The 228,822-nt window shown below is 68.6% G+C and carries 198 protein-coding genes, 1 tRNA gene, 1 pseudogene and 1 riboswitch (2 of these 201 running past the window's edge); of the genes and pseudogenes, 119 read left to right on the forward strand and 81 right to left on the reverse strand.

The genetic code is table 11. From position 1 onward, the window contains the following. Positions 1-1,002 carry the 5' portion of an acetate--CoA ligase gene (gene acs, locus ACYVGI_RS16130; protein WP_460633608.1) on the reverse strand. 948 nt of this gene lie to the left of the window's left edge, so the window shows 1,002 of its 1,950 coding nt (coding positions 1-1,002); its start codon is at positions 1,000-1,002; its stop codon lies off the left edge, out of view. Between the two features lie 424 nt (positions 1,003-1,426). On the opposite strand from acs, the gene ACYVGI_RS16135 reads away from it, so the two are divergent. From ACYVGI_RS16135 to ACYVGI_RS16155, 5 genes are all read left to right on the forward strand, one after another. Further along, complete coding sequence (locus ACYVGI_RS16135) at positions 1,427-2,431, forward strand: TadA family conjugal transfer-associated ATPase (RefSeq protein ID WP_460633609.1); 1,005 nt, start codon at positions 1,427-1,429, stop codon at positions 2,429-2,431. Beyond that, positions 2,418-3,467 (forward strand): type II secretion system F family protein, encoded by a 1,050-nt coding sequence (locus tag ACYVGI_RS16140; protein WP_460633610.1) that lies wholly within the window; start codon positions 2,418-2,420, stop codon positions 3,465-3,467. Before ACYVGI_RS16135 ends, ACYVGI_RS16140 begins: the two co-directional genes overlap by 14 nt. A gap of 115 nt (positions 3,468-3,582) precedes the next feature. Next, positions 3,583-3,762, forward strand: coding sequence for a DUF4244 domain-containing protein (locus ACYVGI_RS16145; RefSeq protein ID WP_460633611.1), 180 nt, complete (start codon positions 3,583-3,585; stop codon positions 3,760-3,762). A gap of 16 nt (positions 3,763-3,778) precedes the next feature. Then, a complete protein-coding gene (locus ACYVGI_RS16150) occupies positions 3,779-4,105 on the forward strand; it encodes a TadE family type IV pilus minor pilin (RefSeq protein WP_460633612.1) in 327 nt (108 codons plus the stop codon). Further along, the gene (locus ACYVGI_RS16155) at positions 4,072-4,452 is read left to right on the forward strand and encodes an Rv3654c family TadE-like protein (RefSeq protein WP_460633613.1); all 381 of its coding nucleotides are present in this window, start codon (positions 4,072-4,074) and stop codon (positions 4,450-4,452) included. Before ACYVGI_RS16150 ends, ACYVGI_RS16155 begins: the two co-directional genes overlap by 34 nt. Before the next feature lie 56 nt (positions 4,453-4,508). On the opposite strand, the gene ACYVGI_RS16160 is transcribed toward ACYVGI_RS16155, so the two are convergent. Next, positions 4,509-4,754: a hypothetical protein gene (locus ACYVGI_RS16160; protein ID WP_460633614.1), complete on the reverse strand. Its 246-nt coding sequence runs from the start codon at positions 4,752-4,754 to the stop codon at positions 4,509-4,511. 210 nt (positions 4,755-4,964) lie between these two features. Here ACYVGI_RS16160 and topA point away from each other — a divergent pair, with 210 nt between their 5' ends. The 21 genes from topA to ACYVGI_RS16265 all read left to right on the forward strand — a co-directional run bounded on the left by topA (position 4,965) and on the right by ACYVGI_RS16265 (position 33,251). Further along, positions 4,965-7,874: a type I DNA topoisomerase gene (topA, locus tag ACYVGI_RS16165; RefSeq protein ID WP_460633615.1), complete on the forward strand. Its 2,910-nt coding sequence runs from the start codon at positions 4,965-4,967 to the stop codon at positions 7,872-7,874. Then, positions 7,871-8,515 (forward strand): dTMP kinase, encoded by a 645-nt coding sequence (tmk, locus tag ACYVGI_RS16170; RefSeq protein ID WP_460633616.1) that lies wholly within the window; start codon positions 7,871-7,873, stop codon positions 8,513-8,515. The genes topA and tmk overlap by 4 nt, the downstream gene beginning before the upstream one ends. 74 nt (positions 8,516-8,589) lie before the next feature. Beyond that, complete coding sequence (locus ACYVGI_RS16175; protein WP_460633617.1) at positions 8,590-9,858, forward strand: DNA polymerase III subunit delta'; 1,269 nt, start codon at positions 8,590-8,592, stop codon at positions 9,856-9,858. Further along, positions 9,855-11,456, forward strand: a complete 1,602-nt coding sequence (locus ACYVGI_RS16180; protein WP_460633618.1) for an alpha/beta hydrolase — start codon at positions 9,855-9,857, stop codon at positions 11,454-11,456. The genes ACYVGI_RS16175 and ACYVGI_RS16180 overlap by 4 nt, the downstream gene beginning before the upstream one ends. 65 nt (positions 11,457-11,521) lie before the next feature. Continuing rightward, positions 11,522-12,202 carry a TetR family transcriptional regulator gene (locus ACYVGI_RS16185; protein WP_460633619.1) on the forward strand — a complete coding sequence of 227 codons (681 nt, stop codon included), beginning with the start codon at positions 11,522-11,524 and terminating at the stop codon, positions 12,200-12,202. A gap of 83 nt (positions 12,203-12,285) precedes the next feature. Further along, positions 12,286-12,361: transfer RNA gene (locus tag ACYVGI_RS16190), tRNA-Thr, on the forward strand. A 326-nt stretch (positions 12,362-12,687) separates the two neighbouring features. Further along, complete coding sequence (locus ACYVGI_RS16195; protein ID WP_460633620.1) at positions 12,688-15,243, forward strand: PKD domain-containing protein; 2,556 nt, start codon at positions 12,688-12,690, stop codon at positions 15,241-15,243. Between the two features lie 60 nt (positions 15,244-15,303). Next, a complete protein-coding gene (locus ACYVGI_RS16200) occupies positions 15,304-16,560 on the forward strand; it encodes an acyltransferase family protein (protein WP_460633621.1) in 1,257 nt (418 codons plus the stop codon). A 39-nt stretch (positions 16,561-16,599) separates the two neighbouring features. Then, a complete protein-coding gene (gene dacB, locus ACYVGI_RS16205) occupies positions 16,600-18,237 on the forward strand; it encodes a D-alanyl-D-alanine carboxypeptidase/D-alanyl-D-alanine endopeptidase (RefSeq protein WP_460633622.1) in 1,638 nt (545 codons plus the stop codon). Positions 18,238-18,267: 30 nt separating this feature from the next. Then, positions 18,268-18,849 carry an isochorismatase family protein gene (locus ACYVGI_RS16210; RefSeq protein WP_460633811.1) on the forward strand — a complete coding sequence of 194 codons (582 nt, stop codon included), beginning with the start codon at positions 18,268-18,270 and terminating at the stop codon, positions 18,847-18,849. A gap of 66 nt (positions 18,850-18,915) precedes the next feature. Next, positions 18,916-20,094 carry a hypothetical protein gene (locus tag ACYVGI_RS16215; protein WP_460633623.1) on the forward strand — a complete coding sequence of 393 codons (1,179 nt, stop codon included), beginning with the start codon at positions 18,916-18,918 and terminating at the stop codon, positions 20,092-20,094. 137 nt (positions 20,095-20,231) lie between these two features. Next, a complete protein-coding gene (locus ACYVGI_RS16220) occupies positions 20,232-22,469 on the forward strand; it encodes an MMPL family transporter (protein WP_460633624.1) in 2,238 nt (745 codons plus the stop codon). A gap of 189 nt (positions 22,470-22,658) precedes the next feature. Beyond that, positions 22,659-25,553 carry an Ig-like domain-containing protein gene (locus ACYVGI_RS16225; protein ID WP_460633625.1) on the forward strand — a complete coding sequence of 965 codons (2,895 nt, stop codon included), beginning with the start codon at positions 22,659-22,661 and terminating at the stop codon, positions 25,551-25,553. Between the two features lie 525 nt (positions 25,554-26,078). Next, a complete protein-coding gene (locus ACYVGI_RS16230; RefSeq protein ID WP_460633626.1) occupies positions 26,079-27,110 on the forward strand; it encodes a thiamine pyrophosphate-dependent enzyme in 1,032 nt (343 codons plus the stop codon). Further along, on the forward strand, positions 27,103-28,107 hold the full coding sequence (locus tag ACYVGI_RS16235) for an alpha-ketoacid dehydrogenase subunit beta (protein ID WP_460633627.1): 1,005 nt from the start codon (positions 27,103-27,105) through the stop codon (positions 28,105-28,107). Before ACYVGI_RS16230 ends, ACYVGI_RS16235 begins: the two co-directional genes overlap by 8 nt. Continuing rightward, positions 28,100-28,423: a biotin/lipoyl-containing protein gene (locus ACYVGI_RS16240; RefSeq protein ID WP_460633628.1), complete on the forward strand. Its 324-nt coding sequence runs from the start codon at positions 28,100-28,102 to the stop codon at positions 28,421-28,423. Before ACYVGI_RS16235 ends, ACYVGI_RS16240 begins: the two co-directional genes overlap by 8 nt. A gap of 5 nt (positions 28,424-28,428) precedes the next feature. Then, positions 28,429-29,190 carry an alpha/beta fold hydrolase gene (locus tag ACYVGI_RS16245; RefSeq protein WP_460633629.1) on the forward strand — a complete coding sequence of 254 codons (762 nt, stop codon included), beginning with the start codon at positions 28,429-28,431 and terminating at the stop codon, positions 29,188-29,190. A gap of 49 nt (positions 29,191-29,239) precedes the next feature. After that, positions 29,240-29,728 carry an Lrp/AsnC family transcriptional regulator gene (locus ACYVGI_RS16250; protein ID WP_460633630.1) on the forward strand — a complete coding sequence of 163 codons (489 nt, stop codon included), beginning with the start codon at positions 29,240-29,242 and terminating at the stop codon, positions 29,726-29,728. 79 nt (positions 29,729-29,807) lie between these two features. Next, entirely contained in the window at positions 29,808-31,274 is a 1,467-nt protein-coding gene (locus tag ACYVGI_RS16255; protein WP_460633631.1) for an NAD-dependent succinate-semialdehyde dehydrogenase, read from the forward strand. A 4-nt stretch (positions 31,275-31,278) separates the two neighbouring features. Further along, complete coding sequence (locus ACYVGI_RS16260) at positions 31,279-32,463, forward strand: thiolase family protein (RefSeq protein ID WP_460633812.1); 1,185 nt, start codon at positions 31,279-31,281, stop codon at positions 32,461-32,463. Positions 32,464-32,489: 26 nt separating this feature from the next. Beyond that, complete coding sequence (locus ACYVGI_RS16265; protein ID WP_460633632.1) at positions 32,490-33,251, forward strand: 3-hydroxyacyl-CoA dehydrogenase; 762 nt, start codon at positions 32,490-32,492, stop codon at positions 33,249-33,251. Positions 33,252-33,367: 116 nt separating this feature from the next. On the opposite strand, the gene ACYVGI_RS16270 is transcribed toward ACYVGI_RS16265, so the two are convergent. Beyond that, entirely contained in the window at positions 33,368-34,810 is a 1,443-nt protein-coding gene (locus ACYVGI_RS16270; protein ID WP_460633633.1) for a helix-turn-helix domain-containing protein, read from the reverse strand. A 114-nt stretch (positions 34,811-34,924) separates the two neighbouring features. Here ACYVGI_RS16270 and ACYVGI_RS16275 point away from each other — a divergent pair, with 114 nt between their 5' ends. Continuing rightward, a complete protein-coding gene (locus tag ACYVGI_RS16275; RefSeq protein WP_460633634.1) occupies positions 34,925-36,760 on the forward strand; it encodes a phosphoenolpyruvate carboxykinase (GTP) in 1,836 nt (611 codons plus the stop codon). 117 nt (positions 36,761-36,877) lie between these two features. Here the strand turns inward: ACYVGI_RS16275 and ACYVGI_RS16280 are convergent, their stop codons facing one another. Then, the gene (locus tag ACYVGI_RS16280) at positions 36,878-38,893 is read right to left on the reverse strand and encodes an ABC transporter ATP-binding protein (RefSeq protein WP_460633635.1); all 2,016 of its coding nucleotides are present in this window, start codon (positions 38,891-38,893) and stop codon (positions 36,878-36,880) included. A gap of 213 nt (positions 38,894-39,106) precedes the next feature. Between ACYVGI_RS16280 and ACYVGI_RS16285 the strand changes: the two genes are divergently transcribed. Genes ACYVGI_RS16285 through ACYVGI_RS16295 form a run of 3 tightly spaced genes read left to right on the forward strand, consistent with a single transcriptional unit; the run spans position 39,107 to position 41,714 of the window. Beyond that, the gene (locus ACYVGI_RS16285) at positions 39,107-40,033 is read left to right on the forward strand and encodes an ABC transporter ATP-binding protein (RefSeq protein ID WP_460633636.1); all 927 of its coding nucleotides are present in this window, start codon (positions 39,107-39,109) and stop codon (positions 40,031-40,033) included. After that, the gene (locus tag ACYVGI_RS16290) at positions 40,030-40,872 is read left to right on the forward strand and encodes an ABC transporter permease (protein WP_460633637.1); all 843 of its coding nucleotides are present in this window, start codon (positions 40,030-40,032) and stop codon (positions 40,870-40,872) included. The genes ACYVGI_RS16285 and ACYVGI_RS16290 overlap by 4 nt, the downstream gene beginning before the upstream one ends. Positions 40,873-40,892: 20 nt before the next feature. Then, positions 40,893-41,714, forward strand: coding sequence for an ABC transporter permease (locus ACYVGI_RS16295; RefSeq protein ID WP_460633813.1), 822 nt, complete (start codon positions 40,893-40,895; stop codon positions 41,712-41,714). Positions 41,715-41,784: 70 nt separating this feature from the next. On the opposite strand, the gene ACYVGI_RS16300 is transcribed toward ACYVGI_RS16295, so the two are convergent. After that, positions 41,785-43,167 (reverse strand): MFS transporter, encoded by a 1,383-nt coding sequence (locus ACYVGI_RS16300; protein WP_460633638.1) that lies wholly within the window; start codon positions 43,165-43,167, stop codon positions 41,785-41,787. Positions 43,168-43,356: 189 nt separating this feature from the next. Between ACYVGI_RS16300 and ACYVGI_RS16305 the strand changes: the two genes are divergently transcribed. After that, a complete protein-coding gene (locus ACYVGI_RS16305; protein WP_460633639.1) occupies positions 43,357-43,851 on the forward strand; it encodes a DUF2269 family protein in 495 nt (164 codons plus the stop codon). Between the two features lie 64 nt (positions 43,852-43,915). On the opposite strand, the gene ribH is transcribed toward ACYVGI_RS16305, so the two are convergent. The 6 genes from ribH to ACYVGI_RS16335 form a co-directional block, all read right to left on the reverse strand. Continuing rightward, entirely contained in the window at positions 43,916-44,392 is a 477-nt protein-coding gene (gene ribH / locus ACYVGI_RS16310; RefSeq protein WP_460633640.1) for a 6,7-dimethyl-8-ribityllumazine synthase, read from the reverse strand. Next, a complete protein-coding gene (ribA, locus tag ACYVGI_RS16315) occupies positions 44,389-45,657 on the reverse strand; it encodes a GTP cyclohydrolase II (RefSeq protein WP_460633641.1) in 1,269 nt (422 codons plus the stop codon). The genes ribH and ribA overlap by 4 nt, the downstream gene beginning before the upstream one ends. Further along, positions 45,654-46,349, reverse strand: coding sequence for a riboflavin synthase (locus tag ACYVGI_RS16320; protein ID WP_460633642.1), 696 nt, complete (start codon positions 46,347-46,349; stop codon positions 45,654-45,656). The genes ribA and ACYVGI_RS16320 overlap by 4 nt, the downstream gene beginning before the upstream one ends. Positions 46,350-46,351: 2 nt before the next feature. Next, positions 46,352-47,434 carry a bifunctional diaminohydroxyphosphoribosylaminopyrimidine deaminase/5-amino-6-(5-phosphoribosylamino)uracil reductase RibD gene (gene ribD, locus ACYVGI_RS16325; RefSeq protein ID WP_460633643.1) on the reverse strand — a complete coding sequence of 361 codons (1,083 nt, stop codon included), beginning with the start codon at positions 47,432-47,434 and terminating at the stop codon, positions 46,352-46,354. A gap of 72 nt (positions 47,435-47,506) precedes the next feature. Then, positions 47,507-47,667, reverse strand: a riboswitch (FMN riboswitch). A gap of 52 nt (positions 47,668-47,719) precedes the next feature. Beyond that, positions 47,720-48,607 carry an SDR family NAD(P)-dependent oxidoreductase gene (locus ACYVGI_RS16330; protein ID WP_460633644.1) on the reverse strand — a complete coding sequence of 296 codons (888 nt, stop codon included), beginning with the start codon at positions 48,605-48,607 and terminating at the stop codon, positions 47,720-47,722. A 4-nt stretch (positions 48,608-48,611) separates the two neighbouring features. Then, complete coding sequence (locus tag ACYVGI_RS16335; RefSeq protein ID WP_460633645.1) at positions 48,612-49,589, reverse strand: sugar-binding transcriptional regulator; 978 nt, start codon at positions 49,587-49,589, stop codon at positions 48,612-48,614. A 124-nt stretch (positions 49,590-49,713) separates the two neighbouring features. Between ACYVGI_RS16335 and ACYVGI_RS16340 the strand changes: the two genes are divergently transcribed. The 4 genes from ACYVGI_RS16340 to ACYVGI_RS16355 all read left to right on the forward strand — a co-directional run bounded on the left by ACYVGI_RS16340 (position 49,714) and on the right by ACYVGI_RS16355 (position 55,043). Then, positions 49,714-51,456: a glycerol-3-phosphate dehydrogenase/oxidase gene (locus ACYVGI_RS16340; RefSeq protein WP_460633646.1), complete on the forward strand. Its 1,743-nt coding sequence runs from the start codon at positions 49,714-49,716 to the stop codon at positions 51,454-51,456. Positions 51,457-51,635: 179 nt separating this feature from the next. Continuing rightward, positions 51,636-52,364: an MIP/aquaporin family protein gene (locus ACYVGI_RS16345; RefSeq protein ID WP_460633814.1), complete on the forward strand. Its 729-nt coding sequence runs from the start codon at positions 51,636-51,638 to the stop codon at positions 52,362-52,364. A 69-nt stretch (positions 52,365-52,433) separates the two neighbouring features. Further along, positions 52,434-53,954: a glycerol kinase GlpK gene (gene glpK / locus ACYVGI_RS16350; RefSeq protein ID WP_460633647.1), complete on the forward strand. Its 1,521-nt coding sequence runs from the start codon at positions 52,434-52,436 to the stop codon at positions 53,952-53,954. Positions 53,955-54,101: 147 nt separating this feature from the next. Further along, positions 54,102-55,043, forward strand: a complete 942-nt coding sequence (locus ACYVGI_RS16355) for a GTP pyrophosphokinase (protein WP_460633648.1) — start codon at positions 54,102-54,104, stop codon at positions 55,041-55,043. An 8-nt stretch (positions 55,044-55,051) separates the two neighbouring features. Here the strand turns inward: ACYVGI_RS16355 and ACYVGI_RS16360 are convergent, their stop codons facing one another. The 11 genes from ACYVGI_RS16360 to ACYVGI_RS16410 form a co-directional block, all read right to left on the reverse strand. Then, a complete protein-coding gene (locus tag ACYVGI_RS16360; protein WP_460633649.1) occupies positions 55,052-55,786 on the reverse strand; it encodes an HAD family hydrolase in 735 nt (244 codons plus the stop codon). Beyond that, positions 55,783-56,397 (reverse strand): GNAT family N-acetyltransferase, encoded by a 615-nt coding sequence (locus ACYVGI_RS16365; RefSeq protein ID WP_460633650.1) that lies wholly within the window; start codon positions 56,395-56,397, stop codon positions 55,783-55,785. Before ACYVGI_RS16365 ends, ACYVGI_RS16360 begins: the two co-directional genes overlap by 4 nt. Positions 56,398-56,406: 9 nt before the next feature. Beyond that, entirely contained in the window at positions 56,407-57,417 is a 1,011-nt protein-coding gene (gene trpS, locus ACYVGI_RS16370; protein WP_460633651.1) for a tryptophan--tRNA ligase, read from the reverse strand. A gap of 37 nt (positions 57,418-57,454) precedes the next feature. Next, positions 57,455-58,291: an exodeoxyribonuclease III gene (locus tag ACYVGI_RS16375; RefSeq protein ID WP_460633652.1), complete on the reverse strand. Its 837-nt coding sequence runs from the start codon at positions 58,289-58,291 to the stop codon at positions 57,455-57,457. Between the two features lie 9 nt (positions 58,292-58,300). Next, positions 58,301-59,539: a YihY/virulence factor BrkB family protein gene (locus ACYVGI_RS16380; RefSeq protein ID WP_460633653.1), complete on the reverse strand. Its 1,239-nt coding sequence runs from the start codon at positions 59,537-59,539 to the stop codon at positions 58,301-58,303. 111 nt (positions 59,540-59,650) lie between these two features. Beyond that, the gene (locus ACYVGI_RS16385; RefSeq protein ID WP_055890702.1) at positions 59,651-60,412 is read right to left on the reverse strand and encodes a succinate dehydrogenase iron-sulfur subunit; all 762 of its coding nucleotides are present in this window, start codon (positions 60,410-60,412) and stop codon (positions 59,651-59,653) included. Then, positions 60,412-62,214: a succinate dehydrogenase flavoprotein subunit gene (sdhA, locus tag ACYVGI_RS16390; protein WP_402854232.1), complete on the reverse strand. Its 1,803-nt coding sequence runs from the start codon at positions 62,212-62,214 to the stop codon at positions 60,412-60,414. Before sdhA ends, ACYVGI_RS16385 begins: the two co-directional genes overlap by 1 nt. Before the next feature lie 32 nt (positions 62,215-62,246). After that, entirely contained in the window at positions 62,247-62,690 is a 444-nt protein-coding gene (locus tag ACYVGI_RS16395; RefSeq protein WP_460633654.1) for a succinate dehydrogenase hydrophobic membrane anchor subunit, read from the reverse strand. A 2-nt stretch (positions 62,691-62,692) separates the two neighbouring features. Continuing rightward, positions 62,693-63,109: a succinate dehydrogenase, cytochrome b556 subunit gene (gene sdhC / locus ACYVGI_RS16400; RefSeq protein WP_460633655.1), complete on the reverse strand. Its 417-nt coding sequence runs from the start codon at positions 63,107-63,109 to the stop codon at positions 62,693-62,695. A gap of 122 nt (positions 63,110-63,231) precedes the next feature. Then, positions 63,232-64,524: an alpha/beta hydrolase gene (locus ACYVGI_RS16405; protein WP_460633656.1), complete on the reverse strand. Its 1,293-nt coding sequence runs from the start codon at positions 64,522-64,524 to the stop codon at positions 63,232-63,234. 89 nt (positions 64,525-64,613) lie between these two features. Beyond that, positions 64,614-65,738 carry a mannose-1-phosphate guanylyltransferase gene (locus ACYVGI_RS16410; RefSeq protein WP_460633657.1) on the reverse strand — a complete coding sequence of 375 codons (1,125 nt, stop codon included), beginning with the start codon at positions 65,736-65,738 and terminating at the stop codon, positions 64,614-64,616. A 74-nt stretch (positions 65,739-65,812) separates the two neighbouring features. Between ACYVGI_RS16410 and ACYVGI_RS16415 the strand changes: the two genes are divergently transcribed. The 11 genes from ACYVGI_RS16415 (at position 65,813) to ACYVGI_RS16465 (ending at position 77,467) form a co-directional block, all read left to right on the forward strand. Continuing rightward, positions 65,813-66,967, forward strand: a complete 1,155-nt coding sequence (locus ACYVGI_RS16415) for a glycosyltransferase family 4 protein (RefSeq protein WP_460633658.1) — start codon at positions 65,813-65,815, stop codon at positions 66,965-66,967. A gap of 53 nt (positions 66,968-67,020) precedes the next feature. Beyond that, positions 67,021-68,157, forward strand: coding sequence for a magnesium and cobalt transport protein CorA (locus tag ACYVGI_RS16420; protein WP_460633659.1), 1,137 nt, complete (start codon positions 67,021-67,023; stop codon positions 68,155-68,157). 175 nt (positions 68,158-68,332) lie between these two features. Next, positions 68,333-69,415 carry a BMP family lipoprotein gene (locus tag ACYVGI_RS16425; protein ID WP_055891590.1) on the forward strand — a complete coding sequence of 361 codons (1,083 nt, stop codon included), beginning with the start codon at positions 68,333-68,335 and terminating at the stop codon, positions 69,413-69,415. A 193-nt stretch (positions 69,416-69,608) separates the two neighbouring features. After that, positions 69,609-71,129, forward strand: a complete 1,521-nt coding sequence (locus ACYVGI_RS16430; protein ID WP_460633660.1) for an ABC transporter ATP-binding protein — start codon at positions 69,609-69,611, stop codon at positions 71,127-71,129. Then, on the forward strand, positions 71,126-72,409 hold the full coding sequence (locus tag ACYVGI_RS16435; RefSeq protein WP_460633661.1) for an ABC transporter permease: 1,284 nt from the start codon (positions 71,126-71,128) through the stop codon (positions 72,407-72,409). The genes ACYVGI_RS16430 and ACYVGI_RS16435 overlap by 4 nt, the downstream gene beginning before the upstream one ends. Continuing rightward, positions 72,406-73,728 (forward strand): ABC transporter permease, encoded by a 1,323-nt coding sequence (locus ACYVGI_RS16440; RefSeq protein ID WP_460633662.1) that lies wholly within the window; start codon positions 72,406-72,408, stop codon positions 73,726-73,728. Before ACYVGI_RS16435 ends, ACYVGI_RS16440 begins: the two co-directional genes overlap by 4 nt. Further along, complete coding sequence (locus tag ACYVGI_RS16445) at positions 73,725-74,156, forward strand: cytidine deaminase (protein ID WP_460633663.1); 432 nt, start codon at positions 73,725-73,727, stop codon at positions 74,154-74,156. The genes ACYVGI_RS16440 and ACYVGI_RS16445 overlap by 4 nt, the downstream gene beginning before the upstream one ends. A 25-nt stretch (positions 74,157-74,181) precedes the next feature. Next, on the forward strand, positions 74,182-75,492 hold the full coding sequence (locus ACYVGI_RS16450; RefSeq protein WP_460633664.1) for a thymidine phosphorylase: 1,311 nt from the start codon (positions 74,182-74,184) through the stop codon (positions 75,490-75,492). Positions 75,493-75,590: 98 nt separating this feature from the next. Beyond that, on the forward strand, positions 75,591-76,712 hold the full coding sequence (locus tag ACYVGI_RS16455; protein WP_460633665.1) for an adenosine deaminase: 1,122 nt from the start codon (positions 75,591-75,593) through the stop codon (positions 76,710-76,712). A gap of 24 nt (positions 76,713-76,736) precedes the next feature. Beyond that, positions 76,737-77,195, forward strand: coding sequence for a PTS sugar transporter subunit IIA (locus ACYVGI_RS16460; protein WP_460633666.1), 459 nt, complete (start codon positions 76,737-76,739; stop codon positions 77,193-77,195). Next, positions 77,195-77,467: a PTS sugar transporter subunit IIB gene (locus ACYVGI_RS16465; RefSeq protein ID WP_460633667.1), complete on the forward strand. Its 273-nt coding sequence runs from the start codon at positions 77,195-77,197 to the stop codon at positions 77,465-77,467. Before ACYVGI_RS16460 ends, ACYVGI_RS16465 begins: the two co-directional genes overlap by 1 nt. Here the strand turns inward: ACYVGI_RS16465 and ACYVGI_RS16470 are convergent. Then, positions 77,464-77,826, reverse strand: coding sequence for an ArsR/SmtB family transcription factor (locus ACYVGI_RS16470; protein WP_460633668.1), 363 nt, complete (start codon positions 77,824-77,826; stop codon positions 77,464-77,466). The genes ACYVGI_RS16465 and ACYVGI_RS16470 overlap by 4 nt on opposite strands. A 59-nt stretch (positions 77,827-77,885) precedes the next feature. Between ACYVGI_RS16470 and ACYVGI_RS16475 the strand changes: the two genes are divergently transcribed. After that, a complete protein-coding gene (locus ACYVGI_RS16475; RefSeq protein ID WP_460633669.1) occupies positions 77,886-79,115 on the forward strand; it encodes an MFS transporter in 1,230 nt (409 codons plus the stop codon). Positions 79,116-79,136: 21 nt separating this feature from the next. Here the strand turns inward: ACYVGI_RS16475 and ACYVGI_RS16480 are convergent, their stop codons facing one another. Further along, positions 79,137-80,846, reverse strand: a complete 1,710-nt coding sequence (locus ACYVGI_RS16480) for a phospho-sugar mutase (RefSeq protein ID WP_460633670.1) — start codon at positions 80,844-80,846, stop codon at positions 79,137-79,139. Further along, positions 80,843-81,676, reverse strand: a complete 834-nt coding sequence (locus ACYVGI_RS16485) for a purine-nucleoside phosphorylase (protein ID WP_460633671.1) — start codon at positions 81,674-81,676, stop codon at positions 80,843-80,845. Before ACYVGI_RS16485 ends, ACYVGI_RS16480 begins: the two co-directional genes overlap by 4 nt. Before the next feature lie 85 nt (positions 81,677-81,761). Here ACYVGI_RS16485 and ACYVGI_RS16490 point away from each other — a divergent pair, with 85 nt between their 5' ends. From ACYVGI_RS16490 to ACYVGI_RS16500, 3 genes and pseudogenes are all read left to right on the forward strand, one after another. After that, the gene (locus ACYVGI_RS16490) at positions 81,762-83,198 is read left to right on the forward strand and encodes an NAD(P)H-quinone dehydrogenase (protein WP_460633672.1); all 1,437 of its coding nucleotides are present in this window, start codon (positions 81,762-81,764) and stop codon (positions 83,196-83,198) included. Between the two features lie 25 nt (positions 83,199-83,223). Further along, a pseudogene (locus ACYVGI_RS16495) lies at positions 83,224-84,873 on the forward strand (cation:proton antiporter); the annotation flags it as partial. A 232-nt stretch (positions 84,874-85,105) separates the two neighbouring features. After that, the gene (locus ACYVGI_RS16500) at positions 85,106-86,053 is read left to right on the forward strand and encodes a type IV toxin-antitoxin system AbiEi family antitoxin domain-containing protein (protein ID WP_460633815.1); all 948 of its coding nucleotides are present in this window, start codon (positions 85,106-85,108) and stop codon (positions 86,051-86,053) included. A 17-nt stretch (positions 86,054-86,070) separates the two neighbouring features. On the opposite strand, the gene ACYVGI_RS16505 is transcribed toward ACYVGI_RS16500, so the two are convergent. Next, positions 86,071-87,834: an acetyl/propionyl/methylcrotonyl-CoA carboxylase subunit alpha gene (locus ACYVGI_RS16505; protein ID WP_460633673.1), complete on the reverse strand. Its 1,764-nt coding sequence runs from the start codon at positions 87,832-87,834 to the stop codon at positions 86,071-86,073. 79 nt (positions 87,835-87,913) lie between these two features. Then, positions 87,914-88,552 carry a Maf family protein gene (locus ACYVGI_RS16510; protein WP_460633674.1) on the reverse strand — a complete coding sequence of 213 codons (639 nt, stop codon included), beginning with the start codon at positions 88,550-88,552 and terminating at the stop codon, positions 87,914-87,916. A 24-nt stretch (positions 88,553-88,576) separates the two neighbouring features. Between ACYVGI_RS16510 and ACYVGI_RS16515 the strand changes: the two genes are divergently transcribed. Genes ACYVGI_RS16515 through ACYVGI_RS16530 form a run of 4 tightly spaced genes read left to right on the forward strand, consistent with a single transcriptional unit; the run spans position 88,577 to position 92,796 of the window. Next, positions 88,577-89,836 carry a class I SAM-dependent RNA methyltransferase gene (locus tag ACYVGI_RS16515; protein WP_460633675.1) on the forward strand — a complete coding sequence of 420 codons (1,260 nt, stop codon included), beginning with the start codon at positions 88,577-88,579 and terminating at the stop codon, positions 89,834-89,836. A gap of 38 nt (positions 89,837-89,874) precedes the next feature. Further along, entirely contained in the window at positions 89,875-90,534 is a 660-nt protein-coding gene (locus ACYVGI_RS16520; protein WP_460633676.1) for a response regulator transcription factor, read from the forward strand. Beyond that, positions 90,521-91,771 carry a sensor histidine kinase gene (locus ACYVGI_RS16525; RefSeq protein WP_460633677.1) on the forward strand — a complete coding sequence of 417 codons (1,251 nt, stop codon included), beginning with the start codon at positions 90,521-90,523 and terminating at the stop codon, positions 91,769-91,771. Before ACYVGI_RS16520 ends, ACYVGI_RS16525 begins: the two co-directional genes overlap by 14 nt. Then, entirely contained in the window at positions 91,768-92,796 is a 1,029-nt protein-coding gene (locus ACYVGI_RS16530) for a hypothetical protein (RefSeq protein ID WP_460633678.1), read from the forward strand. The genes ACYVGI_RS16525 and ACYVGI_RS16530 overlap by 4 nt, the downstream gene beginning before the upstream one ends. Positions 92,797-93,259: 463 nt before the next feature. Here ACYVGI_RS16530 and ACYVGI_RS16535 read toward each other — a convergent pair whose 3' ends face one another. Together ACYVGI_RS16535 and ACYVGI_RS16540 are read right to left on the reverse strand one after the other, a co-directional pair. Next, the gene (locus ACYVGI_RS16535; RefSeq protein ID WP_460633679.1) at positions 93,260-93,481 is read right to left on the reverse strand and encodes an acyl-CoA carboxylase epsilon subunit; all 222 of its coding nucleotides are present in this window, start codon (positions 93,479-93,481) and stop codon (positions 93,260-93,262) included. Next, the gene (locus ACYVGI_RS16540; protein ID WP_460633680.1) at positions 93,478-95,091 is read right to left on the reverse strand and encodes an acyl-CoA carboxylase subunit beta; all 1,614 of its coding nucleotides are present in this window, start codon (positions 95,089-95,091) and stop codon (positions 93,478-93,480) included. The genes ACYVGI_RS16535 and ACYVGI_RS16540 overlap by 4 nt, the downstream gene beginning before the upstream one ends. Positions 95,092-95,167: 76 nt before the next feature. Here ACYVGI_RS16540 and ACYVGI_RS16545 point away from each other — a divergent pair, with 76 nt between their 5' ends. Together ACYVGI_RS16545 and ACYVGI_RS16550 are read left to right on the forward strand one after the other, a co-directional pair. Beyond that, complete coding sequence (locus tag ACYVGI_RS16545) at positions 95,168-95,929, forward strand: biotin--[acetyl-CoA-carboxylase] ligase (RefSeq protein WP_460633681.1); 762 nt, start codon at positions 95,168-95,170, stop codon at positions 95,927-95,929. 6 nt (positions 95,930-95,935) lie between these two features. After that, complete coding sequence (locus ACYVGI_RS16550; RefSeq protein ID WP_460633682.1) at positions 95,936-96,490, forward strand: PH domain-containing protein; 555 nt, start codon at positions 95,936-95,938, stop codon at positions 96,488-96,490. On the opposite strand, the gene ACYVGI_RS16555 is transcribed toward ACYVGI_RS16550, so the two are convergent. Further along, the gene (locus ACYVGI_RS16555; RefSeq protein ID WP_460633683.1) at positions 96,452-97,009 is read right to left on the reverse strand and encodes a GtrA family protein; all 558 of its coding nucleotides are present in this window, start codon (positions 97,007-97,009) and stop codon (positions 96,452-96,454) included. The genes ACYVGI_RS16550 and ACYVGI_RS16555 overlap by 39 nt on opposite strands. Before the next feature lie 118 nt (positions 97,010-97,127). Here ACYVGI_RS16555 and ACYVGI_RS16560 point away from each other — a divergent pair, with 118 nt between their 5' ends. From ACYVGI_RS16560 to ACYVGI_RS16575, 4 genes are all read left to right on the forward strand, one after another. Beyond that, positions 97,128-98,267, forward strand: coding sequence for a 5-(carboxyamino)imidazole ribonucleotide synthase (locus ACYVGI_RS16560; RefSeq protein ID WP_460633684.1), 1,140 nt, complete (start codon positions 97,128-97,130; stop codon positions 98,265-98,267). Positions 98,268-98,315: 48 nt separating this feature from the next. Further along, a complete protein-coding gene (purE, locus tag ACYVGI_RS16565; protein ID WP_460633685.1) occupies positions 98,316-98,831 on the forward strand; it encodes a 5-(carboxyamino)imidazole ribonucleotide mutase in 516 nt (171 codons plus the stop codon). Next, positions 98,828-100,186 (forward strand): LCP family protein, encoded by a 1,359-nt coding sequence (locus ACYVGI_RS16570; RefSeq protein WP_460633686.1) that lies wholly within the window; start codon positions 98,828-98,830, stop codon positions 100,184-100,186. The genes purE and ACYVGI_RS16570 overlap by 4 nt, the downstream gene beginning before the upstream one ends. Before the next feature lie 91 nt (positions 100,187-100,277). Next, positions 100,278-101,540, forward strand: a complete 1,263-nt coding sequence (locus tag ACYVGI_RS16575; protein ID WP_460633687.1) for an acyltransferase family protein — start codon at positions 100,278-100,280, stop codon at positions 101,538-101,540. Here ACYVGI_RS16575 and ACYVGI_RS16580 read toward each other — a convergent pair. The 4 genes from ACYVGI_RS16580 to rfbB are packed head-to-tail and all read right to left on the reverse strand — an operon-like array spanning position 101,517 to position 105,767. Beyond that, entirely contained in the window at positions 101,517-102,725 is a 1,209-nt protein-coding gene (locus ACYVGI_RS16580; RefSeq protein WP_460633688.1) for an acyltransferase family protein, read from the reverse strand. The two genes, ACYVGI_RS16575 and ACYVGI_RS16580, sit on opposite strands and share 24 nt — an antisense overlap. Before the next feature lie 57 nt (positions 102,726-102,782). Then, the gene (locus ACYVGI_RS16585) at positions 102,783-103,928 is read right to left on the reverse strand and encodes a glycosyltransferase family 4 protein (protein WP_460633689.1); all 1,146 of its coding nucleotides are present in this window, start codon (positions 103,926-103,928) and stop codon (positions 102,783-102,785) included. Continuing rightward, positions 103,903-104,778 (reverse strand): dTDP-4-dehydrorhamnose reductase, encoded by an 876-nt coding sequence (gene rfbD / locus ACYVGI_RS16590; RefSeq protein ID WP_460633690.1) that lies wholly within the window; start codon positions 104,776-104,778, stop codon positions 103,903-103,905. Before rfbD ends, ACYVGI_RS16585 begins: the two co-directional genes overlap by 26 nt. Then, positions 104,778-105,767 carry a dTDP-glucose 4,6-dehydratase gene (rfbB, locus tag ACYVGI_RS16595; RefSeq protein WP_460633691.1) on the reverse strand — a complete coding sequence of 330 codons (990 nt, stop codon included), beginning with the start codon at positions 105,765-105,767 and terminating at the stop codon, positions 104,778-104,780. The genes rfbD and rfbB overlap by 1 nt, the downstream gene beginning before the upstream one ends. 161 nt (positions 105,768-105,928) lie before the next feature. Between rfbB and ACYVGI_RS16600 the strand changes: the two genes are divergently transcribed. The 5 genes from ACYVGI_RS16600 (at position 105,929) to ACYVGI_RS16620 (ending at position 114,118) form a co-directional block, all read left to right on the forward strand. Next, positions 105,929-107,782, forward strand: a complete 1,854-nt coding sequence (locus ACYVGI_RS16600; protein ID WP_460633692.1) for a cell wall-binding repeat-containing protein — start codon at positions 105,929-105,931, stop codon at positions 107,780-107,782. A 9-nt stretch (positions 107,783-107,791) separates the two neighbouring features. Beyond that, positions 107,792-108,403 (forward strand): dTDP-4-dehydrorhamnose 3,5-epimerase family protein, encoded by a 612-nt coding sequence (locus ACYVGI_RS16605; RefSeq protein WP_460633693.1) that lies wholly within the window; start codon positions 107,792-107,794, stop codon positions 108,401-108,403. A 3-nt stretch (positions 108,404-108,406) separates the two neighbouring features. Continuing rightward, positions 108,407-109,276, forward strand: coding sequence for a glucose-1-phosphate thymidylyltransferase RfbA (gene rfbA / locus ACYVGI_RS16610; RefSeq protein ID WP_460633694.1), 870 nt, complete (start codon positions 108,407-108,409; stop codon positions 109,274-109,276). Between the two features lie 172 nt (positions 109,277-109,448). Continuing rightward, complete coding sequence (locus ACYVGI_RS16615; protein ID WP_460633695.1) at positions 109,449-111,818, forward strand: cell wall-binding repeat-containing protein; 2,370 nt, start codon at positions 109,449-109,451, stop codon at positions 111,816-111,818. Between the two features lie 164 nt (positions 111,819-111,982). Then, on the forward strand, positions 111,983-114,118 hold the full coding sequence (locus tag ACYVGI_RS16620; protein ID WP_460633696.1) for a cell wall-binding repeat-containing protein: 2,136 nt from the start codon (positions 111,983-111,985) through the stop codon (positions 114,116-114,118). A 67-nt stretch (positions 114,119-114,185) separates the two neighbouring features. Here the strand turns inward: ACYVGI_RS16620 and ACYVGI_RS16625 are convergent, their stop codons facing one another. From ACYVGI_RS16625 to ACYVGI_RS16650, 6 genes are all read right to left on the reverse strand, one after another. Then, on the reverse strand, positions 114,186-114,995 hold the full coding sequence (locus ACYVGI_RS16625) for a hypothetical protein (protein WP_460633697.1): 810 nt from the start codon (positions 114,993-114,995) through the stop codon (positions 114,186-114,188). Next, on the reverse strand, positions 114,980-115,822 hold the full coding sequence (locus ACYVGI_RS16630; RefSeq protein ID WP_460633698.1) for a glycosyltransferase family 2 protein: 843 nt from the start codon (positions 115,820-115,822) through the stop codon (positions 114,980-114,982). Before ACYVGI_RS16630 ends, ACYVGI_RS16625 begins: the two co-directional genes overlap by 16 nt. A gap of 34 nt (positions 115,823-115,856) precedes the next feature. Then, the gene (locus ACYVGI_RS16635; RefSeq protein ID WP_460633699.1) at positions 115,857-117,116 is read right to left on the reverse strand and encodes an ABC transporter ATP-binding protein; all 1,260 of its coding nucleotides are present in this window, start codon (positions 117,114-117,116) and stop codon (positions 115,857-115,859) included. A 2-nt stretch (positions 117,117-117,118) separates the two neighbouring features. Beyond that, complete coding sequence (locus ACYVGI_RS16640) at positions 117,119-118,015, reverse strand: ABC transporter permease (protein ID WP_460633700.1); 897 nt, start codon at positions 118,013-118,015, stop codon at positions 117,119-117,121. A 47-nt stretch (positions 118,016-118,062) separates the two neighbouring features. Next, on the reverse strand, positions 118,063-119,469 hold the full coding sequence (locus ACYVGI_RS16645; RefSeq protein WP_460633701.1) for a glycosyltransferase: 1,407 nt from the start codon (positions 119,467-119,469) through the stop codon (positions 118,063-118,065). 162 nt (positions 119,470-119,631) lie between these two features. Beyond that, the gene (locus ACYVGI_RS16650) at positions 119,632-120,717 is read right to left on the reverse strand and encodes a glycosyltransferase family 2 protein (RefSeq protein WP_460633702.1); all 1,086 of its coding nucleotides are present in this window, start codon (positions 120,715-120,717) and stop codon (positions 119,632-119,634) included. A gap of 66 nt (positions 120,718-120,783) precedes the next feature. Here ACYVGI_RS16650 and ACYVGI_RS16655 point away from each other — a divergent pair, with 66 nt between their 5' ends. Then, positions 120,784-123,726 (forward strand): rhamnosyltransferase WsaF family glycosyltransferase, encoded by a 2,943-nt coding sequence (locus ACYVGI_RS16655; protein WP_460633703.1) that lies wholly within the window; start codon positions 120,784-120,786, stop codon positions 123,724-123,726. A gap of 66 nt (positions 123,727-123,792) precedes the next feature. Here the strand turns inward: ACYVGI_RS16655 and ACYVGI_RS16660 are convergent, their stop codons facing one another. Both ACYVGI_RS16660 and ACYVGI_RS16665 read right to left on the reverse strand, forming a co-directional pair. Next, positions 123,793-125,274, reverse strand: a complete 1,482-nt coding sequence (locus tag ACYVGI_RS16660; RefSeq protein WP_460633704.1) for a DUF2142 domain-containing protein — start codon at positions 125,272-125,274, stop codon at positions 123,793-123,795. A gap of 5 nt (positions 125,275-125,279) precedes the next feature. Then, positions 125,280-126,563, reverse strand: a complete 1,284-nt coding sequence (locus tag ACYVGI_RS16665; RefSeq protein WP_460633705.1) for a hypothetical protein — start codon at positions 126,561-126,563, stop codon at positions 125,280-125,282. Between the two features lie 242 nt (positions 126,564-126,805). Here ACYVGI_RS16665 and ACYVGI_RS16670 point away from each other — a divergent pair, with 242 nt between their 5' ends. Together ACYVGI_RS16670 and ACYVGI_RS16675 are read left to right on the forward strand one after the other, a co-directional pair. Next, positions 126,806-129,283, forward strand: a complete 2,478-nt coding sequence (locus tag ACYVGI_RS16670; RefSeq protein ID WP_460633706.1) for a glycosyltransferase — start codon at positions 126,806-126,808, stop codon at positions 129,281-129,283. Between the two features lie 2 nt (positions 129,284-129,285). Further along, a complete protein-coding gene (locus ACYVGI_RS16675; protein ID WP_460633707.1) occupies positions 129,286-130,275 on the forward strand; it encodes a glycosyltransferase family 2 protein in 990 nt (329 codons plus the stop codon). Here ACYVGI_RS16675 and ACYVGI_RS16680 read toward each other — a convergent pair. Genes ACYVGI_RS16680 through ACYVGI_RS16700 form a run of 5 tightly spaced genes read right to left on the reverse strand, consistent with a single transcriptional unit; the run spans position 130,250 to position 136,400 of the window. Next, a complete protein-coding gene (locus tag ACYVGI_RS16680) occupies positions 130,250-131,932 on the reverse strand; it encodes a DUF2142 domain-containing protein (protein ID WP_460633708.1) in 1,683 nt (560 codons plus the stop codon). The genes ACYVGI_RS16675 and ACYVGI_RS16680 overlap by 26 nt on opposite strands. 25 nt (positions 131,933-131,957) lie before the next feature. Beyond that, a complete protein-coding gene (locus ACYVGI_RS16685; RefSeq protein ID WP_460633709.1) occupies positions 131,958-133,562 on the reverse strand; it encodes a DUF2142 domain-containing protein in 1,605 nt (534 codons plus the stop codon). 6 nt (positions 133,563-133,568) lie between these two features. Beyond that, positions 133,569-133,946, reverse strand: a complete 378-nt coding sequence (locus ACYVGI_RS16690) for a DUF2304 family protein (protein WP_460633710.1) — start codon at positions 133,944-133,946, stop codon at positions 133,569-133,571. 2 nt (positions 133,947-133,948) lie between these two features. Beyond that, on the reverse strand, positions 133,949-134,683 hold the full coding sequence (locus tag ACYVGI_RS16695) for a glycosyltransferase family 2 protein (protein ID WP_460633711.1): 735 nt from the start codon (positions 134,681-134,683) through the stop codon (positions 133,949-133,951). Between the two features lie 13 nt (positions 134,684-134,696). Next, complete coding sequence (locus ACYVGI_RS16700; protein ID WP_460633712.1) at positions 134,697-136,400, reverse strand: DUF2142 domain-containing protein; 1,704 nt, start codon at positions 136,398-136,400, stop codon at positions 134,697-134,699. 24 nt (positions 136,401-136,424) lie between these two features. Between ACYVGI_RS16700 and ACYVGI_RS16705 the strand changes: the two genes are divergently transcribed. From ACYVGI_RS16705 to ACYVGI_RS16715, 3 genes are all read left to right on the forward strand, one after another. Continuing rightward, positions 136,425-138,296, forward strand: a complete 1,872-nt coding sequence (locus ACYVGI_RS16705; RefSeq protein ID WP_460633713.1) for a hypothetical protein — start codon at positions 136,425-136,427, stop codon at positions 138,294-138,296. Between the two features lie 83 nt (positions 138,297-138,379). Continuing rightward, positions 138,380-138,679, forward strand: a complete 300-nt coding sequence (locus ACYVGI_RS16710; protein WP_460633714.1) for a helix-turn-helix domain-containing protein — start codon at positions 138,380-138,382, stop codon at positions 138,677-138,679. Then, a complete protein-coding gene (locus ACYVGI_RS16715; RefSeq protein ID WP_460633715.1) occupies positions 138,676-140,085 on the forward strand; it encodes a type II toxin-antitoxin system HipA family toxin in 1,410 nt (469 codons plus the stop codon). The genes ACYVGI_RS16710 and ACYVGI_RS16715 overlap by 4 nt, the downstream gene beginning before the upstream one ends. 22 nt (positions 140,086-140,107) lie before the next feature. Here the strand turns inward: ACYVGI_RS16715 and ACYVGI_RS16720 are convergent, their stop codons facing one another. Further along, on the reverse strand, positions 140,108-140,995 hold the full coding sequence (locus tag ACYVGI_RS16720) for a glycosyltransferase family 2 protein (protein WP_460633716.1): 888 nt from the start codon (positions 140,993-140,995) through the stop codon (positions 140,108-140,110). 79 nt (positions 140,996-141,074) lie between these two features. Between ACYVGI_RS16720 and ACYVGI_RS16725 the strand changes: the two genes are divergently transcribed. Further along, the gene (locus tag ACYVGI_RS16725; RefSeq protein WP_460633717.1) at positions 141,075-142,445 is read left to right on the forward strand and encodes a lipopolysaccharide biosynthesis protein; all 1,371 of its coding nucleotides are present in this window, start codon (positions 141,075-141,077) and stop codon (positions 142,443-142,445) included. On the opposite strand, the gene ACYVGI_RS16730 is transcribed toward ACYVGI_RS16725, so the two are convergent. The 3 genes from ACYVGI_RS16730 to manA are packed head-to-tail and all read right to left on the reverse strand — an operon-like array spanning position 142,387 to position 146,270. Further along, positions 142,387-143,676 (reverse strand): exopolysaccharide production protein, encoded by a 1,290-nt coding sequence (locus ACYVGI_RS16730; RefSeq protein WP_460633718.1) that lies wholly within the window; start codon positions 143,674-143,676, stop codon positions 142,387-142,389. The genes ACYVGI_RS16725 and ACYVGI_RS16730 overlap by 59 nt on opposite strands. Before the next feature lie 10 nt (positions 143,677-143,686). Continuing rightward, positions 143,687-145,012 (reverse strand): O-antigen ligase family protein, encoded by a 1,326-nt coding sequence (locus ACYVGI_RS16735; protein WP_460633719.1) that lies wholly within the window; start codon positions 145,010-145,012, stop codon positions 143,687-143,689. Between the two features lie 25 nt (positions 145,013-145,037). After that, positions 145,038-146,270, reverse strand: a complete 1,233-nt coding sequence (gene manA / locus ACYVGI_RS16740; protein ID WP_460633720.1) for a mannose-6-phosphate isomerase, class I — start codon at positions 146,268-146,270, stop codon at positions 145,038-145,040. 139 nt (positions 146,271-146,409) lie between these two features. Between manA and ACYVGI_RS16745 the strand changes: the two genes are divergently transcribed. From ACYVGI_RS16745 to ACYVGI_RS16765, 5 genes are all read left to right on the forward strand, one after another. After that, positions 146,410-147,588, forward strand: a complete 1,179-nt coding sequence (locus tag ACYVGI_RS16745) for an acyl-CoA dehydrogenase family protein (RefSeq protein ID WP_460633721.1) — start codon at positions 146,410-146,412, stop codon at positions 147,586-147,588. 128 nt (positions 147,589-147,716) lie between these two features. Further along, positions 147,717-148,679, forward strand: a complete 963-nt coding sequence (gene galE, locus ACYVGI_RS16750; protein ID WP_460633722.1) for a UDP-glucose 4-epimerase GalE — start codon at positions 147,717-147,719, stop codon at positions 148,677-148,679. A gap of 194 nt (positions 148,680-148,873) precedes the next feature. Further along, positions 148,874-149,194: a WhiB family transcriptional regulator gene (locus ACYVGI_RS16755; protein ID WP_082581223.1), complete on the forward strand. Its 321-nt coding sequence runs from the start codon at positions 148,874-148,876 to the stop codon at positions 149,192-149,194. Positions 149,195-149,346: 152 nt separating this feature from the next. Beyond that, positions 149,347-152,622 carry a glycosyltransferase family 2 protein gene (locus tag ACYVGI_RS16760; RefSeq protein WP_460633723.1) on the forward strand — a complete coding sequence of 1,092 codons (3,276 nt, stop codon included), beginning with the start codon at positions 149,347-149,349 and terminating at the stop codon, positions 152,620-152,622. Further along, a complete protein-coding gene (locus tag ACYVGI_RS16765) occupies positions 152,615-154,045 on the forward strand; it encodes a DUF5719 family protein (RefSeq protein ID WP_460633724.1) in 1,431 nt (476 codons plus the stop codon). Before ACYVGI_RS16760 ends, ACYVGI_RS16765 begins: the two co-directional genes overlap by 8 nt. Before the next feature lie 33 nt (positions 154,046-154,078). On the opposite strand, the gene ACYVGI_RS16770 is transcribed toward ACYVGI_RS16765, so the two are convergent. Further along, positions 154,079-154,522 carry a metallopeptidase family protein gene (locus tag ACYVGI_RS16770; protein ID WP_460633725.1) on the reverse strand — a complete coding sequence of 148 codons (444 nt, stop codon included), beginning with the start codon at positions 154,520-154,522 and terminating at the stop codon, positions 154,079-154,081. Positions 154,523-154,564: 42 nt separating this feature from the next. Between ACYVGI_RS16770 and ACYVGI_RS16775 the strand changes: the two genes are divergently transcribed. The 4 genes from ACYVGI_RS16775 to ACYVGI_RS16790 all read left to right on the forward strand — a co-directional run bounded on the left by ACYVGI_RS16775 (position 154,565) and on the right by ACYVGI_RS16790 (position 158,332). After that, complete coding sequence (locus tag ACYVGI_RS16775) at positions 154,565-154,786, forward strand: DUF3499 family protein (protein WP_460633726.1); 222 nt, start codon at positions 154,565-154,567, stop codon at positions 154,784-154,786. Next, complete coding sequence (locus tag ACYVGI_RS16780; protein ID WP_460633727.1) at positions 154,783-156,219, forward strand: phosphomannomutase/phosphoglucomutase; 1,437 nt, start codon at positions 154,783-154,785, stop codon at positions 156,217-156,219. Before ACYVGI_RS16775 ends, ACYVGI_RS16780 begins: the two co-directional genes overlap by 4 nt. A gap of 71 nt (positions 156,220-156,290) precedes the next feature. Next, positions 156,291-157,781 carry an adenosylhomocysteinase gene (gene ahcY / locus ACYVGI_RS16785; protein WP_460633728.1) on the forward strand — a complete coding sequence of 497 codons (1,491 nt, stop codon included), beginning with the start codon at positions 156,291-156,293 and terminating at the stop codon, positions 157,779-157,781. Next, the gene (locus ACYVGI_RS16790) at positions 157,781-158,332 is read left to right on the forward strand and encodes a GNAT family N-acetyltransferase (RefSeq protein ID WP_460633729.1); all 552 of its coding nucleotides are present in this window, start codon (positions 157,781-157,783) and stop codon (positions 158,330-158,332) included. Before ahcY ends, ACYVGI_RS16790 begins: the two co-directional genes overlap by 1 nt. Positions 158,333-158,414: 82 nt before the next feature. Here the strand turns inward: ACYVGI_RS16790 and ACYVGI_RS16795 are convergent, their stop codons facing one another. Together ACYVGI_RS16795 and ACYVGI_RS16800 are read right to left on the reverse strand one after the other, a co-directional pair. After that, positions 158,415-159,326, reverse strand: coding sequence for a cyclase family protein (locus ACYVGI_RS16795; protein WP_460633730.1), 912 nt, complete (start codon positions 159,324-159,326; stop codon positions 158,415-158,417). Positions 159,327-159,333: 7 nt separating this feature from the next. Further along, positions 159,334-160,185 carry an RDD family protein gene (locus tag ACYVGI_RS16800; RefSeq protein WP_460633731.1) on the reverse strand — a complete coding sequence of 284 codons (852 nt, stop codon included), beginning with the start codon at positions 160,183-160,185 and terminating at the stop codon, positions 159,334-159,336. 17 nt (positions 160,186-160,202) lie between these two features. On the opposite strand from ACYVGI_RS16800, the gene ACYVGI_RS16805 reads away from it, so the two are divergent. After that, complete coding sequence (locus tag ACYVGI_RS16805) at positions 160,203-161,198, forward strand: stage II sporulation protein M (RefSeq protein WP_460633732.1); 996 nt, start codon at positions 160,203-160,205, stop codon at positions 161,196-161,198. A gap of 30 nt (positions 161,199-161,228) precedes the next feature. Here ACYVGI_RS16805 and ACYVGI_RS16810 read toward each other — a convergent pair whose 3' ends face one another. The 5 genes from ACYVGI_RS16810 to ACYVGI_RS16830 are packed head-to-tail and all read right to left on the reverse strand — an operon-like array spanning position 161,229 to position 166,988. Then, on the reverse strand, positions 161,229-162,560 hold the full coding sequence (locus tag ACYVGI_RS16810) for a DUF58 domain-containing protein (RefSeq protein ID WP_460633733.1): 1,332 nt from the start codon (positions 162,558-162,560) through the stop codon (positions 161,229-161,231). Positions 162,561-162,569: 9 nt separating this feature from the next. Beyond that, on the reverse strand, positions 162,570-163,622 hold the full coding sequence (locus ACYVGI_RS16815) for an AAA family ATPase (RefSeq protein WP_460633734.1): 1,053 nt from the start codon (positions 163,620-163,622) through the stop codon (positions 162,570-162,572). Beyond that, complete coding sequence (locus tag ACYVGI_RS16820) at positions 163,619-164,914, reverse strand: DUF4350 domain-containing protein (protein WP_460633735.1); 1,296 nt, start codon at positions 164,912-164,914, stop codon at positions 163,619-163,621. Before ACYVGI_RS16820 ends, ACYVGI_RS16815 begins: the two co-directional genes overlap by 4 nt. Next, positions 164,911-165,594, reverse strand: a complete 684-nt coding sequence (locus ACYVGI_RS16825; protein ID WP_460633736.1) for a DUF4129 domain-containing protein — start codon at positions 165,592-165,594, stop codon at positions 164,911-164,913. The genes ACYVGI_RS16820 and ACYVGI_RS16825 overlap by 4 nt, the downstream gene beginning before the upstream one ends. Then, complete coding sequence (locus tag ACYVGI_RS16830) at positions 165,591-166,988, reverse strand: hypothetical protein (protein WP_460633737.1); 1,398 nt, start codon at positions 166,986-166,988, stop codon at positions 165,591-165,593. The genes ACYVGI_RS16825 and ACYVGI_RS16830 overlap by 4 nt, the downstream gene beginning before the upstream one ends. 201 nt (positions 166,989-167,189) lie before the next feature. Between ACYVGI_RS16830 and mtrA the strand changes: the two genes are divergently transcribed. From mtrA to secA, 7 genes are all read left to right on the forward strand, one after another. Continuing rightward, positions 167,190-167,873, forward strand: coding sequence for an MtrAB system response regulator MtrA (mtrA, locus tag ACYVGI_RS16835; RefSeq protein WP_460633738.1), 684 nt, complete (start codon positions 167,190-167,192; stop codon positions 167,871-167,873). A gap of 37 nt (positions 167,874-167,910) precedes the next feature. Beyond that, on the forward strand, positions 167,911-169,572 hold the full coding sequence (gene mtrB / locus ACYVGI_RS16840; RefSeq protein WP_460633739.1) for an MtrAB system histidine kinase MtrB: 1,662 nt from the start codon (positions 167,911-167,913) through the stop codon (positions 169,570-169,572). Then, complete coding sequence (locus tag ACYVGI_RS16845; protein ID WP_460633740.1) at positions 169,569-171,269, forward strand: GerMN domain-containing protein; 1,701 nt, start codon at positions 169,569-169,571, stop codon at positions 171,267-171,269. Before mtrB ends, ACYVGI_RS16845 begins: the two co-directional genes overlap by 4 nt. Positions 171,270-171,382: 113 nt before the next feature. Beyond that, positions 171,383-172,096, forward strand: coding sequence for a ComF family protein (locus ACYVGI_RS16850; RefSeq protein ID WP_460633741.1), 714 nt, complete (start codon positions 171,383-171,385; stop codon positions 172,094-172,096). 149 nt (positions 172,097-172,245) lie between these two features. After that, entirely contained in the window at positions 172,246-172,950 is a 705-nt protein-coding gene (gene hpf, locus ACYVGI_RS16855) for a ribosome hibernation-promoting factor, HPF/YfiA family (RefSeq protein WP_460633742.1), read from the forward strand. A 144-nt stretch (positions 172,951-173,094) separates the two neighbouring features. Next, a complete protein-coding gene (locus tag ACYVGI_RS16860) occupies positions 173,095-174,453 on the forward strand; it encodes an ATP-binding protein (RefSeq protein WP_460633743.1) in 1,359 nt (452 codons plus the stop codon). Between the two features lie 163 nt (positions 174,454-174,616). Next, positions 174,617-177,424 (forward strand): preprotein translocase subunit SecA, encoded by a 2,808-nt coding sequence (gene secA, locus ACYVGI_RS16865; protein WP_460633744.1) that lies wholly within the window; start codon positions 174,617-174,619, stop codon positions 177,422-177,424. A gap of 114 nt (positions 177,425-177,538) precedes the next feature. Here secA and ACYVGI_RS16870 read toward each other — a convergent pair whose 3' ends face one another. Continuing rightward, entirely contained in the window at positions 177,539-178,039 is a 501-nt protein-coding gene (locus tag ACYVGI_RS16870) for an Rv3235 family protein (protein WP_460633745.1), read from the reverse strand. Between the two features lie 189 nt (positions 178,040-178,228). Between ACYVGI_RS16870 and ACYVGI_RS16875 the strand changes: the two genes are divergently transcribed. Both ACYVGI_RS16875 and ACYVGI_RS16880 read left to right on the forward strand, forming a co-directional pair. Further along, entirely contained in the window at positions 178,229-179,722 is a 1,494-nt protein-coding gene (locus tag ACYVGI_RS16875) for a sensor histidine kinase (RefSeq protein ID WP_460633746.1), read from the forward strand. Between the two features lie 186 nt (positions 179,723-179,908). Then, the gene (locus tag ACYVGI_RS16880; protein ID WP_460633747.1) at positions 179,909-180,274 is read left to right on the forward strand and encodes a hypothetical protein; all 366 of its coding nucleotides are present in this window, start codon (positions 179,909-179,911) and stop codon (positions 180,272-180,274) included. 26 nt (positions 180,275-180,300) lie between these two features. On the opposite strand, the gene ACYVGI_RS16885 is transcribed toward ACYVGI_RS16880, so the two are convergent. Beyond that, positions 180,301-180,867 (reverse strand): Lrp/AsnC family transcriptional regulator, encoded by a 567-nt coding sequence (locus ACYVGI_RS16885; RefSeq protein ID WP_460633748.1) that lies wholly within the window; start codon positions 180,865-180,867, stop codon positions 180,301-180,303. Positions 180,868-181,041: 174 nt separating this feature from the next. Here ACYVGI_RS16885 and ACYVGI_RS16890 point away from each other — a divergent pair, with 174 nt between their 5' ends. From ACYVGI_RS16890 to ACYVGI_RS16910, 5 genes are read left to right on the forward strand one after another with little or no spacing between them, the layout of a single operon-like run. Next, positions 181,042-182,613 carry an ABC transporter substrate-binding protein gene (locus ACYVGI_RS16890; protein ID WP_460633749.1) on the forward strand — a complete coding sequence of 524 codons (1,572 nt, stop codon included), beginning with the start codon at positions 181,042-181,044 and terminating at the stop codon, positions 182,611-182,613. Further along, the gene (locus ACYVGI_RS16895) at positions 182,597-183,676 is read left to right on the forward strand and encodes an ABC transporter permease (RefSeq protein ID WP_460633750.1); all 1,080 of its coding nucleotides are present in this window, start codon (positions 182,597-182,599) and stop codon (positions 183,674-183,676) included. The genes ACYVGI_RS16890 and ACYVGI_RS16895 overlap by 17 nt, the downstream gene beginning before the upstream one ends. Next, the gene (locus tag ACYVGI_RS16900) at positions 183,673-184,563 is read left to right on the forward strand and encodes an ABC transporter permease (protein WP_460633751.1); all 891 of its coding nucleotides are present in this window, start codon (positions 183,673-183,675) and stop codon (positions 184,561-184,563) included. The genes ACYVGI_RS16895 and ACYVGI_RS16900 overlap by 4 nt, the downstream gene beginning before the upstream one ends. Continuing rightward, a complete protein-coding gene (locus ACYVGI_RS16905) occupies positions 184,560-185,354 on the forward strand; it encodes an ABC transporter ATP-binding protein (protein ID WP_460633752.1) in 795 nt (264 codons plus the stop codon). The genes ACYVGI_RS16900 and ACYVGI_RS16905 overlap by 4 nt, the downstream gene beginning before the upstream one ends. Next, positions 185,351-186,127 (forward strand): ABC transporter ATP-binding protein, encoded by a 777-nt coding sequence (locus tag ACYVGI_RS16910; RefSeq protein WP_460633753.1) that lies wholly within the window; start codon positions 185,351-185,353, stop codon positions 186,125-186,127. The genes ACYVGI_RS16905 and ACYVGI_RS16910 overlap by 4 nt, the downstream gene beginning before the upstream one ends. A gap of 202 nt (positions 186,128-186,329) precedes the next feature. On the opposite strand, the gene ACYVGI_RS16915 is transcribed toward ACYVGI_RS16910, so the two are convergent. Further along, the gene (locus ACYVGI_RS16915; protein ID WP_055890939.1) at positions 186,330-186,578 is read right to left on the reverse strand and encodes a WhiB family transcriptional regulator; all 249 of its coding nucleotides are present in this window, start codon (positions 186,576-186,578) and stop codon (positions 186,330-186,332) included. A 211-nt stretch (positions 186,579-186,789) separates the two neighbouring features. Between ACYVGI_RS16915 and ACYVGI_RS16920 the strand changes: the two genes are divergently transcribed. The 7 genes from ACYVGI_RS16920 to ACYVGI_RS16950 all read left to right on the forward strand — a co-directional run bounded on the left by ACYVGI_RS16920 (position 186,790) and on the right by ACYVGI_RS16950 (position 193,155). Beyond that, the gene (locus ACYVGI_RS16920) at positions 186,790-187,284 is read left to right on the forward strand and encodes a hypothetical protein (protein WP_460633754.1); all 495 of its coding nucleotides are present in this window, start codon (positions 186,790-186,792) and stop codon (positions 187,282-187,284) included. A gap of 36 nt (positions 187,285-187,320) precedes the next feature. Next, positions 187,321-188,076 carry a DUF1684 domain-containing protein gene (locus ACYVGI_RS16925; protein ID WP_460633755.1) on the forward strand — a complete coding sequence of 252 codons (756 nt, stop codon included), beginning with the start codon at positions 187,321-187,323 and terminating at the stop codon, positions 188,074-188,076. Between the two features lie 58 nt (positions 188,077-188,134). Next, positions 188,135-189,631 (forward strand): ABC transporter substrate-binding protein, encoded by a 1,497-nt coding sequence (locus ACYVGI_RS16930; RefSeq protein ID WP_460633756.1) that lies wholly within the window; start codon positions 188,135-188,137, stop codon positions 189,629-189,631. Positions 189,632-189,705: 74 nt separating this feature from the next. Next, a complete protein-coding gene (locus tag ACYVGI_RS16935; RefSeq protein WP_460633757.1) occupies positions 189,706-190,668 on the forward strand; it encodes an ABC transporter permease in 963 nt (320 codons plus the stop codon). Continuing rightward, a complete protein-coding gene (locus ACYVGI_RS16940) occupies positions 190,665-191,555 on the forward strand; it encodes an ABC transporter permease (protein ID WP_460633758.1) in 891 nt (296 codons plus the stop codon). The genes ACYVGI_RS16935 and ACYVGI_RS16940 overlap by 4 nt, the downstream gene beginning before the upstream one ends. Next, positions 191,552-192,394: an ATP-binding cassette domain-containing protein gene (locus ACYVGI_RS16945; RefSeq protein WP_460633759.1), complete on the forward strand. Its 843-nt coding sequence runs from the start codon at positions 191,552-191,554 to the stop codon at positions 192,392-192,394. The genes ACYVGI_RS16940 and ACYVGI_RS16945 overlap by 4 nt, the downstream gene beginning before the upstream one ends. Then, complete coding sequence (locus tag ACYVGI_RS16950) at positions 192,391-193,155, forward strand: ABC transporter ATP-binding protein (protein WP_460633760.1); 765 nt, start codon at positions 192,391-192,393, stop codon at positions 193,153-193,155. The genes ACYVGI_RS16945 and ACYVGI_RS16950 overlap by 4 nt, the downstream gene beginning before the upstream one ends. A 94-nt stretch (positions 193,156-193,249) precedes the next feature. On the opposite strand, the gene ACYVGI_RS16955 is transcribed toward ACYVGI_RS16950, so the two are convergent. The 4 genes from ACYVGI_RS16955 to aroA form a co-directional block, all read right to left on the reverse strand. Further along, a complete protein-coding gene (locus tag ACYVGI_RS16955; RefSeq protein ID WP_460633761.1) occupies positions 193,250-193,873 on the reverse strand; it encodes an acetate uptake transporter in 624 nt (207 codons plus the stop codon). 89 nt (positions 193,874-193,962) lie between these two features. Then, entirely contained in the window at positions 193,963-194,436 is a 474-nt protein-coding gene (gene bcp / locus ACYVGI_RS16960; protein ID WP_460633762.1) for a thioredoxin-dependent thiol peroxidase, read from the reverse strand. Positions 194,437-194,469: 33 nt separating this feature from the next. After that, positions 194,470-195,528, reverse strand: a complete 1,059-nt coding sequence (gene rsgA, locus ACYVGI_RS16965) for a ribosome small subunit-dependent GTPase A (RefSeq protein ID WP_460633763.1) — start codon at positions 195,526-195,528, stop codon at positions 194,470-194,472. A 13-nt stretch (positions 195,529-195,541) separates the two neighbouring features. Beyond that, positions 195,542-196,909 (reverse strand): 3-phosphoshikimate 1-carboxyvinyltransferase, encoded by a 1,368-nt coding sequence (gene aroA / locus ACYVGI_RS16970; protein ID WP_460633764.1) that lies wholly within the window; start codon positions 196,907-196,909, stop codon positions 195,542-195,544. A gap of 114 nt (positions 196,910-197,023) precedes the next feature. On the opposite strand from aroA, the gene ACYVGI_RS16975 reads away from it, so the two are divergent. Both ACYVGI_RS16975 and ACYVGI_RS16980 read left to right on the forward strand, forming a co-directional pair. Next, positions 197,024-197,617, forward strand: a complete 594-nt coding sequence (locus ACYVGI_RS16975) for a sigma-70 family RNA polymerase sigma factor (RefSeq protein ID WP_157480102.1) — start codon at positions 197,024-197,026, stop codon at positions 197,615-197,617. Continuing rightward, positions 197,614-197,856 (forward strand): zf-HC2 domain-containing protein, encoded by a 243-nt coding sequence (locus ACYVGI_RS16980; protein ID WP_055890975.1) that lies wholly within the window; start codon positions 197,614-197,616, stop codon positions 197,854-197,856. The genes ACYVGI_RS16975 and ACYVGI_RS16980 overlap by 4 nt, the downstream gene beginning before the upstream one ends. Before the next feature lie 44 nt (positions 197,857-197,900). Here the strand turns inward: ACYVGI_RS16980 and ACYVGI_RS16985 are convergent, their stop codons facing one another. Further along, positions 197,901-198,674, reverse strand: coding sequence for a VOC family protein (locus ACYVGI_RS16985; protein WP_460633765.1), 774 nt, complete (start codon positions 198,672-198,674; stop codon positions 197,901-197,903). An 85-nt stretch (positions 198,675-198,759) separates the two neighbouring features. Continuing rightward, on the reverse strand, positions 198,760-202,611 hold the full coding sequence (locus ACYVGI_RS16990) for a multifunctional oxoglutarate decarboxylase/oxoglutarate dehydrogenase thiamine pyrophosphate-binding subunit/dihydrolipoyllysine-residue succinyltransferase subunit (RefSeq protein ID WP_460633766.1): 3,852 nt from the start codon (positions 202,609-202,611) through the stop codon (positions 198,760-198,762). Positions 202,612-202,747: 136 nt separating this feature from the next. On the opposite strand from ACYVGI_RS16990, the gene guaB1 reads away from it, so the two are divergent. Continuing rightward, positions 202,748-204,187: a GMP reductase gene (gene guaB1 / locus ACYVGI_RS16995; protein ID WP_460633767.1), complete on the forward strand. Its 1,440-nt coding sequence runs from the start codon at positions 202,748-202,750 to the stop codon at positions 204,185-204,187. 23 nt (positions 204,188-204,210) lie between these two features. Here guaB1 and ACYVGI_RS17000 read toward each other — a convergent pair whose 3' ends face one another. Continuing rightward, positions 204,211-204,612 (reverse strand): hypothetical protein, encoded by a 402-nt coding sequence (locus ACYVGI_RS17000; protein WP_460633768.1) that lies wholly within the window; start codon positions 204,610-204,612, stop codon positions 204,211-204,213. 269 nt (positions 204,613-204,881) lie between these two features. Between ACYVGI_RS17000 and ACYVGI_RS17005 the strand changes: the two genes are divergently transcribed. From ACYVGI_RS17005 to ACYVGI_RS17025, 5 genes are all read left to right on the forward strand, one after another. Then, positions 204,882-206,207: a hemolysin family protein gene (locus tag ACYVGI_RS17005; RefSeq protein ID WP_460633816.1), complete on the forward strand. Its 1,326-nt coding sequence runs from the start codon at positions 204,882-204,884 to the stop codon at positions 206,205-206,207. Beyond that, on the forward strand, positions 206,200-207,237 hold the full coding sequence (locus tag ACYVGI_RS17010; protein ID WP_460633769.1) for a hemolysin family protein: 1,038 nt from the start codon (positions 206,200-206,202) through the stop codon (positions 207,235-207,237). The genes ACYVGI_RS17005 and ACYVGI_RS17010 overlap by 8 nt, the downstream gene beginning before the upstream one ends. Before the next feature lie 80 nt (positions 207,238-207,317). Further along, the gene (locus ACYVGI_RS17015) at positions 207,318-207,695 is read left to right on the forward strand and encodes a VOC family protein (RefSeq protein ID WP_460633770.1); all 378 of its coding nucleotides are present in this window, start codon (positions 207,318-207,320) and stop codon (positions 207,693-207,695) included. Positions 207,696-207,719: 24 nt separating this feature from the next. Further along, positions 207,720-208,517 (forward strand): hypothetical protein, encoded by a 798-nt coding sequence (locus tag ACYVGI_RS17020; protein ID WP_460633771.1) that lies wholly within the window; start codon positions 207,720-207,722, stop codon positions 208,515-208,517. A 153-nt stretch (positions 208,518-208,670) separates the two neighbouring features. Beyond that, entirely contained in the window at positions 208,671-209,441 is a 771-nt protein-coding gene (locus ACYVGI_RS17025) for a dienelactone hydrolase family protein (protein WP_460633772.1), read from the forward strand. Between the two features lie 123 nt (positions 209,442-209,564). Here ACYVGI_RS17025 and ACYVGI_RS17030 read toward each other — a convergent pair whose 3' ends face one another. Further along, positions 209,565-210,650: an NADH:flavin oxidoreductase/NADH oxidase gene (locus tag ACYVGI_RS17030; RefSeq protein ID WP_460633773.1), complete on the reverse strand. Its 1,086-nt coding sequence runs from the start codon at positions 210,648-210,650 to the stop codon at positions 209,565-209,567. Positions 210,651-210,657: 7 nt separating this feature from the next. Then, a complete protein-coding gene (locus ACYVGI_RS17035; protein ID WP_460633774.1) occupies positions 210,658-211,275 on the reverse strand; it encodes an HAD family hydrolase in 618 nt (205 codons plus the stop codon). A 72-nt stretch (positions 211,276-211,347) separates the two neighbouring features. On the opposite strand from ACYVGI_RS17035, the gene ACYVGI_RS17040 reads away from it, so the two are divergent. Continuing rightward, entirely contained in the window at positions 211,348-212,220 is an 873-nt protein-coding gene (locus tag ACYVGI_RS17040; RefSeq protein ID WP_460633817.1) for an ADP-dependent NAD(P)H-hydrate dehydratase, read from the forward strand. 4 nt (positions 212,221-212,224) lie between these two features. Here ACYVGI_RS17040 and ACYVGI_RS17045 read toward each other — a convergent pair whose 3' ends face one another. Continuing rightward, positions 212,225-212,923 (reverse strand): YceI family protein, encoded by a 699-nt coding sequence (locus ACYVGI_RS17045; RefSeq protein ID WP_460633818.1) that lies wholly within the window; start codon positions 212,921-212,923, stop codon positions 212,225-212,227. A gap of 130 nt (positions 212,924-213,053) precedes the next feature. Here ACYVGI_RS17045 and ACYVGI_RS17050 point away from each other — a divergent pair, with 130 nt between their 5' ends. Genes ACYVGI_RS17050 through ACYVGI_RS17065 form a run of 4 tightly spaced genes read left to right on the forward strand, consistent with a single transcriptional unit; the run spans position 213,054 to position 216,345 of the window. Then, complete coding sequence (locus tag ACYVGI_RS17050; RefSeq protein WP_460633775.1) at positions 213,054-214,382, forward strand: hypothetical protein; 1,329 nt, start codon at positions 213,054-213,056, stop codon at positions 214,380-214,382. A gap of 40 nt (positions 214,383-214,422) precedes the next feature. After that, positions 214,423-214,731 carry a thiamine-binding protein gene (locus ACYVGI_RS17055; RefSeq protein ID WP_460633776.1) on the forward strand — a complete coding sequence of 103 codons (309 nt, stop codon included), beginning with the start codon at positions 214,423-214,425 and terminating at the stop codon, positions 214,729-214,731. Between the two features lie 4 nt (positions 214,732-214,735). Continuing rightward, positions 214,736-215,017, forward strand: a complete 282-nt coding sequence (locus tag ACYVGI_RS17060) for a hypothetical protein (RefSeq protein WP_460633777.1) — start codon at positions 214,736-214,738, stop codon at positions 215,015-215,017. 38 nt (positions 215,018-215,055) lie between these two features. Further along, entirely contained in the window at positions 215,056-216,345 is a 1,290-nt protein-coding gene (locus ACYVGI_RS17065; protein WP_460633778.1) for an MFS transporter, read from the forward strand. A gap of 302 nt (positions 216,346-216,647) precedes the next feature. On the opposite strand, the gene ACYVGI_RS17070 is transcribed toward ACYVGI_RS17065, so the two are convergent. Genes ACYVGI_RS17070 through metX form a run of 5 tightly spaced genes read right to left on the reverse strand, consistent with a single transcriptional unit; the run spans position 216,648 to position 221,619 of the window. Next, on the reverse strand, positions 216,648-217,325 hold the full coding sequence (locus tag ACYVGI_RS17070) for a DNA alkylation repair protein (protein ID WP_460633779.1): 678 nt from the start codon (positions 217,323-217,325) through the stop codon (positions 216,648-216,650). Between the two features lie 7 nt (positions 217,326-217,332). After that, entirely contained in the window at positions 217,333-217,986 is a 654-nt protein-coding gene (locus tag ACYVGI_RS17075; RefSeq protein ID WP_085369978.1) for a response regulator, read from the reverse strand. 43 nt (positions 217,987-218,029) lie between these two features. Then, positions 218,030-219,235 (reverse strand): hypothetical protein, encoded by a 1,206-nt coding sequence (locus ACYVGI_RS17080; RefSeq protein WP_460633780.1) that lies wholly within the window; start codon positions 219,233-219,235, stop codon positions 218,030-218,032. Beyond that, on the reverse strand, positions 219,232-220,398 hold the full coding sequence (locus ACYVGI_RS17085; RefSeq protein WP_460633781.1) for a sensor histidine kinase: 1,167 nt from the start codon (positions 220,396-220,398) through the stop codon (positions 219,232-219,234). Before ACYVGI_RS17085 ends, ACYVGI_RS17080 begins: the two co-directional genes overlap by 4 nt. 15 nt (positions 220,399-220,413) lie before the next feature. Then, entirely contained in the window at positions 220,414-221,619 is a 1,206-nt protein-coding gene (metX, locus tag ACYVGI_RS17090) for a homoserine O-acetyltransferase MetX (protein ID WP_460633782.1), read from the reverse strand. Between the two features lie 152 nt (positions 221,620-221,771). On the opposite strand from metX, the gene ACYVGI_RS17095 reads away from it, so the two are divergent. Both ACYVGI_RS17095 and ACYVGI_RS17100 read left to right on the forward strand, forming a co-directional pair. Further along, positions 221,772-222,230: an NfeD family protein gene (locus ACYVGI_RS17095; protein WP_460633783.1), complete on the forward strand. Its 459-nt coding sequence runs from the start codon at positions 221,772-221,774 to the stop codon at positions 222,228-222,230. A gap of 64 nt (positions 222,231-222,294) precedes the next feature. Beyond that, positions 222,295-223,779 carry a flotillin family protein gene (locus ACYVGI_RS17100; RefSeq protein ID WP_460633784.1) on the forward strand — a complete coding sequence of 495 codons (1,485 nt, stop codon included), beginning with the start codon at positions 222,295-222,297 and terminating at the stop codon, positions 223,777-223,779. A 28-nt stretch (positions 223,780-223,807) separates the two neighbouring features. Here the strand turns inward: ACYVGI_RS17100 and ACYVGI_RS17105 are convergent, their stop codons facing one another. Beyond that, the gene (locus ACYVGI_RS17105) at positions 223,808-224,530 is read right to left on the reverse strand and encodes a potassium channel family protein (protein WP_460633785.1); all 723 of its coding nucleotides are present in this window, start codon (positions 224,528-224,530) and stop codon (positions 223,808-223,810) included. Position 224,531: 1 nt separating this feature from the next. Continuing rightward, on the reverse strand, positions 224,532-225,311 hold the full coding sequence (locus tag ACYVGI_RS17110; protein ID WP_460633786.1) for an SDR family oxidoreductase: 780 nt from the start codon (positions 225,309-225,311) through the stop codon (positions 224,532-224,534). 131 nt (positions 225,312-225,442) lie between these two features. Between ACYVGI_RS17110 and ACYVGI_RS17115 the strand changes: the two genes are divergently transcribed. Beyond that, positions 225,443-226,765 carry a bifunctional o-acetylhomoserine/o-acetylserine sulfhydrylase gene (locus ACYVGI_RS17115; RefSeq protein WP_055891026.1) on the forward strand — a complete coding sequence of 441 codons (1,323 nt, stop codon included), beginning with the start codon at positions 225,443-225,445 and terminating at the stop codon, positions 226,763-226,765. Positions 226,766-226,854: 89 nt separating this feature from the next. Here the strand turns inward: ACYVGI_RS17115 and ACYVGI_RS17120 are convergent, their stop codons facing one another. Next, on the reverse strand, positions 226,855-227,646 hold the full coding sequence (locus ACYVGI_RS17120; RefSeq protein ID WP_460633787.1) for an aminoglycoside adenylyltransferase domain-containing protein: 792 nt from the start codon (positions 227,644-227,646) through the stop codon (positions 226,855-226,857). 1 nt (position 227,647) lies between these two features. Further along, positions 227,648-228,822 carry the 3' portion of an MFS transporter gene (locus tag ACYVGI_RS17125; protein ID WP_460633788.1) on the reverse strand. The gene runs 307 nt beyond the window's last position, so only the last 1,175 of its 1,482 coding nucleotides appear in the window; the start codon falls outside the window, past its right edge — the gene reads right to left on this strand; the stop codon is at positions 227,648-227,650.

Genomic DNA, 228,822 nt, shown 5'->3' on the forward strand with positions numbered 1-228,822 from the left:
GCCTTCGTAGAGCACCTGCGTTGCGCCGTTGGCCAGCGGGCCGTAGACGACGTAGCTGTGGCCGGTGATCCAGCCGATGTCGGCTGTGCACCAGTAGACGTCGGACTCCGGGTGGAGGTCGAAGACGTTCTTGTGGGTGAACGCGGCCTGCGTCAGGTATCCGCCAGAAGTGTGCAGGATGCCCTTCGGCTTGCCGGTGGTGCCAGAGGTGTAGAGGATGAACAGCGGCTGCTCAGCCTCGAACGACTTGGCGACGTGGTCGGCGTCGACCTGGGCGATTTCGTCGTGCCACCACAGGTCGCGGCCGTTGGTCCACTCGACGTCGTTCTCCCCGCGCTTGACCACGAGCACGTGCTCGACCGTGGTCTCGCCGGACGCGAGTGCCGCATCCACGGCGTTCTTGAGCGGGAAGACCTTGCCCTTGCGCCAGCCGCCGTCAGCGGTGATGACGAGCTTGGCCGCCGCGTCGTCGATGCGCGAGCGCAGGCTCTCCGCGCTGAACCCGCCGAACACGACGGAGTGGACGGCGCCGATGCGCGCGACCGCCAGCATGGCGATGACGGCCTCCGGGATCATCGGCAGGTAGATCGCGACGCGGTCGCCGGCGGCGATGCCGAGGCTGGTCAGCAGGTTGGCAGCCTTCTTGACCTCCGCGGTGAGCTCCGCGTATGTGATGGATCGGCTGTCGCCTGGCTCGCCCTCCCAGTGGATGGCGACGCGGTCGCCGTTGCCTGCGAGGACGTGCCTGTCGAGGCAGTTGTACGCCACGTTCAGCTCGCCGTCGTCGAACCACTTCGCGAAGGGCGGGTTGGTCCAGTCGAGTGTGCGCGTGAACGGCTTGTGCCAGTGGACGAGCTCACGGGACTGGTCGGCCCAGAACCCGAGACGGTCTTCCGCGGCACGTTCGTAGAGCTCGGCGGTCGCTACCGCGTTGGCCGCGAACTCCTCGCTGGGGGCAAAGCGGCGTGCTTCGTGCAGCAGATTGTCGATTGTGTTGCTCATGGGGAGTCTGTTCGCTCCTTTGCGATGCTGAATGGTCAAGTCGTGGCGCGACAATGCTCGACTCTACAACCTGCCGGTGACGTCACCGATGAAGACTTGCGTTTGCATTGATTCTGCGTAAACTGTCTCTCGGCCGAATATTAATTCTGGCGTGCGGCGCAAACGATTCCCCCCAATCATGCGCCGCAGTGGCCGCACCTGTTCCCCCCAATAGGTGCGGCCCCCCTTTTTTAACCGGCTGGTGTGCGTCCCCCCGGTCCGCTGGTTCTCCACACGTGCAAGGTTTCGGGAGTTCTCCACGGGTATCGCCTCGCGAGTGCGACGCCTGCGCCGCGCTTCGTAGCGTCGCTCTATGCGAATGAAACGTGAAGACCCCCTGGCCGGCGGCGATGCAGCGAATGCCGCGCCGTCCCCGCCACGATCCTTGTCCCCTTCCTCGTCCTCGTCCTCGTCCTCGTCCTCGGCCGAACGCTCGGGCCTGTGGCAGACGTTCGGCCCGCTCGCTCCGTACCTGCTGCGGGACGACGTCACCGACCTCTTCATCGCGGCGGACGGCGATCTCTGGGCGGACGGTGGCGAATGGGGACTCCGGCGCATCGACGGCTGGCGCTCCGACGAGCGCGCCACACGCGAGCTAGCCGTGCGACTGATCGCGCGTGGCGGCAGGCACATCGACGAAGCGACACCGTTCGTCGACGTGCGCCTCCTGGACGGGATCCGGGTGCACGCGGTTCTTCCCCCTGTGTCCACGGGAGGAACGCTGCTGTCCGTGCGGATACCGCGCGGTCGCGCGCTGAGGCTGCCGGACCTGCTCGCCGGCCACGCGATCACGGAGCCGCAGGCGCAGACCCTCCTTCGCGCGATCGAGGCGCGGACCAACCTGCTCATCACAGGAGCGGGAGGGGCGGGGAAGACAACGCTTCTCGGCTCGCTGCTCTCCCATGCGCCCCCGAACGAGCGGATTGTCACGATCGAGGATGTCGCCGAACTCCGGATCGCGCACCCGCACGTCGTCGGCCTGCAGACCAGGCAAGCGAATCTGGAGGGCGCGGGCGGCGTCGACCTCCGGCGCCTCGTGCGTGAGGCGCTCCGGATGCGCCCGGACCGGCTCGTCCTCGGTGAGTGCCGTGGCGAGGAGATCACCGACCTGCTCGCCGCGTTGAACACCGGGCACGACGGGGGAGCGGGCACCCTCCACGCCAACTCGATCGGAGATGTCCCCGCGCGCCTCGAAGCGCTCGGCGCTCTGGCGGGACTGAGCGAGCGCGCCCTCGCGCGCCAGGCAGTCAGCGGCATCGGGATGCTCGTGCACGTCGAGCGCGTCGATGGCGTGCGCAGGGTGGCGGGCTTCGGCCGGCTGGGAGTGGGAGGGGACGGACGACTCACGGTCGTGAGGGACGGGAGTTCGGCTGCGGATGCGACGGCGTGAGCTGCGTGGCCAGAGTGCGCGGCGGTCGAGGCGCGAGCGGCCGGGAGACGCGGCCGAACAGCTCGCCGAGCTGGTCGACGAACTGGTCACGCTCATGGAGGCGGGCGTGAGGCAAGGGGCGGCATGGGGATACGTGCGGGAGTTCTCCGCGCATCCATTGGCCGGCCGGGTCGCGGGCAGGATCGCGGCAGGCGAATCGATCGCGGATGCGTTGGCTCGGGCGGCGGGCGCGACTGGCGTGGCGGGCGCGGCGGGCGCGGCGGGCGCTGCGCAGGGTCGCACGGCGGTCTCCGGGCCTGGGCGCGCGGTGGCGGCCGGACCGCGCCCTCCCGTGGATTCGTCTTGGGCGGTGCTCGCTGCCGTGTGGCAGGTCGCCGAGGCGGCGGGCGCGCCGATGTCTCCGACCCTGCGCAGGCTCGCCGATTCTCTGCGCGACAGGGCGGAGACCGAGCGTGACGTGCAGGTGGCCCTGGCAGGGCCAAGCGCGACAGCCCGGCTCGTGTCGTGGCTGCCCGCCGTCGGAATGACGCTCGCCGTGGTGATGGGCGTCGACCCGGTTGGGACTCTCACCGGCTCCGTCATCGGCTGGGTGATCCTTGCGGCCGGTGTCCTGCTGCTGCTCCTCGGCCGCCGATGGATGCGTGCGCTCCGGCGACGTGCGCACCCAGGCGCCGACGTGCCGGGGTTGCGCCACGACCTGGTCGCGACGGCGCTGAGCGGAGGGCTGGGGGCACCGGGCGCGCAGTCTCTGTGCGACGAGGTCTGTGCCGGGTTGGACGTGGCCGAGGGCGAGCGCACAGAGGTCGCCCGCATCCTGAGCCTGGCGCAGCGAGCGGGCGCCCCCGCGGTGGAACTGCTGCGGAGTGGCGCAGCTCAGGCCGGACGCCGACGGCGAACTCAGGGCAGGAGCGACGCCGCTGCGCTCGCCGTGCGGTCCATGGTTCCCCTCGGCGTGTGCGTGCTGCCGAGCTTCATGCTGCTCGGCGTCGCCCCTGTGGTGCTGTCGATCGTCTCCTCCACAATCGCCGCCTTCTGATGGTTGTCCACCGATCCGGGATGCACGAGGCGGCCGAGCGACGGACACCGGAGGCTGGAGTCAGCGGCCACGCCACGCGGTCGCGACAGAGGAACACAACAGGAAGAGGAAGACGATGGCTGGATTCATCGCGCGGGTCATCCGCGAAGAGAGGGGTTCTGCGACGGCCGAGTACGCGGTCGCGACGATGGGGGCGGTCGGGTTCGCCGGGCTGCTGGTGGTGCTGCTCCGCGGCGACGAGGTCAAAGCGATCCTCACCGAGCTGGTCACTCGTGCGCTCACCACAGGCGCATGACGGCGAACGCGGGAGCGTGACCGCCGAGTTCGCGGTGGCGCTCCCCGCCGTGCTCGCCTGCCTCGCCCTGTGCCTGGGTGCCGTGCAGGTGGCGACGCAGCGGGCGCGACTCGTGGATGCGGCAGCCCAGTCAGCGCGGATGCTCGCCCGCGGCGACGATCCGGCTCGCGTCGCTCGCACGACCGAAGCGGAACTGACCGTCGAGAGAGAAGGAGGAATGGTGTGTGTGAACGCGACGGGCATGAACCCGCCTGGCTTCACCCCGACGGCGGGGCTCGGTGTGCTGGGGGTGACCGTGTCCGCCAGGGTGTGCGCGCTGGACGAAGCGTACGACGACGGCTGAGCGCGAGCACCCGGTGTGAACGCGGCGCAGCCGGGGTTCTCGCTGTGGCGATGATCGGGGTGCTGGTCTGCGTCACCGCTGCGGCCGTCGGGCTGGCGGGTGCGTACGGGGCACGGCGCGTGGCTGCCGCTGCCGCGGACGGGGCAGCGCTCGCGGCGGCGGATGCCGCCTCGGGATTGCGACCGGGCGTTCCCTGTCAGGAGGCGGAGCGGGTCGCGTCGGCGAATGAGGCCCGACTGGACTCGTGCGAGCTGGACGGTGTCGTCGCCGTCGTGCGCGCCACTGTCACCTACCTCGGGCTGCCTGCGCGCGCCTCAGCGCGCGCAGGTCCGCCGGGAACGCGGTGAACAGTCGAAGCCGGTCACTTGAAGCCGGTCGGTCGAAGCCGGTCAGTTGTAGCCGGTCAGTCGAAGATCGCCTCCAGATAGCGGTACTCCACCGCGCTGGGGCGGCGGTCGAGGGCGTCGTCGGACGCGAACTCGATCGCGGAGGAGCGGATATAGAGGTAGCGCTTGCCTCCGGTGGAGGAAGGGATCTCGAGACGCGGGCGTGGTTCGCCCGTCTCGAGGTATTCGGTTGCGATGGTCTTGCCCTCGAGAGGTCCGTCGGTCAGTTTGGCGGTATACGTCGTCGTTGAAGTGATAGCCATGCCCTCATTTTCCTCCCGCCCCCGGCGACCGCAAGGTCTGCGCCCTCGGCGAACGAAGATCCAACGATTAGGCAGACAAGCGGCTCAGGTGTGTATGGTTTGCCTGTCGGGGCCGTGAGGCCCACGCTCGCCGCAGGGGTGCGGCGCCGGGGGAGCGCGCTACGAACGTCTCGCTGTTGCAGAACAGTGCGTACATATAAGAGGAGTCAGGTGTCTGACACGAAGAAACTCGTCATCGTCGAGTCACCGAACAAGGTGAAGTCGATCGCCCAGTATCTGGGCGACGGCTACGAAGTGATGGCATCCGTCGGACACATCCGCGACCTCATCGAGCCCAAGAACCTGCCGCCCGAGCTCAAGAAGGGGTCGCTCGGCAAGTTCTCGGTCGACGTCGAGAAGGGCTTCGAGCCCTACTACGTGGTCTCCGACCAGAAGAAGAAGACGGTCGCCGACCTCAAGCGCGCACTCAAGAACGCCGACGAACTCCTCCTTGCAACGGATGAAGACCGCGAAGGAGAGGCCATCGCGTGGCACCTCATCGAGGTGCTGCAGCCGAAGGTCCCCGTCAAGCGCATGGTGTTCCACGAGATCACCAAGGAAGCCATCGAGAAGGCGCGCGACAACACCAGGGAGATCGACACCGCACTGGTCGACGCCCAGGAGACCAGGCGCATCCTGGACCGGCTGTACGGCTACGAAGTGTCGCCGGTGCTGTGGCGCAAGGTCGGCCCAGGCCTGTCGGCCGGTCGCGTGCAGTCGGCCGCGACGCGCCTCGTGGTCGACAGGGAGCGCGAGCGGCTTGCGTTCGTCCCCGCGTCGTACTGGGGGCTGACGGCGCGGTTCACCCCGGAGGACGCCAACGGCTTCGAGGCCAGGCTCGCCAGACTGTCCGGAGAGCGCGTTGCCACCGGGCGCGACTTCGACGACCACGGAAAGCTGACGTCGTCCGCTCGCACCCTCGACGAGGAGACGGCGACCACCCTCGCCGCCGCGATCTCCCGGCCGAGCACCGTGGTGACGGTCGGCAAGGTCGACTCCAAGCCGTACTCGCGGCGCCCGGCGGCCCCGTTCACCACGTCGACGATGCAGCAGGAGGCCGCGCGCAAGCTGCGGTTCTCCGCCAAGCAGACGATGAGCGTCGCGCAGTCCCTCTATGAGAGCGGCTACATCACCTATATGCGAACCGACTCCGCGTCGCTCTCGCAGCAGGCCACCAACGCCGCCCGCACACAGGCCGCGAAGCTGTACGGGCCGGAGACGGTGCCGGACAAGCCGCGCACCTACGCGTCGAAGAGCAAGAACGCCCAGGAGGCGCACGAGGCGATCCGCCCTTCCGGTGAGGTCTTCCGCACGCCGTCCGAACTCGAGAAGGTGCTGCGCGGCAACGAGTTCCGGCTGTACGACCTCATCTGGAAGCGCACGGTCGCATCGCAGATGGCCGACGCCAAGGGGCAGACGGCGTCCGTGACCGTCGAGACAAAGGTCACAGAAGGCGAGCACGCCGGCACGGTCGGCGAGTTCACCGCGAGCGGCACGGTCATCACGTTCCGCGGCTTCCTCAACGCATACGAGGAGAGCAAAGACGAGGAGCGCAACTCGTCGGACGCCGCTGACGCGAAACTGCCGCCGCTGCAGCCCGGTCAGGGGCTGAGCGTCGAAGACGTCGAAGCTGACGGTCACGAGACGACCCCTCCGCCGCGCTACACGGAGGCCAGCCTCGTCAAGGCGCTCGAAGAGCTCGGCATCGGACGGCCGTCGACGTTCGCGAGCATCATCTCCACGATCGTCGATCGCGGCTATGTCACGCCGCGCGGGCAGGCGCTGGTTCCGAGCTGGGTGGCGTTCTCCGTCGTCCGGCTGCTCGAGGACTACTTCGGCGACCTGGTGCAGTACGACTTCACGGCCGAGATGGAAGACGATCTCGACCGCATCGCCGACGGCGAGGCGGAGCGCGTCGACTGGCTCAACAGCTTCTACTTCGGCAGCGACAAGCACACGGGTCTGCGCCGTGTCATCGACAACCTCGGCGAGATCGACGCGCGCAGCATCAACTCGATCGCCATCGACGACGACGTGACGCTGCGCATCGGCAAGTACGGCCCGTATCTCGAAGTCGCCGAAGAGGGTGCGGCAGAAGGTGCTACACCGCGCAGGGTCAACATCCCGCCGGAGCTCGCGCCGGACGAGCTCACGCCCGCCAAGGCGCACGAGCTCATCGATGCGCCGGTGCTCACCGACCGGATCCTCGGCGTCAACCCGGAGAACGGCAAGAACATCGTGGCGAAGGACGGCCGATTCGGGCCGTACGTCACCGAGGTCGACCCGGAGGAGCCTGCGGCTGAGACCGTCGACCAGGCGACAGGAGAAGTGGTCGCCGCTCCCGCCAAGAAGACGACGAAGAAGGCCGCGGCCGTCAAGCCGCGCACCGCATCCCTGTTCAAGTCGATGGACCTCGCGTCGCTCGACCTCGGCACCGCGCTGCAACTGCTCGACCTACCGCGCACGGTCGGACTCGACCCGGAGAGCGGCGAGGAGATCCAGGCGCAGAACGGGCGATACGGCCCGTACCTGAAGAAGGGCACGGACACCCGCTCGCTCCCGAGCGAGGACGACATCTTCGCGATGGACCTGGCGGGAGCCCTCGAACTGTTCGCGCAGCCGAAGTACGGCAACCGCCGCGCGTCGAGCGCGCTCAAAGAGTTCGACGCCGACCCGGTCAGCGGCAAGCCGATCAAGGTCAAGGACGGCCGGTTCGGCCCGTACGTGACCGACGGGGAGACCAACGCGACCATCCCGCGCGGCGAGACGGTCGAGGAAGTCGACTTCGAGCGCGCCGTGCAACTGCTCGCGGACAAGCGCGCCAAGGGACCGGCGAAGAAAGCCCCGGCCAAGAAGGCGCCAGCGAAGAAGGCACCAGCGAAGAAGGCGCCGGCCAAGACGACGGCAGCCAAGACGACGGCAGCCAAGACGACGGCGGCTAAGGCGACGGCAGCCAAGACGACGGCAGCCAAGACGACGGCAGCCAAGACGACGGCGGCGAAGACCACTGCGGCGAAGACGACCGCGGCCAAAACCACCACCACGCGCAAGGCGGCGGCCTCGAAGACGGCGTCGGAGTGAGCGCGGACGACACGAATCCGGAACGCCGCGGGCTCTTCATCACGATCGAGGGCGGCGACGGGACGGGCAAGTCCACGCAGGCGAAACTGATCGAGGAGTGGTTGGCGGAGCGGGGTCGCACGGTCGTGCGCACCCGTGAGCCAGGCGGAACCGAGGTCGGCGTCGAGATCCGCGAAATCGTCCTGCACCACCGCGGCGACATCGCAGCCAGAGCGGAGGCGCTGCTGTACGCGGCCGATCGTGCGCATCACATCGAGACGTTCGTGCGTCCGGCTCTGGAGCGCGGCGAGGTCGTCCTTCAGGACCGCTACCTCGACTCGTCTGTCGCATACCAGGGAGCCGGGCGGGTGCTCGACCCCGTGGAGATCCGCGACCTGTCGCTCTGGGCTGCTCAGGGCCTCCTGCCCGACCTGACCATCCTCCTCGACCTCGACGAGAGCGCCGCGCGGGCACGGCTCGACACCTCGCGCACCCGCTACGACAGGCTGGAAGCCGAGAAGTCGGACTTCCACGCCCGCGTGCGCGCCGCATACCTCGGGCTGGCCGAGGCGGAGCCGGAACGATTCCTGGTGGTGGATGCGTCGCGCCCCATCGACGAGATCGCTGCGGACATCCGCGCGCGCCTCGAACCGTATGTCTGATCGGGAAGCGACGTCGGCAGCACGCCCCCGCAGCGCATTCGGCGGTGTCGGTGGTGACCGCTAGCCTGGGAGGCATGGCAGTGTGGGATGACCTGACGGGTCAGGACGACGCCATCGCCATCTTCAAGGCAGCAGCAGCCGGTGGATCGGCGCCAAGCGCATCCACTGGGGCTGCATCCACCGTGGCCACATCCACTGGCGCCGCATCCGCCGCATCCACCGCAGCCGTCACTCCGGCAGGGTCGGCCACAGGCCGCAGCATGACGCACTCGTGGCTCATCACCGGCCCGCCTGGCTCCGGTCGGTCCAACCTCGCGTTCGCCTTCGCCACCGCCCTGCTCAGCCCTGGCACGCCGGAGGGCGACCTCGCCACGCAACGGCAGGTGGAGGCGCGCACCCACCCCGACCTGGCCGTGCTCAGCACTGAGCGCGTCATCATCTCCATCGAGGAGGTGCGCACGCTCGTCGCCAGCTCGCAGTTCTCCCCGTCGGTCGGCCGGTACCGCGTGATGATCATCGAAGACGCCGACCGGATGAGCGAGCGCACCTCCAACGTGCTCCTCAAAGCGCTCGAGGAGCCACCGGAGCGCACCGTCTGGATCCTCTGCGCTCCGAGCGACGCCGACCTCATCCCGACCATCCGCTCTCGTGTCCGCACCGTGCGGCTGCGTGTCCCGTCCGTCTCCGACGTCGCCGCCCTGATCGAGCGCCGCGACGGCGTCGACCCTGCGACGGCCGAGCGCGCGGCCAGGCACGCGCAGAGCCACATCGGCATGGCCCACCGGCTCGCCACCAACGACGAGGCCAGGCGCAGGCGCGAAGAGACGCTGCAGTTGGTGCTGCGGATGCGGTCGGTGTCGGACGCCGTGCTCACCGCCGCCAGCCTGCTCGAGATCGCAGGGGCCGACGCGAAGGCCATCACAGAGGAACGGGACGCGGAAGAGCGCGAGCACGCCCTGCGCTCGCTCGGCGTTGAACCAGGCGGCTCCATCCCGCCCGCGCTCCGCTCCCAGTTGCGCCAGCTCGAGGAAGACCAGAAGCGGCGAGCGACCCGCAGCCTCCGCGACGGGATCGACCGCATCCTGGTCGATCTGCTGTCGCTCTATCGCGACGTGATGATGCTGCAGCTCGGCAGCGCGAGCGAGCTCGTGAACCTGGAGCTGCAGGACAGCCTCGATGCTCTCAGCACTCACACGACTCCCGCAGCTACGCTCGCGGCGATGGACGCGATCGCCACCGCCCGTCAGCGGATCGACGGGAACGTCGCTCCCGCGCTGGCGATCGAGGCCATGCTCACCACCATCCTGCGCGGCGGTGCCGCTCGAAAGGGGAACGACCAGTGACCACCCGCCACGGCCACTCCGACGCGCGCGGTCGTTCCGCAACGCGCACCACCGGCTCCCGACGAGGAGGGCGCCGAAGCGCGCGCACCGCACTCGTCGCGGTCGCGGCGATCGTGGCTCTGACGCTCACCGGATGCGTCACCTGGTTCATCCCGCCCAAGACCGCGCAGACCTCCACCCCCGTCGCCGAGCAGGTGGCCGCCGACCTGCAGCCGTTCTACAGCCAGGTGCTCAAGTGGCAGAGCTGCGCATCCGGCAAGCAGTGCGCCACCGCGAAGGCGCCCCTCGACTGGAAGAACCCGTCGTCCGGTGAGATCGAGCTTGCGCTCATCCGGCAGACGGCCAAGGGCACCAAGCAGGGCTCGCTCCTGGTCAACCCCGGCGGTCCTGGCGGGTCCGGATACGACTTCGTGCGGGACTCCGTCGACTACGCGACGGACAGCACCCTGCAGCAGCACTTCGACGTGGTCGGATTCGACCCTCGCGGGGTCGGCCACTCCACGGCGGTGAAATGCTACGACGCCAAGCAGATGGACGGCTACCTCTACGACATCACGCCCGGCACACGCGGCTCCGATGCGTGGATCGCCGAGAACACCATCGTCTCCAAGGACTTCGGCTCTGCGTGCGCCACGAACACCGGAGCGCTGCTCGAACACGTCGACACGGTCAGTGCGGCGCGCGACCTCGACCTGCTGCGTGCGGTCCTCGGTGACAAGAAGCTCAACTACCTCGGCTACTCGTACGGCACGTACCTCGGTGCGGTCTACGCCGACCTCTACCCCGGCAAGACCGGCCGCCTGGTCCTCGACGGCGCGCTCGACCCCGCCGCAAGCAACTTCGACGTGACGAAGGTGCAGGCGGAGGGCTTCGAGAGCGCGCTCCGCGCATACCTCAAGGACTGCCTCGCCCAGAAGGGCTGCCCGTTCAGCGGGTCGGTCGACGACGCGATGAAGACCATCAGCGACCTGCTCGCCTCTGTCGAGCAGAGCCCCATCCGCAACTCGGACGGCCGGGAACTCGGCGCGAACACGCTGGTCACCGCCATCATCTACCCCCTCTACGACGCAACGGCCTGGTCGTACCTGACCGACATGTTCACCTCGGTGATGAAGGGGAGCGCATCCACTGCCTTCACCCTCGCCGACGCGTACAACAACCGGCAGAGCGACGGCACGTACGGCGACAACTCGACGGAAGCGTTCATGGCGATCAACTGCCTGGACTACACGTACGACGCGGACCCGGCCACGATGCGCGCGCAGGCCGCAGAGCTGGCGAAGGACGCTCCCGTGATCGGCCCGTACATGTCGTACGGCGACATCGGATGCGCGAACTGGCCATACACGTCCTCGGTCGAACGCGGTCCGATCGCCGCGAAGGGCTCAGCCCCCATCCTGGTCGTCGGCACGACGAACGACCCGGCGACGCCCTATGTCTGGGCGAAGAACCTGGCCGGCGAGCTGGAGAACGGCCACCTGCTCACCTACAAGGGTGAGGGCCACACCGCGTACAACAAGTCCAACTCGTGCGTGAACGGCGCGGTCGACGACTTCCTCGTGAAGGGCACCATCCCGGAGGCGGGCAAAACCTGCTGAGATTGGCCTGCCCATTCCGGTTCGACGGAGTGGTGCAATTTTGCAGACAATGAAATAATCGTCGAATGAGCATGGTGCAGGAAGAACTCGGGCTGCGGGAGCGCAAGCGTCTCGCGACCAGGCGCGCGATCCAACTGGCGGCGCTCGAACTCGCCAGCGAGCGCGGCTTCGACCGGGTGACGATCGACGAGATCAGTCACGCGGCGAACGTGTCACCGCGCACGTTCTTCAACTACTTCCCGTCCAAAGAGTCCGCCATCATCGGCGAACTGCCGGAACTGCCGGACGAAGAGCGCATCGAACGCTTCATCGACGCCGGGCCGGAGGAACCCATCCTCGACGGCATCAGCGAACTGCTCATCGCCGCGATCGACACGGTCGAGCTGACCGGCGACGACCACGGGGGAGCAGTGGATGCGACGCGCAGCGTCCACGAACTCCACACCCTGCGTCGCGCCCTCCTCAAAGACAACCCGGAGCTGTTCGCTCAGCGGATGGCGAGTATGCACCAGTTCGAGGACGCCCTGAGCGCCATCGTGCAGCGCCGTCTCGCCCACGACGACCCCGCGCTCGCCTCCGACCAGGAGACCCTCCACCAGCGCGCCAGGCTTGTCACATACGTCTCCTTCGCCGGGATGCGCCACGCGTGGTCGTGCTGGGCGGACCACGGAGGCGTCGAGCCGCTCGCCGACCGCCTCCGCAGTTCGTTCGCTCAACTCCAGGCGCTCGGCACCCAGGTGCGGTGAGCCGCAATCTCAGATGGTCAGTAGCACCCTCGAACATCGGGTAAGCTATCTGACTGTGCGTAACGCCCTCGGGCGAGACCCACGCCGCCCTAGCTCAGTCGGCAGAGCATCTCACTCGTAATGAGAAGGTCAAGGGTTCGATTCCCTTGGGCGGCTCCATCTGCCCCGTCCCCGGACGGGGCTTTTTCGATCTCCGGAATGCAAGAAATCCGTGCCAGCACGGGGTCGACTGCGCTGTCTCAGGCGTACCCTGGTCAGAAGTTGAGAATCATTCAGGTTCGGCAGGACTGTTGTCAGCCGGACTCGTGGACGGACGCCGTGACCGCCGTGTGCGGGAGCGATGCCGCAGCGCGAACCCGAAACTCCACACGCGCCCTGGGCCTGTGACGCACAGCATCCGCAACCGGGAACCCGAACTCGGAACCGCAGAGCCGCAGGGGCGCATCCTGCACCCACCAGGTGCCAACTCGCCTGTCGAGGTTGTCATGAGCTTGTTCCGCACATCCACGTCCCGCGGAGTCGGCGTCGCCGCGTCCATCGCGACGGCCATCGGTCTCGTCTTCGGAGGGCTGGCCATCGCCGGCCCGGCCAGCGCCGACACCATGCCGCCGAATCCCGCCGACCCGGCCACGCCGCCGACGGTCAGTGCGCAGGCGCTGCCCACCACGCAGATCGATGGTGTCGCGTGGGCGCAGGTGGTCGTCGGGAACACGGTCTACGTGGCGGGCAAGTTCACCACGGCACGTCCAGCCGGGGCGCCGGCCGGGTCCAACACGACGCCGCGCAGCAATCTGCTCGCGTACAACGTCACCACCGGCGCCCTCATCTCCACCTTCAACGTTCCGCTGAATGCCCAGGCGCTGGCGATCGCCGCCACACCGGACGGCTCCCGCGTGTACGTCGGGGGCGATTTCACCACAGCGGGCGGGGGCAACTACTACCGCATCGTCGCCATCAGCACCGCCACCGGACAGATCGTCAGCTCGTTCCGGCCGATCATGGAGAGCCAGGTGCGGGCGCTCGCCGCGACGAACACGGCTGTCTACGCCGGCGGAACCTTCTCGAGCGTCAACGGAGCAGGGCGCGGCTATATCGCCGAGATCAACGCATCCAACGGGGCACTGATGACGACGTTCGCCGCGAGCGCGGACTACGTCGTGGATGCGCTCGCTGTCAGCCCGGACGGCACCAAGGTGTACGCGGGCGGCCGCTTCCAGAACATGAACGGCAGCTCCCACTACGGCCTCGCCATGCTGAATGGCGCGACAGGCGCGAACCTGCCGTTCCCCGCCAACTCCGTGGTGCGGGATGCGGGCACCCAGGCGGGCATCACCACCCTCGTCGCCACCTCCGACAGGATCTACGGCGCCGGCTACGTGTTCGGATCGGGTGGCAACCTGGAGGGCAGCTTCGCCGCTGACGCCAACACCGGAGCGCTGATCTGGCTGGAGGACTGCCACGGCGACACGTACAACGTCTACCCGCTCGGCGACGCTTTGTACGCGGTGGGCCACCCGCACGACTGCCGGAACGTCGGCGGCTACCCCGAGACCAACCCGCGCACCTTCCACCACTCCATCGCGTTCTCGAAAGCACGGACGGGCGCGCTCACGAACGACGGCAACCGCAGCTACTTCAACTTCGCTGGCCAGCCGTCCCCGTCGCAGCTCAACTGGTTCCCCGACTACGTGACAGGGTCGTTCACCGGCCAGGGGCAGGCCGCGTGGAGCCTGGCGGGCAACAGCCAGTATCTCGTCGTCGGCGGTGAGTTCCCGTTCGTGAACGGCGTCGCGCAGTACGGCCTCACCCGCTTCGCCTTCGACAGCGTCGTGCGCAGCAACGTCGGACCGAACAACAACACCGCGCTGGCGCCGAACGCGACCTCGCCGGCAGCCGGGCAGGCCAAGATCACCTGGACGTCGACCTACGACCAGGACAACACCAACCTGAACTACAGGCTGGTCCGCGACGGCAACACCGCCAGCCCGGTCTACCAGACCAACCAGCTCTCCACTTTCTGGAACCGTCCGGCCATGAGCTTCACGGACACCGGCCTCGCCGGGGGCAGCCAGCACACGTACACCCTGTATGTGACCGACCCGGACGGCAACCAGATCAACCGCGCGGGCAACACCGTCACCATCGTGGGCGGGGGAGCGAACCAGAACCCGGTCGCCTCGTTCGTGGCGACACCGGACGGGCTGTCCGTGTCCGTCGACGGGAGCGCATCCAGTGATCCGGACGGCTCGGTCGCCGCCTGGGCGTGGACGTTCGGCGACGGAGGAACGGCGACCGGCGCGACAGCAGGGCACACATATGCCGCAGCCGGCACGTACACGATCACGCTGAAGGTCACCGACAACCGCGGGGGCCAGGCCACCACCTCGAAGCCGGTCACGGTGACGGCCACCGCGAGCACCACACTGGCCAGGGATGCGTTCGAACGCTCGGTCGCGAACGGCTGGGGCGCCGCAGAGGTAGGCGGCACGTGGACGAGCGCTGGTGACGCGACCGCGTACTCGGTCGCCTCTGGCACGGGACAGATGGTCGATCCGGCCGGTATCACACGGACGGAGACCCTGAACGCTGTGTCGTCGAACCGCACGGACACCGCGGTGACGTTCACCACTGACGTCGCGTCGTCCGGCGGCGGGACCTTCGTCTCGGCCATCGGACGGCAGGTGGGGTCCGTCGGCTACGAGGGCCGCGCGTGGATCAGCGGGAGCGGGGCCGTGCAGGTGCAATTGCTGCAGGGCGGGAACACGCTCCAGGCGGTGTCCGTCAGCGGCCTCACGTACACGGCCGGGCAGCAGCTCACCCTGCGCGTGCAGGTGTTCGGAACATCGCCGACCACCGTGCGGGCCAAGCTGTGGCCGGCCATCCAGACCGAACCGGCCGCGTGGCAGGCGAGCGTGACCGATGCGACGGCCGCCCTCCAGGCCTCCGGGTCCGTCGGACTGCGCACGTACCTGTCCGGCGCGGCGACGCTCACGCCGGTGCGCGCGAAGTTCGACAACTACCTGGTGTCCGTCGTGCCGTAACGGTGACGGCACGGGCACGGGCACGGGCACGGACACAGGCGGGTGGGGAGGGCGCGCAGAATGCACGAGACGACGACGGGGGAGAGCCCTGATCGCAACGGGTCGGCCGGGGCGCACGGGCGCCGCTACCGATCGCTCGACGGGCTGCGGGGCGTGGCGGCGCTGTCCGTGGTGCTGTACCACGCACTGCTCGTTGTGCCCGCTGTCTCCGTGCTCTACATCGAGAAGGAGGATCCCGCGCCGCTGACGCCGGAGTGGTGGCTGTTCCGCACGCCGTTGCGCCTGGTCATGCCGGGGCACGAGGCCGTGCTGATCTTCTTCGTGCTGTCCGGGTTCGTCCTCACCCTCCCGCTGCTCACCCACCGGCAGAGCCCTCGCAGCATCCTGGCGTACTACGCGAGACGTATCCTCCGGCTCTACATCCCTGTTTGGGGAGCGGTGGCGTTCGCCCTCCTGCTCGCCGTCGCCGTCCCGCGCGACCCGTCGTCAGGCAGTAGCTGGCTGGCAACACACGTGGCTCCGACCTTCTCCGCCGTCTGGCACGACCTCGTGCTGGTGCTCGGCACGTCGAACCTGGACAGCCCGCTCTGGTCGCTGACCTGGGAGGTGTGGTTCTCTCTGCTCCTGCCTGTCATGTATCTGCTGCTCAGGGTCGCCCGCGTGCACGACTGGTGGCTCGGCGGCATCGCGCTCCTCATCGCCGTGTCGGCGATCTCGCGCTTCCCCGCCGTGATCGACGCACTGCCGCAGGCGTGGCTGACCGGTGGGATGCTGCAGTACCTGCCCGTGTTCGGCATCGGGATGATCATCGCGACACGACGGGACACGATCGCAGACCTCGCCACGCGCATCCGGAGCTGGTGGCCGTGGATCGCCGGCGCGTTGCTGCTGCTGATCGCACCGAGCCTGGTGCCGACGGGCCCCACATACACGCCCGTCGCGGCGGCGCTCGCCGCGGTGAGCCTCGTCGGAGTCGCAGGGGTGGTGGTCGTCGCTCTGGAATCGCCGGCACGGCGGGCATTGGAGACCAGGCCCGTGCAGTGGGCAGGCACGCGCTCGTTCAGCATCTACCTCATCCACGAGCCGATCCTGGTGGCCGCCGCGCTGCTCACCGGGGCGGATGCGTGGGTGCCCTGGCTGTTCGTCGCGCTCGCCGCGGTTCCGGTGATCCTGGTCGCGGCGGAAGGCTTCCACCGCGTGATCGAACGTCCGTCGATGCTGCTGTCGCAGAGGGTCGGCAGGGCGATCATGGCCAGGCCTCCTGCGCGGCCGGTGCAGGGAGCGCAGGATGCGCCGATCCGGGATGCGACGAGCTAGCCCGTTCGCGCTCCCAGAAAACGCAGGTAATATACCCGGATGCGCGAATCGGACACGCCCGATACTGGCATGTCGAACGGCTCTGAGCCGGACTCGACCACCACCCCCGCCACCATCGTCCCCCGGACGGACTCCCTCGACACGAGCGAGCCCGTCACCTCGTCGACCCGCGCAGCGCGCCGGTCGGAGGAACGCAACGGAGCGCGCGCAGGTGCCGCAGCCGGTGCCGGTGCGGCGCTCGGCGCAGGGCTCGGCGGAGTGTTGTCCGCCATCAGGAAGCACCCGAAGGCGTGGATCATCGCGGGCGCCTCCGCGGCGTTCGTCATCCTCGGCGCCGGCTCGGTCGCACTCGGTGCGACCGTCGGCACGCCGGCCGAAGCCGCAGCAGCTCCGACCCACAGCGCCAGCCCGACGCCGACGCCCACGCCCACCAAGACCGCAGACCCCGTGCGTCCCGTCCCTGCCAACCAGCCCGCCGCCGCCCGGGTGCGCACCTGCTCGGTCGCCGGACTGTCACAGGACGGCCGACTCGGCAACCTTGAAGCCCAGGTGGTGGATGCACGCACCGGCGAGGTCCTCTTCGACCGCAACGGCGGCAAGCCGGGCCCCACCGCGAGCGTGCTCAAGACCCTCACCTCTGCCGCCGCCCTGCAGGTGCTCGGCCCCGACTACCGGGTGTCGACCACTGTCGTGAAGGGCAGCGTGCCCGGCCAGATCGTGATCGTGGGCGGTGGGGATGTGACACTGTCGCGTCTCCCGGACGGCCAGGCCTCGTTCTACACCGGCGCTCCGAAGATTCAGGATCTCGCCAACCAGGTGACCCAGGCGATGGGCGGCCAGCCGATCACGTCGATCGTCACGGACACCTCGCTGTTCGGGGGCCCGGTCTGGCAGCCGAGCTGGGACGAGCAGGAGGAGCGCGTCGTCGAGGGCTCGACGTCGTACATCACCGCTCTGCAGGTCGACGGCGACCGCGACGACCCGACCGCCGTCGAGTCGCCGCGCAGCACAGACCCTGTCGGGCGCGCCGTGCAGTACTTCCAGCAATACCTCGGCACCAACGTCCCCGTGACCGCCGGCACGGCCCCCGCCGGTGCGCAGCAGATCGCGGCGGTGCAGTCGCAGCCGGTCACCACGCTGATCGACCAGGCGATGCGCGTCTCCGACAACACGATCATGGAGGAGCTCGCCAGGCTGGTCGCGATCAAGACCGGCGCAGGCAACACCTTCGATGCGGAGAACGCCGGTGTGCTCGCCGCGCTGAAGCCATACGGGATCGACACCGCGGGCATCCACATCGCAGACGGCTCTGGCCTGAGCGCGGACAACGCCGTGCCGCCGTCCTATCTCACGCAGCTCTTCATCAAGGTGCTCAACAAGCAGAACGGCCTCGGCGTCGTCTACGACGGACTGCCCGTCGCCGGTCAGTCCGGGACCCTCGGGCCGGGTTACAGCCGCTTCACCGGAGCGAACGCGGCAGCCCGCGGAGCGGTGCTCGCGAAGACGGGCTGGATCGATAACGGGTACACCCTGTCCGGCATCGTGAACGCTGCGGACGGCACCCCGCTGACGTTTGCCGTGTTCGCTCTCGGAAACGTGGGAGACAATGCCAAGCAGGCGATCGACACGCTCGTCACCGGCTTCTACAAGTGCGGCGGCAATCTCTCCAACCAGTGACGGACTCTCCAACCAGTGACGGAGGCGACCATGGGCAAGGCCCTGTTCATCATCGACGTGCAGAACGACTTCACCGAGGGCGGAGCGCTCGGAGTCGAGGGAGGGGCGGCGGTCGCCGCCGGCATCAGCCGCTACCTCGCCGCCCACGCCGGTGAGTACTCGGAGGTCTTCGCGAGTCGCGACTGGCACGACGCGGACAACGACAACGGCGGCCACTTCGCCACGGATGCGGCCCCCGACTTCGTGAGCACCTGGCCGCGCCACTGTGTCGCGGGCACGACCGGCGCCGACTACCATCCCGCCCTCGACACCTCCGCGGTGACCTTCCACATCCGCAAGGGCCAGGGCGTACCCGCGTACTCGATCTTCGAGGGCCACACCGAAGCCGGTTCGAGCGTGCACAACCTGCTCGACGAGCACGGCATCGACCAGATCGACGTGGTCGGCATCGCCACCGACTACTGCGTGCGCGCGTCGGCACTGGATGCGCTCGGTCACGGCCAGCGGGTCCGCGTGCTCACCGACCTGGTCGCGGGCGTCGCACCTGAGTCCTCGGAGGCGGCACTGGCAGAGCTGGCGCACGCAGGGGCGGAGCTTGTCGTAGCAGGCTGATTGTATTTCAAATCCTTGATGCTTTTGGAGTAGTGTGTACGCTGCTGTCCAAAAGATTGAGGGAACATGAACGACTCCGCCGAAACACCGACCGGGGCTGCTCCGGCCGGTGAGAACGAGGCGCACGCGGCGAATGCGGGCGACGTGCCGCCGCAGCCCGCTCCGGCGCCGTACCCGGCGCTGCCTGTCGGTGCCGCCCCGGTTGGTGCCGCCCCGGTTGGTGCCGCCCCGGTTGGTGCCGCCGCTGTCAGTGCCGCCCAGGTCGGTGTTTCGGCGAAGTCCAAGAAGGTCCTCGTCTGGATCATCGCCGCCGCCGCCGCCTTCCTGGTGCTCGCGATCGGAGCCATCGTCACCGTCGTCCTGCTCGTGAACGCGGCCGGTGGCACGGGCGGCGCCAAGGACGTTGCGCAGCAGTACCTCGCCGCCATCGCGAAAGGCGACGCCAAGGCCGCCAACGCGCTCGGGCGCGTCGACACCGCGGACGAGAACAACGTGCTTCTCTCGAATGCCGTGCTGTCGAAGGCCACGCGCATCAGTGCCCCGAACGTGAAGAGGTTCGTCGAGGGCGCTTCGTCAGAGCTCACCAGGGTCGAGGTGGCCTACAAGCTCGACGGCAAGGGCTTCACGGGCTGGCTGGAGGTCGAGCGCGACGAAGACGGGTGGTTCGTGGCGCAGGGGCTCGAGTACCAGGTCCCGACGCTTCCGTACGACGTCGATGCCTTCCGAATCGCGGGCGTCAACAGTGCGCTGGATGCGAGCGACAGAGGCCGCGTCGCCTACCCCGGCGTCTACACGTTGCTGCCGCCGAACGAGTTCTTCGAGCTGTCCGGCGACACGAAGATGTTGGTGTCGCGCGACTACCGTCCGATCAAGAAGCTCGAACTCGTGCCAAGCGAGAAGTACGTCGCCGCGGTCCAGAAGGAGCTCAACGCCCAGATCGACGCGTGCGCGGCGAAGACCGTGTTCTCCGAGATCGAGGACTGCGGGCTGAATCTCGGCTTTCCGATCACCGTTCGTTCGAGCGAGGCCGCCGTCGTGGTCACGGTCGCCGAGTACCCGGTCGTCTCCGCTGCCGACACGAGCGACTACTACGAGTTCTCGGTCGACGGCGGTGCGATGTCGGCCGTCGCCAGCGGTCCGGATTACCGCGGCAATCCGGCGACGGAGGACATCACCGCCGAGCTGACCTCCTACGGGATGAAGGTCGGACTGGAGGGCGGCAAGGTCGTCGTCACGCTTCGCTGAGCCGAGACCGGAACTCGAGGCCGTGCCACCATGGGTGGCACGGCCTCGGTCGTTGACGAGGCGGTCCGCGCTGGCGCGGTCCACGTTATGCACGCTAAGCTGATTACTAACTTGGCTAGCTAATCTCGGAGGCGCACATGAAGACCCGATCCGACTGGACTCCGGCCCGCTGGCTGCGGATCGTGCTTCCCGCCGTGGTCATCGTGATCTGGCTGATCGCTGCGGGCGTGGGCGGACCGACCTTCGGGAAGCTCTCTTCCGTCTCCGAGAACGGCCAGGCCGCCTTTTTGCCCGCCAGCGCCGAGTCCACCGAGGTGCAGGACTGGCAGAAGACGTTCACCGACTCGAACGCGATCCCCGCGATCGTCGTCGTGCAGTCGGACACGAGCATCCCGTCGTCGGCGCTCCCTGACTATGCCGCGCTCGGCGTGAAGCTCGGCGAGGTCGACGGTGTGCAGCAGCCGGAGGGGGATGCGCAGACCAGCGTCGCGGGACCGATCCCGTCGGAGGACGGCAAGGCCGTCGAGTTCATCGTCCCGATCACCGACTCCGACAACGTCAAGACGGTCGTCGCCGACCTTCGAACCGTCGTCGCGGACAACCTGCCGGACGGCACGCAGGGCTGGGTGACAGGTCCGGCCGGGCTCACCGCCGACCTGGTCAACGCGTTCGGCGGAATCGACGGCATCCTGCTGCTGGTGGCCGTCGGCGCCGTCTTCGTGATCCTCCTGCTCGTCTACCGGTCTCTCGTGCTGCCGTTCCTCGTGCTGTTCACCTCGATCTTCGCCCTGTGCGCGGCGATCCTCGTCGTCTACCTGTTCGCACTGTGGGGCTGGATCAAGCTGAGCGGACAGAGCCAGGGCATCCTGTCGATCCTGGTGATCGGCGCTGCCACCGACTACTCGCTGCTGCTCGTCGCCCGCTACCGGGAATCGCTCGAACACGTCGAGTCCAGGTGGGCGGCCATCGGGCGCGCCTGGCGCGCCGCCTGGGAGCCGATCGCCGCCTCCGGCGCGACGGTGATCCTGGCGCTGCTGTGCCTGCTGTTCTCCGACCTCAACTCGAACAAGAGCCTCGGGCCCATCGCGGCCATCGGCATCGTGTTCTCGCTCCTGTCCGCGCTCACTCTGCTGCCGATGCTGCTCGTGGTGTTCGGCCGTGCGGCGTTCTGGCCGTTCCGCCCGAAGTTCGTCGGCGAGCGGGCTGTCGAGCACAAGCACGCCGACGGTGTGCGCATCGCGGGGCTCGAAGGCATCGGCGGCCTCTGGCGCAGGGTCGGCACGCTCATCGCGCGGCGACCGCGGGTCACCTGGGTGGTGGCGCTCGTGCTGCTCGTGGCGTGCGCGGCCGGGGTGACGCAGCTCAAGGCGAACGGGGTGCAGCAGACCGACGTGGTGCTCACACAGTCGGACGCGGTCGACGGCCAGAAGATCGTGGCGAAGCACTTCGACGCCGGCTCCGGCAGCCCGGTCCTCGTCGTCGCGAAGGAGAGCGACGCGGATGCGGTGCTCGCCGCTGTCAAGGGAACGGACGGCATCGCGACGGCGACCATCTACACCGGGAACACTCGTCCATCATCCACCGGCCAATCGCCCACGACGCAGGCGCCGACGACGGAGGCGCCGGAACCGATCGTCAAGGACGGCCGCGTCCTCATCAACGCGACCCTCTCGTCGGAGGCCGACTCCGCCGCGGCGGAGCAGACGGTTCGCGACCTCCGCGAGACCCTCCCGAAGACCGACCCGTCGGTGCTGGTCGGCGGCGTGACCGCCATCGCCCTCGACACCAACGACACCGCGCAGAGCGACCTGATCAAGATCATCCCGATCGTGCTGGCGGTGATCCTGGTGATCCTGATGCTGCTGCTCCGCTCGATCCTCGCGCCGCTGCTGCTCATCGCGAGTGTGGTGCTGTCATACGCGGCGGCTCTCGGGGTCTCGGCGCTCGTCTTCAACCACCTCTTCCGTTTCCCGGGGGCGGACGCGTCGGTCCCGCTGTTCGGGTTCGTCTTCCTGGTGGCGCTGGGCGTCGACTACAACATCTTCCTAATGACGCGGGTGCGGGAGGAATCCATGCGCATCGGCACGAGGCCGGGCATCCTGCGGGGTCTCGGCGTGACGGGCAGCGTCATCACCTCAGCCGGTGTCGTGCTCGCCGCGACGTTCGCCGCGCTCGGCGTCATCCCGATCCTGTTCCTGGTGCAGATCGCGTTCATCGTCGCCTTCGGTGTGCTGCTCGACACGGTGATCGTGCGCTCGCTGCTGGTGCCGGCGGCGGCGTACGACATCGGCCGGGCGATCTGGTGGCCGTCGAAGCTGTGGCGGGATGCGTCGCACGAGGAGCGGCGCGGGGCGCGCGCGGCAAGAACCCTGTAAAAAATATTGGATCTAGAACCATAGCGGTTGAAATTTCGATAAGATCGACCAGTCCTTATCGACTGTGGGAGGTCCAGAGTGCGTCATCGCATACCGATTTTTGCGTTCACTTTTGGACTGATTTCGGCCGTGATAGTGGCGTCCGTACCCGCCTCAGCGTCGCCGTCTGCGCACCCCGATGCGGTCGCCATGGCGACGGTGAACCCCGATTCGCGTTCAGGCTTTTCGGTGGCCAAGCCCGCGCTCGACGAGACGATCGAGACGCCGATCCCTTCGTTCGGGGGCCGGGGCGAGCCGGGAGCGACCGTGGAAGTTGCGGGAAACAGCGGTCGAGTCTACGCCTGGGCCGTTGTGGACGAGCAAGGTGACTGGGTAGCGAGTTCCACGCTGTCTCTCGACGTTGGTAAATATGTCGCTACGGCAAGGCACGCGCTGGGAGGCATTCTGACTTCCGCGCCGATTCGGTACGAAGTTGTCTTACCGACGACGCTCCATATCTTGGAGCCCGCGCTCGACTCTGTGGTTTCCACGAGTTCCCCTGTCTTTGCCGGCGCGGGCGTTCCTGGTGCAAGCATCGAGATCCGCGGCAACAGTGGCCGCACGCTCGCCGCGACGGAGGTTCTCGGCGATGGTACGTGGGCCGTACGCTCGGCCGTAGCGCTTGGTGACGGGCCGTACATTGCCTCCGCAACACAGATCGAGACCGGTCGCAGATCGTCTGTCCCGATTCGGTACTCGATTGATTCAGCGCTCGCGTCCAACCTGAACGACGCTCGCTCGCTCGTTTCTGCCTCGGGTACCGCGAGCCTTGCGCGAGACCTTGCAGCGCGCACCTATCCGAACGGTGTGAGCAAAGCAGTTGTCGTGGCAAACGACGCTCAGCTGATCGCCGAGGCAGCGCCCATCGCGGAGACGTCGGGTGCCGCACTTGTCATTGCAGACTCGATGGTCGAAACGGCAGGAACGCGCGCGCAGCTGTCGCGACTCGGAGTGACCGACATTGTGCTGTATGGCGTGTTCTCGGACGTGTTCAAGGCTGGGCTGGGGGCGAGCGCGATCTCTCTCCATGTTTCGGGCACGACACCCTTCAAGCGGACAACGCAGGCGGCCGGCGCCTTGCCTCGCCGTAGCCTAGTGGTCGGTTCAACTGCTGTTGCCAACTCTGTCCAGCTCGGCTCATCGCTGGCGATTCTCGCCGGTTCCATTTACGTGGTCCTGTCAGGCGACGAGTCCGAAACGGAGATTCGCGACTTCTTTGCATCGCGGGGCGACTACCTCATCACGATTGTGGGTGATGAGGCCACACTTCCGATCCATCTGTTGCCTGCGCTCGACAAAGAGCTCTACGCGCTGACGAGCCCTGCGGATGCTACGAAGGCAAGCCTCAACGTCGCGCTCGACTATGTCCGAGAGGGTGCGCGCGGCAGTTCACTCTGGACGGCGCCGATCGATCAGCCTGGCGCTAGAGCAATCGCGGAACTCGCTGCCAAGCGCTTGGGAGCGGCGTTCGCCCCCGCGGGCGCGACCGGAGTCGCCTCGAACCAGGGCGCAGCGCAACAATATGCGTCCGCTTGGGCATCCGAGCTGAGTTCGGTCGTGTTGGCTGGTGTCGACGTTACTGACACGCAGTTGGACCGAGTCATCGCCGGAACGGCACTGACCCGTGATTCTGCACCCCAGTGGACAGTAAAGGATGTGCGCCTCGAGGCGACAACATACACGTACGAGCTCTTGCCGAGACCCGGTGCAGTGACCTACAAGGCGCTGACGATCAACGGTGAAACGGTTGCTACCTCGTCGTCCACGACGCTAACTGTTCCGGGCCTGCCGGGAACAGTTACAGCTATCGCCGCCTTCGACGCTGCGGGCAAAGAAGTTGACAGTATGCCGACCCGCATCAATCAGTATCAAGAAGAGGAAGACCGAGCTTCTGCGCTTGTCGCGACCGTCCGAGACGGAGGAAGGCACCACCTCAACTGGCTCGGCGGAAGCAAGGTGCCCCGGATGCTCACACGTTATGCCATCGACATCTTCGCTGACGATCCGATGAACCCGACCGGGAATCCTTCGACGGCTGAAATCATCGCGATAACGTGCGAAGCCGCTTTCACCACGGCTCCACAAGACATGACTAAACAGTGGGTGTATCAAGTCGAGACGCTCGCTACGACCAGTCATAGCTGTGGCGGGGATCGTTCGCAGGTCGCAAGCGGGTCCGGCTCTGGAATTAGCATTCCTCTTCTGAAATGGCCGGACTTCGCTGCTCGGATGTCTCCACAGGCGCTGGCGACTGTGCCGCTTCCTGGTTTGACCGTCGCTGACATGGCGTTGGGAGCTGCTGCAGAGAACGCGCGCGTCACAGAGCAGGCGGAAGTCGCCGACGTAGTGAACGATTCGGCGAAGGCGATAGTCGCCGAGGCAGATGATGCCTTCTTCGAAGGCGACAAGAACGCGGCGCGCGCGCATACCGAAGCAAAGAGCCAAACAAGAGGTCCGGGAGACGACATGGCGATCATGCGCGTCTTCTACACGCAGGACATCCCCGAACGTTACGTACCATTCCCGCTGCCTTCGGGCGACCTTGGGAGGCCAGCCACAGCGTTCGGGGGAGATCATCGAGATTGGTGGGACCTGTGGGGATCCAATCGCGCGTGGAACATGTCGGAGGTGCACTTCGGCTCAGGCGCGAAAATCCTCAACTACCGCGAGATGGGCACGACTCACAAATACAAGTGCAGCCCGCTGATAACGTCATGTATCGAAACGGAATCGGCGACGGAACATATCTCCGGAATTGGGTCGGTGGTGCAGGCGGGGGAGACGCGAGCAGTCGTAGGGCAGTTTGTGACTGCGAAAAATCCCTTGGTGTCCATTGCGCCGCCGATTGACGGTGTGGCGTACTGGGACCTCAAGCGCGGTGGCTCAAGTGTCAAAGCTCAACACGACATGATGCCCCGGCATCAGCTCTGGTACGGCAACGCATGGGCTCAGGCGTGGCTTGCCTGGCAGAGCCCATGGCACGCACTGCCGTGTCTGTACGGTGCTCCAGCTCGGTGTATCGCCAACGTCAACGTCGCGATCTAGGCAACCGCGACCAATGGTCGACCACGTCCAATTCGCGCAATACCCGCCGCGTTCGCCAAGCCTGCTCGGGGTTCTAGGACTCAGCTTTTCTCTGCAGTCCGCAGCGGGGCTGGTACTGCTGTGGGCTGTCGTGTGGCTTCCGGTTTATCTCTTCAGGAACATGTATGTGCTGTTCCTCTACCCTGTCGTCTTTGTCGTGTGGGCTGGTTGCATGGGTTTGGCGCTGATCGGACTCATTCTTTCCCTCTTTTCCTTCGGTCAACCCCACGCACGCGCCCGCGGAGCCGGATGGGCGGTAGGGGGTGTCGTGACATCACTGTTCCTTTTGTGCACCTCGTGGGCTGCGTTTGTCTTTGGGGGTGCACCACTCGGCTCGATCGGGGAGCTCTAGCCTATGCATCAATTCACACCGAGGATCGGACAATCTGCACACTGGTAGCCGCGGAACTATTGTCATATTAGACAGGTTGAGCAGCGCACGCTGTGCGTGTTGCTCACCGCATCCGCCCCTGCGAGAGTGGCGGTATGACCTTGACCACTCCCGAGAGCGCCGTCGGCGCGCGCGGCGACGATGTCGCGCTTCTTCGGCGGCTGTATCGCACGATGGTGACCGTGCGGCGGCTCGACCTCGATGGCGTCGCCATGCAGCGGCAGGGCATCGTGCCCGGCTACGCGCCGATGCGGGGGCAGGAGGCCGCCCAGGTGGGCAGTGCGGCCGCCCTCGATCTGGCGCGCGACTTCGCCTTCCCCACCTACCGTGAGCTGGGCGTGGCGGTCACGATGGGCGTCGATCCCGTCGCCTACCTGGCCTCGCACCAGGGGGCGTGGCACGGCGGCATGTGGGATGCGGCGGCCGCGCGGCTCGCGCCGATCAACGCCGTCGTCGGCGGTGCCGTCACGCACGCTGTCGGCTGGGCGCTCGGTGCCAAGCTGGACCGCAATGGCGGATGCGCGATCGCCTACTTCGGCGACGGCGCCAGTTCGCAGGGCGACATCCACGAGGCCATGAACACCGCGGGCGTCTCGCAACTGCCCGTCGTGTTCTTCTGCCAGAACAACGGCTGGGCGATCTCCGTGCCGACCAGCAAGCAGGTTGCAGGCGGCTCGGTCGCCGCGCGCGCGGCAGGCTATGGGATGCACGGGGTGCGCATCGACGGAAACGACGTCGTCGCCGTCTACGAGGCCACCCTCGACGCCCTTGACCGTGCCCGCGACGGCGGCGGCCCGACCGTGATCGAGGCCATGACGTACCGGCTCGGCCCGCACTCCACCTCCGACGCCCCCGGGCGATACCGCAGCCTGGACGAGGAGCAGAGCTGGCTCGCCCGCGATCCGCTCTCCCTCTGCGAGGAGCGGCTGCGCGCAACGGGGACGGTCGGCGACGACTTCTTCGCCGAGGTGTCCGACACCGCCAACGCGCTCACCGAGCGGGTTCGCGCGGATGTCGCAGCGCTCGGCGGACGGCCGGGCGAGGAGATGTTCGATTTCGTGTTCGCCGACGCGCCGGCGGCGCTGCTCGGGCAGAAGCGGGCGTGGGAGGAGTCACGACATGGCTGAGGTCATCGCTCAGGTCAGCACGATGCAGCGGGCGCTGAACCGCGCGCTGGACGACGCCCTGGCAGCCGACGACCGCACCCTCGTCTTCGGCGAGGACGTCGGAAAGCTGGGCGGCGTGTTCCGTGTCACGGACGGCCTGCATGCCAAGTACGGCGACGACCGCGTCTTCGACACCACGCTCGCTGAGTCCGGGATCATGGGGATGGCGGTCGGTCTCGCGATGGCGGGCTGGCGTCCGGTGCCGGAGATCCAGTTCGACGGGTTCTCATACCCGGCCATCGACCAGATCGTCAACCAGGTCGCAAGGATGCACTACCGCAGCCGCGGAGCGTTCGACATGCCGATCACGCTGCGGCTGCCCAGCTTCGGCGGCATCCGCGCGCCGGAGCACCACGGGGAGAGCCTGGAGGCGCTGTTCGCGCACGTCCCAGGGCTCAAGGTGGTCTCACCCTCCACGCCCGCCGAGGCGTACACCCTGCTCCGTCAGGCCATCGACGACCAGGACCCCGTGATCTTCCTCGAGCCGAAGTCGCGCTACTGGCACAAGGCAGCCATGGACGAAGCCGAGCTGTCCGAGCGGCTGCCGGTCGGCGCATCCAGAGTCGTCAGGCAGGGCAAGCACGTCACGCTCGTGGCCTGGGGCGCGATGGTCGCTCGCTGCCTGCAGGCGGCAGAGCTCGGCGCGGAGGACGGCGTGGAGATCGAGGTGGTCGACCTGCGCTGGCTGAAGCCGATCGACGCGGACGGGCTCGCCGCATCCGTCGCCAAGACCAAGCGTGCTGTGGTCGTGCACGAGGCACCGCTGACTGCCGGGCTCGGCGCAGAGGTCAGCACGCTCATCACCGAGCGCTGCTTCGGCGACCTGCGCGCACCTGTGCAGCGGGTCACCGGGTGGGACGTTCCGTACCCGTCCCCGGTGCTCGAAGACGAGTACCTGCCGAGCATCGACCGCATCCTGGAAGCCGTACAGAAGACGTTGGAGTATCGCCGTGGCTGAGATCACGTTCGCCCTTCCCGACTTGGGGGAGGGCCTGCAGGAAGCGACCGTGCTGGAGTGGCTGGTAGCCGAGGGCGACTTCGTCGAGCGGAACGCTCCGCTCGTCGAGGTCGAGACGACGAAGTCGGCCGTCGAGCTGCCGTCACCGCAGGCGGGGACCGTCGCACGGTTCCACGCGGCAGAAGGCGAATCGCTCGAAGTGGGAGCGTCGCTCATCACGTTCACGATCGACGACGACACCGCGGGTATCGTCGGCACCGTGCCCGTCGAGAAGGCGCCAGTGCGCCGCGTGCGCCTGCAACTGCCGGAGGACTGACCCGCATGAGCACCACCCGAACCGCCACCACCGCCGACGGGATGCGCATCGCATACGAGCGTCACCCGGGAGACGACCCCGTGCTCCTCGTCCACGGCTTCGCCACCACAGGGGCCCTCACCTGGGAGGCCACGGGGTGGGTGCGCGCGCTCGCCGAAGCCGGCCGCGGCGCCATCGTTCCCGATCTGCGCGGCCACGGCGGCAGCTCGGCTCCCCACGATCCGGCAGAGTACTCTCCGCAGCTCCTGGCCGGCGACCTGCTCTCCGTCCTGGATGCGGAAGGGGCCGACCGCGTCGACGTCGTCGGATACTCGATGGGGAGCTGGGTGACGCTCGCGCTCGTCGGGATCGCGCCAGACCGCATCCACCGGGCGGTCGTGGGCGGCATCGGCACGGTCGAGCAGTTCGCCCGCTGGGGGGTGGATGCGGTCCGCTCCGCCCTGCTGGACAGCGCGGAGTCCGTGCCGCCGGAGTCGCCGCTCGCCCCGCTGCTGTCGTCGCTGCGGCAGGCGCCAGGGGTCGACACGGCGGCGCTCGCGGCGTGCGTGGCCGGGATGGCCGCGCATCCCCTTCCACTGGCGTCGAGCGTGCCCACCATGCTCGTCGTCGGAGACGTCGACCCGGTGACGGACGGCCGGGAGGAGGCGGCGGCCGCGCTCGGCGCCGAACTGGTCGTGCTGCCCCGCAGAAACCATGTCACGACCCTGAGCGCTCGGGCCTTCAAGCAGGCTGCTCTGCCTTTCCTGGGAACCGTCGTCAGCGTGTAGGTGTTCGCGCATCCTGGTCGTACGATGTGCGAGGACCGAAGGAGGCCGGATGTCGATCGACAAGCTGGATGCCGAGCTGATCGCACTGCTCACGGCTGAGCCTCGTCTCGGCGTCTTCGAAGCGTCCAGGCGGCTCGGCGTCGCGCGCGGCACCGTGCAGGCGCGGCTCGACCGACTGCAGCGCTCCGGCGTGGTCAAGGACTTCGCGCCGACCATCGACAGCGAACGGCTCGGCTATCCGGTGACGGCGTTCGTGACGGCGGAGATCGCCCAGGGTGACAGGGATGTGACGGTCGTCTCCCATTTGAGCGAGATCCCGGAGGTGCTCGAAGTGCACACCATCACCGGCGCCGGCGACCTCATGATCCGCGCCGTCGCGAGATCCAACGCCGACCTGCAGCGGGTGATCGACCGCATCGTCAGCGATCCGGGGATCACGCGCACCTCGACGGTGATCGCGCTGGCAACGAAGATCGACCATCGGGCGGTGCCGCTCGTGCTGGCGTCGGTGGACGAGCGGCCGACGCCGGTGGAGTGACGGCCGAGACGGAGTGACGGCCGAGACGGAGCGACGGCCGAGACGGAGCGAAGACGGATACGACATGGGAGAGGCGAGCATGAACGAGCAGGAACTGCTGTCGAAGGTGCCGGGTACGCTGTACATCGGCGGCGAATGGGTGGACGGCTCGTCGGGGAGGACCATCGCGGTCACCGACCCGGCAACCGGGGACACCATCAAGACCATCGCCGATGCGTCCGAGGAGGACGGCGCCGCAGCGCTGGATGCGGCGGTCGCCGCCGCAGACGCGTGGGCGGCGACTGCGCCCCGGGCGAGAGGCGAGATCCTGCGGAAGGCGTTCGACCTGCTGCAGGAGCGCCGGGACGAGTTCGCACTGCTGATGACGCTGGAGATGGGCAAGCCGCTGGCGGAGGCGAACGGTGAGGTGACATACGGCGGCGAGTTCCTGCGCTGGTTCAGCGAGGAGGCCGTGCGCATCTCCGGCCGGTATGCCACCAGCCCGGAAGGCACGGGGCGGATGATCGTCTCGCAGCATCCGGTCGGGCCGTGCTTCCTGATCACGCCGTGGAACTTCCCGCTGGCGATGGCGACCCGCAAGATCGCTCCGGCGCTCGCCGCCGGATGCACCGTGGTGGTGAAACCCGCCGCCCTCACCCCGCTGACCACGCTGTACTTCGCCAAGCTCCTGGAGGACGCCGGGCTGCCCGGCGGCGTGGTGAACGTGATCACCACCTCCAGATCGGGGAAGGTGTCCGGGCCGATCATCGCCGACCCGCGTCTCCGGAAGCTGTCGTTCACGGGGTCGACGGAGGTCGGCCGCTCGCTGCTGAAGCAGTCGGCGCAGAATGTGCTGCGCACCTCGATGGAGCTCGGCGGCAACGCGCCGTTCGTCGTCTTCGAGGACGCCGACCTCGACAAGGCGGTCGACGGTGCGATGCTCGCGAAGTTCCGCAACATCGGCGAGGCGTGCACGGCGGCCAACCGGTTCATCGTGCACGAGTCCGTCGCCGACGAGTTCGCCTCGCGTGTCGCGGAGCGCGTACGCGGAATGCGGGTCGGCCGCGGCACGGAGGAGGGGGTCACGATCGGGCCGCTGATCGATCAGGATGCGGTCGACAAGGCCGCAACGCTGCTGGAGGATGCGGTCTCCCGCGGCGCGACGGTGCTCGCAGGCGGTGCGCGCATCCCGGGTGCCGGCACGTTCTTCGAACCGACAGTGGTCACGGATGTCGCCGCAGGCAGCGACATCCTGCGCGAGGAGATCTTCGGACCCGTGCTGTCGATCGTGCGCTTCCGCGACGAGGACGAGGCGGTGCGCATCGCCAACGACACCGAGTTCGGGCTGGTGTCATACGTGTTCACGAAAGACCTCGCCCGCGGGCAGCGGATGATCGAGCGGCTGCAGACCGGGATGATGGGGCTCAACGTCGGCGTCGTCTCCAACGCGGCTGCACCGTTCGGCGGGGTGAAGCAGTCCGGGCTCGGCCGCGAGGGCGGCCTGGAGGGCATCCACGAGTACCTCTCCACGAAATACACGCTCACCCCCGATCCGTTCGGAGCCTGACATGGTGACAGAGGCGGTCATCGTCGATGTGATCCGCACCCCGTCCGGCCGCGGGAAGCCGGGCGGCGCGCTGTCGGACATCCACCCGGCCGACCTGCTCGCCGGCGTGCTGGCCGAGCTCGTGCACCGCAACGGGCTCGACCCGGCGCTCGTCGACGACGTGATCGGCGGATGCGTCACCCAGGCGGGAGAGCAGGCGGGCAACATCACCAGGACCGCCGTGCTCAGCGCAGGCTTCCCGGAGAGCGTGCCCGCCGTGACGATCGACAGGCAGTGCGGGTCGAGCCAGCAGGCGGCGGCGTTCGCCGCGCAGGGCGTCATCGCGGGCGCATACGACATCGCGATCGCCTGCGGGGTGGAGTCGATGAGCCGCGCGCCGATGGGATCGAACGTCGCGGGCGCATCCGTCGGGGGAGCGCTGCTGAACCGCCGCTACCCTGACGGGCTCGTGAACCAGGGGGTGTCCGCCGAGCTCATCGCCGAGCAGTGGGGATTCGAGCGGACCGAGCTCGACGACTTCGCGGCGCGGTCGCACGCGCTCGCCGCGGAGGCCGCCGCTTCCGGAGCGTTCGACCGCGAGCTCGTGCCCGTGCCGACGCCGGACAGCGGAAGCGTCACGGCGGACGAGACGATCAGGGCGGCCACGACCGCGGAGGCGCTCGCCGGGTTGAAGCCGTCGTTCCGCACGGACGAGCTGGCCGTGCGCTTCCCGCAACTCGACTGGCGGATCACCCCGGGGAACTCGTCCCCGCTCACGGATGGCGCATCGGCGGCGCTGATCATGAGCGCCGAGGCAGCCGCGCGGCTCGGCCTGCGGGCGAGGGCCCGGTTCCACAGCTTCGCCGTGGCAGGGAGCGACCCGCTGCTGATGCTCACCGGGGTGCTTCCCGCCACGCGGAAGGTGCTCGACAGGAGCGGGCTGCGGCTGGACGAGATCGACGCGTACGAGGTCAACGAGGCGTTCGCGCCCATCCCGTTGCTGTGGCAGCGCGAGTTCGACACCGATCCGGCCAAGCTCAACCCGCACGGCGGCGCCATCGCGCTCGGGCACGCGCTCGGCTCGTCAGGCACCAGGCTGCTGGCCACGCTGCTGAGCGAGCTCGAAGCGTCGGGAGGCCGCTTCGGCCTGCAGACCATGTGCGAAGGCGGAGGGACCGCCAACGCGACCATCATCGAAGTCCTCCGCTGAACGCGGCCTTCAGGAAGGAAACCACCATGCAGCTCGACGGATGCTCTGCCATCGTCACCGGGGCAGCGAGCGGCCTCGGGAACGCCACCGCCCGCGCACTCACCGAGGCGGGCGCGCACGTCGTCGTCCTCGATCTGCCCAGCTCCGAGGGGGAGAAGGCGGCGACGGCGCTCGGACCGACAGCGCGGTTCGTCGCGGCAGACGTGGCGAACGAGGATCAGGTGCAGGCGGCGGTCGACGTCGCTGCGTCGCTCGGCCCGCTGCGCGTCGTGGTCAACTGTGCGGGGATCGCGACAGCGGCCAAAGTGCTCGGGCGTGACGGTGTGCTTCCGCTGGAACAGTTCGAGCGGGTGATCAGGGTGAACCTGATCGGCACGTTCAACGTCGTGCGGCTGGCCGGTGCGGCGATGGTGCAGACCGAAGCAGTGGGGGAGGAGCGGGGCGTGATCGTCAACACGGCCTCCGTCGCGGCGTTCGACGGGCAGATCGGCCAGTCGGCGTACTCGGCGTCGAAGGGCGGGGTCGCGGCCATGACGCTGCCGCTCGCGCGCGAGTTCGCCCGTGACCTCATCCGGGTGGTCACGATCGCGCCCGGCATCTTCGAGACGCCGATGATGGCCGGGCTTCCGCAGGCGGCTCAGGACTCGCTCGCGGCGCAGGTGCCGCATCCCTCCCGTCTCGGCAAGCCCGCGGAGTACGCCGCCCTGGCGCTCCACATCGTGCAGAACCCCATGCTCAACGGCGAGACCATCCGTCTCGACGGCGCCATCCGTATGCAGCCCCGCTGACCCGTCCCCGCTCGCCCCGTCCCGTCCGGCTCCCAAGCAATCGAGCCCAGGGTTTTTCACCTTATTTCGCGCGGTTAGGGTGAAAAACCCTGGGCTCGATTGCTTGGGGGAGGCGGTCAGGAGGCGGAGTGGGTCTCGAGGAAGGTGTAGACGTCGGAGTCGTCGACACCGGGGAACGAGCCGGAGGGCAGCGGCGACAGGATGTGCGCGTGCAGGCGCGCGCTCGGCCACGCCTGACCGGCCCAGCGGGTCGCGAGCCCCGCCGGCGGCCGCTTGCAGCACGACTCGTCCGGGCAGTGCGACTCCGCCCGCGCTGCCGTCTCTCGGCCGCGGAACCACTTCGCCTGGTCGAACGGCACCCCGACGCTGATCGAGAATCCGCCCGCCGAGGTCGTGCCGGTCTGCGTCGCGCACCAGTACGTTCCGGCCGGAGTGTCCGTGTACTGGTACATCTCCGTCGTGCGGTTGGTGTGCGTGAACGCGGAGCGCGCGCCCCACTTGCGGCAGACGATCTGCCCCTCGATCGACCCGGTCACATCGGTCGGGAGCGGGAGGCCGTCGTTCTCGTAGCCCTTGTACAGCGCGCCGTCGTCGCCGACGCGCAGGAAGTGCAGCGTCATGTCGAGGTGCGTCGTCGCCAGGTTGGTCAGGCGCAGCGCCGCCGCCTCGTGGGTGACGCCGAACGCGTCCCGGAAGTCTTCGACGGCGATGTCCCTGTCCTGCTTGGCCTGCGCGAGGAAGCCGACCGCCGCATCCCTGGGCATCAGGCAGCTCGCTGCGAAGTAGTTGATCTCCAGCCGCTGCCGCAGGAAGTCGGCGTAGCTCTGGGGGCGCTCGTGGCCGAGCAGCCGGTGCGCCATGGCCTGCAACGCCATCGAGCGCAGGCCGTGCCCGCCGGGGATGCTCGCAGGTGGCAGGTAGATGCGCCCGTTCGCGAGGTCGGTGATGGAGCGGGCAGAGTGCGGAAGGTCGTTGACGTAGATCAGGTCGAAGCCGAGCTGCTCCGCCATGATGCTGACCTCGCGGTGCGTGAGCGCGCCGTGCGTGTGGCCTGAGGCGCGCACGCGTTCCTCCGCCAGCGTCTCGATCTCCGGGATGTAGTTGTTCTGCGCGCGCATCCGCTCGCGCAGTTCCGTGTTGGCGCGGCGGGCCTCCTCCGGCGTCGCGATGGCTTCGGATGCGCGTCTGCTGAGCTCCCTGTGCATCCCGACCAGTGCTTCGAGGGTCTCGGTCGGCGTGCCCTTCGTCGGCTTGACGGCCGGCAGCCCGAGCGAGCCGTAGAGGCTGCCGCGCTGCGCCCTGGCGAGTTCGATCTCGAGGGCCGCACGAGCATCCGGGGGCTCTGCGGAGAGCAGATCCGCGAGCTGAACGCCGAGCGCGCCCGCGAGGGTGGTCAGCAGCGTGATGCGCGGCTCGCGCTTGCCGTTCTCGATCAGTGAGAGCTGGCTCGCGGCGACCCCGGCCGCTGCGCCGAGTTCGTCGAGTGTGAGCCCGCGCTGACTGCGGAAGTGCCGGATGCGGTGGCCGAGTGTCGTCACATCGGCGGTCGACTGCTCCATCTCTTCACGATAGCGAAAGAATCGCAGTTCTTTCCAGCACTTTTCTTGAGATTAACCCCGAAATCTCTCGGATGCTTGATTCACACCCAAACTTTCTACCGAGAGGACTCCGGAATGACACTCGCCGAGCTCCCGCTCTCCGATCTCGATGACCAGCCGGACGGCCTGGACGCCCTGCGCGCCTGGGTCGCCGACATCGCCGCCATCACTCAGCCGGACGACGTCGTCTGGTGCGACGGCTCCCTCGCCGAGTCCGACCGGCTCACCAAGCAGCTCGTCGCCGAGGGCAAGCTCATCCGGCTGAACCCGGAGTGGCGTCCCAACAGCTTCCTGGCCCGCACCGACCCTGGCGACGTTGCCAGGGTCGAGGACCGCACCTTCATCTGCTCTGTCGACGAGACGGATGCCGGCCCCACCAACAACTGGCGCGAGCCGGAGGGGATGCGCGCAGAGTTGCGCGAGGTCTTCACCGGCAGTATGCGTGGCCGCACCATGTACGTCGTGCCGTTCTCGATGGGTCCGGTCGGCGGCCCGATCTCGCAGGTCGGCGTGCAGCTCACCGACTCGGCGTACGTCGCCGTCAGCCTCGGGATGATGACCCGCGTCACCTCCACGGTCCTCACCCTCATCGAGGCAGGCCAGCCGTGGGTCGCCACCGTGCACAGCGTCGGTGCGCCCCTCGTGGATGCGCACGGGATCCGCCACGACGACGTCGCCTGGCCGTGCAACGAGACCAAGTACATCGTGCAGTTCCCCGAGACCAGGGAGATCTGGTCGTACGGTTCCGGCTACGGGGGCAACGCGATCCTCGCCAAGAAGTGCTTCGCGCTGCGCATCGCCTCGGTGATGGCGCGCGACGAGGGCTGGCTCGCTGAGCACATGCTCATCGTCAAGGTCACGTCTCCCGAGGGCCGCGCGTTCCACATCGCTGCGGCGTTCCCATCCGCGTGCGGCAAGACGAACCTCGCGATGCTGCGCCCGAGCATCCCGGGCTGGACGGTGGAGACGGTCGGCGACGACATCGCCTGGCTGCGTCAGGGGCCGGACGGCCGTCTGCGCGCGATCAACCCGGAGGCCGGGTTCTTCGGCGTCGCTCCCGGCACGGGGCCCGCCACGAACGCCACGGCGGTCGACACGCTGTGGGGCAACACGATCTTCACGAACGTCGCGCTGCGCGACGACGGCGACGTGTGGTGGGAGGGGCTCACCGAGGAGCCGCCTGCGCACCTCATCGACTGGCGCGGGGAGGACTGGACGCCGGAGAGCGGACGTCCCGCCGCGCATCCGAACTCACGGTTCACGGTGTCGGCGGCGCAATGCCCGGCCATCTCGGACGACTGGGACGCCTTCGACGGCGTGCCGATCGACGCGATCCTGTTCGGTGGGCGCCGGGCGACCAACGTGCCGCTGGTCGCGCAGTCCCGCGACTGGAACCACGGCGTCTTCCTCGGCGCGACCATCTCGTCCGAGCAGACCGCTGCGGCAGAGGGTACGGTCGGCGAGCTTCGCCGCGACCCGTTCGCGATGCTGCCGTTCTGCGGATACAACATGGCCGACTACTGGGGCCACTGGCTGAAGATGGGCGAGAAGCTCGGGGCGAACGCTCCGGCCATCTTCCAGGTCAACTGGTTCCGCAAGGGCGATGGCGGCCGGTTCCTCTGGCCGGGCTTCAGCGAGAACGCACGCGTGATCGAGTGGATCGTCCGCCGCGTCGAGGGCAACGCGGGGGCAGTGGATGCGCCGATCGGCCGTCTGCCGATCGCCGCCGAGCTCGACCTGGACGGCCTCGACCTCCCAGACGCCGACGTCGATGCGCTGTTCGACGTGGACCGGGAGTCCTGGCTGGCCGAGTGCGACCTCACCGAGGAGTTCTTCTCCCGCTTCGGCGACCGTGTGCCGGCGGCGCTGCGCGCCGAGCTCGCCTCGCTCCGCTACCACCTGCGCGACTGACCATCCCTCTGGCGTCGCTCCGAGACCCCCGCGCCTGACCGCGGGAACCGATCGAGTCCGGACTTCTTCACACCGCTCCCCGGCGTGTCTCGTGAAGAAGTCCGGGCTCGATTCTCTTTAGACGAGGAGCTGGTGCTTGGCGAGGTCGCGGTAGAGCGGAGTGGAGACCACCAGCTCGGAGTGCGTGCCCGTGTTGAGGACGCGGCCGTGGTCGAGCACCACGATCTGGTCGGAGTCGACCACGGTCGAGAGCCGGTGGGCGATGACGATGAGCGTCCTGTCCTCGGCGACGGCATCGATCGCCTCGCGCATCAACTGCTCGTTGCGGCCGTCGAGGCTGGACGTGGACTCGTCCAGCAACAGCACGGGCGGGGCGGCCAGCAGCGCACGCCCGATGGCGAGACGCTGCCGCTCGCCTCCGGACAGCATGATGCCGTCTTCGCCGACCGGCGCATCCAGGCCCTTGTCGTCGCGTTCGAGCACCTCGGTGAGGTTGACGGCGTGCAGCACCTCGATGCACTCGGCATCCGTCGCGTCCGGCGCAGCCAGTTTGAGGTTGTCGCGGAGCGAACCGGCGAGCACGGGGGCGTCCTGCTCCACGTAGCCGATCTGGCCGCGCAGCGCCGCGCGGTCGAGAGTTCGCACGTCGAGGCCGCCGAAGCGCACTTCGCCGCCTGTCGGGTCGTAGAACCGCTCGATCAGAGCAAGGATGGTCGACTTGCCGGCGCCGGACGGACCGACGAGCGCGGTGCGCTTGCCCCTGGGGGCTGCGAAGCTGACGCCGTGCAGCACACCGGCCTGCCGGTGCCTGCCGGAGCCGGAGCCGGTGCCGTCGCCGGTGCCGTCGCCGTCGCCGTCTGCGTCGCCCCGGCCGGCCGCGACCTCCGCCTCCGCGACGATGTCGGTTCCGCCCATCGCTTCGAACGCCAGCCGTTCCATGCTGGCGCTGCCCTCGGCGCCTTCGCCCTCGCCCGGCGACGGCTCCGCCGTGACCGACGAGTCTGGGTAGGAGAAGTGCACGTCCGCGAACTCGATCGCCGGCGCATCCGGTGCCAGGCCCTCGTTGGCAGCGCCGATGGTCATGGCGAGCGGCGCGATCTCGCGGTCGTGCTCGTCCTCCGACGGCAGGTCGATGATCTCCTGGATGCGCCCGAGTGCGCCGAGCGCGGAGTTGACGGCCGTGACCGCGCCGAACGCCTGTCCGAGCGGCAGGATCATCATGAACAGGAACAGGATGAACGCCACCAGGTTCGCCACGGTGATCGCACCGCTCGCCACCCGGAAGCCGCCCACACCCAGCACGACCAGGAACGACACCTGCATCGCGATGCCGGCGACGGGGACGACGAGCGCCGAGATCTTCGCGACCTTGATGCCCATCTTCCACGCCCCGGTGGCGTCGGCGTCGATCGCCGCGATCTCGCGCTCCGTCGCGTTGGCGGCGCGGATCGTGCGCACCGAGCTGATCGCCCGCTCGACCGACGCGGCGAGGTCGCCGACCTTGGTCTGCGCCTGCTGGCTGGCCACCCGGATGCGCCCGGATAGCAGGGTGACGACCACGATGGACACCGCGATCACCAGCACCGTCAGCCCGAGCAGCACCGGGTCGATGATGAGCATGGCGATGAGCGCGCCGACGAAGGTGAGCGCGCCGCCGATGGCCTCGACGAGGCCCTGCGTCAGCACCGCGCGCAGCAGGGTGGTGTCCGAGCCGACGCGGGACACCAGGTCGCCCGTGCGCCTGGTGTCGAACTCGCTGATCGGGAGGTTCAGCATCCTGGCCACCAGGCGGCGGCGCGAGGAGAGCACGACGCCCTCTCCCGTGCGCTGCAGCAGGTAGTGCTGGTAGCCGGAGATCAGAGCGGAGACGACCACCAGGACCACCAGCAGCCAGACCAGGCCGCCGAGAGGCTGCTGCTTGCCGACGACGTCGATCACCTGGCTGACCAGCAGCGGCTGGGCCAGGCTCGCGGCCGCGCCGAGCACGCTGAGCACGATGACGACGCTCAGCACCGCCTTGTGCTCGAACAGGTAGGGCAGGAGCTGGCTGAACTTCGCGCGGGGACCGTCGTCTCCGTCTGTGCCCGGTCGGCCGAAGCGTCGGCGCGGTCGGCTGGTCTGTTCGGTGGTCATGACTGTCTCGTTCGTCTGGGTTCGTGTGGGTTGGTCTGGGTTCGTCGTCTCGCGAGTTTTCGCATCCCGTGCCGCTGCTCAGGATGCGCGGTGCCGGAATGCTACTTCGACCGTACTTCCTGCGAACTGCGTGTTCACCCAGTTCTGGTATCTCGTCGAGTCGATCCACGGCACGCGCGCCGATGTCGGAGGATCGGTCTACCCTGATGAACTATGCCAGCGCCTGTCATCACCGCGAACAACCTCGTCAAGAAGTACAAGGAGTTCGCCGCCGTCAACGGGATCAGCTTCGAAGTGGCTCCGGGGGAGTCGTTCGGGCTGCTCGGCCCGAACGGCGCAGGAAAGTCCACCACGATGCGGATGGTCGGCGCCGTGTCGACGCGCACGGGCGGCGAGCTGAGCATCCTCGGCCTCGACCCGAACAGCCACGGGCCGGAGATCCGCTCGCAGCTCGGCGTCGTGCCGCAGGCCGACAACCTCGACACAGAGCTGCGCGTGCGCGACAACCTGATCGTCTACGGCCGCTACTTCGGACTGCCGGGCGCGCGCGTGCGCAAACGGGCGGACGAACTGCTCGCGTTCGCGCAGCTCGAAGACAAGGCCAAGGCCAAGGTCGACGACCTCTCCGGCGGCATGAAGCGCCGCCTCACCATCGCCAGGGCGCTCATCAACGACCCGCGCATCCTGCTGCTGGACGAACCGACCACGGGCCTCGACCCGCAGGCCAGGCACATCCTCTGGGACCGGCTGTTCCGGCTCAAGGAGCAGGGCACGACGCTGGTGCTCACCACCCACTACATGGATGAGGCCGAGCAGCTCTGCGACCGCCTCGTCGTGGTCGACAAGGGCACGATCATGGCCGAGGGGTCACCGGCCGCGCTCATCAGGGAGTACTCCTCGCGCGAGGTGCTGGAGGTGCGGTTCGGTTCCGAGCGCAACAGCGAGGTCGCCGAGGGGCTCGACGGCGTCGGCGAACGCATCGAGGTGCTGCCCGACCGCATCCTGGTCTACAGCGACGACGGAGAGGCCGAGCTGGTGCGCATCGCCGAGCGCGGCCTGCACCCCATCACGAGCCTGGTGCGCCGGTCGAGCCTGGAGGACGTCTTCCTGCGCCTCACCGGCAGGAGCCTGATCGAATGAGTGCGACAGACACCGCTCCGGATGCGCGGGCCGCCATCGCCGCGGCGGTCCGGCCGCGCAGGTTCGGGGCATGGTACGTCGCCGAGCACCGCTTCCGGGTGATGCGCTCCTACCTGCAGACGGTGCTGATGACCGCACTCGGGTACCCCCTGCTCTATCTGTTCGCGATGGGCGTCGGCCTCGGCAGCCTGGTCAGCAAGAACCTGGGGGAGCAGGGCGTCGAGGGCGTCAGCTACCTCGCGTTCGTCGCCCCGGCGCTGCTGTGCACGGCCGCGGTGACGATCGCGAGCGAGGAGTTCACCTATCCGGTGATGCTCGGTTTCAAGTGGAACCCGACCTTCTACGGCATGAACGCCGCGCCGATCTCGGCCGGGCAGATCATCGACGGCCTGGTGATCTCCGTGGTCGCCCGGCTGCTCACGGCCAGCGTCATCTACTACGTCGTGATGCTGCTGTTCGGCGCGGTGCCGCTGCCCACGGGGTTCCTCGCCATCCCGGTGGCGGTGCTCGCCGGGGTCGCCTTCGGGGTGCCGGTGATGACCTACGTGGCCACCCTGGAACAGGACACCGGGCAGCTCGCCCTGGTGATGCGCTTCGTGCTGCTGCCGATGACGCTGTTCTCCGGCACGTTCTTCCCGCTCACTGCGATGCCGCCCTTCCTGCAGTGGATCGGCTGGCTGTCTCCGCTGTGGCACGCGTCCGAGCTGGCCCGCGTGTTCACCTACGGCATGGCCGAGCCGCTCTGGCTGACGGTCACCCACGTTCTGTATCTGGCTGCGCTGTTCGTCGTGTTCTGGATGTGGACGCGCAGGATCGCGGCGAGGAGGCTGAACAAGTGAGCGGCGCAGGCCGGACCCAGATCGACGACCGCCTCGTCGCCACCGTCGCGCACGGCAGGCCGCTGCGCGCGCTCTACGCCGGGAACGCATCCAGTGTCATGCAGCGCGGCTGGCTCGCCACCCGCAGCACCAACTGGCTCGTCGTGGTCTCCGGCTTCTTCGAGCCGATCTTCTACTTGCTGTCCCTCGGCGTCGGCCTGGGCGAGATGGTCGGCGTCGTCACCACCTCGTCCGGCCAGGAGGTGTCGTACGCGGCGTTCATCGCGCCGGCCCTGCTGGCGACGGCGGCGATGAACGGCGCGGTCTACGACTCCACCTGGAACGTGTTCTTCAAGATGCACTTCGCGAAGCTCTACGAGGGGATGCTGTCGACCTCGCTCGGGCCGCTCGACGTGGCCCTCGGCGAGATCCTGCTCGCGCTGGCCCGCGGGGCACTCTACGCCATCGGCTTCATGCTGGTGATGCAGGTGCTCGGGCTCAACCTGTCGTGGTGGGCGATCCTCGCGCTGCCCGCCGTGCTGCTCATCGCGTTCGGGTTTGCCAGCTTCGGGATGGGCCTCACCAGCTACATGAAGACCTTCCAGCAAATGGACTGGATCAACTTCGTCATGCTGCCGATGTTCCTGCTTTCCGCAACGTTCTACCCGCTGAGCGTCTACCCGCCGGCGATCCAGGTGGTCATCCAGGCGCTCCCGCTCTGGCACGGCGTCGAACTCGTCCGAGACCTGACCACGGGGGCAGTGGATGCGGGACTCCTCTGGCACGTGCTGTACTTCGCCGTGATGATCGTGCTGGGCCTCATCCTCACCACGCGGCGGCTGCGCGCGCTGTTCCTGGACTAGCGCGCCACCGCTCGTGCGAAAGGCGCGGTCCGGGCATCCCGGACCGCGCCTTTCACACGAGTCGTGTGCCCTAGAAGTCGATGTCCTTCGTCTCCTTGCTGAGGAACAGCGCGATGAGGGTGAGGACGCCGGCGCCGGACAGGTAGATGCCCACCCAGAGGGTTGAACCGTGCGCGATGGTCCACAGCCAGACCGCGATGGTCGGGGCCACGGCCGCGCCGAGCACGCTGGACAGGTTGTAGCTGATCGCGGAGCCCGTGTAGCGCACGTTGGTCGGGAACAACTCCGGCAGCTCGGCGCCCATCGGCCCGAAGGTCAGCCCCATCAGCGTGAAGCCGACGATGAGCAGCGCCATCGTGCCGACGAAGCCGCCGCCGAAGAGCGGGACGAACAGCAGGCCGAAGACGATGATGCCGAGCGTCACCCAGATCAGCGTCTTGCGGCGCCCGAAGCGCTCGGCGAGCGGTCCGGCGACCAGGGTGAAGACACCGAAGAACACGACACCGATGATGAGCATGATCAGGAACTCGTTGCGGGTGTATCCGAGACCGGGCACGAACGTGCTCGGGTCGAACGTCTTGCCCGCCTTCTCGGCGGCGGCGCGGGCCGTGGCCTCCGTGGCGGCCGTGGTGCCATAGGTGAGGGTGAACGCGGTCATCAGGTAGAACAGCACGTAGGTGGCCAGCATGATGAACGTGCCGAGGATGATCTGGTACCAGCTCGTCTTGAACACGCGGGCCAGCGGCAGCTTGGCCACGTCACCGGTGTCGACGACCTTCTGGAACGCCGGGGTCTCCACCAGCTTGAGCCGCACGTACAGGCCGACGATCACCAGGATGGCGCTGAGCAGGAACGGCACGCGCCAGCCCCACGCGCTGAACGCCTCCTGACTCATCGACAGGTTGAGCGCCAGGAACAGCAGATTGGCGATGATGAAGCCGATCGGTGCGCCGAGCTGCGGGAACGTGCCGTAGATCGCGCGCTTGCCTGCCGGGGCGTTCTCCGTCGCCAGCAATGCCGCGCCGCTCCACTCTCCGCCGAGCCCGAGACCCTGGCAGAACCGCATCACGACGAGGAGGAACGGCGCCCAGAACTCCCAGCCGGGCACCTGCGCGGTGGGCAGGCAGCCGATGAGGACGGTCGCGATGCCCATCGTGAGCAGCGAGCCCACGAGCGTGCCCTTGCGGCCGATCCGGTCGCCGAAGTGGCCGAACAGGATCGACCCGACCGGGCGGGCGATGAACGCGACGCCGAAGACGGCGAACGATGCGAGGAGCGCCGTGGTCGGGTCTTCGTTCGTGAAGAACAGTGCGGGGAACACAAGAACCGCGGCGGTCGCGTAGACGTAGAAGTCGTAGAACTCGATCGAGGTGCCGATGAGGCTGGCGAGGATGACACGACCGCGCGTGTTCGCTGGTGCGGCTGGTGGGGTGACGGAGGCCGTCGAAGACATGGAGGTACTACTTCCGGGGTGCGTGACGAACAGAGGACGATGCTGGTGGATGCGGGCGTCGGTCGGGCGTCTCGCGAACTCGTGAGCAGAAATGGTGTGGATGCGGCGCTTGTGGCGCCCCTCCACCATACGTCGGCGGCGCGACCGGCTCGAATCCGCGTGGATGCGGCCGGTCGCTACGCTGGGGGCATGGATACTCTGTTCGCAGTTCTGCACGTCGTGTCGGCCGTCTTCATCGTCGGTCCGATGGCCATCCTCCCGATGACCGCGATGCGCGCCGTCCGCGCAGGCAACTCCGCGCAGGTGGCAACGCTGGCGAAGTCGACCAACCTCTTCTCGCTGCTTTCGCTGCTCGTGATCGTGTTCGGCTTCGGTGTGATGGGGATGTCCGACCCGAAGTACAAGACCACCGTGACGACGCCCTGGATCCTGTGGTCGATCATCGCCTACGTCATCGCGCTCGGCCTGACCCTGTTCGTCGTGGTGCCCGCGATGAAGCGAGCCGCCGAGGCGCTGGAGACCCGCAGCGCATCCGGCGCCGCCGCCGCGGTCGCGGCAGGCCAGACCCCGGCAGGAGAAGCCGCCGACCTGTCGTCGCGCGGCTACCCGGCCATCGCCGCAGGCTCCGGCGTCGCATCGCTCCTGCTGGTGCTCGTGGTGGTGCTGATGGTCTGGAAGCCGTAGCGGCGATCCACAGGACAGACCGATGGCCCCGTTCCGCGGAACGGGGCCATCGGTCTGTGGTGTCTCAGCCCCGCAGCGCGCGCAGCGTGACCGCCGTGCTCAGCGCAGCGTGCGCCGCCTCTTCGCCCTTGTCCTCGCGCGAGCCTGGCAGGCCGGCCCTGTCGATGCCCTGGGCTTCGTCGTCGAGGGTCAGCACCCCGAAACCGACCGGCTTGCCGGTGTCGAGGGCGACCCTGGTGAGGCCGTCGGTCGCCGCAGACGAGACGTACTCGAAGTGAGGCGTTCCTCCACGGATGATCACGCCGAGGGCGACCACTGCATCCGCACCGGATTCGAGGGCGGCCTTGCTCACCACCGGGAGCTCGAAGCTGCCGGGAACGCGCACCAGGGAGAACGTCGCCCCGGAGGCCTCCAGCGTGCGCGTTGCGCCCGCGATCAGGCCGTCGGTGATCTCGTCGTGCCAGGTTCCGGCCACGATCACGACGTTCAGGCCGGTTCCGTCGACGTTCTCCTGGGCGTTCGGGGCTCCCGCTCCGCTCATCGTGCTGTCCTTTCCGCTGTCTGCTCAGCAGGGGTGAAGAGGTGACCCATGCGGTCACGCTTGGTTTCGAGGTAGCCCTCGTTGAAGGTGCCGACGCCGACGACAAGCGGCACGCGCTCCTCCACGCCGATCCCGTGCTCTTCGAGCTGGCGCACCTTCTCCGGGTTGTTGGTCAGCAGGCGCACCGACTCGATGCCGAGCTCCTGCAGGATCGCCGTGGCCGCGCCGTAGTCGCGGGCGTCGATCGGCAGGCCGAGGGCGAGGTTCGCGTCCAGCGTGTCCAGGCCCTCCTCCTGCAGCTTGTATGCGCGGAGCTTGTTGATCAGCCCGATGCCGCGACCCTCGTGCCCGCGCAGGTAGACGACGACGCCGCCCTCGCGCTGGATTGTGTCGAGCGCCGCATCCAGTTGCGGGCCGCACTCGCACTTGAGCGAGCCGAACGCCTCACCGGTCAGGCACTCCGAGTGCACCCGGACGAGCGTTCCCGATGCGCTGGGCTTCCCCGACACGATGGCCACGTGGTCCGCTCCGGTCATCCTGTCGCGGTACGCGCGCAGCTTGAACGAGCCGTGCGTGGTCGGCACGGTGGTCTCGACCTCGAAGATCACCCGCGAGGTCTCCGGGATGGGCGTGACCGTCTCCAGCTGCTGGTCGCAGTGGAATTCCTGCAGGTAGGCGATCAGCGCCTCGATCGTGATGACGAGCACGCCCTCGCGCTCGCCGAGCTCGATCAGGCCGGGGAGGCGCATCATCTCGCCGTCATCCGCGACGATCTCGGCGATGGCGCCCACCGGGGTGAGCCCGGCCAGCTTCAGCAGGTCGACGGCGGCCTCCGTGTGCCCGTCGCGCTCCCGCACGCCACCGTCGACGGCGCGCAGCGGCAGGATGTGCCCCGGCCGGTGCAGGCTGGACGGCACGGAGTCGAGGTCGGCGAGCACCCGCAGGGTGTGAGCGCGGTCTGCGGCACTGATGCCGGTGCTGAGCCGGTCGGCCGCATCCACGCTCACTGTGTAGTTGGTGCCGCGTGCGTCCTCGTTGGTGGCGACCATGACGGGGAGGTCGAGCCGGTCGGCGATCTCGTTGGTCATCGGGGCGCAGATGAAGCCGGAGGAGTTCTTCACCGTCCAGGCGATCCACTCCTGACTGGCCAGCTCTGCGGCGAGGATGACGTCGCCCTCGTTCTCGCGGCTCTCGTTGTCCGCGACGATCACCGGCCGTCCGGCGCGGAGCTCGCTGAGGGCCTGGGGGATGGTGGCGAGGCTCATGATGCGCTCCGTTCCGGTTCTGCGGTCGATGGATCTGCGATGGAGGACGGGAGCACGCTCTCGCGTCCGCCGAGGCCGGAGCCGAGGCCGACTCCGAGGCCGAGCATCCGCTCGACGTGCCTGGCCAGGATGTCCGTCTCGATGTTGACGAGGTCGCCGACGGCGCGCTCGCCGAGGGTGGTGGCCGCGAGGGTCTCCGGGATGAGGGAGACCTCGAACCAGCCGTCGTCGATGGTTCCACCGACCTCGCTCACCGTGAGCGAGACGCCGTCGACGGCGATCGAGCCCTTGCGGGCTACGAGCGGCGCATGCTCAGGGTCGAGGCTCAGCCGCACGACGCGCCACGCGCTGCCGTCCGTGATGGAGAGCACGCGGGCCGTGCCGTCGATGTGTCCCTGCACGATATGGCCGCCGAGGCGGTCGCCCACCTGTGCGGCGCGTTCGAGGTTCACCGTGCGGCCGGGCTGGACGCCGTCGAGCGTGCTCATCGCGAGGGTCTCGGCCATCACATCGGCGGTGAACGTCTGCGCATCCTGGCCGATGACGGTGAGGCAGACGCCGCTGACCGAGATCGAGTCGCCGTGTTTCGCGTCGCTGACCGCGAGCGGACCGCGCACCGTGATGCGGGCGGCGTCCTCCGTGAGGTCGACGGCGACGATCTCGCCGAGCTCTTCGATGATTCCGGTGAACATGCTCAGTTGCCTTCTTTCTCTGACTGCTCTGACTGCCCTGACTGCCCCGACGGCTCTGTGGTCTGCTGCTGCGCCCGCTGCCGTTCCGGCACGGCGCGGATCAGCAGGTCGGCGCCCAACTGCTCGATCGACCGGATGCGCAGCAACCGCTGCTCCGAGATGGTCCTGACGCCGATGTCCCCGAGCGCGACGCTGCCGCCGCCGAGCAGGGTGGGGGCGAGGTAGATCGCGAACTCATCGACGAGCCCCGCCTCGACGAATGCGCTGGCGAGCGTCGGCCCTCCCTCGACGTAGACGCGGCGGAAGCCGCGCTGGTACAGGTCGGCCACCACCTCGTGCACATCGTGCGTCCCCTCGAAGATGACGGGGTTCGGGTGGCGGAAGACCGCCGCGTCCTTGGGCACCGCGCGCATCCCGACCACCACAGGGGTCGGCTGCGTGCGCATCAGTTCCCCGGCGTCGCCGCGGGCGGTGAGGCTGGGGTCGTCGGCGAGCACAGTACCCGTGCCGACCACGATGGCGTCGGAGGCTTCGCGCTGCTCGTGCACGCGCTGTCTGGCTGCTGCACCGGTGATCCAGGTGCTCGTGCCGTCATCCGCCGCCGCGCGGCCGTCGAGGCTGCTCGCCCACTTCACGGTGATGTGCGGGCGCCCGAGGCGTGCGGCGGTGAGCCAGTCGTCGAGGAACGACTCGACCTCGTCGGCCAGGACGCCGCCGATCACCTCGACTCCCGCTTCGCGCAGCCGTGCTGCGCCTCCGCCGGAGGAGTGACCGGGGTCGGACACCGCATAGACGACGCGCGAGACGCCCGCCTCGATCAGGGCCTCCGAGCACGGGCCGGTGTGGCCCCAGTGGTTGCACGGCTCGAGCGTGACGACGGCGGTTGCGCCGCGCGCGGCTCCCTCGCCGAGCGTGGACAGCGCATCCACTTCCGCATGCGCCGTTCCGACGCCGCGGTGCCAGCCTTCCGCGATGGTCGCGCCGTCCGCGTCGAGGATCACGCAGCCCACCCGCGGGTTCACGCCGGTGGCCGGCCCGTTGTGAGCGAGTTCGATGGCGGTTCTCATCGCCGCGTCCCACGTCATCCCAGATCGGTCCTGTCTCTTGAATCGAGACGTGTGCCGGGGTCGCGTGGCGAGCGGTCGCACGCGACCGCCACCCGTGCTGCCTCCCATCCGGACTGAGGTGCCAGGCGTTGCCTGACCCCATTACCGTCGGTGCCGGAATTTCACCGGCTCAACAGTGCTGCGCTCTCACGCAGCCCCGCTCGCGGACTATCACCGCCGGTTCGGACTTTCACCGACCCCGGAGCACGTTTATCTTCTGAGTCTAGTCAACGCGTGGGTTCGCCGAGTATTCCCGTCGCACTGTTACGCGGACGGCTGCCGGATCCAGCCCGCTGTGACGCCCTGGACGGTCGAGCCGTCGAGGTCGGCGAGCTTCACCCCGGCGAACCGCCGCGCCGCCTCCGACGTCTGCACGCGAGCGGCCGGATGCTCGTCCGCCAGCACGGAGACGATCACGTCGGCGACACCGTCGGGCGTCTGCGCGTTGGCCGGGTCGAACGCGGCGGCGGTGCGCGCGAGGTAGGCGTCGAACAGCGGCCGGTACGGCGATTCGTCCGCGGGAGCCGAGCTGTCTGCTCCGACGTTCGCGACGAACTCGGTCGAGACGGCGCCAGGCTCGATGACCGTCACCCGCACGCCGAGGGCGGCGGCCACCGGCGTCAGAGACTCCAGGAAGCCTTCGACGGCGAACTTCGCCGCGCAATAGGCCTCGTTGAACGGCTGGCCGACGACACCGCCGACGCTGGAGACGGTCAGCAGCCTGCCGCCCGTCTCGCGCAGCAGGGGAAGCGCTGCCTTGGTCACGGCGACGACGCCGAAGAAGTTGACCTCCATCACGTCCCGCACGGCCTGCACCGATTCGTCCTCGATCGTGCCGACGTGGCCTGCGCCTGCGTTGTTGAGCAGCGCATCCAGTCGTCCGTGCGCCGACCGGATGTGCGCGAAGCAGGCCTCGATGGATGCGGGGCTCGTCACATCCAGGCTCTGCACGTCGAGCGTGACTCCCGCATCCCGCGCTGCGGCGTCGAGGGGTGCGCGCTTGGCGAGGTCGCGCATCGTGGCGACGACGGTGTGCCCCGCGCGGGCGGCGGCGATGGCGGCGGCGCGGCCGATGCCGGTCGACGTTCCCGTGATGAGGAGGACGGGGGCGGGGGTGGACGCAGAGGCGGATGCTGTCGCGGAGTCGGTCATGCGCTCAGTCTCGCAGCGACACCAGTGCGCGCGCTGTGCCCTCGTCGACGATCAGGTCGGTGATGAGCTCGGCGGAGAGCGCGCCGCGGAGGCTGTGCACCTTGGACGGCCCCGAGACGACGCAGACCCGGCGCGGCACCCGCTTGATGAGGTCGATGTCCGGGCCGCTCGCCCTCTCGTTGAGCGGGATGCCGTGGTGGCTGCCGTCCTCACGGAAGAACACCGTGGCGACGTCGCCCACCACGCCGGACACATCCAGGGATGCGTAGTCCGCCTGGTCGAGGTAGCCGCCGGCGTACACGTGCGAGCGCACCTCGGAGAAGGGGGAGCCGAGACCGAAGATCGCCACGTCCATCCGCTCCTGGATGTCGAGGATGCGCCTGGTGCTGCGCTCGCGCCACATCGCCGTCTTGGTCTGCGGGTCGTCGAACAGGGCGGGCACGGGGAACTCCTGGATGGTGCCGGAGAAGGTGTCGCCGAACCTGCGCAGGATCTCCGACGCGTACAGCACGCCGGTCGTGTACGTGTTGCCTGCGCCGTTGAGCTGCACGAACTCGAGGTTGTGCAGATCCTTCGGGATGAGGTGCCTGCTGAGGGCGCTCATCGTGGACCCCCAGGCGATGCCGACGGTCTGGTTGGAGTCGATGAACCTGTCGAGAATTCGTGCAGCGGAGATGGCGACGCGCTCCAGTCTGTCCACGTCGCTGATGGCGCTCGGCATGGGGACGATGTGCGCCGCGATGCCGTAGCGGTCGTGGATGTCCTGCTGGATGCGGGTGGCGCCCTCGTGCGGCGTCGCGATCTGGATGGTGACCAGTCCGGATGCGCGCGCGTAGCTGAGCAGGCGGGAAACGCTGGACCGCGAGGTGTGCATCTCGTGGGCGATGGCTTCCATCGTCAGGTCCTGCATGTAGTAGAGATGGCCTGCTTTGAGCGCGTCGCGCGTCTTCTCCGGCAGGTTCTCGGTCTCTGGGCTGGGCATCGGGTGTCGTCTTCTCTCGTCGAGCTACGGCTGCACGTATGTGCAGCCAGCTTGAACAAAGTGTCCGGGCATCGAAAACTATAGCTGCCAGACACCCGCACCGACAGAACCACAGGAGAAAGCCGTGACGACGAAGTCGAACGCAGCCCGCAGCGAGGTCGAACGCCTCCGTGACCGCCCGAACGCCCGCGTGCTCGTCATCGGCGGCGGCATCAACGGCATCGGCACCTTCCGCGACCTCGCCCTGCAGGGCGTCGACGTCGTGCTCGTCGAGCGCAACGACTTCGTGTCCGGAGCATCTGCTGCCTCGAGCCACATGATCCACGGCGGTGTCCGCTACCTGGAGAACGGCGAGTTCCGTCTCGTCAAGGAGTCGGTCACCGAGCGCAACGGCCTGCTGAAGATCGCGCCGCACTACGTCAAGCCGCTGCAGACCACCATCCCGATCTTCTCCACTTTCTCCGGGATCCTGGCCGCGCCGCTTCGCTTCCTCACCCACAAGCAGGGCAAGCCGAAGGAGCGCGGCGCGTTCCTGATCAAGACCGGCCTGACGATCTACGATTCGTTCTCCCGCGACGGCGGCAGCGTTCCCCGCCACCAGTTCTCCGGCAAGAAGAAGTCCCTCGAGACCCAGCCGGAGCTGAACCCCGGCATCAAGTACACGGCCACCTACTTCGACGCCAGCGTCCACGACCCCGAGCGCCTGGCTCTTGACGTGCTCGCCGACGGCCTTGCGGCAGGCCCGCACGCCCGTGCGGCCAACTACGTCGAGGCGATCGGCGTCCGCGACGGCGGCGTGCTCGTCCGCGATCGCGAGACAGGCGAGGAGTTCTCGATCGTCGCCGATGTCGTCGTCAACGCCTCCGGGCCGTGGACCGACCTCACCAACGCGGCACTCGGCCGCAGCACCGAGTTCATGGGCGGCACGAAGGGCTCGCACATCGTCCTCGACAACCAGGAGCTGCTCGAGGCCTGCAAGGGCCGGGAGATGTTCTTCGAGAACAACGACGGCCGCATCGTGCTCATCTATCCGCTCAAGGGCCGGGTCATGGTCGGCACCACAGACCTCGAAGCGGACATGTCGGAGCGCGCCGTGTGCACCGAGGACGAGATCGACTACTTCATCGAACTGGTCTCGCACGTTTTCCCAACGATCCCGGTCACCCGCTCGCAGATCGTTTACAGCTTCTCCGGGGTCCGCCCGCTTCCGCACCACGACGACACCGCGCCCGGGTTCGTGTCCCGCGACTACCGCATCGTCCCCGGCAGCATCGACGGCCTCGGCGACACGAAGATCCTCAGCCTGGTCGGCGGCAAGTGGACGACGTTCCGCGCGCTGAGCGAGCACCTGGCCAACGAGACACTGGATGCGCTGGGCGCCACCCGCACGGTCTCCACGGCCGGTCTCGCCATCGGAGGCGGCGTCGGCTTCCCCGCCACCCCCGCGGCGGAGCGCGATTGGATCGCCAGGTATGGCGCCGACGTCGGAAGCGAGCGCGCATCCCAGTTGCTGCACCGCTACGGCACCAAGGCGACGTTCGTGATCGACGCCATCGCGGGCAGCGACGACGACGACACCCGCCTCGCCAACGCGAGTGACTACTCCCGCGCCGAGATCGACTACCTCGTGCGCACCGAGCACGTCGCACACCTGTCCGACGTGTTCCTTCGCCGCACGAGCATCGCGTTCGTCGGCGGAATCAGCGGCGCGCTGGTGCGCGAGGTCGGCGAAATCGTGGCGAACGCGCTCGGATGGTCGCCAAACCGGCGGTCCGAGGAGGAAGATGCATTCATAGCGGAACTCGCCGACGCCCACCGGGTGCACCTCGAGTCGGAGGACGGCAGCGAAGCCGCAGCGCTCCGATGATGCACGAACGTGCATAGCACGGTTCTTGTCACGGTGGGCTGGCGCGAATAGCGTTCAATTGCCCACCCTGACGAGAACCACACCACATCGCACAACAGGGTGCGGGTCAACTGAACAACTGGAAGGTCAACGTGGACAATATCGGTGTAGATTTCCTGTCGGAGATGGTGGGCACGGCGATGCTCGTCCTCCTCGGTACTGGCGTTGTGGCGAACGTCGCACTCATCAAGAACAAAGGCTTCAACGGCGGGTTCCTGATGGTGAACATCGGCTGGGGCCTCGCGGTCTTCTCCGGTGTGGTCGTCGCATACAACTCCGGTGCGCACCTGAACCCCGCTGTGACGCTCGGTCTCGTCGCCAATGGCGCCAAGGCCTTCGGCTCCGCCGCTGCGCACACCCTGGTTCCGGTCAACTTCGGATCGGTGACTCTGTACATCCTCGCCCAGTTGGTGGGTGCCATCATCGGCGCCGTCTTCACCTGGCTGGCGTACAAGAAGCACTTCGACGAGGAGCCTGAGCCCGCGAACAAGCTCGGCGTCTTCTCGACCGGCCCTGCCATCCGCAGCTACGCCTGGAACCTCGTCACCGAGATCATCGGCACCTTCGTGCTGGTGTTCGTGGTGATCGCGTTCGGTCACCAGCCGGGAACCGCCGCCGGTCTCGCCGCTCTTGGTGCTCTGCCCGTCGCCCTGTTGGTGATCGGCATCGGCGCCAGCCTCGGTGGTCCTACGGGATACGCCATCAACCCAGCCCGTGACCTCGGCCCGCGCATCGCGCACGCGATCCTGCCGATCAAGGGCAAGGGCTCGAGCGACTGGTCGTACGCCTGGGTCCCGGTCGTGGGTCCGATCATCGGCGGACTTCTCGCCGGCTGGCTGGCTCTCGTCCTGCTCCCCATCCTCAAGTAACACCCGCGGGCCGGTCCGGAATCGGACCGGCCCGCATCAGTCCCACCCCCCAAAACAAAGGAGTTACCTATGGCCGACTATGTTGTCGCCATCGATCAGGGCACGACCAGTACCCGCGCGATCATCTTCGACAAGTCCGGGTCCATCGTGTCGACCGGTCAGTTGGAGCACGAGCAGATCTTCCCGAAGGCCGGTTGGGTGGAGCACAACCCGGTGGAGATCTGGAACAACACCCGCGAGGTGATCGGTCAGGCGCTCTCGAAGGCTGACCTGACCCGGCACGACATCGCGGCGGTGGGCATCACCAACCAGCGCGAGACCGCGGTGGTCTGGGACAAGAACACCGGCGAGCCCGTCTACAACGCCATCGTCTGGCAGGACACCCGCACCCAGCCGATCGTCGACCGCCTCGCGGCCGATGGAGGCGTCGAGCGTTTCAAGCAGATCGTCGGCCTTCCGCTGGCGACCTACTTCTCCGGCACCAAGATCGTCTGGATCCTGGAGAACGTCGAGGGTGCTCGTGAGCGCGCGGAGGCCGGGGACCTGCTCTTCGGCACCACGGACTCGTGGGTGCTCTGGAACCTGACCGGCGGCCCGGACGGCGGTGTGCACGCCACCGACGTGACCAACGCATCCCGCACCCTGTTCATGGACCTGGAGACGCTGACCTGGCGCGACGACATCCTCGAGGTGTTCGGCGTTCCGAAGTCGATGCTCCCGGAGATCAAGAGCTCGTCCGAGGTCTACGGCGAGGTCGAGCCGTCCAGCCTGCTCCGCGAGGTGCCTGTCGCAGGCATCCTCGGCGACCAGCAGGCGGCGACGTTCGGTCAGGCCGCCTTCGACACCGGCGAGTCCAAGAACACCTACGGCACGGGCAACTTCCTCATCTTCAACACGGGTGAGGAGATCGTCCACTCGAAGAACGGTCTGCTGACGACGCTGGGCTACAAGCTCGGCGACGAGAAGCCGCACTACGCCCTCGAGGGTTCCATCGCCGTCACCGGTTCGCTGGTGCAGTGGCTCCGCGACAACCTGGGCATCATCTCGAGCGCCCCGGAGATCGAAGAGCTTGCCAAGACGGTCGAGGACAACGGCGGCGCGTACTTCGTACCCGCGTTCTCCGGCCTGTTCGCGCCGTACTGGCGGTCGGATGCGCGCGGTGCGCTCGTCGGCCTCACCCGGTACGTCAACAAGGGACACATCGCCCGCGCGGCGCTGGAGGCCACGGCCTTCCAGACCCGCGAGGTGCTGGATGCGGTCAACGCCGACTCCGGCGTCGACCTCACCGAGCTCAAGGTGGACGGCGGCATGATCGCCAACAACACGCTGATGCAGTTCCAGGCCGACATCCTCGGCGTCCCCGTCATCCGCCCGGTCGTCGCAGAGACGACCGCTCTGGGTGCCGCGTACGCCGCCGGCCTCGCGGTGGGCTTCTGGGAGAACCTGGACGACCTCCGCAAGAACTGGCAGGAGGACAGCCGTTGGGAGCCGAAGATGGAGGACGCCGAGCGCGACCGCCAGCTCCGCCTCTGGAAGAAGGCCGTCACGAAGACCTTCGACTGGGTCGACGAAGACGTGCAGAACGCCTGACGCCTGACGCACTGACGCACGACATGAGCGCCGCCCGGTTCGCCGGGCGGCGTTCGTGCGTCTTCGCGCTCTCAAACTGCAATTCGCACCGGTTCACGGGATTCCGCTACTTTGGATCTGAAAAACATACCGCTCGAAAGGATTCCCATGATCGACGCGCCACTGGTCGAATCGCAACTTGCCGATCTTTATGCGCGGCGCAGACGTCAATGGAATTCAGCACTGACAGTTGTGCAGAATTTTCTCGAAGAAGTATGTGTCGCTCTCCTCGCAGGTGAAGATGTGTCCAGGTTGATTGTTCGGCCGGGCAGAGTCAAACAGATGGAACGAGCGCTCGAAAAGGTCGGCAGAAAGTACGACGGGGGCACCGGACTCTCGGCTGACGAGATTCCAGCGCTCATCACTGATCTTGTTGGAATCAAGGTGCTGTGCAAGACCCTCCGCGATTCAACGCTTCTCGTCAACGAACTCACCAAGCGATGTGGGCGACCAGATTCGGGAATACGAATCTACGAAAATGTCACAGACTATGTGGCGAGCCCCAAGGACAGCGGCTATCGAGCACGACACCTACTCCTTGCTCTCGATGTTCCTGGCGAACAATCCTGTGAAGTCATCGTCGAACTGCAAGTGAAGACACTTCTCCAGGACTCCTGGGGCGAGCTCACGCACGAGGATCTATACAAGCCGAGTGGGCCGTTGCCGCATTCGCGGCATCATCAGGAACTCGCCTCGACGATGGCCGGGTTGCTGTACGAGGTCGACAAGCTGGCCGACATACTCGCGCGAAATCTCGATGAACAGGTTGACCCACCCCTAGAGGTCACCCAGAAATCCTCGTCACCGACCCGATCGCTCGAAGCGACCGTGACGCACGTCGGGCCACGCTTCGCGCTTGCCCTCGATACAGACGGTCGACGTGGTCTGATACCGGCTGTGATCATTCGCGATTTGGTTGCGCCCGGGGGCCGTATTGATGTCGATGACTACCTGAATGAAGGTGACAAGATCACCGTTCAGGCGGTCGAGGCCGACGGCGGGTATTACCTCCATCCGACCGATGTGAAGCAGCTTCGGGAGCCTGCCTGAGTCGTGCGTCAGCGCGCGAGCAGCGCTGGCAGCTCGGCGAGCGACGCGATGCGCAGCACGCCGGCCGAGGCCGCGTCTGCGGCGTCTTCCGGTGTCGGCGTCTCGCCGGTGCGGTCGAGCCAGACGCCGATGAGGCCCGCCTGCGCAGCGCCGATCGCGTCCGTGCGCAACCGGTCGCCGATGTATGCCGCATCGCCTGGGGCGACGCCGAACACCTCGCAGGCGTGCAGGAAGATCGCCGGGTCCGGCTTCACGACGCCCAGCTCGCCCGAGGCGATCACGTGCTCGACGCGCTGGTCGAGGGCCACCGTCGTCACCTTCCGGGTCTGGAACGCCAGGTCGCCGTTCGTGATGAGGCCGAACCGCACCCCGGGGATGTGCTCGGCCAGCGCATCCAGGCACGGCAGCGCGTCGTCGTGCAGCGCCCAGCTCTCCACATAGCGCTCGAAATAGGTCGCGAACCACACGCTCGCCGCCGCGTCGTCGAGGGCCACGCCGTGCCGGGCGGCAAAGTCGCGGGCGCGCGCCCGGCGCTGCCCCTCGAAGTCGAGACGTCCGGCGAGGTAGGAGTGGTAGTGCGTCTCTTCCAGGTCGTGCCAGAACGACACCGTCGTGGCGGCGTCGAGCGCGCCGTACGGAGTGCCCAGCGTCGACACGTGCTTCTGAATGCCGGCGGCCACAGCGGCCCGGTGTGCGAACAGGGTGTCGTCCAGGTCGAACAGCACGACGGACGGTGCACTCATGCGTCGGCCTGCACGGAGGTCGCGTCCGGCCAGTCGCCCGCCTGCTCGCGCGGATCCGAGGGCAGCAGCGCAGCCTGCCAGTCGTCCAGGCGGGCGCCGCGCTGAACTCCTCCCGCGCGGCGCGTGCCCTCGAACCGGAACCCTGCACGGCGGGCGACGGATGCGCTGGCCGCGTTCCCGACGAATGCCCGCCAGACCAGGCGCTCGAGCCCCAGGCCCACCGGCTCCGGCGCGAACGCGTGATCGATCGCGAGTTCAACGGCCGCGGTCATCAGGCCTCTGCCCCGCGCATCCGGTGCCAGCCAGAAGCCGATCTCCGCTTCGCCGTCGCGGATGCCGTCGAGCCCGATCATGCCGATCAGCTCGCCCTCCTCCGACTCCCGGATGGCCCAGGTGCGCGACGCCCCGCTCGTCCACCCGGCTGGAACGATGTCGAGCACGAAGGTCTCGGCGTTCTCCCTTACGTACGGGGACGGCACGGTGGTCCACCGCGCGATCGACGGTTCGGTGCACAGCTCGGTCACCCGGTCGATGTCGGCAGCGCCCGGCACGGACAGCACGACGCGCCGGCCGGTCAGGACGATCGGCTCACGCGTGGATTCCACCGTCATCGTTCGACCTCAGCGCGCCCTGCGCAGGAAGCCGATACGGTCGTAGGCCGTCGCAAGCGTCTGCTCCGCGACCTCCTCCGCGCGGGCCGCGTTCCTGGCGAGGATGCGGTCGAGCTCTGCCGGATCGTCGAGCAGTTCGAGCGCGCGCTGGCGCACGGGCGCGAAGGTCTCGACCACGACCTCGGCGAGGCCCTTCTTGAAGTCGCCGTAGCCCTTGCCGTCGTACTCCAGCTCGATCGACTCGACGCTGCGGCCGGAGAGCGACGCGTAGATGGTCAACAGGTTGGAGATGCCCGGCTTGCCTTCGCGGTCGAACGACACGACGCCGTCGGTGTCGGTCACGGCGCGCATGATCTTCTTCTGGGTCACCGACGGCTCGTCGAGCAGCCACACAACGCCCGCGTGCGACTCCGCCGACTTCGACATCTTGGCCGTGGGATTCTGGAGGTCGTAGATGCGGGCGCTCTCCTTGAGGATCATCGCCTGCGGCACCACGAACGTCTCGCCGAACCTGCTGTTGAAGCGCTCCGCCAGATCGCGGGTCAGCTCGACGTGCTGGCGCTGGTCGTCACCGACGGGCACGACCTCCGCGCCGTAGAGCAGGATGTCCGCAGCCATCAGCACGGGATACGCGAACAGGCCGACCGATGTCGCCTCCGCCCCCTGCTTGGCCGACTTGTCTTTGAACTGCGTCATGCGCGACGCCTCGCCGAACCCGGTGATGGTGTTCAGCACCCAGGCGAGCTCGGCGTGCGCGGGGACGTGCGACTGCACGTACAGCGTGGACGCTGACGGGTCGATCCCGGCCGCGATGTACTGCGCCGCCGTCCTGCGCGTCTTCTCGCGCAGTTCGGCCGGTTCCTGGGCGACCGTGATCGCGTGCATGTCGACGACGGAGAAGAACGCGTCGTGGGTGGTCTGCAGTTCTTTCCACTGCAGCAGCGCACCGATGTAGTTGCCGAGCTGCAGCGAGTCGGCCGAGGGTTGCATGCCCGAATAGAGGCGGGGGAGAGAGCTCATGGGGTGTCCTTGAAGGTCTGAAGAGTGGAGAAGCGGGTCAGATGGCGTAGTCGACGACCACGGGAGTGTGGTCCGACCATCGCTCGTCGTAGGCTTCCGCCCGATCGACCGCGTAGTGCTTCACCGTCGCCGCGAGGGCGGGGGTCGCGAGCTGGTAGTCGATGCGCCATCCGGTGTCGTTGTCGAACGCCTGTCCGCGCCACGACCACCAGGTGTACGGGCCGTCGACCTCGCCGGCCCACTTGCGTCCGACGTCGACCCAGCCGAGGCCGCCGCCCGCGTTGTAGTCGTCGTCGCCCTCGGCGCCGACGAAGCGGTCGAAGTACGCCCGCTCGTCCGGCAGGAAGCCGGCGCGCTTGACGTTGCCCTTCCAGTTGCGGATGTCGAGCGTGCGGTGCCCGACGTTCAGGTCGCCCAGAACGACGGCATACTCGCTGTGCTTCTGGAGCTCGGGCAGCCGGGCCTCCATCGCATCCAGGAATTTGTACTTCTCGACCTGCTTGGGGGAGTCGGCCTCTCCGGAGTGCACGTAGGTGCTCACCACGGTGATGATCTTGCCTGCCACCTCGTAGTCGGCCTCCAGCCAGCGCCCCGCGCTGTCGAACTCCTCGGCGCCCAGCTCCACCCGGTGGATGGATGCGCGGTGCCTGCTCGCGATGGCGACCCCAGCCCGGCCCTTGGCCGTCGCAGGGTCGTGCAGGATGTCCCACTCCTCACCGAGCAGCGCCTGGATGTCCTCCGTGGATGCCCGGACCTCCTGAATGGCGAGGATGTCCACATCCCGGTTGTCGAGCCACGCGCCCATGCCCTTGCGGAAGGCGGCGCGGATGCCGTTGGTGTTGATCGTGGCGATACGCACGGGCTTCGAAGGCATGGATCAAGCCTACCGGGGACGACCGACGGTCCCCTCGTCGAGCACGTCGTTGAGGTTGTTCTGGGCACGCTCGACGGCACGCTGCGCGCGCAGGCGGCCGAGCCAGCGGGCGGAGGCGAGCGCATCCTTGGCCTGTTCGAGCTCGGCCTTGGCCACGACGACGCGAGCCTGGTGCTCTGCCGCAGCCTTCTCCGCCGCCGCCTGCTCCGGCGTGACCAGGCGAGGAGAGAGTCCGCGGTCGAACATCCCGACAGCGATCCAGGATGCGGCGAGCAGGATCACCCGCGAGACGAAGTTGAACCAGATCAGCAGACCGATGAACACCGCGAACGTCGCCAGAAGCGGGTTCTTGGTCGCCCCGCCGAGGAAGACGCCGGCCAGGGTGCTCAGCCCGGCGAGCGTGAGGCTGCCGAGCAGCGTGCCGAAGAAGAGGTTGCGCCACGGCACCGCCACGCGCGCGAGCACCCGGAACATGGCACCGAGCGTGACGATGTTGAGGAGCACGGAGACGAACAGGCCGGAGACCCGCGCGACCAGGTTGGTCCAGAACGAGTCGCCGAGTCCGATCAGGTCGAGCACGAAGGTGAGGGCCTCGGTGCTGATGATGGTGAGCACCGCAGACACCAGCAGCACGATGCCGAACAGGAGGGCGAGGCCGAGGTCGCGGACCTTCTGCAGCACGTAGTTCGTGGTGTCCCTGGTGAGGCCGAACACCGCCCGGACGGCTTGTCTGGTGTAGTAAAGCCAGCCGATCGCCGTCCAGATCAGGCCGATCGCGGCGATCACGCCCGTCCAGCCGAACGACGTGGCGCTTTCGAGCTGGGACATCTGGATGGCACCCGGCTGGCCGTTCACCGCGATGAGACCGGGGACCGCGCGGTTGATCAGGGTCGTCAGCGCTTCCAGCACGTCCGGGTTGCTCGTCAGCCAGATCCCCGCCACCGAGAACGCGACCCAGATCGCGGCGAAGATCGCGAACAGCGACTGGTAGCCCATTCCGGCCGCGCGCAGGTTGCCGTCGCTGTACGAGAAGTTCATGTAGACGCGGTACGGCCGGAGGGCTTTTACCCACTTCGCCCAGATGGTGACCCGCGCGACCGGCTTCTCCAACCGCTCGCGCAACGGCTCCGTTGCCTCGGTGATCCTGGTTCTCAGCGACTCGGATTCCGGCTCGATCGTGCCCTCGGCGCGCTGCAACGCCGGATCGGGACGCACGGGTGCGACGCCCTGTCTCGACTTCCTGGCCACGGCCCCAGCCTATCGAGGCAGGTCGCCGTTAAAACGAGTGGTCCCGAATTGCCGCGCGTGCTGGTGCGCACACGGCGATTCGGGACCAGTCGATGAAATCGACGAGGACGACTAGCGCTTGCCGCGCATGATGGCCTGCTTGACCTCGGCGATGGCCTGCGTCACCTGGATGCCGCGGGGGCACGCGTCGGTGCAGTTGAAGGTGGTGCGGCAGCGCCACACGCCTTCCTTGTCGTTGAGGATGTCGAGGCGCACCTGCGAGTTGTCGTCGCGGGAGTCGAAGATGAAGCGGTGCGCGTTGACGATCGCCGCGGGGCCGAAGTACTGGCCGTCCGTCCAGAACACCGGGCACGACGAGGTGCACGCCGCGCACAGGATGCACTTGGTGGTGTCGTCGAACCGGGCGCGGTCGGCGACCGACTGGATGCGCTCCTTGTCCTTCGGGGGAGCGCTGTTCGCGACGAGGAAGGGCTGCACCTCGCGGTAGGAGGCGAAGAACGGCTCCATGTCCACGATGAGGTCCTTCTCCAGCGGCAGGCCCTTGATCGCCTCGACGTAGATCGGCTTCGAGATGTCGAGGTCCTTGATCAGCGTCTTGCAGGCGAGGCGGTTGCGGCCGTTGATGCGCATGGCGTCCGAACCGCAGATGCCATGGGCGCAGGAGCGGCGGAAGGTCAGCGAACCGTCCTGCTCCCACTTGATCTTGTGCAGCGCGTCCAGGATGCGGTCGGTCGGGAACATCTCGACGTCGAAGTCCTGCCAGCGCGGTTCCGTGTCCACATCCGGGTCGAAACGACGGATGATCAGGGTCACGGTGAACGACTGGATCGGCGCCTCGGGTGCGGGCGGAGTCTCGAGCACGGCGTTCGACATCAGTACTTCCTCTCCATCGGCTGGTAGTTGGTCACGACGACCGGTTTCCAGTCGAGTCGAATGTGGTCGGCGGCGTCGGACGAGTGCGGGTCGCCGGACAGGTACGCCATGGTGTGCTTCATGAAGTTCTCGTCGTCGCGCTTGGGGTAGTCGTCGCGCATGTGGCCGCCGCGGCTCTCCTGGCGGTTGCGCGCGGAGTACACCACGACCTCGGCGAGGTCGAGCAGGAAGCCGAGCTCCACAGCCTCGAGGAGGTCTGTGTTGAAGCGCTTGCCCTTGTCCTGCACCACGATGTTGCGGTAACGGTCGCGCAGCTCGTGGATGGTCGTGGTGACCTTCGCGAGGGACTCGTCGGTGCGGAACACCTGGGCGTTCTTGTCCATCTCGTCCTGCAGCTCCTTGCGGATGGCTGCGATGCGCTCCGTGCCCGTTCCGTTGCGGAGTCCGTCGATCATCTCGCGGACGGCCTTCGCGGGGTCTTCCGGCAGAGGGACGGCGGTCGCCGTCTTGACGTACTCGACAGCGTTGTTGCCCGCTCGCTTGCCGAACACGTTGATGTCGAGCAGCGAGTTGGTGCCGAGGCGGTTGGAGCCGTGCACCGAGACGCACGCGCACTCGCCGGCGGCATAGAGGCCGGGAACGACCGTGGTGTTGTCGCGCAGTACCTCGGCGGCCGTGTTGGTCGGGATGCCGCCCATCGCGTAGTGCGCGGTCGGCATCACCGGCACAGGCTCGACAACGGGGTCGACGCCGAGGTAGGTGCGGGCGAACTCGGTGATGTCCGGCAGCTTGGTCTCGAGGACCTCCGCGCCCAGGTGCGTGCAGTCGAGTAGCACGTAGTCCTTGTGGGGACCGGCTCCTCGGCCCTCAGCGACCTCCTGGACCATGCAGCGGGCGACGATGTCGCGCGGAGCGAGGTCTTTGATGGTGGGGGCGTAGCGCTCCATGAAGCGCTCACCGCTCGCGTTGCGGAGGATCGCGCCCTCACCGCGGGCGCCCTCGGTGAGCAGGATGCCGAGGCCCGCGAGGCCGGTCGGGTGGAACTGGAAGAACTCCATGTCTTCGAGCGGGAGCTTCTTGCGCCAGATGATGCCGACGCCGTCACCGGTGAGGGTGTGGGCGTTGGAGGTGGTCTTGTAGATCTTGCCGAAGCCGCCCGTGGCGAAGATGATCGCCTTCGAGTGGAAGACGTGCAGCTCGCCGGTGGCCAGCTCGTACGCGACGACGCCGGCCGGCTGGTCGACGCCGTCCACCTCGTTCATGATCACGTCGAGGACGTAGTACTCGTTGAAGAAGTTGATGCCGAGCTTGACGCAGTTCTGGAACAGCGTCTGCAGGATCATGTGGCCGGTGCGGTCCGCGGCATAGCAGGCGCGGCGAACGGGCGCCTTGCCGTGGTCGCGGGTGTGGCCGCCGAAGCGGCGCTGGTCGATCTTGCCCTCCGGCGTGCGGTTGAACGGCAGGCCCATGTTCTCGAGGTCGATGACCGCGTCGATGGCTTCCTTGGCGAGGATCTCGGCGGCGTCCTGGTCGACGAGGTAGTCGCCGCCCTTGACGGTGTCGAAGGTGTGCCACTCCCAGTTGTCCTCTTCCACGTTCGCCAGCGCTGCGGCCATGCCGCCCTGCGCGGCTCCCGTGTGGGAGCGGGTGGGGTAGAGCTTCGAGATCACCGCGGTCTTGGCGTGCGGACCGGCTTCGATCGCGGCGCGCATCCCTGCGCCGCCTGCGCCGACGATGACGATGTCGAACTCGTGGTAGTGGACGCCGTCGATGACGGTCGATTCAGAGGTTTCAGTTGTCACAGCGTTTTCCGTAGTCGTTGGCTACTAGGTGATTACTTGACCGGGCAGAACGACGGCAGAAGATCGGCCGGAGCGCCTGCTGGGCAGGGTTCGAAGGTGAAGATCACGAGCGTGCCGAGGACCACGAGCACGACGACGGCGGCGAGGATCGCGCCCTTCAGGATGCGGTTGACCACCTTGTTGTACGAGTAGTCGTTGACCAGGGTGCGCATCCCGTTGCCACCGTGGATCATGGCGAGCCAGAGCATCAGGAGGTCCCAGACCTGCCAGAACGGCGTGGCGTACTTGCCGCCGATGAAGGCGAAGTCGATCTGCTTGACGCCCTCTCCCATGACGAGGTTGACGAACAGGTGACCGAAGATGAGGACGATCAGCAGCACGCCGGACGCGCGCATGTAGATCCAGCCCCATTTCTCCCAGTTGACGCCCTTGCGGGCGGGACGGGACGGGGTGCGAGGCGCTTCGATGGTGGTCATGGTCAGTGCCCCTCTCCGAAGATGTGGATGAGCTGCACCGGAACGAAGCCGGCCATGAGCACGACCCAGATCACGATCACGACGTAGAACATGACCTTCTGGTACTTGACGCCCTTGCTCCAGAAGTCGATGAGGATGATCCGGATGCCGTTGAAGGCGTGGAACATGATGGCGCCGACGAGGGCGATCTCACCGAGTCCCATGATGGGGTTCTTGTACGTCCCGATCACCGCGTTGTATGCCTCGGGGCTGACCCGGACGAGCGAGGTGTCGAGGATGTGCACGAGAAGGAAGAAGAAGATGGCGACGCCGGTGATGCGGTGCAGCACCCACGACCACATTCCCTCTCGGCCCCGGTACAGTGTCCCGCCCGGCCTGTTCTTGGTCGGCTGCAGGGTTCCTGCCGCTTGATCTGGCACGAACAACCCTCCCTGGTTGTGGTCGCTTGCTGACGCGCTTGAGCGCCGTACCAGTCTATGCCGCACGGCTGTTTCACGCTGCTTAGGCAGGCCTAAGTATCTCGACGTCGAGACAAATCGGGTCAGGACGGCGCCGAGAGCCCGAGCACGGGATAGAGGACCCGGAAGCCCTCTTCGAGTCCGCCGGTGAGAGCCTTCTGCACGTGCCCGCCGTTCTGCACCTCGTGGTAGTCCACGTTCATCCCCACCTGGCGGGCGGCCGCTGCGACCCGGAGGGCGACGGGGCGGTACATCGCGTCGTCGGAGCCGACGGTGAAGACGGCCGTCGTGTGCCGGAAGTCCTTTCCGTGCATGATGCGGAGCGGCTTCTGGTCCTCGTATGCGTCCTTGTCGCCGCCGAACACGTCGTGGAGGACGGCGGCCTCGTGGTCGGAGCCGGGGAACTCCTCTCCGGAGATGTCGATCAGGTTCGAGAACAGGTCAGGCCGCTTGACCGCGATCGACAGTGCGCACTGGCCGCCGTTGGAGTATCCGGCGATGGTCCAGAACCGGCGGTCGTGGGTGATGTTGAGGTGCTTCTGCGCCCAGTCGACCACGTCGCCTGTGAGGAACGTCTGCGCCTTCCCGAACCGCTTCGTGTCGAGGCAGAGCGGGTCGCGGAGCGGGTCGCCGAGCTGGTCGGCGACGATGACGATTGGTGCGAGGCCTCCGTGCTTTGCGGCGATCGGATCGAGCACCGCCGCGGCCTGGTACGGATCGGGGTTGCCAGGCTGACCCATCAGCATCACGACGAGGGGGAGCGGCGGCGGGTTCGCGACGAGGGCGGCGGGCGGCAGGTAGATTCCCGCGGGCCTGGAGGAGAATCCCGACCCGGTGTTCGGGATGACCTGGCTGCCCGTCCTGCCGTGCTCCGGGAGGTCGGCCGGAGCTTTCCAGTGCTTCCAGAGCTGCGTGTCGTATCCGGATGCTGCTGTCGGCGGGGTGAGCCGGATCGGTTTGTCCGTCGAGATGGAGAGCAGGTTGCCGAGCGTGCGGTTGATCCCGTACGTCGCGTTCACCGCGAGCGTGCCGGCCGCGATGAACACCGGGATGCACGCGACGGCGACGATCTTCCGCCACCGGGGAGACCGCCACAGGTTCACGACCGCGAGCGCGACCGCACAGCAGGTCGCGGTGATCCACGCGTAGTTCACCAGGCCGAGCGACGTTCCGAACAGGTCGAGCCAGCGCACCGCGACGAGCCAGATTCCCACGGAGACCACGAGGCCGGCCGCGATGGCGGACAGAGCGGTGACCAGCCAGCGCACGCTCGGCCGGCGTGCCAGCAGGAGCGCGGCAGCGGCGGCCGCGACGGCCAGCACCGTCACGATGACAGGGCCATCGACGACATCGGTCGTCAGCAGCGCGTCGAACATGCGAACTCCACCCCCAGGACGGCTGCCGGGACTTCGGGTGCGCGGCAGGCGCAGGACGGAACGCTAGCGCATCAGGATGGCGGAGTTCCTTACAACACGTCGCTGGAGCCGGTGAGCTTCAGCGCGTCCACGACGGCCTTCACCCTCTGGGCGTTCTCGCTCGTCGTGACGAGCAGCGCATCCGGAGTGTCGACGACCACGATGTCCTTGACGCCGATGAGGCTGATCACCCGGCCGGACTGGCTCACCACGATTCCGCTGGAGGCGTCGGAGAGCACGCGAGCGTTCTCCCCGAGGATCGCGAGGTCGGACTTGCGGCCGCCGGAGTTGAGCTTGGCGAGGGAGGCGAAGTCTCCGACGTCGTCCCAGTCGAAGTATCCGGGGATCACGGAGAGCGCGCCCCTGCTCGCCGCCGGCTCCGCCACGGCGTAGTCGATCGCGATCTTCTCGAGCCCCGGCCAGATGCGGTCGACGGCCGGGCCGCGCGTGGCAGGCTCGTCCCACGCCTCCGCCAGCTCGAGCAGCCCGGCGTGGAGCTCCGGCTTGGAGCGGCCGATCTCCTCCAGCAGGCGGTCGGCGCGGGAGATGAACATACTCGCGTTCCAGAGGTACGCGCCGCTCGCCAGGTAGCTCTCCGCGGTCTCCAGGTCGGGCTTCTCGACGAACTCGGTCACCGACAGCGCGCTCGGCGCCCCGTCGATGGCCAGCCCGTCTCCGGTGCGGATGTAGCCGAAGCCGACAGCGGGCTCCGTCGGCCGGATGCCGATGGTGGTGATGTACCCGGCGTCTGCGGAGGCGACGGCCTCCCGCACGGCAGCGCCGAACAGGGGGAGGTTCTTGATGACGTGGTCGGCGGCGAACGATCCGATGATCACGCCGGGCTCCCTGCGCTCCAGGATCGCCGCGGCGAGGCCGATCGCTGCGGTGGAGTCGCGCGGCTCGGACTCCAGGACCACGTTGTGGTCTGCGAGGGTCGGCAACTGCGCTTCGACGGCGGCGCGGTGGGCGCGGCCGGTGACGACCATGATCCGCTGCTCGCCGGAGAGCGGCGCCAGCCTGTCCCAGGTGTCGCGCAGCAGTGTCTGCCCTGAGCCGGTGAGGTCGTGCAGGAACTTGGGCGCGTCGGCGCGCGAGAGCGGCCAGAGCCGCGAGCCGATCCCGCCGGCCGGGATCACGGCGTAGAAGCGGTCGAGCGCGCTGGAGGTGTGTGCCATGTCGAAAGGATACCGAGCGCTCCCGGACACCGGCCGTTCACACCGGGGTCACCGCGGCTGCCTAGCCTGGCGACATGCGCGTAGCGGTGGTCAGCGAGAGCTTCCTCCCCACAGTCAACGGGGTCACCACCAGTGTCTGCCGGGTGCTCGAGCACCTGGCAGCCGCGGGGCACGACGCGATCGTGGTGTGCCCGGACGCCGGCGCACCCGCCGAGTACGCGGGATTCCGCGTGCATCAGGTGCCGTCAGTCGCGTACCGGCAATTCCCGGTCGGGCTTCCGAGCCCGCAGGTGCAGCGGATCCTGAGCCGGTTCGAGCCGGACGTGCTGCACGCCGCATCCCCTTTCCTGCTGGGTGCGCAGGGGATCGCCGCCGCGAACAGGCTCGGCGTGCCGTCCGTCGCGATCTATCAGACGGATGTCGCCGGGTACGCCAGGCGCAACGGGCTCGGGATGACGTCGGCCATCGCCTGGAAATACGTGCGCTGGGTGCACGAGGGTGCCGACCTCACACTCGTGCCGTCCGCCGCATCGGAGTACGACCTGCGCACGGCGGGCGTCCGCTCGCTCGCGCGCTGGGGACGCGGGGTCGACCTGGAGCGCTACCACCCCAACAATCGCAGGACACCGGCCGCCATCGCGCTGCGCGATCAGTTGTCGCCGGACGGCGAACTCGTGGTGGGGTACGTCGGCCGCATCGCTCCGGAGAAGCAGGTGGAACGTCTCCGCGCGCTTCGCGGCATCCCCGGCATCCAGCTCGCCATCGTCGGGGACGGGCCGTCGCGCGCCACCGTCGCCGCCGAGCTGCGCGGGATGCCCGTGACCTGGCTCGGGCGGCTGGGCGGTGCCGACCTCGCCGCCGCATATGCGAGTTTCGACATGTTCGTCCACACCGGAACGGAGGAGACCTTCGGCCAGACCGTCCAGGAGGCCCACGCCTCCGGAATCCCGGTGGTCGCACCGCGCGCGGGAGGGCCGATCGACCTGGTCGAGCACGGCGTCGACGGGCTGCTGGTCCAGCCGTCGGACGACAGAGCGCTGCGGGCAGCAGTGAGGATGCTCGCCGCCGACGCCCCGCTGCGACTCCGGATGGGCGAGGCGGGCAGGCGCGCTGTGCTCGGCCGGAGCTGGGAGGCGATCTGCGCCGAGCTCGTCGCGCACTACGGGAGCGTGATCGGCGGCGCACGAAAGCGGGTCCAGCGCACGGGCAGACAGCGCGCGTACAGTTAGGTGGCCGTGCGCGCATGGCCGTTCCACCCGTACGCAGCACCCGGAGGTGACTCATGGCCCTGAACACCAATCGACGCGGAATCCCGATGCCCTTCGTCTCCCGCACGCGCCGAGTCGATCCTCCGTCAGAGACTTCCTCGTCCGAGCAGAGCGCGCCCCGCGAGCCGCGCCCGAGCATGGTCGATTCCGCCATCTACTCCAACGGCCACCGCGTCGCATCCCCGCGCAGCCTCGCCGAGACGTATCGCGCGCTCGACGCGACGGACGACGGCGTCGCCTGGATCGGCCTCTACCGTCCGAGCGCCGATGAGCTGATGTCGCTCGCCGACGAGTTCGGTCTGCACCAGTTGGCCATCGAGGACGCGATCGTCGCGCACCAGCGGCCCAAGCTGGAGCGGTACGACACCGTGCTCTTCGTCGTGCTCAAAGCGGCCAACTACCTGGATGTGCCAGAGGAGGTCGACTTCGGCGAGCTGCACCTCTTCGTCGGACCGAACTTCGTCATCACCGTCAGGCACAGCGAGTCGCCAGACCTCTCTCATGTGCGCCAGCGGATGGAGCGGGAGCCGGAGCTGCTCGCCCTCGGAACGCAGGCCATCCTCTACGCCATCATCGACGCGGTAGTGGATGCGTACAGCCCGGTCGTCGCCGGTCTCGCCAACGACATCGACGAGATCGAGACGCAGGTGTTCGGCGGAGACGCGCTGGTGTCCAGGCGCATCTACGAGCTGTCGCGCGAGGTCATCGACTTCCAGAGGGCGACGCATCCACTGACCGCTGTGATGGATGCGCTCGAGCACGGCTCGTCCAAGTACGGCGTCACCCAGGAGCTGCAGCGCGGGCTGCGCGACGTCGCGGACCACCTCACGGTGGTGAACGAGCGCGTCGACGGGTTCCGCCAGCTCCTGCGCGACATCCTCACGGTGAACTCCACCCTCGTCTCCGAGCGGAGGAACGAGGAGATGGAGCGGCTCGCCCACTCCACCCACCGTCAGGGCGAAGAGGTCAAGCGCATCTCCTCGTGGGCGGCGATTCTGTTCGCCCCGTCGCTGGTCGCCGGCGTCTACGGGATGAACTTCACCCATATGCCGGAACTGGACTGGACGTTCGGATACCCGCTCGCGATTCTGGCCATGCTGGGCCTGAGCGGCGCCCTCTACTTCGTGTTCAAGAAGCGCGGGTGGTTGTAGGGGGTAGACGCGGGGGACAGGATGCTCAAATGAGCAGGTGCCAAACAGGCGTGCATTTGTAACGCTTGCATGAAGAAGCCGGATTTTCGAACGGAGCGGTTCGTCACATTCGGTAACGTGAACAGCAAATGGCCTCCCTTCACCCGCGGAGGCCTGCATCTTGGAGGACACCACCTTGACAATCACAGCCCGTAAGGCCGGAGTGCTCGGCCTGGTAGCGGTCGGCGTCATGTCGATGCTGGCCGCGTGTTCGGCTGCCCCGTCGGACAACTCGACCACCGGAGCGGCGAAGAGCGACTTCCTGCCCTGCATGGTCTCCGACGCAGGCGGATTCGACGACAAGTCGTTCAACGAGACCAGCTACAACGGCATGGTCAGCGCGACGAAGAGCCTCGGCATCAGCTACAAGAAGGCCGAGTCGAAGAACGCGAACGACTACAGCCCGAACATCCAGAGCATGGTCGACCAGAACTGCAACCTGATCATCTCGGTCGGGTTCAACCTGAAGGACGCCACCGAGAAGGCCGCGAAGGCCAACCCGGACATCGACTTCGCCACGGTCGACGACAACGAGATCACGGCGGACAACGTTCGCCCGATCATCTTCGACACCGCCCAGGCCGCCTTCCTCGGCGGTTACGCCGCGGCGAGCTACTCGAAGTCCGGCGTCGTCGGCACCTTCGGTGGTATGCAGTTCCCGACGGTCACCATCTTCATGGACGGCTTCGCGGACGGCGTCGCGTACTACAACCAGCAGAAGGGCAAGGACGTCAAGGTCGTCGGCTGGGACGTCAAGGCTCAGAACGGTGCGTTCACCGGCGGCTTCGACGCCAACGATACGGCCAAGACCACGGCTCAGGGCATCATCGACCAGGGTGCTGACGTGATCATGCCCGTCGGCGGCCCGATCTACCAGTCGGCAGCGCAGGCGATCAAGGACTCCGGCAAGGACATCGCGATGGTCGGCGTCGACACCGACGTCTTCATCTCGGACCCGAGCGTCAAGGACATCCTGCTCACCTCGGTGATGAAGGGTCTCGACACCGCGACCGCATCCGTCGTCAAGGACGCAGCGAACGGCAAGTTCACCAACACGCCGTACGTCGGAACCCTGAAGAACGACGGCGTCGGCCTGGCCCCGTTCCACAACTTCGAGTCGAAGGTGGACAAGGGCCTGCAGGGCGAGCTGGACAAGATCAAGGCCGGCATCATCGACGGCTCGATCACGGTCGAGTCGCCGTCGTCGCCCAAGGCGTAACAGCACCATCGCACTACACGGGGAGGTCAGCGGATGCTGGCCTCCCCGGTCTTTTGGCCCTTGTCACGACTGCTCAACTGAGCACACACTGACATATGTGCAAAAAGGTAGGGTGAAGACGCGCATCGAGGCCATCCTCCTTTCCCGCGCGTCATCGCTCCACCCGGGCGAGTAGAGAAGGAACCCCACCCGAATGAAGCTCGAACTTCGCGGCATCACCAAACGGTTCGGTGCCCTGGTCGCCAACGACCACATCGACCTCACGGTCGAACCAGGCGAGATCCACTGTCTGCTCGGCGAGAACGGCGCAGGCAAGTCCACCCTCATGAACGTCCTGTACGGCCTCTACCAGGCCGACGAGGGCGAGATCCTGCTCGACGACGTCGTCCAGCAGTTCTCCGGCCCCGGCGACGCGATGAAGGCCGGAATCGGCATGGTGCACCAGCACTTCATGCTCATCCCCGTCTTCACGGTCGCAGAGAACGTCATGCTCGGCCACGAGGAGACCGGGTTCGCCGGACGCCTCGACCTGAATGCCGCCCGCGCTCGGGTGCGCGAGATCTCGGATCGCTTCGGCTTCGACGTCGACCCGGATGCGCTGATCGAGGACCTGCCGGTCGGCGTCCAGCAGCGCGTGGAGATCATCAAGGCGCTGTCCCAGAACGCCAAGGTGCTCGTGTTCGACGAGCCGACCGCTGTGCTCACCCCGCAGGAGACCGATGAGCTGATGACGATCATGCGCCAGCTCAAGGAGCAGGGCACCGCCATCGTCTTCATCACCCACAAGCTTCGCGAGGTGCGCGAGGTGGCGGATCGCATCACGGTCATCCGCCTCGGCAAGGTCGTCGGCGAGACGGAGCCGACCGCCACGAACACCGAGATGGCGTCGATGATGGTCGGCCGCGCCGTCGAGCTGACCGTGCACAAGGAGCCGGCGAACCCCGGCGCCCCGGCCCTCATCGTGCGCGACCTGTCCGTGATCGACCCGATCGGGCAGCTCGTCGTCAACAACGTGAGCTTCGATGTGAAGGCGGGCGAGATCCTCGCCATCGCCGGAGTGCAGGGCAACGGACAGACCGAGCTGACCGAGGCGATCCTCGGGCTCCAGCCGCGCGTCGAGGGCACGATCGAGCTGGACGGCAAGCACATCCAGGGACACAGCGTGCGCCGCGTGCTCGACGCCGGTGTCGGCTTCGTCCCAGAGGACCGCAACGAGGACGGCCTCGTCGGCGAGTTCACCATCGCGGAGAACCTGATGCTCGACCGGTCGAGCGGGGAGCCGTTCGTCAAGGCGGGCAACCTGCAGCTCTCCTACCGCGCGGAGTTCGCGGAGGAGAAGATCAAGGAGTTCGACGTGCGCGCCCAGGGCGTCGACACCAAGGTCGGCAAGCTGTCAGGCGGTAACGCGCAGAAGGTCGTGCTCGCCCGCGAGCTGAGCCGCGACCTCAGCCTGTTCGTCGCCGCGCAGCCGACGCGCGGGCTCGACGTCGGATCGATCGAGTTCGTGCACAAGCGCATCGTCGCGACCAGGGATGCCGGCATCCCGGTCATCGTCGTCTCGACAGAGCTCGACGAGGTCGCCGCCCTCGCAGACAGGATCGCGGTCATGTACCGCGGCGGAATCGTAGGAATCGTACCGGGCAACACCTCGCGTGCTGTGCTCGGTCTGATGATGGCCGGCGAGCTGCCGGCGGATGTGGAAGTCGCAGCATGAGCCAGACCGCCCAGGCCCCCGAGCCCACGAAGGGGCCGGAGCCGACGAAGGCCCCTGGTGTCGAGCCGCCATCGCGCTGGCAGGTCGCCATGCGCGACATCGCCGGCGGCAGCGTGGTCATCTCGATCCTCGCCGTCGTCATTGCCCTCGTGATCGGCGCGATCCTGATCGCCATCACCGACCCGACCGTGCAGAAGGCCTCCGGCTACTTCTTCGCCAGGCCGGGTGACACGTTCCAGGCCATTTGGCACTCCGTGTCGAGCGCATACGTCTCGCTGTTCCAGGGCTCGATCTACAACTTCCGTCGTCCGTCGTTCTCCGCGGGCATCCGGCCGCTGACCGAGACGCTGACGTTCGCCACGCCGCTGATCGCCGGTGGCCTCGGCGTCGCCCTCGCGTTCCGCGTCGGCATGTTCAACATCGGTGGCCGCGGCCAGATGCTGATCGCCGCGGGCGCGGCCGGCTGGGTCGGCTGGTCGTTCAACCTGCCTCCTGTGCTGCACCTGCTGCTCGCGATCGTCGCCGGTATCGCCGGTGGCGCCATCTGGGGCGGCATCGCCGGGCTGCTGAAAGCCCGGACGGGCGCGCACGAGGTGATCGTCACGATCATGCTCAACTACATCGCCTTCTACCTGCTGGCGTACTTCCTGCGCACGCCCGGCCTTTTCCAGATGGCGGGGTCGAGCAACCCGAAGTCGCCGCCGGTGAAGCCGAACGCGATCCTGCCTCCGCTGTTCGGAGACCAGTACAACCTCACCTGGGCGTTCGTCATCGTCATCGCGCTGACGGTCTACGTGTGGTGGCTGCTCAACCGCTCCGCGATGGGCTTCCGTTTCAAGGCGGTCGGTGAGAACCCGAACGCCGCACGCGTCGCCGGCATCGACGTCAAGAACGTCTACTTCGTCGCCATGCTGATCGCCGGTGGCCTCGTCGGATTCGCCGGTGTGAACCAGGCGCTCGGCACCTTCCCCCAGGGCATCACGTCCGACCTGGATGCTGGCATCGGCTTCGACGCGATCACGGTCGCGCTGCTCGGTCGCTCGCGGCCGTGGGGCACGTTCATCGCCGGTCTGCTGTTCGGTGCGCTGAAGGCGGGAAGCTTCGCCATGCAGGCGGCCAACGACATCCCGATCGACATCGTGCTCGTCGTGCAGTCCCTCATCGTGCTGTTCATCGCAGCGCCGCCGCTCGTGCGGGCGATCTTCCGCCTGCCGACGCCGGGCGTCGCATCCAAGAAGTCCACCCTTCCCATCGTCAGCAAGGAGGTGGCAGCCAAGTGAGCACCGTCACCGAGACCCAGCCGGGCATCCCGTCGAGCGACCAGATCGTCCTGGAGCGCACCCAGATCAAGAGCTGGAAGGCGCCGATCGCGCTGGGCGTGTTCGCCCTGCTCGCCATCGTGCTGTTCGTGTTCCTGCCCAGGCAGGGCGACAGCAGCTTCCGCTTCGCCGACCCTGGCGACTTCTTCGCCATCCCGCTGCTGACCGTCCCGACCCAGGCGACGAGCATCATCTGCGCCATCCTGTGCGCGATCCTGGCCGTCGGCGCGTACTTCTACATCGCCTCCGGCCGCAAGGTGCCGATCTGGTACGCGATCGTGTTCGCGCTGGTGTTCATGTTCGGGTTCCTCACCTGGGCGGCCGCCGGACACACCGTGCCGTTCACCGGCCTGCTGCTCGGCAGCGTGAGCCTGTCCGTTCCGCTCGTCTTCGGCGCCCTCGGCGGTGTCATCTCCGAGCGTGCCGGCGTGGTGAACGTCGCCATCGAGGGTCAGTTGCTCGCCGGAGCGTTCGTCTCGGCGTTCATCGCGTCGGTCGCGCAGCACGTCTGGCACCTGCCGGTCGTCGCGGCGCTCATCATCGGGATGCTGTCGGCGATGATCGCCGGAGTCCTGGTGTCGTTCGTGCTGGCCGCGTTCGCGATCAAATACCTGGTGGAGCAGGTGATCGTCGGTGTCGTGCTCAACGTGCTCGTCACCGGTCTGACGAGCTTCCTGTTCTCCACGGTGCTGTCCAACGACATCCCGGTGCTGAACAACCCGCCGCGCTTCGAGCGGCTGCCGATCCCGCTGCTCAGCGAGATCCCGGTGATCGGTCCCGTGCTGTTCAAGCAGACGATCATCGTCTACCTGATGTACATCGCGGTGTTCCTGGTCTGGTTCGGCCTGTTCAAGACCCGCTGGGGTCTGCGCGTCCGCGCTGTCGGCGAGCACCCGAAGGCCGCGGACACCGTGGGCATCAACGTCAACGGCACCCGGTTCTGGAACGTCTCGCTCGCCGGAGCGGTCGCCGGTCTCGGCGGGGCGTACTTCACGCTCGCCTCGGTTGGAGCGTTCGGCAAGGAGATGACCAACGGCGCGGGCTTCATCGCCCTGGCCGCCGTCATCTTCGGACGCTGGGACCCGATCAGGGCCACCCTGGCCGCTCTGCTGTTCGGCTTCGCGTCGTACCTGCAGACCACGCTCGGGATCATCGGCGCACCTGTGCCGAGCGAGTTCATGCTGATGCTGCCGTATGTCGTGACGATCTTCGCCGTCGCCGGACTCGTCGGCATCTCGCGGGCTCCCGCCGCAGACGGCAAGCCGTACATCAAATCATGAGCGGGGCAGAGGCGACGGACGCCGTGGACTGGGAGGCGCTGCGCGCCGCGGCCCGCGAAGCCATGACGCACGCGTACATCCCGTACTCGAAGTTCGCCGTGGGAGCAGCGGCTCTCGTCGACGACGGCCGGATCGTCTCCGGCTGCAACGTCGAGAACGCCAGCTACGGCGTCACGCTGTGCGCGGAGTGCGGACTCGTCTCCGCTCTGCACATGTCGGGCGGCGGCCACCTGGTGGCCTTCACCTGCGTGGACGGCGACGGAAACGTGCTGATGCCGTGCGGCCGGTGCCGCCAGCTCCTGTACGAGCACTCCGCGGAGGGCATGGTGCTGGAGACGGTGTCCGGCTTCCGCACCATCGACGAGGTGCTGCCGGATGCGTTCGGCCCGCGCCAGTTGACCGAGTACGCCGCAGCGCACGATTCCTGAGCGCACGACGACACAGAAAGCAGATATGAGCGACACCGCAGGGACGGTCGAGGCCTTCGACGCCGTCGACCTCATCCACACCAAGCGCGACAGCGGCGAGCTGTCCACGCCGCAGATCGACTGGCTGATCGACGCGTACACGCGCGGCTATGTCGGCGACGAGCAGATGGCCGCGATGACGATGGCGATCTTCCTCAACGGGATGACGCGCCGCGAGATCAAGGACCTCACCATGGCGATGATCGCCTCCGGTGAGCGGATGAGTTTCGAGGGGCTCGGCAAGCCGACGACGGACAAGCACTCCACCGGCGGCGTAGGCGACAAGATCACGCTGCCGCTGATGCCGCTCGTGGCGACCTTCGGCGCCGCCGTGCCGCAGCTCTCCGGTCGTGGGCTCGGGCACACGGGAGGGACGCTCGACAAGCTGGAGAGCATCCCGGGCTGGCGGGCGAATCTGAGCAACCAGGAGATGTTCGACCAGCTCCGGGATGTCGGCGGCGTGATCTGCGCGGCCGGCTCCGGTCTCGCGCCCGCTGACGGCAAGCTCTACGCCCTGCGCGACATCACGGGAACGGTCGAGGCCATCCCGCTGATCGCCTCCTCGATCATGAGCAAGAAGATCGCAGAGGGCACGGGCGCGCTGGTGCTCGACGTGAAGTTCGGGTCTGGGGCGTTCCTCAAGGACATCGAGAAGTCGCGCGAGCTCGCCCGCACGATGGTCGACCTCGGCCGCGACGCCGGCGTCGCCACCTCCGCGCTGCTCACCAACATGAACGTGCCGCTCGGCCTCGCCATCGGCAACGCAAACGAGGTGCGCGAGTCCGTCGAGGTGCTGGCGGGCGGGGGACCGGCCGATGTGGTCGAGCTGACCATCGAGCTGGCGCGCGAGATGCTCGCCCTCGCAGGCAAGACGGACGTGGATGTGGAGGCCGCGCTGAAGGACGGCCGCGCCATGGACAAGTGGCGCGAGACCATCCGCGCCCAGGGCGGCGATCCGGACGCGCCGCTGCCGGTCGCGAAGGAGACGCACACCGTCGTCGCCGACCGCGACGGCGTGCTGGTCGAGCAGCAGGCGCTGCCGTTCGGCATCGCCGCGTGGCGTCTCGGCGCCGGCCGCGCCCGCAAGCAGGACCCCGTGCAGCACGCGGCGGGCGTCGACCTGCACGCCAAGCCGGGCGACACCGTGCGCGCAGGCGACCCGCTCTTCACCCTCTCCGCCGACGAGCCCGCCCGTTTCGAGCGCGCGCTCGAAGCCCTCGAAGGCGCATACCGCATCGGCGACCACGGCGACCCCGTCCTCACCGGCGGCCCCCTCATCGCCGACCGCATCTCCTAACCCCCCCACCCGCGCCATCGAGCCCAGGCTTTTTCACCGCAAATCGGCCGAATACGGTGAGAAACCCTGGGCTCGATCGCTGAGATAGATTGAAGGACATGAGTAAAGAAGCAGACGGCGGGTACAGGCTCAGCGACGGAACGAGCATCCGGGAGTTGCCGAAGGTGTCGTTGCACGACCACCTCGACGGCGGCCTGCGACCGGCGACGGTGATCGAGCTCGGCGCGGAGATCGGCCTCGACCTCCCCACCTCGGACGCCGTCGAGCTGGCTCGCTGGTTCGGCGAGAAGTCCAACTCCGGCTCGCTGGTCGAATACCTCAAGACCTTCGACCTCACCACCGCCGTGATGCAGACGAAGGAAGGGCTCAGCCGCGTCGCGCGCGAGTTCGTTCAGGACCTGGGCGAGGACGGTGTCGTCTACGGCGAGATCCGGTGGGCGCCGGAGCAGCACCTCACCCGCGGCCTCAGCCTCGACGAGACGGTGGATGCGGTCCAAGACGGCATCGAGCAGGGCATCGACGACGTGCGCGCCACCGGCAAGCGCATCCGGGTCGGTCAGCTCGTCACCGCCATGCGTCACGCCGACCGCGGGCTGGAGATCGCGGAGCTGGCCGTGCGCCACCGCGACAACGGCGTCGTCGGCTTCGACATCGCGGGCGCAGAAGCCGGGTTCCTCCCGTCGCGCCACCGCGAGGCGTTCGACTACCTCGCCGCGCAGTTCTTCCCGACCACCGTCCACGCCGGCGAGGCCGACGGCCTGGAGAGCATCAGGAGCGCTCTCATCGACGGTCGCGCACTGCGTCTCGGCCACGGCGTTCGCATCGCCGAGGACATCACGATCGAGCGCCAGGACGACGAGAACACCTACGTGACGATCGGCACGCTCGCCCAGTGGGTGAAGGACCGCGAGATCGCACTCGAGACGAGCCCGACCTCCAACCTGCAGACCGGCGCCATCGCCGCGTGGGGCGACGACATCCTGGACCACCCGTTCGACCTCCTCTACCAGCTCGGCTTCCGGGTGACGGTGAACACCGACAACCGTCTGATGAGCGGAACGTCGCTGACGCGCGAGCTGAGCATCCTGGCCGACGCCTTCGCGTACGACCGCACGGACCTGGAGGTTTTCCAGCTCAACGCGGCCGGTTCCGCGTTCCTGCCGCTGGAAGAACGCGAAGAGCTGGCGGACATCATCACAGCAGGTTTCGAGGGTTCGTAACCCACCGGGAGATACGCTTGAGCCATGCCTCTGCCACCGTTGCCCGATTCCGCCATCACCATCGGAGCCCACGCCTCCGACTGGCGTGACGCGGTCGAGCTGGCAGGGGCGGCTCTCGCGGCCTCCGGGGCCACGGAGCCCAGCTACGCCGAGCGGATGATCCAGGTCATCGACGAGTTCGGGGCATACATCGTCATCGCGCCCGGGCTGGCCCTCGCGCACGCCCGCCCCGGCCCCGACGTGCTGGCGGACGGCCTCTCCGTGGTCACGCTGGACGACCCGGTGGTCTTCGGGCACCCGCACAACGATCCGGTCTCCGTGGTCATCGGCCTCGCCGTCTCGTCGCCGGAGGCGCACGTGACCTCGGTCGCCGAGCTGGCGAACGTGTTCAACGACCCGGAGTCGATTCCGGCCCTGGCCGCAGCTCAGGATGCGGCAACCGTGCAGCGCATCATGGCCGCCAGCGAACAGGGCGCCGCCTGATGAAGATCGTCGCGATCTGCGGCGCCGGCATCGGCACCTCGGGGATCCTGAAAGTCAACGCGGAACGGGTGCTTCGGCGCCTCGACATCGACGCGGACGTGACAGCTTCGGACCTCGCCAGCCTGGCGACGGCCGCATCCGACGCGCAGGTCATCCTGACCTCGCCGGAGCTGGTCGACAAGATCGGGCAGACCAACGCCGACATCGTCGTTGTCGACAACTACTTCGACCTGGACGAGCTGGAGCAGAAGCTCGACGAGGCGCTCGGCTAGAGCTGCGCTGCGCCGCTGCTATCGGCTGTGCTCCCATCGTCTGCGCTTCCATCTTCTGCGCTGACGAGCGCATCGACCAGCCCGGGGAACCGCTGGTCGAGTTCCGCTCTGCGGAGCTGGATGGCGTGGGTGCGCCCGTCCACGATCGTGAGCGTCACTCCTGCCTCGCGAAGCGCCTTGAAGTGGTGCGAGAGCGTCGACTTCTGCACGTCGAAGCCCCACTCCGTGGCGGACTTGGCGTGTGGTTCGCCATCGGAGAGCACCCGCACGATCTGCAACCGGATGGGGTCTGCCACGGCTCGCAGGACGTCGACGAGCTGGACCGTCTCGATGGCGGGGGCCGGGTAGTCAGCCGACACGTGCATCCCCTCGACAAAATAGTTTGACAATCATCGAACAATGGTCGTATCTTGACCGTATGACGTTCGTCGAACAATCATACCGCAGGTCGACTCCGGCGCTGCTGATCCTCGCTCTCGCCCTGTTCGTGGTCGCGACCAACGCGTTCGTGATCGCCGGGCTCCTTCCCCAGATCGCGGACACGCTCGGGGCAACGCCCACCCAGGTGAGCTACTCGATCACCTCGTACTCGCTGGTCGTCGCCGTCGCGGCGCCCGCCGTCTCCATCCTGCTCCCGCGCGTGCCGCGCACTGTGCTCATGGCGGGCGGGCTCGCCTTCTTCGCGGTCGGAGCGGCCATCGCAGCGGCGGCACCCGACCTCGCCGTCTTCATCACGGGACGCACGCTCTCCGGTCTCGGCGGAGCCGCCCTGGTGCCGACGGCGACCGCCGCCGCCGCCTCCCTCGCCCGGCCGGAGCAGCGCGGACGCGCACTGGCCATCGTCGGGGCCGGCTTCACCCTGGCGACCGCTGTCGGCTCGCCGCTCGGCACCGCCCTCGGCGGCATCGCCGGATGGAGGCTCCCGCTCTGGTGCCTCGTCGCCCTCGGCGTCGTGCTGTCCATCGCCATCCCGTTCGTGGTGCGCGGCGTGCCGCTGCCGCCGCCCGTCTCGCTGCGGCGCAGGCTCGCACCGCTCGGCGACCGTCGCATCCTGGCCCCGCTCGGCACGACGCTGCTGATGGTGGCCGGCTTCAACATCGTCTACATCTTCTCGGCGGCCGTCACCCACGCATCCACAGGGGGCTCCGGCGCGCTGCTGGCGGTGCTGCTGCTGGCATACGGCGCAGCCGGAGTGCTCGGCAATGTGATCGCCGGTCCGCTCACCGACCGCTTCGGCAGCAAGACGGTCGCGGTCGTGGCGCTCGGCGGGCAGGCGCTCGCGCTGATCGTACTGACGTTCGTCGAAGCCTCGTTCGCCGCATCCATCGTGGTGTTCGCGCTCTGGGGCGTCGCCGCGTTCGCCATCGCCATCCCTGTGCAGCACCGGCTGGTGCACATCGATCCGGCGGCCTCTGCCCTCGCGCTGTCCTGGTACTCGACGGCGATGTACGTCGGAATCGCGGTCGCTCCGCTGATCGGCACGGCGGCACTGAGCATCGGCGGAGCAGTGGCCGTGCCCGTCGCAGGCGCCGTCGTCTCCGTGCTCGCGCTGGCTCTCTTCGTGCTCGGCTACGCCAGGAAAGCGGGCGCCGCAACGACGGCCTCTGTCGCCGGAGACGCGGAAAGGGCGCTCGGGCCGTCGGCCTGAGCGCCCTTCCGGTCGAGGCGTTTACGCGGCCGTGAGCTCGCGCATCGCCGCCGCGAGGGCGGAGACGCGGGCGGTCGCGGTCGCACGGCGCTCCTCGACACCGCCCTGATCGCTCGATGCGTCGATGTAGATCTTCAGCTTCGGCTCCGTGCCGGACGGACGCACCATGACGCGCGAGCCGTCGCCGAGCAGGATGCGCAGCACATCGCTCGGCGGGAGGTCGCCGAAGCCGTCCTTGAGGTCGTCGATCTGCTGCACCCGCACGTCGCCGAGCGCGGCGGGCGGTGTGGCGCGAAGGCTCGCCATGATGCGATCGATCTGCGACAGGTCGGTGACCCGGATCGAGATCTGGTCGGAGGCGAAGAAGCCGAACGTCTCCGCGAACGCGTCCAGGTGGTCAGCGATGGTCTTCCCATCGGCTGCGAGGCTGTTGGCGAGATCGAGGAACGCGGTCGCGGCCGAGATGCCGTCCTTGTCGCGCACGGTCTCCGGGTTCACCAGGTAGCCGAGCGCCTCCTCGTAGCCGTAGACGAGGCCGGGCGCGCGGGAGACCCACTTGAAACCGGTCAACGTGTTCGCGAAGTCGAGATGATACTTCTCAGCGACGGCAGCGAGCGCCGGAGACGACACGATCGAGCAGGCCAGGGAGCCGAACGCTGCCTGGTCGGGAGCGGCAGCGGCCTCCGCGAGCCTGGCGGCGCGCCAGCCGAGGATGGCGCCGACCTCGTTGCCGCTGAGCCGGCGGTAGCCTGCCTCGCTCGACGCATCCGGGATCGCGACGGCGAGACGGTCGGCGTCCGGATCGTTGGCGATCACCAGGTCCGCGCCGGATGCGCGTGCCGCCTCGAACGACAGGTCCATCGCGCCCGGCTCCTCCGGGTTGGGGAAGGCGACCGTCGGGAAGGCGGGATCGGGATCGATCTGCGCCGTGACGACGGTCGGCTCCGCGAACCCTGCCGCGGCGAAGACGTCGCGGGCGGTGCGCCAGCCGACGCCGTGCATGGCGGTGTAGACGTAGGAGACCGCATCCCTGGTCGCCGTCGTGGAGGCGACGGCGGCCGTCGCGTCGATGTACGCGCGCTCGATGTCCTCAGCGCCGACCTCGTACGTCTCGGCTCGCGGGAGGTCGAGGACGCTTCCTGCCGCGACCTCCAGGATGCGCGACTCGATCTCCGCATCCACGGGGGAGACGATCTGCGAGCCGTGGTTGTCGCCGCCCAGGTACACCTTGTAGCCGTTGTCGTTCGGCGGGTTATGGCTGGCGGTGACCATCACACCGGCGCTCGCGTCGAGGTGGCGGACAGCGAACGCGAGCACAGGGGTGGGGAGCAGGCGGGGAAGCAGGACGGCGCGCACACCGGCTCCGGCCATCAGCTCCGCGGTGTCGCGGGCGAACACGTCGGAGTTCTTGCGGCCGTCGTAGCCGATCACGACGGACGGCGTCGCGCCGTCCGCGTGGTCGAGCAGGTAGCGCGCGAACCCGGCTGCCGCCTGGGCGACGAGCACCCTGTTCATCCGGTTGGGGCCGGCGGCGATCTCGCCGCGCAGCCCGGCCGTGCCGAACGCGAGACGCGCGTCGAACCGCGAGTGCAGGTCGGCGACGGCCTCGGCGGAGCCGGCCTGCGCCGCGACGATCAGGTCGTTCAGCTCGTCGCGGGTCTCCTGGTCGGGATCCTGGGCGACCCAGGCCTGGGCCTGCTCGATCAGGTCGTCCGTCTGCTCCTCGCTCACAGGGCCTCCACGATCTGGGCGAGGAGCGCGCTGATCACGGGCTCGGCCTCGCGTCCGGCTTCGATGACCTCCTGGTGGCTGAGCGGCGTCTTCTGGATTCCGGCGGCCAGGTTCGTGATGAGGGACATGCCCAGGATCTCCATCCCGGACTGGCGGGCCGCGATGGCCTCCAGAGCGGTGGACATGCCGACGATGTGACCGCCGATGGTCTTCGCCATCTGCACTTCGGCCGGGGTCTCGTAGTGCGGGCCGCGGAACTGCGTGTACACGCCCTCGTCGAGGCTCGGCTCGATGGTCTTGGCCAGCTCGCGCAGCCGCTTCGAGTAGAGGTCGGTGAGGTCGATGAAGGTCGCGCCCTCCAGCGGGGAGTCCGCCGTGAGGTTGATGTGGTCGCTGATCAGAACGGGCGTTCCCGGCTTCCAGTGCTCCTTGATGCCGCCGGCGCCGTTCGTGAGGATCATCGTCTTCACTCCGGCCGCCGCCGCGGTGCGCACGCTGTGCACGACCCTGCGGACGCCGTGGCCCTCGTAGTAGTGCGTGCGAGCGCCGATGACGAGAGCGCGCTTGCCGTTCGGCAGCAGCACGGAACGCAGCGTTCCGACGTGACCCTCGAGCGCCGGCTTGCCGAAGCCGACGATCTCGGTGGCCGGGATGGTGGCGGTCGTCTCGCCGATCAGATCGGCCGCTTTGCCCCAGCCGCTGCCCAGGGTCAGCGCGATGTCGTGCTGTGCGACGCCGGTCTTCTCTGCAAGCTGCTCTGCTGCCAGACGGGCGACCTCGAACGGGTCGGTGGCCGGGTCGTCGAGCGGGTTCGTGATGGATTCAGGCATGAGCCAACTCTACTGAGCGGGCCGTGAGCGCACAGGGGTGCAGTGGATGCGCATCCGTGCGCCAGGATACGAGAGAATAGAGGTCATGGCCTATGAATTCGAGCGCAAGCAGAGGATCGCTGTACTCGGGGGTGGGCCTGGCGGGTACGAAGCAGCCCTCGCCGGTGCCCAGCTCGGCGCAGACGTGACCCTGGTGGAGCGCACAGGGGTCGGCGGCTCCGCCGTGATCACCGATGTCGTACCGTCCAAGAGCCTGATCGCGACCGCCGAGGCCGCGAACGCCATCGGCGAGGCGGCCGACCTCGGCGTGCAGTTCTTCACCAGGGGCGAGACGGGCAAGCCGGTGCGGCCGGAGGTCGCCGTGAACCTCGCCGCCGTCAACAAGCGACTCGTCGGGCTCGCCCGCCAGCAGTCCGAGGACATGCGCGCAGAGCTGGTGCGCGCCGGCGTCCGCATCGTCACGGGCGAGGGGCGCCTCGACGGGTCGAGCGCGATCATCGTGTCGACCGCCGCGGGAGAGACGGGCACCGACTTCGACAGGATCGAGGCCGACACGTTCGTCGTCTCGGTGGGCGCGAGCCCGCGCATCCTGCCGTCCGCCGTGCCAGACGGTGAGCGCATCCTGACCTGGACGCAGCTCTACAGCCTCGACCGCATCCCGGAGCACCTGATCGTGGTCGGCTCCGGTGTGACGGGCGCCGAGTTCGCCTCCGCATACACCGCGCTCGGCTCCAAGGTCACGCTGATCTCCAGCCGCGACCAGGTGCTTCCCGGCGAGGACGCCGACGCGGCCAAGGTCATCGAGAACGTCTTCAAGCGCAACGGGATGCAGGTGCTCTCCAAGTCCCGTGCCGAATCGATCGTGCGCACGGAGAACGGTGTCGTCGCCACGCTCTCCGACGGCAGGACCGTCGAGGGGAGCCACTGCCTGATGGCCGTCGGTTCCGTGCCGAACACCCGAGGGATCGGTCTGGAGGAGGCGGGTGTGCAGCTCACCGACTCCGGGCACATCCGTGTGAACCGCGTCGCGCGCACCTCCATCCCGAACATCTACGCGGCGGGCGACTGCTCCGACCTGCTTCCGCTCGCCTCCGTCGCATCCATGCAGGGGCGCACAGCGGTGTTCCACGCGATGGGGGATGCGGTCAACCCGTTCGAGCTGCGCAACGTGACATCGAACATCTTCACCCAGCCGGAGATCGCGACGGTCGGCTGGAACCAGAAACAGATCGAGGAGGGCATCGCGCAGGGCGACATCTACAAGCTGCCGCTCAAGTCGAACCCGCGCGCCAAGATGCTCGGGATCAAGGACGGCTTCGTGAAGCTGTTCGCCCGCACCGGCTCCGGCACGGTCATCGGCGGCGTGATCGTCGCACCGCGCGCCTCCGAGCTGATCTTCCCGCTCGCGCTCGCCGTCGAGCACCGCCTCACGGTCGACCAGGTGGCCCGCGCATTCACGGTGTACCCGTCGCTGTCCGGCTCGATCTCCGACGCCGCAAGGGCCATGCACATCGTGCTGTAGCGGTCGTTCGCGGTAGGGTCGCGGGGTGGAAATCCTCCTCGTGATCGTCCTGGTGCTGCTGGCCATCGCCGGCGCGACCACGCTCGGGCCGAAGCTCGGCGTCGCCGCGCCGCTGGTGCTCGTGGTGCTGGGCATCGGGGTCAGTTTTCTGCCGTTCGTGCCTCCGCTGACCATCGAGCCGGAGTGGATCATCGCCGGGGTCCTGCCCCCGCTGCTGTACTCGGCGTCCGTGTCGATGCCCGCGATGGAGTTCCGGCGCGAGTTCGGTGCGATCGGCGGCCTCTCCGTCCTGCTCGTGATCGTGAGCGCCGTCATCCTCGGACTGTTCTTCGCCTGGGTCATCCCCGGCCTCGGCATCGCGTGGGGCATCGCCCTCGGCGCGATCGTGAGCCCGACGGATGCGGTCGCGACGTCGATCGTCAAACGCTCGGGGGTCTCGCCCCGTGTCGTGGCGATCCTCGAGGGGGAGAGCCTGCTCAACGACGCGAGCGCCCTCGTGCTGCTGCGCACGGCCATCGCGGCGGCGGCAGCGTCGTTCTCGCTCGGCGGGTTCATCGGGTCGTTCGCGTACTCGGTCGCTGTGGCGCTGGTGCTCGGCTGGGCGGTCGGGCGGCTGAACCTGATCGTGCGCGCCAGGGTGACGGACGCCACGGTCAACACCGTGCTGTCGTTCACCGTGCCGTTCCTGGCGTCCATCCCGGCCGAGGCGCTCGGCGCATCCGGTCTGGTTGCCGCGGTCGTGGCCGGCCTGATCACTGGGAGACGGGCGCCGCGCGTGCTCTCCCCGCAGCACAGGCTGTCGGATGCGCAGAACTGGCGGACGGTCGAGCTGGTGCTCGAAGGGCTGGTGTTCCTCGTGATGGGGCTGGAGCTGTTCGGCATCGTCACCGACGTGCAGAACGATCACGCCGGCTTCCTGCCTGCGCTGCTCGTCGGGGCGGGAGCGCTGCTGCTGACGATCCTGGTGCGGGCGGCGTACGTCGGCCCGCTGCTGGCCGTCCTGTCGCGGAGGGCGCGACGCGGCGAGCAGATGCGACCCCGAATCGAGAGCATCCAGGGCCGCCTCGACGATCCCGAGTCGGCCGGCACGGCGCTGGTGCGCTCGGGCGGGCCAGGCAACCGCCGTCAGATGACGGCCGCCGACATCGGGCGGTTCGCCACCAGGCTGCGGCGCACGATCGCCGACATCGACTACTTCAAGGCGGCCCCGCTCGGCTGGCGTGAGGGCTCGATCGTGGTCTGGGCGGGGATGCGCGGGGCCGTGACCGTGGCGGCTGCGCAGACGCTGCCGCACGATGGCACGCCCAGCCGTTCCCTGCTGGTGCTCATCGCGTTCATCGTTGCGGCGGCCTCACTGCTCATCCAGGGCGGAACGCTCGGCTGGGTGGTGCGACTCGTGAAGCCGGCTCCCGTCGACGCGGAGCTGGAGCGCGACGAGGAGGTCCGTCTGATGACGCTGCTCAGGGACGCGGCGGAGACGGTGCCGCTGCCCGCTCCGATGGACCGGACGCCGGAAGCCTTCATGGAGCAGAAGCGCGCACGGCTCGCCCGCATCGAAGCGCAGCGCAACGCGCTGCTCGACGCGCGCGACGACGGCACCTTCAGCGCCGACCTCCTGCTCAACGCCCTCACCAACCTCGACGCCGACCAGATCGCCATCGAGCTGAAGGGCGACCCGCTCTCACCCGCCCCGCCCACCTCACCCACCCCACCCACCCCACCCACCCATCCNAACTCCGTCCGGACGGAGAATGCGGCCGCATCGCCCGGATTCTCCTTCGTTACGGAGAATCGGGCGGCGTGTCGGCCGGAGACTCCTGTAGTCCACACCCGCCCGCATCCCGAGCTTCTCCACAATTCTCGGGATGCGGTCCCGGCCGCCCTGGATGGTCGGCCACACTCGCTCCATGCAGACCTGGAATCTCGGCGACCTCGAAGCCGTCGGCGGAATCGCCTCCCGTTCGCAGCTCGCGGCGGCGGGCGCAACGCCGCCCGAGCTGGCGGCCGCGGTGCGCGACGGAACGCTCGTGCGCCTCCGGCGCGGCCTGTACGCGCTCCCGTCCACGCGCGGGCCCGCGCTCGAGGCCGCGCGCCTGGGAGGGCGCCTCAGTTGCGTGTCCGCTGCGAGGAGCTACGGGTGGTGGGGAGGGATGGATGCGCGCACCCACCTCCGTGTGCCTCCGACCGCTCGCGGTGTCGGGCTGCGCGAGTCGCCCGCGGTCGTTCACTGGACGGCATCGGAGCCGTGCGCCGATGTGTGGCGCGTGTCGCGCGCGGACTGTCTCAGGAGCGTCGTCCGGTGCGCGGACGAGGAGACCGCTGTCGCGGTGCTCGACACGGCGCTGTCCAGTGGGGCGGTCCGGCTGCACGAACTGCCCGGTATCTTCTCCAGCGAGTCACGTCGTTCGCGTGCGGTGGCGCTCCTCGCCCGGCCCGGGTCGGATTCGGGGGTCGAGTCGATCGTCCGGCAGCGGCTGACCTCCGCCGGCTACGCCGTCGAGCAGCAGGTGGCCGTGCCGGGCGTTGGACGGGTGGACCTGCGGGTGGACGGCTGGTTGTACGTCGAGATCGACGGCTTTCGATATCACGGCGATCGGGATGCGTTCGAGCGCGATCGTGCACGCGACCTCGGCCTCGCGATGCGCGGCGGCGGGAGGCTGCGGTTCTCAGCCCGGCAGGTGCTGGAGGAGTGGGACGCCGTGCTGGGCAGCATCCACCTCGTGGTTGAGCAGGAGGTTTCGCGGGACACGCGGTCCGGTTCTCCGTTCGGAAGGAGAGCTGGGCGCGTTGGCGCAGAGTCTCCGTCCGGACGGAGGGCCGTGGGGAGGGTGCTGGTGGGAGGCGGCCGGTGGTGACGGCTGGTCGACTCGCGTCAGACGATGTTGAGCAGCAGGTGGCCGGAGGACACGGTCTCGCCGACGGCGGCGTTGATGCCGGCGACGGTGCCGTCCTTGTGGGCGGTGAGCGGCTGCTCCATCTTCATGGCCTCGAGGACGAGCACGAGGTCGCCCTTGACGACCTCGTCTCCGTCCGCCACAGCGAGCTTCACGACGGTGGCCTGCATCGGGGCCGTCACGGAATCGCCGGTGGCCGTGTCGACGGCGTGCGCACCGCCACGACGACGAGGGGCGGGGGTGGATGCGGTGGTGTCCGCTCCGCCGCTGAGGAGCCTCGCGGGCAGGGAGACCTCGATGCGCTTGCCCTCGACCTCGACCACCACGCTGTTGCGGCGTTCGGCGGGGGCGGCGTCGCCGAGCTCGCCGGACCAGGGGGCGATGTCACCCTGCCAGTCCGTCTCGATCCAGCGGGTGTAGATGGAGAACGGCTCGCCGTCCTGCGGCGCGAAGGCAGGGTCGCGGACGATCGCGCGGTGGAACGGCAGCACGGTGGGCAGACCGGCGACCTCGAACTCGTCGAGCGCGCGGCGGGAGCGCTCGAGCGCTTCCTCGCGGTTCGCACCCGTGACGATCAGCTTGGCCAGCATCGAGTCGAACGATCCGCTGATCACGTCGCCGGCCTGTATGCCGCTGTCCACGCGCACGCCGGGGCCGCCGGGCGCCTTGAAGACGTGCACAGGGCCGGGGGAGGGGATGAAGCCGCGCCCAGCGTCCTCGCCGTTGATGCGGAACTCGAACGAGTGCCCAGACGCGACGGGGTCTGCGTAGTCGAGCTCGCCGCCCTCTGCGAGGCGGAACTGCTCGCGCACCAGGTCGATGCCGGTGACCTCTTCCGACACGGGATGCTCCACCTGAAGGCGCGTGTTGACCTCGAGGAACGAGACGGTGCCGTCTTTGCCGATCAGGAACTCGCAGGTGCCTGCGCCCTGGTAGCCGACCTCCTTGAGGATGGCCTTGGATGCGGAGTAGAGCTGGTCGGTCTGCTCCTGCGTGAGGAACGGCGCCGGCGCCTCCTCGACGAGCTTCTGGTGCCTGCGCTGCAGCGAGCAGTCGCGGGTGGAGACGACGACAACATTGCCGTAGGCGTCGGCCAGGCACTGGGTCTCGACGTGTCGCGGCTGGTCGAGGTACTTCTCGACGAAGCACTCGCCGCGACCGAACGCCGCGATGGCCTCGCGCGTCGCCGACTCGAACAGCTCGGGGACCTCGTCGCGCGTGCGAGCGACCTTGAGGCCGCGGCCGCCGCCGCCGAACGCCGCCTTGATGGCGACCGGCAGTCCGTGGACGTCCACGAAGTCGAGCACCTCGGACGCGTCGGCGACCGGGTTCAGCGTTCCAGGGGCGAGCGGTGCGCCCACCTTCTCCGCCACGTGGCGCGCCGAGACCTTGTCTCCCAGGCGCTCGATCGCGTCGGCGGACGGGCCGATCCAGGTCAGGCCAGCCGCGATGACCGCGCGGGCGAAGTCGGCGTTCTCCGCGAGGAAGCCGTAGCCAGGGTGCACAGCGTCTGCGCCGGACCTGCGGGCGATGGAGAGCAGCTTGTCGATGACCAGGTATGTCTCCGCGCTGGTCGTGCCGTCGAGGGCGTACGCCTCGTCGGCGAGGCGGACGTGCATGGCGTCTCTGTCCTGGTCGGCGTAGACCGCGACCGACGCGATACCGCTGTCTTTCGCTGCGCGGACGACCCGGACGGCGATCTCGCCCCGGTTGGCGATGAGGACCTTGGTGATACGTGGCACAGTTTCCTAGCCTATTGCTCGGGCGGGGGAGTCTTTTGGGTGATCCCCACAAAAATGGTCGGGTCGGGCGTGAGGGTGACTACAGTCGCCGGTTCCACAGGTCGGGCCAGTTCACGCCCAGTTCGACGAACAGCTCTCTCAGAGTGGAGAGGGAGAGACCCACCACCGTACTCGGGTCTCCGTCCACGCGCGTGATGAACGGGCCGCCGAGACTGTCGATCGTGAACGCCCCAGCGACCTCGAGAGGCTCTCCGGTGGCGACGTACGCGTCGATCTCGTCCTCCGACACGTCGGCGAACGTGACAGAGGCCACCGCCGTCCGGCCGACCGCCTGGTTCTCGGTGCCGTTCCTGTGGTCGATCAGCCAGTGGCCGGAGTGCAGTCGCCCTGTGCGGCCGCGCTGCGCGAGCCAGCGCGAGCGCGCCGTCTCCGGCTGGTGCGGCTTGCCGTGGATCTCGCCATCGAGCTCGAACGCGGAATCCCCGCCGAGGATGAAGCCGTCGATGGGCTCGCCGTTCAGGTCTCCGCGCACGGCCTCCGCCTTCAGCCTGGCGAGCAACTGGACCATCGCGTCGGCGGAGAGTGGACCGTGCTCGGCCTCTGCCGCAAGAACGGCGGCCGGCTCGTCCACGTGGGAGGGGACGACGATCGGCTCGATCCCCGCGGCGCGGAGCAGTGCGAGCCTGGCGGGTGACGTTGATGCCAAGTAGAGGCGCATGGGTTCCTGTGGGATGCTCGACGGATGCCCCAGTTCGATGAGGTCGACCTCGACATTACCAACGTCGCCCACGGCGGCGTCTTCGTCGCACGCCACGAAGGCCGTGTCGTCTTCGTGCCAGACACCCTGCCCGGGGAGCGCATCCGGGCCAGGATCACCGACCGGAAGCACGACAGCTTCTGGCGCGCGGAGACCCTGGAGGTGCTCGACGCTGCTCCTGAACGGCAGGAGCACGTCTGGGAGGCCGCATCCATCCACCGGGATCCGGGCAACAGGGCGGGCGGCGCCGAGTTCGGACACATCCGCCTCGCCCACCAGCGCGAGCTCAAGCGCCAGGTGATCGCGGACGCGATGCAGCGCATGGCGAAGCTGGACACCGACGTGCAGGTCGAGCCGGTCGCGGGCGAGACCGCGGACGGCACGGGATGGCGCACGCGCGTCCGGCTGCAGGTGGACAGGTCGGGAGCGGTCGGCCCGTACGCCGCGCGCTCGCACACCGTCGTCCCCGTGACGAACCTGCCGCTCGCGACGGAACTCGTCGATGAGACGGCGCCGTTCGGCCAGACCTTCCCGGGCGCAGAGTCCGTCGACGTCGTCGCCACGGCAACGGGAGCCGCGCACCTCCTGGTCAACGAAGCCCCCGTCAAGCGCGGCAGGAAGCTCGTCCGCCCTCGACAGCGTCCCGTGCCGATCCGCGAGATCGTCGGCGACCGCGAGTTCCAGTTGGATGCACGCGGCTTCTGGCAGGTGCACCGTGCAGCAGCGGCCACGCTCACCGAGGCCGTCCAGTCAGCGGTGGATGAGGCCTTGTTCGACCCGCGCGCGGCGAACCTCGACCTCTACGGCGGCGTGGGGCTCCTCGCGGCGGCTCTCGGAGACCGCTTCGGGTCGACGCTGCGCATCACGTCGGTGGAGAGCGACGAAGCGGCCACCGACAACGCGGCGGAGAACCTCGCGGACTGGCTCGGAGCATCCGTCGTCACCGACAGAGTGGAGCGGTTCGTCCAGCGACTCGCCGGGGAGGCGTCCGCCGTCGAGCGGGCACGGCTGCGAGCCGCGACCATCGTCCTCGACCCTCCGCGCTCCGGCGCAGGGCGCGCCGTCGTCGACGCGATCGCATCGCTCGCACCCGCCCAGATCGTCTACGTGGCCTGCGATCCCGTGGCCCTCGCCCGCGACGTCGCACTGTTCGCGGAGCGGGGGTACCCGCTGCGCACCCTGCGCGCCTTCGACCTGTTCCCGAACACCCACCACGTCGAGGCCGTCGCCACGCTGGCGCCGTGAGCGCGTCAGCGTCGCATCGCCCCACTACGATGGTCAGCATGGTGCGGGTGGCAATCGTCGATGATCACGAGTCCGTGCGTCTTGGGCTGAAAGCGGCCTGTCAGGACGCGGGCTACGAGGTGCTGGTCACCGCGGCAACCGTCGACGAGTTCGTCTCGCTCCTCGGCGCGCAGGAATGCGACGTCGTCGTCCTCGACCTCTCCCTCGGAGACGGCTCGAAGGTCACGGACAATGTCAAGCGCGCCCAGGCGACCGGCGCCGCCGTGCTCGTGCACAGCATCGCCGACCGGGTCGCCAGCGTCCGGGAGGCGCTCGCCGCCGGAGCGGCCGGTGTCATCCCCAAGTCGTCGCCGACCACCACGGTCATGAACGCCATCAAGACGGTGGCGAGCGGCGACGTGCTCAACAACCTCGAGTGGGCCACCGCGATCGACGCGGACAGCGACTTCGCCAAGGCCCAGCTCGGCCGCCGCGAACGGGATGTGCTGCACCTGTACGCGTCCGGCCTGCCGCTCAAGGCGGTCGCCGCTCAGCTCGGCATCGCCAACTCGACCGCCCGCGAGTACCTCGACCGCATCCGGGTGAAATACGTCGAGGTCGGACGCCCGGCCCCGACCAAGGTCGACCTGCTCCGCCGTGCCGTCGAAGACGGAATCCTGCCCGGGCTCGACCCCGACACGGGCAATGAGCGCAACTAGCGCGCCACCGCGGACCGCCCCTCCGGAGGCGTCCCAACCGCGCAACCCGATCAGCCGCGAGCGGTTCGAGCGCATCGCGGGTCGGAGCGTGTCGGCCTTCGGCCTGGTGTTCGGCCTGCAGACCATCCCGACCGCGCTCGGCCAGCTTCCCGGGCTCCGCTCGCCGTGGGGTCTGATCGAGATCGTCGTGGTGTTCGGCGGTCTGGCCGCCATCGTCCTGCTCGCGATCGTCCAGCGGTTCGTGAAGGCCGCGATGGGTACCCTGTCCGTCGTCTACTTCGCCGCCATCGTCACCTGGCCGCTGATCGCTCTCGACTCGCACTCGTTCGCCGCGGACAAACCGTGGGTGTGGTTCCTCTGCTCCGTCTTCACCGCGTTCGCGGCCGTCGCGTTCCCGCTGTGGCTGGCGACCGCGTACACGTTCATCACCCCGATCGCCTATGGGGTCGTCCGCGCGCTCCCTGCTGGCGGCGGTGTCGGCGCAGAGCTGGCAGGACTCGACGCGCTGTACGCGATCATCCTGGGCGGCGTGATCCTGGTGATCATCGCGATGCTGCGGCAGGCCGCATCCACTGTGGACACCGCGCAGAGCCAGGCGCTCGCCAAGTACGCCAACGCCGTGCGTCAGCACGCCACGGAGGTGGAGCGCGTCCAGGTGGATGCGATCGTGCACGACAGCGTGCTGACCACCCTGCTCTCCGCGGCCAGCGCCCGCACGCCGGAGGCGAAGGAGCTCGCGGCCCGCATGGCGTCCGACGCCATCGGCCACCTGCACGCGGCAGAGGCCTCGAGCCCGGAGGACCAGTCGCTCGTGGGACTCGACCGGCTGAGCGAGCGGATCTTCACCGCTGCGAACGCATTCTCGTCGCCGTTCGAGCTGGACGTGCGCGACGTCGAGGTGCACGTGCTCCCGGTGAACGTCGCGGAGGCCGTGTACTCGGCCACCGTCCAGGCGATGGTGAACAGTATGCAGCACGCGGGCAGCAAGGAGGTGCGGCGCACGCTCTCGATCCGCGGCGGCAGCCCGCAGGCGACCGTGCACATCGTCGTGGCCGACACCGGCCGCGGGTTCTCGGCCGCTGACGTGCCCGCCGAACGTCTCGGCCTGCGGGTGAGCATCCGGGAGCGTCTGTCGAAGGTGGGCGGCCACGCCAGGATCGAGTCTGCGCCGGGCGAGGGCACGACGGTGACCATCCTGTGGCCGTCGTCGGAGAGCGATGCGGAGGTGCGGGCGTGATCACCCTGCCCCGGTTCCTCTTCCTCGGCCTCGGAGCGCTGTTCTCCGCGTATCATCTCTTCCTGGCGCTGTCGTCGCTGTCGACGCCGGTCAACCCCGGTCCGCCGATCGCCGCGATGATCCTGTATGCGGTCGCGACGGTGATCAGCCTGTGGCCCACCAGCCCGACCAAGATGCCGCTCTGGCTCGCCGCGTTCGACCTCGCGGTCTGCGTCGCCATCCCGATCCTGGTCACCAGCCAGCTCGATCCGGCGAACGACAACGGGTACGCCACCTGGTACGTCGCTGCGGTCGGAACGCTGATGACGATCGCCGCGGTTCGTCGGCAGCAGTTCGCCGCGTGGGTGGGCGTCGGCTACTTGGCCGTGCAGACCATCGTCTGGGCCGGCGTCCCCGCGCTCGCCGGCCTCGGCGTCATCGGCTCTGTGGTCTGGGTGGGCGTCGCTGTCGTCATTTCCGGCTCGCTCGCCAAGGCGGGCAGGGACGCGCTGCAGTTCGCCCGCGCGGAGCGGGAGGCCACCGAGTGGCAGGCCGCCCAGGAGGCGCACGTCATGGAGCGCCAGTTGCGCCTGCGCCAGACCTACCGGGTGGCAGCGCCGATGCTCGCGGAGATCGTGCGCCGCGGCGGAGACCTGACCGAGGCGGAGCGACGGGAGTGCCGTTACCTCGAGGGAGCCATCCGCGACGAGATCCGTGGTCGCCGTCTGCTGAACGACGATGTGCGCCGCCAGGTGATGGATGCGCGTCGCCGGGGCGTCGTCGTCAGCCTCCTCGACGAGGGCGGCATCGACGACCTCGACCAGCGCGCCCTCGACGGCGTCCTGCGTCGCCTGGCGGATGCGATCCGCGGCACGACCACGGACAAGCTCATCGTGCGCACGGTGCCGCGCTCCTCGAAGACGGCGGTCACGGTGGTGGGGCTGCGCATGTCCGACGACGGCAACGCCAACGCGCTCGGCGCGGACACCGAGGACGACGAGGTCGACCTCTGGCTGGAGATCCCGCGCCCGATTCACGAGGCGTAGTTCGGCAGGAGATCCGGCGGGACACGCCGCTGGATTCTCCGTAACGACGGAGCTCTGGCTGGATGGGCGGCGTTTCTCCTGCCGAGCGCGCGGCGCGGAGCGGAGCGACGAGGCGCGGGAGACTGCGCAGCGGGGGTTGCGTCGCGTATCGCGGCAGAAAAGGAGAAAGGGGCCGACACCCGAATTGTCGGCCCCTTTTCAAACCCCGAGTCAGGGCGACAACCCGAATATCGCCCTGACTCGCCCCCAAAACACTCGCCCGCTTACCCTAGTCGGCGAGTGATTGGCGGTGTGACTCACGAGGAGAGACACCTAGCACTATCTATAGTGCCGATCACGCCACAAGATAAAAAGTCGTCATTTTGGAGGACATGGGGGACAATCCGTCCCTGGCCGCTCTCCGACCCGGCGAAAAGCGGCTTGTCCCGCACTCGGGGGCCGCTGATCGTGGGGTACACGCCGGTCAGCCGTTGAACGACCGCCACGCTCCGACACCGGGCGCGAGCGGCGTGCGCAGCGCGCGCTGGCTTCTGGCCCAGGCGTCAGGGCCGGTCGCGGGGCGCGCATCCCGTGCTGCCGCCTCCGCCTCGGCCAGGGCGGCCGTGAGCACCGCGGTCACGGCGGCCACCTCCTCCGGCGTCACGCCGCGCGTGACGATCCGGATGTTCTCGGCGTCGGAGGTCACAGCGGGATGTTCCCGTGCTTCTTCGGCGGCATCGACGCACGCTTGGTGCGCAGCGCCCGCAGAGCCTTGATGACCGAGACGCGCGTCGCAGCGGGCTCGATCACGCCGTCCAGCTCTCCGCGCTCTGCGGCGAGGAACGGGCTGGCGACGTTGTACGTGTACTCGTTGGCGAGCTTCGTGCGGACGGCGGCGACGTCCTCGCCTGCCTCCTCCGCGCGCTTGATCTCGCCGCGGTACAGGATGTTCACGGCGCCCTGACCGCCCATGACGGCGATCTCGGCGGTCGGCCACGCCAGGTTGATGTCGGCGCCGAGCTGCTTCGAGCCCATGACGATGTATGCGCCGCCGTACGCCTTGCGGGTGATGATCGTCACCAGGGGAACGGTGGCCTCCGCGTACGCGTAGAGCAGCTTCGCCCCTCGGCGGATCACGCCGGTCCACTCCTGGTCGGTGCCGGGAAGGTATCCGGGAACATCCACCAGCGTGAGGATCGGGATGCTGAACGCGTCGCAGAAGCGCACGAACCTCGATGCCTTCTCGCCCGCGTCGATGTTGAGGGTTCCGGCCATCGCGCTCGGCTGGTTGGCCACGATGCCGACCGAGTGGCCCTCCACCCGTGCGAAGCCGATCACGATGTTCGGCGCGAACAGCGGCTGGATCTCCAGGAACTCTCCGTCGTCGACGACCCCCTCGATGATCGACTTCACGTCGTACGGCTGGTTGGGGGAGTCCGGGATGATCGTGTTGAGCTTGCGGTCCGCATCCGTCAGCTCCAGCTCCGGCTCAGCGCCGAACACCGGCAGCTCCGCCAGGTTGTTCTGCGGCAGGTAGCTGAGCAGGGTGCGGGCGTAGTCGAGCGCGTCCTCTTCGTCGCTCGCGAGGTAGTGCGAGACGCCGGAGATCTTGTTGTGGGTGAGCGCTCCGCCGAGCTCCTCGAAGCCGACGTCCTCACCGGTGACCGTCTTGATCACGTCGGGGCCGGTCACGAACATGTGGCTCGACTTGTCGACCATGATGACGAAGTCGGTGAGCGCCGGCGAGTACACGGCGCCGCCCGCTGCGGGGCCCATGACGATCGAGATCTGCGGGATGACACCGGATGCCGCGGTGTTCCGGCGGAAGATCTCGCCGTACTTGCCGAGTGCGACCACGCCCTCCTGGATGCGCGCTCCGCCGGAGTCGAGGATGCCGATCATCGGCACACCGGTCTTGAGGGCGTGATCCATCACCTTGATGATCTTCTCGCCTGCGACCTCGCCGAGCGAGCCGCCGAAGATGGTGAAGTCCTGGCTGAACACGGCCACGTTGCGTCCGTGGATGGTGCCGACGCCGGTGACGACAGCGTCGCCGTACGGCCGCTTGTTCTCCATGCCGAAGGCGTGGGTGCGGTGGCGGACGAACTCGTCGAACTCCACGAACGAGCCCTGGTCGAGGAGCAGGTCGATGCGCTCGCGCGCCGTGAGCTTGCCTTTGGCGTGCTGCTTCTCGATGGCCGACTGGCCGCTCGCCGTCACAGCCTCGTGGAAGCGCTCCCTGAGGTCGGCGAGCTTGCCCGCTGTGGTGTGGAGATCGGCAGTCTGTCCAGGTTCTGTGTCGGTCACGCCGTTCACTCTACCTGCCACCAGAAGGGCGGTGCCGTTGAGGATTCCCTACAAATTCCTCACCCGGCGCTGGCAGACTGGAGCAATGGAGCTCCGCCGCAGTCGCGCAATCGTCCCCGTGATCGATGTCCTGCCGGAGGCAGGGTCGACCAACGACGTCGTCGTCGCTCGGGCGGCCGAGCTGCCTGACCTCGCGGTCGTCCTCACCGACAACCAGACGGGAGGCCGTGGGCGCCTGGGCCGGGTGTGGGTCTCGCCTCCCGGCAAGGCCATCGCGGTGTCCGTGCTCATCAAGCCCGCCGACCTCCCCGTCGAATCGTTCGGCTGGTTCCCGCTGATCGCCGGGCTGGCGATGAGCAGGGCGCTGAATCCGCTGGTGCCCGGCGAGGTCGAGGTCAAGTGGCCGAACGACGTGCTGATCGACGGGAACAAGGTCTGCGGCATTCTCACCGAACTGCTGCCCGACCTCTCCGGCCTCGTCATCGGCTCCGGCGTCAATCTGACCCTCACGCGCGAGGAACTGCCGACCGACATCTCTACCTCGCTGCTGGTGGCCGGAGCGGACGACATCGACGTGGATACGGTGCTCTCCTCCTACCTCACCCAGCTCACCACCCTCTACCGCGAGTTCCAGACGGCGGGAGGCGACCCCGTAACGAGTGCCATCCGCGACGAGGTGGCGGAGGCGTGCCACACCATCGGCCGCAGTGTCAGGGTGCTGCTGCCCGCTGGCGACGACCTGCTCGGAACGGCCGTCGGGATCGACGAGGACGGCCGCCTGCTGGTCGAGTCGGATGCCGGGATCACGGCTGTCGCGGCCGGTGACGTCACGCACCTGCGGTATTAATTGACCATGAGCAACACGCCCAACGATTCCGGAGCGCAGTCCGCGCCTCCCGAACGCATCGTGGCGCGTCTGCGCTCCAACGCGAGAGCCATGTTCTGGCCGAGCATCGTCCTGATCGCCGCCTGCGGCGCCCTCGGCTACTTCGCAGGGCGATTCGACGAGGTGTGGGAGATCGTGCTGCTGTGGTCGGCCGCCGCCGCCGTCATCCTGCTGCTGTTCCTGCTCCCGCTCGCCTCGTGGCTGAGCAGGAGGTACACGATCACGACCAGGCGGATCATCCTGCGCCACGGGTTCTTCGTGCGGGTGCGCCAGGAACTGCTGCACAGCCGCGGCTACGACGTCACCGTCAAGCGCAACTGGCTGCAGAGTGCGTTCCGGTCGGGGGATGTGCGCATCAACTCCGGCTTGGAGCGCCCTGTCGTGCTCAAGGACGTTCCGAAGGCCGACACCGTGCAGCGCGCGCTGAACGACCTGATGGAGCACGCGCAGACCGTCGTCGCCGTGCGCAGGCAGCAGTCCGAGTCAGTCCCGGACGAGACCACCGTCTGGGGATCCAGGTAGCGTCGTCGCCGGCAGGGCCGCGGACGCGAGCACGGACTCCTTCGTCGCCTGAACCCCGGTCGCTCGATCGCCGCGGTGCGGGGAGAACACCCACCAGCGGTAGAACGCGAACCGGAACACCGTGCCGAGCGCGAGGCCGACGACGTTGTTGGCGATGTTGTCCGACAGACGGCTGTCGAAGCCGAGCACGAAACGCGACACGTACACGCAGAGCACCGGGATGACGAGCCCGCAGATGCTCACGATCAGGAACTCGACGCCCTCGCGTGCGACATTCGCTCTGCGCTCCTTCGCGAACGCCCAATAGCGGTTGCCGACGTAGTTGGTGGCGATGGCCACGGCGTTGGCGATCACGGTCGCGATCAGGGCGCCCCAGTGCGAGGCGGACATCGGTGTGAGCAGCAGAGCATTGAACACGGCGAGGTTCACGAGAACGCCGACGGCGCCGACCGCGCCGAACTTCGCCAGTTGCGGAAGGAGCCGCGACTGCCGGGTTTCCGGCTGTTTCTCGATCGTCATACGTCCTACCCGATGTGCGCGAAGATAGATGAGGGCGCTCGCGAGCATACGCGCGATCGATATCCCCAGTCTGGGAGTTGCCCCCGTCCACCCTGAAGAGTATCGAGGAGAACATCCGATGGCCAAGAACACGGTCGGCGTGATCGGCGGAGGGCAGCTCGCCCGCATGATGGTCCCGCCCGCGGTCGAGCTCGGAATCGACATCCGCGTCCTCGAGGAGGCGGAGGGCATGAGCGCAGAGATCGCCGCGACCGGCGTCGGAGACTACCGCGACCTCGACACCGTCCTCGCCTTCGCTGAGACCGTGGATGTGGTCACCTTCGACCACGAGCACGTCCCGCCGGCGATCCTCCGCGAGCTGGTGGCGCGCGGCATCGAGGTGCATCCGGGGCCGGACGCACTGCTCTACGCGCAGGACAAGCTGCAGATGCGCGCCAAGCTCAGCGAGCTGGGACTGCCCGTGCCGGACTGGGCGGCTGTCGAGTCCGCCGACGAGCTGGGGGCGTTCCTCGCCGACCACGGCGGCCGTGCGGTGGTCAAGACGGCGCGCGGCGGCTACGACGGCAAGGGCGTCCGCGTCGTCACAGAGGCGGCCGGGGCGGACGACTGGTTCCTCGCTCTCGCCGAGGACGGCAGGGGAGGGGCGCTCCTCGTCGAGGAGCTGGTCTCGTTCAGCAGGGAGCTGGCGCAGCTCGTCGCACGCAGGCCGTCCGGAGAGATGGCCGTCTGGCCGGTGGTGGAGACTGTGCAGCGCGACGGCGTCTGCGCGGAGGTGATCGCACCTGCTCCCGGTTCCACCGGTCGCGCGGCAGAGCTCGCAGCGGACATCGCCAGGACGATCGCGGACGGGCTCGGCGTGACGGGCGTGCTCGCCGTCGAGCTGTTCGAGACGACGGACGGCCGCATCCTGGTCAACGAGCTGGCGATGCGGCCGCACAACAGCGGGCACTGGTCCATCGAGGGTGCGGTCACCAGCCAGTTCGAGCAGCACCTGCGCGCGGTGCTCGACCTGCCGCTCGGGTCGACGGCCACGCGCGACGACTGGTCGGTGATGATCAACATCCTGGGCGGTCCGGCGGAGGGCTCCCTGCAGGACAGGTACCCCGCCGCGTTCGCCGCGCATCCGGCAGCCAAGTTCCACGGTTACGGCAAAGACCCGCGCCCCGGCCGCAAGGTCGGCCACGTCACCGTCGGCGGCGACGACCTCGACGACGTCGTGTACCAGGCGAGAGCCGCAGCCGCCTTCTTCACGGACTGACGTCGCGCGGGGCGTGCCGCGCCTGCGGCCGGGCGGAGCGCATCTAGCATGGTGGTCATGCCCGCAGCCTCCACCAGCCCGCTCGTCTCCGTGGTGATGGGGTCGGACTCCGATTGGTCGGTGATGCAGGATGCGTCACGACTGCTCGCCGAGTTCGGCGTCGACCACGAGGTCGAGGTCGTCTCCGCCCACCGCACGCCGGAGAAGATGATCGACTTCGGCAAGCGCGCCGCTTCTCGCGGGGTGAAGGTGATCATCGCCGGCGCCGGTGGCGCCGCCCACCTGCCGGGGATGCTCGCGGCCGTCACGACGCTGCCCGTCGTCGGCGTGCCCGTGCCGCTCGCCAGGCTCGACGGTCTGGACTCGCTGCTCTCGATCGTGCAGATGCCGGCCGGCGTGCCCGTGGCGACCGTGTCGATCGGGGGAGCACGGAACGCCGGGCTCCTGGCCGTGAAGATCCTCGCGACCTCGGACGCCGCGCTGCAGACGGCGCTCGAGACGTTCGCCGCCGACCTCGAGGCCAGCGTCGAAGAGAAGAACCGGGCCCTCCAAGCGAGACTATGAGCATCGCGACCCCGCTGCGACACCCGGATGTGTCGTCCGCTCCGATCATGACGAAGCGGGCGTGGTGGCTCGTCGGCCTGAACGTGCTCCTTCCCGGCTCCGCCCAGATCGTCGCGGGAAGCAAGAAGCTCGGCCGCGTCGGCATCATCGCCACCCTGCTGCTCTGGCTGCTGGCGATCGTCACGCTCGTCGTCTACCTGATCTCGCCGTCGTCGATCTACACGCTGTTCACCCAGACGGGCGGACTGCTCGTGCTGCAGATCCTGCTGGTCGCGTATGCGGTGCTGTGGATCGTCCTCACCCTCGACACCCTGCGCCTGGTTCGGCTCGTCAAGGCGAAGCCGAACGCGCGGGGCTGGATCGCGGCGTTCTCCGTGGTCGTGCTGGTCGGGCTCACCTGCACGGCGGGGTACGCCTCTGTCGTCGCCGGTTCGGCGCGCGGCGCCCTCGGCAACATCTTCTCGGCGGGCCCGTCGCAGCCGCCCGTCAACGGCCGGTACAACATCATGCTGCTCGGCGGCGACGCAGGCCCCGACCGCGACGGGCTGCGCCCTGACAGCATGTCCGTGGTCAGCATCGATGCGAACACCGGGCAGGCGGTCACGATCGGCCTCCCGCGCGACCTCGACCCTGTTCCCTTCTCCGCGAAGTCGCCGCTGCGCACCATCTACCCGGACGGCTACGGCTATGAGGACCGCTGCGACGTGGACGTCTGCCAGCTCAACTCGATCTACACGGAGGTCGAGCTCTACAAGCCGGAGCTCTACCCGAACGCCAAGAAGAACAACAGCGAGCCGGGCATCGAGGCGATGCGGGATGCGCTGGAGGGGGCGACCGGCCTGACCATCCAGTACTACGTCCTGATCGACATGCAGGGCTTCTCCGACCTGGTCGACGCACTGGGCGGCGTCGACATCAACGTGACCGAACGCGTCCCGATCGGCGGCGACGAGAACCTCAACGGCGTCGCGGAGTGGATCGAGCCGGGGATGCACCACATGAACGGCTACTACGCGCAGTGGTACGCCAGGGCGCGGCACGGATCGAGCGACTACGACCGCATGGCCAGGCAGCGTCAGCTCCAGGATGCGATCCTCAAGCAGGTGAACCCCGTCAACGTCGTCAGCAAGTTCCAGGACATCGCTGCCGCGGGCGCTCAGGTGATGAAGACCGACATCCCGCAGTCGATGCTCGGCTACTTCGTCGACCTGGGGATGAAGACCAAGTCCCTCCCGGTGAAGCAGCTCGAGCTGGTGCCCCCGACGATCGACCCGCAGAACCCCGACTACGCGCAGATCCACGGTCTCGTGACGCAGGCTCTCGCCCCTACCACTCCGACGCCGTCCGGCAAATAGGCGCCCGCGCGCTCTCAGGTGACCCCTAAAGAGGTCACAGAAACCCCTGAGGCGCAACGGGTAGCGTGTCACGCCTATGTCGAGTACTGGTGTGAATGTGACGAAAAAGACGAGCGAACGACTGGCTTCCCTCGACGGTCTTCGAGGGGCGGCGGCACTGATCGTGCTGCTGCATCACGCCATGTACACCAACCCGAACTTCCCCGGCACGCCAGGCTCCGGGGTCGCCCCGACCGGCTCGCCGATGTGGTGGATCAGCTACACGCCGCTGAAACTCTTCACAGCGGGCTGGGAGTCCGTGATCGTGTTCTTCGTGCTCTCCGGCCTCGTCGTCACTCTCCCGGTCGTCCGCAGGCGCGGCTTCGACTGGATCGCATACTTCCCGCGCCGCGCCGTGCGGCTCATGGTGCCGGTGATGGCCTCCGTGCTGCTCGCAGCGGGGTTCGTCGCAGCCATCCCGCAGGTCACCACGCAGCCCAAGGGCACCTGGCTCAGCGACTCGTCGACGCCGAACTTCGGTTGGGAGTACATCGTCAAGGCCTGGGATCTGCTCGGTGGAGACGGCCAGATCAACAACCCGCTCTGGTCGCTGCGCTGGGAGCTCATCTTCTCGCTCGCCCTCCCTGTCTTCGCCATCGCCGCCATCGCGGTGCGCCGCTGGTGGCTGGGCGGCCTCGCCGCCGCCGTGCTGCTCACCTGGCTCGGCGTCCGCACGGACGCCGGCGCGCTGTCCTACCTTCCCGCCTTCTTCGTCGGTGCTGTGATCGCCGTCCGGCTGGACTCGGTGCGCATCTTCGCCGAGCGGATGAACGCACGTCGCATCCGGCACATCGCGTGGGCGGGGATGACGGTCGGCAGCGGTGCGCTGATGATCGCGCCGTGGCTGTTCGGCCCCGGCGTCGCCGACCTGCCGGAGCTCGTCGCCGTGCTCAAGGGCCTGATGCCGCTCGCAGCAGCGGGCCTCGTGGTCGCTGCCATCGGCTGGAGGCCGCTGCGCGCACTGTTCGAGTCGCGCCCGCTGCAGTTCGCGGGGACCATCTCGTTCAGCCTGTACCTGGTGCACGTGCCGATCCTGATCTTCAGCACCTACCTGTTCGCCGGACAGGCCTGGTATGTGCCCCTGCTGTTCGCGATCCCCGTCGCCACGCTGGTGGCGGTCGGCTTCACCTGGCTGATCGAGAAGCGCAGCCACGGCTGGTCGCGTGCGGTCGGCTCCTGGGCGTCCGGTCGCTACAGCGCCTGGTTCGGGCCGGAGGAGGCGACGACGCAGGAGAAGGCGACCGAGACGGGCTCCGCGGGCACAGCGTCCGCGGACAACACCGCTGCGGAGTCAGGCGCGCGCGTCGGGCGCTAGTTCGCGCTTCTCCGCCTGGGCAGGGATAGCCTTCGCGTCGTCTCCGCCACGAGTGGCGAAGGCGTGCGCGACCACGGCTCCGGTGAGCTTCGACAGCGTGTGCGAGCGCTTCTCGACCAGCCAGTAGAACCCGGCAGCCACGGCGATGGCCGTCACCACCGCGAGCACGGCGACCGCCGGAAGCGACAGCGTCGGGAACAGGTAGTAGAACGTGATGATGATCGGCACGTGCACCAGGTACAGGCTGAACGAGACCGTGCCGGCCCAGCGCAGCGGCCCGGCGGACAGCAGCCAGGCCAGCGGCGCCCACTCCAGGCAGCAGATCAGGATGAGGAGCGCCGCGATGGGCTGGAAGCCCGCGAGGAACATGGCCGGGATCGGGGTCAGCGCCGGGAACAGCCAGGTGCCGATGAGCAGCATCGCCGCCGCCACGAGGACGACCGCCCAGACCACGTGCCCGAGTCGCCACGACGAGATGGTCTCGCCCAGCTTCCGGATGCGCGGGAACAGCGCGGCCGCGAGCGCGCCGACGAAGAATGCGGGCAGGTAGCGGAAACTCTGCGCCTGCGAATCGATCCCGAAGAACGTCGATACGACGACGAGCGCCAGCACGAGCGGCCAGAACCGCTTGAGCGCCACCGCGAGCCCGACGAACAGCGCCAGCGCCATCGAGAACGCCATCTCCCAGAAGATGGACCACAGCGGGTTGTTGAGCGAGACATCCGTCATCAGCGGGTCGATGTTGACGAGGAACCGCTCGATGCTCAGGGGATGCACGCTCGTCGAGGCGACCCACGCACTCGTTCCGAACCGCGGGATCTGCGGCACGAGCAGTGCGAGCCCAGCCGCGAACACGAGCGAGCAGAGCACGGGGAGCCCGATGCGCACCACGCGCCGCGGGAAGTACGCCATCCAGTCGAACTCCCGCGGACGGAGCACGGGCAGGCTCAGCACGAAACCGCTGAGCACGAAGAAGATGATGACCGCCTCCGGCCCCGCGGTCAGCAGTTTCAGCGGCGAGTGGCTGAACCACCACGCGACCGAGCCCTCGGCCGGGAGGTCGCCTCCCATGTACGTGGCCGCGAACGGCTGGTACAGCAGGCTCACGTGGTGCGCGACCACGATCAGCGCGGCGACGCCACGGAGACCGTCGAGGGACGTGAGGCGACGCGGGGAGGAAGACATGACCGGGACAGGATAGCAATCGGCGGCTGAGCGGGCTCTCTGAGCGCGCCGCTGCGCCTACAGGTCGGCGTGGAGCTGCCAGACCCGCTCGGCGGAGTCGCGCCAACTGAACGCGCGGGCGCGGTCGGCGGCCAGGATGCCGAGTCTCGTGCGCAGTTCGGCGTCGTCGAGCACCCGGCCGATGGCGGCGGCGAGCCGCTCGGAGTACGCGGGGTCGTGCGGGGTCTCCGGCCGCTCGACCACGAGGCCGGCTCCGGCGGCGACCTCCACGAGGGCTGGGTCGTCGGAGTGGATGACCGGCAGGCCGAACTTGAACGCCTCGACGATCGGCAGGCCGAAGCCCTCCGCGAGGCTCGGGAAGACGAAGACCGTCGCGCGGTCGAGGGCGACGGCGAGGTCGGCGTCGTCGAGGTGGCCGAGCGCGCGCACCCGATCCTCCGGGAGCCCGGCGGCGGCAGCCACACCCGTCGCCGAGCCGTCGCCGAACCTGTCCGGCCCGGCGATGATGAGCGGGATGTCCTGGGCGTCCGGCAGGGCGACCGCCCGGATGAGCGGCGCGATGCCCTTGCGCGGCATGATCGAGCCGAGGGTGAGCGCATACCGCTCCGGGAGGCCGAGCCGCTCTGCGCGGGCGTCCGCATCCGCCGGTAGCCGGAGCGTGGTGGCCGGCGCGCCGCCGATCACGCGCACCCGGTCGCCGAAGTCGATGAACTCGCCGAGCTGATCGGCGATCGCGTGCGTCGGAACGACGATGGCGTCCGCGTGCTTCCGCGCGCGCTTGGCCATCGCTTTGTGCCAGAGGGCGTTCGCGGAGCCGAGCGACTCCGGATGCAGCCACGGCAGCACATCGTGGATGGTCACGGCGATCTGGTCGCCGTCGTTCACCCTGTCGTGCTTCCGCAGCGGTGCCAGAAGGCTGGGTGCGTGCACCATTCCGGACACCCCGCCGAGCTTGAGGCCGGACTGCCACGCCATGACGAGCTCACGCCTGCCCATCGGCAGCTTGGTGATCGCGGCGATGCCTGGCAGGCGCATCCGGAGGTCGTCGAGGACCTCGTCGGGGACGTTCGGGACGATGCCCTCCACCTGGCAGCCGGCCGGCGCCGTGGCGATGAGCTGCCTGGTCAGCTCCTCCGTGTATCTGCGCGCGCCTCCCGGAGCGTCGCCGATGAGCTCATCAACGACCACTCTCAGGGTTGTCATGCTGCTCCAGAACTCCGTGTCGCGCTGCGTCCGCCAGTGCTTCATCCCATGCACGCATAGGTTCGAGGCCGGCAGCGCGCCATGCCTCGTGACCGAGCACCGAGTACGAGGGCCGAGGTGCGGGGCGGACGAACGCGGAGCTGTCGGTCGGTGTGACCCTATCAGGGTTCAAACCGGCCTCGCTGAACACCGCCTTCGCGAAGCCGAACCAGCTCGTCTCGCCCGCGTTCGTGCCGTGGTAGACGCCAGCCGGGGCGTCGGCGTCGAGCAGTGCGACGATCTGCGCTGCGAGGTCGACGGTCCAGGTCGGCTGGCCGAGCTGGTCCTCCACGACGCTCACGGTCTCGTGGCTGCCGGCCAGCTTCACCATGGTCTTGGCGAAGTTCGCACCACCGGCCCCGTAAAGCCACGCGGTGCGCACGACGTACGTCCCATCAGGATGCGCGGCCAGTGCCAGCTCCTCGCCGGCGGCCTTCGTGCGGCCGTACGCGTTGATCGGGTCGCGCGGGGCGTCCTCGGCGTACGGCGCGGTGCCGTTGCCGTCGAACACGTAGTCGGTCGAGACGGTGACGAGCGTGGCGCCGTGCTGCTTCGCCGCGATGGCGAGGTTCTCCGGGCCCGTCGCGTTGATCGCGTACGCCTCGTCCTCGTGCGTCTCCGCGTTGTCGACGTTGGTGTACGCGGCCGCGTTGATGACCACGTCGTGTCCCGCGACAGCGGCGAGCACCGCATCCCGGTCGGCGACGTCGAGGTCGGCGCGACGCAGCGCGGTGACCTCGCGCCCGGCGAGGGCGGCCTGCAGGTCGAGGCCGAGCTGGCCGGCCGCTCCCGTGATGAGGTAGCGCGTCATCAGTTGTCCAGCGCGGCGCGGGCCTTGAGGGGCTCCCACCAACTGCGGTTGTCGCGGTACCACTGCACCACGTCGGCGAGACCCTGCTGGAACGGCACCTGCGGCTCGTAGCCGAGCTCGGCGCGGATCTTGGAGATGTCGACCGAGTACCGCAGGTCGTGGCCGAGACGGTCGGCCACGCGGTCGACGTACGACCAGTCTTTGCCCGTCGCGTCGAGCAGCAACTGGGTGAGCTCCTTGTTGGTGAGCTCTGTGCCGCCGCCGATGTTGTAGATCTCGCCGGCGCGGCCGTTCACGAGCACCATCGCGATGCCGCGCGTGTGGTCGTCCACGTGCAGCCAGTCGCGGATGTTGTTGCCCTCGCCGTACAGCGGGACGTGCTTGTCGTCGATCAGGTTGGTGACGAACAGCGGGATGACCTTCTCGGGGAAGTGGTACGGCCCGTAGTTGTTCGAGCAGCGCGTGATCGACACGTTGAGTCCGTGCGTGCGGTAGTAGCTGCGGGCGAGCAGATCGCTGCCCGCCTTGGACGCGGAGTACGGCGAGTTCGGCTCGAGCGGGCGCTCCTCGTCCCACGAGCCTTCGGCGATGGAGCCGTAGACCTCGTCGGTGGAGACGTGGACGAAGCGCTTGACGTCATTGCGGAGCGCAGCGTCGAGGAGCTGCTGCGTGCCGAGCACGTTGGTCTCGACGAAGATGGATGCGTCGCGCACCGAGCGGTCGACGTGCGACTCCGCCGCGAAGTGCACCACGGCGTCGATGTCGGGGAACAGCTCGTCGAGCAGGCCGCCGTTGCGGATGTCGCCCTTGATGAAGGTGTAGCGCGGAGAGTCGGCGACGGGCGCGAGGTTCTCGAGGTTGCCGGAGTACGTCAGTGCGTCGAGCACCACGACCTCAGCGCCTTCGAGGCCGGGGTACGCATCCTGCAGCGTGCGCCGGACGAAGTTGGAGCCGATGAAACCGGCGCCGCCGGTGACGAGAATTTTCATGGAAGTTACGACCTGCCTCACGGATTCTGGACTGCCGCAGAGATTCTACCTGCTCGCTTCCTGAGAGCCTTCATCGATAGGTATTGCGGATATTGCACGACTGCACGGTTCCGCTTAGGCTCGCGCTCGTGACTTACTCGGGGGAGCGCGCTGGTGCGCGAATGAAGTTATTCGGGATGATCGCGGCGGGGGCAACGGCGATCGCACTGCTGTCGGCGCCGCTGGCAGCGAACGCCGACACGGCCGACGACCAGAAGGCCGCGCAGTACTACGCACAGGTCCAGGCGGCTGCGGCGGGGACGGAGACGTCGCAGGAGGCCGAGCAGCAGAACATCGTCGACGGGATCGGCGAATTCCAGACGGCGGGCACCGCCGACGCTGTGCCGTCGAAGTTCGTCGCGGGCAACCTGGCCAGCGACGCGGTGTTCTACCAAGGCAACGCGTGGAGCGCTCCGACCATCCAGTCGTTCCTGAACACCAAGGGCTCCGGCTGCACCACCACGGCGGCTCCGGGGTGCCTCAAGAACTACAAGCAGACCACCCCCACCAAGGCGGCCGACCCCATGTGCGCGGCATACACCGGCGCTGCGGGGGAGACGGCGGCAGCCATCATCGCGAAGGTCGGCGTCGCGTGCGGCATCAACCCGGTCGTGCTCCTCACCATGATCCAGAAGGAGCAGGGTCTCGTCTCCACGAGCGCCCCGACCCAGTGGATGTACGACCACGCGACGGGGTGGAACTGTCCGGACACCGCCATCGGCTGCAGCACCAGCGCAACCTCGACCGGCTTCTTCAACCAGGTCTACGGCGCGGCCTGGCAGTTCAAGCGCTACGCCAACCCGGCCGGCACGAGCAACTACTTCACCTGGATCCCGGTCGGCAAGGTCAAGGCCGTCCAGTACAACCTCGATGCGTCCTGCGGCACCAAGCAGGTCGCGATCTTCAACAAGGCGACCGCCGCTCTGTATTACTACACGCCGTACACGCCGAACGACGCATCGCTCGCCAGCTACCCGGGTGAGGGCGACGCCTGCTCCGCCTACGGCATCCGCAACTTCTGGATGCTGTTCAACGCCTGGTACGGATCGTCCACGGCCGGCTCCGTCCCCGCAATGGCACGGCTCTCCGGTGGCGACAGGTTCGAGACGTCCGCGGCGATCTCGCGCGCTGCGTATCCGGCGCCGGGCACGGGCGTGGCGTCGGCGTACATCGCCAGCGGCATGAACTTCCCCGACGCGCTCGCCGCCGCCCCGGCCGCGGCGAAGCTCGGCGGCCCGCTGCTGCTCGTGCAGACCACGGCCGTTCCCGCCCCGATCATGACGGAGCTGCGCAGGCTCAAGCCCGCGACGATCTACGTTGCAGGCGGCGTCGCCTCGGTGGCCGACGGTGTGCTCGCGCAGCTCAGGACCGTCACGCCGGCGGTCAAGCGCGTCGCGGACTACGACCGCTTCGCCACCGCGAGAGCCATCGCGAACCAGGCGTTCGGGTCAGGCGTCGACACCGCATACGTCACCTCCGGCATGAACTTCCCCGATGCGCTCTCCGCTGGCGGTGCGGCCGGTGCGCAGGGCAAGCCGGTGCTGCTGGTGAACGGTGCGCTCGGCGCCCCCGACAGCCTGACGGTCGCGGAGCTGCGCTCGCTCAAGGTCACGAAGGTCAACGTGGTCGGCGGCCCCGCCAGCGTCTCGGTCGGCTTCGCCAACGGGCTGCAACAGGCGGGCTTCACGGTGACCAGGCTCGCGGGAAGCGACCGGTTCGCGACGAGCGTCGCCGTCAATGCCGCTGCGTTCCCCGGTGCGACGTCGACGGCCCTGCTCGCCTCGGGAGCCGCGTTCCCCGACGCGCTCTCCGGCGCGGCGTACGCCGCGACGGCGAAGAGCCCGCTCCAGGTCACCCCGCAGGGGTGTGTGTACCCGCAGGCGGCGGAGCAGACCCTCAGAGCCCCGACGTACAAGCTCCTCGGCGGCACGACGGCGCTCAGCGATCTCGTGGGGAAGCTCAGCGTCTGCCAGTAGACTCCTCGGGTGCAGATTCGCGAATTGAGTATTCCTGACGCTTACGAGATCACTCCGAAGCAGCACGCGGACGACCGCGGACTGTTCCTCGAGTGGTACCGGTTCGACCGTCTGGAGGAGGCCGTCGGCCACTCGCTGAACCTCCGCCAGGGCAACACCTCTGTCTCGAAGCGCGGTTCGGTGCGTGGCATCCACTTCGCCGACATCCCGGTCGGGCAGGCCAAGTACGTCACGGCCACCCACGGCGCCGTGCTCGACTTCGCCATCGACATCCGGGTGGGCTCCCCGACATACGGTCAGTGGGACACGGTGCTGCTCGACGACAAGGACCGCAAGGCGATCTACGTCTCCGAGGCCCTCGGGCACTGCTTCGTCGCCCTGACCGACGACGCGACCGTCAGCTACCTGGTGACGGACGTCTACAACCCCACCAGGGAGCACGGGATCAACCCGCTCGACGCCGAGATCGGGCTCCGCTTCCCCGAGGAGGCCGGCGAGCTGCTGCTCTCCCCGAAAGACACCGAGGCCCCCGGCCTCGCCGAGGCCGCAGCGGCCGGGCTGCTCCCCACCTGGGAGGCCGCCCGCGCGTTCTACGCCTCGCTCGACAACGGAGGTAACTGACCGATGCGCGGAATCATCCTGGCCGGCGGCTCCGGCACGCGCCTGTGGCCGATCACCAAGGGCATCTCGAAGCAGTTGATGCCGATCTACGACAAGCCGATGATCTACTACCCGCTGTCCACGCTGATGATGGCGGGGATCAACGAGATCCTGATCATCACGACGCCGGAGTACAACCAGCAGTTCAAGGCGCTGCTCGGCGACGGCTCCGAGCTCGGCATCCGCCTCGAGTACGCGGTGCAGCCGTCCCCGGACGGCCTCGCTCAGGCGTTCATCATCGGCGAGGAGTTCATCGGCGATCAGTCGGTCGCGCTGGTGCTCGGCGACAACATCTTCCACGGCGCCGGCCTCGGTTCCTCGCTGCGCAACCACAGCGAGATCGACGGCGCGCTGATCTTCGCGTACCACGTGAGCAACCCGACCGCGTACGGCGTCGTCGAGTTCGACGAGACGTTCACCGCCGTCTCCATCGAGGAGAAGCCGGTCAAGCCGAAGAGCAACTACGCCGTTCCCGGCCTCTACTTCTACGACAACTCCGTCGTGGAGATCGCCAAGACGATCGAGCCGAGCGCGCGAGGCGAGCTCGAGATCTCGACGGTCAACGAGCGCTACCTGGATGCGGGAACCCTGCAGGTGCAGGTGCTCGACCGCGGAACGGCGTGGCTCGACACCGGGACATTCGAGTCGATGATGCAGGCGTCGGAGTACGTGCGCGTCATCGAGGACCGGCAGGGCTTCAAAGTGGGCTGCATCGAGGAGATCGCCTGGCGCGCCGGGTGGATCGACGACGACCAGCTCGCAACGCTCGCCGCCCCGCTGGTGAAGAGCGGGTACGGGCGCTACCTCAACGGGCTGCTGGCCGTCGAGGCCTGAGCGCCCCGCGCATCCACTGCTGACGAAGCTCCCGCCGTGCGACGGCGGGAGCTTCGTCGTTTCGTCGGCGTGGCGAGCAGGCGCTGAACAGTTCCGCGTCGAATAGGGTGGCTGTGGCGCCCGACCGCGCTGTCTACCGGCTCGCCCGGCACACCGGCTACGAGGAGCAGCAATGTCCAACCTCCGTATGGGTACGGCGATCGTCGCCGCCGTCAGTGCGATCGTCGCCCTGGGGATCGCGGGTCCCGCCATCGCCGCTCCCGCTCCCGGAGCGGCCGCGAACAGCGTCAGGCGGGCTGCCGATCCTGCGCCATCAACCCCGCCGGCCGCGACGCCGCCAGCCGCGACGCCGAAGAGGATGGGCGACTACGCCCCCGAACAGTTCACCGCCGCCGCGCAGCAGCTTCCCGCCGACCTGACCGACGCCGTCGCACGCGACCTCGGGCTGACGCCCGAGCAGTATCTGAGCGACGCAGCGGCCGCCACGGACGCAGCCGGCGTCGTCACGTCGCTCAAAAAGGACGGCGTCGACGTCGTCGCCTCACGTATCGACGGCACGGAGCTGCACGTCACCGTCGCGTCCCAGGCGGACGTCGCGCCGGCGGAAGCGACAGGGGCGACGGTGACGGTCGGCACGGCGGCGCCCGCTCCGAGCGGCCTGACCCTGAACGCCGCAGCCTCTCCGCTGCTCGGCGGGACGGCCTGGGGATACCTCACCAACGCCAATACGGGCGAAGGGGAGCGCTGCTCGATCGGCTTCAACGGCACGAACGCCGCCAATCAGCCGCAGTTCGTGACCGCCGGTCACTGCATCCAGAGCACTCCGCAGTCGTCGATCATGCAGATCGTGCAGAGCAGGCCGAGCGACCCCGCGGCCCAGTTCGGAGCGTCGATCGGCGCACCGCTGGCGGGAAGCTTCCGCTTCGGCGGCGGGTTCGACTCGGGGATCGTCTCGGTGACCAGCACGGGATTCGCGCCGCAGCCGGCCATCTCCACCTGGGGCGGAGCGCAGGGAGCGCCGACGGCCAGCTCGCTCGCTATCAAGGGCGACACAACGGCCGTCGTCGGCGCAGCGATGTGCAAGTCCGGGTCGAGCAGCGGCTGGACCTGCGGCAAGATCCTCTACGTCGACGACCTCGTCAACGTCGACGACCAGCAGGTCAACGAGATCATCAGCGACGCGTGCGTGCTGAAGGGCGACAGCGGTGGTTCCGCGGTCGTCGGCGCATACGCCCTCGGCGTCACGAGCGCCAGCTCGCAGTCGACCACCTGCGGCTCCGGCCAGCTCGGCGCGTTCTTCCCGCTGCGCTCGGCCACGCCCAACAGTGTCGCGGCGCAGCAGCCTGGCTGGAAGCTCTCGGTGACCGTCGCCGCGCCCGTCCCCACGGTGCACAACGGGTCGACCGTCTTCGCGCCCGGCTCCTTCACCGGGACCGTCGCCGGCGGCAACGCACAGACGACCGTGTCCGTCTACTACGACGGGCGCACGGACGCCTCCGGCGCGAACGCCACGGCGACGGTGTCCTCGGCCGGAGCGTGGAGCGTCCCGCTGCCGACGACGCCGGGGAAGCACACGTACCGCCTCGTCTCCCGCTGGGGAACCAGCTCCGCCGCGACGACCACGGGTTCGATCACGACCGTCGCGAAGCCCGCGGTCGCCCGGCTCTCCGGCAGCGACCGGTTCGACACGGCCGTGCAGATCTCGAGGGCCGCGTTCCCCGGCACGGCGGCGACCGTCGTCGTCGCCTCCGGGGTCGACTTCCCTGACGCGCTGTCCGCCGCCCCCGCCGCCGTCAAGCTCGGCGGCCCGCTGCTGCTCACGATGCCCGGCGGTCTTCCCGCATCCATCGCCGCGGAGATCGCCAGGCTCAAGCCGAAGGACATCATCGTGGTCGGCGGCGTCAACGCCGTTTCTCCCGCCGTGGCCACCGCTCTCGGCCGGTATGGGAAGGTGACGCGTCTGGCGGGAGGCGACCGCTACGAGACGTCCAGGCTGGTCACGTCGTACGCGTTCGGGTCCGCGAAGCGCGTCTACATCGCCACGGGCACCTCGTTCCCCGACGCGCTCTCCGCCGGTGCCGCGGCCGGTTCGTTCGCCAACCCGGTGGTCCTGATGCCCGGATACGCGACCGGCGTGGATGCGGCGACCTCGGCGCTCATCACCACGCTCGGCGCCACCTCGATCGCCGTGGTCGGCGGCCCGGTCAGCGTCTCCAACGCACTCGCCGCCTCCCTCGGCCGCCTCGCCCCTGTCACGCGACTGGGCGGCAGCGACCGCTTCGAGACGGCCCAGGTGGTCAACACGAACGCGTTCGCCAGCGATCCAGCGCTGTTCGTCGCCTCCGGCGTCACCTTCCCCGATGCCCTTGCCGGCTCGGCGCTCGCCGGGGCGAAGGGCGCGCCGCTCTACGTCGTGCCCAATGGGTGCGTCGCCCAGAGCACGGTCGCGGAGGTCGGTCGCCTCGGCGCGACGGCCTTGACCGTGCTCGGTGGGACCTCGGCGCTCTCGGCGGGCATCTCGTCGCTGAGCGTGTGCCCCTGAGACCGACGCGGTAGTGGCGGCGTTCGGCGTGTCCGATCACCCCCGAACAGGGTTCGTCAAAACTGAGGCAAATTCAATAAACGAGCGTTACACGCACAATACGTGCAATTCTTTTGCGTCGGAGGGCACGAACGCTGCGTATCCTGGCTAGGCTCGACGATGTGTTGACCCGCCAGACTCGCGCACGCCTTCTCGCAGCGCTCATGACGACCATCGCCGTGACGCTCGGAGGCGCCATTCTCGGCGCGCCGGCACAGGCCCAGGAGGCGGCGTCCGCATCCACTGCCGCGTTCCCTCCCGCGTCCCGCGCCGCCGTCGAGAGCGTCCTCGGTCCGGTGAAGACCGCCGTCGGCTCAGACTTCCAGCCCGGCTACATCATCAGCGACTACAACTTCTACAACGGCTCTGCGCTCGACGCCGGCACCATCCAGAGCTTCCTCAACTCCCAGGTCACCTCCTGCCGCGCCGGATACACCTGCCTGAAGGACTATCGCCAGAACACATACAGCAGGGCGGGGGATGCGCTCTGCGCGGCGTACACGGGCGGCGCCAACGAGACGGCGGCGACGATCATCGCCAAGGTCGGGGCGGCCTGCGGCATCAGCCAGAAGGTGATCCTCGTGCTCCTGCAGAAGGAGCAGAGCCTCGTCACCGACGACTGGCCGACAACAGGCCAGTACAACAAGGCCACCGGCTACGCCTGCCCGGACACCTCCGCGTGCGACACCCAGTACTACGGCTTCTACAACCAGGTCTACATGGCGGCGTGGCAGTTCAAGCGCTACGGCAACCCGCCGGGCACGAGCAACTCGTTCACATGGTTCCCTGTCGGCCAGGTCAGTGCCATCCGCTGGAGCCCCATCGCCTCGTGCGGTGCAGGCAACGTGTTCATCCAGAACGCGGCGACCGCTGCGCTCTACTACTACACGCCGTACCAGCCGAACGCCGCAGCGCTCGCCAACATGTACGGCACGGGAGACGGCTGCTCGGCCTACGGCAACCGCAACTTCTGGCGGCTGTACACAGACTGGTTCGGCCCGACCACGGCGGGCGCCGCTCCGATCGGCAATTACGAATCGGCGACGGTCGGCGGATCGACGTTCGCCATCGCCGGCTGGGCGATCGACCAGACGCTGATGCAGGCGGTCGTGAACGTGCAGATCACCTGGAACACCCCTTCCGGCGTCACGACGCAGACGGTCGCCGCCAACGGCAACCGGCCCGACGTCGGGAACGCCTATCCGTTCGCCGGTGCAAAGCACGGCTTCACCGCGAGCATCCCGCGCTCGGGCGACGGACAGTACTCCGCCTGCGTGACGGCCATCGCCACAGCGGGCAACAGCGCGGGCAACTCGGCCTTCGGCTGCCGCACGGTGCTGTTCTCCTCCGGCATCAACGGCAGCCCGTCGTCGAGCAGGGTGCAGGGCGCCGACCGCTTCGACACCTCGGTCGCCGTCTCCAAGGCGGCATACCCGACAGCGGGCGTGCCGGTGGTCTACATCGCCTCTGGCGCGAACTTCGCCGACGCCATCAGCGCAGGACCGGCCGCTGCAGCCCAGAAGGGCCCGCTGCTGCTCGCGAACGTCGGCTTCGTCCCCGCGTCCGTGCTGGCCGAGCTCAAGCGACTGTCTCCCGCGAAGATCGTGGTGGTCGGAGGGGCCGCGGCGATCGGCGACTCTGTCGTCGCGACGCTGAAGACCGTGCAGCAGAACACCGTCAGGATCGCGGGCTACGACCGCTTCGAGACCTCCAGGCAGCTCGCCGCGTACGCCTTCCCCGCCGCGACGGGCGCGTACTTCGCGTCCGGCGTGAACTTCCCGGATGCGCTCTCGGCGGCCGCGGCCGCCGGTGTCGCCGCCCAGCCCATGCTGCTCGTCACAGGCTCCGCGACGGTGGATGCGCCGACGGCGGCCTATCTCGCAGGGTCGAAGGTGAAGACGGCCACCATCATCGGCGGCCCGAGCGCCGTGGGCACAGGCTTCGAGACCTCCCTCCAGAGCAGGGGAGTCACGGCGACGAGAATCGGCGGAAGCGACAGGTTCGACACGAGCCACCTGATCAACGCGGCGAAGTTCCCCACCGCATCCACGGTCTACATCGCGGCGGGAACGACCTTCCCCGACGCGCTCTCCGGCTCGACCCTGGCAGGCGCGACCCGCGGCCCGCTGTTCGTGACGCCCGGCTGGTGCGTGCCCCGCTCGATCGGCAACGACATCGCCACGATGAAGGCGACCAAGGTCGTGTTCATCGGCGGCCCGTCCGTGCTGTCCGGGGATGCGACGGCGTTCAGGCCGTGCTGATGAGTGGTCCCGACTTGCCGTCCGCACACGTGTGCCCACGGCAATTCGGGACCACTCGTTGCGTGGGCTAGGCGGCGTCGTCGAGGTTGAGGTAGCGGTAGAACTCGGCTTTGAGCTCGGCTAGCGAATGGTGCTGGTTGGTCTCGTCGAGGACGAACTCGATCGGGGTGTCGACCTTGCGGAGACGCCAGCCGCGCTTGCGGGCGTAGCCGCACATCCACACGTCCTCGAGGAACGCGAAGTAGCGGGGAAGGTCGGTGAAGAACGACGGGTCTGCGACGATGTCGATGTCGCAGGCGCAGCCGCCCGTTCCGACATAGCTGACCCTGTCGCCCGGCTCGGCGGGGCGGCGTGCCCAGTAGTCGCCGTCCATGGTCCACGCCCAGAAGCCGGCGATGGTGTGCGGACCGGAGGCGGCGAGGAGGTCGGTGACGAGGTGGTCGCTGACGTCCTGGTCGTCGTCGAGCATCAGGAAGGCGCCGCGGTAGCCCTCCTGGTGCAGCGCGCGGGCGACGAAGAAGCGGCCGAGACCGCCGACGTTCACGCGGCTCGTGAACAGGCTCACCTCGGCCAGGGCGCCGTGCGGACGGTACGCGGCGATGTGCTCGCGGTAGTACGCGGCGTCGGCCGGGCGGTTGTTCCAGAACAGGAGGCGGATGCGGGTGTTCTGCTGCGCATCCAGTTGGGTGAGGATCGCGTCGATGCGCTCTCTGCGGTTCCAGAGGCAGACGATGATCGCGACCTCGCCGCCCGTGGCGGCGCCGACGAGACGCTTCGGCTGGAATCGCCCGGCGCGGTAGCAAGCCATCGCCCAGCGCCAGCGCGCGGCGGACACGGCCCGGCGCGCGAACGACGACGCACTCACCGCGAGACCCACCAGAGTCTGCCCCAGAGGCCGAAGCGGACGGCCAGGCGCAGCGGAGCGAAGTACCATCCGGCGTACTTGCGCGACAGGTAGCGGTACGCGCTGTCGTGGTGCGCCTTCTCCATCGTGTGCGCGTCGCGCGAGGTGGAGTGGGCCCCGGTGTGGGTGACCACGGCCTCCGGGATGTACATGTTGCGCCAGCCGGCCCTGCCGAGACGGGCGCCGAGGTCGACGTCCTCGAAGTACATGAAGTATCCGGGGTCGAAGCCGCCGAGCTCGCGGTACGCCTCCGCGCGCACCAGCACGCACGCGCCGGACAGCCAGCCGGCGGCGCGGCGGCTCTCCGTCTCCCGCTCGGCGCGGTAGCGCACCGTCCACGGGTTGGCGGGCCAGATGCGGCCGAAGAGCGCGTGGGCGACGCCGGTGCGCAGCGAGGGGAGGCGGCGGGCGGAGGGGTAGACGGTGCCGTCCGCATCCAGGATCTTGGGACCGAGGGAGCCTGCACCCGGAAGCTCGGCGGCCGCGGCAGCGAGCACGTCGATGGCACCCGGCTGGAAGATCACGTCCGGGTTGGCGACCAGGATGAGGTCGGGGTTCGACGTCGCGGCGTCGACGCCGGCCCGCACGCCGCCGCCGTAGCCCTCGTTCTCCGGCAGCTCCAGGAAGGTGTACCCGGCAGCGCGCACCAGCTCGCCGGTCTCCGCAGCGCCGTCCGACGCGTTGTCGACCACGATGACCTCTGCGACGCTCGACCCTGCCGACGGCAGCGACGACAGGAACGGGCGCATGGCCTCTGTCGAGTTGTACGTCACCGTGACGACGAGAACGGAAGGAGTCATGCGTGCTTTCTTGTGCGGCCTGCTGGCGGGATGGTCAGGAGGAGAGGTCGAGGACCTCCGGGACCGCGTGGATGACACCCACCGCGAGCGGGTAGTACGGCACGTCGAACGAGCACGCCTGCGGCATGTCGGAGAGGTGACGGCCGGCGCTGTCCATCAGCGACGCGTTCACGAAGTACTTGCCTGCGCCGAACTGCGCATCCTTCAGCACGATGGCGACCGTGCGACGCGCCCTGAGTCTCGACAGGTCGGCGCCGATGCGGGCGGTGGTGGTGCCGTAGACAGGCAGGCCCATCGTGTTGTCGATCTGGATGGCGCACATCCAGTCGTCGATGCCGGTGTCGTGCTCCAGAGTGACCTCGATGCGCACGTCGTCGCCAGGCTGCACGGGCTCGCCCGGCTCGCGGCCGACCGCGAACACGCGGGCGTCGACCACCCTGCCGTGCTCGGCGACGGAGCCGGGGTGCTTGTTCGCCTGCACGGCGGCCTCGGCCTCTGCCTCGACCACGCGGCGGTCTTCGAGGATGTTGCGGAACTCGGTGACCGCCTCTCCTGGGTCGCCGTCGAAGACGACGGCGCCGCGGTTGAGGAGCACCGCGCGGTCGGCGAGCTCGGTGACCTGGTTGAGGTTGTGCGTCACGAGGATGATCGTGCGCCCCTCCTCCTGGAACGAGCGGATCTTGTCGAGGCACTTGCGCTGGAACGCCTCGTCGCCGACCGCCAGCACCTCGTCGACCAGGAGCAGATCGGGGTCGGTGTGCACGGCGACGGCGAACGCCAGACGCACGTACATGCCGGACGAGTAGAACTTGACCTGCGTGTCGATGAAGTCGCCGATGCCGGAGAAGCTCAGGATCTCGTCGAACCTCTCCTCCGTCTGCTCCCGGCTGAGACCGAGGATGGAGGCGTTGAGGTAGACGTTCTCCCTGCCGGTGAGGTCGGGGTGGAACCCGGCGCCCAGCTCCAGCAGCGCGGCGATGCGGCCGCGGCGGGAGACGCTGCCGGAGGTCGGGTCGATGATGCCGCCGATGACCTTGAGCAGGGTGGACTTGCCGGAGCCGTTGTGGCCGATGAGGGCGACGGTCGTGCCGGCGCGCATCGTGATGCTGACGTCTTTGAGCGCCCAGAACTCCTCGCGGTGCTCGCGACCGCGGCCGAAGGCCACCAGGCGCTCCTTCAGCGAGTTGTCCTTGCGGATGACGAAGCGCTTGGAGACGTCCGTGACGCGCACGACCTCCGGGGCCTCGCCCCCTGCGCCCGTCGCGGTCCCGTTCTCGGTGAGATTGGTCGTCATCGTCACACCACCTGCGCGAAGTTGCCCTGCAGACGGGAGAACACCCGCTGGAAAACGAAGAGGAGGACGACGCCGATCACGAACGCGATGCCCATGCGCATCAGCAGCAGGTCCGGGTACTCGGCGACGCCCTGTCCGCCGACCCACATCGCCTTCTGGAACCCGAGCACCGCGAGAGTGATCGGGTTGTCCGTGTAGATGTCGAGCGCGAGCGAGTGTCCGAGCGCATCCCGGACCATGGTCCAGGAGTAGACGATCGGCGATGCCCAGAGCAGGAGCAGCAGCACGACCTCCACGAGGTACTGCACGTCGCGCAGATACACGTTGACCGCGGACAGCAGCAGGCCGAACGCCGTGCCGAACACCAGCAGCAGCAGCACAGACGGGATGAGGTACCACGTCTCCGCGTGCAGCGGCGGCTTGCCGATCACCAGGGTCGCGACCAGCAGGATCACGAACTGGATCAGGAAGTTGAAGATCGCGGAGCCGACGCTCGCCAGCGGGAAGATCTCGCGCGGCAGGTAGATCTTCTTGATCAGCCCGGAGTTGCCGACGATGGATGCGGTGGTCCCGCTGATGATCTCGGAGAACAGCGAGTAGACCGTCAGGCCAGTGAAGACGTAGATCGCGAAGTCCGGGATGTTCCTCGCGGCGCCGAGCACCTGGCCGATCACGATCGCGTAGATCAGGAGCTGCGTCAGCGGGCGCACCAGCGTCCAGACGAAGCCGAGCACGCTGTCTTTGTAGCGCGACTTGAGGTCGCGGCGGACGAGGAGGGAGAGGAGCTCGCGGTGACGGAAGATCTCGCGCAGCGAGTGCCACGATCCGGATTTGCTATCGCCTCCGACCGTCACCATCCGCTCTTGGGAGAGCGCAAGGTATCGATCCTGTGCAGTCATTCAGTCGTCAATCTGTGTCGGGGTGTTGTCGGCGAGCGCTCGATGGATTATAGCTCGGGGCGTCGCCCGGTCAGGCGTTCCGCCACCGCGCGCAGCGGCTTGGTGAGCCGCCACGACGAGCTGTTCTCGAGTCCGGCGATGCGCTTGTGCAGGTCGTTGTTGATCCGGGTGCGCTCCGAGACGATGCCCTGGATGCGGTCGGGTGCAGGGGTCGGGTTCTTGCAGAACTCGATCAGCGGCGTGAGCGAGGTCGCCCAGGTCATCCCGGCGGCGAAGCGCTCGACGTTGCCGGAGATGCGGGCGCGCTCGTCGGTGTCGAAGAGGAGCTCCTCGATGGCGGCGGCCAGCGCATCCACGTCCTCCGGGGGGACGACGCGGCCGAGCTCGTTGTCGCGGATCAGTTCGGCGAACGTGTCGCCGTCCGTGCTGATGATCGGCAGCGACGCCCACAGGTAGTCCAGGATGCGCGTGCGGAAGCTGAACGCGGTCTCCAGGTGGTCGTAGTGGGTGCTCACGCCGAGGTCGGCGTCGAGCAGGAAGTCGGCGCGCTCGGTGTACGGCACCCAGGCGTCGTTGAAGAACACGACGCTGCCGGTGAGGCCGAGCTCTTCCGCGCGCTTGCGGGCCTCGACGGCCATCCGCATGGTCGGGATGTTCGGGTTCGGGTGGCTCGCGCCGAGGAAGTAGAGGCGCAGGTCGGGGTGGGCCTTCGCCGCGATGGCGACGGCCTCGATGAGGGTCAGCGGGTCGAACCAGTTGTAGATGCCGCCGCCCCAGATGATCACCTTGTCGTCTGCGGCGATGCCGGGGACGGTTCCCTTGATGCCGTGGGAGCGCTGGACGGGCGCGTCGTTCTCGACGCCGAACGGGGCGACGTCCAGGAGGGAGCGCAGGCTCGGGTCCCTGTCGTACGTCGCCGGGTTGATCCTGGCGAGCCCGGCGAGCTGGCCGAGCCAGAAGTCGCGCTGCTTCTCCGATGCGCAGACCATGAAGTCTGCGCGTTCGAGCTGGTCGTTGAGCACCTCGACGGTGTCGATGGCGACGGCGAGACGGTCGGCGGCGCCCAGGTCTTTGCCCTGCTCCAACTGCTCCAGGTGCATCGGGTCGTAGATGTCGGCCACGATGATCGTGTCGGTGTCTTTGATCCACTGGTGGGTGCGCAGGATGTGCCCCTGGAAGACGAGCACGTCGGCCCACTCGACGTGCGAGTGCAGGCTGGTGTCGTCGGCGAAGTGCACGGGGAAGGCGTCGGAGCTGATCTCGGCCTTGTTCGTGGAGACGAGGCGCACGTCGGCGAACGCGGAGAGCGCCTTCGCGATCTCCCACGCGCGGATCGCGGGGCCCGCCATCAGCTCGCCGAGGGTGTCAGGGGTGACGACCAGGATGCGGCGCCTGCTGGCGGCTTTCCCTGGTGCGGTTCCGGTCTGCGACGGTTGCGACGGTGTGGACGTCATGGAATAAGAGTCTCCTGCTTGCACGTGATGGTGCGCCAGGGCATTCTGGCGTCGGATGACGTGCTTCTCGCCCGCGTCGGGCACGCCCAGCACGAAAAGCCGTCGGCAGGCTACCACTGCAATCGGGGAAGTCGATGTGACCCCGGTCGCCCGGCAGAGCGCTCAGCGGCGTCCGCGGCCGAGCATCCGGGCGGCGCCGTCCGCCATCCGCACGATGCGGCGGGAGGTGAGGCGGTCTATGAACTCTCGCAGGGCGCGGTTCTCCTCGCGCAACGTGTCCACCTCGCGCTCCAGCCCTGCCGCCTGCGCGTCGGCGGCGGAGACCCGCCTGTCGAGGTCGGCGATGGCGAGGCCGATGGCGCGGGCTTCTGCGACGGCCGCGTCGTCGACCGGCACGTCGGCCACCGGGGAGCCGACCGTGTCGGCGATGCGCGTGTCCAGCACGTACGCGCCGGAGGCGATCCCGGCCGTGAGCTCGGCGTCGTCCGGGTGGCGGCAGAGATAGAGGGGGAACAGCACGCCGTCGAGCAGGCGGCGGTAGTCGCGCATCCCGTGGTGATTGGGGCTGGGGGTGAGGTCGGGCGAGTTCTCGTATGCGCTGCCGGCGTTCCGCACCTTGCGGCTGTACTGCTCCCAGGAGCGCCAGGGGAAGTGGAGCACCTCGACCTCGGAGCCCTCCGGCACCTGTCCGCGGCTCTCCAGGCTGACGAAGTGGTTGCCCTGCACGACCTCGACCTCTGCGTCGCCGATGTGCGCAGCGTCGTGGGTGGCGTGGGCCTTGAGGCCGACGCGCTGCAGCGCATCCACGGTCCGGAGGTCGCGGTACGCGAGACGCTGGAGGCCGGACCCCGCGATGGCGGCAGGGCCGATCATGTCGTGCACGGGGACGTCGAACGCCTGGATGCTCACCGGGATGTTCTCGAACGCCTCCTTGAGCGTGATGCCGCCCCGGACGGGCAGCCAGAACTCGTCGGCGTCGGCGTTGATCACCCAGTCGGCGCCGTGCACGGTCTTGGCCTCCCTGGCCATGCGGGTGACGGTGACACCCTGCTGCTTCTGGTGCACAGGATCGCTGCGCAGGTCGACGACGCCGCGCTCCGCATACCCCTGCAACAGCTCGTACGTGCCGTCGACGGAGCCGTTGTCGGTCACGATGATCACGTCGACGCCCTGTCGGAGGTGGTGATCGAGCATCGCACCGACGATGTCGACTTCGTCGCGCACCATCAGGGTCATCGCCAACTTCACTCGCTGCCTCCTCGCCGCACAGTCTAGATGACCGGCCGCCGCGGCTCCGCCGCTAGACTTGCCCGGATGAACACCTGGAAGGACAGTGCCGGACGCGCGTTCCGATCGATGCTTCCGCCCGAATCCGCACCTCGTCGTGTTCTCCGCGCAACCCGTGGCGCAGCCCGCAGTTTCCGCGACACGCTCAGCGCGCCGCAGGCGGAGGTCGGCCACGAGGGGCCGGGGCTCACCGACTACGCGCAGTGGCGCGCCGAGCAGCCGGCCCTCGAACCGCTGCCGAGCGACCAGCAGGAGACGACCTTCGTCGTCGTGGTCGAGACGACCGCGCATCCGGATGAGCGGGAGACCCGCGCTGTCGACGCGACGGTCGAGAGCGTCGCCGCCCAGCGCACCGTCCGGGCCCGCACCGTGGTCGCCGTGTCCGGCACACCGCTCGCCGAACTGCTCGACGGTGCGGAGGAGCACTTCGCCCTCTTCCTCACCTCCGGCTCCGTTCTGGACCCTGCCGCTCTCGAACAGGTCGCGAAGGAGCACAGGGTCGACCCGGTGCGCCGCGTCATCGCGTTCGACACCGACCAGGTCACGAGCACGGGCGAGCGCGTCTCGCCGCGGTTCCGTCCCTCCTGGTCGCCGGAGATCATGCTCGGCGTCAACTACCTCGGGCGCGCCTTCGCCATCCGCACGTCCGCGGCGCTCGCCGACCAGGCGGCGACCCTCGACTCGCACGGCATCTGGAAGCTGCTGCTCGGCACCGAGCTATCGGATGCGGTGGTCGGCCTCATCCCGCACATCCTGCTGTCGACGCCCGCCGGGCCGATCCGCAGTGCGACGGAGGCGGACGCGGCGATGGTGCAGCGTTCCCTGCGCGAGCGGGGAGAGGCTGCGACCGCTCAGGTGAGCAACGGGATCGTCCGCGTCGCGTTCGAGCTGGAATCCTGGCCGAGCGTGTCCATCGTCATTCCCACCAAGCACTCCACCGCCAACCTGGAGCGCCTGCTGCCCAGCCTGGCGAGCACCGACTACCCCTCCTTCGACGTCACCGTCGTGGACAACGGGGGAGAGACGGAGGAGAACGAGTCCTGGTACTCGGCGCTCGACGTCGGAGTGCCGGTGCGCCACGTCTGGTGGCACGAGGAGCCCTTCAACTACTCCCGCGTGAACACCGTGACCGCCGCATCCACCTCCGGCGAGGTGCTGGTGTTCCTCAACGACGACACGGAGATCGTGGACCCCGACTGGCTGCGCGAGCTGGTCGGGATGCTGCACCGCGAGGGCGTCGGAACGGTCGGCTACCAGCACAGGACAGACGACGGCCTGGTGCAGCACGGCGGTGTGATGCTCGGCCCAGGCGGGTTCGCAGCCAACCTGTTCGCCGGGATGCGCCCGGACGACGACAGCCTGCTCGGCCCTGTCCGCTGGTACCGCAACACGCTCGCCGTCACCGCCGCCTGCGTCGCGATCCGCCGCGAGCTGTTCGACGAGGTCGGCGGGTTCGACGAGCGGTTCCAGCTCACCGGCAGCGACGTGGTGCTCGGCCTCGACCAGATCATCCGGGGCAGGCGCAACGTCGTCATCCCGTTCGACGCCGTCCGCCACTTCGAGTCGCTGACCCGCGGCGGCCACGCCCCGCGCGCCGACTCGTTCGCGAGCTACTGGCGCTACCACCCGTGGCTCGCCGCCGGCGACCCGTACTCGTCGCCCAACCTGTGCAGGCTCACCGAGGTGCCGCGCTTCGCCGCGGCGGACGACCCGTCTCCTCTGCAGCTCGCGATGGCCGGTCTCGGCCGCGAGTTCGCCTCGGACGCGCAGAAGTCGACCATCTCGGAAGACGCGACCGCGCTGATGTCTCTCGCGACCATCTCCGCCGAGGAGGTCGCCGCCGTCGTCTCGTCGCACGCATCCACCACGGGACGCCGCGAAGTGCGCACGATCAACTGGCTGCTGCCCGGCTTCGACATGCCGTTCTTCGGCGGCGTCAACACCACGCTGCGCATCGCGGACAAACTCGCCCGCGAGCACGGCGTCGTCAATCGCTTCCTGGTCAACGGACACCCGAACAACGAGTTCTACGAGTCGGCGATCGTCGCCGCCTTCCCCGGCCTCGCCGGCTCCGAAGTGGGCAACTACTACGGGGACGACGAGGGCATCGCGGGTGTCCCTCCCGCCGACGTCGCCATCGCGACGTTCTGGCTGACGGCGGTGGATGTGGCCAAGACGCCGGGCACACCGCGCAAGTTCTACCTCATCCAGGATTACGAGCCGTCGTTCTACCCGGCGAGCACGCTGTTCGCGATGACAGAGCAGACATACAAGCTCGGCCTGTACGGCATCTGCAACACGGCGAGCATGCACGACATCTACGCGGGAGGGTACGGCGGCACGGCCACGTACTTCACGCCGGCGGTGGACAGAGGCATCTACCACCCGGTCGGCCGCCGCGAGCGCGGCGACGACGAGCCTGTGACGATCTTCGCGTACGCCCGCGACCACTTCCGCAACTGCTGGGAGCTGGTGTTCGCCGCGCTCAGCGAGATCAAGCGCATGCACGGAGACCGGGTGCGGATCATCGCGGCCGGCGCCAAATACCTGCCGCCGAGCGCCGACTTCATCGACCTCGGCCTGCTCGACTACCGCGCGACGGGCCGTCTCTACCGCGAGACCGATATCGGCGTCACGATGCAGATCTCCCGGCACCCGTCCTATCTGCCGCTGGAGCTGATGGCGAGCGGTGTGGCGATGGTCGCTCCGGACTCCGACTGGTTCCGCTGGCTGTTCCACCCGGACGAGAACGCGCGCACGACGATGATGACCTACGACGACGTCGTGGCCGGGATCGACGAGCTGGTGCAGGATGCGCAGAAGCGTCGCGCCATCCAGGCCGCTGGCATCCAGACCATCGACGCCGCCCACTCCGACTGGGATGCGGCGCTCGACCACCTCTACGACTACCTCTGCGACCCGGAGGCCACCGCCATCCCCTCCTCGGCCCCGCGCACCGTCGCCCCCTGACTCGCGCCCCCGGCCTTTGCCCCTGACTCGCGCCCCACGCCATCGAGCCGGGACTTGTGCACGGCGTCAGCGGCGTGTCGCGTGCATAACTCCCGGCTCGATTGCCAGGAGGCGGGGGAGGGCGCGGTAGGTGGCGACGGCGAAGAAGGCGAGCGCGAGGACGACGGCGATGGTCAGCGGGATGACGCCGCCTGGCGGCTGCCAGGTGGGCGTGAACAAAGCGGCGGTCCAGGAGGTCGAGCCGGCGGCGTAGCGGCGGAGCGTGAACGCGAACGCGGCGAGCTGGCCGATCGCGAGCACGATCGCCCCGGCGCGCAGCGACGCGACCGTGTTGCGCGAGCCGACACCGACCTCCGCGTTGTCGAGGGCCATGCCGCCCCACACCGACAGCACGAGCACGATCGCCAGCATGTAGCGTCCCTGCCAGACGTCGCCCACCTGGCGCCACAGCGCCACCTGCACGATGACGGGGATGACCACCAGGGCCACGGCGAAGCCGAGCGCGATCCAGCGCTCTCTGCCGCGCCCGAGCACGATCGGCAGCAGCACCAGCAGGCCGAGCGTGCAGAACCAGATCGCGATGACCCCGTCCGGCGCAGGCACGTCGACCGTGCCGAACAGTCCGATCATCTCCTTCCAGTAGGAGAAGGTGTTCTCCAGCACTGTCTGCGCCACGGTGAACAGGCTGCCGGGCGTCGGCTCGAGCTGCGCCTTCACCTGGTTCTCCGGGCGGGTGAACCAGAACAACTGCCCTGCTCCGACGACCGCGAGCAGCGCGAGCACGACCCAGGTGGATGCGCGTCGCACCAGATACCGCCAGTCCGCCCCGCGCATGGCGAGCACGACGGAGACGGCGACGAGGAGGAGCCACAGCATCCCGAGGCTGCGGCCCCCGGTGACGAGCGCGGCTGAGACGACGGCGGTGACGGACGACAGCCAGAGCAGCCAGCCGGTCGGGCGATGCTTCGCGATGGTGAGCAGCGACACCAGCAGCGCGCCCGCGGAGGCCAGCTCGACGGCGTTCGGGTTGATCGCTCCGCCGAGGAAGAACACCATCGGGGTCAGCGCGCCGACGGGCAGCAGCAGCGACCAGCGCGCTCCGGGCCAGCAGCGCACCATCGCTGCGAGCACGGCGAGGAGCGCGGCGACGATGGCGCCGGAGAAGATGCGCATGGCGTGGATCGCCGTCTCGCCGGAGAACACCAGCGACGGGAGGCCGACCACCATGTAGTAGACCGGGCTGTTCGTGTACGCCGTGGTGATCAGGCGCTTCACCTCGCCGGGAGCGGCGGTGGAGCTGCCGACGCAGGCGGGCGTGACGGCGGGCTGACCGGCGAAGCAGCTTCCGGCGCCGGGGATGTACAGGTAGGCGGGCGCCTCGAAATACTTGCCGTCGCCCACGATCTCGCCGCGCGCCGCGGTGGTCGCCCGCACCGTGTGCGACGCCTCGTCCGGCACCGAGTAGATCGGCGTCGCGAGAGACCAGGCGGTGAGCAGCACGAAGAGGGTGCAGAAGACGGCAGCGAACAGTCTCAGAGGGAACCGCATCCCGGTCACCCCTGCGGGATGAACAGGGATGCGAGGAACACGAACGCGCCGACCCCCGCCATGATCCAGCGCGGCACGGGCCGCTTCGCCAGCAGCAGGGCTGCGCAGGCGAGGAAGAACGGGATGAGCGAGATGCCGTAGCGCGCGGGCGGCGGGTCAGGATACGTGCCGAGCGCGGCATACGTCACGATCGACAGCAGCGGTGCGGAGATGAGGGCTGCCGCGAAGGTGGCCCACGCGACGGCGGCGCGGCGGCCGCCCCAGCGCGCGACCATGAGCAGGCCGATCACACCGGCGATGGTGACCCACGCGACCGCGTAGTTCGAGATGAGCCCCGGGCCTTTGAGGAACGTGGTCGTGTCCCCGACGCCGCGGGCGGACCCGTCGATGAAGAGGCCGGACTGCAGGATGAGGGAGGTGATCCCGAGCGGCCTGACCTTGCCCATGTCGGGCGCGGGGCCGACGGCGGTGACCGAGGTGTACACAGTCCAGGTGAGCTGCAGCACCATCGAGACGACCACGGAGACGATACCGGTGATGGTCCGCCCGTCGGCGAACGTCCGGCCGATCCAGCCCGCCTTCGAACTGCGGTCGCGGTAGGCGTCGATGGCGGCGCGGATGATCAGGAAGAACACGGCGGCGGCGACGGCCGCGAGGTTCTGCACCTTCAGCAGGGTCACGAACGCCGCGCCCGCCGCGAACCACACGTATCCGCTGCGGCGGTCGGCGACGGTGGCGAGGTAGAGCATCAGGCCGCCGGCGAACAGGGCGGTCGCATCCGTGCTGATGTATGTGTTCGACCAGTACGCGGGCAGCGAGCCGATCATCAGCAGGCCGACGCCCGTGGCGGCGACCGGATGCACCTTCAGCCGTCGCAGCGCGAGGTACAGGAACAGGGCGGCGGCGGCCAGCCAGATCGCGCCGACGAACCTCCCCGCATCCACCAGGTCGACGCCGAGCCAGACCAGCGGCTCGGCGATCACGCGGGTGATGCCGAAGTAGAGCGGTGTGTAGATGTACGCCGAGGTCGCCCCGTGGAACGGGAACAGCTCGGCGTTCTTCGCGTTCGAGAGGTCGCAGCGGGCGTCGGGGGACGGAGCGAGCAGCCGCAGTCCGCGGCAGCCGAGCTGCTGGCGGGCGTACGTGCCGGTCGGCTCGCCGCGGTGAACGGTGAACTCGTGCCCCATCTTGGCGAAGTAGTCGATGTAGACGTACTCGTCGACGGGCGAGACACCACGGTGGCCGGGGACCTGAACGATGCCGACGAGCAGCGAGGCGATGATGAGCACGGTCGGCGCGATGGCGCTCCGCGAGAACAGGCGCGCGAAGAACCCGCGCCGCCCCGCAGGGGCTTCGGACTCGATGTCGATGCTGATGATGCGGCCTTACGCTCGTGGGTCTCGCCGGTGGGTCTCACCGGGCGGCGAACTGCGCCAGCTTAGCAATCCGTCGCTGAGAGGCCCGGCCGACGCGGCCGCCACAGCCCGCCTTGGTAAGCTGGCGGGCGCACACGCCCATGCGAAAGGACCGTATGCCTGCAACGCGACCAGGGGTCGTCTCGGTCGTCCTCGTCAATTTCCGGGGAACCGACGACACGCTCACCGCCATCGAACATCTCGGCCGCCTCGACTGGCCGGCCGACCGGCTCGAGATCGTGGTGGTCGAGAACGCCTCAGGCGACGACAGTGCCGCGCGCATCAGGGCCGCCGCCCCGCACGTGCTGCTGATCGAGTCGAAGGCGAACCTCGGGTTCGCCGGGGGATGCAATCTGGGCGTCAAGGAGGCGAGCGGCGAGTACGTCGCCTTCCTCAACAACGACGCCAAGCCGGACGCCGCGTGGGTGCGCGCCGCTGTCGAGCGGTTCGAGTCCAGCCCGTCCGTCGGCGCCGTCGCCAGTCGCGTGCTCGACTGGGAGGGCCAGAACGTCGACTTCATCGGTTCGGCCATGACCTGGTTCGGCCAGGGCTACAAGCCGCTCACCGCGCAGCCGGTGCCGAGCACCCCGGATGTGCCGCACGACGTGCTGTTCGGCACGGGTTCCGCGATGTTCGTCCGCCGCTCGGTGTACGAGCAGCTCGGCGGGTTCGACGAGCGCTACTTCATGTTCTTCGAGGATGTGGACCTGGGCTGGCGGCTCAACCTGATGGGCCATCGGTACGTCTACGAGCCCGCGTCGCTCGCGTATCACAAACACCACGCATCCATGTCGTCGTTCGGCTCCTTCAAGGAGACGTATCTGCTGGAGCGGAACGCACTGTTCACGCAGTACAAGAACCTCGGCGACGAAGCGCTCGCCAACGCGCTGCCGGCGACGCTCGCGCTCACGGTGCGGCGTGGCGTGGCGAAGGGCGACCTCGACTCGACATCGTTCGACCTGCGCAAGGGCGCCTCCAACGACCCGACGATGGAGATCTCGAAGGAGACCGTCGCCGCCGTCTACGCCATCGACCAGTTCGTGGAGCACCTGCCGTCGCTGGTCGAGTCCCGCGAGCAGATCCAGCGCACCAGGGTCGTCTCCGACAGCCGCATCTGGTCGCTGTTCGGCGAGACCGACGCGCCGTCGTACACCGCGGAGCACTACCTGGAGGGCTACGACAAGCTCGTCACGGCGTTCCCCGTCACCGAGAGTCCGGATGTGACCCGCGTGCTGATCATCACGGGCGACCCCATCGGCGTCAAGATGGCCGGTCCGGCGATCCGCGCCTGGAGCATGGCGGAAGCGCTCGCGAAGGACAACCTGGTGACCCTGGTGTCGCTGTCCGGCGTCGAGCCGGTGTCCGCGCCGTTCGACATCGTGCACATCCGGCCGGGAGACGACCGCTCGATGCGCAAGCTCGAACGCGAGAGCGACGTGATCGTCTTCCAGGGGCTCGCGATGGCGCTGTTCGACAGCCTGCGCAAGACCGACAAGATCATCGTCGCCGACGTCTACGACCCGATGCACCTCGAACAGCTCGAGCAGGGCAAGGAGCTCGGCCGCGAGCAGTGGGACAAGCAGGTCGGCGACGCGACAGACGTGCTCAACGAACAGCTCGAACGCGGAGACTTCTTCCTCTGCGCCTCCGAGCGTCAGCGGCATTTCTACCTCGGCCAGCTCGCCGCGCTCGGCCGCATCAACCCGGCCAACTACGCCGACGACCCCGACCTCGACCACCTCATCGACGTGGTGCCGTTCGGCCTCTCCGAGACGCCCCCCGCGCACGAACGGGATGTGCTGAAGGGCGTCCTTCCCGGCATCGGCGCACACGACAAGCTCCTGCTCTGGAGCGGCGGCCTCTACAACTGGTTCGACCCGAAGTCGCTCATCAGCGCCGTCGCGAAACTGTCGGAGACGCACGACGACGTCCGCCTGTTCTTCCAGGGCACCAAACACCCGCATCCCGGCGTGCCGGAGATGGCGATCGTGGCGGAGTCGCGCGGGCTCGCCCGTGACCTCGGCGTGCTCGACACGTCCGTCTTCTTCAACAGCTCGTGGGTCGACTACGCCGACAGGCAGAACTACCTCACCGAGGCCGACGCCGGCGTCAGCACCCACTTCTCGCACGTCGAGACGACGTTCTCGTTCCGCACGCGCATCCTGGACTACCTCTGGGCTGGACTGCCGATGGTCGTCACGGCGGGCGACCACTTCGCGCAGCTGGTCGAGGAGGAGAAGCTCGGCGTCGTCGTGCCGTCCGGGGACGTGGATGCGCTCGCCGCGGCACTCGAGACCGTGCTGTACGACGAGAAGTTCATCGCCTCGGCCAAGCGCAACATCCAGCGGGTGCGGAAGCGCTACTTCTGGAACGTGGTGCTCGCCCCGCTGGTGGACTTCGTCGCCGACCCGCGGCACGCGGCCGACCTGGTCGCGAAGGGCGTCGTCGGCGCTGGGGGCGCCCCGCGCAAGACGACGACCAGGCGCAAGAAGCACGGCATCCGCCACGACGTCGGCCTGTTCTTCCACTACATGAAGAACGGCGGACCCGCGGTGGTGGCCAAGAAGGTGCGGAGCAGGCTGGGGAGACGCTGACCGTGGCGCGCACGGTCTCGGTCGCGCTCTGCACGTTCAACGGCGCCAGGTACATCCGCAGACAGCTCGCCAGCGTGCTCGCGCAGACGGTTCCTCCGACGCAGCTCGTCGTCTCCGACGACGGCTCGACGGACGCGACGATCGCGATGCTGGAGGAGGAGCTGCGGGCGCACGAGACGGCCACGGGATGGAACCCGGAGGTCGTGCTGCTGCGCAACGCGACCCCGCTGGGGGTGACGGCGAACTTCGAGCGGGCGCTGCGCGCATCCACCGGTGAGCTGATCGCGCTGTGCGACCAGGACGACGAGTGGGAGCCACGCAAGCTGGAGAAGCTGGTCGGGATGTTCGACGCGCGGCCAGGGCTCGGCTTCCTGCACACGGACGCCACCCTGATCGACGACGACGGCGCTCCGACCGGAGGCACGATCTTCGGGGCGCTGGAGGTGTCGGACGAGGACCGGCAGGCGGTCCACTCCGGGCGGGCGTTCTCGGTCTTCGTCCGACGCAACATCGCGACGGGCGCGACGGCGATGGTGCACCGCGACCTCGTGGCGGCGTGCGGGCCTTTCCCCGCGGCGTGGGTGCATGACGAGTGGCTGGCGATCCAGGCCGCCGCGCGCGACATGCTCGACCTGAGCGAGGAGCCGCTGACGCGCTACCGGCGGCACGCGGCCAACCAGATCGGAGCAGGCGACCCGACCATCGGCCACAAGATCCGCAGGGTGCTCGGAGCTCGAGGCGACCGCAACAGGATGCTCGCCGAGCGCTCGCGCATCCTGGCCGACAGCCTGCGGGGAGCGGACGGCGTCGACTCGTCGAAGGCCGCGCTCGCCGAGCGCAAGGCGGCGTTCGAGGCGACGCGCGCTGCGCTTCCCGCCAACCGGCTGCGACGGTTCGTGCCTGTGCTCAGGCTCGCCGCGGGCGGCGACTATCCGAGGCTGGCGAGCCAGGGATGGATGGACGTGGTCAGAGACCTGTTCCAGCCGGCGTGAGGCTCGGCTGCGGTTCCTGCTCCTGCGGCCGGGCTCCTTCCTGAGCAGCCGGTTGCTCCGCCGGCTGCGCGGGCGACGCCGGGACAGCATCCACGGTCTCCTCCGACTGGCGCGACCACGCGGACACGTGCAGCAGAAGCACCGCGGCCGCCACCAGCAGCACGGCGAAGACGGCCAGCCAGAGCCAGACGCCGCCGGGCGGAGCCCACGCCGGTTGCCCGAACAGGTACGAGCGCATCGAACCGTTGGATCCCACCGCGTAACGGCGGAGCGTCGCCTCGAACGCCCAGAACTGCGCTCCGGCGGCGCCGATCACCACGATCACGGCGATCCGCCGCCACGCGTACGAGGCTCGCACGAACGCGACGTCGCCGAGCAGCGCCGCCAACCCCACGACGAGGCAGAGGAACAGCGGCAGGTTGTACCGCCCCTGCCAGATCATCCCTCCTCCGTGGATGTACGCGGCCTGCACCAGCGCGGGGCAGAGCAGGAAGGCGGCGACGAGCAGCCACGCGACGAGCAGGCGGCGGCGTCGGAGGACGACCACCGCACCGACCGCGATGGCGCCGATGGCGAGCCCCCACAGGTAGAGCACGGCGTCGGGGGCCGGGGTGTCGAGCCAGCCGAACAGGCCGACGAGGCCCTGGCTGTATCCGATGGTGCCGACGAAGACCTTCTGGAAGCCGACGAGCGGCGACGAGCCGATGCCGGGGAAGGACAGCGCCTGGTCTGGATGCTCGATGGCGTTCGCGAGCGAGTTGGTGCCGACGGTCCACAGGCCGGCCGCGATGGTTCCCGCCGCGACCACCGCGATCAGCACGATGACGGCACGTCGCTTGAGCAGGGCGATCAGCGCATCCCGGCCGGTGAGCAGCAGCAGGGGGATCACGAGGGCGAGCGCCACCCACAGCGGCGACAGTCCGCGGGAGTTGACGGCCACGACAGCTCCGGCCATCACCACCACAGCCCGGCCGGTGAGGCGGGCGGGGTCGGGGGAGAGCGTGATCGCGAGCATTCCGCAGAACACGGCGAGGGTGGCCGTCGCCTCGACGGCGCTCGGGTTCACCGATCCGCCGAGGAAGAGCAGCATCGGAGTGACGGCCACGGCGAACGCGAGCAACGGCATCCGGCGTTTGCGCATCGTGAACACGATGGCGAACGCGAGAGCGGCGAACAGCGTCGTCAGCAGGGCGCTCAGGATGCGCATGGCATAGATTCCGCCCGCGTCGTGGAAGACCAGGGAGGGAAGACCGACGACGGCGTAGTAGAGCGGGTTGTACAGCCCGGCCGTGGTCGGCGCCTGGACGCTCTGCCACGGGTCTGCGCCTGGCGTGAACGCGCAGTTCGCCGTCACGGCGGGGTTGAACGCGAAGCAGGTGACCGCGTGCGACTCGGCGATGTAGCGCGGAACGGTCACGATGTGGCCGCTCTGCGATGGCGTGCCCACCAGCTCTCCGCGGACCACGCTCGCCGCGCGCACGATGTGGGCGGGCTCGTCCGGGGAGGCGGACGGCGGGGTCGCGAACACCCACGCGGTCGTCAGCGCGAACAGCACAGCCCAGGCTCCGAAGAACGCGGTCAGCGGGATGGAGCGGCGCTGGCGGTCCGGGCGGGCGGTCGGCGCAACCGTGTCGCCGCCCGCCTGTGGGTTTCCCATGAGGTAAAGATATCGGACCGGATGGTCAGATCGCGGCAGGCGCATCCACCGGGGTGACCGGCTTGTCGGCGTCCGCGACCCCGCGCACAGCCCGGAGCACCAGCCAGGCCGCAACGACGACGAGTGCGGCGAACACCACGAGCAGCAGCAGGTTCCCGCCAGGGGGAGCCCACGGCGGGGTGCCGAACAGGAACTGTTTCAGCGATCCGATCGGCGTCACCGAGTACCGGCGCAGTGTGTTCTCGAACGCGTACACCTGCCCGAACGCGAGCACGATCACGACGAGCCAGGCGAGGCGCCGCCAGGTCGCCGTCGACCAGTCCGCGGGGATGCGCGTGGCCAGCACGACGGAGAGGCCGACGATCAGGCAGAGGAACAGCGGCATGTTGTACCTGCCCTGCCAGATCACGCCGCCGCCGGTGATGTACGCGGCCTGCACGATGGGCGGGAGAAGGATGAACGCGCCGAAGAGCACCCAGGCGAAGGCGAGCATCCTGGATCGCAGCAGCACGAGGGCGGCCACAAGCACGATGCCGATCAGGGCGGCCCAGATGAAGTACACCTCCGGCGGCGCGGGGGTGTCGAGCCAGCCGAAGATGCCGATCAGGCCGTGACCGTATTCGGCGGTGCGCACGAGCGTGATAAAGAAGCCGCTCAGCGGGTTGGTGCCGACGCCGATGAAGCTCTGCGGAGTCTGGTCGGGATTCTCTACGGCGTTGTACAGGGAGTTGGTGCCGAGCGTCCACGCCAGCGCCGCGAGCGTGGCGAGCACGACGCCGACTGCCGCGGCGATCACCGCCGGCTTCCTCAGCAAAGCGAGCACATCCCGCCACGGAACGAGCACGAACGGGATGAGGATGGCCAGCAGCACCCAGAGCGGCGACAGTCCGCGGGTGTTGACCGCGACCGCCCCGCTCGCCAGCACGATCATCGAGCGCGACAGCAGCCGGGAGCGGTCGGGGTCGAGCACGACGGCGAGGATTCCGGCGAACACGGCGAGGGTGGCCGTCGCTTCGACGCCGTTCGGGTTGACGGAGCCGCCGAGGAACAGCAGCATCGGCGTCACCGCGACCGCAAAGCCCAGCACCGGGATGGCGCGCCTTCGCAGCCCCCAGAGCACGGCGAACGCGAGCGCGGCGAAGAGCGCTGTGACGACGCCGCTGACGATCCGCATCGCGTAGATGCCGGACGTGTCGTGCAGCAGCAGCGTCGGCCAGCCGACGAGCAGGTAGTAGACCGGGTTGTACAGGCCGGCGGTCGTGTACGACGTGGTGAGTGCGCCGGGGTCGGCCAGCGGGGCGAGCCCGCACGCGGCCGGTCGCTCCTGGTGGAAGGCGAAGCAGGTGTCGTCCTGAGTACGCGCGACGTAGGCCGGGACGGTGACCCGGTGGCCGTCGGCGGACGGCGTTCCGATGAACTGGCCGCGTGCGACGCTCGCCGCCTTGACGATGTGCGCCGGCTCGTCCGGAGACGCCCCGATCGGCGTCGCGACGGCCCAGCTCGCGCACAGGGCGGAGAGCAGCACCCAGACCACCAGGAACGCGCGCCAGATCCTCGGCCGTTCGCCTGAGCTCTGTTCCTGGGCGGTCGAGAGCGAGCCGGCGGACGGCGTGGTGTCGGTGGTGCTCACCGGGTGCTACTCCTTTTCGTCGCTGAGTGCGGCGATGCGCTGCTCCAGCTCGGCGATCCTCAGCTCGTGCAGCGCGCTGCGCTCGGCGAGGGTGCGGGTCTTGCTCTCCAGGGTGGTCAGTTCCGAGCTGTGCTGGATGCAGACCAGGAACAGCACGGCGATGCTCACGAAGAACACGAGGTTGACGGGTGCTCCGACGCCGATCAGACCGGCCAGCCAGTCCAGGATGCTCGGGAAGACGCCGATGATGAGCGCCAGGACGCCGGCGACCAGCCACCAGATCGCGTGACGTTCGCGCATCCGACCGCGTCGCAGCATCTCGATGACCACCCCGAGGGTGAGCAGGGCGGCGAGGATTCCGAAGATGTAGCTGGTGATCGACATGGTCAGGCCGTTGCCGTTTCCTTGATGGCGGTGCGGGGGCGCATGAGTGCGACGACGAGGGCGATGAAGGCGCGGGCCAGGTAGACGGCCGCCTTGATCGGGTTGTGCGACGGCTGACCTCCCGCCCTCGGACGCATCGACGTGGGCACCTGGGCGACCCGCAGGCCGCCGCGGGCGGCGATCACCAGCGCCTCGACGGTGTCTCCGAGGTATTCGGCGGGGAACGAGTGCGCGAACAGGTCGATCGCGCGCGGGCCGTTGGCCTTGAACCCACTGGTGGTGTCGTTGAGACGCGTGTTCACGACGCGGCTCAGCACCGTCGAGAGCACGTTCATGGCCCAGCGGCGCGGGCCGCGGACCTCGTAGTCGCCCTGGCCGGAGAACCGTGCGCCGATCACCAGGTCGGCATCGCCGAGGGCGGCGAGCAGCGAGGGAACGTTGCCTGGGTCGTGCTGGCCGTCTGCGTCGATCTGCACGGCGACGGAGAAATCGTTGTCGCGAGCGAACTGGAAGCCGAGGCGCATGGCGCCGCCGACCCCCATGTTGAACGGCATGGATGCGACGAGTGCCCCTGCCTCTTTGGCGATGCGTGCCGTCTCGTCCGTCGAGCCGTCGTCGACGACGAGGCAGGTCACGCCTGGCAGCTTGGCGTAGACCTCGGTGACGACGTCTGCGACGGATGCCTCCTCGTTGAAGGCGGGCATCACGATCAGCGTCTGAGAGAGATCGAAGGGCATGGAAGTCAACGTACTAGATCGGTGTGGGCGTCAGAGGGGGTGCGCTCGGCCGGTCGGGAAGGACGGCCTCTGTCGGTTCCCCATTGTCGCATGTCCTGCTGAGGGTCCTGATCAGCAGCCAGACCGCCAGTCCCGTCGCGATCGCGAAGACGACCGTGACGGGGACCCAGCCGCCTGGCGGTTGCCACTGCGGCGCCCTGAGCATGTCGATCCAGGTGAGGTTCTGCTGCAATCCGGTGACGTAGCGGCGGAGCATCCAGAGGAACGCGGCGAGCTGGGCGATGCCGAGCAGCACGACGGAGACGCGCATCACGGCGGTGAGTCGCTTGTCCGCGACCGGGAGCGCGTGGTCGAGCCCGATCCCGGCGAGCACGGCGAGGAGCACGGCGGGCGCGATCGTGTACCTGCCCTGCCAGATGTATCCGGCGTCGTGGATGACCGCGGCCTGCGAGAACGGTGGGACGAACACGATCGCCAGTCCGAGGAGCAGAGCGCCGATCTTCACGTTGCGCGGCCCGAGCGTCGAGCCGAGCAGGATGACCATGCCGCCGATCGTCGCCCACACGGCCACCGTGAGCGCCGGGGCGGGGATCTCCAGCCAGCCGAACTGGGCGATCCAGCCGACCATGAAGCTGAACGTGTTGTCGAGCGTGTTCGAGAAGCCCTGCCACCAACTGCTTCCCGCCCCCACCGGTGCGTACCCGGGGGTCAGCGAGCGCGGGCGCAGATAGAACAGTGCTGCGGCGATCGCGACGGCGCCGATCACGACGATGCCCACCCAGGTCAGCCAGGAGCGGAACACGGTGCGCAGCACCTCCCGCCTGCCGAGCAGCAGCGCGATCACGAACGCGAGCGCCAGCCACAGCATCGCGATGCTCCTGGTGTTCACCAGCAGCAGGCTCACCACAACGATGCCCAGGATGCGCAGCACCAGCCGGCGGCCGACGGCGGGGGTCCCGAACGTCAGCAGTAGGAGCGCGAACGCCGCGGCGGACGCGGCGACCTCGATCCCGTTCGGGTTGAGCGTCCCGGAGAGGAAGAGCACCATCGGCGTGACGCCGACCGCGAGACCCGCCAGCGCCCAGCGAGCGCGGGGGATCGCGCGAAGCGCCGTGAACGCGAGTGCAAGCAGGGCGGAGCAGAGCAGGGCATTGACCAGCCGCATCCCGTACAGCCCCTTCGCGCCGTCGAGGAACGCGGTCGGCCAGCCGACGAGCAGATAGAAGACGGGGGTGTTGACCGTGGTGGAGGTGTGGCCGGTGGTCGGCGCATCCTGGTTCTCGACGGGGGCGACGCAGGAGGGGGTGACCGCGACGTTCCTCTTGAAGCACGGCATGTGCGACTCGAGCTTGGCGAAGTAGGTGGACACGGTCTGGTCGATGGTGCCGGGGATGCTCGCCGAGTCCGGGCCGAAGAGCTCGCCGTGCGCGGCGGCGTATGCGCGGATGGCGTGTGCCGGCTCGTCCGGGCTCGCGCCCTGCGGGGTCGCGACGGAGAAACTCGCCATGAGGAGGAACAGCAGCCCGAAGGCGATGCCGAACACGGTGAGCGGGCGGCGGGCGGGGCGGACGTGCCCGTCGTGCTTGGTCATGCACCGTCCTGTCGTCGTGCCGGTCTGTCGTCGCGCCGGTCTGTCGTGCTCCGGTCGTGCTCCGGTTCCGTCGCCCTGCGGATGGCCGACGGCCCAGCGCGTGAGGTAGGTTCGGTTCTCGGACAACCGGGTTCCATCGGAGAGGAACAAGTGGACGATATCACCCGTCGCCCCGCTTCCCGCTGGTGGGTGGTGGGCGCGCTGCTCATCGCCGTTGCCGCGGGCTTGGTGGCTGTCGGCGCAGGCTGGACGGTGTGGATCCTGGCCGCGGCGTCCGCGCTGTGCCTGGCCGCAGGTGTCGCTGCGTTCGGCGGCTGGAGCCTCGGCGTCGTCTCCGCCGTCGCCGTGCCGCTGGCTGTCGAAGCGTTCGCGATCCGGGTCTTCCACCGGATCGGGCTCGGCGTCTTCACGGGCAATCTGCTCGTCTTCGTCCTCATCGCCCTCGTCGGGCTGGTGCTCGTGGCCGCTAGCGGCGACCGGCTGAAGCTGCCAGGCCGGACGGTCTGGTGGGGCGTCCTTCCCGCTGCGGTGGTCCCCGCCATGGTCGGCGGCGTCTTCGCGATCCTGCCCGCTCTGCGCGACGGCAACGCGCTCTCCTGGGCGATGCGCAGCGACGCGGTGTGGAACCTGGTGTCCGCGCGCTTCCTGCTCGACGACCGCGGCCTCATCCCCTCGCTGCACCCGAACTCGTCGCCGATGACCGCGATCCTGCTCGCCGCCGGCATGGCACCGGGTCGGGCGGGGATCGCGACGACCGACCTGTTCCAGCACGACATCGCGGCGATGGCCGGGGTGTTCGCGCTGGCGACGGTGATCACCAGTCTGCTCGCCGGTCTCGTGATCGCGCAGATGATCCGGCCGGAGCATCCCGTGTTCCGCGCGATCGGGGCTGTCCTCGGGTCGGCGCTGATCGCATCCTGGTTCGTCGCCGGGTTCTCGTTCGAGTTCGGGTTCTACAACGTGATGCCGACGGTCGCCTGCCTGCTGGCAAGCTGGCTCGCCTGGCGGGCTGCGCCCAGGGCGCCCGTGATCGCGGTCGCGCTCCTGCTCGCGATGACGACGGCTCTGCTCGCGCTGTGGGCGTTCCTCGCCATCGTCCCGCTCGCGCTCGCCGCCGTGCTGGCCGTGCGCCACATCGTGCGCCGCCCCCGTTCGTACGGCTGGCTGTCCTGGACGATCCTCGGGGTCGCTGCCGTGCAAGTGCTCGCATACGGTGTGCTCGTCTCGCTGCGGGATCTGCGCCGCGACCAGGGAGCGCTCGCGCAGGGCGGCTCGATGGCGCCGGTGACCCCCGCGCTGCTCTTCATCCTGATCGGCCTGTGCGTCGCCGTCGCCGCTGTCACCGCCCGCACGGCGGGCACGAGGGCGGACCTGGTCGGCGTGGTCACGGTGTCGGTCGCCTTCGCCGGGCTGTACGCCTACCTCGGCACGCAGGTGCAGGCCGCCGCGTACTGGTGGGGCTACTACCCGGCCAAGCTGGTCTGGTTCGGCGGCATCCTCCTGCTCGTGGTCGCGATCGGCCTCGCGCTCGAACGCCTGTCCCGCGTCGAGCTCGCGGTCTGGCCGCGGGTGGCCGCGACGGCCGGGGTGCTCGTCGCGATCGTGTCAGTGGCGGCGAGCGTCCTCCCGAAGCCGCCGACGTTCGGCTCGCTCCTCCCGTACGCCGACATCCTCGCGGGTGAGGGGGTCGCATCCGGAGACGACGTCCTCCCGACGATGTTCGCGCTCGACGACCCCGCGGATGCGAAGAACATGCTCGTCGGCTACTTCGACTGGAAAGCGGACGGCTTCGCCAACCTCTGGCTCCTCGGAGCGTCGGCGACCGGCGGCACGGACCCGATCCGCCCATACTCGTACTACCTCGACACCACGTCGGTGAAAGACGTGTGCTCTGCCGTGAAAGCGTGGGGCGACGGCGTGACCATCCGCACCAGGAGCGAGGCACTTCCTGCGAAGCTCGCAGTGACCTGCCCGGATGCGGACGTGACGGTGGTGGTTGGGCGGGTGCCGGTCAGGGGGTGAGGCCGCTAGTCGCACTGGTTGCTAGCTATACCTAGCAAAAAGTGCAACAATTGCTACCTATAGCTAGCAGGGAAGGTCGTCCCATGGTCAAGCGTCGCTCAGTCCGACAAGAACGGCTTCTCAAGGAGTTCGGCGCCAACCTCGCCCGTTGGAGGAAGGTGAACGGTCTTTCGGCATCTGCACTGGCAGAGCGCGCCTTCGTCACCCGCGAGACCCTCAGTAACATCGAGAACGGATCGGGATCCGCGCGCATCGATTCCGTCTTCGCGGTTCTTACGAGTCTGGGAATCGTCGACGCGATCGTGAAGGCGTCCGATCCGTACGCGAGCGAGGCGGCGCGTCCTCGGATCGACGAGATACTGCGATCAGGCGACGCCCTGTGAGCGATGAAGGTTCTGTCGACGTCCATCTCGACGAAGGCGGGAACGGTACCGTGCGCGTGGGTACGTTGCGAGCGTCGTTCCAAGGGGGAAGGGCACTTGCCGGTGCTTCATTCGAATACGACGCGCAGTACCTCGCACGAGGGGATCGCTATGAGATCTCCCCGGAGTTGCCATTGATCAGTGGTCGAACATACACGGCAGAGAATCAGGTGATCTTCGGGGCCTTCGCCGACGCATCTCCGGACGAGTGGGGCCAGAGGCTCATCCAAGCCAACCACGCCGTCAGGCTGCGCGCCGACCCGTCTCTTCCCCGTCGGATCGGTGATTTTGACTATCTCCTCGGTGTCTCCGACTTCGCACGGATGGGTGCTCTCCGATTCAGGAGGGCGCATGAGCCAACGTGGCTGTCGTCCGATCACGGGGTCGCGAACCTCCACGACCTCGGCAGGATCGTCGGCGCTGCGCAACGCTACGAAGAACAGCGCGCAAGCGACGAGGATGTCGAATACCTGAACGGTCTGGCGACGTCGCCCGGCGGCGCTCGTCCGAAGGCCAACGTTCTCACCGACGGCGGACGACTCGCGATCGCGAAGCTCCCGCATTCGAAGGATGGCGCGCTCGACGTGGAAGCGTGGGAAGCAGTGGCGTTGACGATCGCGAAGAGCTCGCGCATTCCGGTTTCACCTTTCCGCGCCGTTCGCGCCGGCGACGATCGGACAGTTCTGCTGGTCGAACGCTTCGACCGTGGCGCCCCCGAGGTCCGCTACGGTTACATCTCGGCGGCGACGGCACTCGGGATCGGAAAACACGACACGGGCGTCCGGGTCACCTACGAGCAATTCGCGGACACCATCGCCGAGACCAGCGGCGAGCCCGTTGCAGACCTCCACGATATGTTCCGGCGGATTGCGCTCACAATCCTCATCAACAACGTCGACGACCATTGGGGAAACCACGGGTTTCTTCGCACTCCCGACGGCTGGCGACTCTCGCCCGTCTTCGATGTGAACCCGCGACCCCGCTTCGGCGATATCAACTCGAGGCCGATCAGCGACGAGGACGATCCGCGAAATCGTGACATCAGGAATCTCTTCGAGGTCGCCGACAGCTTCAACTTGACGGCGACCCAGGCGGCCGAGTCGCTTCGGTCGGTGTCGGACGGGGTGGACCTCTGGCCGACAATCGCCGAGCGCCTGAACATCCCGCGTGTCCAGCAGTCACTCATGGCACCGGCGTTCGACCAGGGCCAGCGTGAAAGGGTCCACCGCATCTCAGAGGATGTCAGGCACACCGCCGTCATTCCGCTGGCCGCAGGTTCGCCAGCGCGGGCCGACCGAAGCTGGGTGCCGGCGCACATGCAGCGGGGGCGACTCATCGCCGGTTACTGGCGCACGAACCGCCGCTAGGTGCGGCACACGCACCCCGCGGTCACCACCCCAGGAACACGTGCCGCAGCAGCGACCGCATCCCCGCGCCGTCGCGCTTGGCCAGCGCAGACGGCAGCTTCGTCGCCGCGTTGAGCCGCGACGACCAGTGTGCGGACGACACCCGCGCCGCGCGGCGCCAGCCTCGCTTCTTCAGCACGGTCGCCGTGGTGAGGAAGAACGCGCGTTCTTCGTCGAAGCGGCTGCCGTCCTGTGCCGTCCAGGAGGAGACGCTGCCCGCGTGCCTGCGGTAGCGGAACTCGTGGTCCGGCAGCAGCACCAGGCTGCCGCCGTCGAGCACGATGTCGAGCTGCAGCTTGAGGTCGAGGACCACGTCGAACTCGGGGTCGAAGCCGTGGCGGCGGACCGCATCCGTGCGCCAGCAGATCGACGGGAAGTACGTCCAGTTGCCGCGCAGCAGGCTCACCGCCAGCTTCTCGCCGCTCAGCTCGATCGGCGCGCTGTGCGACGGCCGGTACCAGGATTTCACCCGGTCGGCGAGGGGCAGCGTCTGCGCGCCGTCATCGCCGATCACCGTCACCGCCGGCTGGAAGTACGCGCCGGTGGGATGTGCGGCGATCGCGGCGCGCAGCCTGGCCACGTAGCCGGGTTCGAGGAGGTCGTCGCAGCCCATCAGCACGAAGTGCTCGCTGGCGACCAGCTCCACCGATTTGTTGAAGTTGCCGCTCACGCCCAGGTTGGTCTCGTTGCGCAGATAGTGGATGCGCGCATCGCCCAGCCCGCTCACCCACTCGCCGGGTTCCGTGTCCGGGTACACGTCGTCGATCACGACGAGTCGCCAGTCCTGGTCGGTCTGGGCGATCACGCTGCGCACGGCGTCGCGGAACAGTTCGGGGTCGCCGTAGAACGGCATCATGATGTCGATGGTCACGGTGGAGGGTTTCGTCCGCTCGGAGCTTTTCGTCGTAGGGTTGGCCTGCCGCGCCTAGCGGCAGAGCATCCATCCTGTCATGCCACCCCTGGAGTCTCCCATCACCAGCTACGAGCCGCTCAACGAGCCGATCCCTGACGAGTGGGAGTCTCAGCCGGCCGGGTCGGGCGGACGCTCCTCCGTCGCTCTGATCCTCGGCGCGACGGTCGTCTCCGGGCTCGCGGGCTATGTGGTCACCTGGCGGGTCTTCACCTCCGTCGGCGCTGCGGGATACGGCGTGTTCTCGGTGTTCTGGTCCGCCCTGTTCCTGGTGGTCGGCATCCTGTTCGGGTTGCAGCAGGAGTCGACGCGGGCCGTCGCCCAGACCGCCATGCAGGCGCAGGCGGCCGTGGATGCGCGCGCCGCCTCAGCCACCCGCCGCACCTCGATGTGGTCGTTCGCGGCGATGGTCGCCGTCGTGGTCGTGCTCGCCGTGCTGGCGACCAGCCTGCTCTGGGCGACGCCGAGCCTCGGTGCGCAGAACGCGGGTCTCGCCTGGTTCGTCGCGATCGGCGCGGGCCTCAACTGTCTGGTGGCCGCCGCATCCGGGGTCATGGCCGGAGCCGGCATGTGGCGGCAGCTCGCGGCCATCGTCGCGCTCGACGGCGTGCTGCGCGTCATCGGCGTCGTCGCCGTGCTGGCGTTCACCGACGACCTGGTCGCGCTCGCCGTCGCCGTCATCCTGCCGTTCCCGATCTCGCTGGCGATCGTCTTCGCGTCCGCCCCGAAGGCTCTCGTCGCCAACGCACGCGTGACCATCGGCGTCTCCGCCCTCGTCGCGAACACCGGCCGCACGATGCTGGCGGCGTCGGCCACCGCCATCCTGATCAACGGCTTCCCCCTGGTGCTGTCGTTCTTCTCCGGACCGCAGAACCACGCCGACCTCGGATCGCTCGTGCTCGCCGTCACGCTGACGCGCGCGCCCATCCTGGTGCCGCTGATGGCGCTGTCGAGCTTCCTGGTCAGCCAGTTCTCGCACCATCCGGAGCGCGCGACGCGCACCATGCTCACGATCATCGCCGGGATCGCCGCCGTGATCGTGGTGCTGTGCCTCGCCGCCTGGCTGTGGGGTGTGCCCGTGATGCACTTCGTGTTCGGCGCGCAGTTCGATCTGGGCGCCGGTGTGCTCGTCGCCCTGATCGCGTCGTCCGGCCTGATCGGCGCGCTCTGCGTCAGCGGCTCCGCCGTGCTCGCCAAGGGGCTGCATGGCGGATACGCGACGGGCTGGGTGGTGGCGTCGCTCGTCTCGCTCGCCGTGCTGTTCATCCCGATCGACCTGCCGATCCGGGCGGCGCTCGCCCTCGCATCCGGGCCGGCCGTCGGCCTCGCGGTGCACCTGGTCTGGCTGCGGGTCAGCTCTGGTCGTGCCGTGCCAGCCGAAGCCGCCAGCTCATCCCCTGCGAGGCCTTGACAGCACAGATCACGAGGAGCAGCCAGCCGGCCTCCACGAGGATCGAGCTCTCGAACACGCTCGTGACGAGCAGAGCGACCAGCACCAGCGGAGCCCAGGCGTAGACGACGCTGCGCTTGTTGGAGGCGAGCAGCCAGGAGCGGCCGAACGCCAGGGCGACCAGCGCGACGAACAGCAGCAGCCCGATGATGCCGACCTGCAGGTAGACGTCGAGGTAGGCGTTGAGACCGTCTGCGTGGTAGACGCCCGTCGCCGCCTGGATGGCCGTGAACGGGTAGAGCTCGGTCGGCCAGCTTCCCACCCAGCCCCAGCCGACGGTCTGCTCGACGGGGATCAGCTCCCAGATCTGGATCCACAGCTTGTAGCGCACCTGGAAGTCGGCCCTGGCGTTCAGCAGGTCGATCACCCTGGTGCGGTAGATCCACGCCGAGACGAGCACGGCGATCGTCACGACCGCGAGGCCCCACTGGTAGTAGGGCCGCTGGTGGGCCGGCACCTTGCGCAGCGCGAACAGAGCGAGGGTCGCGAGGCCGACGACGACCGCCACCGCCGCGATCACGGGGGAGTGCGCGAACAGCAGACAGAGCACGGCGAGCGAGATGGAGACTGCGGCCAGGGGTGCGCGCACCGAGCGGGTGCGGAGCTCCACCAGGAACGTCACGAACGCGATCAGCGCCACGATGCTGAGCGCATTGCGCGAGCCGAACAGTCCCTGGATCGGCCCGCCGAGCGCGATGTTGCCCTGGATGCCGAGGAACCGGATCGGCAGGTCGAGGAGGATCCCGCTCAGCACCTCCAACGCCAGGGATGCGGTCAGCAGCACCCGCAGCACGTCGCCGACGACGCGCACGATCTGGATCGCATCCCGCACCAGAGCGATATAGACGGCGAGGAACGCGAAGCTGAGCTGGTAGATCACCCCGGCGAGCGTCGCCCACTGGTACGTGCTCCAGAAGATCGAGACGGCACACCAGCCGACGAACAGCAGGATCGAGATGGGAAGCAGGCCGTGCCACTCGATCAGCTTCCGCTGCGCGATGAACGACAGCGCAGCGAGCACCACGACGACCGCGAGAGCGCCGATGAGGCCTGGCCAGCCGATGACGGCCCGGACCGCGTGCGTCGAGAACCCGACGCCGACCGCCACGAGCGACAGGGCGGAGTTGAACCGCGCAGAACCCAGGAACTCGGTCACCGCGACGGGGACCAGGGTTCGACGGGTCGCGGCCATGAACGCAATCCTACGGTGTGGTCTGCTTCGTCTTCACGGAGAGCACGACGAGCATCGCCCAGCCCGCTTCGATCAGGATGCGGCTCTCCGCGGCGCTCTGCGCGATGAGGGCGGCGATCAGCAGCAGCGGCAGCAGGCCGAGCGCCGTGTACGGCTGCGTGTCGGCGACGGTGGTGCGCGGCCGGTCGACGGCGAAGAACCAGGAGCGGCCGAGCGTGGTCGCGACCAGGAGGATGAAGACGATCAGGCCCACGATGCCGAGCTGCAGCCACACATCCAGCCAGGCGTTGTGCGCCTGCAGATACTGCACGTGGTTGCGGACGGCGAGACCCTTGAACGGCTCGACCCACGGCGCCCAGTAGCTCACCCAGCCCCAGCCGAACGCAGGGCGCTCCTGCGCGAGCCCGATCACGGCGTGCCAGATGTCCAGCCTGCCTGTCAGGTCCTCGCTCTTGCCGAACAGGGCGGGGATGCGCGGGGCGAACGCGATCAGCAGACCGCCCGCGACCACGACGAGCCCGGCGGCGGTGAGGTAGACAGGGCTGCGCCGGTCGGGCGCGACCCTGCGCATCCACAGGGCGAAGGCGAGCACGACCGCAGTGGCGAGACCGGCGACGATGACCGTGGAGGAGCGGGTGAGGGCGAGGGTCAGCACGGCGATCACCAGCCAGGTGATCCCTGCCCCGCGGCGCACGGTGCGGTCGGCGAGCTGGATCGCGAACACGATCACGGCCAGCAGCGCCACCATCGCCAGCAGGTTGCTGTTGCCCTGGATGCCCTGGATCTGCCCGCCGTGGAACAGCAGCCCCCTGCTCCAGTAGAACGCGGCAGGCAGCTTGCCGGACGGGTACTCGGCCCAGAACGGCAGCACGGGATGCCGCACGAACGCGGCCACGATGAACTCGAACAGCAGCGACAGGCCGAGGATCCAGCGGAACGCGTTGGACAGGGCGCGCAGGAGCTGAGACCAGTCGAGGCAGAGCGCCAGGAACACCGCACCCGCCGTCGTCGCGTACTGGGCGAAGACGCCGAGCGCGCTCGCGCCGGGGTATGCCGACCACGCGATCGAGACCGTCGCCAGCAGCAGGAAAAGCACGAGCATCCTCGGCAGCCTGCGCCAGTGGAAGGCCGGGCGCGTTCGCACCAGGATCACGATGCTGCCCGCGGCGAGGAGGCCCGCCAGTACGAAGTATGCGGGCCAACTGATCAGGTTCCGCCAGAAGTCGCCCGCGAACAGCGTGAACAGCAGCAGGGTCGCGAACGCCGCGACGCCCGTGCCGGACGCGGCGGCGGCGACGCGTGCTCTGACGGACGAAGCGGAGGGAGCGGAGGTCACGTTGGGAAGACTAGCGGACGGCGATTCAGGCGTTCGGTGTGGCGACGAACACCGTTCCGTCGCCGGAGACGGTGACCGCTGCCTCGTCCGGCGTGATGAAGACGGACTCGCCGCGCGCGAGTGTCAGGCCGCCGTGCGCACCGGCGAGCTCCACGGAGCCTGCGGTGCAGATCGCGATGGCGGCGCCGGGCAGGTGGATGCGCGTGGACGGCGTGGCCGAGCCGACCGTCACATGGTCGAGGGCGAAGTCCGGCACGTCAGGGCGGAACACGTCGACGCCGGGCGCCGGGTGCTCTGCGGCCATCGGCGTCGCGACGATCGGGCGGAAGTCGAGGATGCTCACCAGCTCGGGAACGTCGATCCGCTTCGGCGTCAGGCCGCCGCGCAGCACGTTGTCGGAGGCGGCCATGAGCTCGATGCCGAGCCCGCGCAGGTACGCGTGGATGTTCCCTGCCGGGAGGTAGAGCACCTCGCCGGGGCGCAGGGTCGCCCGGTTGAGCAGCAGGGCGAGCACGATGCCGGGGTCTCCAGGGAACGCCTCGGCGAGCATCCGGACAGTGTCGGCGGCGACGGCGAGGTCGTCGCCGTCGGGGTCCGGCTCGATCGCGGTGGCCGTGGCGACGACCGCTCCGACGAGCTCTCCGACCGCCGGGTCGCCTCCGAGCAGCCATTCGGTGGCGGTGCGGAGCACGACGGTCGGCGCCGCGGCCGGTCCGCCGGCCAGTGTCGCGGCGAACGCGGCGATGACGGCCTGCTCGCCGTCCTCCGCCGTCTCGGCCAGCGCGGAGAAGAGCGCGGCGCTTCTGGCGACGTCGCGGAACCCGCAGAGCGCGTCGAAGGTATCGCTGAGCGCGTAGATCAGCTCCGGCTTGTGGAACGGGTCCTTGTAGTTGCGTTCGGGGGAGTCGAGCGGGATGCCGTCGGCATTCTCCCGTGCGAACCCTGCCGCTGCCTGCTCGGACGATGGATGCGCCTGCAGGGAGAGGGGACCGGCTGCGGCCAGCACCTTCAGCAGGTACGGGAGGTGCGCATCCGGTTGCCCGAGGGAGGTCTGGGGGTCGGCGGCCGTCCAGGCCGCGAGGTCGGCGGCGCCCCCGGTCTGCGACGGGTCGACGATCACCGACGGCGATCCTGGATGCGCGCCCAGCCACAGCTCGGCCTCCGGCTTGCCGCTCGGCGTCGTGCCGAGGAGCCCGGCGATGGCGGTGGTGGAACCCCAGGCGTAGTCGCGGGGGGTATTGCCGATGCGCACAAACATCCGTCGTGGTCCCTTTCGATTCGTTAGACCAAACTACCAATCGCTTTTGCGCACCGATTCCGTCTCCCTAGGCTGACGCTGGTCGCCTGCCTTGTGCCGGCCGACCCGTCATCCCGCCGAACGACGCAATGGAGCCGCAATGTCCTTCGAGACCCTCGCCAGCGATTTCTACGGATACGAGGACCTTCTCAGCACCACGGAGAAGGACTTCCTCGCGAACCTCAGGGTCTACCTCGAAACCGAGGTGAAGCCGATCGTGAACGAGCACTGGGAGCGCGCGGAGTTCCCGCACCAGATCGTCGAGGGTCTGCACAAGACGGGCACGATCGGACTCGGCTTCCCCGAGACGGCTCAGTTCGAGAACTCGGCCGTGTTCCGCGGCTGGGTCGCGCTCGAGCTCGCCAGGGTGGATGCCTCCGTCAGCACCTACGTGGGTGTGCAGAACGGTCTCGCGCTCGGCGCCATCGGCGTCTGCGGCTCCGACGAGCAGAAGGCGGAGTGGCTGCCGAAGCTCGCCAGCGGCGAGGTGCTGGGCGCGTTCGGCCTCACCGAGCCGCTGTCCGGTTCGGACTCCGCGCAGGGTCTCCGCACGGTCGCGACGCGCGACGGGGACAACTGGGTTCTGAACGGTTCGAAGCGCTGGATCGGCAACGCCACATTCAGTGACATCACGATCATCTGGGCGAAGAGCGCTGAAGACGGCCAGGTGAAGGGTTTCATCGTCCCGACTTCGACGCCCGGATACACGGCGACCAAGATCGAGGGCAAGCAGTCGCTCCGCATGGTCCAGAACGCCGACATCACCCTCGAGAACGTGGTCGTGCCTGAGTCGCTGCGGCTGCAGAACGCCAACTCCTTCAAAGACACCGCCGCCGTGCTCCGCCTCACCCGTGCCGAGGTCGCCTGGGCGGCTGTCGGCGTCGCAATCGGCGCATACGAGGCAGCGGTCAAGTACGCCAAGGAGCGCGTACAGTTCGGCAAGCCTCTGGGGGCGCACCAGCTCATCCAGGATCTGCTGGTCAAGTCGCTCGGCAACATCACCGCATCCATCGCCCTCTGCACCCGCGTCTCTGAGATGCTCGACGCCGGGCAGCAGCGCGACGAGCACTCCGCCCTGGCCAAGGCGTTCGCCACCGCGCGGATGCGCGAGACCGTCGCCTGGTGCCGCGAGATCCTCGGCGGGAACGGCATCGTGATCGACTACGACGTCGCCCGCTTCTTCGCCGACGCAGAGGCGCTGTACTCCTACGAGGGCACCCGCGAGATGAACACCCTCATCGTCGGCCGCTCGATCACCGGCCAGGCCGCGTTCGTCTAGCCCCTCGCCATCGAGCCCAGGGTTTTTCACCGTATTCCGTCGTTTTGCGGTGAAGAAGCCTGGGCTCGATTGCTTTTGCCGGGCCGCTAGGCTGGGCCTTCCGCAGTCGAGCGAAAGAGGAGGACCGCGTGGCGTGGTTGGTGACCGGAGGAGCTGGGTACATCGGCTCGCACATCGTGCGGGCGTTCCGTTCGGAGGGCATCGACGTCGTCGTGGTCGACGACCTGTCGAGCGGGCATGAGGAGTTCGTGCCTGCCGAGGTCCCGTTCTACCGGGGGACCATCCTCGACGGCGCGCTCCTCGAGCGGGTGTTCTCCGAGAACAGCGTCTCCGGCGTCGTGCACGTCGCCGGCTTCAAATACGCGGGCGTCTCCGTGCAGCGCCCGCTGCACACCTACGAGCAGAACGTGACGGCCACGGCCGTGCTGCTGGCCGCGATGCAGGAGGCCGGGGTGGATGCGATGGTGTTCTCCTCCTCCGCCGCCGTCTACGGCACTCCGGACACGGACCTCGTCACCGAGGAGACCCCGAAGAGCCCGGAGTCGCCGTACGGCGAGTCGAAGCTGATCGGCGAGTGGCTGCTGCGCGACCAGGGCGTGGCCGCCGGCCTCCGCCACACCAGCCTGCGCTACTTCAACGTCGTCGGCTCCGGCGACCCTTCGCTGCGCGACACCAGCCCGCACAACCTGTTCCCGCTGGTGTTCGATGCGCTGGTCGACGGCCGCACTCCGCGCATCAACGGCACCGACTACCCGACGCCGGACGGCACCTGCGTGCGCGACTACATCCACGTCGCCGATCTGGCGGTCTCGCACGTCGCCGCGGCGAAGCGACTGGATGCGGGAGCGAGTATCGAGCCCGTCTACAACCTGGGCAGCGGCGACGGCGTCTCCGTCGGCGAGATCATGGCGACCGTCGCGAGCGTGACCGGCATCGGCTTCACCCCAGAAGTGGGGCCGCGGCGCGCCGGAGATCCTGCGAGGATCGTCGCATCCGGTGAACTCGCCGCCCGGGATCTGGACTGGACGATGCGCCACACCCTGGACGAGATGGTTCGGAGCGCCTGGGAGGCGCGTCAGGCAGCCTCCTGACGGGTCCCGCAGCCGCAAAACGGGGGTAGAACGGCCCGGCGTGTCGGGATTGTTGCCGACCGTCGGCGCGTCGCGAAGTCTCGACCTGGACTTAAGGCTTTACGATTTGCGACTTGACTCAGGCGAATGACAACGGTGTAATTATTCCAACACGTTGTCTTGCGTGCTTAGCAGTTAATGGGTGGGAGTCCGATATGACAGTTCCTGAATATCGCTCTGGAGTACCCGACGACTGGTTCATCGATCCGGTCAAACTGGGGGTTCCGGGTGTCCGGCCGAATGTCGACGACGACAATCCGCTCGCCTGGCAGTCCGACTCGCTGTGCGCACAGACCGACCCGGAAGCCTTCTTCCCGGAAAAGGGCGGGTCGACCCGCGACGCCAAGCGGATCTGCACCTCGTGCGAGGTGCGCACGCAGTGCCTCGAATACGCGCTCGCCAACGACGAGCGTTTCGGCATCTGGGGCGGCCTCTCCGAGCGCGAGCGTCGCAAGCTCCGCAAGCGCGCGAGCTGACGTCGTTCCACCCCTGCTCTGACACCGTTCTGACCCTTTCTTCTGCCCGCGATCAGTTCGAACTCACCCGACTCCCAGGGCCGATCGTGAATTCGCGCCGCGCCCGATCTGGCTCCACGGATCGACGCGGCGCCAACCTAGGCTGACTCCCGATGTATCCGAGAGTCACTGCCATCGTCGTCGCCCAGAGTGGCGGTCCCCACCTTCAGCGCACTCTCGACGCCATCGCGGCCCAGACGAGACAGCCGGACGCCGTGATCGCCGTCGACTGTGCGTCGACCGACGACGCCGCGAAGCTGCTCGCCGACTTCCGCCCGACCCAGTTGCTCTCCGTGCAGGAGAAGCTCCCGTTCGGCGCCGCCGTCGCCACCGGCGTGCGCGTCACGGCTCCTCCGTCGTCCGACCACGAGTGGCTGTGGCTGCTCGCCCAGGACACCGCACCGGAGCCAGGCGCGCTCGAGGCGCTTCTCGGCGCCGTCGAAGTCTCTCCGTCCGTCGCCGTCGCCGGTCCCAAACTGGTCGACTGGGACGACGCTTCGTTCATCCGCGAGTTCGGTGTGGCGATGACGCCACTCGGCGCAGCGGTGCCCCTCGTCGAGAACGAGATGGACCAGGCTCAGCACGACGGCCTCAGCGACGTGCTCGGCGTCTCGTCGGCCGGGATGATCGTGCGCCAGACGGTGTGGGATGCGCTCGGCGGGTTCGATCCCGGCCTCCCGACCGCCGACGACGGCCTCGACTTCTGCACCAGAGTGCGCCTCGCCGGATACCGGGTCTCGCTCGTGGCGCAGGCCAGGGTGGCGATCGCCGGCGACGGAGTCGCAGGCCCCAACCTCTCGCGCAAGTGGACGGTGCGCCGCCGCCTCACCAAGGAGCGTCGCGCGGCGCAGCTCCATCGCCGGATGGTCTACGCGCCGGCGGCCGCCGTCCCGTTCCACTGGCTCAGCCTCGTGCCGCTCGCGATCCTCCGCTCCATCGGACGCATCCTGCGCAAGGAGCCCGGCTCGGTCGGCGGCGAACTCGCGGCCGCGTTCCGCGTCGCGTTCTCCGGAATGAAGGTGGGCAGCGCGCGTCGCACGCTCGCCACGAACAAGACGGTCGGCTGGGCCGCCGTCGCGCCCCTGCGCATCCCGTTCGACGAGGTGCGTCGTGCGCGCGCGCTCAAGCGCGAGGCGGCTCTGGTCGGCCAGCAGGGCGAGCGCCAAGAGCTCGACTTCTTCGGAACGGGCGGCGGCTGGACGGTCCTCGCCGCGCTCGTCGTCGGCGTCGCGCTCTTCTTCCCGCTGTTCGGCAGCAGCGCACTGACCGGGGGAGGGCTGCTTCCGCTGACCTCGTCTGTCGGGCAGCTCTGGGCGAACCTCGGCTACGGCTGGCGGGATGTCGGCCTCGGCTTCACCGGCGCAGCCGACCCGTTCTCCGCCGTGCTGGCGGTGCTCGGCACGCTGACGTTCTGGCAGCCGTCGGTCGCGATGGTCGGGCTGTACTTCCTCGCGATCCCGCTCGCCGCCCTCGGCGCCTGGCTCGCCGCCGCACGTCTCACCGCGAAGACGACGCTGCGGGTCTTCGCCGGTCTCGCATACGCGCTCGCTCCCACGCTGCTCGTCGCGCTCCAGGGCGGCCGACCGGCCGCAGTGCTCGCGCACGTCCTGCTTCCGTGGCTGTTCTTCGCCGGTCTCGCCGCGCGCCGCTCCTGGGCGGCCAGCGCGGTCACCGCTCTGCTCGCTGCAGCGACGGCGGCGTGCGCGCCCGTGCTGATCCCGGCGCTGCTGGTGGCCTGGATCGCGGCCATCGCGTTCAGCGGCCGTCGCGCGGCGCGCATCGCGTTCATCCCACTGCCCGCGGTCGTGCTGTTCGCGCCGCTGGTGTGGCAGCAGGCCAGCCGCGGCGCCTGGCTGTCGATCTTCGCCGACCCCGGTGTGACACTGGATGCGCGTCAGACGCCGGCCTGGCAGCTCGCCCTCGGCTTCCCAGACGGCACGCTCGGCGGCTGGCACGCCCTCGGGTCCGTGCTCGGCTTCCCGATCGCGGAAGCCGCGCCGAACATCATCGTCCCCATCCTGCTCGCCCCGCTCGGCGTGCTCGCCATCCTCGCCCTGTTCCTGAAGGGGTCGAGCAGGGCGATCGTCGCGCTGGTCGTCGCGCTGGTCGGCTTCCTCACCGCCGTCACGGCCCTGCACGTGCAGGTCTCCGTCGCCGGCTCGACCGTCGTTCCGATCTGGCCGGGAACCGCGGTCAGCCTCTACTGGCTCGGCCTGATCGGCGCGGCTGTGCTCGCGCTGTCCGCGATCGGTCGCGCCGCCGTGTATCCCGCCTGGGTTGCGATCCTCACTCTCGCGATCGCGGCGGTGCCATCGGCCATCGCCCTGCACGACGGGCAGTCACAGGTCGTCGCGAGCGACGGGCGCACGATGCCAGCGGTCGTCACGGCCAAGGCTGCGACCCAGCCGCGCACGGGAACCCTGAGAATCACGCCGCAGCCGGACGGCGGCATCGCGGCCGAGCTCGTCCGCGGAGCAGGCCAGACCCTGGATGTGCAGACCACGCTGAGCTCGACGGAGCGCACGCTCAGCTCCGGCCAGAAGGAACTGGCGACGCTCGCGGGCAACCTGTCGTCGCAGAGCGGCTATGACGGGTCGGCCACGATGAAGCGCCTCGGCATCGACTTCGTGCTGCTCGCGCCGGCAGCGAAGGGACTCGACGCGACGTCGGGCGAGCCTGCGTCGGTCAGCGAGCCGGCGAAGGTGAGCGGGACGCGCGCATCCACCGCTCTGGATGCGAACCCGTTGCTCGCGCCGGTCGGAGCGACGGTGAGCGGCCAGCTCTGGGCGTTCGACCGCGGCACGTCCGCTGAGCCGAAGGCCGCGCTCGTCCCCGCGGACGCCGGGGGCGTCTGGCGGCTGATCGTGCTGCTGGTGCAGGGAATCGTGATCGGCATCACCCTGCTGATGGCCATCCCGACCACGCGCTCGGCCGACCGCGTCGCCGAGCTGAACGCGCGCCGCCCGAAGCGCCGCCACGGCGACGAGGACGACGGCGTCGTGACGCCGGACGACGAGCCGGAGGCGCCGAAGGACGGCGAGGAGGCCGTCGCGGACGAGACGCTGTCCGAGTACGAGGCTGAGCCGGACGACGAGGCCGCCGTTGAGTCGGCGGAGGAGGCGGAGCCGGAGCACGATGCGCAGCCAGAGCCCGGCCCCCAGCCCGAACCTGAGGCGGAGTCGGAACCAGAGGCGAAGCCGGAACCAGAGGCGGAGCCGGAACCGGTACCCGAGCCGGAGCCAGTGCCCGAGCCCGAGCCAGACCCGACGCCCGCAGCCACCGACGACGAGCTCGTCACGACGCCCACCACCCCCACCACGCTCGAGGAAGGCCTCGAGGAGACGATCATCCGCCCGCGTCGCGGAACGGAAGGAGGCGACCGTGGCTGACAAGCGAGGAATCGCCAGGGTGAGCATCCGGGTCGTCAGCGGAGTCATCGGCCTGGGCGTCGCCGGCATCGCCATCGCGGGCGCATCCCTGCTGCCGCTTCCGTCGTTCCAGATCTCCGCGCCCGTCTCAACGGTGAAGCCCGTACCCGCGGACCAGCAGCGCGTCTGCCCCGGCCCGCTGCTGGCTCTCGCGGCCGATGCGGGAGCGGCGACCACCGCATCCCCGTTCGGCGCGGCCAGCTCCACTTACGGCGCGGACAGCGGGAGCATCGAGACCAGGTCGCTGAAGGCCGACTCCGACGGCGGAAGCCGCTCCGAGGCTCCGCAGACCCTCACCGTCACCACGCCGCAGGGCGCGAGCACGCCGCCGCTCCTCGCGGGAGCCCAGTCCCAGAACGCCGCAGCAGACGACCTCGCCGGTCTCGCGGCGTCCGCGTGCGGCGAGGCGAGCGCCGACAGTTGGCTCGTCGCCGGTTCGACGTCGCTCGGGCAGACCAGCCTGGTCATGCTCTCCAACCCGACATCTGTGCAGGCGACCGTGAACCTCACGATCTTCGCTGAGACCGGCCCCGTGGATGCACCGGGAGCCGCGGGCATCGTCGTCCCCGCCGGGGCGCAGAAGGTGATCCCGCTCGCCGGTCTCGCACCCTCGGTCGCCGCGCCCGTCGTGCACGTGCAGAGCACGGGCGGACAGGTGCTCGCCTCGCTGCAGCAGAGCTTCGAGCAGGGCATCGACCCGCGCGGCGTCGAACTGTCCGGCGCGACGGGGTCGCCCTCACGCGTCCAGGTGATCTCCGGAATGACCATCGCGAACCTCACGACCATCGAGGGCACGCAGTCCGGCGAGGGCTACGGCACCGACCTCCCCGCCGTGCGCGTCTTCGTGCCGGGCGATCAGGATGCGGACATCACGGTGGGCGCCGTCGGCGAGAACGGCACCGCTGTCGGCAACTCGTACGCGCAGACGGTGAAGGCGGGCGTGGTCGCCGAGATCCCGCTCGACCACCTGAAAGACGGCAACTACACCGTGACCGTGCGCTCCTCCGTGCCCGTGGTCGCCGCGGCGCGCACGTCGGTGGCGGGGGCAAAGTCGCAGGACTTCACCTGCTTCGCATCGTCGCAGCCGATGGGAGACACCTTCCTCGCCGCCGTGCCGGCCGCTCCGACCCCGATGATGCACTTCGCCAATCCGGGCGCTACAGACCAGAAGATCACCATCGAGGGTCGAACGGGCACACCGGCCACGCTGACCATTCCCGCCGAGGGCGCTGCGAACGTCAAGGTGGGAGCGGGGATGTACACCGTCACGGGCGGTGACGGCCTCTACGTGAGCGTCAGCTTCGCCGCGGACGGTCTCGCCAGCTCGTTCGCGCTCAACCCGCCTGGCCCGCTGGCTGCGCCGATCGAGGTCTACCCGCGCTAGCACGGCTCGCGGGAGTGCTCTCGCACGCGGCCGTCAGAAGTGCCGGTAGCGATCCGGCGCCAGATCCCAGGGGTCCTTCCCCAGCAGCTCGGCGACCGCCCGGAACACGCATCCCTCCACGTACATCCTGCGGTGCAGGTCGTCGTTGCGGTGCAGCTTCGTGAGGCGCTGGATGGGGACGCGGTAGAGGACGATGCGGCGCTGGGCGTGGTCGACGTGCCACCGGTCGACGCCGTCGCTTCCCGTGTTGCCGATCGGGGTCGCCGCCACCTCGAAGTGCACATCGGCCAGTTCGTTCGGCCAGACGCCTTTGAGGTAGTCCGCGGTGGATGCGACGGTCATGTCGAAGAAGTCGATGCGGTTGTTGAGCATCGGCAGGTGCGGGCCTGTCACCGGTCCCCGCGCTCCTCGCCCGTGCCTGCTGCGCCACCGTGAGGTGGCAGGCGGCTGGCTGCTTGAGCGGCGGTTGCGGGGCATGTCGCCATCCTACGACGCCCCGGCTCGGGTATTCTGAGCCCGATGTTGAGCCGACCATGTTCCCGCGTGGCGTGTCCACGCGATGCCGTGGCCACCCTCACATACGTGTACGCCGACTCGATGGCCGTGCTCGGGCCGCTGAGCCTGAGCCACGAGCCGCACTCCTACGATCTGTGCGCCATCCACGCCGAGCGACTGTCCGCGCCGCAGGGCTGGCAGGTTGTGCGGCACGAGGTGTTCGGTGAAGTAGGTTATGGGGCGTGACCAGCAACAGTGACGTCCCCAGGAAGTCCGCCCTCGACGCCGTCGTCAAGGCCTACGACATCCGTGGTCTTGTCGGCAAGGATCTGACGGAAGAGGTCGTCACCGCCATCGCGGCCGGTTTCGTCGACGAGGTCGGCGCGGCAGGCAAAGACGTCATCGTCGGTCACGACATGCGCGACTCCTCTCCGGCGTTCGCCGCGGCGTTCGCCCGCGGCGCGCAGGCCAGGGGCGCGAACGTGGTGTCGATCGGCCTGTGCTCCACGGACGAGTCGTACTACGCATCCGGTGCCCTGGCTGCCGATGCGGCCATGTTCACCGCCAGTCACAACCCCGCCACATACAACGGCATCAAGCTCTCCCGCGCCGGAGCGCAGGGTCTCAGCATGAACACCGGGCTCGCAGGCGTGCGGGACCGCGCCGCCGTGTACCTGCACGACGGCGTCGACCCGGTCGAGGAGCCGGGCGGCTTCCGCGAGCAGGACGTCATCGCCGACTACGCCGCGTACCTGCGTTCCCTGGTCGACCTGTCCGGCATCCGGCCGATCACCGTGGTGGTGGACGCCGGCAACGGCATGGGCGGGCTGACCGTCCCAGCGGTGCTCGGCGAGGCAGCGGGTCTTCCCGCGCTTCCGCTCACGATCATCCCGATGTACTTCGAGCTGGACGGCTCCTTCCCCAACCACGAGGCCAACCCGCTCGACCCGAAGAACCTGGTCGACCTGCAGCGCGCGGTGGTCGAGCACGGCGCCGACCTCGGGCTCGCCTTCGACGGCGACGCCGACCGCTGCTTCGTCGTGGACGAGAACGGCGACGCTGTCACCCCGTCCGCCGTCGCGGCGATCGTCGCGCTGCGCGAGATCGCACGGGCGCGCCGAGAGGACCCGGATGCCGACATCACGGTCATCCACAACCTGATCACGTCCAACATCGTCCCCGAGACCATCGAGGCGGCTGGCGCGACCCCGCTCCGCACGCGCGTCGGCCACACCCTGATCAAGGACGCGATGCGCGAGTCCGGCGCGATCTTCGGCGGCGAGCACTCTGCGCACTACTACTTCCGCGACTTCTGGAGCGCGGACAACGGGATGCTCGCCGCCATGCACCTGCTCGCCGAGTTCGGCGCCCAGGACGAGCCGCTTTCCGCGCTGTCCGCCCGGTTCACTCCGTATCCGATGTCCGGTGAGATCAACTCGACCGTCGACGACATCCCCGCCGCGTTCACGCGCATCGTGGAGGAGTTCACCGGTCGCGCGGAGTTCGACGAGTTCGACGGCCTGACCGTCACCGGCTTCGTCGGGGGAGACGAGCCGTTCTGGTGGTTCTCCGTCCGCCCGTCGAACACCGAACCTCTGCTGCGGCTCAACGTCGAGGCGGCGGACCTCCCGACGATGGAGCGCATCCGCGACGAGGTGCTGGCGCTCATCCGCGCCTGACGGCACGCCGCCAGGGGCACGCGCACGTCACACGGCTGTGCGAGTCGGGCACTGGATGCGACAATGGGGCAATGGCCACAACCACCGTCGCTGAATCCACCTCCACTCTTCCGTTCAAGGTCGCCGACCTCTCCCTCGCGGAGGCAGGGCGCCACCAGATCCGTCTGGCAGAGAACGAAATGCCCGGTCTCATGTCGCTCCGCGAGGAGTTCGGGGCATCGAAGCCCCTTGCCGGCGCCCGCATCGCCGGTTCGCTGCACATGACCGTGCAGACCGCCGTACTGATCGAGACGCTCGTCGCGCTCGGCGCACAGGTGCGCTGGGCGAGCTGCAACATCTTCTCCACCCAGGACGATGCGGCCGCCGCCATCGCGGTCGGCCCGAACGGCACGGTGGATGCACCGGCCGGGGTCCCCGTGTTCGCCTGGAAGGGCGAGACGCTGGAGGAGTACTGGTGGTGCACCCAGCAGATCTTCGACTGGACGGCGGAGGCAGAGAAGCAGGGTGTGGACTGGATCGGCCCCAACCTCATCCTCGACGACGGCGGAGACGCGACGCTCCTGGTGCACAAGGGCCGCGAGTTCGAGCTCGCCGGCGCGGTTCCCGACGACGCGGCAGGCGACAGCCACGAGTACCGGGTGATCCTGGCAGCTCTCCGCGCATCCATCGCAGAGTCGGCCGACCGCTGGACGCGGGTGGCCGCGGACATCCTCGGCGTGACGGAGGAGACCACCACCGGTGTCCACCGCCTCTACGAGCTCGCCCGCGACGGCCAGCTCCTCTTCCCGGCCATCAACGTCAACGACTCGGTGACCAAGAGCAAGTTCGACAACAAGTACGGCATCCGCCACTCCCTGCCAGACGGCCTCAACCGCGCCACCGACGTGCTCATCGGCGGCAAGGTCGCGTTCGTGGCCGGCTACGGCGATGTCGGCAAGGGCGCGGCGGAAGCGCTCCGTGGCCAGGGCGCCCGCGTGATCGTCAGCGAGGTCGACCCGATCAACGCGCTGCAGGCGGCGATGGACGGCTACCAGGTGGCCCGCATCGAGTCTGTCGTCGACCAGGTCGACATCTTCATCTCCGGCACGGGCAACCTGAACGTGATCACCCTCGACCACATCCTGGCCATGAAGCACCAGGCCATCGTCGCCAACGTCGGCCACTTCGACAACGAGATCGACATGGCCGGCCTCGAAGCGCTGGAAGGCGCAGAGAAGGTCGAGATCAAGCCGCAGGTGCACGAGTGGCGCCTGCCGAGCGGGCGCAGCGTGCTGGTGCTCTCCGAGGGCCGCCTGATGAACCTCGGGAACGCCACCGGCCACCCGAGCTTCGTGATGAGCAACTCGTTCACCAACCAGGTGCTCGCGCAGCTCGAGCTGTACGTCTCGACCGAGAACTACCCGATCGGCGTGTACGTGCTGCCGAAGCACCTCGACGAGAAGGTCGCCCGACTCCACCTGGATGCGCTCGGCGTCGAGCTGACCACGCTCACCCCGGAGCAGGCCGCGTACATCGGCGTGAGCGTCGACGGCCCGTACAAGGTCGACCACTACCGCTACTGATGCCACTCACCTTCACCGACCGCGAGCTGCCGGGCGGCCTCATCCTGCGCGTGCGCAGGCCTGAGGACGCCCCGGCGCTCGCGGCAGCATACGTCGCCAACCGCGGACACCTTGCGCCGTGGGAACCCACCCGCACGGAAGAGTTCTTCACGCCGGAGGGCCAGCTCAAGCGCACCACGGAGCTTCTCGCGCTGTACGAGGCCAACACGGCCGTGCCGCTGCTCATCCTGGACGGGGACGCCGTCGCCGGCGGATTCGACCTGAGCAGTGTCGTGCGCGGAGCGTTCGAGAGCGCGATGATCGGCTACTGGCTCGATCGCGCGCACACCAAGCAGGGGCTCGCGTCCGCGGCGCTCGCCGTCATCGTCGAGGCGGCGCGCGACGACTTCGGCCTGCACCGCATCCAGGCGGCGACGCTGCTGCACAACCAGGCCTCCCAGTCGGTGCTGACCCGCTCGGGGTTCGAGCGCATCGGCGTCGCGCCCAACTACCTCAAGATCGCCGGTCGCTGGCAGGACCACGTGCTGTTCCAGCGCATCCTGCACGACTGACGCCTATCGACTGACGCCCATCGAGTGGTCCCGAATTGCCGTGTGCGCCAGGCGCGCGCGGCAATTCGGGACCACTCGTTGCTTAGACCTCGGCGTATGCGCGCACGGGGAAGGTGCCGAACGCCTCGATGGCGGGCGGTGCGGCGGTGAAACGTGCGCCGCGGGCGGGGACGGACCCGAGGTTCGTCAGGTGCTCCACCACGTGGATGCCGGCGGCCAGCAGCAGCGTGTGCGCCGGTCGCTCCCCGCCGGACTCGGTGTCGTCGATGTTGAGCGAGTCGATGCCGACCAGGGCCACTCCCGCATCCACCAGGTGCCGTGCGCCTGCCTCGGTAAGGAACGGCGCTCCCGTCGCGTACTCGGGCAGGCCGAAGTGCGCATCCCAGCCGGTGTGCAGCAGCACGGCCGCCCCCGCCAGCTCGCGGTCGTGGAACACGGCGGCGGGGATGCCCCGAGCGCCGAGGTCGGTGAGGTGGAAGACCTCCGCGGGGAGCCCGACCAGGGTCGAGAGGTCGAGGGAGGCGAGGTCGCCGCCGTCCGCGTAGCGGTGGAACGGGCTGTCGAGATACGTGCCGGTGTTGCCGATCATCGTGATGATGTCCATGGCGAACTGCGTCCCGGGCGCATACTTCGCCACCGAGTCCTCGCGGGTCAGGTGCGGCGTGATGGTCGGCGCGGGCAGCCCAGGGTATGTGACGAGCCCGGCCCGGATGCGGTGGCTCAGGTCGACGATGCGCGGTCTGTCCGGCACGGGCACGCGAGCCTGCTCCGGGCTGATCCCTCTGCTGCCCCTGTGCTGCTCCTCCACGATGCGGAGACCGTCGAGCTTCACCTCGCCGACCAGCGCGAGACCGAGGTGCCGCACGAACAGCTCGGCGATCTGCTCTTCCGACAGGGCGGCGTCCGGCAGGTCGAGCCTGAACCCGTTCGTCTGCAGGCTTCCTCCGTTGACGAACGTCACGGTGGCGTCGAAGTGCGCGCGGTACTCGGTCACTGGTCTCCTAGCGGTCGGGGAAGGCGTGGGGGAGTCCGTCGAGCACCGGCTCGAGGCGCTGCAGACGTTCCTCTTCGATGGCGAGCCCAGCGGCGTCGCGCTGACGGCGGAGCAGCGCGACGGCCACGAGGAAGGTCTCGGCGTCCGCGGGAGGCAGCGGGGAGACATACGCCGACGCCTCCGCCGCGAGCTCGGCGCTGAGACCGGCGCGCGCGGCCTGCGTGAGCTGCGGCGCCTGGCGCACGAACTGGGCGATGCGACGCGACAGCCTGTCCGGGAGCTTCGCGACGTCGGCGGTCTGCGCCCAGCCGGTCAGGTGAGGTGCGAGGTAGAGGGGGAGCGGTGTCGCCTTCGGTGCGCGCTCGTACTGGCTGTACGTGCCGGCCAGGAGGTCGCCGAGGCGCTTCGAGCGGGCGTTGAGGAGCCCTGTGAGGGCTGCGACGCCGCCGATGGTCATGAATATCTCCAGCACGCCGACGAGCGCCCGGATGAACGCGTGCCGGAAACCGATCGCGCCGCCGTCGTCGCGGACGATCCGTGCGCCGACGGCGAGCTTGCCGAGCGACTTGCCCCTGGTGGCCAGTTCGACCGTGGTGGGGAGCACGACCATCCCGAACACCAGGATGAGGATGAGGAGCGCCCTCCCCGCCGCCGCATCCAGCCCGCTTCCGGTGGCGATGAGCAGCAGGATGCAGCCGAGCATCACCAGCATGTACACCAGCCAGTCGATGGCGGTGCCTGCGGCGCGCAGGATGTAGCTGGCCGGTTTGACGTCGAGAGCGACGGCCTCGCCCGTGACGAGTTCGCGCTCGCCCCGGGATGGGGGTGGCGCTGAAACTGTCTGGCCGGGTGCCGTCATGGCTATCATTCAAGCAGATGGATCTCGACGCATACACGGCAGCGCGCAGCGCGGACTGGGACAGACTCGCCCAGCTCGCCAAACGACGCCGCCTCGACGGCAGAGAAGCCGACGAGCTCATCGACCTCTACCAGTCCGGCGCATCCGATCTGTCGGCGATCAAGACCATCGCGGGGTCGACGGCCACCGGCGACAGGCTCTCCCTCGCGCTCGCCACCGCGCGCCTCCGGTTCACCGGAGCCGGAGCGAACGTGTTCTCGATGCTGCCCCGGTTCTTCGTGTACCAGCTCCCTGCAGCGCTGTACCGCATCCGGTGGGTGGTGCTCGCTGTCGCGGTCGCCACGGTCGTGGTGGCGACGCTCTACGCGATCTGGATCACCGGCAACCCCGAGGTGCTCCGCAACTTCGGCACCGATGCGCAGTTGCGCCAGTACGTCGACCACTCGTTCATCGACTACTACTCGAACAACCCTGCCGCGTCGTTCTCCGGCCAGGTCTGGACGAACAACGCCTGGATCGCGGCGCAGTGCATCGCGTTCGGCATCACCGGCGTCTACGTGCCGTTCGTGCTGCTGCAGAACGCCATCGGCGTCGGCACGGCGGCCGGAGTGATGTTCGCATACGGGCGCGGTGACGTGATGTTCTCCTACATCCTCCCGCACGGGATGCTCGAACTCACCAGCGTCTTCGTCGCGGCTGCGGCGGGCCTCCGGATCTTCTGGGCCTGGATCGCACCGGGCGCCCGCACCCGCGCCCAGGCGCTCGCCGAGGACGGCCGCGCACTGTTCACCGTGGCGGTGGGATGCGCGATCTCCCTGTTCGTCTCCGGCCTGATCGAAGGTTTCGTGACCCCGTCCGCGCTCCCGGTCTGGGCGAAGATCGCGATCGGCGCTCTCGCGCTCGCCGCGTTCCTCGCATACATGCTGGTGCTCGGCCGTCGCGCGGTGCGGCTCGGCGAGACCGGCGACCTGACGGAGTACGAGTCCGGCTCGCGCCGGGTCGTGGCGGGCTGACGCGCCGGCCGTCCGGCCACAGCCGTCCCGCTACAGCCGTCCGGCCGCCTTCAGCGCCAGGTAAACGTCGCTCAGCGCGGGTGGCAGGTCTTCGGGCGATCCGGTCACCACATCCGCCCCCAGCCGCTGGATACCGGCCGTCACCCGGCTCACATCCAGCAACGAGCGTTCCGCCGCAGCAGCGCGGTACACCTCGTCGCGGTTCCGTCGCTGACCTGCTGCCTCGAGGGTCTCAGGGTCGGTCACAGACGCCACCACCACGATGTGCTTCTTGGTGAGCTGCGGCAGCACGGACAGCAGCCCGCGGGATGCGCCGGGCGACTCCACGGAGGTCAGCAGCACGACGAGCGAGCGCTGGCTCGTGATCGCGGACACCTGTGCGGGTACCGCCGACCAGTCCATCTCGATCAGCGCAGGCTCGATGCCTGCCATCGCGTCCACCATCTTGGACAGCAGCTCCGGACCCGTCGCGCCCTGCACCCGTCCGCGCACGGTGCGGTCGTAGGCGAGCATGTCGACCCTGTCGCCCGCTCTCGTCGCCAGCGCGGCGAGCAGCAGGGAGGCCTCGAACGCCGTGTCGATGCGCGGTTCGTCGCCGATCCGCGCGGCAGAGGTGCGCGCCGTGTCGATGACGATGACCACGCGCCTGTCCCGCTCCGGCCGCCAGGTGCGCACCATCACGCGGGCGCCGCGGCCGCTGTTCGGGTCGTGGCGGCGTGCGGTGGCGCGCCAGTCGATGGAGCGCACGTCGTCGCCGCGCACGTACTCCCGCAGCGAGTCGAACTCTGTGCCCTGCCCGCGCAGCATCACGCTGGTGGTCCCGTCGAGCTCGCGCAGCCGCGCCAGCCGGGACGGCAGGTGCTTACGAGACGTGAACGGCGGCAGCACCCGGATTCGCCCAGGCGCTTCGAGCGTCGCCTGCCTGGCCACCAGGTGCAGCGGCCCCCACGACCGGATGCTCACCTGGGCCACTCGGCGCTCTCCCCGTCGCCACGGTGTCAGTGTCGCCGTGATGCGCCTGCGCTCGCCCGCAGGGATGGAGACGCGCGTGCGCGACCGGTCGATGCCCGCGGACGGCTCCCACGCATCCCGCACCATGCCTCGGATCGCCCTGCGGCCCGTGTTCGTCACGAGAAGTTCGCTGGTCGCCTCCGTGCCGAGGCGAACCCTTGCGGGCAGCGTGCGCTCCAGCGCGACACGGCGAGGCGACCCGGCGAACGCGAGGTCGAGCACGCCGAGGAGCACGCAGAGCAGCACCCAGGCGCCGAGCGCGAGGTACGACGCCGCCTCTGCCCCGCCGAACAGCACGATAGGGATCGCCCCGAGCGCGAGCAGGGCGACGAAACGTCCGGATACGGTCACGCCGGCGCCCTAGATCGGAACCTGGACCTGCTGCACGATCGAGCGCAGGATGGCATCCACGCCGACGCCCTCCAGCTCGGCCTCCGGCCGCAACTGCACCCTGTGCCGCCAGACGGGCAGCAGCATCGCCTGCACGTGGTCGGGGGTGATCGAGTCGTAGCCGGAGAGCCACGCCCACGCTTTGGCGGCGGCGAGCAGCGCTGTCGTGCCGCGCGGGCTCACGCCGAGCTTGACGGACGGGCTCATGCGGGTGGCGCGGGCCAGGTCGACGATGTAGGCGAGAACGTCGCCGGTCGCACCGACGGACGCCGCTGCCGCCCGCGCCGCGTGCAGCTCGGCTGCGCTGAGCGCAGGGCTCACGCCGGCCGCTGCGAGATCGCGCGGGTTGAACCCGGCCGCGTGGCGGCGCAGCACCTCCACCTCGGTGTCGCGCGGGGGCACATCCAGGGTCAGTTTGAGCAGGAAGCGGTCGAGTTGCGCCTCCGGCAGGGAGTATGTGCCCTCGTACTCGATCGGGTTCTGCGTCGCCGCCACGATGAACGGGTCGGGAAGCTGGCGGCTGACGCCGTCGACGCTGACCTGGCGCTCCTCCATCGCCTCCAGCAGAGCGGACTGCGTCTTCGGGGGCGTTCTGTTGATCTCGTCGGCGAGCAGGATGTTCGTGAAGACCGGTCCCTCGCGGAACTCGAAGCCGCCGGTGCGGCCGTCGTAGACCAGCGAGCCCGTCACGTCGCCTGGCATCAGGTCGGGCGTGAACTGGATGCGCTTGGTGTCCAGGCTGAGAGCCTCGCTCAGCGAACGCACCAGGAGGGTCTTCGCCACACCGGGCACGCCTTCGAGCAGCACGTGCCCGCGGGCGAGCAGCGCGATGATCAGGCCCGTGACGGCGCCGTCCTGGCCGACGACCGCCTTGCCGACCTCGGTGCGCACGCGCGCGAGGGCGTGACGCAGGGCGGCGGAGTCTGCCGCCGTCGCGTGCTGCGGTGCTGGCGGCGGCGTTGCCTCCGCGGGGTTCTGGCTGTGGATGGGGGCTCCGCTCGATCCGGTCGTGACGTCGGTCATGCATCCATTCTTCCGGTCGGCCCCGACGCTGCGGGGGTGACTGCTGCGGCGGTGGCTCGTTCGAGCTCCGCCAGGTCGTCTGACAGTGCGAGCAGGTCGGCGTCCGTGCGCGGCACTGCGTCGATCAGGGTTCTGTGCACGACTGCTCTGTCGCGTCCGACGGCCGCCGCGACGGCGTCCGCGATTTCGATGGTGGTCGCTGAATGCGGGAGGCCTGTGAAGGCGGCCAGGCGTCCGACAGCGCCGATGCGGAGGGCGTCTGCGGCGCGCAGGCGGGCGGACGAACGCTGGTACAGCCGCGCACGGCCCTCACGCGTCTCGCCGGCGCGGACGACGACGGGCAGGTTCTCGACCACCAGCGGGCCGAAGCGCCGCCCCCGCCAGAACGCCGCTGCGATGAAGACGAGCACGAGCAGGATCACGACCGGCGTCACCCAGCCGGGTGTGAGCGCACCGATGTCGGCGGGCCCGGTGACCGGCCGGTCGTCGACGCTCGGCAGATACCAGACGAGCGTGCGGTGCTGGCCGAGCACGCTGAGCGCGAGCGCCGCGTTGCCCGCCCGGTCGATCCCGTCGTTCATCAGGATGCTCGCCGAGCCGATCAGGTCGATCGTTCGGCCGTCCGAGATCGTGGTCACGAACGAGTACCTGTCGGTTCCCGTTCGGAAGCAGCCGAGCGCCTCGCCCCCGTCGATGCGGAACGAACCGGCGACGCTGACGCCCTTCGTGGTGTCGGTGGGCGTGGGGTCGATGGTCTCCGCCCGGACGGCTGCGGGCACGGCGCAGTCTGCGGCGATCGGGTTCGCTGCCGAGACGGACCCAGCCGCCGTCACGCGGGGCGCGAGCCTGCGCAGCGCATCGAAGTCCGGCTCGACGACCACGATCGTGCTCGCGACCGAGGTGAGCCGGTCGTAGCCGCTCGAATCGAGGTTGCCAGCAGGGTCGAAGACGAGAACGGTCGTGTCGTCTGTGGCGGCGTCCTGCACCTGGCTCAGGGTGTTCGCGGTGTGCACGGCGACTCCCTGCCCGCTGAGCACCTGGGCCACCGCTTTCGCGCCGACGGGGCCAGCGTTCGCGGCATCCATCGGCACGCCGACGCGCGCCTCGCCTCCCGTGAGCAGAACCCCCAGAAGGGCGACGAAAACCGCGATCGCCGCCAGAACGATCCACGGGATGCTCCTCCTCCCGACTTGACGGAGGTCGGGAGAGACGGCGGCGGCCTCGGACGGGCCGTTCGCCGCCACGGTGCCGTGCTCGCGCTCGAGCGTCTGCGCGGTGCCCTGCGCGGTCATCGGACGGCCTCGGGCTGCGTCAGGGACGGCAGCCGCACATCCTGCAGGCTCTGGTCGAGCGCGACGAGCTGCTGGTACTGCGCCTGGGTCCCCTGGCGCTCCAAGTAGCGGACATCGTCGAACGCGCGGGCGGCTGCAAGCAGCCGCTCTCTCTCGGACGGCACGACGCTCGCCGCGCGACGGGCGAACTCATTCGCGGTCGTTCCAGGGCTCACCGTCACGATGGTGCGCTCGTCGAGACCCTGCGCCACAGCGCGGAACTGCTCCTCGATCGCCTGCACCCAGTCGCCGGCTGTGGCGGCGGACGCAGCGGAGCGCCGGAGCTGCGCGGCCGTGCGCGTGTCGTCGTCGCCGAACAGGGAGCGGCGGCCGTCCGTCGTCCTCCGGTTGATGCGCGGCCGGCCGAAGATGAAGAACGCCGCGACGATCAGCCCGGCGATCACCAGCACGACAGCGAGCAGCAGCACGGGGCCCGCGTCACCGCCAGGGCCCTGGAACAGCGACGCGATCCAGTCCTGGACGGCCTTGGACGCGAGGTCGAACCACGTCGGCTTCGCCGTCTGGTACTCGGGCTTGGCGAGCTCGTCGCCGATCCACTGGCGCGCGTCTGGCGAGCTCGGGTCGACAGGGATGTCCGCGCGCACCCCGCCGATGAACGCGCTGAGAAGGCCGCCCGTCATGCGCCAGGCGGGGGAGGGGGCCAGGAACTGGGAGGGGGGTACGACCCAGGGGCGGGCGGATAGTTCGCGGCGGGAGGAACGAAGACCGGGCCTGCGAGGTAGGGGTCCTGCGCATCCTGACCGGTCTGACGCGCCTCCACGAAACGCACGAGCTGCAGGTCGAGGCCCTCCTTGCGCATCCGGAGGTCGATGTAGATGAGTGCGATGACGGACGTCTGAACCACGCCCATGATCGCGCCGACGATCGCGCCGACGACGCTCGCCAGCAGATTGACGCCAAGCTGGCCGGTCAGCACCTGGCTGAAGCTTTCCGAGTCGGGAGACGACAGGGACGTCGGGGCGAAGATGCCGCCCACGATGCCGCCGAGGATGCCGAACGGGATGGAGATGATCTGCGCCACCGCGTAGACGATGACGGCGATCAGCGCGATCGTGCCGAAGGTCTTCCAGAAGTAGCCGGTGGTGAGTCCCCACGAGCGGGCCATCGCGCGGCGGATCGGAAGCCGTTCGAGCACGATGGCGCTCGGCACGAGCACGAGTTTGGTGTTCAGCCAGATGGCGAGGACGACCAGGCTGAGGAACCCGAAGATGATCACGAGCACGCCGCCCACCACACCGGCCGGTCCGAGGGCGAACAGCACGGCGGCCACGACGGCGACCAGTGCGGCGGCGACGATCCACGCCAGGGCGATCAGGAACGTCCAGCCGATCAGGGCGCCGACGCGTCCGCGCACGAGCTGCCAGATGCCGCGGAAGGTCAGCTTCTCCCCGACCGTTCCGCGGGCGACCTCGCCGACGATGACGCCCTGCAGGAGCGCGTTGGAGATGCCGTCGATCACGGCGGAGAGCAGGCCGAGCACGATCGTGCCGCCGGCCGCCCCCGCCATGAGGGCGCTGCGATCGTCGGAGGTCGCGTTGATCGCCCTGTCCATCAGCAGGTAGATGCCGAAGAAGATGAGCACGCTCGCGATGATCGACGGGATGCCCCGCAACAGAAGCGCCGCGCCGACCGTGATCTTGGGGTTGCGCCGAAGTGTCTGGAACGGCGCTCCGATAAGCGTGCCGAAGCCGAGCGGTCGCAGCGGGATGAGGCCGGGCTTCGGCGGGGGAGTCCAGCCGGGCTGCTGCTGGTATCCCTGGCCGGGCTGGCCGTACGCGAAACCGGGAGACGGGTAGCCCTGGCCCGGCTGCTGCTGGCCGTAACCCGGCTGCTGCTGGCCGTAGCCCGGCTGCTGGCCGTAGCCCGGCTGCTGCTGGCCGTTGCCCGGCTGCTGCTGGCCGTTGCCCGGCGCATACTCGCCGTAGCGCGGCGCCGGCGGCACAGGCGCCTGTTCGTGACCGGCTCCAGCGTCTGCCTGAGACCCCGGTGCCTGCCAGTTCTGCTCGTCGGTCACGCGGTGCCCTCTTTCCCGTGCGTCTTCCGCACCCCATGCTGGCACATCCGCGCCACGAGCACTGCCCCACCCACAGGGCACGTTCGGCTGTCTTTCACGGGTGGCGCAGGAGTCTCCACTACGCTTGCACAGAGACTTCAGCGGTCATCGGGGCCTCAGTGGTAACCGGCCGCCCGAGAATGGTTGTGGGAAACTTCGGACATGAACAGTCGCATCCTGGTGGTCGACGACGACACCGCCCTCGCCGAGATGATCGGCATCGTGCTGCGCACCGAGGGATTCGACCCCGTCTTCTGCGAGGACGGCGCGCTCGCCGTCGACATCTTCCGCTCCTCGAAGCCCGACCTCGTTCTCCTCGACCTCATGCTGCCAGGACTGGACGGCATCGAGGTGTGCAGCCGCATCAGGGCGGAGTCGGGAACGCCGGTCATCATGCTCACCGCCAAGTCGGACACCGCGGATGTGGTCAAGGGACTCGAATCGGGCGCCGACGACTACATGGTCAAGCCGTTCAACCCGAAAGAGCTCGTCGCGCGGATCAAGACCAGGCTGCGCCCCGCATCCACTGTCCCCGCCGCCGAACAGCTCCGCATCGGCGACCTCGTCGTCGATGTCGCAGGCCACGAGGTCAAGCGCGGCGACACCCGCATCAACCTCACCCCGCTCGAGTTCGACCTGCTGCTCGCGCTCGCCTCGAAGCCGCAGCAGGTGTTCACCAGGGAGATGCTGCTGGAACAGGTCTGGGGTTACCACTACAAGGCAGACACACGTCTCGTGAACGTGCACGTGCAGCGCCTGCGCGCGAAGGTCGAGCAGGACCCGGACAACCCCAAGATCGTGATGACCGTGCGCGGGGTCGGCTACCGCGCCGGCGCCGTCACGTAGCACGCCGAAAGCGCCGGCCCGGATGCGGTACAGGTGGATGGACGGGCGATGGTGGCGGCAGCTTCCCTCGCAGCTCGTCGGCGTCTGGCGGCGCTCGCTGCAGGTCCGCACGGTCACGATCACCCTGCTGCTGACCGGCATCGCGATCCTGGTGACGGGCATCTATATGGCGCTCAGCATCAGCAACGACCTCTATCAGTCGCGTCTCGACCAGGCGCTCCGCGACTCCAGCAGGGCGACCACGTCCGCGCAGTCGACGCTGAACGCGTCGGACGTCTCCGCCTCCGACTCCGGCAAGAACCTCCTGAACTCCACTCTGCAGACGGTGCAGGGAGCCACCTCGAGCAGGCTCATCGCCGCGTATCGGGTGCCGGGCCAGGACGTCTCCATCCCCGCGCCGCCCGACCGGGCGAGCCCGGGGCTGAACGGCGTGATCTCCGACGAGCTGCGTCAGCAGGTGCAGAACGGCGGGACCAAGCAGTTCTACCAGTCGGTCGCGCTACCGGCAGGGAACGGGACCACCGACCCCGGAATCGTCGTCGGCACCCAGCTCACGCTCCCGAGCTTCGGGCACTACGAGCTCTACATCGGCTACAACCTGCGCGACTCGGAGAACACCCTGCTGTTCGTTCAGGGCACGCTCCTGCTCGCCGGGTTCGCGCTCATCCTTCTGATCGGCGCGATCACCTGGGTGATCGTGCGCTTCGCCGTGCAGCCGATCAGGGTGGCGGCGGAGACCAGCGAGCGTCTCGCCGCTGGCGACCTGGCCGTGCGCATCCCGGAGCACGGTGAGGACGTGTTCGCGTCCCTCGCCCGCTCGTTCAACGGGATGGCGGACAGCCTGCAGAGCCAGATCAACCAGTTGGCGACGCTGTCGCAGCTCCAGCAGCGGTTCGTCTCCGACGTCTCGCACGAATTGCGCACACCGCTCACGACCATCCGGCTGGCGGGCGATGTGATCTACGACCAGCGTGAGACGTTTCCTCCAGCCACCGAGCGCACCGCCGAGCTGCTGCACACCCAGATCGAGCGCTTCGACCGGCTTCTCTCCGACCTGCTCGAGATCAGCAGGTACGACGCGGGGTCCGTCGCCCTCGACCCGGAGCCGACCAACCTGGTGCGGCTCTCCGACGACGTGGTCGACGAGCTGCGCACCCTCGCCGAGCAGAACGGCTCAGAGCTGCGACTGGATGCGCCTGGCGGCTACTTCGACGTCGGCATGGACCCGAGGCGCATCCGTCGCGTCGTGCGCAACCTCATCGGCAACGCCATCGAGCACGGCGACGGCAAGCCGGTCGTCGTGACAGTCGACAGCAACGAGAGCGCCGTCGCGCTCACCGTCCGCGACTACGGGATCGGGATGAGTCAGCAGGAGGTCAACCACGTCTTCGACCGGTTCTGGCGGGCCGACCCGTCGCGCAAGCGCACCATCGGCGGCACGGGTCTCGGGCTCGCGATCTCGCTGGAGGACGCGACGCTGCACTCCGGCTGGCTGCAGGTCTGGTCGGCGCCGGGCGCGGGCTCGTGCTTCCGGCTGACGCTGCCGCGCGTCTCCGGCAAGGAGATCGCGTCGTCGCCGCTCCCGCTGCCGCCGACGGACGCGGGAGCGACAGACGCGGCGACGGCGGTCGGCGCGGCAGGCGGGGCGGGCGCGGCAGGCGCGGCCGAGCAGCTCACCGACCGAGGAGCCACAGCATGAGCGTCCGCAGCCCGTTGCGCCGCGCCGTCGCCGGCGTGGTCGCCGTCGTCGTGCTCTGCGTGCTCGCCGCGTGCGCGAGCATCCCGAGCTCCGGTCCTGTCCGCCAGGGCGGTCCTGTCGCACAGGTGAACGACCCGCTGGACCTCGACTTCAACCCGTCGCCCCCGGAGAAGGGCGCGACCCAGCAGCGCATCGTCCAGGGGTTCATCGACGCGGCGTCCAGCCCGAAGAACAACTTCGACATCGCCAGGAAGTACCTCACCAGGTCGATGTCGGCCAAGTGGAACCCGGACGAGTCCGTCACCGTCGACGACGGCCGCAACCGCTCGTTCGATCACGACGACAACCAGTGGAGCGTGTCGGTCAACCCGGTCGCCAATGTCGACAGCGCCGGCGCGTACCACGCCGTCACGAGCACGGCGCCTGTCGGCCTCCGCTACGAGCTCCAGAAGCAGGACGGCGAGTGGCGCATCGCCGTCGCGCCGAACGGCGTCGTCATCGACGACCCGACGTTTCGCTCTGTCTACTCGCAGCAGCCCATCTACTTCTTCAGCCCCGACTACGCGTACCTGGTTCCGGATGCGCGCTGGTTCCCCGCCCGCGTCGCCACGGCCGCCACCAGGGTGGCGAGCGCCATCCTGGCCGGGCCATCCAAGTGGCTGACCGGGGCGGTGACGAGCGCTTTCCCGCAGGGCACCCAGCTCGCGCTGCCGTCGGTGACGACGTCGGGAGGCGTGGCCAGGGTCGACCTCAGCTCCGAGGCGGGCCAGGCGGACACGATGGCGTTGCAGCGGATGCAGCTCGAACTCGAACAGAGCCTCGGCAGTCTCGCGCAGTCCGTGGAGATCTCCATCGAGGGCAACCAGCAGCAGATCCCTCCGCTCAGCGACGCGAACGCACCGGCCCAGGATCCCCCTGTCGACTCGCACGCCATCGTCTACCGCCAGAACACGTTCGGCCTGCTCAGCGGGTCGAGTGTCACGGAGCTCAGCGGGATGAGCGACAAGATCATCGCCCTGCAGCCCAGCGCAGTCGCGCTGAACGCCGCGAGGGACGAGGCGGCCGTGCTGTCCCACGGGGCCGCGTACTTCGTGCGGAAGAGCGCGGAGCCCGCCAAGGTGGATGCGCGACCCGGCCTGATCGCGCCGGTCATCGACCCGAGCGGCTGGGTCTGGTCGGTTCCGCAGGCGAGCCCGGGGGCACTGCAGGCGTACAGCCCGGACGGGCAGGCGCACGCCATCAAGACCGAGTGGCCGTCGGCGACCTCCATCGTCTCGATCGCGGTCTCCAGGGACGGAACGCGCGTCGTCGCACTGCTGAGGAACGGGACCCAGTCGCTGCTCGTCGCCGCGGGGATCGTGCGCGGCGAGGCCGGTGTGCCCACCGGGCTCACCGAGCCGATCGAGCTCGTGGTCGGGGCGGGGACGCCGCGCTCCGTCGCCTGGACGGGAGAGCTCACCGTCGCCGTGCTCAGCAACACCTCGGGGGATGCGACCTCCATCACCGAGCAGACCATCGGCGGAACGTCGACGACGACAGCGGGGCCGGGAGGCGGGACGACCATCGTCGGTGCTGGCGGGCTCTCCCGCTACCTGGTGCTGACCGCGGACGGCTCGCTGCAGGCGCCGACGGGCACGGGGTGGCAGGCGCAGACGGACAAGGTGGGCGCGGTCGCCGTGCAGCTCGGCCAGCCGTGACCCGTGCGCTGACCTGCTGAGCGGCGTCCCTCCACAACCGACGCTTCGCACACGTTCTCCACCGATCCGTCCGCACCCTGCCACGCCGCCCACCCACCGGCCAGGCTCGAACCATGACGATCACGAACCAGTTCAGGGAATCCATCCTCGACGCGGCAGCGGTGCTGCATCCCGTGCAGTGCAGTGGATGCGGTGCGCACGACAGGGCGGTGTGCCCCGCGTGCGCGCTCGCGCTGCGGCCGGGCGCGCTCGCCGCGGAGGGCGCAGATCCGCCGCTGCTCGCGGCCCTCAGCTACGAGAGCGTCGCGCGCCGCGTGCTGCTGGCGTTCAAGGACGGCGGGCGCACCGACGCCGCTCCCGCGCTCGCCGGGGCGCTGCGTGCCGCGATCGTGGAGGCGCAGTCCCACGCGCAGGCCGCGGGGAGGCCGCGGCCGCATCCACAGGTGGATGCACGCCACGCGCTGCTCCCCGTGGTCATCCCGTCCACGCGCGCAGCGTTCCGCCGCAGGGGATATCACCCGACGGCGCTGCTGCTGCGGAGAGCGCGCATCCTGGTCCCTCCGCTGTGGCGCGCTCTGCGCCTCACCAGGCAGACCGAGGACCAGGCCGGGCTGACGGCGCAGCAGAGGACGAGCAACAGAGCGGGCAGCATCGTCGCGTCCCCGCGGCTGCGCGGGAGGGACTGCCTGATCGTCGACGACATCGTGACCACGGGGTCCACGGTGCGCGAGGCCGCGCGCGCGATCACCGCTGTCGGGGGCAGGGTCGTGTTCGCAGTAGCAGTCGCACGCACGCCGTTGCGAGGCGGCTCGCCGGGCATCGCGTGACGCTCGGGGAGTGCACGGGAAAGGTTCGGCAGATAGAGCAGTTCTACCTGTTCACTTCCGAGCCGGACGGCACTACGGTGGTCGAAAAGGTGTGGACGACCCGCCCTTCGTGATCCGGGCGGACGGCACGCCGGAACAGGGAGGTCTCCATGGACATCAACATCATCGGACGCAACCTGGGTATCACCGATCGTTTCCGTGAATACGCGACTGAGAAGGCGGAAAAGGTCTCGCACCTCGCCGAACGCGCGATCTCTTTCGAGATCAAGGTCAGCCGCCACAACGAGAAGGTCGGCTCCCAGAACGGCGATGATCGCGTCGAACTGACTCTCGTCGGGCCGAAGGCCGTCGTGAGGTCGGAAGCGACCGGGACCGACAAGTACGCGGCGTTCGACATCGCCCTCGGGAAGCTCCTCGAACGGGTGCGCAGGGCGAAGGACCGTCGCAAGGTGCATCGTGGCCAGCACAGGCCGACATCGCTCCGAGAGGCGAGCACGGACGGCTTCAGCACTGTCGGGCTCGCTGCGGCTCCTGTCGCGGTACTCGATCAGGTGAGGACGGGAAGCGTTCCCGTCGTCTCCGATGATGCGGAAACCGCAGCGGAGGCAGAAGACGACTACTGCCCCGTCGTCATCCGCAAGAAGGTGTTCGCCTCCGTCCCGATGACCGTCGACGACGCTCTGTACTACATGGAGCTCGTCGGACACGATTTCTACCTCTTCATCGACCAGGAGAACCAGCGTCCGAGCGTGGTCTACCGCCGCAAGGGCTGGGACTACGGCGTGATCGCCCTGGACGACGAGGCGGAGGAACTGCAGGAGGTCGCAACGGCGAGCCGCAAACTCGGCGGCTGAGCCGGCGGGCTCCAGCAGCACCGATCCAGCGCCGATGGTGGCGGCCCAGGCGGCCGCCGCCATCGGCGCCTCGCTTTCCCAGCCCTGCGAACCCCGGTAGATCCAATGCGCTCGCTGCTGAATGCGCCATAACAATCCTGCTAAATGCACCATAAAAACTCTGCTAAACGCACTATAGAGCGGCTGCTAAACGTACAATTAGTTCATCGTCCCCGACCTCCCTGCCCTGAAGGCCGCATGACATACTCCTCCCGAGTCATCGACCATTCCCTCGATGTGCTCTTCCCCGAGCTTCCCGCGATCGCCATCGAAGGACCAAAAGGCGTCGGCAAGACGGCAACGGCGCAGCAGCGTGCGTCACAGGTGTTCCGGCTGGACGAGCCCGCCGACGAGGAACTGCTGCGAGCATCCCCCGGTGCGATCATGGCCGCCGAACGCCCGGTGCTGATCGACGAGTGGCAGCGCTATCCGTCGTCATGGGATCTCGTCCGACACGCTGTCGACGCAGACTACAGCGGGGGACAGTTTCTCCTCACTGGCAGCAGCATTCCTTCTGATGCTCCTGCGCATTCTGGCGCAGGGCGTATCGTTTCGCTTCGGATGCGCGGACTCTCCATCGTCGAGCGAGTCATCGAGCGGCAGACGGTGGCCTTCGGTGGTCTCTTCGACGGCCGCGCGGAGATCGTCGGACGTACCACCGTGGACCTCGCCGACTACATCGAGGAGATCGTCGCTTCTGGCTTTCCGGCCGTGCGTTCGCTGAGTTCCCGAGCCCGCCGCGCCACGCTCGACGGATACATCACCAGGATGCTTGAGCACGAACTGACCGAACGCGGCGTGGGAGTCAGACAGCCTCAGCAGTTGCGCCGCTGGCTGAAAGCGTATTCACGTGCGACGGCATCGACGGCGACGCACGCCACCATCGCATCCGGCGCGCAGGAGAATGACGGAGACGCAACGCCTCGTCAGACCGTGAACAGATATCGGGACGCGCTGACGCAGTTCTGGATGCTCGACGAACTGCCGGCCACCAACCTCGGTTTGAACGGCGTGCGTCTCGGAGACACGCCGAAGCACTTCCTGGCCGACCCCGCCATCGCTGCACGACTCCTCGACCTGGATGAGGATCGGCTCATCGCGGGTGCGGCTGTCGAAATGCTCGGCCCGCAGGACCGGACCGCGCTGGGTGCGCTCTTCGAGGCGCTGGTGGTCATGTCGCTTCAGACATACGCCCAGGCGGCAGACGCCCGATTGTCGCATCTCCGCACCCGCAACGGCGACCATGAGGTCGACGTCATCGCACGACGTCACGATGGGAGGACCATTGCTCTCGAGGTGAAACTCGCAGCCGCGCCCTCCGAGCGGGATGTTCGCCACCTGCTCTGGCTGAAGCGGCTCCTCGGTGATGAACTCGCGGACATGATCGTCGTCACGGCAGGTCCATACGCGTATCGACGTGACGACGGCGTCGCAGTGGTGCCGCTCAGCCTCCTCGGTGCGTGAGGGCGGCGCCTCGCTTTCCGGAGCGCCCTCACAGGAACTACCCGCCGAACCCAATGGCGGAACAAGTACGATATGTCTAGCGTCGGCCCCGGTCGGCGGTTCGACGTGCGCCCGACTGGGCGACAGGCGATACCAGCCTGAACAAACAAAGTGGAGTGCATAAGTGGCCTCAGTACTGGAAAAGGTCCTCCGTGTCGGTGAGGGTCGCACCCTCCGCCGCCTGGAGGCGTACGCCAAAGCGGTGAACGCGCTCGAAGACGACTTCAGCGAGCTCACCGATGAAGAGCTGATGCACGAGACCGTCGAACTGCGGGAGCGGTACAGCAACGGCGAGTCGCTCGACGACCTCCTGCCCGAGGCGTTCGCCGCCGTCCGCGAGGCGGCCAAGCGCACGCTCGGGATGCGTCACTTCGACGTGCAGATCATGGGTGGCGCCGCCCTTCACCTCGGCAACATCGCCGAGATGAAGACCGGTGAGGGCAAGACCCTCGTGGCGACCACGGCCGCGTACCTCAACGCGATCTCCAGCCGCGGCGTCCACGTCATCACCGTCAACGACTATCTGGCCAGCTACCAGTCGGAGCTGATGGGCCGCGTCTTCCGTGCGCTCGGCATGACCACCGGCGTGATTCTCGCCGGTCAGACGCCGGAGGAGCGCCGCGAACAGTACGCGGCCGACATCACGTACGGCACCAACAACGAGTTCGGCTTCGACTACCTGCGCGACAACATGGCGTGGCAGGCGAGCGACATGGTGCAGCGCGGCCACTTCTTCGCGATCGTCGACGAGGTCGACTCGATCCTCATCGACGAGGCGCGTACTCCGCTGATCATCTCCGGGCCGTCATCCGGCGAGGCGAACCGCTGGTTCAACGAGTTCGCCAACCTCGCCAAGCGCCTGGAGCCGGAGGTCGACTACGAGATCGACGAGAAGAAGCGCACCGTCGGTGTGCTCGAGCCCGGTATCGAGAAGGTCGAGGACTACCTCGGCATCGACAACCTGTACGAGTCGGCCAACACGCCTCTCATCTCCTTCCTGAACAACGCGATCAAGGCCAACGCCCTGTTCAAGCGCGACAAGGACTACGTCGTGATGAACGGCGAGGTGCTCATCGTCGACGAGCACACCGGGCGCATCCTGATGGGCCGCCGCTACAACGAGGGCATCCACCAGGCCATCGAGGCCAAGGAGGGCGTCGAGGTCAAGGCCGAGAACCAGACCCTCGCCACGGTGACCCTGCAGAACTACTTCCGTCTCTACAAGAAGCTGTCCGGCATGACCGGTACCGCCGAGACCGAGGCCGCCGAGTTCATGAGCACGTACAAGCTCGGCGTCGTCCCCATCCCGACCAACAAGCCGATGCAGCGCATCGACCAGTCCGACCTCGTCTACAAGAACGAGCAGGCGAAGTTCGCGCAGGTCGTCGAAGACATCGCGAAGCGCCACGAGAAGGGCCAGCCCGTCCTCGTCGGAACCACCAGCGTCGAGAAGAGCGAGTACCTGTCGCGTCTGCTCGCCAAGAAGGGCGTGCGTCACGAGGTCCTGAACGCCAAGAACCACGCCCGTGAGGCCGCGATCGTCGCACAGGCCGGACGCCTCGGCGCCGTCACCGTCGCGACCAACATGGCCGGACGTGGAACGGACATCATGCTCGGCGGCAACGCCGAGTTCATCGCCGTCGCCGAGATGAACTCCCGCGGACTGTCGCCGGTCGACACCCCCGAGGAGTACGAGGCGGCGTGGGATGAGGTCTTCAACTCCGTCAAGGAGAAGGTGCAGACCGAGGCCGACAAGGTCGTGGAGGCCGGTGGTCTCTACGTGCTCGGCACAGAGCGCCACGAGTCGCGCCGCATCGACAACCAGCTCCGCGGCCGTTCGGGACGTCAGGGCGACCCGGGCGAGAGCCGCTTCTACCTGTCGCTGACCGACGACCTGATGCGCCTCTTCAACGCGGGCGCCGCAGAGACCCTGATGGGCAGAGGCAACGTCCCCGACGACCTCGCCATCGAGTCGAAGGTGGTCAGCAGGGCCATCCGAAGCGCGCAGTCGCAGGTCGAGGCCCGCAACGCCGAGATCCGCAAGAACGTCCTCAAGTACGACGACGTCCTCAACCGGCAGCGCGAAGCGATCTACGGCGATCGCCGTCACATCCTCGAGGGCGACGACCTTCACGAGCGCACCCAGCAGTTCCTCACCGAGGTGATCGACGACATCCTCGACCAGCACACCGGAGAGGGCAACGGAGACGACTGGGACTTCGACGCCCTGTGGGCCGAGCTCAAGACCCTCTATCCGGTGGGTGTGACGATCGACGAGGTCATCACCGAGGCGGGCAACAAGGGCAAGATCAACCGCGACTTCATGCGTCGCGAGATCCTCTCGGATGCACGGATCGCTTACCAGAAGCGCGAAGAGTCGCTCGGTTCGCCCGCGATGCGCGAACTGGAGCGCCGGGTGGTGCTGTCGGTGATCGACCGCCGCTGGCGCGACCACCTCTACGAGATGGACTACCTCAAGGACGGCATCGGCCTGCGCGCCATGGCGCAGCGCGACCCGCTGGTCGAGTACCAGCGCGAGGGCTACGCCATGTTCCAGCAGATGATGGGCTCGATCCGCGAGGAGACGGTTGGCTTCCTGTTCAACCTGGAGGTGGAGGTCAACGAAGCCCCAGGCGAGGTCGAGGCTCCGAGCGTCGCCGCCAAGGGACTCGACCGCGGAGAAGAGGAGGCCCGCCTCAGCTACTCCGCTCCGAGCGACGCCGGTGGCGTCGAGGTCCGCAACCAGCGCGGCCAGATCGAGCAGAGCGCCACGGCCCGCGCGCAGCGCGCCCAGCAGCAGTTGAACGAGGCGGCAGCGCCGCCGGCGCAGGGTGCGACGCAGCGCGGCGCGTTCGGCCAGCGCGTCAGCGACAACGACGCGCCGGCTCCCGCCAACCGCGCAGAGCGTCGTGCGCAGGGCAAGAAGAGCTGACCTGCCCGCTCGATCACGAGCTGCAGATCACGAGATGGCCGTCCCGTTCGGGGCGGCCATCCGTGTCTCGCGCGCTGCGCGCACCGGCGCGCGCACGGAGTCGGGGCACACAGGTCACAGGACGCTGATGGCGCTCGCCCGCCAGCGCTCCTTGACAGCATCGAGCCGCATCGCGACCGCGCGAGACCGACTCGGCTGATGCACGATCACCACCGCTTCGACCACGCCGTCCTGTGGTCGTGCGATGACAGGGTCGCCGAGCCACAACCGCGGCCGCTGCACGGTGGCCCCTGTGACCTGTCTCGTGCGCGCCGCGATGGCCGAGCGGCGCAGCAGATGGATGAAGACGTCGTCACTCACCCAGCGGCTGAGCTGGTCGATGCTTCTCGCCCCCGCGAGCACCTCCACCACGCAGAGCGCGAGATTGGCAGCGAGCGGTGCGGGGTCGGGGAAGCCCCTGTCGTCCGTGGCGCTCGGCAACTCCAGCACGGGATGCGCCTGGCGGCCGGGCGCGCCAGCGTGGCGTGTACCGGCCACACGGCCGGCACGGATCGAGCGCGGCGGCAGGCCCACTGGCCTGGTGCGGTCATGGTTGTGGTCGAGAACGGTGCTCACAGGAGAATCCCCTCAAACGCGGCCGCTGCTGCGCGGCGACTTTCATCGGCTACGGCGGCGGAAGCCCGCCCCACTTCGACCGTCGCGTGGGTGCCACTCAAGCAGGCGCATCCCTGGGGAGTCCAGGGCTCTAACACGGGCTGTGGATAACATCCGTGATTGTTTCGGGGATCTGCCTAGACTAGGGGCGTGTCGACGCTCAGTGATCTCGTGCAAGCCCATGGCCGTTCCTCGGAGGAGGATGTCGATTGGCTTCATGGCCTCGTCGGTGACTGGCAGCTCCTCGCCGACCTCGCCTTCGCCGACATCGTGCTCTGGGTGCCGACGACCGACGACGATTTCGTCGCTGTGGCACACGCGCGCCCGTCGAGCGCTGCGACCCTGTTCTACCGCGACTTCGTCGGGCAGCGCATCAAGCCGGAGTGGCGCCAGCAGGTCATGGATGCGTTCCAGACCAAGCAGATCATCGACACCAACGCGCCGGACTGGTTCGAGGAGACGCCCACCCGCGTGCGCGCCGTGCCGGTCATCCGCCGCCTCAGCATCAACTCCAACGAGACGGCCGAGCAGCCCGTGGCCGTCATCACCCGGCACTCCAACCTCAGCGAGGCGCGCACGCCTGGGCGTCAGGAGCTCACGTTCAACGACTGCGCGAACGACCTGTTCAACATGATCGCGACGGGCGACTTCCCCGATCTCGGGGCGCCGAGCGGCCCGAGACGCGGCGCCCCGCGCGCATCCGATGGGCTGATCAGGCTCGATGTCGACGGCATCACCACGTTCGCGAGCCCCAACGCGCTCAGCGCCTTCAACCGGATGGGGTTCACGGAAGAGCTCGAGGGCGAGTCGCTGGCGACCGTCACCACCCGCCTGCTCTCCGGCCGGATGACCGTGGACGAGTCCCTGCCGCTCGTGGTCACGGGGCGCGCGCCCTGGCGCACGGACATCGAGGCGCGCGGGGTCACGGTGTCGCTCAGGGCCATCCCGATCCGCAACAGGGGGGAGAGGGTGGGCGCGATCGTCCTCTGCCGCGACGTGTCGGAGCTGCGCCACCAGGAGCGCGAACTCATCACCAAGGACGCGACCATCCGCGAGATCCACCACCGGGTCAAGAACAACCTGCAGACCGTCGCGTCGCTGCTGCGCATCCAGGCGCGCCGCACACACTCCGAGGAAGCGCGCGAGGCGCTCAGCCAGGCGATGCGCCGGGTGGCCGCCATCGCGGTCGTGCACGACACGCTCTCCACGGGCCTCAACCAGATCGTCGACTTCGACGACGTGTTCGCCCGCGTGCTGCTGCTCGTGGCGGAGGTGGCGTCGAGCCACAACACCACCGTGCATCCCAAGTCGTCCGGCAGTTTTGGCTCCCTGCCGAGCGAGTACGCGACCCCGCTCGCGCTCGCGCTCACCGAGCTCGTCACGAACGCCGTGGAGCACGGCCTCGCCGGCCGCGAGGGCCAGGTCGAGATCATCGCGAACCGCTCGGAGGACTCCCTCACGGTGAAGGTCGTCGACAACGGCTCCGGGCTGCCGGAGGGCAAGGTCGGAAGCGGGCTCGGCACGCAGATCGTGCGCACCCTCATCCAGGGCGAGCTGGGCGGCACGATCGACTGGCACACCATGATGGGGCAGGGCACCGAGGTGACCATCGAGGTGCCGCTGCGCTACCTCACGAAGTCATAACGTCCGGTCGATACGCGAAGAGCGCATCCGTCTGTCGCTCGGATCGGGGCCGAAAGGACTAATCGTGCGGAGCATTCGGCGTTTCTCGCCACATGTGTCGCTCAACAGGCTCGGGATGCGCGCCCGCTGGACGGATCGCTCGCCCGTTTGACAGTAATGGGGGCATTCGCGGCAGAATGGTCCGCCGTGACCGCCTCCACCAAGAACCCGCACGCTTCCGCGCCGATCGACGGAAAGTACTTCGACATGATCTCGTCGACGTCGAGCGACGTCGCCGAGGACGCTCCGACGCGCTTCCTCTACCGCGAGGAAGCCGGGGTGCTGTGGGGCGAGTACGTCGGCGACACCGTCGCGGTCGGCCGCTTCGTCGGACGCCGCGAGCACGACGTGCTGCACATCTCGTTCGTGCACCACGGGATCGACGGGAGCACCGCTCAGGGCAGCGCCACCTCCACCATCTCGGCCGACGACGACGGCAGGCTGATCCTCACCGAGGAGTTCGCGACGCCCGACGGCGCGCAGCACATCTCCGTGTGCCGCGAGGTCGCGTAGCGCAACGCAGCAGCGCGGAGCGCCGCTCAGCGGCGGCGGCGCGGATCCGCCGTCGCGCGCTCTGCCCGCTGGTCGCTGGTCCGCACGAACCTGGTCATGCCGTAGCGCTCGCCGGAGGTCTGCAGCGCGTCTGAGGTGACCCTGGGCATACGGAGCGACACCCTCGTGGCCTGCTCGTCCATCAGGAACACCGTGACGGTCGCCTTGATCGACGGCCACTGGGCCAGCCTGGTCGCGACGAGGTTGTGGATGGCGGAGACCCCGCTCGCCCGCACCAGCAGCATGGCGTCGTGCTCTCCCGTCATGACGGTGAAGTACTCGAGCTCCGGCAGGCTCTCCAGCCTGCTGCGGAAGTCGGCCCACTGGCTCTGGCGGAGGGTGACGAAGACGAGAGCGGACACGCTGAGACCGACGGCGGCAGGGTCGATGTCGGCGTGGACGCCGCGGATGACGCCGTTCTTCACCAGCGCTTCATAGCGGGCGTATGCGTTGGACCGGGAGATGCCGAGTTCTTCGGCGAGTGCCGCGATGGATGCGCGACCGTCTTCCCGCAGAAGTTCCAGCATCCGGATATGCGTCTCGTCGAGTTCCATGCGCCCTCACATTCGTCCTCCGACCGGCCAAAATGGCCCGTGTGATGGAGATAATATGCCGATCGCGGCAGAAGCGCAGCACATTCGTCCGACATTTCCCGGCAAAGTTGACACAGATTCATGGATGACAGTAATTTCGCAGCTAACCTTCCAACCAACTCAAAGGGGTCATCCGTGTCCCAATCCCTGCGTCGCGCCGCTCTCGTCGGCATCGCGGTCGCCAGCGCGCTCGTGTTGAGCGCCTGCGGCGGCACCTCCAACAGCTCATCGTCCTCCGGTGGAAAGTCGATCGTGGTAGACGCCTCGTTCGACTTGAAGACGGCCGACCCCAACCGGGAGTACGAGACGACAGGCGGCATGGTCGCCCACGCGCTCTACCAGACGCTCCTCACGTTCGACGGCAGCGATGTCTCGAAGCCTGTCGACGGCCTCGCCAGCTACACGATGTCCGACGACAACAAGGTCCTCACCCTCACCATGAAGGGCGACTCGACGTTCTCCGACGGCTCCAAGGTCACCGTCGACGATGCGGTGTTCTCGCTGCAGCGTGTGCTCGGCATCAAGGGCAACCCGTCGTTCCTGCTCGACGGCATCACCGTGGCCAAGACGTCCGACACCACGCTGACGCTCACATCGGCCGAGCCGAACCCTGCCCTTCCGTACATCCTTCCGAACCCGGCGCTCGGCGTCGTGAACAAGAAGGTCGTCGAGAAGAACGGCGGATCGGCCACGGCGGACGACAAGGCGGAGTCGTTCCTCAACAAGACGTCCGCGGGCTCCGGCCCGTACATGCTCGAGTCGTTCGACGCCGCATCCCAGGTGGTGCTCACGAAGAACCCCAAGTACACGGGGACCGCCCCGGCGTACGACCGCGTCGTCCTCCGCAACGTGCAGGGCCCCACCCAGAAGCTGAACGTGGAAGCGGGCGACTCGCAGATCGCGCTCGACCTCAATCCCGACCAGGTAGCGGCCATCGACAGCTCCAAGGTCAACGTCATCTCCGCGGCGTCGCGCTACACGATCTTCCTCCTGCTGAACCAGGACAAGGCCGTGGACCCGTTCACGAGCAACCCCGACTTCCTGGATGCGGTCAAGAAGGGGATCGACTACGACAAGATCCTCGACCTGGCAGGCAAGGGCTCCGAGCGCCCTGGCGGTGTCATCCCGTCGATTTTCATCGGCGCCCTCAAGGCGTCGGACGGCAACCAGTTCGACCTCGACGGTGCGAAGGCCGCGCTGGCGAAGTCCGGGTACAAGGGCGAGACCGTCAAGCTCAACTTCCCGAACGACATCACCGTGCAGGGGCTGTCGCTGCAGTCGGTCGCCGAGTCCATCCAGGCTCAGCTCAAGACCGTCGGAATCAGCGTGCAGCTTGCTCCGGCTCCCGTCGCCACCGAGCTGGATGCGTACCGCAACGGCAAGGAGCCGATGGGACTCTGGTACTGGGGCCCCGACTTCCCGGACCCCTCGAACTACCTGGCGTTCACCCCCGGTGAACTGGTCGGCCTGCGTGCCGGCTGGACGGCAGGCGCCGACCCGACCGTGACCGACCTGGCAGCGAAGGCCACGGCCGCGACGGGAACGGACGAGCGCACCGCCGCCTACCAGGCGCTGCAGAAGGCGCAGAACGCCTCAGGGCCGTTCATCCCGCTGCTGCAGCCGGCGCAGAACGTGGTGACTGCGAAGAGCATCACGTCCCTGTCGCTCAACCCGCTCTGGACGATCGACTTTGCGGGCATCAAGTAAGACGCCTCCGGGCGAACGCGAGAGGAACGCGCCAGCGGGGATCCCACCGCTGGCGCGTTACCTCGCGGTCAGGCTCGGCATCACCGTCCTGCTCCTCTTCGGCGTCACGCTCGTCACGTTCACGCTGACCAACCTCGTCCCCGCCGACCCCGTGCAGGCGGCACTCGGCGAGCAGGCCGCAGCCGATCCGGCGATCGTGCAGCAGTTCCGGGAGGCGCAGGGTCTCGACAAGCCGCTGCCGGTGCAATACCTCACCTACCTCGGGCATGTCCTCCAGGGCAATCTCGGCACCTCCACCCAGACGCACAACGCCGTTGCCTCCGATCTCTCGCGGGCGTTCCCAGCCACGATCGAGCTCGCGGTGACCGCGATCGTCATCTCGATCGTCCTCGGCATCGGCCTCGGCCTGATCGCGGCTCTCAAGCGGCGCACCTTCTGGGACCAACTCATCCGGGTGATTAGCCTCATCGGCGTCTCGATGCCCGCGTTCTGGCTGGCCCTCGTGGTCTACTTCGTCTTCTTCTACCAGTTGCACCTCTTCCCCGGATCGGGCCGGCTGGCGCCCACGGCCATCGCCCCGCCGCAGGTGACCGGCCTCTACACCGTGGATGCGCTGCTCGCCGGCGACCTGCCCACCTTCTGGGATGCGGTCTACCACCTCATCCTCCCGGCGTCGGTGCTCGCGCTGTACACGATCGGACTGCTCACGCGCTTCGCCAGGTCCGCCGTCCTCGAAGTCCTCGACCTCGACTACGTGAGGGCGGCTCGGGCGAAGGGGCTGCCTGCGCACACCGTCGTGTTCCGGTACGTGCTGCGCGGCGCTCTGGTTCCGATCATCACGGTGGTCGGCCTCGCGTTCGGCTCCCTGCTCTCCGGGACGGTGCTCGTCGAGAAGATCTACTCCTGGCACGGACTCGGCGAATACGCCTTCTCCGCCGCCACCAAGCTCGACCTGCCCGCGATCATGGGCGTCGGCCTCGTGGTCGGCTTCGTCTACATCGGGCTCAACCTCGTCGTCGACATCGCGTACGGCCTGATCGATCCGAGAGTGAGGGCCGCATGACCCAGGACGTCCTCTCCCGCGGCCTCCGGCGCCCGTTCCGCGCCAGGCTCAACGTCCCGCGCGCGATGCGCACACCGCTCGCTGTGACGGGCGGCGTGATCGTCGTGGTCTGGCTGCTGGTGGCGATCCTCGCACCGTGGATCGCACCGTACGATCCGCTCGCGCAGAGCTTCACCAAACTGCTCGCGCCGAACCCGGTCAACTGGTTCGGCACAGACGAGGTGGGCAGGGATGTGCTCTCCCGCGTCATCGCCGGAGCCCGCGTCTCCATCCTGCTCGCGCTGCTGCTCGTGGCCTCGTCGCTCGTGATCGGCACGATCCTCGGCGCGGTCGCGGGGTACATCGGCAAGGCGGCGGACGAGATCATCATGCGCGTCGCCGACCTGGTGTTCGCGTTCCCGACGATCATCCTCGCAATGGTGATCGCCGCATCCCTGGGCCCCAGCCTGACCAACGCTGTGATCGCCATGCTGATCGTCTCCTGGCCGGCGTACGCCCGCGTCACCCGCTCGCTGGTGCTCGGCGCGCGCACGAGCGAATACGTGATCGCTGGGCGTCTGCTCGGCAACAGCCCGGTCGTCTCGCTGTCGAAGGACATCCTGCCGAACATCATCGCTCCGGTGTTCGTGCTGGCGACGCTCGATGTCGGCACCGCGATCCTGCTGCTGTCCGGCCTCTCCTTCCTCGGACTCGGTGCTGTGCCGCCGACCCCGGACTGGGGCGCGATGGTCTCCTCCGGCGTGCTCAACTTCTCGTCCTGGTGGATCGCCGTGTTCCCCGGACTCGCGATCCTCTCCGTGGTGCTCGCGTTCAACTTCCTCGGCGACGCGTTGCGCGACTCCCTGGACCCGCGCACGGCCGAGAGCGTTCAGGGGAGGGCACTGTGAGCGGGTTGAGCATCAGGAACCTGACGATGTCGATCGGGTCGGGGGAGAGAGCCAAGCCCATCCTGCGGGGCATCGACCTCGAAGTTCCTGCCGGGCGTATCACGGGCCTGGCAGGTGAGTCCGGCTCCGGCAAGACGATGACCGGACTCGCGGCGCTCGGGCTGCTGCCCGCCGGGTCGCAGACAGGCGGCGTTATCGAGTTCGACGGCCGCAACCTGCTCGAGCTGCGCGGCAGGGCGCTCAACGAGCTGCGCGGCTCCAGGATCGCGATGGTGTTCCAGGACCCGACGGCGAGCCTGCACCCGATGCTCACGATCGAGGGACAGCTCACCGACCACCTTCGGGCGCACCGTCGCATCTCCAAGAAGGAAGCAGTTGCGCGAGCCATCGACACGCTCGAACTGGTGAAGGTGCCGGACCCAGCGGGCGCGTTGAAGAAGTACCCGCACCAGTTCTCCGGCGGCCAGTTGCAGCGCATCGCGATCGCCATGGCGATCATCTGCGGGCCGTCCGTGCTGGTCGCGGACGAGCCGACCACGGCGCTGGATGTGACGGTTCAGGCCGGCATCCTCCGGCTGCTTCGCTCGCTGTGCGACGAACTCGACCTCGCCGTGCTGCTCGTCACGCACGACCTCGGCGTGATGTCGGCGCTGGCGGACACCATCGCCGTTATGCGCAACGGGGAGATCGTCGAGCACGGCGACCGGTTCCAGATCATCACCGATCCGCAGAACGAGTACACGCGCGCCCTGATCGACGCGCTGCCCAGCACGGACAGGGAGGGCTCATGAGCCTGCTCGACATCGAAGACCTCGTCGTCACGTACAAGCAGCCGGGACGCGGAAAGCTGACGGCCGTCGACGGTGTCAGTCTGCGCCTCGACAAGCGGCAGGTGCTCGGGCTCGTCGGCGAATCGGGTTGCGGGAAGTCGACGATCGCACGCGCGATCTGCGGCCTCGAGCCCGTGCAGCACGGCAGCATCCACTTCGATGGCGCTCCGGTGCGGCGGCTGGGATTACGGAAGCGCGAGAAGGCGCAACTGCGCATCCAGATGGTTTTCCAGAATCCGTATGCGTCGCTGAACCCGCGGCGCACGATCGCGAGCCAGCTCACGGACGGGCTGCGCATCAATCCCGACCGGTCGGCATGGACGGTGGCGTCGCTGCTGGAGGCTGTGGAACTGGATGCGTCGGCCGCGACCAAGCACCCGCACGCGTTCTCCGGCGGTCAGCGTCAGCGCATCGCCATCGCGCGCGCCATCGCGACCGGCCCCGACCTGCTGATCGGCGACGAGCCGATCGCGTCCCTCGACGCATCGCTGCAGGCGCGGGTGGCGGGGATGATGCGAACCCTCGCGATCGAGACGGGTGCGGCGCTGCTGTTCATCAGTCACGACCTCGCCATCGTGCGGGAGATCGCCGACGACGTCGCCGTGATGAGCGCGGGCCGGATCGTCGAGCGCGGCCCGGTCGCCCAGGTCTGGAACGACCCGCAGGCGAGCTACACGAAGCGCCTCCTCGGCGCCATCCCCAAGGTCGACGGCCTCGGCCACCTCCCCGGCTGACCGCCCCGCTCCCTGTCCCACCTGTTACGTTCGGCAGGAGAATCCGCCGCCCCGCGCCGGTTTCTCCGTCCGGACGGAGAAACCGGCGGCGTGTCGGCCGAGAGTTCCTGCGTTGCGCGCACAAACGAAAGCCGAGGCCGCTCCCTCTACTGCTAGGTGTGTGAGGGAGCGCCTCGGCGTGCGCCGCGGGTGATGTGGCGGGTCAGGAAGCGCGACGGGCGCGTGCTGCGCGGCGCTTGAGAGCGCGACGCTCGTCCTCGGAGAGGCCGCCCCAGACGCCGGAGTCCTGGCCGGTCTCGAGCGCGTACTGCAGGCAGATCTCGGTCACGGTGCAGCGAGCGCACACGGACTTGGCCTTGTCGATCTGGTCGACTGCGGGCCCGGTGTTGCCGACGGGGAAGAAGAGTTCGGGGTCCGCGGTGAGGCAGGCAGCTTTGTCGCGCCAGTCCATGAAAATGTGCTCCTTGTTTGCTGATTGTTCCCCGGCCGCTACGGCCTAGGATGCATGGTAAGCAGTCGAGCTACAGGGTGAATGATCCGTGGGGGATAGACCTGCCCACGACCCTGTGAGCGCTAACTCGACCTCGAATATGCTCCCATAGCGCATAATCCGAATCAATAGTTTTGTATGAGATAACGCTGTGAACACAAGCGAGAAATGAATGAGTGCTAGAGTTCCGCCCCCCGATGGGGACCAGTCCAACCGTTCCACCGACCCCTCCATCGACAGCGCAGGCGACACCGTGACCGGTCCGTCCGCGAGTCGTCGGCCGCCGCTGCTCGTGGCGCTCTCCGTCCTGCTCTTCCTTGAGGCGATCCTGGTTGCGGGAGCGGCCATCTGGCTGCTCGTCGAACTGCTCACGCAGCGGCCGGAGTCGTTCGCGACGGCCGTCGCCATCGTCGTGCTCGTCGTCCTCGCAGCGATCTGGGTTGTCGCGACGGCGATCGGGGCTCTGCGCGCGCAGAACTGGTCGCGCGCGTCCGCCGTCACCATCCAGATCCTGCAGATCGCTGTCGCCGTCGGCTCGTTCCAAGGTCTGTACGCACGTCTCGACCTGGGCTGGGCGCTGCTCGTCCCCGCCGTCGTCGGCATCGTCCTCGCCGTCTCTCCGCAGGTCGTGAAGGCGACGACGCGCAACACTGCGCAACACGAATAGGGCGGAAGCGGGAACAAGTCGCACACTCGGATGGTTATGCCCGACATCGTGACTGAAACATCCTCCGCCCCGCTCGCTTCCGCATCCACCATCGACGAAGCCCGCGCCGGCCACCAGGCGTGGCGCGACGCCCGTCTCTCCTCCGTCGTATCCCCGACAGGGAACCTCAGCCTCATCGAGACCCGCTGGCTCCAGCCCGGCGACGAGACCACGGCTCAGGATGCGCTGGCCGGTCAGCCGGACACGGTCACCGCCACCGAGCTCACCCGCACGAACCTCGAGACGGGGCAGCCGGAGCGCGGCATCCGTCTGTGGGACGCGAACTCACCGGCGATCCAGGCGTTCGAGACCGTCACCGCCTTCCCCTTCGCCCCAGAGTGGGTCATCGAAGCGACCTTCACGCCGGTCGACGGCGCCCGCACGGTCCCGTTCGAGCACATCCGCGACAACGGCGGAACGCGCGACCTCGTCGTGCCGGGCGACATCACCTTCACGAAGGACGGCGTCGCGTACACGCTCAGCGCGTTCGACGATGACGGCACCCTGCTGCTCGTCTTCGGCGATCCGACGAACGGTGCTGACGGAGACGACGGCACGTACGGTTCCGGCCGCTTCCTGTTCGTGCAGCACGACGGCGAGAAGGCCGTCCTCGACTTCAACCGCGCGTTCGTGCCGCCGTGCGGTTTCTCGGACCAGTACAACTGTCCGCTCCCTCCGCGCAACAACCGCTTCGACATCCCGGTCGAAGCGGGCGAGAAGGTCGTCGTGTTCCGCGACGGCGCAGCGCACTAGCACCACCCGAACGAGCTCCACAGCACAGCAACCCCCTCACCCCACCAGGAGAACTCCGTTGAGAAAGAAGTCCATTCTCGTCGTGCTCGCTACGGCCGTCGCCGCCACACTGGCGCTGGCCGGATGCTCGGGCGCATCGTCGTCGTCGAGCGGCGCTGACGCATCCATCGCCATCGGCTCGCTGTACGAGCCGGTCAACCTCGACAACACCGCAGGCGGAGGCCAGGGCGTCACGGAGGCCCTGAACGGCAACGTCTACGAGGGCCTGTTCAAACTCACAGACGACGGCAAGGTCGAGCCGCTCCTCGCGACGAAGTACACCGCGAGCGACGATGGCCTCACCTACACGTTCACGCTGCGCGACGGTGTGAAGTTCCACTCCGGCAAGCCACTGACCAGCGCGGACGTCAAGAGCAGCATCGAGCGCGTGACCGCCGCGGATTCGCAGTCTGCGCGCAAGTCGCAGCTCGCTGTCATCTCCGGCATCGCGACGCCGGACGACAAGACCGTCGTCATCTCCCTGAAGTCGCGCTCGATCTCGCTGCCGTACAACCTCAGCTACATCTGGATCTACGGCCCGGGCACCAAGAACTACAAGACGGCGGAGGACGGCACCGGCCCGTACACGCTCGGCACGTGGAAGCGCGGCAGCTCGCTCAGCCTCGAGCGCAACGACGACTACTGGGGCACCAAGGCGAAGAACAAGGAAGTCGTCTACGACTACTTCACCGACGCCACGGCCCTCTCCAACGCCCTCCTCACCAACCAGGTGGATGTGGTCACCAGCATCCAGAGCCCGGATGCGCTGACCCAGTTCGACGGCAACAAGGACTACACGATCACCAACGGCAAGTCGACCACGAAGGAGCTGCTGGCCTTCAACGACAAGGTCGCGCCGTTCGACAAGGCCGAGGTCCGCAAGGCCGTCTACTCCGCCATCGACACCAAGAAGCTGCTGAGCTCCATCTGGGGCAAGTACGGCACGTTGATCGGCTCGATGGTCCCGCCGAGCGACCCCTGGTACGAAGACCTGACCAAGGTCAACCCGTACGACGTGACCCTCGCCAAGAAGGAGCTGGCCGAGGCCGGCCTGCCGAACGGCTTCACGTTCACGCTCGACACCCCGACGTACGACCCCCACCCCGCGGTCGCCGAGTTCCTGAAGAGCGAGCTGGCGAAGGTCGGCATCACCGTCAACATCAACTCCATCTCGGCCGACGAGTGGTACACGAAGGTGTTCAAGAACCACGACTTCACCGCCACCCTGCAGGAGCACGTCAACGACCGCGATGTGGTCTGGTACGGAAACCCCGACTTCTACTGGGGCTACGACAACCCGCAGGTCACCCAGTGGGTGAACGAGGCCGAGCAGGCGACCACCACAGCGGAGCAGACCGCCAAGCTGAAGCTCGTCAACGAGCAGATCGCGAAGGACGCTGCGAGCGCCTGGCTGTACCTCTACCCGCAGATCGTCGTCGCGTCGAGTGACGTCAGCGGGTACCCGGTCAACGGGCTGAACTCGCAGTTCTACGCGTACGACATCGTCAAGAAGTAGACAGGGGCGAGTCATCCACAGGATGCTCGGGGGGCCGTTCACCGGCTCCCCGAGCATTTACTCTTGAGAACGTCATGGCCGTCTATCTTCTGCGTCGCTTCGCCTTCCTGGTGGTGTCGTTGCTGCTCGCCATGGTGGTGCTGTTCCTCCTGCTGAGGGTGCTGCCTGGCGACCCGTCGAACGCGCTGCTGTCCGTCAACGCCACCCCGGAGCAGATCAAGGCCGCGCAGGAGCAGGTCGGCAGCGACCAGCCGCTGCTGCAGCAGTTCGTCTCCTGGTTCGGGCAGATGCTCACGTTGAATCTGGGGGCGTCGTTCATCACGTCGCTTCCTGTCGGCCCGGAGATCGCTTCGCGGCTCGCGGTGACCATCCCGCTCACCCTCATCTCGTTCGTGATCGCGCTGGCGCTCGCGCTCGTGATCGGGTTCGTCGCCGCGTGGAAGTCGAACACGTGGTACGGCATCGCGCTGTCCGCCATCTCGCAGCTCGGGATCGCCGTGCCCGTGTTCTGGGTCGGCATCCTGCTGGTCAGCGCGTTCTCGATCAACCTCCGCTGGTTCCCCTCCGGAGGATTTCCCCGCGACGACTGGGCAGACCCGGCCGCCGCCCTCACCTCGCTCGCGCTTCCCGTGATCACGATCGCGGTCGTGATGAGCGCATCCATCGCCCGGTACGTGCGCAGCGCGACCCTGGATGTGATCGGCAGCGACTACCTGCGCAACTCGCGTGCGCTCGGCTCCAGCTTCGGGCAGGCGATGTGGCGGCACGGTCTGCGCAACGGCGCGGTGCCGGTCATCTCCATCCTCGGCATCGAGCTGGCGACCACCTTCCTCGGAGCGGTGGTGGTGGAGAGCGTCTTCACGCTGCCCGGCCTCGGGAGCATGTTGCTGCGCGCCATCCAGCAGCACGACTACCCGAACATCCAGGGCATCCTGTTCGTCAGCACCCTCGCCGTGCTGCTGATCGGCTTCGCTGCCGACCTGGTGCAGCGCCTCGTCGACCCGCGACTGCGGCTGAGCATTTCGGGCAACCGATGAGCGCGATCGTGGACCAGGCGGCCGGGCACGCCGGCGCGGGCGGACAGGAGGCGCAGGCGCCGGAGCGCGCCCGTCGCCGCCGCTCGGTGACGCTCACCATCGGAGTCGTGCTGGTCGTGCTCGTCGTTCTCGTGGCCGTTGTCTCGTTCTTCTGGCTGCCGTTCGCGCCGAGCGACACCTCGGGAGGACGACTCGAGCATCCGGATGCGACGCACTGGCTCGGCACGGACAAGCTCGGCCGCGACCTCACGACGCAGCTCATGATCGGTGCGCGGATAGCGCTCGCGGTCGGTATCGGCTCCGTCGCCATCGGAGCGCTGATCGGCATCACGCTCGGTCTGCTGGCGGCGTTCGCCACCACCTGGCTGGACGACACGATCTCGGCGGCGCTCGACATCCTCATCGCGTTCCCGACGCTGCTGCTCGCGATGCTCATCGTCGCCGCGCAGGGAGCATCCCTCGGCACGGCGATCCTCGCGATCGGCCTCGCCATGTCCGCGGTCGTCGCCAGGCTCACCAGAGTGCTGGCGAAGCGCGTGCTCTCGCAGCAGTACGTCACAGCGGCGCGCACGTCCGGCACGAGCTGGCTCGGCGTGGTCGGCAAGCACATCCTGCCCAACATCTGGCCGACGCTCGGTGTGAACCTCGCTCTCCAGTTCGGCGTCGCCGTGCTGGCGGAGGCGAGCCTGTCGTACCTCGGCCTCGGCGCTCCGCCGCCGAACGCGTCGTGGGGGCGGCTGCTGCAGGAGGCGCAGGGCACCGTCGCGACCGCTCCGGTGGGGGCGATCGCCCCCGGCGTCGCGCTCGTGATCCTGGTGATCGGCGTGAATCTCGTGGCAGACGGTCTCCGCGATGTCGCAGACCCGACGAGGAGGCGATCGCGATGAGCGCGGACAAGAAGGCTGCAGCAGCGAAGATCGCACAAGCGAAGACCGCGCCGCTGCTGGAGGTCAGGGAGCTCGGCGTCACGTCGGCAACGGGCACTCCGCTGGTGCGGGATGTGTCGTTCAGCATCGCGGCGGGGGAGCGGCTCAGCCTCATCGGAGAGTCGGGCTCCGGCAAGTCCCTCACGTCGTTCGCGGTGACCGGCCTCCTTCCGGCCGGCCTCGTCGCATCCGGGAGTGCCGTGCTCGACGGCGTCGAGGTCGTCGGGGCGAAGGAGCGCGACCTGGTCGCGCTGCGCGGACGCGTCGCCTCCGTCGTCTTCCAAGAGCCGCTGACGGCGCTCGACCCCCTGATGCGCCTCGGCAAACAGGTCGCAGAGCCACTGCGGCGTCACCTCGGACTGCGCGGCGACGCCCTCAAGCGGGCGGTGTTGGACGCCCTCGCCGAGGTGCGGCTGCCGGAGCCGGAACGGATCGCCAGGGCGTACCCGCACGAGATCTCTGGTGGGCAGCGTCAGCGCGTCGCCATCGCCGCCGCGCTCGCCTGCGCTCCGCAGCTCCTCATCGCCGACGAGCCGACCACGGCGCTCGACGTGACGGTGCAGGCGGAGATCCTCTCCCTCATCGACGCGCTCGTCTCCGAGCGCGATATGGCGCTGCTGTTCGTCAGCCACGACCTCGCCGTGGTCTCCCGGATGACGGAGCGCGCCCTCGTCCTCCGTGCGGGGCGCGTCGTCGAGTCCGGAACCATCGAGAAACTGCTCGCGGCCCCCAGCGACCCGTACACGGTCGAACTCGTCGCGAGCGCACGCGAGCTCGACCGAGCCCTGGAGGTGTCGTGAGCGCCATCCTGGAGCTTCGTGAGGCCGGTTTCCGCTACCGTCGCGCATCCGCTGCCGCCCTGGAGGGTGTGTCGCTGGCTGTCGAGCCGGGACGCAACGTCGGCCTGGTGGGGGAGTCCGGCGCCGGCAAGACAACCGCGCTGTCGATCCTGCTCGGCCTGAGCAGCCCGACCAGCGGCGAGCTGCTGTTCGACGGCGTTCGGCTCGACCGGCGCGACCGGGCCAGGATGCGCGAGTTCCGCCGCAGCGTGCAGACGGTGTTCCAAGATCCGTACTCGTCGCTCGACCCCCGGCAGAGCGTCGGGCGCATCATCGCCGAGCCGCTGACGAGCCTCCGGGTGGCCTCCGGTCAGGATGCGCGCGACAGGGTGGCCGAGGCGCTGGCAGCGGTCGGGCTTCCGGCGGAGGCGGCCGGCCGGTACCCGCACGAGTTCTCCGGCGGTCAGCGGCAGCGCATCGCCATCGCGCGCGCCGTCGTCTCCCGGCCGAGGGTGCTGCTCGCCGACGAGCCGGTGAGCGCGCTCGACGTGACCACACGCATCCAGATCATCGACCTGCTCGCCGAGTTGAGCGGGCGCGACGGTATGACGGTGGTGATGGTGTCGCACGACCTCGGCGTCGTCGCCTCGCTGTGCGAGCAGACCGTGGTGCTCCGCGGCGGCAGGGTGGTCGAGCAGGGGGAGACCCGCTCTGTGCTCGGCGATCCTCAGGACGCGTACACGCAGCGGCTGCTCGCATCGGTGCCGCGACTGCCGGCCTGAGACGGCGAACAGCAGCCCGGCTGAGGGGACACCGGCCGCCGCGCGTGCGACGCGCCACACGGGGCACGCGAGCGACGGCCGGAGCAGTGGGACGCTAGGCGCGCGGCCAGACGGGAAGGACCTCGCGTTTCCAGGTGGCGTTGGTGACGCCTGCCCACGCCGTATAGAGGGCCGTCAGGCCGGTCGCGAGGCCGAGCCAGCCGCCGAGCCTGGTCGATGCCTCCGCCTCCGCCAGATCGCCGATCGCGAGAAGGGCGAACGTGACGGTGAGCAGCACGAACACCGCGAGCGTCGCCCCGTTGGTCTTCACCGCCGCCACGGTCATCATGGCGGTGAACAACGTCCAGCCGAGCAGGTAGGCGCCGACCCCGGCCGTTCCCGCCCTCTCCGCGAACTCCGGGTTGGTCTGCAGCCACCAGAACGACAGCCAGAAGGCGCCGTACGCGGTGAAAGCCGTCGCGCCGAACGTGTTGCCGCGCGCAAACTCCCACAGGCCGGCGGCAGCCTGGGTCAGTCCGCCGAAGAACAGGGCCATACTCACCGCCGTCGCCCCGGCCTCCGGGAGGATCCCCGCGTTGGCGAGACTCAGCAGAAGCGTCGTGAGCGCGAACGCGGCGAGCCCGAGCGGTCCTGGATCGGCGATGGACGGCCCGCTTGGCGGTGCGGCAGGCGTTGAGACGGAAGCGGGGGCTGTTGTCGGCTCGGCGACGGCGTTCATGGGGACACTCCTTCGTGCGGGATGCGGCGATCGAGGCACCGCATCCCGACCTTAGAGTTTGGGATCAGGAATTGTAAATATATGCGAACTCAGTCGACGCCGAGCTTCTTGCGCAGCATGGCGACGTGTCCGGTGGCCTTCACGTTGTAGAGCGGAAGGCGCACGCTGCCGTCCGGGTCGACGACGAAGGTCGAGCGGATGACCCCGGTGACCGTCTTGCCGTAGAGCTTCTTCTCTCCGTATGCGCCGTACGCCTGGTGCACGGCGAGGTCCTCGTCGCTCAGCAGCGGGAAGTTGAGGCCCTCCTGCTCCTGGAACTGCTTGTTCTTCGCCGGGGCGTCCTTGGAGACGCCGATGACCTGGTAGCCGGATGACGCCAGGGAGTTCAGGTTGTCGCGGAAGTCGCACGCCTCCTTTGTGCACCCCGGCGTCATGGCAGCCGGGTAGAAGTACACGATCACGTTCTTGCCCGCGTAGTCGCCGAGCGAGACGGCAGCGCCGTCCTGGTCTTTCAGGGTGAACGCCGGGGCGGAGTCGCCCGATTCGAGTCGCACATCAGTCATGCACTCATTCTGACGCACGAGTGCGCCCCGCGCTCAGGCGAATGTGGCAAGCAGCCGCTGCAGCGAGTCCAGCCGTGCGCGCCCAGCGTCGCCGAGCGTCCCGGACTCGACAGCCTCGACGATCGCGCAGTCCGGCGCGTCAGGGAGGTGCGTGCATCCGCGGGGGCAATCCTCCGCCAGCTCTGCGAGGTCGGTGAACGACTTGAGGATGCTGTCGGTGTTGATATGCCCGAGCCCGAACGAGCGGACGCCGGGGGTGTCGATGACCCAGCCGTGGCCCTCGGCGTTCTCGACCCGCAGCGAGACCGTCGACGACGACGTGTGCCTGCCTCGGCCCGTCACCACATTGACGTGGCCTGTCGCCCGGAAGGCGCCTGGCACGATCTCGTTCACCAGCGTCGACTTGCCCACGCCGGAGTGCCCGACCACCACGGTGTCGTGACCGACGAGCGCGGCCTTGATCGCATCGACCGGGATGTGGTCCTCGCGGCTCGTGAACACCGGGAGGTCGAGCCCGGCGAAGTTCTCCAGGAACGGGCCGGGGTCGGCGAGGTCGATCTTCGTCACGCACAGCATCGGCGCGATTCCGGCGTCGTACGCGGCGACCAGGTAGCGGTCGACCAGGCGGGTGCGCGGCTCGGGGTTCGCAGCGGCCACCACGATCAGCATCTGGTCGGCGTTGGCGACGATCACCCGCTCCACCTCGTCGGTGTCGTCCGCGCTCCTGCGCAGGAGCGTGGCGCGCGGCTCGATGCGCACGATCCGGCCGAGTGTGCCGTCCTCGCCTGTGGTGTCGCCGACGATGGCCACCCGGTCGCCCGTCACGATGGCCTGCTTGCGCAGCTCGCTGGCGCGGGCCGCCGTCATCTGCCGTTCGTCAGCGGTGTCCTCGTCGAGGAGCACGGTGTACCTGCCGCGGTCGACGCCGAGCACCCTGGCGATCTGCGCATCCCCGTGCTCCGGCCTGGTCTTGGTGCGCGGCCGGTTGCCCTTCGGGTTGGGGCGGCTCCGGATGCTCGACTCGTCGAACTCGGAGTACGCCTCGTCATCGTCGTCGCCGTCGTCCCACCACGACCCGGTCTGCTCCGTCACGCTGCGTTCTCCGTCACGCTGGGGCGGTGCCTTCCTCGACCAGGCGAGCCCAGAGCTGCGTGAACTGGGGGAGCGTCTTGGCGGTCGTCGCGACGTTCTCGATCTCGACGCCGGGAACGACCAGGCCGATGATCGCGCCGGCCGTCGCCATCCTGTGGTCTTCGTAGCTGCGCCACACCCCGCCGGTGAGCGGCCGGGGCTCGATCCGCAGCCCGTCCTCGAGCTCGGTGACCGCGCCGCCGAGGCCGTTGATCTCCGCGACGAGGGCGGCGAGCCGATCGGTCTCGTGGTGACGGATGTGCCCGATGCCGGTGATCTCACTCTGGCCGTCCGCGAGGGCGGCGATGGCCACCAGCGCCGGTGCGAGCTCGCCGCCTGTCGTCAGGTCCAGCTCTACGCCGGGGATGCTCTCGCCTCCCGTGACGGTGAGCCGGTCGCCGTCGCGGGTGACCGTCGCACCGAACAGGGGGAGCAGCTCGGCCAGGTCGGCGCCGACCTGCGTCGTGCGCTCCGGCCAGCCGGTGAAGGTGACCGAGCCACCCGTCACCACGGCCGCCGCCAGGAACGGCGCAGCGTTGGAGAGGTCGGGCTCGATGTCGACATCCCGCGCCGCGATGGCGCCGGGGGAGACGATCCAGCGACCCACCTCCGGCGATTCGACCGTGACGCCGCGCGCCGCGAGGGTGTCGATGGTCATCTCGATGTGCGGCAGGCTCGGGAGGCGCTCGCCGGAGTGCCGGAGGTCGAGGCCGTCCTCGAAGCGGCTCGCGGAAAGCAGCAGCGCGCTGACGAACTGACTGGACGACGACGCGTCGATGGTGATCGCGCCGCCGCGCACGGTGCCCGTGCCGTGGACCGTGAACGGCAGGGAGCCCCTGCCGTCGTCATTGACGTCGACGCCGAGGTCGCGCAGCGAGGAGATGATGGACGACATCGGGCGTCCGCGCGCCGAGTCGTCCGCGTCGAACATCGTCGGCCCGAGCGCGAGACCGGCGATCGGCGGCACGAACCGCATGACCGTCCCCGCCTGACCGCACTCGATGGTGGTGCTGCCGAGCAGCTCCTCCGCCGGTGTCACGAGGAGGTCGTCGCCGAACTCGCTCGCGCCCTTCTTCGCCTCGATGCTCACTCCGAGGGCACGCAGCGCCTCGACCATGTTCTCGCTGTCGCGCGAGTGAAGCGGCGCGCGCAGCAGCGACGGGCCGTCTGCCAGGGCGGAGAGCACCAGCTCGCGGGCTGTCAGAGACTTCGAGCCCGGCAACGACACGGATGCGGTCAGCGGGCCCGCCGCGACGGGCGCAGGCCACAGTGTGTTCGGCTCGTCGGCGCGGTTGTCGCCGTACGGATCGAACTCGGGCGCGGAATATTTCGAGATCAGCATCGTTGTCAAGGGTATCCGCGTTTTCGATCGAAGGAAGGAAAGTCTGTGACCCTCACGAGCACTGTCCTCGACTCTCCGCGCGCGCGCACACGTGCGGAACTAGACTTGCCCGTGATGACCACCGCAACTGACGACCTCGGTCCGCTCTTCGAAGAGCAGGCGCTGCAGTATATGGACCAGCTATACGCAGCGGCTCTCCGCATGACCAGAAACCCCGCCGACGCGCAGGATCTGGTGCAGGAGACCTTCGTCAAGGCGTACGCGGCGTTCAACCAGTTCCAGCAGGGCACCAACCTGAAGGCCTGGCTGTACCGCATCCTCACGAACACCTTCATCAACACGTACCGCAAGAAGCAGCGCGAGCCGTACCAGGGCACCATCGACGAGCTCGAGGACTGGCAGCTCGGCGGTGCGGAGTCGACCACCGCGTCCTCGAGCCGTTCGGCAGAGGCCGAGGCGATCGACCACCTGCCGGACAGCGCGGTCAAAGACGCGCTGCAGGCCATCCCGGAGGACTTCCGGATGGCTGTGTACTTCGCTGATGTCGAAGGGTTCTCCTACCAGGAGATCGCCGACATCATGAAGACCCCGATCGGCACCGTGATGAGCCGCCTCCACCGCGGCCGCCGGATGCTGAGGGAGCTTCTCACCGACTACGCGCACGAGCGGGGACTGTCCGCCGTGCAGACACCCAGGAGCACGAAATGACCGACTGCGGCTGCGACAAGGCCAAGCAAGACCTCGAGGAATACCTGCGCAACGAACTCTGCAGCGAAGATGCCGCAGACATCCGCGAGCACCTCGCCACCTGCAATGGATGCGCGGACGAAGCGCACCTGAGCGTCGTGCTCACCGAGGTGGTGCAGAGGGCGTGCAAGGAGACGGCACCGGAGACGCTCCGCGCCGAGGTGCTGCTGCGCATCCGGGGTTTCCAGGCGACGCACTGACCGGACGATCGCGCCGCTTCTGCGCGCCCTGCTGACAGAACGCGCTACGGCTGCTGCACCTGGTGCAGCAGGAACAGGCCGCCCAGCGGGTCGTTGACCTGCGCGAAGCGGCCGAACTCGCTGTCCCACGGGTCGCGGATCACGGTGCCGCCGAGCTCCACGACGCGGGCACAGGACTCTTCGGCGTCTGCGACCCCGAAGTACACCACCCAGTGCGACGGGACTCCCTCCGGCAGCATCTTGTCGGCGTCGTACACGCCGCCGGCCGGTGCGCCGTCCGGCCCGAACGTGGAGTAGCGGAAGTCGGCGGTGTCTCCGAGCACCTGCGTCTGCCAGTTGAACACCTTCGTGTAGAACTCCACCTGCGCCGCGAAGCTGCGCGCGTACAACTCGTGCCAGGCCGGGCCGCCGACGTCCGCCGTCAGCCCGAATCCGCGGTGCGCGCCAGGCTCCCAGAGGCCGATCACGGCTCCGCCGGGATCGGCCACGACGGCCATCCTGCCCTGATCGCCGACCGTCATCGCCGGGGCGTACACCTGCGCTCCGGCGTCCGTGGCGGCCTTCTCCGACGCATCCACGTCTTCGACCAACAGGTAGGTGAGCCAACTGTCGGGCTTCTCGTCGCCCATGACGGCGCCGAGGCCTGCGACGGCGTGGCCGTCCCTGCGGAAGGTGATGTACCCGCCGTACTCCCCGCCGCCCTCATCGGCCGTCCAGCCGAACAGCGAGGTGTAGAAGTCACGGGCTCGCGGAACGTCAGAGCTCGCGTAGTCGACCCAGCAGGGCTCTCCGAGGCGGTGGGTGGTCACGACTGTCATGACGTCACCATACGCGCGGCCGCAGCAAACGGCGAGGGGCGTCTCGCGCTGACGCGAGACGCCCCTCAACAGGCAGTGGATGCGGTTACAGCGTGAGCGCGCGCTGGATGAGAATGCTCTGCTCCTGCGCGTGACGCTTGGCCGACCCGGCCGCCGGCGACGCCGAAGCGGCGCGCGAGATGACGCCGAGCGGGCGCGGGCCCAGCTTGGAGGTCTCGAGGATCATGTACGGCCAGGCGCCCTGGTTCTCCGGCTCGTCCTGCACCCACACCAGTTCGGCGTTGGGGTAGGAGTCGACGACCGCCTTGAGCTCCTCGGCGGGCAGCGGGTAGTACTGCTCGACGCGGACCAGCGCGATCTCCGGGTTGGGGTTCTTCTGGAGCTCGTTGAGCAGGTCGTAGTAGAGCTTTCCCGCCATCAGCAGCACGCGCTTGACGGCACCCTTGTCGCTGATCCGTGCGTCGTCGATCACCGGCTCGAACTTGCCCTGGGTGAAGTCGCTGACATCGCTGGACGCTCCGCGCAGTCGCAGCATCGCCTTCGGGGTGAAGACGACGAGCGGGCGGCGCGGACGGGCGTATGCCTGGCGGCGCAGCAGGTGGAAGTACGATGCGGGGGTCGACGGGCGCGCGACAGTCATGTTGTTCTCTGCGCACAACTGCAGGTAGCGCTCGATGCGGGCGCTGGAGTGGTCGGGTCCCTGACCCTCGTAGCCGTGCGGGAGCAGCAGGACGAGCGACGAGCGCTGGCCCCACTTCTGTTCGGCGGACGACACGAACTCGTCGATGATCGTCTGGGCGCCGTTGGCGAAGTCGCCGAACTGCGCCTCCCACAGCACCAGTGCATCCGGGCGCTCGACCGAGTACCCGTACTCGAAGCCCATGGCCGCGTACTCGCTGAGCAGCGAATCGTAGATCCAGAACTTGGCCTGGTTGTCGCTGAGGTTCGCCAGCGGCAGCCATTCCTGACCGTTGGTGCGGTCGTGGAACACGGCGTGACGCTGCACGAAGGTGCCGCGCCTGGTGTCCTGGCCCGCCATGCGCACCGGGGTGCCCTCCAGCAGGAGGGACCCGAGGGCGAGGAGCTCGCCGAAGCCCCAGTCGATGCCGCCGCTGCGGCTCATCTCGCCGCGCTTGGTGAGGAGCTGCTGCAGCTTGGGGTGCACGCTGAACCCGGCGGGCGGGTTGTTGAACGCGTCGCCGATGAGCTGGATGACCTGCTCGCTGACTGCGGTGCTCTCCGGCTCGCCGACATTGTCGTCCTGCTGGGCGGCGGGAAGCTCGAGGTCCGCGACGGCACCGTCTCCGGTGACGACGGGAACCGAGTTGGTCTGCGCGGCGTGCGTCTCCATGAAGGCGCGCTCCAGGCGGTCCTGGAAGTCGCGGTGCGCCTGCTCGTACTCTTCTTCCGTGATGTCGCCGCGGCCGACGAGGGCCTCGGTGTACAGGCGGCGGACGGAGCGCTTGGCCTCGATGAGGTTGTACATCAGCGGCTGCGTCATCGAGGGGTCGTCTCCCTCGTTGTGACCGCGGCGGCGGTAGCAGATGAGGTCGATGACGACATCGCGCTTGAACTCCTGGCGGTACTCGAACGCGAGCTGGGCCACGCGCACGACGGCCTCAGGGTCGTCGCCGTTCACGTGGAAGATCGGCGCCTGGATGGTTTTGGCGACGTCCGTCGAGTACACCGACGAGCGGGACTCGGTGGGCGGCGTCGTGAAGCCGACCTGGTTGTTGATGTTCACGTGGATGGTGCCGCCCGTGCGGTATGCCCGCAACTGCGACATCTGCAGCGTCTCGACCACGATGCCCTGTCCGGCCATCGCGGCGTCGCCGTGGATGAGGACCGGCAGCGTGAGGAACGTCATCGGGGGGCGGCGGTCCTGCTTGGCGCGGACGATGCCCTCCATGACGCCGTCGACGGCCTCCAGGTGCGAGGGGTTCGCCGCGAGGTAGACCGGGATCTCCTCACCGTTGGCGCCGCGGAAGGTGCCCTCGGTGCCGAGGTGGTACTTGACGTCGCCGGAACCCTGCACGGTGCGCGGGTCCTGCGTTCCCTCGAACTCGCGGAAGATCTGACCGTACGTCTTGCCGGCGATGTTGGTGAGGACGTTGAGACGGCCGCGGTGCGCCATGCCGATGGCGACCTCGTCGAGGTTCTCCTTCGCTGCTCCCTCGAGGATCGCATCCAGGAGGGCGATGGTTGACTCGCCGCCTTCGAGGCTGAATCGCTTCTGGCCGACGTACTTGGTCTGCAGGAAGGTCTCGAACGCCTCTGCTTCGTTCAGTTTGCCGAGGATGCGGAGCTGCTCGTCGTGCGACGGCTTCTCGTAGCCGCGCTCGACCTTGTTCTGGATCCACTTGCGCTGGGCAGGGTCCTGGATGTGCATGTACTCGATGCCCACCGTGCGGCAGTACGAGTCGCGCAGGACGCCCAGGATGTCGCGGAGCAGCATCTTGCGCTTGTCGCCGCCGAACTGGCCGGTGACGAACTCGCGGTCGAGGTCCCAGAAGGTGAGGCCGTGGCTGGCGATGTCGAGGTCCGGGTGCGTGCGCTGCACGTACTCGAGCGGGTCGATGTCGGCCATCAGGTGGCCGCGAACGCGGAACGCGTTGATGAGCTCCTGCACGCGGGCCGTCTTGTCGACGGCGCTCGCGAGGTCGACGCTGATGTCCGGAGCCCAGCGGATGGGCTCGTACGGGATGCGCAGCGCGGCGAAGATGTCTTCGTAGAAGTTGCGCTTGCCGATCAGCATCTCGTGCACGATCTTCAGGAACTCGCCCGAGCCTGCGCCCTGGATGACGCGGTGGTCGTACGTGCTGGTGAGCGTGATCGTCTTGCCGATCGCGAGACCGGCGAGCGTCTTCTCGCTCGACCCCTGGAACTCGGCGGGGTACTCGAGAGCACCGGCGCCGATGATCGCGCCCTGGCCCTTCATCAGGCGAGGCACGGAGTGCACGGTGCCGATGCCGCCCGGGTTCGTGAGCGAGATGGTCGTGCCGGCGAAGTCGCCTGCGCCCAGCTTGTTGTTGCGGGCGCGCATGACCAGGTCTTCGTATGCGGCGAGGTACTCGCCGAAGCCCATCGTGTCAGCGCGCTTGATGCTCGGCACGAGGAGGGCGCGGGTGCCGTCCGGCTTCGGCAGGTCGATCGCGATGCCGAGGTTGACGTGTGCGGGGGCGACGACCGACGGCTTGCCGTCGACCTCGTCGTAGAACACGTTCTGGCTCGGGAACTCCTTGAGCGCCTGGATGAGCGCCCAGCCGATGAGGTGCGTGAAGGAGACCTTGCCGCCGCGCGCACGCTTGAGGTGGTTGTTGATGACGATGCGGTTGTCGATCATCAGCTTGGCCGGGATGGTGCGGACGCTCGTGGCGGTGGGGACCGTGAGCGACGCATCCATGTTGGTGGCGAGCGTCTTCGACATGCCGCGGAGCGGCGTGACCTTGTCCTGCGGCTCAGGCGTGCCGTCTTCTGCGAGGACCGCCTGCGGGGCTGTCACAGGGGCGTCGGCGGGGACCGGCTGCGGCTTCGGTGCGATCGAGGTGGTGCGGGCGACGGGCTGCGCGCCGATCACCGGGATGGGGGCGGTGACGGGGTGAGCGTCGCCCGCGGGGGTCGACGGCTCTGCCGGAGTGGGAGCGTTCGGCTCCGTCGGGCTCGGGGCGGTCGGCTCTGCCGGGGTGGGAACGGTGGGTTCGGCCGGGGTGGGGGCCGGGGTCTCGCTGGGGGCGGGGGTGGAGGCCTGGGCTGCGGAGGCCTGACCGTCGTCCTTCACGGTCGGCTGGTAGCTCTCGAGGATCGGCCACCATGACTTGTCGACCGAATTCTTGTCGACGATGAACTGTTCGTACAGCTCGTCGACGAGCCACTCATTGGCTCCGAATTCGCCCGACGATCCGTCGTCGGTTCCCACACCTGTCAGTTGGCTCGACACAGCCGCTCGCCCACTCTCTCCATTGATTTTTGTTGCACAGGCAGCACGGTCACCGCCCGTTTCCATCCAGTCGTCAAGCCTAATCCCTTCCAGCAGCGGGTGCGGGCGTTCACCGTGGGGGGATACCGTTATTCCCATGCAGTTCTATGGAACGACCCCGCGCCACGATCTCACCTACTCCGATGTGTTCCTGGTGCCGTCGAGATCCAATGTCACCAGCCGCCTCGACGTGTCGCTCGCGCCGGAAGACGGAACGGGCGCGACCATCCCGATCGTGTCCGCCAACATGAACTCGGTGACGGGCAAACGCCTCGCAGCCACGCTCGCCCGCCGCGGCGGTCTCGGCGTCCTGCCGCAGGACATGCACCTGCAAGACCTGGACGACGCGATCCGCTGGGTCAAGGAGCAGCCGGTCGCCTTCGACACCCCGTACTCCGCGTCGCCGGAGGAGACGGTCGCCGACGCGCTGCGCAGGGTGCCGGCGGTCGAGGGCCACGGCATCGTCATCCACGGGGCGGACGGCGCATACCTCGGCTGCCTCGCCGCGACACAGCTCGGCTCCGCCCTGCCGGATGCGCGCCTCGGCGACCTCCTGCACGGCGCGCTCACCTCGCTCGACGCTGAGGACCTGCCGGACGGCCGCGCCGCCTTCGACGTGATGAGCGCGGCAGGACTCGAGTTCGCCCCCGTGCTCGACCACGGCCGCGTCGTCGGAACCCTCAGCAGGAAGAGCGCGATGCGCTCCACCATCTACCAGCCGGCGCTCGACGCGCACGGCAGGCTGCGCGTCGCCGCGGCGGTCGGCATCAACGGCGATGTCGCGAGCAAGGCCAAGGCGCTCGCCGCGGCCGGGGTGGACGTGCTTGTCATCGACACGGCGCACGGCGACCAGGACGGGATGCGGCGCGCCATCCACACGGTCAAGGGGCTCGGCCTCGGGCTTCCGATCGTGGCAGGCAACGTCGTCACAGAGCAGGCCGTTCGCGACCTCGTCGCCGCCGGCGCCGACATCCTCAAGGTGGGCGTCGGGCCTGGCGCGATGTGCACCACCCGCATGATGACCGCTGTCGGCCGCCCGCAGTTCTCCGCCGTGCTCGAAACGTCGCAGGCGGCGAAGGAGCTCGGCGCCCACGTCTGGGCGGACGGGGGCGTCCGCTACCCGCGCGACGTCGCTCTCGCGCTCGCCGCAGGTGGGGCGTCCGTCATGATCGGCTCCTGGTTCGCCGGGACGATCGAGGCGCCCGGCCTGCTCGACAGGGATGCGAACGGCGCACTATTCAAGGAGAGCTGGGGGATGGCGAGCACCAAGGCTGTCAAGGGGCGCTTCGAACGCCTGGACGCGTACGAGCTCGCCAGGAAGACGCTCTTCGCGGAGGGCATCTCCAGCTCGCGCATCTACCTCGATCCGCAGCGGCCGTCCGTCGAAGACCTGCTCGACATGATCACGACGGGCGTGCGCAGCTCGTTCACCTACGCGGGTGCGCGTTCGGTGGCGGAGTTCCACGATCGCGCACTGGTGGGCATCCAGTCGGCCGCGGGCTACGAGGAGGGCAAGGCGCTGCCGGTCTCCTGGTAGATCGGCTCAGCCGTTGTTCTGACTCAGCCGTTGTTCTGGGTCTGACCGCCGGTTCCGCCGTTCTGCGTCTGTCCGCCGTTCTGTCCGCCGTTCTGGCCGAAACCGTTCCCGTTGCCGCCGAACTGGCGTGGCTGGAAGTTCTGCCCCGTGCCGATGCCAACGCGTCCGTGGTCGACGGCGTTCGCCGTGAAGAAGCCGGCGAAGAACACCACGACGAGCACCGCGACCGCGCCGACGATCACCGCGGTGTTCTGAGCCCAGCGCGGCCAGCGGTGCAGGACGTATCCACCCGGCGCCGGTGCCGCGGCTGCCGATGGATGCGTGTACGGCTGCTGGTACGGCTGCTGCTGCTGCGGCGGCACGGGAGGGCCTGGCTGCCAGGGCTGTCCGTTCGGGGCTCCGTATTCCGGGCTGGTGGAGGTCATCGCGCTGTCCTTCTCTTCGTGCTGGGTGAGCGATGCGAGTGTGAACCCCGGCCCTCGGCGACCGCTATGAACGGATTACGGACTTGCTGGGAGTGCCGCCGACGTGCGAGCGCACACACCCTTTTCCCGGAAACCTCGCCGGTATACTGAGCGGGAAATGGACGACCCTCCTTCTGCTAGCCCATTCGCCCTGGCGAGTTCCACGACCTCGCCGCTCACCCGCGGTCTGAGACCGGAGCGGGGTGACCACCGTGCTCTATGAGTGGATCATGCTCGGCGTCGGCCTGCTGCTGACCATCGGGACCGGCCTCTTCGTCGCGAGCGAGTTCGCGCTGGTCAACCTCGACCGCGGAGACCTCGAAGCGCGCCGCGAGCGAGGCGAGTCCCGGCTGACGATGACCATCGCGGCGCTGAAGATCACCTCGACGCACCTGTCCAGCGCGCAACTCGGCATCACGCTCACCACGCTGCTCACCGGGTACACGATGGAGCCCGCGATCAGCACGCTCCTGAACGGCCCGCTGACCTCGATCGGGATCCCGGAAGGCGTCGTCGCCCCGATCGCGACGACCGTCGCCATCGTGGTCGCCACCCTGCTGTCGATGATCCTCGGCGAGCTGGTGCCGAAGAACTTCGCGCTGGCGCTCCCGCTGGCCACCGCCAAGCTCGTCATCCCGTTTCAGACGGTGTTCACAGCGATCTTCCGGCCGTTCATCGTCGTGCTCAACGGCACGGCGAACGGCGTGCTCCGGATGCTCGGGGTGGAGCCGAAGGAGGAGCTGTCCGGCGCACGCACGGCAGAGGAGCTGTCGTCTCTCGTGCGGCGTTCCGCCAGTGCCGGTCTGCTCGAAGCGGACACGGCGACCCTGCTGAGCCGCACGCTCGCGTTCTCCAATCACACGGCGTCCGACGTGATGACGCCGCGACCGCGCATCGCGACCGTGCAGCGCAGCGCGCCGGCGCAGGCCGTGCTCGACCTCGCCAGGTCGACCGGATACTCGCGCTTCCCCGTCGTCGACGACGACATCGACGATGTTGTCGGCTTCGTCCACGTGAAGCAGGCCGTCGCCGTTCCCCGGCCGCGCAGAGCGAAGGTTCCTGTCTCGGCGCTGCAGACGGATGCGCTGCGTGTGCCGGAGACGATGAACCTCGACACGCTGCTCGGCGAGCTCCGTGGTCGCGGATACCAGATGGCCGTCGTCGTGGACGAGTACGGCGGCACCTCCGGCATCGCCACCCTGGAAGACCTGGTCGAGGAGATCGTCGGAGAGGTGGCGGACGAGCACGACCGCACCCGCGCCGGAGTCGTCCGCGGCAGGGACTCGCTGACCTTCCCCGGCATCCTGCGACCGGACGAACTCGTCGAGCGCGCAGGCGTGACGGTGCCGGAGGACGGCCCGTACGAGACGGTCGCCGGCTTCGTGATGAACGAGCTCGGCCGTCTGCCGAAGGTGGGCGACGAGGTGCTGATCGACGGCGGGACGCTGCGGGTCGAGCGGCTGGAGGGGCGACGGGTGGACCGCATCCGGTACACGCCGGATCCCGTGCTGCCCGGCTCTGTGCTCCCCGGCGAGGAGGTGAACGGCCATGAGTGATTGGGCCGGAATCGCCTGGCTGGTGGTGCTGCTGCTGGTCAACGCGTTCTTCGTCGGCGCGGAATTCGCCGTCATCTCCGCGCGCAGGTCGCAGATCGAGCCGCTCGCCGAGCGAGGCAAGCGGAGCGCCAAGACGGCGCTGTACGCGATGGAGCACGCGACGCTGATGCTGGCGACCACCCAGCTCGGCATCACCGTCTGCTCGCTGCTGATCCTGAACGTCTCCGAGCCTGCGATCCACCACCTGCTCGAGGTGCCGCTGCACGCGACGGGATGGTCGGACGACGTCATCGGGACGGTCGCGTTCATCGTGACCCTCGTGCTCGTGTCGTTCCTGCACGTCGTCTTCGGCGAGATGGTGCCGAAGAACATCTCGTTCTCGATGCCGGACAAGGCCGCGCTGCTCCTTGCGCCGCCGCTGGTCGCCATCGGCCGCGTCGTGAAGCCGATCATCGTCGCCCTCAACGCCACGGCGAACAGCGTGCTGCGCCTGTTCCGGGTGGAGCCGAAGGACGAGGCCGCGAGCACGTTCACGCTCGAAGAGGTGGCGAACATCGTCAACCAGTCGACCAGGGAGGGCGTGCTCACCGACCGCACGGGCGCGTTGACCGCCGCGTTCGAGTTCACCGAGAAGAAGGTGCGCGACGTCGCCCTCGGCCTCGACAAGCTCGTGTCGCTTCCCGCCCAGCCGACACCGGCCGACGTGGAGAAGGCCGTGTCGAAGAACGGCTTCTCCCGCTACGTGGTCCTGGACGAGTCCGGCGAGCCGACCGGCTATCTGCACCTCAAGGACGTGCTCGACCTGGAGGAGACGGGCTTCGAACTGCCGGTGCCTGCCAAGCGCATCCGGAGACTGGTGACAGTGTTCGCGGAGAGCGACCTGGAGGACGCCCTGGCGACCATGCGCCGCTCGGGAAGCCACCTGGCGCGCGTCGTGGATGCGGAGGGCCGTACGGTCGGCGTGCTCTTCCTGGAGGACATCATCGAGGAGCTCGTCGGCGAGGTGCAGGACGCCACGAGGCGTTCGTGAGTCGTAGAACCCCGGTTCTTCTTCTGCGCCTCCGCTCCGACGAGTAGCGTGAAGCTCAGGAGCGGAGGAGAGGAACACTCATGTTGGAGTCGTTGGTGACGTACTCCGTCCTTCCTGCTTCGGACCTGCAGCGTGCCGTGGACTGGTTCCGCGACAAGCTCGAGCTCGAACCGGAGGAGACGGGCGAAGGGACAGCCGTGTACGGCACGGGAACCGATGCCAAGATCCAGATCTACGAGACCGGGAACGCCGGCACGGCGCAGAACACCGCGATGGGGTGGATGGTCGACGACATCGAGGCCGCGGTGGAGCATCTCCGCGGGCGTGGTGTCGTGTTCGAGGAGTACGACTTCCCCGGACTGAAGACCGAGAACGGCATCGCGACCAGCCCGACCGACAGGGCGGCGTGGTTCACAGACAGCGAAGGGAACATCCTCTGTATCTCGCAGCACACCTGAACGACCAGAACATCGACCGAGCGCGTGCGCCCCGCTGAGGCGCAGCCGCCGGGCGACGACGTCCTGAGGGCGTTCGGCGTCTCGGGGACGCCGGTAGTGCTCCCTGGCGGCCGGGGACTGACCTGGCGCGCGGGCCACGTGGTCCTGCGCCCGGCGGAGCCGTCGGCGGAGACGGAGTGGAAGTCGGGCGTGCTGGCGGGGCTCGCCGAATCGGACGGGTTCACCGTCCCTCGACCGCTCCGCGACGACAGCGGCCAGTGGATGCGCGACGGCTGGGAAGCCCTCGACTGGGTACCGGGAGCGGCAAACCCCACTCGGGTCGCGGACGTGGTGCGCGCCGGCCTGGCCTTCCAGCGTGCCGTGGCCGCGCATCCGGAGCCGTCGTTCATCTCGGAGACGGATCACGCGTGGGCCAGAGCGGACCGTGTGGCGTGGGGCGAGGAGGCGGCGCCGGACGATCCGCTGATCGCCGCCCTGACGGCGGAGTTCCGGCCGGTGGATGCGCCGAGTCAGGTCATCCACGCCGATCTGCTCGGGAACGTCCTGTTCGCCGATGGCCGCCCGCCCGCGGTGATCGACTGGGCGCCGTACTGGCGGCCGGCGGGCCTGGCCGCCGCGATCGCCGTGGCGGACGCGGCCTGCTGGCACGGCCATCCCGTCGAGAACCTGGGCGAGGACTACGGAATCGCGTCATGGCGGCAGTTGCTGCTGCGCGCTCTGGTGTTCCGGATGGCCACGCTGCACCTGCTCGGACTGTGGGACGACGAACACGCGCGTCGGCACGCGCCCGTGGTGCGCGCCGCGATCGCGCTCGACCGATAGCGGCCGCCGCTGCTAGTCTCGTCGGAGACCGGACGAGCGAAAGAGGAGGTGGTACCCGTGAACGAATCGACGTGGGTGCTCCTTCCTGGGGTCACGGTCGGGCGATAGGTCGTCCGGGAGCGCCCTTCAGGAGCACTCTCGAAAGGCACGACCATGCACCTTCAATTCACCTCTGAACAGCGTCTCGACGGCAACAGCGACAGCGGCAGCGCTGTCGGAAGCGCCGTCCTCGAACGCTCGTTCACCCTGGGGAACATCCCCGGCGTTCTCTGGACGCCCGCCGCCGCCTCCGTCTCGGCCCCCGTGCCGCTGATCCTGCTTGGCCACCCTGGCGGCCTCGGCATGATGCGCTCCCGCCTGGCCGGGCGGGCGAGGAGCGCCGCAGCCAGTGGCTTCGCCTCGGCCACCATCGAGCTGCCGGGCAGCGGCGACCGGCCGCGATCGGCGGACGCCGAACAGGCCAGAGCCGACCTGCACAGGGCACTCGCCGCCGGAGAGCCCGTGGACGAGATCGTCGACCGGCTGGTCCTCCCGCTGGTCGAGCTGGCCGTGCCGGAGTGGCAGGCGACACTGGATGCGCTGCTCGGGCTGCCGCAGATCGGCGGCCCCGTCGGTTTCTCCGGGGGAGTGACCGCCATCGCCATCAAGCTGGCGGCCGTCGACCAGAGGATCGCGGCGGCCGGTCTCTTCGCGGGCAGTTACGTTCCGCGCGCCATGTTCGACGACGCCAGGCGGCTCACGATCCCCCTGCACGTGCTGCTGCAGTGGGACGACGAGGGCAACGACCGCCAGCTCGCCCTCGACCTGTTCGACGCCTTCGGCTCCACGGAGAAGACGCTGCAGGCGAATCTCGGCGGCCACCGAGGCGTGCCATCGTACGCAGGAGACGACGCCGCCCGGTTCTTCGAGCGCCACCTCCGGTGAGCAGGCGCCGCGGCGGTGCGCACGCGCCGCCGCGGCTTCCACCTGCACCGCTGCGCTGCCTGCGCCGCTGCGCTACCTGCGCCGCTGCGCTACCTGCGCCGCTGCGCTACCTGCGCCGCTGCGCTATCTGCGCCATTGGGCACGGAGGTACTGCGGCGGCCAGAAGTCGACGTCGTAGCCGAGCTCGTGCGCGGCCCGCAGGGGGAAGTGCGGGTCGCGCAGCAGCTCGCGCGCCAGCATCACGGCGTCGGCCCGGCCGCTCTCCACGATGTCCGCCGCCTGCTCCGGCGTGGTGATGAGCCCGACCGCACTCACCTCCACCTCGGCCGACGAGCGGACGTGCGCGGCGAACGGCACCTGATAGCCCGGCTCCAACGGGATGCGGATGCCGCTCTGGATGCCACCGCTGGAGATGTCGAAGAAGTCGGCTCCCGCATCCTGCGCCCACCCGGCGACGGTGGCAGTCTGCTGCTCGTCCCAGCCGCCCGGCGTCCAGTCGCTGCCGGAGAACCGAACGAACAGCGGCACATTGTCGCCGACCTCCGCGCGGACCGACTCCACGATGCGCAGGAGTAGACGGGCCCTGTTCTCCAGGCTGCCGCCGTATTCGTCCGTGCGCCGGTTGGCGATGGGGGAGAGGAACTGGTGCAGGAGGTACCCGTGGGCTGCGTGCAGTTCGAGCACCTGGAAGCCGGCGTCGACGGCGCGGCGCGCTGCCGATCGGAAGTCGTCGACGATCGCGTCGATGCCCGCCGGGTAGAGCTCGGCAGGAACGGCCAGGTCTCCGAACGCGACCGGCGACGGCGCGACGGTCGGCCAGCCGCCCTCGCCGGGAGGGACACTGCCCGTGCGGTCCTCGTAGCCCCAGGCCGGCCAGCTCGACGCCTTGCGTCCCGCGTGGCCGAGCTGCATCCCGGGCACGGCGCCCTGCTCCGCGATGAACGCGGTGATCGGCTTCCAGGTGTCGCGCTGCTCGTCGTTCCAAATGCCCGTGTCCCGCGGGGAGATGCGCGCCTCGGGGCTCACCGCGGTCGCCTCGGTGAACACAATGCCGCTGCCGCCGGCGGCGAACGAGCCCAGGTGGACGAGATGCCACGGCTGGGGCACACCGGATTCGTCGATGACGGAGTACTGGCACATCGGAGAAGTCCAGATGCGGTTGCGGGCCGTCACGCCGCGCAGGGTCAGAGGGTCGAAGAGTGTTGCCATGCTGGTTCTAAGCCGCCAATGCTTCGAGATATGCCCGTAGATCGGACGCGGAGGTGAAGACGTGTCCCGCGATGCCGAGGGCTTCGGCCCCGCGCACATTGATCTCCTTGTTGTCGATGAAGACCATCTGGGCCGGCCCGACGCCGAGCTCGCGCATCACGTGCTCGAAGATGTCGGCGCTCGGCTTGATGGTGCCGAGCTCGCCGCTGACGAACACCTGCTCGAACAGATCGCCCAGGGTGCCGTGACGGAAGTACGAGCCGAAGTCGCGCCCGGCGTTGGAGAGCAGTGCCATGCGCGTGCCACCGTCGTGCAGGTCGACCAGCACATCCAGCGTGTCGTGGTCGATGCTCAGCCAGCTTCGGAAATCGGCCAGCCAGAGCCGGTGGATCTTCGCATCCCCCCACTGCTCGCCCAGCTCGCGCTCGATGCCCCTCCAATACTGCTGGATGCTCATCGTGCCCTGATCGAGCGCGTCGCGATGCCGCCAGTATGCGGGCCAGAACACGTCGGCGTCCCCGCCGGCCAGACCGGCGAGATGCTCGCGATCCGCCTCGGACGGCGTGGTCGAGATGACCTCGCCGTAGTCGAACACGATGACCTTGCCCGGGATGCTGATACCCATGAAACCGACCTCTTTCCTCGCCTATGAACCTATCGTGGAGTGAGCGAGCGCTCGGTGGCGGACGGAGGAACAGTGGACAACTGGCAGAGCTGGGGAGCTGTGGAGAGTGAGCGCTGGATCGCCGTGCCAGGCACGGCCAGCGATAAGTACACGCGCGGGGTGCTCGGCGTGGTCACCGGCTCCGACCTCTACCCCGGCGCGGCCGTCCTCGGCGTCGAGGCGGCGGCGCGCACCGGGCTCGGGATGATCAGATACCTCGGCGCGAAGGGTGCGGCGGAAGAGGTCCTGCGCAGACGACCGGAGGCGGTCACGGCGCCCGGCAGAGTGCAGGCGTGGCTCATCGGCTCCGGCATGGATGCGACCCAGCGGCCTGCCGACGACGCACACCGCCTTCACACGGCGCTCGCCGACGGAGTTCCCGTCGTCGTCGACGCGGGCGCGCTCGACCTCGTCGGCCGCGCCACCGGCCCCGTCGTCATCACCCCGCACTTCCGCGAGCTCGCCGGGGTCATTGCCGGGGCAGCCGACGACGACCCGGATGCGGTCACCGCAGCCGACATCGCCTCCGACCCTGCGGCCTGGGCGGCGCGCGCGAGCGACAGCCTCGGTGTGACCGTGCTGCTCAAGGGGCACACCACCTATGTCGCTGCGCCGGGCGGAGCGCGCTACGCGGTGACGGCCGGGCCGGCCTGGCTGGCCACCGCGGGCAGCGGCGATGTGCTGGGCGGCGTGCTCGGCGCCCTCGTCGCCACGCACGCCGATGAGATCGCGGACGCACCGGCATCCACTCTCGCCGCGCTGGCTGCCACGGCGGCGTACCTGCACGGCAGGGCGGGCGAGCTGGCGTCCAGGGGAGGGCCGATCGTCGCGCTGGACATCGCCGACGCGCTCCCGGATGCGGTCAGGGAAATGCTCGCGAATCGCCAGGACACGAACGGGGACTGAGGGGTCAGCCCTTCTGCAGGTTCAGCAGGAACTCGACGGACCCGGTCTTCTCCACCGTCACGAAGCCGAGGCTCGGAGCCTCGACGCCGAAGTCGGAGAACGTGATCGGGATGCTCCCCGTCAGCTTCCCCCCATTGCCGTTCAGCGCCACCTGGAGATCGGCCGTCACGGTCTTGGTGACCCCGTGCAGCGTGAGTTCGCCTGTCGCCTTCAAGGATTGGACCGCGCCGGACGCCGGGGTCCCTTCCGCCGTGACCGGCTCGGTGAGCGTGAACGTGGCCTCCGGGAAGGTGCCGGTCTGCAAGGCCGTCGAGCGGAAGTAGCTGTCGCGCGCGGGTTCGTCGGTGGCGATGCTCGCCACATCCACTGTCACTTTCGCGGCAGTCAGGGTGAGGCCGTCCACCGTGAGGTCTCCTGTCACCTTCTCCGTGCGGCCGGTGACCGTCACATCCACGCCGTTCAGGACCTCCTTGACGCGGTATCCTGCGAACGACGAATCGCCGACCGACCACGCGCCGCTCAGATCGGACGTGTCGATGGTGGTCTTCGCATCCGGATCGGCGGTGAGCGCGATCGTCGGGACGGCCGCCGGAGGGCCGGAGATCAGGTCGCGGTAGACGTACGGGCCAGCGATGGCCGCCGCGACGCCGAGCACGACGACTCCGGCAGCGACGCCGATCCAGACTTTCGACGAGGTCTTCAACGGTGACATGTCATCGAGATTAGGGAGTGGGCATGTCCTCTTCCTGAGAGAGTCCGATGGGGTGCCTGGGCGGTCGGCGGTGCGCCCCACCGTTCATCTCCCGGCCTGCACTGCCCGCTACGATGACCGCATGGGGATCGAGGCAGCACAGGCTCCGGCTCCGGCGTCCCCGAGCGCGGTCCGCCGTGTCGCAGCCAGCCCGCTGAGCCTCTGGATCGCCTTCCTGGTCGTGCACCTCGTGCTCGGCTGGCTCGCCCTCTACGGCGACGGGATGGGTCTCGGTGACGTATTCCTGGTCTACAAGCCGTGGGCGCAACTGGCGGCCCAGGGCACCTCCATCGTCGGCGTGCAGGCGGACTGGGTGTACCCGTTCGCCGCTCTGGTGCCGATCATGCTTCCCCTGCTCTTCGGCGCGGACAACTACACGGGCGGCTGGCTCACCCTGGTGCTGCTGCTCGACGCCGCAGCGTTCGCCGTGCTGATCGGCGGTAGGGAGCGTCGCCGCATCGCCGCAGCGTGGTGGTGGCTCGCGTTCCTGCTGCTGCTCGGCCCGATCGCGGTCGGCAGGCTCGACGCCGTCTCCGTCTCGCTCGCCATCGTCGGAATGCTCTGGCTGATGCTGCACGAGCGTGCGGCCGTCGTCACACTCACCGTCGCCACCTGGATCAAGGTGTGGCCGGCGGCGCTCATCGTCGCGGCGGTCATCGCGCTGCGCAGCCGGTGGCGCATCCTGGTCGCGGGCGCCGTGACCAGCCTCGTGATCGTCATCGTCCCGCTCATCTTCGGTGCAGGGATGCACGTGTTCAGCTTCATCACCGCTCAGACCGGTCGCGGGCTGCAGATCGAGGCGCCGGTCAGCACCATCTGGATGTGGCAGGCCGCCCTCCACGTGCCGGATGCGGTCGTGTACTACGACAGGGACATCCTCACGTTCCAGGTGACAGGCGCAGGCAGCGTCACGGCGGCCGCGCTGATGAACCCTCTGCTCGCCGTGTGCGCCGTCGTCGTCGCGCTGATCGGGGTGCGGGCAGTGCGCAGGGGGACGCGGGTGACGCGCATCCTGCCGGAACTGTCGCTCGCGCTCGTCAGCGCGTTCATCGCGTTCAACAAGGTCGGCTCGCCGCAGTACGTTGCGTGGCTGGCCGTGCCGGTGGTGATCGGGCTGGTCTACCAGGGGCGCGGATTCCGCATCCCGGCCATCCTGGTCAGCGTCACGGCGGCGCTCACGCAGCTCATCTATCCCTACCTCTACGGCTGGCTGCTTGCCGTGGACACCGGGATGGTCGCTGTGCTGACGGTGCGCAACCTGCTGTACTTCGTGGTGCTCGGCTGGGCGATCTGGGCGCTGTGGCGTGGCCCTCGCGGAACCGCGGCGGACACGGATGCGCTGCCGGAGCACGCGTGGCCGTTCCGTGCTCCGAAAGAGGAGCCCTCCGTCAGCCCGGTGGCTAGGCTGTAGGTGCGGTCGGAGCTCATCGCGGCCGCGCAGAGGAGGAAACATGCTGGTCGCGTTCTCTGTCGCACCGAGTGGGGGAGAAGGTGCGGACGCCTCTGTCCACGACGCCGTCGCCGCCGCGGTGCGGATCGTGCGGGAATCCGGACTGCCGAACCACACGGATGCGATGTTCACCACCATCGAGGGCGACTGGGACGAGGTCTTCGACGTCGTCAAACGCGCGACGGAGGCGGTCGGCGCGTTCGGCTCCAGGGTCTCGCTCGTGCTGAAAGCGGACATCCGGCCCGGGCACACCGGTGAGCTGGCCGGCAAGGTCGAGCGGCTCGAAGCCGCCCTGGACCGCGGGGTCTGAGACCGTGACGGCGTCGGACTGGGTCCTGCCGATCTTCGTGGCGTTCGTGCTGTACTGGCCGGTGTTCGCCGTCGTCGCGATCCTGATTCTCGGCCCTCTGCTCGGGTTCGTGATCGTGGGCGTGATCGGGGCGATCCGCGCCGGTGTCTCCGGGCACGGCGACGACGAGGCGAGCGAGTCCGCCGAGCCCGATGTCTCCGACGACCTGTTCACCGAGCTCGAACGGCTGGGTGACCGCGACGACCTGGTGCGGGGCAGCGTGGCCGGTCGAAACGATTCGATATAGGCTTACCGGGTGAACCCCACCCTCCACGGAACCCGCGCGTGAGCGCCGCCGAGACCGCTGCGACCGCCACTGCCCGTCTGACCCCCGCGCGCACCCGTCTCGCGCTGCTCGCGCTCGCCCTCGGCGGGTTCGGCATCGGATCGACCGAGTTCGTCGCGATGGGCCTGCTGCCCAACATCGCGCACGACCTGCTGCCCGCCGTCTACGCAGCGTCGCCGTCCGACGCGAACGCCCAAGCCGGCTGGGCGATCTCCGCGTACGCGCTCGGCGTGGTGGTCGGTGCCCCGACGATCGCGGCGTTCGCCGCCCGGCTTCCGCGCAAGCAGTTGCTGCTCTGGCTGCTCGTCGCGTTCACCCTCGGCACTGTGGCGTCGGCTCTCGCGCCCACCTTCCAGCTCGTGCTCCTCGCCCGTTTCATCAGCGCCCTGCCGCACGGGGCGTACTTCGGGATCGCATCCCTGGTCGCCGCCTCCCTGATGGGTCCAGGCAAGCGCGGCCAGGGCGTCGCGTTCGTGCTCTCCGGCCTGACCATCGCCAACGTCATCGGTGTCCCGCTCATCACCTGGCTGGGTCAGACGCACGGCTGGCGCGCCGCATACCTCGTCGTCGCGGCGATCTTCGCGCTCACCTTCGCGGCGGTCGCGACCCTGGTCCCCTGGCAGCCGGGCAACCCGAAGGCCACCATGGCGAACGAGCTGAAGGCGTTCAGCCGCCTGCAGGTGTGGCTGGCGCTCCTCATCGGCGCGATCGGCTTCGGCGGGTTCTTCGCCGTCTACACCTACGTGGCCCCGATGGTCACCACGATCACCGGCCTCAGCCCGTCGGCCGTTCCGCTGGTGCTGATCCTGATCGGCCTCGGCATGACGGTCGGCAACTTGATCGGCGGACGGGTCGCCGACCGTGCGCTGAAACCCGGGATGCTCGCCTTCTTCGTGATCCTGCTCCTCGGCCTCGGCGCGCTCTACTTCACCGCGTCGAACGTGGTCGGCCTGCTGATCTCGCTGTTCGTGATCTCGGCAGCCTGCTGCGCGATGTCTCCGACCATCCAGACCAGGCTGATGGATGTGGCGCACGAGAGCCAGTCCATCGCGGCGGCCCTCAACCACTCGGCCCTCAACATCGCCAACGCGGCGGGCGCCTACCTCGGCGGCCTCACGATCGCGGCCGGCTTCGGCTACCTGTCGCCCATCGTGGTCGGCGCGATCCTGTGCGTCGCGGGCATCGCCCTCGCCCTCGTCTCGTTCTCGATCGACCGCTCCCGCGAACGCCGCGGCGTCGACACCGGCGTCGTTCACGCCCAGCGTCCCGCCCCCCTCCCGATCGACTGACGCCCCCATCCCGTCCCCGCCCCATCCCGTCCCATCCCACCCCGCCCTATCCCATCCCCGTCCGAAATCTCCTTCCGAACGGAGTTCCAGGCCCGGCGCGCCGGTTTCTCCGTCCGAACGGAGTCCGCGACGGCGCGTCGGCCGGATGCTCCTGTTTTAGGACTGGCGGAGGTTTCGCAGGAGAACGTGCGCAACACGCTGCCGCGATCTCCGTCCGGACGGAGGAACCGCATCCATTGACCGGTTTCTCCGTTCGGAAGGAGACTCCGGGCGGCGCGGGTGCGGCGGATGCCCGGGCGCGCCTATGCCGGCTCGCGGCGGCGGACGAGCTCCGCGATCCAGAGCGGCGCGTACGGGGACGTGCAGCCGGGCGGCGTCGGGTAGTCCTTGAGGACTTCGAGGCGCTCGCCGATCGCGATAGCCCTGGCGCGCAGGCCCGGATCGTGGATGCCGATGGTCGCCAGGCACTCGTTCATCGACCACTGCAGGCGGTCAGGTGCGTCCTTCAGCTCCGCCTCGATGGTGTCGAGGAGGCCGGACAGGTCGAGGCCGACCGGGTTCTTGGCCACGCGGTCGCTCGTCAGGGTCCAGCCGGCGCTCGCCACCACGGGGTCGTCGGAGGCGAACCACGCCGTCCGCAGGTCCTCGACGTGCGGGCTCTTCTTCACCACCGAGGAGATGAGCCAGTCGTGCACCTTGGGCACGCGGGCTTCGCGGAGCATCGCATCCAGTGCGGCAGCCGTGTACTCGCGGGGACGGCCGACCAGGATCGCGACCAGCCGGGCGGCGGTGTCTCCGGTGTCCCACAGCTCGACGGCGAGAGCCTGGTCCGTCCCCGCGCGCTTCGCGACGCCGCGCAGCTTGCTGAGATTGACTCCGTGGTCGTCGCCGTGGCGTTCGTTGACCGCGCGGACCCGCGGGTCTTCGAGCGCCGACAGCTCGGCGAGCACATCCCGAGCGGTGCCGGCCGTGCCTGGCATGGTGGGGCTAGTCGTTCTGCAGCAGGATGCCGTCCTGGATGGCGCGCTTGCGGAGCGCGACCTTCGTGCCGACGTCGTACCCTGCCACGCGGTACTTCTCGCGGATGCGCTTGAGGTAGCTCTTCGCCGTCTCGTCGGAGATGCCGAGCTGGAAGGCGACGGCCTTCACCGGCTCGCCTGCGCCGTACAGCGCCATCACGCGGCGCTCCTGCGCGCTCAGCTTGGGCGCTCCGCCGACCTCGCCGGAGTTGAGGGCGAGGTCGAGCTCTGCCGAGATGAACGACTCGCCCTTGCGGGCTGCGCGGATCGCCTCGACGATCATCTCCGCGTCCTCACTCTTCACCAGGTAGCCGAGCGCACCGGCCGCAATGGCCTCGCGCACGACAGCAGGCTCGGAGTACGTGCTCATCAGCACCGTGCGAACGCCCGTGGTCTTGAGGGTCGACAGCTTGAGCGACACCGGGATGTTGTCTTTGAGATCCAGGTCGAGAAGGACCACATCCACCGGGAACTCGGGATGCGTGAGCAGCTCAGGCCAGCTCGCCACGGCTGCGACCATCCGGATGTCGTCCGCGGCGTTGCGGATCCATTCGGTCAGGGCGCCGAGCAGCATCTTGTGATCGTCGACGATCGCGATTCTGATGGGAGGTGCCTCGGTCACGGGCTGCCTTTCTTCACGGTAGAGAGAGCCGACAGTGCTGCTGTCAGGCAAGATCTGCTGAGCTGTCGCTCACACTGGTGATCTCGATGCGCAGCGTCGACCCTGCGAAGGTCTCGACGTAGCGGCCCACTTTACGGATAGCTTGCCACGCGGCAGGGTCCACTCCGTTTCGCGGCACACCAGTGGTCGATATCACGATCGATATTCTGGCACCCGGATTGGGGTCGCCTCGCTCTGGCGCGCTGGGACGCGCCAGGTCGAGCGTCAAACTGCGCGGCTGGGATGCTCCCTGGCGGACGGGATCGCTGATCAGCAGCCACACCGCGGTGAGCAGCCCGTCGCGCTGGTCGCGGGTCAGCGCGGCGGCGAGACCCTCGCTGTCCGTGAGCGCGACGGCGGGGCCGAGCAGCGCGGACTCCGTGACGGCGTGGTAGAGCCAGGTCTCCTTGCGACCCTGGATGAGATGGAGCCGCAGCTCGGTCGCGATGCTCGACGCTGCCGATGCCGTCTCTTCGTCGAGGGGAAGCGAGGTGCGGCCGCTCGCGACCCCGTCGAGAAGGCGCTCCGCGGCGAGGTCGAGGCGGGCGAGCTCCTCCGAGGCGAGCATCCCGACCGCGTACCCGGGAGACGACACCGTGCTCTGCACCTGCACCAGGTCGAGCTCCAACTGGATGAGCGTGCGCAGCGAGCGCACGATCTGCACCCCGAGAAGCGGAGGGGCGACGCTCAGCGCGATGGTGACGAACGCCGGTCCGAGCGCGGCGAGGTCGTGCTGGCCGCGGAGCGCGAAGGCGGCGGCGAGCACGACGCCGAGGGTGATGGATGCAATGACGATGTCCGACGGCGGACGCGCGGCCACGCAGAGCAGGAGGGCGGAGCCGACGGCGACGGCCGCTGTCGGCTGCGCCCCCGTGTCGCCAGGACCCCAGATGCCGACGATGTCGAGCAGGACGACCGCCGTCCAGATCCCGATGGCGGTGTAGAACATCCAGTCGGGGAGCTCGTCCGGCAGCCGGGGTCGCACGACGACGGCGACCACCAGGGTGATGAGCAGCCCCGTCCACGCGATCAGCGTGAGCGGGAGCGCGGTGTACCTGCCCAGGTTCATGAGCATCACGGCGAACTGGAACGCGATGAGCGCGAAGGCGGCGACGTTGAAGCCGATGTCGAGCCTGGCGCGACCGAGCGCATCCCGTTCGCTGTCGCTTCCGATGCGGCGGGGCGCGGTCTGTTCGGTCACGTGGCTCATTTCGGCACCTCGAGGACGACGGTGGTTCCGCTGCCGGGGGAGGAGAACAGGCGCGCGTTGCCTCCGACATCGCGCAACCTGGCCACGATCGACTCGGTGAAGCCGAGCCTGCCGTGCTCGATGGCGCTCACGTCGAAGCCCTTGCCGGCGTCGGTGACCATCGCACGCACGGTCGTCTCGTCGTCGGTGATCGTGACGTGCGCCTCGTTGACGCCGGAGTGCCTGCGCACGTTCTCCAGGCACTCGCCGAGGGCGAGCAGGAACGCGTCGAGGATGTCGCTCGGCAGCAGCACCTGCCCTGAGCCGTGCCAGTTGACTTCCAGGCCCATCCTGCGGAAGCGCTGCTTGACCGATTCGAGCGTGTTGCCGAGCGTGGACTCCTCGACGGGCTTGAGCTTGTAGTCTCCGGAGCGGGTCGGGTCCGGGGTGAAGCCGAGGCGCAGTTGCCGCAGCAGAGCCGCATCCTCTCCCGCCTGCTCGCGAAGGGCGCCGGCGCTCACGCCGACTCCGGAGTGTGCGAGCAGCGTGAGCGTCGCGAGCACCGTGTCGTGCAGCAGTCGCGCGCCCTGACGGCGCCGCGCCTCCGTCTCTGATGCCTGGCGTTCCACACGGTATGCGCGGCTCATCGTCGAAATGCGGGTCAGCGTACGGGGCACGGTGCGGGAGAGCCACACGCCCGTCGCGGTCAGCGCGACCCAGCCTGCGACGGTGAACATGAGCGGCTCGGCGAGCTGCGAACCGCTCAGGATGAGGGTGGCGGACTCGGCGGCGAGCGTGACGACGGAGGCGCAGATCAGCAGCCCGACCAGACCGCGCGACGTCACCGTGGGGATCGCGACGCTCGCGACGGCGGCGCCCCCGATCATCCCGACCGCACTCAGCGCCGGTGCGCCGAGCGGTGTGCCGGGAAGCAGGTTCAGCAGGATGATGGCGGCGCCGGAGACGACGATCACCACCACCCACACGGTCGTGTGCGTCAGTGTCGCGAGCTGGAACTGGGAGTACGCGAGGCACGCGAGCAGCACGATCGACGCCAGGTACAGGGGGAGCGGCAGCGTGCCGGGAATGCTGAGGCAGAGCAGGGTCGTCGCTGTGGCCGTGAGGCCGACGTTCCTCGCGGTGATGGTGAGGAGTCGATCACGCTCCTTCTGGATGCGCGACATTCTCCTCCGTTCCGCTCAGGCGGCGAAGAGCCTACGTAGCTGCTCGCTCACGGCATCGTCCTCGATGAGGAAACCGTCATGCCCGAAATCCGACTCTATTACGACGGGCTCTGTTCCGTCGATGGTGGACGGGAGGCGCGCCGCGATCTTCTCCTGGCCTTCGACGGGGAACAGCCGGTCGCTGTCGATGCCGACCACCAGCGTGCGCGCTGTGACGCGCGCCAGGGCGGTGTCGAGACCTCCGCGGCCCCGGCCGACGTCGTGCGAGTTCATCGCCTGCACCAGCACGATGTAGCTGTTCGCGTCGAACCGCCTGGTGAACTTGTTGCCGTGGAAGTCGAGGTATGACTCCACAGCGAACCGTCCGTTGTGGCCGAGCGGGCTGATCTCGCTCTGCCAGGAGCGCTCGAACCGCTCGTTGAGCTCCGAAGGGCTGCGGTAGTTGATGAGCGCCATGCGGCGGGCGAGCGCGAGCCCCTGGTGCGGGCCGTTCCCGTCTCCTGCGTCGTAGTAGAGACCGCCGCGGAACAGCGGGTCGGTGCGCACAGCCTCGATCTGAACGGAGTTGAGCGCGATCTGGTCGGCCGTCGAGTACGGCGGTGCGGCGATGACCGCGAGCCTGGCCACGCGCTCCGGGTAGCTGACCGCCCACTCGAGCGCCTGCATCCCGCCCATCGAACCGCCGACGACACCCGCCCAGCGCGCGATGCCGAGCACGTCGGCGAAGGCGGCCTGCGCGTTCACCTGGTCCCGGATGCTCGTGAACGGGAACCGTGGACCCCACTCCGTGCCGTCCGGGGCGATGGATGCCGGACCCGTCGTGCCCTGACACCCTCCGAGCATGTTCGGGACGACGACGAAGAACTGGTCCGTGTCGATCGCCTTGCCAGGGCCGATGATCCCCTGCCACCAGCCGGCGGTCGGGTGCCCGGGGCCCGCGGAGCCGACGGCGTGGCTGTCGCCGGTGAGCGCGTGCAGCACGAGCACGGCGTTGTCCCGTTCCTCGGAGAGCGTTCCCCAGGTCTCGTACGCCACCCGCACATACGGGATGCGCTCCCCGCTCTCGAAGTCGAACGCGCCGATTCCGGCGAACGACCGCGACCCTGCCGGGTCGGACTCCTTCCACGCCCCGCTCGCCGGGGGCTTGCCGAGGAGCGACCTCGCTTGGGCGTCCGTGATGAAACTCGACGGGGCCGTGTCGGCGGATGTCTGCCACTCCATGTGTCCATACTGTCTGACCGCGCGGGGGATGGTGGCTGTGTTACGCGGACCGGCGAGGTGGCGCGAACCGGTTGCACGGTCCGTCTAGGCCGCTGGCCCCCGCCGAATCTGGCGTGTAAGATACGGAGTATGTCTATGGGGGTGAGGGAGACGTGCTGGTCTTCGTGATCGTCGGCGGAGCGGCGCTGACGCTGCTGCTGATTTCGATGCTGTTCGGCGAGCTGCTCAGCCTGCTCGACGGAGCACTGTCTGGGACGGCGCTCGGCGTCGGCGGAACGTTCTTCGGCGCATCCGGGGTGATCGTCGTCGCCAACGGCCTGCCGAGCTGGGTGGCGTATGTGTCGGCTGCGGTGCTCGGCCTGGTGTCGCTCGTCATCGTGCAGCTCCTGGTCGCCCGGTTCCGGAGTACGGAAGACGTGGTGCCGACCGATCCGAGCGGGCTGTACGGCGTCGCGCGCACGAGGATCACCCCGACGAGCGGCGAGGTGAGCCTGAGCGGCCCGCACGAGGTGGAGACGCGGATGGCGTTCGCCGACGCCGAGATCACCGCGGGAGCGTCCATCCGGGTCGTCGCCTCCCATGGCGCTCGCGTCAAAGTCGAGCACGCCTGAGCGGCGCCGCCGCATCCCCTTTCCCGCCGAGATCGCACCCAGAAAGCCAGGAAGAAGCACCATCATGTTCCTCGACGCCTCCGGCATCACCGTCATCGCTGTCGTGGCGATCGTGGTCGCCGTCCTCGCCGTCTTCATCTTCATCTCGAGCCGCATCCGCCGGGTGGCTCCCAATGAGGCGCTGGTCATCGTCGGCAGGGGAGCCGGCGCCGCCAAGGTCGCCGAGCACGAGCAGGGGCAGCGGGTCGTCATCGGCGGCCGCGTCTTCATCTGGCCGATCCTGCAGCAGGGCTTCACGATCTCCCTCGAACAGCGCCAGATCGGGATCGTCGTCGAGGGCGTCGACACCAACTTCATCAAGGTCGCCATCCAGGCGAGCGTGAACTTCAAGGTATCCGGAACGCCAGAGGGGGTGCGCCGTGCGGCCCAGCGCTTCCTGTCGCAGCAAGGCTCGCTCACCGAGATCATCCAGCAGTCGCTGGAGGGATCGCTCCGGTCGATCATCGGCAACATGCCGCTGAAAGAGATCATCTCCGACCGCAACGCGCTCTCCGAGGCCGTGGTGGAGGCGACCAAGGTCGACCTCGCGGAGCAGGGCCTCCAGGTCGACATCTTGAACATCTCCGACATCTCCACGCCCGGCGCCAACTACCTCGCGGACCTCGGGCGCGCCGAGGCGGCCATCGCCAAGCAGAACGCCGAGATCATGGAGGTCGAGACAGCCAGGGCGAGCGAGTTCGCCCGCATCGAGGCTGCAGAGCAGATCGCGGAGCGGCACAAAGCGCTCAGCCTCAAGCAGGCGGCGATCAAGGCGGAGACCGACCGTGCCAACGCGGAGGCCGAGGCGGCCGGGCAGCTCGCGCAGGCGGAGCAGCAGCGTCTCGTCGCGGAGCAGGAGCGGGAGGCGCTCGCCGAGAAGGCCAAGGTCGAGCAGGAGCGGCTCGACATCGAGGTGCGCAAGCCGGCGGAGGCCGACGCGTACGCGACGGTGCAGAGGGCGCAGGCCGGCCGCGACGCGGCGAACGCCGCGACGGAAGCGGACGCGTACAAGCGGTCCAAGATCGCCGAGGCCAACAAGGTCGCCGCCGTTCAGGATGCGCAGGCCGCCGCGGAGTCCGTTCGTCTCGCGGGCGAGGCGGAGCGCGACAGGCAGATCGCGCACGCGGCCGGTATCCGCGCGGAAGGCGAGGCGCGCGCCGCGGCGATCGAGGCCGAAGGTCTCGCCGAGGCGCGGGCGACGGACGCGAAGGCCGACGCGCTGCGTAAGTTCGGCGACGCCGGGCTGGCGTCCGAGATCATCGACAGGCTGCCGGAGATCACGCGCGCCGTCTCAGAGCCGCTCGCGAACATCGACAACCTCACGGTCATCAGCACAGACGGGGCATCAGCCGTCACCAAGACCATCGGCCAGGTGATGAGCGAGGTCCCGAAGGTGGTCAAAGACCTGACCGGACTCGATCTGTCGTCGATGCTCGGGGCGATGAGCGGCGCGGCCATCGGCGGCGCGGCCATCGGCGGCGCGGCCGTCACCCGGAAGCCCGACGCCTGACGCCTGCGGGAATCAGCGCCTGGCGGAATCAGCGCCTGGTGGTGGGCTCCTGGTCGCCGCGCTCAGGGTCGCGGTCGGGCTGGTCGTGCTGGTCGTGCGCGTGGTCGTCCCGCGGCCGGAGCCGCTGCGTCTGCTCGGTGATGTACGAGACGATCGTGGCGCTCGCCGTTCCGACGATCGCGATGCCGCCCATCATCAGGATGACCGCCAGGATGCGGCCTGGCACGGTCACGGGGACGTAGTCGCCGTAGCCGACCGTCGCCATCGTGACGCACGCCCACCACACCGAGTCGCCGAAGCTCAGGATCGTGGCTCCTGGCGCATACCGTTCCTGCTGATAGACCGCGAGGGAGATGACGTAGACGAACATCACCACGGTCGAGGCGGCGACGATCAGCACCCTCCGGCGAACGTGGGCGGGAGACCGGCCGCGCAGCAACGGGATGCGGTGAAGCTCCCGCAGCAGCCGGAACGGCCGCGCGACAGGGAACAGCACAGAAGCCAGGTCGATCAGGTTCGTCCGGACGAACAACCACTTCCGCGCGCTCAGGCTGAGCCGCACGACATAGTCGACGAAGAACGCCGCCCACACTGCGAACAGCACCACGGAAAGCAGCGCACCAAACCACGCCGGCCGCGACGGCTGCAGGATCGACCACGAGTACGCGACCAGGAACAGCACACTGGCGACGAGCAACGGCCACGCCGTCTTGGCCTCCCACGCGGTGCGCCTGCTGTCGTCGCCGGTCATGTCAGTCGCCGCTCACCCGCAGCTCGCCCTTGTGGAACCGGTACGGCGCCGCCTGCGCGACCGGCTTGATCACGATCAGATCGAGGTCGACGTGGCGGGGCCGCTCCAGCGCATCCACGATGGTCGCTGCGACGTCCTCCGCTGTCAGCGGTTCTGGGACGTCCTGGTAGACCGCATCCCGCTTCTCCTTGTCGCCGCCGAATCTGACAAGCGAGAACTCCTCGGTCGCGACCATTCCCGGCGCGACCTCGATCACCCGGATGGGCTCGCCGTTCAATTCCAGCCGCAGCACCTCGGTGAGAGCGTGCTCGGCGAATTTGGCCGCGTTGTAGCCGCCACCGCCCACGTACGCGGTGTGCCCGGCGATCGAGGTGATGTTCAGGATGTCGGCGTGGCCGGACTCCGCGGCACCGGACCGCAGCAGGGGCAGGAGTGCGCTGATGACGCGCTTGGTCGCGATCACGTTGATCTCGTACATCCACACCCAGTCGTCGATGCTCGACTTCTCCACCGAGTCGAGGCCGAGCGCGCCGCCCGCATTGTTGACGAGAGCGTGGATGGGGCCGGTCGCCTCCAGGTGCGCACGCAGCGCATCCACGTCCTCCTGCTTGGTGAGGTCGGCGGCGAAGACGCCGGCTCCCGTCTCCTCGGCGAGGTCGGCCAGCCTGTCGGCGCGACGCGCCACCCCGACCACCTCCCAGCCGTGTGATCGGAACAACCGCACGGCGGCGGCCCCGATCCCAGAACTCGCACCCGTCACGACGACCCGTCTCACGCTCATGCGCCTATTCTTCACGGATTACGGCATTACGGCATGTTGCGCGCGCGTTGCCCGTGACACCCGGCGCGTCTAGCCTGCTTGTAACGGCGGTGGGAGACCGCTCGACACGCATCCACCCGAAGGAGTGAGCCATGACCGACGCCGCCGACTGGCAGTTCGAGACCAAGCAGATCCACACCGGAGCTGCACCCGACCCGGTGACCAATGCCCGGGCGACGCCGATCTACCAGACCACGTCGTACGTGTTCAACAACGCGGAGCACGCGAAGAACCTGTTCGCGCTCGCCGAGTTCGGCAACATCTACACGCGCATCCAGAACCCGACGCAGGCCGTCGTCGAAGAGCGCGTCGCGGCCCTCGAAGGCGGAACCGGCGCCCTGCTCGTCGCGTCCGGCCAGGCTGCGGAGACCTTCGCCGTGCTCAACATCGCCCAGGCGGGCGACCACATCGTCTCCTCCAGCTCGATATACGGCGGAACGTACAACCTCTTCAAGTACACGCTCGCCAAGCTCGGCATCGAGACCACGTTCGTCGAGAACCAGGACGACGCGGACGAGTGGCGTCGGGCTGTCCGCCCGAACACCAAGCTCTTCTTCGCCGAGACCATCGGAAACCCGAAGATCAACATCCTCGACATCGCGCTCGTCGCCGACGTCGCCCACGAGGCCGGCGTGCCGCTGATCGTCGACAACACGATCGCGACCCCGTACCTCATCCGCCCGTTCGAGTTCGGCGCAGACATCGTCGTGCACTCGGCCACCAAGTTCCTCGGCGGTCACGGCACGGTGATCGGCGGCGTGGTCGTCGACGGCGGAAAGTTCGAGTGGTCGAAGAACGTCGAGAAGTTCCCCGGCCTCACCGAGCCCGACCCGTCGTACCACGGCGCCAGCTACACGGCGGCGGTCGGCGATGGTCTCGCGTACATCATCAAGGCGCGCGTGCAGTTGCTCCGCGACCTCGGTTCCGCCATCGCGCCCGCGAGCGCCTGGCAGCTCATCCAGGGCATCGAGACGCTCTCGCTGCGCGTCGAGCGTCACGTGCAGAACGCGCAGGAGATCGCCGAGTTCCTCGAGAACCACCCGGACGTCGCCAGCGTCAACTACTCGGGCCTGCCCACCAGCCCCTGGTACGCGGCGGCCAACAAGTACGCCCCCAAGGGCGTCGGCGCCGTCCTGTCCTTCGAGCTCAAGGGAGGTGTGGATGCCGGCCGCGCCCTCGTCGACAACCTCGCCCTGTTCAGCCACCTCGCCAACATCGGCGACGTGCGCAGCCTCGTCATCCACCCGGCGTCGACCACGCACTCGCAGCTCACGCCGGAGCAGCAGCTCACCGCCGGCGTCACGCCCGGCCTGGTGCGTCTCTCGGTCGGCCTCGAGAACATCGACGACCTGAAGGCCGACCTGACGGCCGGTCTCACGGCGGCACGCTCGGTCGTGGAGGCCGCGCGCGCCTAACCCCTGAACGAGTGGTCCCGAATTGCCGCGCGGATTTTCCGCGCACGGCGATTCGGGACCACTCGTTTTGTGCGTGACGGGGGGAGGCGTCAGGGGCGACCGACGGCGACGCAGGCGCGCAACAGGTCGACGGCCTGGAGGGCGTCGGCCACGACAAAGCGCTGGCGGTCGCCAGCGCGGTCGAGCACGGCTCGACGGAGCAGGTCGGCGTGCTCCGGCCAGCGGCCGGCGGCGAAGGCCGCGGCCTCCGATTTGGAGATGATCGCTCCCGTCTCCACCGTGGCGACCAGGCGGGCTGGCCCGAGCGCCACCCAGCGCACGGTCTCCGACCGTACGGGACCGTCCGGTGCGCGGCCGGTCAGCTCGGCGACCACCCGCTCGCCGAACGGCTCCCAGTACTCCACGAGGTTGGCGCGCGAGAACGCCACGGCTCCGGCCGCCGCATCCGGATGCCGGTCGGCGACAGGGGACCAGATCACGTCGCCGCCGTCGGGAACGCCCTGCACACCGGATTCGAGTTCGCGCCAGGTCACCCGGGAGAGCTGCGCCCCGGGCTGCGCGGACACGAGCACGCCTTCGATCACCTGCGGGGCGGTCTGCAGCGCATCCGGTCCGCGCGCGATCTCGGTCTCGGTGAGATAGACGCCGTCGATGTGCGGCTGGGATGCGGCGTGCAGGCCCGCGAGCAGTTCCAGCTCGGCCAGCGGGTCGTGGGTGACGACGAAAACCACGTCGATGTCGCTCACCCCGTCATGCCAGTCGTCGGTGACGGCCGAGCCTGTGACGATCGCCCGGCTCACCAGGCCAGGTGCGATCCGCGCCTGTTCGAGGAGGAAGCCGGTGAGGGCATCCGAGACGGCACGGGGGAGGCGCGCATCCATGTCAGACCACCGGGGACTCCGCGGCTATCGTCTCCGGCGCCGCCTCCGCCTCCGTGTCTGCGAAGGCGAGCTTGGGGACGAAGAAGAGCAGCACGGCCGCGACGATGGCGCCGACTCCGCAGATCGTCCACACGAGCATGTATCCGAACAGGCTGGCGGCCGTCGCGGTGACGGTGGCCGCGCCGGTGAGCAGCACGACGCCGAACACGGCTGACGCGAACGAGCCTCCGATGGTCTTCGTGGTGTTGGTGAGCGCGGTGGCGATGCCCGTCTGCCCGCGCGGCGCCGCTGCTGCGGCCGCGGCCGGGAGCGCCCCGACGAGCGCGCCAGAGCCGATGCCGGCGATCGCCATGTTGGTGAAGACCTGCCAGGTCTCGAAGTGGAACGGCAGGAACAGCAGGTAGCCGATGCCCACCAGGAACGCCGCGACGATGAGGGTGACCCGTGGGCTCAGCCAGGAGGAGACGACGGGGAAGAGCACGGCGCCGACGATCATCGAGATGAGGTACGCCCCGATCAGGATGCTCCGCTGCCCGGCGGACAGCCCCAGGCCGTACCCGTTGACAGGATCCGTTCCGGCGAACGTGCTGAGCGGTGCCTGCGCGCCGAGGAGGCTGATGCCGATCAGCCCGGCCGTGAGCTGAACAGGCCACATGTTCGGGCGGCGCAGCACGCGCAGGTCGATGGCGGGGTCGTCCTGCTTCAGCTCCCAGCGGCCGAACGGGATGAACGTGAGGATGCCGACCACGATCAGCGCCCACACCCACCAGGTGCCGACGCCGTTGATGCGCAGGAAGGTGAGGCCGGAGGTGATGAGCAGGAGGCCGAGCGTCAGGATCGTGAAGCCCACCGCATCCAATCGGCGCCCAGGAACGGGCTCCGACTCCGGCACGCCGAACAGGATGGCGAAGAAGACCAGGGTGACGGCGATGGCCGGGACGATGAGGGTGAGCGTGACGTTACTGCCGAGCGCTTCGAACAGCAGCCCGGCGCCGATCGCGCCGACGATCGCGCCCGCCTCCAGTGCGACGACCAGCAGGCCGGCGGCCTTGCGGGTCTGCGACGCCGCCGTGCCCGTCCGGCGTCCGCGGTCGAAGATCAGCGCGACCTCCAGCGGAAGCCACACGACGTAGAAGCCCTGCAGTGCGAAGGCGATGAGGAACGTGGTGAAGTTGC

The organism is Leifsonia lichenia, from assembly GCF_054780215.1.

Excerpts from the sequence above, each read along its gene's own strand:
- ACYVGI_RS16255 (WP_460633631.1), top strand. The coding sequence starts at position 29,808 with ATGAACGAGCAGGAACTGCTGTCGAAGGTGCCGGGTACGCTGTACATC.
- ACYVGI_RS16435 (WP_460633661.1), top strand. The coding sequence starts at position 71,126 with ATGAGCCAGACCGCCCAGGCCCCCGAGCCCACGAAGGGGCCGGAGCCG.
- ACYVGI_RS17000 (WP_460633768.1), bottom strand. The coding sequence starts at position 204,612 with ATGACCTCCACCAGCCCGGAATACGGAGCCCCGAACGGACAGCCCTGG.
- ACYVGI_RS16925 (WP_460633755.1), top strand. The coding sequence starts at position 187,321 with ATGCCCGACATCGTGACTGAAACATCCTCCGCCCCGCTCGCTTCCGCA.
- ACYVGI_RS16490 (WP_460633672.1), top strand. The coding sequence starts at position 81,762 with ATGGCCTATGAATTCGAGCGCAAGCAGAGGATCGCTGTACTCGGGGGT.
- ACYVGI_RS16195 (WP_460633620.1), top strand. The coding sequence starts at position 12,688 with ATGAGCTTGTTCCGCACATCCACGTCCCGCGGAGTCGGCGTCGCCGCG.
- ACYVGI_RS16160 (WP_460633614.1), bottom strand. The coding sequence starts at position 4,754 with ATGGCTATCACTTCAACGACGACGTATACCGCCAAACTGACCGACGGA.
- purE (WP_460633685.1), top strand. The coding sequence starts at position 98,316 with ATGGTGGTCATGCCCGCAGCCTCCACCAGCCCGCTCGTCTCCGTGGTG.
- glpK (WP_460633647.1), top strand. The coding sequence starts at position 52,434 with ATGGCCGACTATGTTGTCGCCATCGATCAGGGCACGACCAGTACCCGC.
- ribD (WP_460633643.1), bottom strand. The coding sequence starts at position 47,434 with ATGACGTGGGACGCGGCGATGAGAACCGCCATCGAACTCGCTCACAAC.
- ACYVGI_RS17010 (WP_460633769.1), top strand. The coding sequence starts at position 206,200 with ATGAGTGATTGGGCCGGAATCGCCTGGCTGGTGGTGCTGCTGCTGGTC.
- ACYVGI_RS16415 (WP_460633658.1), top strand. The coding sequence starts at position 65,813 with ATGCGCGTAGCGGTGGTCAGCGAGAGCTTCCTCCCCACAGTCAACGGG.
- ACYVGI_RS16945 (WP_460633759.1), top strand. The coding sequence starts at position 191,552 with ATGAGCGCGGACAAGAAGGCTGCAGCAGCGAAGATCGCACAAGCGAAG.
- ACYVGI_RS16860 (WP_460633743.1), top strand. The coding sequence starts at position 173,095 with ATGCACCATAAAAACTCTGCTAAACGCACTATAGAGCGGCTGCTAAAC.
- metX (WP_460633782.1), bottom strand. The coding sequence starts at position 221,619 with ATGGAGTGGCAGACATCCGCCGACACGGCCCCGTCGAGTTTCATCACG.
- ACYVGI_RS16695 (WP_460633711.1), bottom strand. The coding sequence starts at position 134,683 with ATGCCCTTCGATCTCTCTCAGACGCTGATCGTGATGCCCGCCTTCAAC.
- ACYVGI_RS16660 (WP_460633704.1), bottom strand. The coding sequence starts at position 125,274 with ATGCGGTTCCCTCTGAGACTGTTCGCTGCCGTCTTCTGCACCCTCTTC.
- ACYVGI_RS17035 (WP_460633774.1), bottom strand. The coding sequence starts at position 211,275 with ATGGGTATCAGCATCCCGGGCAAGGTCATCGTGTTCGACTACGGCGAG.
- ACYVGI_RS16355 (WP_460633648.1), top strand. The coding sequence starts at position 54,102 with ATGATCGACGCGCCACTGGTCGAATCGCAACTTGCCGATCTTTATGCG.
- ACYVGI_RS17085 (WP_460633781.1), bottom strand. The coding sequence starts at position 220,398 with ATGTCGCGCATCCAGAAGGAGCGTGATCGACTCCTCACCATCACCGCG.
- trpS (WP_460633651.1), bottom strand. The coding sequence starts at position 57,417 with ATGAGCTCTCTCCCCCGCCTCTATTCGGGCATGCAACCCTCGGCCGAC.
- ACYVGI_RS17005 (WP_460633816.1), top strand. The coding sequence starts at position 204,882 with ATGCTCGGCGTCGGCCTGCTGCTGACCATCGGGACCGGCCTCTTCGTC.
- ACYVGI_RS16485 (WP_460633671.1), bottom strand. The coding sequence starts at position 81,676 with ATGCCTGAATCCATCACGAACCCGCTCGACGACCCGGCCACCGACCCG.
- ACYVGI_RS16815 (WP_460633734.1), bottom strand. The coding sequence starts at position 163,622 with ATGACCGACGTCACGACCGGATCGAGCGGAGCCCCCATCCACAGCCAG.
- ACYVGI_RS16445 (WP_460633663.1), top strand. The coding sequence starts at position 73,725 with ATGAGCGGGGCAGAGGCGACGGACGCCGTGGACTGGGAGGCGCTGCGC.
- ACYVGI_RS16235 (WP_460633627.1), top strand. The coding sequence starts at position 27,103 with ATGGCTGAGGTCATCGCTCAGGTCAGCACGATGCAGCGGGCGCTGAAC.
- ribA (WP_460633641.1), bottom strand. The coding sequence starts at position 45,657 with ATGAGCCTCGCCACCATCCCCCAGGCCCTCAGCGAGCTCCGCGCCGGA.
- ACYVGI_RS16145 (WP_460633611.1), top strand. The coding sequence starts at position 3,583 with ATGGCTGGATTCATCGCGCGGGTCATCCGCGAAGAGAGGGGTTCTGCG.
- ACYVGI_RS16790 (WP_460633729.1), top strand. The coding sequence starts at position 157,781 with ATGCCACTCACCTTCACCGACCGCGAGCTGCCGGGCGGCCTCATCCTG.
- ACYVGI_RS16885 (WP_460633748.1), bottom strand. The coding sequence starts at position 180,867 with ATGGAACTCGACGAGACGCATATCCGGATGCTGGAACTTCTGCGGGAA.
- ACYVGI_RS16225 (WP_460633625.1), top strand. The coding sequence starts at position 22,659 with ATGGCGACGGTGAACCCCGATTCGCGTTCAGGCTTTTCGGTGGCCAAG.
- ACYVGI_RS16935 (WP_460633757.1), top strand. The coding sequence starts at position 189,706 with ATGGCCGTCTATCTTCTGCGTCGCTTCGCCTTCCTGGTGGTGTCGTTG.
- ACYVGI_RS16250 (WP_460633630.1), top strand. The coding sequence starts at position 29,240 with ATGTCGATCGACAAGCTGGATGCCGAGCTGATCGCACTGCTCACGGCT.
- mtrB (WP_460633739.1), top strand. The coding sequence starts at position 167,911 with ATGGACGGGCGATGGTGGCGGCAGCTTCCCTCGCAGCTCGTCGGCGTC.
- rfbA (WP_460633694.1), top strand. The coding sequence starts at position 108,407 with ATGCGCGGAATCATCCTGGCCGGCGGCTCCGGCACGCGCCTGTGGCCG.
- ACYVGI_RS16570 (WP_460633686.1), top strand. The coding sequence starts at position 98,828 with ATGAGCATCGCGACCCCGCTGCGACACCCGGATGTGTCGTCCGCTCCG.
- ACYVGI_RS16635 (WP_460633699.1), bottom strand. The coding sequence starts at position 117,116 with ATGACGACCAATCTCACCGAGAACGGGACCGCGACGGGCGCAGGGGGC.
- ACYVGI_RS16450 (WP_460633664.1), top strand. The coding sequence starts at position 74,182 with ATGAGCGACACCGCAGGGACGGTCGAGGCCTTCGACGCCGTCGACCTC.
- ACYVGI_RS16680 (WP_460633708.1), bottom strand. The coding sequence starts at position 131,932 with ATGGGAAACCCACAGGCGGGCGGCGACACGGTTGCGCCGACCGCCCGC.
- ACYVGI_RS17105 (WP_460633785.1), bottom strand. The coding sequence starts at position 224,530 with ATGACCGGCGACGACAGCAGGCGCACCGCGTGGGAGGCCAAGACGGCG.
- ACYVGI_RS16760 (WP_460633723.1), top strand. The coding sequence starts at position 149,347 with ATGTATCCGAGAGTCACTGCCATCGTCGTCGCCCAGAGTGGCGGTCCC.
- ACYVGI_RS16825 (WP_460633736.1), bottom strand. The coding sequence starts at position 165,594 with ATGACGGGCGGCCTTCTCAGCGCGTTCATCGGCGGGGTGCGCGCGGAC.
- ACYVGI_RS16955 (WP_460633761.1), bottom strand. The coding sequence starts at position 193,873 with ATGAACGCCGTCGCCGAGCCGACAACAGCCCCCGCTTCCGTCTCAACG.
- ACYVGI_RS16755 (WP_082581223.1), top strand. The coding sequence starts at position 148,874 with ATGACAGTTCCTGAATATCGCTCTGGAGTACCCGACGACTGGTTCATC.
- ACYVGI_RS16655 (WP_460633703.1), top strand. The coding sequence starts at position 120,784 with ATGAACACCTGGAAGGACAGTGCCGGACGCGCGTTCCGATCGATGCTT.
- ACYVGI_RS16280 (WP_460633635.1), bottom strand. The coding sequence starts at position 38,893 with ATGACCACCGAACAGACCAGCCGACCGCGCCGACGCTTCGGCCGACCG.
- ACYVGI_RS16515 (WP_460633675.1), top strand. The coding sequence starts at position 88,577 with ATGCCCCAGTTCGATGAGGTCGACCTCGACATTACCAACGTCGCCCAC.
- ACYVGI_RS16320 (WP_460633642.1), bottom strand. The coding sequence starts at position 46,349 with ATGTTCACCGGAATCATCGAAGAGCTCGGCGAGATCGTCGCCGTCGAC.
- ACYVGI_RS16525 (WP_460633677.1), top strand. The coding sequence starts at position 90,521 with ATGAGCGCAACTAGCGCGCCACCGCGGACCGCCCCTCCGGAGGCGTCC.
- ribH (WP_460633640.1), bottom strand. The coding sequence starts at position 44,392 with ATGAGCGGAGCGGGAGCCCCGAACGCCCAGGAGAACGTCGACGGAACC.
- ACYVGI_RS16745 (WP_460633721.1), top strand. The coding sequence starts at position 146,410 with ATGTCCTTCGAGACCCTCGCCAGCGATTTCTACGGATACGAGGACCTT.
- ACYVGI_RS16335 (WP_460633645.1), bottom strand. The coding sequence starts at position 49,589 with ATGCCCAGCCCAGAGACCGAGAACCTGCCGGAGAAGACGCGCGACGCG.
- ACYVGI_RS16270 (WP_460633633.1), bottom strand. The coding sequence starts at position 34,810 with ATGGAGCAGTCGACCGCCGATGTGACGACACTCGGCCACCGCATCCGG.
- ACYVGI_RS16940 (WP_460633758.1), top strand. The coding sequence starts at position 190,665 with ATGAGCGCGATCGTGGACCAGGCGGCCGGGCACGCCGGCGCGGGCGGA.
- ACYVGI_RS16360 (WP_460633649.1), bottom strand. The coding sequence starts at position 55,786 with ATGAGTGCACCGTCCGTCGTGCTGTTCGACCTGGACGACACCCTGTTC.
- ACYVGI_RS16305 (WP_460633639.1), top strand. The coding sequence starts at position 43,357 with ATGGATACTCTGTTCGCAGTTCTGCACGTCGTGTCGGCCGTCTTCATC.
- ACYVGI_RS16725 (WP_460633717.1), top strand. The coding sequence starts at position 141,075 with ATGCCACCCCTGGAGTCTCCCATCACCAGCTACGAGCCGCTCAACGAG.
- ACYVGI_RS17070 (WP_460633779.1), bottom strand. The coding sequence starts at position 217,325 with ATGCCAGGCACGGCCGGCACCGCTCGGGATGTGCTCGCCGAGCTGTCG.
- ACYVGI_RS17050 (WP_460633775.1), top strand. The coding sequence starts at position 213,054 with ATGGGGATCGAGGCAGCACAGGCTCCGGCTCCGGCGTCCCCGAGCGCG.
- ACYVGI_RS16820 (WP_460633735.1), bottom strand. The coding sequence starts at position 164,914 with ATGACCGCGCAGGGCACCGCGCAGACGCTCGAGCGCGAGCACGGCACC.
- ACYVGI_RS16140 (WP_460633610.1), top strand. The coding sequence starts at position 2,418 with ATGCGACGGCGTGAGCTGCGTGGCCAGAGTGCGCGGCGGTCGAGGCGC.
- ACYVGI_RS16845 (WP_460633740.1), top strand. The coding sequence starts at position 169,569 with ATGAGCGTCCGCAGCCCGTTGCGCCGCGCCGTCGCCGGCGTGGTCGCC.
- ACYVGI_RS16275 (WP_460633634.1), top strand. The coding sequence starts at position 34,925 with ATGACACTCGCCGAGCTCCCGCTCTCCGATCTCGATGACCAGCCGGAC.
- ACYVGI_RS16600 (WP_460633692.1), top strand. The coding sequence starts at position 105,929 with ATGAAGTTATTCGGGATGATCGCGGCGGGGGCAACGGCGATCGCACTG.
- ACYVGI_RS16385 (WP_055890702.1), bottom strand. The coding sequence starts at position 60,412 with ATGTCGAACGCCGTGCTCGAGACTCCGCCCGCACCCGAGGCGCCGATC.
- ACYVGI_RS16410 (WP_460633657.1), bottom strand. The coding sequence starts at position 65,738 with ATGGCACACACCTCCAGCGCGCTCGACCGCTTCTACGCCGTGATCCCG.
- ACYVGI_RS16710 (WP_460633714.1), top strand. The coding sequence starts at position 138,380 with ATGGTCAAGCGTCGCTCAGTCCGACAAGAACGGCTTCTCAAGGAGTTC.
- hpf (WP_460633742.1), top strand. The coding sequence starts at position 172,246 with ATGGACATCAACATCATCGGACGCAACCTGGGTATCACCGATCGTTTC.
- ACYVGI_RS16560 (WP_460633684.1), top strand. The coding sequence starts at position 97,128 with ATGGCCAAGAACACGGTCGGCGTGATCGGCGGAGGGCAGCTCGCCCGC.
- ACYVGI_RS17100 (WP_460633784.1), top strand. The coding sequence starts at position 222,295 with ATGTTCCTCGACGCCTCCGGCATCACCGTCATCGCTGTCGTGGCGATC.
- ACYVGI_RS16730 (WP_460633718.1), bottom strand. The coding sequence starts at position 143,676 with ATGGCCGCGACCCGTCGAACCCTGGTCCCCGTCGCGGTGACCGAGTTC.
- ACYVGI_RS16645 (WP_460633701.1), bottom strand. The coding sequence starts at position 119,469 with ATGACGTCCACACCGTCGCAACCGTCGCAGACCGGAACCGCACCAGGG.
- ACYVGI_RS16545 (WP_460633681.1), top strand. The coding sequence starts at position 95,168 with ATGGAGCTCCGCCGCAGTCGCGCAATCGTCCCCGTGATCGATGTCCTG.
- ACYVGI_RS16365 (WP_460633650.1), bottom strand. The coding sequence starts at position 56,397 with ATGACGGTGGAATCCACGCGTGAGCCGATCGTCCTGACCGGCCGGCGC.
- ACYVGI_RS16215 (WP_460633623.1), top strand. The coding sequence starts at position 18,916 with ATGAACGACTCCGCCGAAACACCGACCGGGGCTGCTCCGGCCGGTGAG.
- ACYVGI_RS16520 (WP_460633676.1), top strand. The coding sequence starts at position 89,875 with ATGGTGCGGGTGGCAATCGTCGATGATCACGAGTCCGTGCGTCTTGGG.
- ACYVGI_RS16775 (WP_460633726.1), top strand. The coding sequence starts at position 154,565 with ATGTTGAGCCGACCATGTTCCCGCGTGGCGTGTCCACGCGATGCCGTG.
- ACYVGI_RS16300 (WP_460633638.1), bottom strand. The coding sequence starts at position 43,167 with ATGTCTTCGACGGCCTCCGTCACCCCACCAGCCGCACCAGCGAACACG.
- ACYVGI_RS16850 (WP_460633741.1), top strand. The coding sequence starts at position 171,383 with ATGACGATCACGAACCAGTTCAGGGAATCCATCCTCGACGCGGCAGCG.
- ACYVGI_RS16915 (WP_055890939.1), bottom strand. The coding sequence starts at position 186,578 with ATGGACTGGCGCGACAAAGCTGCCTGCCTCACCGCGGACCCCGAACTC.
- rfbB (WP_460633691.1), bottom strand. The coding sequence starts at position 105,767 with ATGAAAATTCTCGTCACCGGCGGCGCCGGTTTCATCGGCTCCAACTTC.
- ACYVGI_RS16290 (WP_460633637.1), top strand. The coding sequence starts at position 40,030 with ATGAGTGCGACAGACACCGCTCCGGATGCGCGGGCCGCCATCGCCGCG.
- ACYVGI_RS16405 (WP_460633656.1), bottom strand. The coding sequence starts at position 64,524 with ATGTTCGACGCGCTGCTGACGACCGATGTCGTCGATGGCCCTGTCATC.
- ACYVGI_RS16985 (WP_460633765.1), bottom strand. The coding sequence starts at position 198,674 with ATGACAGTCGTGACCACCCACCGCCTCGGAGAGCCCTGCTGGGTCGAC.
- ACYVGI_RS16980 (WP_055890975.1), top strand. The coding sequence starts at position 197,614 with ATGACCGACTGCGGCTGCGACAAGGCCAAGCAAGACCTCGAGGAATAC.
- rfbD (WP_460633690.1), bottom strand. The coding sequence starts at position 104,778 with ATGACGCGCTACCTCATCACGGGAGCGGCCGGCCAGCTCGGCCTCGAC.
- ACYVGI_RS17015 (WP_460633770.1), top strand. The coding sequence starts at position 207,318 with ATGTTGGAGTCGTTGGTGACGTACTCCGTCCTTCCTGCTTCGGACCTG.
- mtrA (WP_460633738.1), top strand. The coding sequence starts at position 167,190 with ATGAACAGTCGCATCCTGGTGGTCGACGACGACACCGCCCTCGCCGAG.
- ACYVGI_RS16455 (WP_460633665.1), top strand. The coding sequence starts at position 75,591 with ATGAGTAAAGAAGCAGACGGCGGGTACAGGCTCAGCGACGGAACGAGC.
- ACYVGI_RS17120 (WP_460633787.1), bottom strand. The coding sequence starts at position 227,646 with ATGGATGCGCGCCTCCCCCGTGCCGTCTCGGATGCCCTCACCGGCTTC.
- ACYVGI_RS16475 (WP_460633669.1), top strand. The coding sequence starts at position 77,886 with ATGACGTTCGTCGAACAATCATACCGCAGGTCGACTCCGGCGCTGCTG.
- ACYVGI_RS16220 (WP_460633624.1), top strand. The coding sequence starts at position 20,232 with ATGAAGACCCGATCCGACTGGACTCCGGCCCGCTGGCTGCGGATCGTG.
- ACYVGI_RS16580 (WP_460633688.1), bottom strand. The coding sequence starts at position 102,725 with ATGTCTTCCTCCCCGCGTCGCCTCACGTCCCTCGACGGTCTCCGTGGC.
- ACYVGI_RS16800 (WP_460633731.1), bottom strand. The coding sequence starts at position 160,185 with ATGACGGCACCCGGCCAGACAGTTTCAGCGCCACCCCCATCCCGGGGC.
- ACYVGI_RS16185 (WP_460633619.1), top strand. The coding sequence starts at position 11,522 with ATGAGCATGGTGCAGGAAGAACTCGGGCTGCGGGAGCGCAAGCGTCTC.
- ACYVGI_RS16615 (WP_460633695.1), top strand. The coding sequence starts at position 109,449 with ATGTCCAACCTCCGTATGGGTACGGCGATCGTCGCCGCCGTCAGTGCG.
- ACYVGI_RS16510 (WP_460633674.1), bottom strand. The coding sequence starts at position 88,552 with ATGCGCCTCTACTTGGCATCAACGTCACCCGCCAGGCTCGCACTGCTC.
- ACYVGI_RS16555 (WP_460633683.1), bottom strand. The coding sequence starts at position 97,009 with ATGACGATCGAGAAACAGCCGGAAACCCGGCAGTCGCGGCTCCTTCCG.
- ACYVGI_RS16200 (WP_460633621.1), top strand. The coding sequence starts at position 15,304 with ATGCACGAGACGACGACGGGGGAGAGCCCTGATCGCAACGGGTCGGCC.
- bcp (WP_460633762.1), bottom strand. The coding sequence starts at position 194,436 with ATGACTGATGTGCGACTCGAATCGGGCGACTCCGCCCCGGCGTTCACC.
- ACYVGI_RS17025 (WP_460633772.1), top strand. The coding sequence starts at position 208,671 with ATGCACCTTCAATTCACCTCTGAACAGCGTCTCGACGGCAACAGCGAC.
- ACYVGI_RS16175 (WP_460633617.1), top strand. The coding sequence starts at position 8,590 with ATGGCAGTGTGGGATGACCTGACGGGTCAGGACGACGCCATCGCCATC.
- ACYVGI_RS17080 (WP_460633780.1), bottom strand. The coding sequence starts at position 219,235 with ATGAGCCACGTGACCGAACAGACCGCGCCCCGCCGCATCGGAAGCGAC.
- ACYVGI_RS17055 (WP_460633776.1), top strand. The coding sequence starts at position 214,423 with ATGCTGGTCGCGTTCTCTGTCGCACCGAGTGGGGGAGAAGGTGCGGAC.
- ACYVGI_RS16585 (WP_460633689.1), bottom strand. The coding sequence starts at position 103,928 with ATGACAACCCTGAGAGTGGTCGTTGATGAGCTCATCGGCGACGCTCCG.
- ACYVGI_RS17110 (WP_460633786.1), bottom strand. The coding sequence starts at position 225,311 with ATGAGCGTGAGACGGGTCGTCGTGACGGGTGCGAGTTCTGGGATCGGG.
- ACYVGI_RS16500 (WP_460633815.1), top strand. The coding sequence starts at position 85,106 with ATGCAGACCTGGAATCTCGGCGACCTCGAAGCCGTCGGCGGAATCGCC.
- ACYVGI_RS16395 (WP_460633654.1), bottom strand. The coding sequence starts at position 62,690 with ATGACCACCATCGAAGCGCCTCGCACCCCGTCCCGTCCCGCCCGCAAG.
- ACYVGI_RS16465 (WP_460633667.1), top strand. The coding sequence starts at position 77,195 with ATGAAGATCGTCGCGATCTGCGGCGCCGGCATCGGCACCTCGGGGATC.
- ACYVGI_RS16670 (WP_460633706.1), top strand. The coding sequence starts at position 126,806 with ATGCCTGCAACGCGACCAGGGGTCGTCTCGGTCGTCCTCGTCAATTTC.
- ACYVGI_RS16420 (WP_460633659.1), top strand. The coding sequence starts at position 67,021 with ATGGCCCTGAACACCAATCGACGCGGAATCCCGATGCCCTTCGTCTCC.
- ahcY (WP_460633728.1), top strand. The coding sequence starts at position 156,291 with ATGGCCACAACCACCGTCGCTGAATCCACCTCCACTCTTCCGTTCAAG.
- ACYVGI_RS16630 (WP_460633698.1), bottom strand. The coding sequence starts at position 115,822 with ATGACTCCTTCCGTTCTCGTCGTCACGGTGACGTACAACTCGACAGAG.
- manA (WP_460633720.1), bottom strand. The coding sequence starts at position 146,270 with ATGTTTGTGCGCATCGGCAATACCCCCCGCGACTACGCCTGGGGTTCC.
- ACYVGI_RS16920 (WP_460633754.1), top strand. The coding sequence starts at position 186,790 with ATGAGTGCTAGAGTTCCGCCCCCCGATGGGGACCAGTCCAACCGTTCC.
- ACYVGI_RS16805 (WP_460633732.1), top strand. The coding sequence starts at position 160,203 with ATGGATCTCGACGCATACACGGCAGCGCGCAGCGCGGACTGGGACAGA.
- ACYVGI_RS16245 (WP_460633629.1), top strand. The coding sequence starts at position 28,429 with ATGAGCACCACCCGAACCGCCACCACCGCCGACGGGATGCGCATCGCA.
- ACYVGI_RS16345 (WP_460633814.1), top strand. The coding sequence starts at position 51,636 with ATGCTCGTCCTCCTCGGTACTGGCGTTGTGGCGAACGTCGCACTCATC.
- aroA (WP_460633764.1), bottom strand. The coding sequence starts at position 196,909 with ATGCTGATCTCGAAATATTCCGCGCCCGAGTTCGATCCGTACGGCGAC.
- dacB (WP_460633622.1), top strand. The coding sequence starts at position 16,600 with ATGCGCGAATCGGACACGCCCGATACTGGCATGTCGAACGGCTCTGAG.
- ACYVGI_RS16210 (WP_460633811.1), top strand. The coding sequence starts at position 18,268 with ATGGGCAAGGCCCTGTTCATCATCGACGTGCAGAACGACTTCACCGAG.
- ACYVGI_RS16265 (WP_460633632.1), top strand. The coding sequence starts at position 32,490 with ATGCAGCTCGACGGATGCTCTGCCATCGTCACCGGGGCAGCGAGCGGC.
- ACYVGI_RS16975 (WP_157480102.1), top strand. The coding sequence starts at position 197,024 with ATGACCACCGCAACTGACGACCTCGGTCCGCTCTTCGAAGAGCAGGCG.
- ACYVGI_RS16550 (WP_460633682.1), top strand. The coding sequence starts at position 95,936 with ATGAGCAACACGCCCAACGATTCCGGAGCGCAGTCCGCGCCTCCCGAA.
- ACYVGI_RS16460 (WP_460633666.1), top strand. The coding sequence starts at position 76,737 with ATGCCTCTGCCACCGTTGCCCGATTCCGCCATCACCATCGGAGCCCAC.
- guaB1 (WP_460633767.1), top strand. The coding sequence starts at position 202,748 with ATGCAGTTCTATGGAACGACCCCGCGCCACGATCTCACCTACTCCGAT.
- ACYVGI_RS16230 (WP_460633626.1), top strand. The coding sequence starts at position 26,079 with ATGACCTTGACCACTCCCGAGAGCGCCGTCGGCGCGCGCGGCGACGAT.
- ACYVGI_RS16910 (WP_460633753.1), top strand. The coding sequence starts at position 185,351 with ATGAGCCTGCTCGACATCGAAGACCTCGTCGTCACGTACAAGCAGCCG.
- ACYVGI_RS16430 (WP_460633660.1), top strand. The coding sequence starts at position 69,609 with ATGAAGCTCGAACTTCGCGGCATCACCAAACGGTTCGGTGCCCTGGTC.
- ACYVGI_RS16770 (WP_460633725.1), bottom strand. The coding sequence starts at position 154,522 with ATGCCCCGCAACCGCCGCTCAAGCAGCCAGCCGCCTGCCACCTCACGG.
- ACYVGI_RS16330 (WP_460633644.1), bottom strand. The coding sequence starts at position 48,607 with ATGACCGACTCCGCGACAGCATCCGCCTCTGCGTCCACCCCCGCCCCC.
- ACYVGI_RS17115 (WP_055891026.1), top strand. The coding sequence starts at position 225,443 with ATGACCGACGCCGCCGACTGGCAGTTCGAGACCAAGCAGATCCACACC.
- ACYVGI_RS17030 (WP_460633773.1), bottom strand. The coding sequence starts at position 210,650 with ATGGCAACACTCTTCGACCCTCTGACCCTGCGCGGCGTGACGGCCCGC.
- ACYVGI_RS16690 (WP_460633710.1), bottom strand. The coding sequence starts at position 133,946 with ATGTCGATCACCAGCTACATCTTCGGAATCCTCGCCGCCCTGCTCACC.
- ACYVGI_RS16900 (WP_460633751.1), top strand. The coding sequence starts at position 183,673 with ATGACCCAGGACGTCCTCTCCCGCGGCCTCCGGCGCCCGTTCCGCGCC.
- ACYVGI_RS16375 (WP_460633652.1), bottom strand. The coding sequence starts at position 58,291 with ATGCCTTCGAAGCCCGTGCGTATCGCCACGATCAACACCAACGGCATC.
- ACYVGI_RS16285 (WP_460633636.1), top strand. The coding sequence starts at position 39,107 with ATGCCAGCGCCTGTCATCACCGCGAACAACCTCGTCAAGAAGTACAAG.
- ACYVGI_RS16640 (WP_460633700.1), bottom strand. The coding sequence starts at position 118,015 with ATGACTGCACAGGATCGATACCTTGCGCTCTCCCAAGAGCGGATGGTG.